Origin of the sequence: Flavobacterium sp. SLB02 (assembly GCF_009664855.1) — a bacterium.
Classification (GTDB): Bacteria; Bacteroidota; Bacteroidia; order Flavobacteriales; family Flavobacteriaceae; genus Flavobacterium.
The window spans coordinates 2,049,865-2,250,155 of the sequence record NZ_CP045928.1 but is presented as its reverse complement, the minus strand read 5'-3'; the positions used below and the strand labels follow the sequence as shown (position 1 = coordinate 2,250,155).

The 200,291-nt window shown below is 33.0% G+C and carries 181 protein-coding genes, 3 tRNA genes and 1 pseudogene (1 of these 185 running past the window's edge); 121 read left to right on the top strand and 64 right to left on the bottom strand.

Annotated features, from left to right (window positions below; genetic code table 11):
• The gene (locus GIY83_RS08755) at positions 1-783 is read right to left on the bottom strand and encodes a GLPGLI family protein (RefSeq protein ID WP_208686337.1); all 783 of its coding nucleotides are present in this window, start codon (positions 781-783) and stop codon (positions 1-3) included.
• Between the two features lie 4 nt (positions 784-787).
• Complete coding sequence (locus tag GIY83_RS08750; RefSeq protein ID WP_208686335.1) at positions 788-3,586, bottom strand: outer membrane beta-barrel family protein; 2,799 nt, start codon at positions 3,584-3,586, stop codon at positions 788-790.
• Positions 3,587-3,949: 363 nt separating this feature from the next.
• Between GIY83_RS08750 and GIY83_RS08745 the strand changes: the two genes are divergently transcribed.
• Positions 3,950-4,330: a hypothetical protein gene (locus GIY83_RS08745; RefSeq protein ID WP_208686333.1), complete on the top strand. Its 381-nt coding sequence runs from the start codon at positions 3,950-3,952 to the stop codon at positions 4,328-4,330.
• Between the two features lie 180 nt (positions 4,331-4,510).
• Here the strand turns inward: GIY83_RS08745 and GIY83_RS08740 are convergent, their stop codons facing one another.
• Positions 4,511-5,140 carry a nitroreductase family protein gene (locus GIY83_RS08740; RefSeq protein ID WP_208686331.1) on the bottom strand — a complete coding sequence of 210 codons (630 nt, stop codon included), beginning with the start codon at positions 5,138-5,140 and terminating at the stop codon, positions 4,511-4,513.
• 267 nt (positions 5,141-5,407) lie between these two features.
• On the opposite strand from GIY83_RS08740, the gene GIY83_RS08735 reads away from it, so the two are divergent.
• From GIY83_RS08735 to GIY83_RS08715, 5 genes are all read left to right on the top strand, one after another.
• Positions 5,408-6,460, top strand: a complete 1,053-nt coding sequence (locus GIY83_RS08735) for a DUF1852 domain-containing protein (protein ID WP_208686329.1) — start codon at positions 5,408-5,410, stop codon at positions 6,458-6,460.
• A gap of 30 nt (positions 6,461-6,490) precedes the next feature.
• Positions 6,491-7,522: a methionine synthase gene (locus tag GIY83_RS08730; RefSeq protein ID WP_208686327.1), complete on the top strand. Its 1,032-nt coding sequence runs from the start codon at positions 6,491-6,493 to the stop codon at positions 7,520-7,522.
• Positions 7,523-7,580: 58 nt separating this feature from the next.
• Complete coding sequence (locus GIY83_RS08725) at positions 7,581-8,573, top strand: bile acid:sodium symporter family protein (protein WP_208686325.1); 993 nt, start codon at positions 7,581-7,583, stop codon at positions 8,571-8,573.
• A gap of 226 nt (positions 8,574-8,799) precedes the next feature.
• Positions 8,800-9,252: an Lrp/AsnC family transcriptional regulator gene (locus tag GIY83_RS08720; protein ID WP_194614707.1), complete on the top strand. Its 453-nt coding sequence runs from the start codon at positions 8,800-8,802 to the stop codon at positions 9,250-9,252.
• A 123-nt stretch (positions 9,253-9,375) separates the two neighbouring features.
• Positions 9,376-10,041, top strand: a complete 666-nt coding sequence (locus tag GIY83_RS08715; protein ID WP_208686323.1) for an IS6 family transposase — start codon at positions 9,376-9,378, stop codon at positions 10,039-10,041.
• Positions 10,042-10,803: 762 nt separating this feature from the next.
• On the opposite strand, the gene GIY83_RS08710 is transcribed toward GIY83_RS08715, so the two are convergent.
• The 5 genes from GIY83_RS08710 to GIY83_RS08690 form a co-directional block, all read right to left on the bottom strand.
• The gene (locus tag GIY83_RS08710) at positions 10,804-10,995 is read right to left on the bottom strand and encodes a class I lanthipeptide (protein ID WP_208686321.1); all 192 of its coding nucleotides are present in this window, start codon (positions 10,993-10,995) and stop codon (positions 10,804-10,806) included.
• A gap of 499 nt (positions 10,996-11,494) precedes the next feature.
• Entirely contained in the window at positions 11,495-12,676 is a 1,182-nt protein-coding gene (locus GIY83_RS08705; RefSeq protein WP_208686319.1) for a lanthionine synthetase LanC family protein, read from the bottom strand.
• A 562-nt stretch (positions 12,677-13,238) separates the two neighbouring features.
• On the bottom strand, positions 13,239-16,307 hold the full coding sequence (locus GIY83_RS08700; RefSeq protein WP_208686317.1) for a lantibiotic dehydratase: 3,069 nt from the start codon (positions 16,305-16,307) through the stop codon (positions 13,239-13,241).
• Between the two features lie 292 nt (positions 16,308-16,599).
• Positions 16,600-17,730 (bottom strand): lanthionine synthetase LanC family protein, encoded by a 1,131-nt coding sequence (locus GIY83_RS08695; protein WP_208686314.1) that lies wholly within the window; start codon positions 17,728-17,730, stop codon positions 16,600-16,602.
• A gap of 278 nt (positions 17,731-18,008) precedes the next feature.
• Positions 18,009-18,611, bottom strand: coding sequence for a transposase (locus GIY83_RS08690; RefSeq protein ID WP_229029318.1), 603 nt, complete (start codon positions 18,609-18,611; stop codon positions 18,009-18,011).
• A gap of 581 nt (positions 18,612-19,192) precedes the next feature.
• Here GIY83_RS08690 and GIY83_RS08685 point away from each other — a divergent pair.
• A pseudogene (locus tag GIY83_RS08685) lies at positions 19,193-19,857 on the top strand (IS6 family transposase).
• A gap of 39 nt (positions 19,858-19,896) precedes the next feature.
• Positions 19,897-20,082: a transposase gene (locus GIY83_RS08680; protein ID WP_208686312.1), complete on the top strand. Its 186-nt coding sequence runs from the start codon at positions 19,897-19,899 to the stop codon at positions 20,080-20,082.
• Positions 20,083-20,202: 120 nt separating this feature from the next.
• Here the strand turns inward: GIY83_RS08680 and GIY83_RS08675 are convergent.
• Positions 20,203-20,276: transfer RNA gene (locus GIY83_RS08675), tRNA-Arg, on the bottom strand.
• A gap of 114 nt (positions 20,277-20,390) precedes the next feature.
• Here GIY83_RS08675 and GIY83_RS08670 point away from each other — a divergent pair.
• Positions 20,391-20,903: an adenine phosphoribosyltransferase gene (locus GIY83_RS08670; protein ID WP_208686309.1), complete on the top strand. Its 513-nt coding sequence runs from the start codon at positions 20,391-20,393 to the stop codon at positions 20,901-20,903.
• 75 nt (positions 20,904-20,978) lie between these two features.
• Here GIY83_RS08670 and pheT read toward each other — a convergent pair whose 3' ends face one another.
• Positions 20,979-23,399 (bottom strand): phenylalanine--tRNA ligase subunit beta, encoded by a 2,421-nt coding sequence (pheT, locus tag GIY83_RS08665; protein ID WP_208686307.1) that lies wholly within the window; start codon positions 23,397-23,399, stop codon positions 20,979-20,981.
• Between the two features lie 274 nt (positions 23,400-23,673).
• On the opposite strand from pheT, the gene GIY83_RS08660 reads away from it, so the two are divergent.
• A complete protein-coding gene (locus tag GIY83_RS08660; protein WP_208686305.1) occupies positions 23,674-25,179 on the top strand; it encodes an aldehyde dehydrogenase family protein in 1,506 nt (501 codons plus the stop codon).
• Positions 25,180-25,256: 77 nt separating this feature from the next.
• A complete protein-coding gene (locus GIY83_RS08655; RefSeq protein WP_208686303.1) occupies positions 25,257-25,631 on the top strand; it encodes a DUF779 domain-containing protein in 375 nt (124 codons plus the stop codon).
• A gap of 151 nt (positions 25,632-25,782) precedes the next feature.
• Here GIY83_RS08655 and GIY83_RS08650 read toward each other — a convergent pair whose 3' ends face one another.
• The 5 genes from GIY83_RS08650 to GIY83_RS08630 all read right to left on the bottom strand — a co-directional run bounded on the left by GIY83_RS08650 (position 25,783) and on the right by GIY83_RS08630 (position 33,345).
• Positions 25,783-26,706: a helix-turn-helix domain-containing protein gene (locus GIY83_RS08650; RefSeq protein ID WP_208686301.1), complete on the bottom strand. Its 924-nt coding sequence runs from the start codon at positions 26,704-26,706 to the stop codon at positions 25,783-25,785.
• A gap of 73 nt (positions 26,707-26,779) precedes the next feature.
• Complete coding sequence (locus tag GIY83_RS08645) at positions 26,780-27,643, bottom strand: bestrophin family protein (RefSeq protein ID WP_194614697.1); 864 nt, start codon at positions 27,641-27,643, stop codon at positions 26,780-26,782.
• 27 nt (positions 27,644-27,670) lie between these two features.
• Positions 27,671-28,981: a TolC family protein gene (locus GIY83_RS08640; RefSeq protein WP_194614696.1), complete on the bottom strand. Its 1,311-nt coding sequence runs from the start codon at positions 28,979-28,981 to the stop codon at positions 27,671-27,673.
• A gap of 74 nt (positions 28,982-29,055) precedes the next feature.
• Positions 29,056-32,154: an efflux RND transporter permease subunit gene (locus GIY83_RS08635; protein ID WP_208686299.1), complete on the bottom strand. Its 3,099-nt coding sequence runs from the start codon at positions 32,152-32,154 to the stop codon at positions 29,056-29,058.
• Between the two features lie 129 nt (positions 32,155-32,283).
• A complete protein-coding gene (locus tag GIY83_RS08630; protein WP_208686297.1) occupies positions 32,284-33,345 on the bottom strand; it encodes an efflux RND transporter periplasmic adaptor subunit in 1,062 nt (353 codons plus the stop codon).
• Positions 33,346-33,906: 561 nt separating this feature from the next.
• Here GIY83_RS08630 and GIY83_RS08625 point away from each other — a divergent pair.
• From GIY83_RS08625 to GIY83_RS08615, 3 genes are all read left to right on the top strand, one after another.
• Positions 33,907-34,503 (top strand): thioredoxin fold domain-containing protein, encoded by a 597-nt coding sequence (locus GIY83_RS08625; RefSeq protein ID WP_208686295.1) that lies wholly within the window; start codon positions 33,907-33,909, stop codon positions 34,501-34,503.
• A 30-nt stretch (positions 34,504-34,533) separates the two neighbouring features.
• On the top strand, positions 34,534-35,394 hold the full coding sequence (locus GIY83_RS08620; protein WP_208686293.1) for a hypothetical protein: 861 nt from the start codon (positions 34,534-34,536) through the stop codon (positions 35,392-35,394).
• A gap of 90 nt (positions 35,395-35,484) precedes the next feature.
• Positions 35,485-36,087 carry a PAS domain-containing protein gene (locus GIY83_RS08615; RefSeq protein ID WP_194614691.1) on the top strand — a complete coding sequence of 201 codons (603 nt, stop codon included), beginning with the start codon at positions 35,485-35,487 and terminating at the stop codon, positions 36,085-36,087.
• A 365-nt stretch (positions 36,088-36,452) separates the two neighbouring features.
• Here GIY83_RS08615 and recG read toward each other — a convergent pair whose 3' ends face one another.
• Complete coding sequence (gene recG / locus GIY83_RS08610) at positions 36,453-38,561, bottom strand: ATP-dependent DNA helicase RecG (protein WP_208686291.1); 2,109 nt, start codon at positions 38,559-38,561, stop codon at positions 36,453-36,455.
• A gap of 300 nt (positions 38,562-38,861) precedes the next feature.
• Between recG and GIY83_RS08605 the strand changes: the two genes are divergently transcribed.
• A complete protein-coding gene (locus GIY83_RS08605; RefSeq protein WP_229029248.1) occupies positions 38,862-40,625 on the top strand; it encodes a hypothetical protein in 1,764 nt (587 codons plus the stop codon).
• 49 nt (positions 40,626-40,674) lie between these two features.
• Positions 40,675-41,217 (top strand): DUF1697 domain-containing protein, encoded by a 543-nt coding sequence (locus tag GIY83_RS08600; RefSeq protein ID WP_194614689.1) that lies wholly within the window; start codon positions 40,675-40,677, stop codon positions 41,215-41,217.
• Positions 41,218-41,228: 11 nt separating this feature from the next.
• On the opposite strand, the gene GIY83_RS08595 is transcribed toward GIY83_RS08600, so the two are convergent.
• The 3 genes from GIY83_RS08595 to GIY83_RS08585 all read right to left on the bottom strand — a co-directional run bounded on the left by GIY83_RS08595 (position 41,229) and on the right by GIY83_RS08585 (position 42,969).
• Positions 41,229-41,735: a hypothetical protein gene (locus GIY83_RS08595; protein WP_194614688.1), complete on the bottom strand. Its 507-nt coding sequence runs from the start codon at positions 41,733-41,735 to the stop codon at positions 41,229-41,231.
• Between the two features lie 62 nt (positions 41,736-41,797).
• Positions 41,798-42,199 carry a hypothetical protein gene (locus tag GIY83_RS08590; RefSeq protein WP_208686289.1) on the bottom strand — a complete coding sequence of 134 codons (402 nt, stop codon included), beginning with the start codon at positions 42,197-42,199 and terminating at the stop codon, positions 41,798-41,800.
• A 5-nt stretch (positions 42,200-42,204) separates the two neighbouring features.
• On the bottom strand, positions 42,205-42,969 hold the full coding sequence (locus GIY83_RS08585; RefSeq protein WP_208686287.1) for a diphthine--ammonia ligase: 765 nt from the start codon (positions 42,967-42,969) through the stop codon (positions 42,205-42,207).
• Between the two features lie 67 nt (positions 42,970-43,036).
• Between GIY83_RS08585 and GIY83_RS08580 the strand changes: the two genes are divergently transcribed.
• The 5 genes from GIY83_RS08580 to GIY83_RS08560 all read left to right on the top strand — a co-directional run bounded on the left by GIY83_RS08580 (position 43,037) and on the right by GIY83_RS08560 (position 47,892).
• Positions 43,037-45,103, top strand: coding sequence for a M1 family metallopeptidase (locus GIY83_RS08580; RefSeq protein WP_208686284.1), 2,067 nt, complete (start codon positions 43,037-43,039; stop codon positions 45,101-45,103).
• A 161-nt stretch (positions 45,104-45,264) separates the two neighbouring features.
• A complete protein-coding gene (locus GIY83_RS08575) occupies positions 45,265-46,164 on the top strand; it encodes a patatin family protein (protein ID WP_194614684.1) in 900 nt (299 codons plus the stop codon).
• A gap of 56 nt (positions 46,165-46,220) precedes the next feature.
• The gene (locus GIY83_RS08570) at positions 46,221-46,628 is read left to right on the top strand and encodes a hypothetical protein (RefSeq protein ID WP_194614683.1); all 408 of its coding nucleotides are present in this window, start codon (positions 46,221-46,223) and stop codon (positions 46,626-46,628) included.
• Between the two features lie 54 nt (positions 46,629-46,682).
• Positions 46,683-47,114 carry a hypothetical protein gene (locus GIY83_RS08565; RefSeq protein WP_208686282.1) on the top strand — a complete coding sequence of 144 codons (432 nt, stop codon included), beginning with the start codon at positions 46,683-46,685 and terminating at the stop codon, positions 47,112-47,114.
• Between the two features lie 46 nt (positions 47,115-47,160).
• Positions 47,161-47,892, top strand: a complete 732-nt coding sequence (locus GIY83_RS08560) for a hypothetical protein (protein ID WP_208686280.1) — start codon at positions 47,161-47,163, stop codon at positions 47,890-47,892.
• 86 nt (positions 47,893-47,978) lie between these two features.
• On the opposite strand, the gene GIY83_RS08555 is transcribed toward GIY83_RS08560, so the two are convergent.
• On the bottom strand, positions 47,979-48,500 hold the full coding sequence (locus tag GIY83_RS08555; RefSeq protein WP_173973031.1) for a hypothetical protein: 522 nt from the start codon (positions 48,498-48,500) through the stop codon (positions 47,979-47,981).
• 124 nt (positions 48,501-48,624) lie between these two features.
• On the opposite strand from GIY83_RS08555, the gene GIY83_RS08550 reads away from it, so the two are divergent.
• The 4 genes from GIY83_RS08550 (at position 48,625) to GIY83_RS08535 (ending at position 54,058) form a co-directional block, all read left to right on the top strand.
• The gene (locus GIY83_RS08550; RefSeq protein ID WP_208686277.1) at positions 48,625-49,392 is read left to right on the top strand and encodes a TSUP family transporter; all 768 of its coding nucleotides are present in this window, start codon (positions 48,625-48,627) and stop codon (positions 49,390-49,392) included.
• 365 nt (positions 49,393-49,757) lie between these two features.
• Positions 49,758-52,094: an ATP-dependent helicase gene (locus GIY83_RS08545; RefSeq protein WP_208687138.1), complete on the top strand. Its 2,337-nt coding sequence runs from the start codon at positions 49,758-49,760 to the stop codon at positions 52,092-52,094.
• Positions 52,095-52,319: 225 nt separating this feature from the next.
• Positions 52,320-52,940, top strand: a complete 621-nt coding sequence (locus GIY83_RS08540) for an L-threonylcarbamoyladenylate synthase (protein WP_194614678.1) — start codon at positions 52,320-52,322, stop codon at positions 52,938-52,940.
• 80 nt (positions 52,941-53,020) lie between these two features.
• A complete protein-coding gene (locus GIY83_RS08535) occupies positions 53,021-54,058 on the top strand; it encodes a carboxypeptidase-like regulatory domain-containing protein (protein ID WP_208686275.1) in 1,038 nt (345 codons plus the stop codon).
• Between the two features lie 231 nt (positions 54,059-54,289).
• On the opposite strand, the gene GIY83_RS08530 is transcribed toward GIY83_RS08535, so the two are convergent.
• The 3 genes from GIY83_RS08530 to GIY83_RS08520 are packed head-to-tail and all read right to left on the bottom strand — an operon-like array spanning position 54,290 to position 56,654.
• The gene (locus GIY83_RS08530; RefSeq protein WP_194614676.1) at positions 54,290-55,123 is read right to left on the bottom strand and encodes an OmpA family protein; all 834 of its coding nucleotides are present in this window, start codon (positions 55,121-55,123) and stop codon (positions 54,290-54,292) included.
• Positions 55,124-55,157: 34 nt separating this feature from the next.
• Positions 55,158-56,177: a glycosyltransferase family 2 protein gene (locus GIY83_RS08525; protein WP_194614675.1), complete on the bottom strand. Its 1,020-nt coding sequence runs from the start codon at positions 56,175-56,177 to the stop codon at positions 55,158-55,160.
• 30 nt (positions 56,178-56,207) lie between these two features.
• Positions 56,208-56,654, bottom strand: a complete 447-nt coding sequence (locus GIY83_RS08520) for a type I restriction enzyme HsdR N-terminal domain-containing protein (RefSeq protein WP_194614674.1) — start codon at positions 56,652-56,654, stop codon at positions 56,208-56,210.
• A gap of 103 nt (positions 56,655-56,757) precedes the next feature.
• Between GIY83_RS08520 and holA the strand changes: the two genes are divergently transcribed.
• The 3 genes from holA (at position 56,758) to ettA (ending at position 59,811) form a co-directional block, all read left to right on the top strand.
• The gene (gene holA / locus GIY83_RS08515; RefSeq protein ID WP_194614673.1) at positions 56,758-57,762 is read left to right on the top strand and encodes a DNA polymerase III subunit delta; all 1,005 of its coding nucleotides are present in this window, start codon (positions 56,758-56,760) and stop codon (positions 57,760-57,762) included.
• Between the two features lie 68 nt (positions 57,763-57,830).
• On the top strand, positions 57,831-58,013 hold the full coding sequence (locus GIY83_RS08510; protein ID WP_035680915.1) for a CAL67264 family membrane protein: 183 nt from the start codon (positions 57,831-57,833) through the stop codon (positions 58,011-58,013).
• A 106-nt stretch (positions 58,014-58,119) separates the two neighbouring features.
• Entirely contained in the window at positions 58,120-59,811 is a 1,692-nt protein-coding gene (ettA, locus tag GIY83_RS08505; protein WP_194614672.1) for an energy-dependent translational throttle protein EttA, read from the top strand.
• Positions 59,812-60,214: 403 nt separating this feature from the next.
• Here the strand turns inward: ettA and GIY83_RS08500 are convergent, their stop codons facing one another.
• Together GIY83_RS08500 and GIY83_RS08495 are read right to left on the bottom strand one after the other, a co-directional pair.
• Positions 60,215-60,631 (bottom strand): thiol-disulfide oxidoreductase DCC family protein, encoded by a 417-nt coding sequence (locus GIY83_RS08500; protein WP_208687136.1) that lies wholly within the window; start codon positions 60,629-60,631, stop codon positions 60,215-60,217.
• Positions 60,632-61,023: 392 nt separating this feature from the next.
• Positions 61,024-63,189 carry a DNA mismatch repair protein MutS gene (locus tag GIY83_RS08495; protein ID WP_194614671.1) on the bottom strand — a complete coding sequence of 722 codons (2,166 nt, stop codon included), beginning with the start codon at positions 63,187-63,189 and terminating at the stop codon, positions 61,024-61,026.
• Positions 63,190-63,321: 132 nt separating this feature from the next.
• Between GIY83_RS08495 and GIY83_RS08490 the strand changes: the two genes are divergently transcribed.
• Entirely contained in the window at positions 63,322-63,987 is a 666-nt protein-coding gene (locus tag GIY83_RS08490; RefSeq protein ID WP_194614670.1) for a uracil-DNA glycosylase, read from the top strand.
• A 58-nt stretch (positions 63,988-64,045) separates the two neighbouring features.
• Here GIY83_RS08490 and GIY83_RS08485 read toward each other — a convergent pair whose 3' ends face one another.
• The 5 genes from GIY83_RS08485 to GIY83_RS08465 all read right to left on the bottom strand — a co-directional run bounded on the left by GIY83_RS08485 (position 64,046) and on the right by GIY83_RS08465 (position 68,448).
• Entirely contained in the window at positions 64,046-64,420 is a 375-nt protein-coding gene (locus GIY83_RS08485; RefSeq protein ID WP_194614669.1) for a DUF4258 domain-containing protein, read from the bottom strand.
• Positions 64,421-64,456: 36 nt separating this feature from the next.
• On the bottom strand, positions 64,457-65,656 hold the full coding sequence (locus GIY83_RS08480; protein ID WP_194614668.1) for an alanine dehydrogenase: 1,200 nt from the start codon (positions 65,654-65,656) through the stop codon (positions 64,457-64,459).
• Positions 65,657-65,740: 84 nt separating this feature from the next.
• Complete coding sequence (locus tag GIY83_RS08475) at positions 65,741-66,214, bottom strand: GNAT family N-acetyltransferase (protein ID WP_194614667.1); 474 nt, start codon at positions 66,212-66,214, stop codon at positions 65,741-65,743.
• A 109-nt stretch (positions 66,215-66,323) separates the two neighbouring features.
• Positions 66,324-66,731 (bottom strand): tRNA (adenosine(37)-N6)-threonylcarbamoyltransferase complex ATPase subunit type 1 TsaE, encoded by a 408-nt coding sequence (gene tsaE, locus GIY83_RS08470; protein WP_194614666.1) that lies wholly within the window; start codon positions 66,729-66,731, stop codon positions 66,324-66,326.
• A gap of 163 nt (positions 66,732-66,894) precedes the next feature.
• Positions 66,895-68,448, bottom strand: coding sequence for a bifunctional response regulator/alkaline phosphatase family protein (locus tag GIY83_RS08465; protein WP_208686273.1), 1,554 nt, complete (start codon positions 68,446-68,448; stop codon positions 66,895-66,897).
• A 221-nt stretch (positions 68,449-68,669) separates the two neighbouring features.
• On the opposite strand from GIY83_RS08465, the gene GIY83_RS08460 reads away from it, so the two are divergent.
• The 23 genes from GIY83_RS08460 to GIY83_RS08355 all read left to right on the top strand — a co-directional run bounded on the left by GIY83_RS08460 (position 68,670) and on the right by GIY83_RS08355 (position 94,597).
• A complete protein-coding gene (locus tag GIY83_RS08460; protein WP_194614664.1) occupies positions 68,670-69,899 on the top strand; it encodes an HD domain-containing protein in 1,230 nt (409 codons plus the stop codon).
• A gap of 39 nt (positions 69,900-69,938) precedes the next feature.
• Entirely contained in the window at positions 69,939-70,982 is a 1,044-nt protein-coding gene (gene lpxD, locus GIY83_RS08455) for a UDP-3-O-(3-hydroxymyristoyl)glucosamine N-acyltransferase (protein WP_194614663.1), read from the top strand.
• On the top strand, positions 70,975-72,363 hold the full coding sequence (locus tag GIY83_RS08450) for a bifunctional UDP-3-O-[3-hydroxymyristoyl] N-acetylglucosamine deacetylase/3-hydroxyacyl-ACP dehydratase (RefSeq protein ID WP_065450304.1): 1,389 nt from the start codon (positions 70,975-70,977) through the stop codon (positions 72,361-72,363). Before lpxD ends, GIY83_RS08450 begins: the two co-directional genes overlap by 8 nt.
• Positions 72,364-72,437: 74 nt before the next feature.
• Positions 72,438-73,223: an acyl-ACP--UDP-N-acetylglucosamine O-acyltransferase gene (lpxA, locus tag GIY83_RS08445; RefSeq protein WP_065450097.1), complete on the top strand. Its 786-nt coding sequence runs from the start codon at positions 72,438-72,440 to the stop codon at positions 73,221-73,223.
• Between the two features lie 92 nt (positions 73,224-73,315).
• A complete protein-coding gene (gene efp / locus GIY83_RS08440) occupies positions 73,316-73,882 on the top strand; it encodes an elongation factor P (protein WP_072970794.1) in 567 nt (188 codons plus the stop codon).
• 134 nt (positions 73,883-74,016) lie between these two features.
• Positions 74,017-74,946, top strand: a complete 930-nt coding sequence (locus tag GIY83_RS08435) for a UDP-3-O-(3-hydroxymyristoyl)glucosamine N-acyltransferase (protein ID WP_194614662.1) — start codon at positions 74,017-74,019, stop codon at positions 74,944-74,946.
• Between the two features lies 1 nt (position 74,947).
• Complete coding sequence (locus GIY83_RS08430; protein WP_194614661.1) at positions 74,948-75,310, top strand: nuclear transport factor 2 family protein; 363 nt, start codon at positions 74,948-74,950, stop codon at positions 75,308-75,310.
• 84 nt (positions 75,311-75,394) lie between these two features.
• Complete coding sequence (gene sucD, locus GIY83_RS08425) at positions 75,395-76,267, top strand: succinate--CoA ligase subunit alpha (protein WP_208686271.1); 873 nt, start codon at positions 75,395-75,397, stop codon at positions 76,265-76,267.
• Positions 76,268-76,409: 142 nt separating this feature from the next.
• Positions 76,410-76,835: a hypothetical protein gene (locus GIY83_RS08420; protein ID WP_208686268.1), complete on the top strand. Its 426-nt coding sequence runs from the start codon at positions 76,410-76,412 to the stop codon at positions 76,833-76,835.
• 557 nt (positions 76,836-77,392) lie between these two features.
• Positions 77,393-78,004 carry an RNA polymerase sigma factor gene (locus tag GIY83_RS08415; RefSeq protein ID WP_194614658.1) on the top strand — a complete coding sequence of 204 codons (612 nt, stop codon included), beginning with the start codon at positions 77,393-77,395 and terminating at the stop codon, positions 78,002-78,004.
• Between the two features lie 90 nt (positions 78,005-78,094).
• The gene (locus tag GIY83_RS08410) at positions 78,095-79,210 is read left to right on the top strand and encodes a FecR family protein (protein ID WP_194614657.1); all 1,116 of its coding nucleotides are present in this window, start codon (positions 78,095-78,097) and stop codon (positions 79,208-79,210) included.
• Between the two features lie 246 nt (positions 79,211-79,456).
• A complete protein-coding gene (locus GIY83_RS08405) occupies positions 79,457-83,173 on the top strand; it encodes a SusC/RagA family TonB-linked outer membrane protein (protein WP_194614656.1) in 3,717 nt (1,238 codons plus the stop codon).
• Positions 83,174-83,184: 11 nt separating this feature from the next.
• Complete coding sequence (locus tag GIY83_RS08400; protein ID WP_194614655.1) at positions 83,185-84,669, top strand: RagB/SusD family nutrient uptake outer membrane protein; 1,485 nt, start codon at positions 83,185-83,187, stop codon at positions 84,667-84,669.
• 18 nt (positions 84,670-84,687) lie between these two features.
• On the top strand, positions 84,688-85,548 hold the full coding sequence (locus GIY83_RS08395) for a putative zinc-binding metallopeptidase (RefSeq protein WP_194614654.1): 861 nt from the start codon (positions 84,688-84,690) through the stop codon (positions 85,546-85,548).
• 45 nt (positions 85,549-85,593) lie between these two features.
• Positions 85,594-86,937, top strand: coding sequence for a DUF4302 domain-containing protein (locus tag GIY83_RS08390; RefSeq protein ID WP_194614653.1), 1,344 nt, complete (start codon positions 85,594-85,596; stop codon positions 86,935-86,937).
• A 436-nt stretch (positions 86,938-87,373) separates the two neighbouring features.
• Positions 87,374-87,574 (top strand): hypothetical protein, encoded by a 201-nt coding sequence (locus tag GIY83_RS24880; protein WP_194614652.1) that lies wholly within the window; start codon positions 87,374-87,376, stop codon positions 87,572-87,574.
• 85 nt (positions 87,575-87,659) lie between these two features.
• Complete coding sequence (locus GIY83_RS08385; RefSeq protein WP_194614651.1) at positions 87,660-87,860, top strand: hypothetical protein; 201 nt, start codon at positions 87,660-87,662, stop codon at positions 87,858-87,860.
• A 248-nt stretch (positions 87,861-88,108) separates the two neighbouring features.
• Positions 88,109-88,855, top strand: coding sequence for a 3-oxoacyl-[acyl-carrier-protein] reductase (gene fabG / locus GIY83_RS08380; protein ID WP_194614650.1), 747 nt, complete (start codon positions 88,109-88,111; stop codon positions 88,853-88,855).
• 68 nt (positions 88,856-88,923) lie between these two features.
• A complete protein-coding gene (locus GIY83_RS08375) occupies positions 88,924-90,951 on the top strand; it encodes a hypothetical protein (RefSeq protein WP_208686266.1) in 2,028 nt (675 codons plus the stop codon).
• Between the two features lie 66 nt (positions 90,952-91,017).
• A complete protein-coding gene (locus tag GIY83_RS08370) occupies positions 91,018-91,857 on the top strand; it encodes a DUF4846 domain-containing protein (protein ID WP_194614648.1) in 840 nt (279 codons plus the stop codon).
• Positions 91,854-92,600: a M15 family metallopeptidase gene (locus GIY83_RS08365; RefSeq protein WP_194614647.1), complete on the top strand. Its 747-nt coding sequence runs from the start codon at positions 91,854-91,856 to the stop codon at positions 92,598-92,600. Before GIY83_RS08370 ends, GIY83_RS08365 begins: the two co-directional genes overlap by 4 nt.
• A gap of 61 nt (positions 92,601-92,661) precedes the next feature.
• Complete coding sequence (locus GIY83_RS08360) at positions 92,662-93,558, top strand: LysR family transcriptional regulator (RefSeq protein ID WP_194614646.1); 897 nt, start codon at positions 92,662-92,664, stop codon at positions 93,556-93,558.
• A gap of 73 nt (positions 93,559-93,631) precedes the next feature.
• Positions 93,632-94,597 carry a YeiH family protein gene (locus GIY83_RS08355; RefSeq protein ID WP_194614645.1) on the top strand — a complete coding sequence of 322 codons (966 nt, stop codon included), beginning with the start codon at positions 93,632-93,634 and terminating at the stop codon, positions 94,595-94,597.
• A 10-nt stretch (positions 94,598-94,607) separates the two neighbouring features.
• On the opposite strand, the gene GIY83_RS08350 is transcribed toward GIY83_RS08355, so the two are convergent.
• Positions 94,608-95,561 (bottom strand): glycoside hydrolase family 68 protein, encoded by a 954-nt coding sequence (locus GIY83_RS08350; protein WP_208686263.1) that lies wholly within the window; start codon positions 95,559-95,561, stop codon positions 94,608-94,610.
• 174 nt (positions 95,562-95,735) lie between these two features.
• Here GIY83_RS08350 and GIY83_RS08345 point away from each other — a divergent pair, with 174 nt between their 5' ends.
• Positions 95,736-96,734, top strand: coding sequence for a zinc dependent phospholipase C family protein (locus GIY83_RS08345; protein WP_194614643.1), 999 nt, complete (start codon positions 95,736-95,738; stop codon positions 96,732-96,734).
• Positions 96,735-97,136: 402 nt separating this feature from the next.
• On the opposite strand, the gene GIY83_RS08340 is transcribed toward GIY83_RS08345, so the two are convergent.
• Positions 97,137-99,227 carry an alkaline phosphatase family protein gene (locus GIY83_RS08340; RefSeq protein WP_208686261.1) on the bottom strand — a complete coding sequence of 697 codons (2,091 nt, stop codon included), beginning with the start codon at positions 99,225-99,227 and terminating at the stop codon, positions 97,137-97,139.
• 199 nt (positions 99,228-99,426) lie between these two features.
• On the opposite strand from GIY83_RS08340, the gene GIY83_RS08335 reads away from it, so the two are divergent.
• From GIY83_RS08335 to GIY83_RS08280, 12 genes are all read left to right on the top strand, one after another.
• Positions 99,427-100,092, top strand: a complete 666-nt coding sequence (locus GIY83_RS08335; protein WP_194614641.1) for a response regulator transcription factor — start codon at positions 99,427-99,429, stop codon at positions 100,090-100,092.
• On the top strand, positions 100,093-101,493 hold the full coding sequence (locus tag GIY83_RS08330; protein ID WP_194614640.1) for a HAMP domain-containing sensor histidine kinase: 1,401 nt from the start codon (positions 100,093-100,095) through the stop codon (positions 101,491-101,493).
• Between the two features lie 310 nt (positions 101,494-101,803).
• A complete protein-coding gene (hisG, locus tag GIY83_RS08325) occupies positions 101,804-102,661 on the top strand; it encodes an ATP phosphoribosyltransferase (protein WP_194614639.1) in 858 nt (285 codons plus the stop codon).
• Between the two features lie 102 nt (positions 102,662-102,763).
• Complete coding sequence (hisD, locus tag GIY83_RS08320) at positions 102,764-104,056, top strand: histidinol dehydrogenase (protein WP_208686258.1); 1,293 nt, start codon at positions 102,764-102,766, stop codon at positions 104,054-104,056.
• 206 nt (positions 104,057-104,262) lie between these two features.
• The gene (gene hisC, locus GIY83_RS08315) at positions 104,263-105,309 is read left to right on the top strand and encodes a histidinol-phosphate transaminase (protein WP_194614637.1); all 1,047 of its coding nucleotides are present in this window, start codon (positions 104,263-104,265) and stop codon (positions 105,307-105,309) included.
• Between the two features lie 289 nt (positions 105,310-105,598).
• Positions 105,599-106,735, top strand: a complete 1,137-nt coding sequence (gene hisB, locus GIY83_RS08310) for a bifunctional histidinol-phosphatase/imidazoleglycerol-phosphate dehydratase HisB (RefSeq protein WP_194614636.1) — start codon at positions 105,599-105,601, stop codon at positions 106,733-106,735.
• Positions 106,736-106,805: 70 nt separating this feature from the next.
• Positions 106,806-107,387: an imidazole glycerol phosphate synthase subunit HisH gene (hisH, locus tag GIY83_RS08305; protein WP_194614635.1), complete on the top strand. Its 582-nt coding sequence runs from the start codon at positions 106,806-106,808 to the stop codon at positions 107,385-107,387.
• A gap of 108 nt (positions 107,388-107,495) precedes the next feature.
• Positions 107,496-108,218 (top strand): 1-(5-phosphoribosyl)-5-[(5-phosphoribosylamino)methylideneamino]imidazole-4-carboxamide isomerase, encoded by a 723-nt coding sequence (gene hisA / locus GIY83_RS08300; RefSeq protein ID WP_194614634.1) that lies wholly within the window; start codon positions 107,496-107,498, stop codon positions 108,216-108,218.
• A 92-nt stretch (positions 108,219-108,310) separates the two neighbouring features.
• On the top strand, positions 108,311-108,622 hold the full coding sequence (locus tag GIY83_RS08295; protein WP_194614633.1) for an NIPSNAP family protein: 312 nt from the start codon (positions 108,311-108,313) through the stop codon (positions 108,620-108,622).
• Positions 108,623-108,738: 116 nt separating this feature from the next.
• Entirely contained in the window at positions 108,739-109,494 is a 756-nt protein-coding gene (gene hisF, locus GIY83_RS08290) for an imidazole glycerol phosphate synthase subunit HisF (RefSeq protein ID WP_194614632.1), read from the top strand.
• A 126-nt stretch (positions 109,495-109,620) separates the two neighbouring features.
• Positions 109,621-110,217, top strand: a complete 597-nt coding sequence (gene hisIE, locus GIY83_RS08285; RefSeq protein WP_208686256.1) for a bifunctional phosphoribosyl-AMP cyclohydrolase/phosphoribosyl-ATP diphosphatase HisIE — start codon at positions 109,621-109,623, stop codon at positions 110,215-110,217.
• 124 nt (positions 110,218-110,341) lie between these two features.
• Complete coding sequence (locus GIY83_RS08280) at positions 110,342-110,947, top strand: hypothetical protein (RefSeq protein ID WP_194614630.1); 606 nt, start codon at positions 110,342-110,344, stop codon at positions 110,945-110,947.
• 172 nt (positions 110,948-111,119) lie between these two features.
• Here GIY83_RS08280 and GIY83_RS08275 read toward each other — a convergent pair whose 3' ends face one another.
• Entirely contained in the window at positions 111,120-111,818 is a 699-nt protein-coding gene (locus GIY83_RS08275; RefSeq protein WP_194614629.1) for a carbohydrate-binding family 9-like protein, read from the bottom strand.
• Positions 111,819-111,998: 180 nt separating this feature from the next.
• Between GIY83_RS08275 and GIY83_RS08270 the strand changes: the two genes are divergently transcribed.
• Positions 111,999-113,654 (top strand): M1 family metallopeptidase, encoded by a 1,656-nt coding sequence (locus tag GIY83_RS08270; protein ID WP_194614628.1) that lies wholly within the window; start codon positions 111,999-112,001, stop codon positions 113,652-113,654.
• Between the two features lie 575 nt (positions 113,655-114,229).
• On the opposite strand, the gene GIY83_RS08265 is transcribed toward GIY83_RS08270, so the two are convergent.
• The gene (locus tag GIY83_RS08265) at positions 114,230-115,774 is read right to left on the bottom strand and encodes a hypothetical protein (RefSeq protein ID WP_194614627.1); all 1,545 of its coding nucleotides are present in this window, start codon (positions 115,772-115,774) and stop codon (positions 114,230-114,232) included.
• Between the two features lie 155 nt (positions 115,775-115,929).
• On the opposite strand from GIY83_RS08265, the gene GIY83_RS08260 reads away from it, so the two are divergent.
• The 7 genes from GIY83_RS08260 to acs all read left to right on the top strand — a co-directional run bounded on the left by GIY83_RS08260 (position 115,930) and on the right by acs (position 126,681).
• A complete protein-coding gene (locus GIY83_RS08260; RefSeq protein WP_194614626.1) occupies positions 115,930-117,105 on the top strand; it encodes a 2-isopropylmalate synthase in 1,176 nt (391 codons plus the stop codon).
• An 89-nt stretch (positions 117,106-117,194) separates the two neighbouring features.
• Positions 117,195-118,313: a 3-isopropylmalate dehydrogenase gene (gene leuB, locus GIY83_RS08255; RefSeq protein ID WP_194614625.1), complete on the top strand. Its 1,119-nt coding sequence runs from the start codon at positions 117,195-117,197 to the stop codon at positions 118,311-118,313.
• Between the two features lie 268 nt (positions 118,314-118,581).
• A complete protein-coding gene (gene ilvD, locus GIY83_RS08250; protein WP_194614624.1) occupies positions 118,582-120,255 on the top strand; it encodes a dihydroxy-acid dehydratase in 1,674 nt (557 codons plus the stop codon).
• Between the two features lie 186 nt (positions 120,256-120,441).
• Positions 120,442-122,130 carry a biosynthetic-type acetolactate synthase large subunit gene (gene ilvB / locus GIY83_RS08245; protein ID WP_194614623.1) on the top strand — a complete coding sequence of 563 codons (1,689 nt, stop codon included), beginning with the start codon at positions 120,442-120,444 and terminating at the stop codon, positions 122,128-122,130.
• 90 nt (positions 122,131-122,220) lie between these two features.
• Complete coding sequence (ilvN, locus tag GIY83_RS08240; protein WP_194614622.1) at positions 122,221-122,742, top strand: acetolactate synthase small subunit; 522 nt, start codon at positions 122,221-122,223, stop codon at positions 122,740-122,742.
• Positions 122,743-122,806: 64 nt separating this feature from the next.
• Positions 122,807-124,276: a ketol-acid reductoisomerase gene (gene ilvC / locus GIY83_RS08235; protein ID WP_194614621.1), complete on the top strand. Its 1,470-nt coding sequence runs from the start codon at positions 122,807-122,809 to the stop codon at positions 124,274-124,276.
• 494 nt (positions 124,277-124,770) lie between these two features.
• Positions 124,771-126,681 (top strand): acetate--CoA ligase, encoded by a 1,911-nt coding sequence (acs, locus tag GIY83_RS08230; protein ID WP_194614620.1) that lies wholly within the window; start codon positions 124,771-124,773, stop codon positions 126,679-126,681.
• 230 nt (positions 126,682-126,911) lie between these two features.
• Here acs and GIY83_RS08225 read toward each other — a convergent pair whose 3' ends face one another.
• The 4 genes from GIY83_RS08225 to GIY83_RS08210 form a co-directional block, all read right to left on the bottom strand.
• Positions 126,912-127,508, bottom strand: a complete 597-nt coding sequence (locus tag GIY83_RS08225) for a PolC-type DNA polymerase III (RefSeq protein WP_194614619.1) — start codon at positions 127,506-127,508, stop codon at positions 126,912-126,914.
• Positions 127,509-127,510: 2 nt separating this feature from the next.
• The gene (locus tag GIY83_RS08220) at positions 127,511-129,427 is read right to left on the bottom strand and encodes a DUF294 nucleotidyltransferase-like domain-containing protein (protein ID WP_194614618.1); all 1,917 of its coding nucleotides are present in this window, start codon (positions 129,425-129,427) and stop codon (positions 127,511-127,513) included.
• Positions 129,428-129,863: 436 nt separating this feature from the next.
• Positions 129,864-130,244, bottom strand: coding sequence for a hypothetical protein (locus GIY83_RS08215; RefSeq protein WP_194614606.1), 381 nt, complete (start codon positions 130,242-130,244; stop codon positions 129,864-129,866).
• A 91-nt stretch (positions 130,245-130,335) separates the two neighbouring features.
• Positions 130,336-130,755, bottom strand: a complete 420-nt coding sequence (locus tag GIY83_RS08210; RefSeq protein ID WP_194614605.1) for a hypothetical protein — start codon at positions 130,753-130,755, stop codon at positions 130,336-130,338.
• A gap of 154 nt (positions 130,756-130,909) precedes the next feature.
• Here GIY83_RS08210 and GIY83_RS08205 point away from each other — a divergent pair, with 154 nt between their 5' ends.
• Entirely contained in the window at positions 130,910-132,139 is a 1,230-nt protein-coding gene (locus tag GIY83_RS08205; RefSeq protein WP_194614604.1) for a multidrug effflux MFS transporter, read from the top strand.
• Between the two features lie 274 nt (positions 132,140-132,413).
• Here GIY83_RS08205 and GIY83_RS08200 read toward each other — a convergent pair whose 3' ends face one another.
• From GIY83_RS08200 to GIY83_RS08185, 4 genes are all read right to left on the bottom strand, one after another.
• Positions 132,414-133,682 (bottom strand): NAD(P)/FAD-dependent oxidoreductase, encoded by a 1,269-nt coding sequence (locus GIY83_RS08200; RefSeq protein WP_208686254.1) that lies wholly within the window; start codon positions 133,680-133,682, stop codon positions 132,414-132,416.
• An 83-nt stretch (positions 133,683-133,765) separates the two neighbouring features.
• Positions 133,766-135,100, bottom strand: coding sequence for a DEAD/DEAH box helicase (locus GIY83_RS08195; protein ID WP_208686252.1), 1,335 nt, complete (start codon positions 135,098-135,100; stop codon positions 133,766-133,768).
• 339 nt (positions 135,101-135,439) lie between these two features.
• A complete protein-coding gene (locus GIY83_RS08190) occupies positions 135,440-136,984 on the bottom strand; it encodes a DEAD/DEAH box helicase (RefSeq protein WP_194614601.1) in 1,545 nt (514 codons plus the stop codon).
• 108 nt (positions 136,985-137,092) lie between these two features.
• Complete coding sequence (locus GIY83_RS08185; RefSeq protein ID WP_208686250.1) at positions 137,093-137,626, bottom strand: DUF6155 family protein; 534 nt, start codon at positions 137,624-137,626, stop codon at positions 137,093-137,095.
• Between the two features lie 103 nt (positions 137,627-137,729).
• Between GIY83_RS08185 and GIY83_RS08180 the strand changes: the two genes are divergently transcribed.
• The gene (locus GIY83_RS08180) at positions 137,730-138,017 is read left to right on the top strand and encodes a DUF3817 domain-containing protein (protein WP_194614599.1); all 288 of its coding nucleotides are present in this window, start codon (positions 137,730-137,732) and stop codon (positions 138,015-138,017) included.
• Positions 138,010-139,266, top strand: coding sequence for a mechanosensitive ion channel family protein (locus GIY83_RS08175; RefSeq protein ID WP_194614598.1), 1,257 nt, complete (start codon positions 138,010-138,012; stop codon positions 139,264-139,266). The genes GIY83_RS08180 and GIY83_RS08175 overlap by 8 nt, the downstream gene beginning before the upstream one ends.
• Before the next feature lie 70 nt (positions 139,267-139,336).
• Here GIY83_RS08175 and GIY83_RS08170 read toward each other — a convergent pair whose 3' ends face one another.
• On the bottom strand, positions 139,337-139,768 hold the full coding sequence (locus GIY83_RS08170) for a hypothetical protein (RefSeq protein WP_194614597.1): 432 nt from the start codon (positions 139,766-139,768) through the stop codon (positions 139,337-139,339).
• Positions 139,769-139,942: 174 nt separating this feature from the next.
• On the opposite strand from GIY83_RS08170, the gene GIY83_RS08165 reads away from it, so the two are divergent.
• The 4 genes from GIY83_RS08165 to GIY83_RS08150 all read left to right on the top strand — a co-directional run bounded on the left by GIY83_RS08165 (position 139,943) and on the right by GIY83_RS08150 (position 142,587).
• The gene (locus tag GIY83_RS08165) at positions 139,943-140,347 is read left to right on the top strand and encodes a glyoxalase (protein WP_194614596.1); all 405 of its coding nucleotides are present in this window, start codon (positions 139,943-139,945) and stop codon (positions 140,345-140,347) included.
• Between the two features lie 105 nt (positions 140,348-140,452).
• Positions 140,453-140,863 (top strand): hypothetical protein, encoded by a 411-nt coding sequence (locus GIY83_RS08160; protein ID WP_208686248.1) that lies wholly within the window; start codon positions 140,453-140,455, stop codon positions 140,861-140,863.
• An 11-nt stretch (positions 140,864-140,874) separates the two neighbouring features.
• Positions 140,875-141,450, top strand: coding sequence for a Crp/Fnr family transcriptional regulator (locus GIY83_RS08155; RefSeq protein WP_194614594.1), 576 nt, complete (start codon positions 140,875-140,877; stop codon positions 141,448-141,450).
• A 165-nt stretch (positions 141,451-141,615) separates the two neighbouring features.
• A complete protein-coding gene (locus GIY83_RS08150; RefSeq protein WP_208686246.1) occupies positions 141,616-142,587 on the top strand; it encodes a zinc-binding alcohol dehydrogenase family protein in 972 nt (323 codons plus the stop codon).
• A 349-nt stretch (positions 142,588-142,936) separates the two neighbouring features.
• On the opposite strand, the gene GIY83_RS08145 is transcribed toward GIY83_RS08150, so the two are convergent.
• Both GIY83_RS08145 and GIY83_RS08140 read right to left on the bottom strand, forming a co-directional pair.
• Positions 142,937-144,679 carry a DUF885 domain-containing protein gene (locus GIY83_RS08145; protein ID WP_194614592.1) on the bottom strand — a complete coding sequence of 581 codons (1,743 nt, stop codon included), beginning with the start codon at positions 144,677-144,679 and terminating at the stop codon, positions 142,937-142,939.
• A gap of 68 nt (positions 144,680-144,747) precedes the next feature.
• Positions 144,748-146,724, bottom strand: coding sequence for a thiamine pyrophosphate-dependent enzyme (locus GIY83_RS08140; RefSeq protein WP_194614591.1), 1,977 nt, complete (start codon positions 146,722-146,724; stop codon positions 144,748-144,750).
• Between the two features lie 172 nt (positions 146,725-146,896).
• On the opposite strand from GIY83_RS08140, the gene GIY83_RS08135 reads away from it, so the two are divergent.
• The 19 genes from GIY83_RS08135 to GIY83_RS08045 all read left to right on the top strand — a co-directional run bounded on the left by GIY83_RS08135 (position 146,897) and on the right by GIY83_RS08045 (position 160,415).
• Positions 146,897-147,847, top strand: coding sequence for an isopenicillin N synthase family oxygenase (locus tag GIY83_RS08135; protein WP_208686244.1), 951 nt, complete (start codon positions 146,897-146,899; stop codon positions 147,845-147,847).
• A gap of 113 nt (positions 147,848-147,960) precedes the next feature.
• Positions 147,961-148,293 carry a translation initiation factor gene (locus GIY83_RS08130; RefSeq protein WP_194614589.1) on the top strand — a complete coding sequence of 111 codons (333 nt, stop codon included), beginning with the start codon at positions 147,961-147,963 and terminating at the stop codon, positions 148,291-148,293.
• 340 nt (positions 148,294-148,633) lie between these two features.
• Positions 148,634-149,503 (top strand): nucleoside phosphorylase, encoded by an 870-nt coding sequence (locus GIY83_RS08125; protein WP_194614588.1) that lies wholly within the window; start codon positions 148,634-148,636, stop codon positions 149,501-149,503.
• Between the two features lie 35 nt (positions 149,504-149,538).
• Positions 149,539-149,976, top strand: coding sequence for a DinB family protein (locus GIY83_RS08120; protein WP_208686242.1), 438 nt, complete (start codon positions 149,539-149,541; stop codon positions 149,974-149,976).
• A complete protein-coding gene (locus tag GIY83_RS08115) occupies positions 149,976-150,449 on the top strand; it encodes a DUF4265 domain-containing protein (RefSeq protein WP_194614586.1) in 474 nt (157 codons plus the stop codon). Before GIY83_RS08120 ends, GIY83_RS08115 begins: the two co-directional genes overlap by 1 nt.
• Positions 150,450-150,530: 81 nt before the next feature.
• Entirely contained in the window at positions 150,531-151,382 is an 852-nt protein-coding gene (locus tag GIY83_RS08110) for a substrate-binding domain-containing protein (RefSeq protein ID WP_194614585.1), read from the top strand.
• A gap of 21 nt (positions 151,383-151,403) precedes the next feature.
• Positions 151,404-152,336: a transglutaminase gene (locus GIY83_RS08105; RefSeq protein ID WP_194614584.1), complete on the top strand. Its 933-nt coding sequence runs from the start codon at positions 151,404-151,406 to the stop codon at positions 152,334-152,336.
• Between the two features lie 516 nt (positions 152,337-152,852).
• On the top strand, positions 152,853-153,221 hold the full coding sequence (locus GIY83_RS08100) for a hypothetical protein (RefSeq protein ID WP_194614583.1): 369 nt from the start codon (positions 152,853-152,855) through the stop codon (positions 153,219-153,221).
• A gap of 266 nt (positions 153,222-153,487) precedes the next feature.
• Positions 153,488-155,074, top strand: coding sequence for a ribosomal protection-like ABC-F family protein (gene abc-f / locus GIY83_RS08095; protein WP_208686240.1), 1,587 nt, complete (start codon positions 153,488-153,490; stop codon positions 155,072-155,074).
• Positions 155,075-155,220: 146 nt separating this feature from the next.
• Positions 155,221-156,132, top strand: coding sequence for a leucine-rich repeat domain-containing protein (locus GIY83_RS08090; protein ID WP_208686237.1), 912 nt, complete (start codon positions 155,221-155,223; stop codon positions 156,130-156,132).
• Positions 156,133-156,324: 192 nt separating this feature from the next.
• A complete protein-coding gene (locus GIY83_RS08085; RefSeq protein ID WP_194614580.1) occupies positions 156,325-156,648 on the top strand; it encodes a helix-turn-helix transcriptional regulator in 324 nt (107 codons plus the stop codon).
• Positions 156,649-156,654: 6 nt separating this feature from the next.
• On the top strand, positions 156,655-157,122 hold the full coding sequence (locus GIY83_RS08080) for an SRPBCC domain-containing protein (protein ID WP_208686235.1): 468 nt from the start codon (positions 156,655-156,657) through the stop codon (positions 157,120-157,122).
• A gap of 6 nt (positions 157,123-157,128) precedes the next feature.
• Positions 157,129-157,512, top strand: coding sequence for a DoxX family protein (locus tag GIY83_RS08075; RefSeq protein WP_208686233.1), 384 nt, complete (start codon positions 157,129-157,131; stop codon positions 157,510-157,512).
• 10 nt (positions 157,513-157,522) lie between these two features.
• A complete protein-coding gene (locus tag GIY83_RS08070) occupies positions 157,523-158,080 on the top strand; it encodes a DUF4256 domain-containing protein (RefSeq protein ID WP_208686231.1) in 558 nt (185 codons plus the stop codon).
• 20 nt (positions 158,081-158,100) lie between these two features.
• Positions 158,101-158,694 carry a YdeI family protein gene (locus tag GIY83_RS08065; protein WP_208686228.1) on the top strand — a complete coding sequence of 198 codons (594 nt, stop codon included), beginning with the start codon at positions 158,101-158,103 and terminating at the stop codon, positions 158,692-158,694.
• Between the two features lie 28 nt (positions 158,695-158,722).
• Positions 158,723-159,226, top strand: coding sequence for an endonuclease V (locus GIY83_RS08060; protein WP_194614575.1), 504 nt, complete (start codon positions 158,723-158,725; stop codon positions 159,224-159,226).
• Between the two features lie 31 nt (positions 159,227-159,257).
• Complete coding sequence (locus GIY83_RS08055; RefSeq protein ID WP_208686226.1) at positions 159,258-159,632, top strand: hypothetical protein; 375 nt, start codon at positions 159,258-159,260, stop codon at positions 159,630-159,632.
• A 61-nt stretch (positions 159,633-159,693) separates the two neighbouring features.
• A complete protein-coding gene (locus GIY83_RS08050; RefSeq protein WP_194614573.1) occupies positions 159,694-160,113 on the top strand; it encodes a VOC family protein in 420 nt (139 codons plus the stop codon).
• A gap of 11 nt (positions 160,114-160,124) precedes the next feature.
• Positions 160,125-160,415, top strand: coding sequence for a hypothetical protein (locus GIY83_RS08045; protein WP_194614572.1), 291 nt, complete (start codon positions 160,125-160,127; stop codon positions 160,413-160,415).
• 40 nt (positions 160,416-160,455) lie between these two features.
• Here the strand turns inward: GIY83_RS08045 and GIY83_RS08040 are convergent, their stop codons facing one another.
• Positions 160,456-161,526: a serine hydrolase gene (locus tag GIY83_RS08040; protein WP_208686225.1), complete on the bottom strand. Its 1,071-nt coding sequence runs from the start codon at positions 161,524-161,526 to the stop codon at positions 160,456-160,458.
• Positions 161,527-161,716: 190 nt separating this feature from the next.
• Here GIY83_RS08040 and GIY83_RS08035 point away from each other — a divergent pair, with 190 nt between their 5' ends.
• The 3 genes from GIY83_RS08035 to GIY83_RS08025 all read left to right on the top strand — a co-directional run bounded on the left by GIY83_RS08035 (position 161,717) and on the right by GIY83_RS08025 (position 165,620).
• Positions 161,717-162,793 carry a calcium:proton antiporter gene (locus GIY83_RS08035; RefSeq protein ID WP_194614570.1) on the top strand — a complete coding sequence of 359 codons (1,077 nt, stop codon included), beginning with the start codon at positions 161,717-161,719 and terminating at the stop codon, positions 162,791-162,793.
• 165 nt (positions 162,794-162,958) lie between these two features.
• Positions 162,959-163,774 carry a hypothetical protein gene (locus tag GIY83_RS08030; RefSeq protein WP_194614569.1) on the top strand — a complete coding sequence of 272 codons (816 nt, stop codon included), beginning with the start codon at positions 162,959-162,961 and terminating at the stop codon, positions 163,772-163,774.
• A 283-nt stretch (positions 163,775-164,057) separates the two neighbouring features.
• Positions 164,058-165,620: a serine hydrolase gene (locus tag GIY83_RS08025; protein ID WP_229029247.1), complete on the top strand. Its 1,563-nt coding sequence runs from the start codon at positions 164,058-164,060 to the stop codon at positions 165,618-165,620.
• 63 nt (positions 165,621-165,683) lie between these two features.
• Here the strand turns inward: GIY83_RS08025 and tnpA are convergent, their stop codons facing one another.
• Together tnpA and GIY83_RS08015 are read right to left on the bottom strand one after the other, a co-directional pair.
• Entirely contained in the window at positions 165,684-166,121 is a 438-nt protein-coding gene (tnpA, locus tag GIY83_RS08020) for an IS200/IS605 family transposase (RefSeq protein ID WP_194620508.1), read from the bottom strand.
• Between the two features lie 160 nt (positions 166,122-166,281).
• A complete protein-coding gene (locus GIY83_RS08015) occupies positions 166,282-167,157 on the bottom strand; it encodes a cupin-like domain-containing protein (RefSeq protein WP_194614567.1) in 876 nt (291 codons plus the stop codon).
• A gap of 578 nt (positions 167,158-167,735) precedes the next feature.
• Here GIY83_RS08015 and GIY83_RS08010 point away from each other — a divergent pair.
• Entirely contained in the window at positions 167,736-167,993 is a 258-nt protein-coding gene (locus tag GIY83_RS08010; RefSeq protein WP_194614566.1) for a hypothetical protein, read from the top strand.
• Between the two features lie 116 nt (positions 167,994-168,109).
• Here the strand turns inward: GIY83_RS08010 and lepB are convergent, their stop codons facing one another.
• Positions 168,110-169,717: a signal peptidase I gene (gene lepB, locus GIY83_RS08005; RefSeq protein WP_208686223.1), complete on the bottom strand. Its 1,608-nt coding sequence runs from the start codon at positions 169,715-169,717 to the stop codon at positions 168,110-168,112.
• Between the two features lie 321 nt (positions 169,718-170,038).
• Here lepB and GIY83_RS08000 point away from each other — a divergent pair, with 321 nt between their 5' ends.
• From GIY83_RS08000 to GIY83_RS07990, 3 genes are all read left to right on the top strand, one after another.
• Positions 170,039-171,070, top strand: coding sequence for an AraC family transcriptional regulator (locus tag GIY83_RS08000; protein ID WP_208686221.1), 1,032 nt, complete (start codon positions 170,039-170,041; stop codon positions 171,068-171,070).
• A 103-nt stretch (positions 171,071-171,173) separates the two neighbouring features.
• Positions 171,174-171,632, top strand: a complete 459-nt coding sequence (locus GIY83_RS07995; RefSeq protein WP_194614563.1) for a nuclear transport factor 2 family protein — start codon at positions 171,174-171,176, stop codon at positions 171,630-171,632.
• A 45-nt stretch (positions 171,633-171,677) separates the two neighbouring features.
• Positions 171,678-172,814 (top strand): nuclear transport factor 2 family protein, encoded by a 1,137-nt coding sequence (locus GIY83_RS07990; RefSeq protein ID WP_208686219.1) that lies wholly within the window; start codon positions 171,678-171,680, stop codon positions 172,812-172,814.
• Between the two features lie 121 nt (positions 172,815-172,935).
• Here GIY83_RS07990 and GIY83_RS07985 read toward each other — a convergent pair whose 3' ends face one another.
• The 3 genes from GIY83_RS07985 to GIY83_RS07975 all read right to left on the bottom strand — a co-directional run bounded on the left by GIY83_RS07985 (position 172,936) and on the right by GIY83_RS07975 (position 175,083).
• The gene (locus GIY83_RS07985; RefSeq protein WP_208686217.1) at positions 172,936-174,015 is read right to left on the bottom strand and encodes a two-component regulator propeller domain-containing protein; all 1,080 of its coding nucleotides are present in this window, start codon (positions 174,013-174,015) and stop codon (positions 172,936-172,938) included.
• A 146-nt stretch (positions 174,016-174,161) separates the two neighbouring features.
• Positions 174,162-174,689, bottom strand: coding sequence for a flavodoxin family protein (locus GIY83_RS07980; RefSeq protein WP_194614560.1), 528 nt, complete (start codon positions 174,687-174,689; stop codon positions 174,162-174,164).
• A gap of 73 nt (positions 174,690-174,762) precedes the next feature.
• On the bottom strand, positions 174,763-175,083 hold the full coding sequence (locus GIY83_RS07975; RefSeq protein WP_194614559.1) for a helix-turn-helix domain-containing protein: 321 nt from the start codon (positions 175,081-175,083) through the stop codon (positions 174,763-174,765).
• A gap of 301 nt (positions 175,084-175,384) precedes the next feature.
• Here GIY83_RS07975 and GIY83_RS07970 point away from each other — a divergent pair, with 301 nt between their 5' ends.
• A complete protein-coding gene (locus tag GIY83_RS07970; protein ID WP_208686215.1) occupies positions 175,385-175,870 on the top strand; it encodes a hypothetical protein in 486 nt (161 codons plus the stop codon).
• A gap of 31 nt (positions 175,871-175,901) precedes the next feature.
• Here the strand turns inward: GIY83_RS07970 and GIY83_RS07965 are convergent, their stop codons facing one another.
• From GIY83_RS07965 to GIY83_RS07950, 4 genes are all read right to left on the bottom strand, one after another.
• A complete protein-coding gene (locus GIY83_RS07965; protein ID WP_194614557.1) occupies positions 175,902-176,291 on the bottom strand; it encodes a nuclear transport factor 2 family protein in 390 nt (129 codons plus the stop codon).
• A gap of 68 nt (positions 176,292-176,359) precedes the next feature.
• Positions 176,360-177,199, bottom strand: coding sequence for an MBL fold metallo-hydrolase (locus tag GIY83_RS07960; RefSeq protein WP_208686211.1), 840 nt, complete (start codon positions 177,197-177,199; stop codon positions 176,360-176,362).
• 138 nt (positions 177,200-177,337) lie between these two features.
• Entirely contained in the window at positions 177,338-177,919 is a 582-nt protein-coding gene (locus tag GIY83_RS07955; protein WP_208686209.1) for a Crp/Fnr family transcriptional regulator, read from the bottom strand.
• Between the two features lie 152 nt (positions 177,920-178,071).
• On the bottom strand, positions 178,072-178,443 hold the full coding sequence (locus tag GIY83_RS07950) for a helix-turn-helix domain-containing protein (RefSeq protein WP_208686207.1): 372 nt from the start codon (positions 178,441-178,443) through the stop codon (positions 178,072-178,074).
• 164 nt (positions 178,444-178,607) lie between these two features.
• Between GIY83_RS07950 and GIY83_RS07945 the strand changes: the two genes are divergently transcribed.
• The gene (locus GIY83_RS07945; protein WP_229029246.1) at positions 178,608-179,201 is read left to right on the top strand and encodes an FMN-dependent NADH-azoreductase; all 594 of its coding nucleotides are present in this window, start codon (positions 178,608-178,610) and stop codon (positions 179,199-179,201) included.
• A 132-nt stretch (positions 179,202-179,333) separates the two neighbouring features.
• Entirely contained in the window at positions 179,334-179,573 is a 240-nt protein-coding gene (locus tag GIY83_RS07940; RefSeq protein WP_208686202.1) for a hypothetical protein, read from the top strand.
• 199 nt (positions 179,574-179,772) lie between these two features.
• On the opposite strand, the gene GIY83_RS25175 is transcribed toward GIY83_RS07940, so the two are convergent.
• Both GIY83_RS25175 and GIY83_RS07930 read right to left on the bottom strand, forming a co-directional pair.
• Complete coding sequence (locus GIY83_RS25175) at positions 179,773-179,940, bottom strand: GIY-YIG nuclease family protein (RefSeq protein WP_208687132.1); 168 nt, start codon at positions 179,938-179,940, stop codon at positions 179,773-179,775.
• 373 nt (positions 179,941-180,313) lie between these two features.
• Positions 180,314-181,213, bottom strand: a complete 900-nt coding sequence (locus GIY83_RS07930; protein WP_208686200.1) for a hypothetical protein — start codon at positions 181,211-181,213, stop codon at positions 180,314-180,316.
• 18 nt (positions 181,214-181,231) lie between these two features.
• Here GIY83_RS07930 and GIY83_RS07925 point away from each other — a divergent pair, with 18 nt between their 5' ends.
• The 3 genes from GIY83_RS07925 to GIY83_RS07915 all read left to right on the top strand — a co-directional run bounded on the left by GIY83_RS07925 (position 181,232) and on the right by GIY83_RS07915 (position 184,179).
• Positions 181,232-181,552: a transposase gene (locus GIY83_RS07925; RefSeq protein WP_229029245.1), complete on the top strand. Its 321-nt coding sequence runs from the start codon at positions 181,232-181,234 to the stop codon at positions 181,550-181,552.
• A 591-nt stretch (positions 181,553-182,143) separates the two neighbouring features.
• Positions 182,144-182,926, top strand: coding sequence for a LytTR family DNA-binding domain-containing protein (locus GIY83_RS07920; RefSeq protein WP_208686198.1), 783 nt, complete (start codon positions 182,144-182,146; stop codon positions 182,924-182,926).
• 101 nt (positions 182,927-183,027) lie between these two features.
• Complete coding sequence (locus tag GIY83_RS07915; protein ID WP_208686196.1) at positions 183,028-184,179, top strand: acyltransferase; 1,152 nt, start codon at positions 183,028-183,030, stop codon at positions 184,177-184,179.
• Positions 184,180-184,294: 115 nt separating this feature from the next.
• Here GIY83_RS07915 and GIY83_RS07910 read toward each other — a convergent pair whose 3' ends face one another.
• A complete protein-coding gene (locus GIY83_RS07910; protein WP_208686194.1) occupies positions 184,295-184,651 on the bottom strand; it encodes a helix-turn-helix domain-containing protein in 357 nt (118 codons plus the stop codon).
• 134 nt (positions 184,652-184,785) lie between these two features.
• Here GIY83_RS07910 and GIY83_RS07905 point away from each other — a divergent pair, with 134 nt between their 5' ends.
• Complete coding sequence (locus GIY83_RS07905; protein ID WP_208686192.1) at positions 184,786-185,568, top strand: SDR family oxidoreductase; 783 nt, start codon at positions 184,786-184,788, stop codon at positions 185,566-185,568.
• 21 nt (positions 185,569-185,589) lie between these two features.
• Complete coding sequence (locus tag GIY83_RS07900) at positions 185,590-185,913, top strand: nuclear transport factor 2 family protein (protein WP_208686190.1); 324 nt, start codon at positions 185,590-185,592, stop codon at positions 185,911-185,913.
• 82 nt (positions 185,914-185,995) lie between these two features.
• Here GIY83_RS07900 and GIY83_RS07895 read toward each other — a convergent pair.
• From GIY83_RS07895 to GIY83_RS07880, 4 genes are all read right to left on the bottom strand, one after another.
• A tRNA-Val gene (locus tag GIY83_RS07895) sits at positions 185,996-186,070 on the bottom strand.
• Positions 186,071-186,299: 229 nt separating this feature from the next.
• A complete protein-coding gene (locus GIY83_RS07890; RefSeq protein ID WP_208686188.1) occupies positions 186,300-187,415 on the bottom strand; it encodes a nuclear transport factor 2 family protein in 1,116 nt (371 codons plus the stop codon).
• Positions 187,416-187,527: 112 nt separating this feature from the next.
• The gene (locus GIY83_RS07885) at positions 187,528-188,244 is read right to left on the bottom strand and encodes a helix-turn-helix domain-containing protein (protein WP_208686185.1); all 717 of its coding nucleotides are present in this window, start codon (positions 188,242-188,244) and stop codon (positions 187,528-187,530) included.
• Positions 188,245-188,801: 557 nt separating this feature from the next.
• Positions 188,802-188,876 (bottom strand) — tRNA-Val (locus tag GIY83_RS07880).
• A 262-nt stretch (positions 188,877-189,138) separates the two neighbouring features.
• Between GIY83_RS07880 and GIY83_RS07875 the strand changes: the two genes are divergently transcribed.
• Together GIY83_RS07875 and GIY83_RS07870 are read left to right on the top strand one after the other, a co-directional pair.
• The gene (locus tag GIY83_RS07875) at positions 189,139-190,926 is read left to right on the top strand and encodes an ABC transporter ATP-binding protein (protein WP_208686183.1); all 1,788 of its coding nucleotides are present in this window, start codon (positions 189,139-189,141) and stop codon (positions 190,924-190,926) included.
• 39 nt (positions 190,927-190,965) lie between these two features.
• Positions 190,966-192,273, top strand: a complete 1,308-nt coding sequence (locus tag GIY83_RS07870) for a hypothetical protein (protein WP_208686181.1) — start codon at positions 190,966-190,968, stop codon at positions 192,271-192,273.
• Between the two features lie 76 nt (positions 192,274-192,349).
• On the opposite strand, the gene GIY83_RS07865 is transcribed toward GIY83_RS07870, so the two are convergent.
• Complete coding sequence (locus GIY83_RS07865) at positions 192,350-193,519, bottom strand: proline dehydrogenase family protein (RefSeq protein ID WP_208686179.1); 1,170 nt, start codon at positions 193,517-193,519, stop codon at positions 192,350-192,352.
• A gap of 271 nt (positions 193,520-193,790) precedes the next feature.
• Here GIY83_RS07865 and aroB point away from each other — a divergent pair, with 271 nt between their 5' ends.
• The 5 genes from aroB to recQ all read left to right on the top strand — a co-directional run.
• Positions 193,791-194,858: a 3-dehydroquinate synthase gene (gene aroB / locus GIY83_RS07860; RefSeq protein WP_208686177.1), complete on the top strand. Its 1,068-nt coding sequence runs from the start codon at positions 193,791-193,793 to the stop codon at positions 194,856-194,858.
• 298 nt (positions 194,859-195,156) lie between these two features.
• Entirely contained in the window at positions 195,157-196,560 is a 1,404-nt protein-coding gene (locus GIY83_RS07855; protein ID WP_194618242.1) for an arginine decarboxylase, read from the top strand.
• A gap of 108 nt (positions 196,561-196,668) precedes the next feature.
• On the top strand, positions 196,669-197,637 hold the full coding sequence (locus tag GIY83_RS07850) for a deoxyhypusine synthase family protein (RefSeq protein ID WP_007811609.1): 969 nt from the start codon (positions 196,669-196,671) through the stop codon (positions 197,635-197,637).
• 7 nt (positions 197,638-197,644) lie between these two features.
• A complete protein-coding gene (locus GIY83_RS07845) occupies positions 197,645-198,052 on the top strand; it encodes a DNA primase (protein ID WP_208686175.1) in 408 nt (135 codons plus the stop codon).
• 142 nt (positions 198,053-198,194) lie between these two features.
• Positions 198,195-200,291 carry the 5' portion of a DNA helicase RecQ gene (gene recQ / locus GIY83_RS07840; RefSeq protein ID WP_208686173.1) on the top strand. Its footprint extends 12 nt past the window's final position, so 2,097 of the gene's 2,109 nt are visible here — the first part of the coding sequence; the start codon lies at positions 198,195-198,197; the stop codon falls past the right edge of the window.

Sequence of the window (200,291 nt, the reverse complement as noted above, 5' to 3'; positions counted from 1 at the left end):
TTATAAAGAGTAGGCTTGTAATGTTTTTTTTGCCCATTTTCCCCAGTCTTTCAAAGCATCCAAAAGTATTTTGTTTAGTCCTTTATTGTCAGTAGGTTTGCCTTTAATTGGTGGGGCTAAATCTTTGTCAGAAACTGGAATTTCGGTAACTTTTGTGGCAAACCATGTCATATTTTCATGTGGCAGGGCCAATCCTAAAATTGTTCCGGGTAATCCTGTAAAAGATTCAGGGCCGCCTGAAAATGGAATTTGAATAGTGTAATAGGCAACAACATAAACAGAATCGAGAACTATAGCATTTGCTCTGCGGCATTCATAACCTGCAATATCTCTTGTTTCATCGGTAATTTTCCAGTCAATTTTACGTAAGCTGTCTTTAACTAAGTATAAATCGTCGTAAACATTTTTTTGGGTAATACTGGTTTGGATGTCCAGATCTGTGGCGATAACATTTTTTAAATTAGCCATTGGATCGTCAGAAATCCAATTACTGCTTGTTGGTTGATTTGTTTCTTCCCATTTGTACAAACTCTTGTTTTTTGAAAAACTGAGAATGCTTTTTGTAGTTTTAAATTGTGAATTGGTTTTTTTATAACTTTCAAAAGCAGCCTGATAATAACTATCAGTTTCTCCTTTTATTTTTTTTGCAATCAAAGCATACATATTCGATTTTTTCTCAAATTCGATTACGCCATTTTGTACAAAGTGCTCATTTTGTGCAAAAGTATTGCAGCTTGTCAATACAATTATAAAAATTAGGATGCGATTTAGTATTGTTTTCATGGTTTTAGTTTTGTTTAATTTCTCCTCCGCCCATTTTGCTGAAATCCCAGCTTACAGAGAACATAAAGTATTTTTGGATAGTGGTATAAGTACTTTGGTTGATATTTCCATTAAAGGCAGAACGATTAAATCCAACATTTTGGTTCAAAAGATCTCTTCCCGTTATAGAAACTCTTAAATTATCTCCTTTTAAAAATTTCTTGGTGACAGATGCATTCCAGATAAAACGTTCAAAAGATTCCTGAATCACTTGCGTTTTTCCATTATATTGATAATTACCATCTGTGCTAATTTCTAGTTTGAAAGGTAATTCTATACTGCTCCAGAAATTTCCATTAAAACCCCAGCCATCGCTATCGCTATTTTCGTTGATACTTGCATTAGCAACGTTGTAAGTAGGTCCGAAGCTAGCATTAAAATTATATTTTTTTTCTTTATACTTTGATAAGTTTAGATTAAAGGAATAACTTGAATTTTTAGTTTCATTCAGTTTTGTATTGATGTAATTATAGTTTACATTTTTGTTGGCGCTTAAACCAATTCCCGCGTTCATGTCTATAGCTTTGATTGTTTTTCCAAAATTAGTATTCAAAAAATAACCTGTTGTAGCTTTGTTTTTTAGGTTTACAAATTGAGAAATACTTTCTCCTCTATCATTTGTAACCACATTACTTATTATTGGATTTAGCGTAAAATTGTACGATGCATTAACCGAAAAATATTGATTGCTAAGTACTTTATACGAGTAATAACTTCCTCTAAGATTATTTCTAAAAGAAGGATCCAAATCTGGATTACCCAAAATCGTATTTAATTGGTTTTGATTATTTCGTATGGGTTGTATTTGTTCTAATGTTGGCTGATCGGTGTTTCCGTTATAAGACAAACGCAGCGCTTCTCTTTGTTTAAAATTGTATTGATAGTTGATCTGAGGCATGTAGTTGACAAATTTTCGCGTAAAATATTCATCTGTATAAACATTGTATTGTTTAAAGTTGACGCCGCTAAATTTAGAACCAAAAGAAAAAACAGTTTTATTTTTTTTGTAATTAAAAATTGCTCCAAGTTGGTTTATCGTTTGATCTAATTCATAATTATTACTAAAGACTGAATCGAGAACATTATAATTCCCATCTGCGGATTGATTAAAAGATTTACGATCCGATTTTCCGTTACTTATATTGAATCCGTAATTAAGAATTAAAGATAGACTTTTAGACAACGGTTCAGTATAGATTAAATTTGATTTAAAAGCTGTATTGGTAATATTATTGACTTTATTTTGATCGACGACCTTGGTGCTATCCGGACTAATTACGGATGGTGTAAAAAATTCAGCTCTGGAATTTAAATAACCATCACTTTTGCTATTTGTATTGGATTGGCTTAAATTAAGAGATAATGTTCTGCCCGTTTTTTTAAGCCTTTTGGTTAATAAAGTATTTATATTAAATGTTTGATCATCAACATCGTTTGTATTGGTCTGCTTTAAATTATTCAATTGGTTACCTTGTTCGTCAGTACCTTTTCGCATTTCTGCATCACTTGAATTACTCTTTTTAAACAACCCATCTATATTTAATTTTAAAGTTAAAGTAGTATCAATTTTAATTTCATAAGTCAGATCAAGTTTATTTTTGGTCATGTTTTTCTCAAAACTCTTGTCTGAAGTATTATAAATGCTGCTGGAACTTAAATTTTGCTGGTTAATATCATTACGATTTCCTGAAAGTTTGATATCACCAATTTTGTAGTTTGCATTGATAGATTCTTTATCGTTGTTCCATTTATTGTCAAAATGTATTCCTCCAGTTTGAACTACCGGAATTCCTTCACCATTAAATTGTCCGTCCCAACTATCAAATTCATCGTTTCCATTGTTTGAAAAATTAATACCACCGTCATCACTTACTTGATAACTGCTTTGGCCATATTTATCTTTATCGCCCCATCCTAATCCTACTTGTCCCGTGTTGCCTAAAATACCATAAGCTGCTAATTTTTTCTTATCCCAAAACTTATTAAACATGGCCTGACCCTTATAAAAATTATCAGTTCCTCCTCCGAGTTCTACTTTCCCGAAATGACCATTTTTTTTGTCTTCTTTAAGTTTCACATTTAGAGTTTTGGTTTTCTGACCATCATCAATCCCTGTAAAAGCGGCCTGATCGCTTTTTTTGTCGTACAATTGTACTTTATCAACCATGTCTGCACGTAGATTTTTTGTAACTAAAGTGGGATCATCACCAAAAAATTCTTCACCATCAACCAAAACTTTGGTTACAGTTTCGCCTTGAGCGGTAATTTTTCCATCCTTGTCAATTTGTATTCCCGGGAATTGTTTTATCAGATCTTCCACTTTTGCATTAGGTTCTATTTTAAATGCTTTTGGATCAAATTCTAACGTATCTCCTTTGATTTTCATGGCGGCTCTATTGCCTTTTATAATTATTTCGGATAATATTCGTCCTTTATCAGCCAAATTAATTTTACCATAATCTTTGATTAACTTTGTGGAATCAATAGCAAATTGATCTACAAAATCAGCATATTTGGGATAAGAAACCAGTAAAATAAATTTACCGGCTTTAATATTATTCAACTCAAAAGAACCATTTTCTTTGGCTCGTGTAAATTTTACTAAAACAGAATCTTTTGCTCTTAACAAAGAGACTGATGCTTTGGTTAAAGTAGATTTGTTTACGGTATCTGCTACATATCCTTTAACTGTACCTGATTTTTGTGCCTGTATAGTATTTGATAAAAAAAGAAAGCAACATAATAATAGTATTGTTTGTCTCATTAATTAGTTGTGTTTTTTTTGAAAAAAGGCATTATTGCTCTATTCTATTCTATTTTTTGAATAATAGAAATAAATGCCATTGGTTTTTTAATTTGTTTTTAAGTAAGCAAGATTGTAGATTCTAAAATAGAAATTCTAATAGCACCTTTTGATATAGGTTTGCTGAAGTATAGCGACTTGATTTTATGAAATTCATAATTTTTTTGTGAGGTTTTGGCGGTTAGTAGTGTGAATTTTAATAATTTTAATTGATAATTATTACTATAATAGTTAAATGTTAATGCGAGCCAAAAGTAAGTAAAAATACTACAATATTAAAAAGGGTTTAACTTTTTATTATCATGATTAATTAATAATGGACTAATGAAAATAGAAATGAATAAAAAGTATCAGTCAGGTTTAATCGCAAATACTGATCTTCATGCAGGTGGTTTGTTTTTTTGTATCATCTACCAAAATCAACTAGAGTTCTTTGAGAATGGCAAAGTTGAACTAACAAAAAAGGTCGTGGAGGCCTTTCGTCCTATGGATGAGGACGATGTTGAACATTTACAAAATTATAAGATTGTTGGAGACTACTCATTTAATGATAGAGGATATTTGGTTTGTAAGTTTGAGGATTTGTTTTGGACATTTACCGGATTGTCTAGCGATAAAGACAGTTCAATTATTCCCTTTCATATTTATGATAGTCGCTTAGAAAATAGGTGGGGAGAAGTTTATAAGCTAGAAGAAATTATTTAGTGGCAACGGTTTTTTTAATATTATTTTTTTTGGCTTGGTTTACAAATCCGATCAGTCGGATATGCAGACTAGTTCAGCAACTTTCTGGAATTTACAACAACTAGAATAACGAACACATTGTTTGAAGATGTTGGCTCACTATATGTAGTTTCTGTCTTTAATTGGTTTTGTAAAATAATATTAATAAACTTTCGTTATCATTTCATCTATAGGTAAACGAACTTTTTTCGTAGCTGCCATATAGTCTTTTTCCGAATCCCGATATCCTAAAGCAAGGATAACTGTAGAATGCAACCCTTTTTCTTTCAAACCTAAAACCTCATCGATAGTGGCGGCATTAAATCCTTCGATAGGAGTGGCATCCACTTTCAATTCTGCCGCAGCAATAAGTGCAGTTCCTAGTGCAATATAAGCCTGTTTTGCCGCCCAATGGGCTTTTTGTTCTGCGTTAATAGCGCTGAAATAGGAATGCAGTCCATTTCTAAATCCTGATAAGGCACCAATATCAAGACCTCTTTGCTTTTCTGTCATTGCCATATAATCGTCAATGTAAGTCGAAGACATGTCAGTTAATGCAGCAAAAACCAACAAATGAGAGCAAGAGCTAATCTGTCCATTATACGAATCAGTACCTAATTTTTTTTGAATTTCCGGATTGCTTACAACAAAAACACGGTAAGATTGCAGACCGCAAGAAGATGCTGAAAGATTTATAGCCTCCAAGATCTGATCGACCTTCTCTTCTGTTACTTTAATGTTATTGTAAGCTTTTGTGGCGTAGCGCCATTTTAAATTTTCTATCAAATTCATTGCTATGTCTATCTTAATTTTTGGCAAATATAAACGATATTGTTTTCTTTTTCGAGTTTTTGGAGCGCTCTGGGAAACTCCAAATCAATCATTGTAGGCCACTAAAGAATATTTATCTGTTTTCCTTGATTATTATATTTGTTTGAAGATTAATGATCTTTAAAAATGTATTTTAAAAGAATAATTAACTGATTTTATGTGTAAATAAAAATGTTTAATCTTTTATAGTCAAATTTGCAGGGTAAAAAAACTAAACATTTTCATCATATGAAAGCGAATATACAAGAAGATAGTGGAATAAACGAAAAGCAGAATATTGAAAACACCCAGAATACAATCCAGAATGATTTTGCATTCACACTAAAGAGCACTTGTTTAGATGAAAACTATCACCCCTCAAGTGAAACGCGTTTGACAACCAATTTTGCAAACCTGGCCAGAGGAGGTAATCGACAACAAAACTTACGTAATGCATTAAAAATGATTAACAATCGATTCAATGCATTGGCTTATTTGGATAATCCCAAAGCTGATCGTTACCTTGTAGAACTTGAAATCATCACAGTAACGATGAGTATTGATGATAAGAATGGTATTAACAATCTGCCGTTGATTGAAGTTTTAAAAACGAATATTTTTGACCGCAAGACTAGCCAGCGTATCGAAGGTATTGCCGGAAATAATTTTTCGTCTTATGTTCGTGATTATGATTTCAGTATTTTATTGATCGAGCACAATAAAAACAAACCTAATTTTTGTATTCCTGAAAATTTTGGTGATTTGCACGGAAAACTTTATAAATGCTTTGTGAGTTCAGCCACTTATAAAGAGCACTTTAAGATGTCACCGATCATTTGTCTAAGTGTATCGAGCAACAAAACTTATACTCGCACTGAGTATCAGCATCCGGTTCTGGGTTTTGAGTATCTGCAGGACCAGTATTCTATCACTGATGAATATTTCTCTAAAATGGGCTTAAAAGTTCGTTTTTTCATGCCTCCCAATAGTGTGGCACCGATGGCTTTTTATCATTCCGGAGATCTGCTTGCTGATTATACTGATCTTGGATTAATCAGCTCAATTAGCACGATGGAGACTTTCCAGAAGATTTATCGCCCTGAAATTTACAATGCAAATTCAGTGGCCGGGAAAATCTATCAACCTACTCTTAAACACGAAGATTATTCACTGACTCGCGTGGATTATGACCGCGAAGAGCGCAGCCGACTAGCTGTTGAACAGGGTAAATATGCAGAAGAGCATTTCATTAAGCCTTACAAAAGTCTCCTGGAACAATGGTCTGCTAATTTTACTCTTTAATTGATTACAACGCATTAAAATTATACTACTATGAAGAAATTATTATTACCTACCTCTATTGTTGGAAGTTTACCCAAACCTGCCTGGCTTGCACCACCCGAAAAACTTTGGTCACCATGGAAATTAGAAGGCGATCAGCTACTTGAAGGAAAACAAGATGCTTTACGCATTTCTCTGCAGGAACAGCAATTGGCAGATTTAGATATCATTTGTGACGGCGAGCAGACGCGCCAGCATTTTGTAACGACTTTTATCGAGCATTTAAGCGGTGTAGATTTTGAAAATCGTAAAACAGTAAAAATCCGTAACCGTTATGACGCGAGTGTTCCAGTGGTGGTAGGTGAGGTTGCACGTCAAAAAGCAGTTTTTGTTGAAGATGCTAAATTTTTACGTAAACAGACTAATAAGCCTATAAAATGGGCATTGCCAGGCCCACTGACGATGGTAGATACCTTGTACGACGACCATTATAAAAGCCGGGAAAAATTGGCGTGGGAATTTGCGAAAGCACTCAATGAAGAAGCAAGAGAACTTCAAGACGCGGGGGTAGATATTATCCAGTTTGATGAACCTGCATTTAATGTGTTCTTTGATGAAGTAAACGATTGGGGAATGGCAGCATTAGAAAGAGCTATTGAAGGTTTACATTGTCAAACTGCGGTTCATATTTGCTATGGTTATGGAATACAGGCAAATACTGATTGGAAAAAGACATTAGGTTCAGAGTGGCGACAATACGAAGAAATTTTTCCGAAAATTCAAAAATCTAAAATTGATGTGGTGTCTTTAGAATGTCACAATTCCAATGTGCCTTTAAATTTAATGGAACTTGTTCGCGGTAAAAAAGTAATGGTAGGTGCCATTGATGTGGCAACCAACACTATTGAAACGCCAGAAGAAGTAGCTGATACCCTGCGTAAAGCTCTTGAGTTTGTAGATGCCGAAAATCTATACCCATCTACAAATTGTGGTATGGCCCCGCTATCTCGAAACATAGCCAGAGGCAAGTTAAATGCCTTAAGCGCAGGAGCAGAAATTATACGCAAAGAACTTGGGATTTAGTCTCAATATATTAATAATGGAGTCCGTGTCTCCACGGAGGAATAATATTTAAAACACATTGAAGAAATTATTAGAAGTATTAAAAAAAGCAGGTTTCGACGGTTTCCTTTTAATGATAGCCACCATGATTTTGATGGCTTATTTTTTACCAAAGCCAGGCATGGTCAAGGAACCTGTTTCGCTGGAGGAGATTGCCAATGCTGGTGTTTCCTTTATTTTCTTGTTTTATGGCATGCGACTGAGTGTTGAGAAACTAAAAGCCGGACTTTCCAACTGGAAAATGCACATTGTCGTTCAGTTGACCACCTTTTTATTTTTTCCGCTCATTGTTTTGGCATTTCGCCCGTTGTTTGTTAATAACGGCTTGGAGCTGCTTTGGCTGGGTGTATTTTTTCTGGCGGCATTGCCCTCCACAGTTTCCTCTTCGGTGGTCATGGTTTCCATCGCCAAGGGAAACATTCCTGCAGCCATTTTCAATGCAAGTATTTCCAGTTTAATCGGAGTAGTCGTTACGCCTCTCTGGGTCGGGCTGTTTATAGCTTCTGCGACAGGGGATTTTGATGTTACTCAAATCGTCATAAAGTTGATTCTTCAAGTCTTGCTGCCCGTCATCATTGGCATAACTCTCAATTCCCGTTTAGGTGCCATTGCTGAAAAATACAAGAAACAGCTCAAATATTTTGATCAGGCAGTGATTCTAACAATTATTTACACGTCGTTTTGCAAGTCATTTTCCGAACATCTTTTTGAAGGCTTTACCGCCCTTGAACTTGTCGGACTCGCTGCAGGGATGATGGCGTTGTTTTTTGCCGTATTCTTTTGTGTCGGACTACTCAGCCGCCTGCTTGGTTTTTCAGATGAAGACCGTATTACTGTCTTATTCTGCGGGTCTAAAAAGTCATTGGTACACGGCACCGTTATGTCAAAAGTGCTTTTTCAGCACAGTACCATCACCGGCATCGTATTGCTGCCGCTCATGCTTTACCATGCCTTGCAATTGATTGGCGCTAGCATCATCGCTCAGGGTATGGCTCGACGAAAAGAGGTGTAATTTTTTTATGACTTTGCCCTTTATCTTTTTTCGATAAAGGGCACTAAGGATAACGCTTCCTGCTATAAAATAACGCCTTTTAGATTTTTATACTGTGAAGATGAATGCTACAGTATTTTTATGTTTTTAACTTGTATAGAATAAGTTTTTTGTATTGTTTTTGGTTATATTTGAAGAATTTTATTCTAATTTAAAAATAAATTAAACCTGTTTAAAGTAATATGCTATGGAACAAATAGACGATATTGATCTTCAGTTATTAAATATACTTCACGATAATTCTAAATACACTGTAAAAGAGCTTGCTAAAATGGTAAATCTTTCGGCATCGCCTGTTTTTGAGCGAATTAAAAGATTGGAAAACAATGGTTATATTAAGAAATATATAGCACTACTTGATGCAGAAAAATTAAACAGGGGATTCATTGTTTTCTGTAATATCAAACTTAAACAGCACGATCGTAATATTGGTCATCAATTTGTTAGTGATATTATGAAAATAGAAGAAGTTGTAGAATGTTATAATATATCAGGTGATTACGATTTTTTAATGAAAGTTTCTGCTAAAGACATGAAGCATTATCAGGATTTTGTGTTTAATAAATTAGGATCAGTTGAAAGTATAGGGAGTACCCAAAGTACTTTTGTTATGTCGGAGATAAAAAATATGTATGGATAGTTCAGTTCTGCGAGCAACGATAGTGAGGAAATTATTTCCGTACCCGTTCCTAATTATTAATAAAAACGATTCTGTCGCATCTATGACTAAGTTTTATCTTTGGTTTTTCAAAACTAATAAAAAATGAATACTAAAGGTCATTTTTATCCAAAATATGTAATCCTTCAGGCAGTGTATTTTAAATTAAGATTTACACTTAGCTATCGTGACGTTGAAGAAGTAATGAAGATTAGGGGTGTGATTGTTGATCATTCCACGATCCAACGTTGGGTTTATAAGTTTACGCTTTTCATTGAGGCAGAGATTAAGAAGAGAAAAGGCAGAGTGGGGACGAGTTGGAGAATGGATGAGACGTATATCAAAGTAAAAGGTATTTGGCGTTATTTATATCGGGCTGTTGATAAATTAGGCAATACGGTTGAATTTCTTTTGACCAGAAAAAGACAAAGAATGAGTGCTCAGTCATTTCTAATTAAAGCAATTAGTAATAACTACAAGCCACGAGTAATAAACATTGACAAAAGCGGTTCTAATACAGCAGCGATCAAAGTATATAACAAACTTTCATTCTCAAAGATTAAAATCCGGCAATGTAAATATCTTAACAATGTTGTCGAACAGGACCATCGTTTTATCAAGTGGCGCATACAAAACGGATTATGCTTTAAAAGTTTTGAATCTGCAAAGAGAACTCTAAGCGGAATTGAAGTTGTGCATATGCTAAGAAAGAATCAAATGGTTGGATCAGGGATATCTATGTTTAAATTATTCTGTAAATTGGCAGGCTGATTTTTAAATCACTTAAAGTCTTCTATTTGATTCTGACAGATGCGACAGAACCAAAATAAATCTTTATAAGTAAATTCAAATTATAATAGTATTCTAATCAAAATTTATTGATGATAAATTCTGTTGATAGGACGTTGTTACTATTGTGGTATAATTTCAGATTTTACTAAGGAACTAACCCCTACAGTATTTTTATTTTACAAAGGGAATAAAAGTTTTTATATAATTATTATTTATTTAGAGAATCCATTTGATCAGAATATAATTAAGATATTAAATTTGGAGTAGTTTCGAACTTCCGCCGCTCTCTGGAGTTTTCCATTTTGACGAAATTGAAGCGAAATTTATCGATCTACAAATCTGAGAAATCTATATTTCTGAAGCTTTATATTTTTTCTCGAGCAGGAATAAGGCCCAAAGCTGTTGGCATAAGAATTAATGAACTAAAAAATGTAAAGAGGGATCGGAACCAAATACGTCCGAGGTCGCTTTTAACTTTCCACATTATTTAATTACATCCTATAAGTATGTCTATCACAAATGAAATTAAGATAAGACTTGATTATAAAAACTATTATTAAAAAAAATAGATGAATTTATGACTATCATAAATCCATCTATTTATCAAGATGTTTAATTAGTGCATCAAACACTATCACGAGAACCGTTGCATGTATATGCTAAACAAGAACAAGAGGTGGTAGTTTACATCCGTTTATCTGAGTCAATTGCGACTCTCTAAATTTTATTTTAGAAGTATTGCTAATCCCAGCATGAAATCTGTGGACAAGTTTTCTCTTTCTCTGGAGGATAATTTCCACCTTTAATCTGAGACATTTGTGCATCTTGAAGTTTTGTTATCGCCTCTTTGTTAAGAGTTAATCCTTTTGTTAATTTGATTTTCATTTTAGGAACTTTCATTTTATTAAAATTAGTAATTATTAAATGAATCATAGTTTTTAGACTTTAACTTTTATCGGTCTCCAACCCTAGGCCTAGGATATAATTTAAAAATCGTTTCAGATTTGTAAGTAAATATAACTATTTTTATAGTTCACTAATAAAAAACTTATAGTTTATTTTGTATTTCTTGATTTCCTGATTTTTTTGATTGTGCATAGATATTTTTAATACCAAAAAAATAAGGTGATGGAACCCTAAAAGATCTGGAATCGTAATAATTATTATATTCAGCCATAATTATACCAGCTTTATTATTTGCTCATTTGCAAAAATTTGCAAGAAAAAAGCTATAGTAATATGCGTTTAAGGACGGCTAAGCTCTGAACTGTACTATTTAAGTTGTTGAAATAATAGGAATTAATTTTTTGAATTCGAATGTGCCACGATGTTGCCACAAAACAGATACAGGTTATATCGTTAAAAATCGCATAACTTCTTTATGATAGATAGGTAGTCCTAATCCTTATATACAATAGGACCAAAAATGATACTATAAACTATAATTTAAAAACCTTAAAAAATCAAAGTTCAAATTGTTCTCGAAATTTAAAAGCGCTATTCCAATTCCAACAATACCATGACCAAAAGATAACTGTGCATTACTATCAAATCTATTAAATGTCGGATCAAATCCTGCCCACTGGTTGTTATTTACATTGTATTCTTTTGTTCGATTATACCAATAATCTATTGAAATATCCAAAATATGACTATTGCAATTTTTTTTAAATAAACTTAAAAGAGACGCAATTCCTAAGTTGCCATATAATAAACTTGCGTCAGTGATCTTTTTCTCGTTATCCCTGTACATGCAAGAGTTTAATAGAATATCGACACCTATATTTACATATTCAGGTAAATCACATATTTTTCCGACTTTGTAAAATCCATAAGCAACTCCTAAATCACCATAAACTGTTCCAAAAGAAAAAGATCTATCAGCAGTATTTTTTTCTGTGGAAAAGGGAAAAAGTGCTTTTCCTTTTTCTTCTTTAAAGTAAACAATATATCGCATTGCTTTTTGTATTAAATCAAGAACCCGCTGGGTTTTAAAACCTAATTGGAATAGTTTAACTAAATGATCTACAATTCCCATAACTCCATGTTTAATACCTAATTCAATTAAATACTCATTATCCCTTTTAATATTTGATTTCCAATAGATGCCATTGCTATCAGGATGTTCAAATGATAATTCTTCTATTTTTTCTAAGCCTTTTGAAAATAAATAAATGTATTTATCATTGAGAGTTTGTTGCTTAAAAATAAAGTAATTTGAAAACTGTAATGCTCCAAAGGCAGGACTCAATTGGTCTTTTTCTAGATTATCTAACAGGTAACTTTCCAGGATAGAATCGTAAGCATCAAAGTAGGGTAAAGTAACTTCATTATCCAAAACACCTTTTTCAATATAAAAGTCTAATAAATTTCCGATTTCAAGTATGTCATTGACAATATTTGGGCCTGAATAATTCTCATCTAGGCCATTAATTGATTTTTCCAGATAATGCAGACAATTGTCAAGTTCAAATTGTTGATTTTGTTTTTTTTCATATTTATAGTAATAAAATAGTGAAACTCCTGCCAAGCCATTTGTTACTCCCATAGAAGTAAAATTTTCTATATTTTTTTTAATTGAATCTTCTATTTCAACAATGATATTATTTTCCATACCGAAGCTTATTTTAATTCCCTAATTCTATTTGATTTTTTATAAGATTGTAGTAATCGCTTTTATTTTCTATTAATTCTGTTTTAGATCCTGTCTCTGAAATGCCTCCATTTTTCAAAACGATTATTTGATCAGAATTCTTTACTCAATTTGTGAGCAATTATCGCAACTGTTCTACCTTTAAAGAAATCGAGTAAATGTAATGTATAATTCTTTTATTCTCTTTATCAAAGGCTGAAGTTGCTTCATCAAAGAAAACATAATGAGGACTTTTATAAAATGCGCGCGCAATTAATATTCGCTTTGTTTATCCTCCAGACAGTCTGCTTCCTAATGTTTCCATATTATTCTTATATCTTAGAGAGAAGACTACTGTATATTCTTCAACTTAAGCTGGCAGAAAATGTTTGAGATCCGATTTTTTGAGCTGCCTCTTCAATATCTGGTATTGATAACTTCTTCTTTATTAATATGATATTCTTTTCTCAAACAATTAATTGTGATATCTATACCGTAGTAATTAGAGATTATTACTAAGAATGAAGGCTGGGAGTCAATTGCATCATATTGTCTGATAAGTTGCATCGATAACTAAATTTGTATTGTACTTACTAATTCCTATTTCCTTTTTATATTTTTTTTCTAAAATTCCATATAATATAAGTTCATGAAGTCTTGGATTTGATGGTATAAATCTATTAACATGCATGTGGATATAGCTCCATACTAAATCAGGAAGTTTTTCTTTTAATTTTTTATCAAACTTGATCGTTTTTAGTTCCTCTATTCTTTTTGAATAAATAACTTTAAGATTTGATGGAGGATTATTAAATAATAGCTGAATCTCTTTTTCGTGCTTTCTGAATTTTAAATCAACTTCTTTTTTTATTGATTTTTCTGAGCCGTGTTCGATCCAGAAACTATCAAACATTTTTTGCATTAACTTATATTTGTCTTCAAGATTTATATCAAAAGCAGTAAAGAAATCATCTATCGATTTTAAAATAAAAAACCAAGTTTTTACACTTTTCACATCTTTCAAATTGCTTAAAAGATCAATCGTAAATTTACTATCAATAAAAAATATAGTTTCGGAGTTTTCAATATTTTTCCAATAATATCTTTCTAGTTCTCTTTTGTAAGTAGATAAATCTAATTTCCAAATTTTATTACCTTGCTCTAACTCACTAATTTTTGAATAAATTTCTTTGGAAACATCATTATATTTAGACATATCAGTTAGATGAAACCTTACTCTTAAATGGAAATCAGGATCGGTATATCGCAGGAAAAACCATTTATCAATTACATTATCTGCCAATAGATTAGTAGTTATTTTAGAAATTGTATCTAAAAGTATTTGATCTGCCGTAACTCTGCCTGTATATATTTTAAAATATATCCATTCGCTTCCATAAATAAAATTTCTTTTAATCTCATCGTCTTTAAATGATTCAAATTCAGATCTGGTAATTTTATTTTCATTAGATTTTGTTTTAAAAACACTAATAAACTCATTAGCAAACTCATTTTCATGATCCATATCATAGATACACTCTGTTATTCGAATAATTTTAGATTTCTCAATTTCATTGAAAAATATTTTGAGAAGATTTACATTTTCCTTATCGATAATCATTTTATCCTCCTTATTATTTGTAATGTAAAAGAACTGGGGTACGTTTAGAAAATCTAAGTGATGTTTTAGATTTTCAAGTTTCTTGAAGTTATGGATTTTTATAAGCCAGGTTGCTTTCTGTAATATTAAATGCTCGCCAAAAATTAAACGCGGCATATAATTTAATCCTGCAGTAGAAAATCCGCCATAATTAATTGACAAATTTGTTACTCTTTCCTGAGTTTGAAGATCACAAAGAAATTGATAAATTGGTAATGAATTATAATGATAATTTTGCGCTGATGTTAGGAACGGTAGAATCTCTTTATTCTGTTTTTTGGATCTTAAAAAGATCTTATTTTGACGAAGACTTACCACAAGGTCATTTGCATCAATGGTATATGAATTATTAGATGTCTTGGAAATTATACTGAGCTCTGCATCTCTGTTTACTTTACGAATCAAAATATTCCCAGCCCTATTGGCTGGAAGGTGCATAATTTCAGCAGTGATTTTATCTTCAAATACAGATTTTTCAAAATCTGTTATTTTATTCATTAGCGTCATAATTTCAGGATCATTATTACTAAATCTTCCTATTAGCTGAGAAGCGCTTACACCACCGGAATGTTTTAAAAATATTTGATCATTTACATAAGAATAGGTTACCGAAAAGGTACCGTCTGGCATTTTTTCACTGCTTGCAAACATATCGAGATTTTCTTTTTCTAGATCAACAACCTTCTCATTTTTCATTAATACATTTAACCAAAAATTGTAAATAGCGGGTTCTATTTTAATATCTTTAACCTTTATTGGCTGACCTGGAATGAACATATCGTCAATTAAATCAGAGAAAATAGCATCTTCTTTGCGATTAGTGTTATACCCAATCCCTAATTCATTATCTAAAAGCTCTAACAATGGAACTTCCTGATTTTCGTATCTATTATAAAAGTTCTTTTTAAAATCTTCGAAATGGGAAGGTAATTTGATAGTGGTATGAGATAATTTGGTTAAAATAGTTAATAGCTTATATAATCTTTTATCCATTTTTTTCTCATCGTAAAGGCTGCTTACGTTTCTTCTTAAATTAGAATTAATAACATATTTTTCTTCAAATTGCACCCCAATCTTATTTAGTTCAGCATAAATGTTTTTGTATTTTGCTACAGAATTATATAGGTCAAGATCAAGTTCTTTTATTTTTTTATTAACTTCATTAAGGCTATAAAAAATACCACTTAAATGTTCATTGCTATTGATTTTAGTTTTATGATTTTCATAAAAAGAAATAATCTGTTCTAATGAATTTTCTGTATTTAAAACAACTTCAAAACAACTTAAATAAATTTTTGAATCCAATAGTTGATTTATATATAATTCTACTTCTTCTTCTGTAACTTCTTGAACTGAATTTAAAATAATCTTTTTTATATCATCATAGTAGAGTTCACTTTTATCCGCAGCGAGTAGTAATTCTATTAATTCATCCCATTCAATAGAAGAAAGTGTATAAGAAAGCTCATTAGAATCAAATTTTGGTTCAATATATCGGTAGTGATTTCCAATTCTGTAAATCGTATTATTTTTTCTATATGTTGTTATTTTTCTTATTGTCTCATTTTTATTTAGATATTCTATCAATTTAGACAGATAATCCATGTCTATATTTGTAAATCTAGTAAACTCATTTTTACAATTCTCATTAGTACTAATTGAATATGTAGAAAATAAACCGAAAGGAACTGTATTTGAGAATGATCTTAAATAATATTTTAAGATCGATTCGTTCATCTTTCCTCTCTCTTTTTCTCCATTAACTATTTTTCCCCATTCAGCATGAAGTGAAGGTGAAGAGAGATAGACTGCTTCTGAAAAAATTTTATGACGGTATAAATTATCAATGAATTCGCTTAAAGCTAAAGACTCATAGGGAATTTTCTTAAAATCTGAGAGAGGAAAAATGGGAACTCTAAGAATTTTGTCAGATAATAAAGTCGTATTTTTCATAATTATTTACTTAAATTATAATTGTTTTTTATTGTATTCTCGTTAGATAATTTCATTACATCATTTGTCAAAGCAGGATTTTCTATTCTTTTTACCTATTTTTTTTCTGTATCATGAATTACAATTCCCGATTCCGTAGAGTGATACGCATAAGGAATATGATGCTCGGTTAACCAAAATCCAGAGAAATTGAGCTAATCGGCTTTTGATGCATATGCTAAAATGCCTCCTATAGCATTCATAGAATTTGGCTTGTCTCTTCCCAAATTAAGAACCCCTAATTTTATACTTTTCATAATAATAGTATTTTTGACCACCCTAAAGATTGTGATTCTTCAAACTCTAATAATGCTAATGCTGTCGCCGGCAGATTATTGATAAAGTCTAAGGGATTCTCTTCAACTGTGTTTTTACTTAAAAAAAATAATGTTTCATCATACCAAAATTTACTAGCATGGTAATATCTGTCATCATTTGTCTTTTGGTACAAATAATTGTACATCTGAAGTACTCCTGAACTACCAAAAAAAAATCTGTGATCCCAAACCATCGTATCATCTTTGTGCCTTTTACCCAAACTTTCCAGTGCAATCATGTCGGCTAATTTGAGTGCTTCCTGAGTTACATGTTTTTCTTTAATTGAATATATAAGTGTCGAAAAATTTACATCACAATTTGACCATGCTAGTACAGCCCTAAAATTCAATTCTCCATCATAAATTTCATTTTTATGAATACTTCTAGGGAGAAAGTATTTTTTTTTATTAATTTCTACCTTATTACTATTAATAATTGTTATAAGTTTTTGTAATAATTTTGCGATCATTATATCACATCTGGTATCTTCTATTTCATCAAGAACCTTAACTATTGCACATATACCGTGAGCATAACCAATATGAACTCCTTCCAGATAATTTGTTTCATTGTAAAACGTAAATTCATTATTTTTTTCAAATTCGTTATATAGTATTCCAACCAGATCATTAACATGCTGTTTGTCTTTAGCAAAATTGAGATAGAATAAAATGCCAAAGGGTCCTCCCATAAAATCATAGTTTCTATTTTCAATCAATTTTAATGCATCTGCGAAAACAATCTCATTAATCACTTTAATTTGATCTTCAAAATCTGCATCTATAATATTACCCTCTGTCAATAAATATAAAATATAGCCTAAACCACTTAGTCCATTCTGTAATGAAGAATCAAACAGCAGGCTAGAATCTTGAGTTTCTATATTTTTTAATATTAATTCTAAATTAATTGAGATTTTATCCAGAATATCTTCTTTTCCAAAGTGTTTATACAGACAATAGTAATAATAAATTAATCCCGCCTTTCCATTCAAAAGCCCATCTGATTCAAAAAACTCACTACTTTGTAAGTCAATCTCTTTTACTATTTTTTTTGCTCCTTCCATATTGTTTAATTTCATCTTATAAGTATGCCTATTCACAAATAAAATTAAGATAAAACTTCATTGTCAAAACTCTATTAAAAAAACAGATGAATTTATGATTTAAATAAATCCATCTATTTGTCAATATAATCATTTTAGTAAATTTCATTTTATTAATTAATTCAAGTTGCTAGTTAATTGCTTTATTTAATTGGAGTCCAAAGACAAACAAAGTCAGTTTTATTAGAAATCCTTCTAAGGTTATAGCATGTATGGTTCTCGGGAACATTTTTTTAATGTCACTTATTGTAGTTTCTACTCTTTTTCTCATTTTTAATTTCTCTTTTTTTTTGTTCTAAAGTATCAATTCTTTTGGAATTTGATTTTCGTTGAATTTTTAAAAAAAGGCAATATTTCTCAAATGCTGTATCTTCTAAAACATAATCTAAATAGGCACTGTCGCCGTAAATGGAGGCTTCAGCAGGTAATTTATTGATCATTTTTCCAAGAGCTTTCGCATCGGCTGTTCTTCCTGGAGTAAAATGAAAAGCTATCGGAGTTCCATCTTTTGCGGTGAGTAATTGCACTTTAACACCATAGAAATAATTTCGCATGCTAGCGGTATAACCTCTCCATTTTTTGTACTTAAGAATCTTGCAATTTGCAATGCGCATATTCTTACATACAGCAACTGGAAATGAATCTATGATATAGTGCATTTCACAACAGAAATCTTTAAAATAAGAACTTACAATCTCAAATAGCTCATATAAAAGTTCTCTTATTTTATGTAATCGCCTGTTGAATCTACTTTTATCTAGCATATTGGCAATAAATCCATACGGCTTGATAAATTGTAATGCCGACGTCTGATTACCATAAAAACTTGTAGATGAAACAATCGCTGTTATAATAATTTCGCTATCACTAACTTGTGTTCGAACATCTTCTGGGTGATTAATTCCTTGTAAAATATGATCTATTAAACAAAAAAATCATATAATTTTGTCTTTACAAAGCAGAGGTGCAGTTTATTGGTTCGCAAAACAAATTTACTAAACCTCTGCTTTGTTTTTTTATATCATTATGAACTAGCAACTTGAATTAATTATTAAATGAAGCATAGTTTTTAGGCTTTAACTTTTATTTGGTCACGAACCCCACGCCTAGGATATAATTTAAAAATCTTTTAGGATTTGTAAGTAAATATAGCTTTTTTTTTAAGTTGACTAAAAAAAACTTATTTTGTATTTCTTGATTTCCTGATTTTCGTGATCGTGCATAGATATTTTTGTTGCGAAAAGAGTGAGATGATGAATATATAAAGTGTCGAAATTAAGCTTCTTAGAAGTTTATTTTGCTTAATTTCTATTTTTCAAAAAAAAATATATTCGATAGACTAACTAATATTTATGCTTAATTTTTACTGTTCTGTCGCATCTATGACTAAGTTTTATCTTTGGTTTTTCAAAACTAATAAAAAATGAATACTAAAGGTCATTGTTATCCAAAATATGTAATCCTTCAGGCAGTGTATTTTAAATTAAGATTTACACTTAGCTATCGTGACGTTGAGGAAATAATGAAGATTAGGGGGGGATTGTGGATCATGCAACCATTCAGCGTTGGGTATATAAGTTTGCACCTTTACTTGAGGCAGAGATGAAGAAGAGAAAAGGCAGAGTGGGGACGAGTTAGAGATTAGATGAGACTTATATCAAAGTAAAAGGTATTTGGTGTTATTTATATAGAGCAGTAGATAGGTCTGGTAATACAGTTGATTTCTTATTAACTAAGAGAAGGCAGAGGATGAGTGCCTAGTCATTTCTAATTAAAGCAATTAGTAATAACTGTAGTCCAGGAGTAATAAACATCGATAAAAGCGGTTCTAATACTGCCGCGATCAAAGTCTATAACAAACGTTCGTTCTCAAAGATTAAAATCCGGCAGTGTAAATATCTCAACAATATTGTAGAGCAGGACCATCGTTTTATAAAATGGCGTATCCAAAATGGACTAGGTTTTAAAAGTTTTGAATCGGCCAAACGAACATTGAGCGGAATTGAAATTGTACATATGCTAAGAAAGAATCAGATGGTTAGGCCAGGATTATCTATGTTTAAATCATTCTGTAAACTGGTGAGCTAATTTTTAAATTACTTAAATTCTTATATTTGATTCTCGCAGATGCGACAGAACCTTTTAAATACTATAACGGTTAATTACCAATCAATCTTAAACTATTTTGATAATAGAAGTACTAATGCTTCTGCAGATTCATTCAATGCTAAAGTAAAAGCGTTCAGAAGTCAATTTAGAGGTGTGCGTAAAGTAGATTTCTTCTTATTCAGATTATCTAATCTTTTTGCCTAATCCCCAAACTTTGCGTTTGATCCAAGATTTGCGTTTGATCCTCTATTTATTTGATAAACAGCGAATTAGAACGTAAAAAAAACGGGACAAAAGATGATTTTCATCTTTTGTCCCGTAGAGTGACCTCGACTGGATTCAAACCAGTAACCTCTTGAGCCGTAATCAAGTGCGCTATTCAGTTGCGCCACGAGGCCTTTTTGTCATCAATTAGCTAATTTTTCGTAGCTTTGTTGATTGCTTATTGCGGGTGCAAAGATAGACATAAATGTGACATAAACAAGCATAAAATAACATAAAAATAAAAAAAAATGAAGATTGAAAATTATATACGTGATATTCAAGGTTTTCCAAAAAAAGAAATTTTGTTTAAAGACATCACTCCGTTGCTAAATGATCCAATTGCAACAAAAGAATGCGTTAAGATCTTAATAGAATCTTTAAAAGGGCAAAAAATAGATAAAGTAGTAGGAGCAGAGAGTCGTGGCTTTTTCTTTGGGATATTATTGGCGCAGGAATTAAATGTAGGTTTTGTCCCGGTTCGAAAACCTAAAAAGTTACCGTATGAAACCATTTCCGCTACTTACGAACTAGAATACGGTACAGATAGCTTAGAAATCCACACAGATGCAATAAAAAAAGGAGACAGGGTTTTGATCCATGATGATGTTTTGGCAACAGGAGGGACCGCTAAAGCAGTTTGTGAGTTGGTCGAAAAATTAGGCGGTGTAATTGTTCAATGTAATTTTTTAATGGAGCTCGGTTTTTTAAACGGAAGAGAAAAAATTAAAGAGCATCCTATTTTTGCAGCAATCACTTATTAGGATAAAACAACAATAAAAAAATCCCAATGCCGAAATATTTCAGCATTGGGATTTTATATTTTACTCCAACTAGTTTTATCTCAAACTGGCTCCAAGCTCTGTCTCAAAAGTATTTTGTAGTTTCGACATGATTTTATCAATTTGAGCGTCTGTAAGCGTTTTTGTATTGTCCTGAATGGTGAAACTCAAAGCATACGATTTTTTGCCCTCAGGAAGCTTGCTACCTTCGTAAACGTCAAATAGGTTAACATCTTTCAAAAGTGATTTCTCAGTTTGCTTAGCAAGGTTGAAAATGCTTTCGTAAGTAGTACTCTTATCAATCAATAAAGCTAAATCTCTACGAACTTCAGGATATTTAGGAATTTCAGAATATTTGATTTTTCCTGTAATGATTTTTAGTACTAAATCCCAGTTGAAATCAGCAAAATAAACATCTTGTTTGATTCCGAAATGTTTTAAAATCGATTTCTTAACCACACCCATTTCTACCAATGTGTCATTGTTGTAGCAAATAGCAGTTCCTTCTGAGAAAATATCAGATTGTACAGGAGCATTCGAAATTTTATCAATTCCCAAACGAGCCAGAATTCCTTTTACATATCCTTTTAATAAAAAGAAATCAGTAGTTTTTTGCGGATTGGTCCAGCTTTCTTTGTTTCTGTTTCCGGAGATCAATAAAGTCAAATGTTTGTGCTCTTCGTATCCGTTTAGATATTTATGGTATGATTTTCCGAATTCGAATAATTTTAAATCAGAATTTTTTCTGTTAATGTTATACGAGATCGCTTCTAAACCAGAGAACAATAAAGATTGACGCATAGTAGATAAATCACTACTTAACGGATTCAGCATCGTAACATTATGCTCTTCTTTTAAAGCAGTTGATAATTTAGCATAAGCAGCTGTTGTCAAAGAATTGGCCATCATTTCATGAAATCCCTGAGAATTCAATTGTGATGCTATTACATTTTGTACTTTATAATCTTCTGTTCTTGGCGAATTAGAAACCGTTGCATTGAATTTTTTAGAGAAATTGATATTGTTATATCCGTACACTCTTAAAATTTCTTCGATTACATCTATTTCACGTTGCACGTCTACACGGTATGCAGGAATTGTCAATCCTAAACCGGAATCAGAAACGCTGTTTACTTTTATATCTAAAGAAACCAGAATTTTTTTGATTGTATCTTTTGGAATTTCCTGTCCGATAATTTTAGAAACATGGCTAAAATTCAATAAAACAGAGAAATCTTCTATTTTTTTAGGATAAACCTCTACAACATCAGAAGTGATTTTTCCGCCTGCAACTTCCAATATTAAAAGGGCTGCACGTTTCAAAGCATATTCTGTAATCGTTGGGTCAATTCCTCTTTCAAATCTAAAAGAAGCATCCGTATTCAATTGATGTCTTTTCGCTGTTTTACGAACACTTACAGCATCAAAATAAGCACTTTCTAAGAATATAGTAGTGGTTCCATCTGATACTCCTGATTTTTTTCCTCCAAAAACTCCCGCAATACAAAGCGGACCTTTTTCATCGCAAATCATTAAATCTTCTTTATGCAATGTTCTTTCAACATCGTCCAAAGTAACAAATTTAGTACCTTCAGGAAGTGTTTTTACAATGATTTTTCCGTTAATTTTTGCCGCATCAAAAGCATGCAAAGGCTGTCCTAATTCATGTAAAACATAATTAGTAACATCGACAATATTATTTTTTGGAGTTAATCCAATTGCTTTTAAACGATCTTGTAACCAGGCCGGAGATTCCTGAACGGAAATTCCTGAAATAGTTACACCGCAGTATCTTGGAGCCAAAAGAGGTTCTTCGACATTCACGTCAATTTTTAAGGTACGCATGTCTACTCTAAAATTACTCACAGATGGCGTGATCAATTCTACGTTTACACCACGTTGCAGCATTCCTGCTCTTAAATCACGTGCAGTTCCAAGATGACTCATGGCATCGGCACGATTTGGAGTTAAACCAATTTCGAATACTTCGTCATTTGCAACCTGAAAAACGTCTGCAGCCGGTGTTCCCGGTACTAATTTTTCATCCAGAATCATAATTCCGTCATGGCTTGTACCTAAACCAAGTTCATCTTCGGCACAAATCATTCCGTGGCTTTCCTGTCCGCGAATTTTTCCTTTTTTAATAGTGAATTCAGCACCATCTTTATCATATAAAACTGTTCCTATAGTAGCTACAGGAACTTTTTGTCCTGCCGCAACATTCGCTGCACCACAAACAATTTGTATAGGAGCTTCTAAACCAATATTTACAGTTGTAATGTTTAATCTATCCGCATCAGGGTGCTTTTCGCAAGTAAGTACGTGTCCTACAACCACTCCTTCTAAACCGCCTTTAACTGATTGGTATTTTTCGACAACTTCTACTTCAAGACCTAAATCTGTAAGTAATTCTGAAGTTTGTTCAGATGTCCAGTCTGTTTTAATAAATTGTTTTAACCAGTTGTAAGATATTTTCATGTTAACTTTTTTATTCTTGTATAAGGATACAAATATAAGGATTGCGCGTGGTAGTAAGAAACAATTTATTTGGTTTTTTCGAGCTGTTTTTATTTTATACAAAACTTATTGTTATTGAGGAGTTTGTATTTTTAATGCTAATATTTTGATAATTAAATATTAAAAGTTAGTTATAAAAACGAATGTGTAATTTTTGTGCTACTAGATGAATGAAAAGTGCTATTCTGTTTCAATTTATGAAAGTAAATTTGAAATGAATCAAAAACTTTTTATTATGAGTAATATAGCACAAAGACCTGAATTTAAGGCAAAATATGATAATTATATCAACGGAAAATTTACTGCTCCGGTAAAAGGAGAGTATTTTGATGTTCTTTCTCCTATTGATGGAAAAGTATTTACCAAAGCCGCACATTCAGGTAAAGAAGATTTAGAATTGGCCGTTGATGCAGCCTACGAAGCGTTTAAAACATGGGGAAAAACCTCGGTTACCGAAAGAAGTATTCTGCTAAATAAAATAGCACAAAAGATAGAAGACAATCTGGAGTATATCGCGACTGTTGAAACCATTGATAACGGGAAACCAATTCGTGAAACACTGGCAGCAGATATTCCGTTGGCAATAGATCACTTTCGATATTTTGCAGGCGTAATTCGTGCCGAAGAAAGCTCTATCGCAGAACTGGATTCTCAAACGGTTTCGATTGCTTTAAGTGAACCATTAGGAGTTGTTGCTCAGATTATTCCGTGGAATTTCCCTATTTTAATGGCGGTTTGGAAAATCGCTCCGGCACTCGCAGCAGGAAATACTATTGTTTTGAAACCTGCAGAAAGTACGCCGATTTCTATTTTAGTTCTTATGGAATTAATAGGTGATATTCTTCCTCCGGGAGTTTTAAATATCGTAAACGGTTTTGGAGCTGAGCTTGGTCGTCCTTTGGTTACAAATAAAAAAGTGGCTAAAGCAGCATTTACAGGATCAACTACTACAGGACGTTTGGTAATGCAATATGCTACCGAAAATATTATTCCGGTAACCTTAGAATTAGGAGGTAAATCTCCAAATATCTTCTTTCCATCAGTAGCAGATCACGATGATGATTTCTTCGACAAAGCGATCGAAGGTGCTGTATTATTTGCTTTAAATCAAGGCGAAATCTGTACTTGTCCTTCAAGATTACTGATTCATGAAGATATTTATGACAAGTTTATTGCTAAAGTAATTGAAAGAACTGAGGCTATTATTGCCGGAAATCCGCTGGATAAGTCAACTATGATTGGCGCTCAGACCTCATTGGTACAGAAAGAAAAAATCATGTCTTATATAAAATTAGGTAAAGAAGAAGGAGCCGAGCTTTTGACAGGAGGAGACGAAAATCATTTAGGGGGAGATCTTGAAGGCGGTTATTATATCAAGCCAACTTTATTTAAAGGAAACAATAAAATGAGAATTTTCCAGGAAGAAATTTTTGGACCAGTTCTGGCAGTTACGACTTTTAAAACGACTGAAGAAGCTATTGAAATTGCGAATGACACCATGTACGGTTTGGGGGCCGGAGTATGGACACGTGATGCACATGAAATTTATCAGGTGCCAAGAGCAATTCAGTCAGGTCGTGTCTGGATCAATCAATATCATTCATATCCTGCCGGAGCGCCTTTTGGAGGCTATAAACAATCCGGAATTGGCCGTGAAAATCATAAAATGATGTTAGGACAATATCGTCAAACCAAAAATATGCTGATTTCTTATGATAAAAAGAAATTAGGCTTTTTTTAATTTGTTATTATGTTGGTTTAAAAAGGTAAGTTTCTGGCTTACCTTTTTTTGTAAATTTAATTTAAAAGAAAAAGATTATGATAAAGAGACTCGACGCCACAGATCAAGCCATTGAACTGATTAATATTCTAAAAGAAAAACACGGCGATTTGATGTTTTATCAGGCCGGAGGCTGTTGCGAAGGAACGCAGCCACAATGTTTTGAAAAAGGCGGATATTATCAGCGAATGGGGGATGTTTGTATAGGAACTATAGAAGACACAGAATTTTGGGTAGATAAAGATTTATTCGAATATTGGAAACATGCCCATTTTACCCTAAAAGTAATCGACGCTTTTGGTGTAGGGGGTTTTTCGCTAGAAACTCCTTTGAAAAAAACATTTCAAATCGAATATAGAATTTTTACAGAAGAAGAAGAGAAAGATTTGGAACCGGTTAGTTTTATAGAATAAGTTCTAAGTTGCTAAGATTCTAAGGTTCTGAGTTTTTCCGTCTCTACGGTAAGAATGCTTTGGAGATTTTTTATTTTTCAGAGTAACATAAAATGAGAGAGTAAGGCAAAAAAAAAACTTAGAACCTTAGCGACTTAGAGTCTCAGCATCTTTAATTAACATACAACAACTGATATTGCTTAGGCGTAATTCCCTCGTGTTTTTTAAACAATCGGATAAAGTAATTAGCATCTTCAAAACCGGATAAATAGCAAACTTCGTTAATTTGAATGCCGGGATTTCTTAGTAGTTTTTTGGCGTGTTTTATTTTTTCATTCAAAACATATTCAATCGGGCTCATGCCTAATTCCCGTTTGAAAAAGCGATAAAAAGAAGCTGTACTCATACAGGCTTTTTCGCTCAGGCTTTTCAAATTTATATTTTCTTTTAAATTAAGCCTGATAAACTCGGTAACTTCAAAAATTGGATTGTTTGAAGAAACCGAAATTCCCTGATCAATTGATTTTGCTGTTTGCGTTTGTATAATTCTAATTAATAATTCCTGTAAAGTCAAGTCGGCCAGAGCATCTTTTGTCATTGAGGTACCCATGCACTCTTTAATCAATTTGTTGATTGTAAGGGCAAGATCTATATTGTTATAAAAGAAATAGTTTTGATAATTTAATTGCCAATAACTATCGCTGCCTTCTTTAGGATAATGTTCGTTTAGAAAATTTAAGGTATGATTTATTTTAGCCTTGTCGATTGCGAGTGCCAGACATTGCGTTGGATTTTCTCTCGAAGCTTCAGGAAAATCAATTTTCATTTCCACATTCGACGGAATAACGACTGTTTCTCCCGGCAGATAATCAAATCCGGGCTCATCAAAAAGATGCATGATCTTTTTTCCTCTCAGCATACTGGTCACCACAAAATCGTTAAATTTTAGTGGTACTAATTGAGAAGATTCGTAGGTTTCAAAAATATTTAACTCACAATGATTTAATGTGTAAACGGTCCTGTTTTCAACAAGTGTTTTCAATGATTTTTCATTCGATAAATGCGGAGGATTTATTAAAGCACGTTGGTTATTCATTGTGATTAAATTTTGAAGCAAGACTTTAAATTTAATAAAAAAAATGAATAGAAACCTTAGATTTAACGTTTAATTAAATCAGTTCTTCAACATGTTTTTTAATATTTTCTGCAATTTTTTTGGTAGGCAGATCATTTTCGTCGTCACCAAACGGATCTTCAATTTCCTCTGCAATAAGCTCTAAACTCGCCAGTACATAAAAAATAAAAACAACAACCGGAGCAACAAAATATCCCAGACTAATCGAGTAACCAAAAGGTAATGTCATGGTATAAAAGAAAATGAATTTCTTTATGAAAGCACTGTAAGAGTAAGGAATAGGCGTGTTTTTTATTCTTTCGCAGGCACCGCATATATCCGTAAAAGATTGTAATTCTTCGTTTAAAATAATGAGTTGTTCTCCGGTAATTTTTTTAGAATCATACAAATCATTGATCTTATGAAACATCATTCTTTTTACCTGATTAGGTTTGTGTTTATGATGGTCAATTTCTAAATCTACATCATCAAAAAGCTGCTTACTAGTTTCAGTATCATGAAGATGTCTGTGCAAAATTGAAGCATAAGTAGGAATGAATTTTCTGAAGAATTTTCGATCACTTTCATCTTTCAGCATTGCCGATAGTTTAATAGCAAGATTACGGCTATTGTTGACCAGGCCTCCCCATAATTTTCGCCCTTCCCACCAGCGGTCGTAAGCGGTATTGGTTCTAAAAACAAGCAGTAACGAAATTACAAAACCTAACATTCCGTGCATGATGGGAATGTTATGGATGTAATCGTTTTTACCTACTTTAAAATAGGCGATTTCAAGATACGCAATTACAGAAGAATAAATTCCGATAGCGATCATTATCGGAAACAGTTTTCTTGCTGTATCTGATTTATGAACATGGAAAATAAAAGTAAACCAGTCCTTGGTATTATATGAGATCATTTAAGTTTGTTTTGAAACAAATTTAATCTAAAAATTAATATTTCCTGCTAATTCTTTCAGGGCAATTTCAGATAATTTAGCCTCATATTGTGCGTTGCTGTAACGTACTTTTGCATTCACATAATTCAACTGAGCTGTTCTGAAATCAAGAGTTGTTATGGTTCCGATTCTGAATTTATCAAGCGTAATATCTAAGTTTTGCTTTGCAATAGCCTGATTATCTTCTTCAAGATCAATTAATTCCAAGTTGGTTAGATACGTTTGAAAAGCCGTACTCAATTGCGTATTCAAAATCATGTTTTGCTGCTCTATGGCAATTTGAGAATTTTCGATTTGCAATTTGGCTACTTTTTCATTTCTATGCTGATTCAATCCATCAAAAATATTCAGTGAAGCATTAAAACCGTATGTAAAACCTTTTGAAGAGTTTTCGCTTGTAAATCCAAGACTTGACTGGCTTTCAGAAAAATTATAACCTGACGTTAAATTTACGGTCGGGTATCGGCTTGCTTTTACTTGTTTAAGTTGTAATTCTGCAATACGTTTATTGATAACCTGCGCTTCTAAAGCCGGATTTTGTTTTTTTGCAAGATCCATTAAATCTATCAATACCAGTTTGTTATCTACGGTAACCAAATCAGTTACTGTAAAATCAATTTGGGGATCACGTGCTAAATACTGATTCAGTAAAATTTTGGCATTTTTATACGACTCTTTTTGCCTTAATAAAGCAACCTGATCTGTGTTTAAATCAACCTGCGCGTTTAAAACTTCTAATTTTGAAGCTTTACCAATCGTGAAACGGTTTTGTGCCAATTGAACTCTTTGTTTAGAAATTACAATTGTAGTATCTAAAGCCGATAACTGATGCTGTTGCTGTACTAAATCATAATAAGCTGAATTTACCTGACCAATTTTCATTAAAACCGTTCTTTTTAATTCGGCATCGCCTAATTTTTGAAGCTCTTTTAGCTGATCGTATCTGGCAAACATTCTCATTCCGTCAAAAACAGTCCAGCCTAAACTAACCCCATACGTTAAACTGTTGTTTTTTGCATTATTTAATGTAGTTGATGTTCCGTCCTGACGTACCTGCGTAGAGTTTGTAACGCTGTTATTGTCTACAATATTAGCTGTTGCAGTTGGCAGGATACCTGCATTTCCAACGGTAACGTTTGTTTCGCTTATGGTTGAATTATTTTTAGCAATCTTAATTTCAAAGTTATTTTCTAAAGCTATTTTCATAGCATCTTCGATAGTCAGGATTTCCTGTGCGCTGCTTTTTGCTGCACAAAACAAAAATAAAACGAGACTTATTAATGTTATTTTAGTTTTCATATGATGAATGGTTAGCTGCGAATAACACTTTAAAACGAAATTCACAGCTTCTATATTATTTCAAATTTTAATATCTATTTATGGCTCTCTCTTTCGTATTCTTCGATATGATCAAATTCCGGATAATGTTTTCTGGCTTTAGACCACATCAAATAAATAGCCGGAATTACAAAAAGTGTCAATGCTAATGAGAAAATAGTTCCTCCCACAATTACAACTCCCATCCCGATTCTACTGGTAGAAGCTGCTCCAAGGGACATTGCAATTGGTAATGCTCCTAAGGCAATGGCCAAACTTGTCATTAAAATTGGGCGTAAACGTGCTTCTGATGCTTCAAGAATGGCTTCCATTTTTGGTTTTCCCTGTTCTCGCAGCTGATTGGCAAATTCTACAATCAAAATACCATTTTTAGTTACCAGACCAATAAGCATTACGGTACCAATCTGACTGAATATATTCCAGGTTTGATTGAATAACCATAAGGAGAATAAAGCTCCTGCAACGGCCATTGGCACAGTCAAAATAATAATCAACGGATCGATAAAACTCTCGAATTGTGCGGCAAGAATCAAAAAGATTAATAACAAAGCCAGTCCAAAAGCAAAAGAAGTATTCGAACTGCTTTCGACAAAATCTCGCGATTCTCCACTTAAATCGGTGGTAAAACTCTGGTCTAGAACTTTAGCTTTAATTCTATCCATTTCTTCGATACCATCGCTGATACTTTTGCCTGGCGCCAAACCTGCAGAAACTGTTGCCGACATGTATCTGTTATTATGATACAATTGTGGCGGGTTACTTTGCTCTTCGACTTTTACGACATTATCCATCTGAATCAATTGACCGGATTTGTTTCGAACAAACATCGAAGTTAAATCCAATGGTTTCGAACGGTCTTTTTGATCAAACTGGCCAATTACCTGATATTGTTTTCCGTTTTTAATGAAATATCCAAAACGTTGTCCGCTTAAAGAAAGCTGCAAAGTCTGAGCGATATCCATAATTGATATACCTAAACTTTCGGCCTTTTCACGATCGATACTTACGTTGATTTCAGGTTTGTTGAATTTTAAATTCACATCCGAAGTCGAGAAAACATCACTTTTACCTACTTCACTCATGAAAACAGGAATTTTTTCTCTCAGTTTTTCAAAATTTGGAGCCTGAATAATGTACTGAATCGGAAGTCCTCCACGTCGGTTTACGGCAATTGTAGGCTGCTGAATTACAGATGTTTTAGCATCCGGGTATTTTTTAGTCCATTTGGTTAATTGATCTGCAATATCTTTTTGAGACTTGGTTCTTTCATCAGGTTCTTTCAACGAAAGCCTGATAAATCCTGAATTTGTTGCAGAACCTCCGGAACCTCCTGCAGTAATGACTAAACTTACTTTTTTCTCCGATATAGAATCATCAACCAATCTCGACATTTCCTGCATAAAACGGTTGGTGTAGTCATAAGATGAACCTTCCGGAGTAGTCATACGCATGGTTACAGAACTACGGTCATCATAAGGAGCGGTTTCTTTTGGAAGTATGGTAAAGAATAAATAAATCAATCCAAAACAAGCAATAAGAATAGGGAAGGAGATCCATTTTTTTTCCATGAATCGGCCTAATGATGCTGCATACCCGCTATTTAGTTTTTCGAAAAAAGGTTCGGTTTTTATGTAGAATTTTGATTTTTTCTGTTCTCCGCCTTTCATCAAATAAGCATTCAGCATTGGTGTTAATGTCAAGGACACAAAAGCTGAGATTAAAACCGCGGCTCCAATAACAACCCCAAATTCCCGAAAGAGTCGGCCTACGAAACCTTCTAAGAAAATTACAGGTAAAAATACTGCAGCAAGTGTAACGGAAATCGAGATTACGGCATAGAAAATTTCATTAGAACCTTTGATAGCCGCTTCGATTGGCGACATTCCTTCTTCGACTTTTTTGAAGATATTTTCGGTTACTACAATTCCGTCATCAACCACCAGACCAGTTGCTAATACAATTGCCAATAAGGTTAATACGTTGATAGAAAACCCGAACAACCACATGATAAAAAACGTAGCAATTAAAGATACCGGAATATCAATTAAAGGCCTGAATGCAATGGCCCAATCTCTAAAAAACAAGTAGATAATGATGATTACCAGAATAATCGAAATCCCTAAAGTTTCAGCCACTTCAAGTACCGATTTTTTTACGAAAAGTGTGTTGTCAAGCGCTATATTTAGTTTGATATCCTTTGGAAGATCCTTTTTTAAAGCGTTATATTTTTTATAAAATTCTTTCGAAATATCCAGGTAATTGGCTCCCGGCATTGGTACAATGGCCATACCAATCATTGGAAGACCGGAGGATGTCAAAGAAGTTTCGATATTTTCCGGTCCTAATTCAGCACCTCCAACATCGCTCAAACGAACAATTTTATCTCCGTCTGTTCGAATAATAATATCGTTAAATTCTTCTGGTTTAGAAAGATTTCCAATGGTCTTTACAGTCAGTTCTGTATTGTTTCCGGTTAATTTTCCAGAAGGCAATTCTACATTTTGTGCGTTTAAGGCATTTCGAACATCCGAAACCGTACAATTATAAGCGTTTAATTTTATCGGATCAATCCACAAACGCATGGCATAACGTTTTTGCCCCCAAATTTGAACACCACTCACTCCGGGAATTGTTTCTAAACGCTGTGAAATAACATTTTCGGCATAATCGCTTAATTCCAATGAGCTTCTGCTGTCACTTTGAACGGTCATCGAAATAATAGATTCGCTATCAGCATCGGCTTTAGAAACTACCGGCGGTGCATCAATATCCTGAGGTAAACTTCGAACAGCTTGCGAAACTTTGTCACGAACATCGTTTGCGGCTTCTTCAAGATTTTTATCCAGATTAAATTCGATGGTAATATTACTGCTTCCCTGATTACTGGATGATGTGATGTTTCGAATCCCATCAATTGCATTTACTGCTTTTTCAAGAGGTTCTGTAATTTGTGATTCTATGATATCAGAATTGGCTCCTGTATAATTGGTTCTAATGGAAACCTGTGCAGGGTCGATCGAAGGAAATTCCCGAACACCCAAAAATGTATAACCAATAAAACCGAATAGAATAATCAGAAGATTCAGTACAATGGTTAAAACAGGTCTTTTTATACTAATAGTAGATAAACTCATTTGAGATTTTGGATTTTAGAGTTCAGATTTTAGATTTTAGAAAATAGAATAAAGAAAATAGCAATAAGACTTGAAGCTTAAAACCTATAACTCAGATCTAACTCATAACCCATAACTCTTAACTTAAAATTATTTTTTTACTTGAACTTTTATAGGTGCCTCATTCTTTAATGACATTACGCCACTGGTAATTAAGGTATCTCCGGCTTTTAATCCTGATAAAATCAAAATTGAAGAATCGGTTCTGGTAGTAGCATCAACCATAACTTCTTTGGCTTTTCCCATATTGGCCACGTACACTTTTTTACCGCTCTGAACAGGCACAATCGCTTCTGAAGGTACCACTATCGCATCTTTGATGATGTTTAAAGGTAGTTTTACATCAGCAAAAGTTCCAGGAAAAAGTTTTCCATCGATATTATCTGCAATGGCGCGAATTTTTAAGGTACGTGTTGCTACTTCCACTTCCGGCTCAATCGCGTAAATCTTTGCCTTATATACTTTATCTGATCCTGAAACCGAAAAGTCGATTGTTGACCCTGATTTTACCTGCGAAGCGTATTTTTCAGGAATAGAAAATGTGATTTTTAATTTTCCTGTATTCACTAATTTGGCCACCAAAACCGTTGGCGTAATATAAGTTCCCGGTGATATAGAGCGTAAACCAATTTTACCTGAAAAAGGCGCTTTTACAGCTGTTTTTGCTATTTGCGCTCTTATTAATTGTGTTTGCGCTTTCATCGAAGCATAATCAGCGTTGGCAACATCAAATTCTTCCTGACTGATAGCCTCTTTCTGAAGCAGTAATTTTGCTCTTCTTTCGTTTTCACCAGCCAAGCCTTCTTTGGTTACAGCCTGTCTTAATTGTGCTTTAAGTTCGATATCATTTACCTTAAAAAGAACCTGACCTTTATTTACAAAACTACCTTCATTAAAATAAATTCCTTCAACAATTCCCGATACTTCACTGTGAATTTCTATTTGTTCATTTGCCTCAATTGACCCTGAAAGTGATAGGTTATTATCGAAAGTAGTAGTTTGCACCACAATTCCTGTTACTGTTGTAGGCTTGTCCTTGTCGCCAAAATTTTTAGATTCTTCGTTCTTCTTTTTGTTTGAAACTATTCTGTAGGTTATAAATCCTCCGATGCATATAATCAGCAAGGCGTAAATAAGGTTTTTTACTTTCATAAAATTGAGGTAAATGTTTTTTGGGTGTGTGTTTTTAGTAAGCCTACAAAATTAACTTTTTGAAACGAAAACGAAAGATGTTGGGTTTTATTTAACACTTGTATAATATTAATTTTAAATGTCTTTTAACAGCTATGTTCGCTGCTTTTTTGTAATTAGATATGATTTTTCGCAAATGGTTTAATGGGATTGAATTTATTTATAATTAAATTGTTTTTAGAGTTTATTAATCATCTTTTCAGGTACTAATACGCTTTATTTATATGTTTTTAGTTACGTATTTTTACTTAAAACAATCTTTTAAAAGTAATATTATTCTTTCTTTTTGTGAATTATTTGTGTTTTGTCTGATTTTTTTTGCAGTTTATCGATTTTATTCGTAACATTGATATGCTTAAACAAAATGATTTTTTTTTTGTACGAATAGTAATGTTTTTGGTGGTTAAGCGGTTAAATGTGTAGGTTTTTTATTTGTTTTTAAGTTGTAAATATTTCATATCAAAATAAATTATTTAACAGTTGTTTAAACAATTTTTATTTTAACCCCAAAAACTGCCTTTTATGCTAAGAAAATTACTTGTTGGCTTATGGATGTTATTATTATGCGCTGCCATTTCTGTTTTATTCTGGCAAAACGAATTCAAATACAGTTTACCTACACCAGTTCCTAAAAACTATCATGATATAGCCATGGGAAGTAAAATTGACCTTAAGTGCTGTACAACAGACACGAGGCCAATTTTTATTCACTTTTTCAATCCGGATTGTCCTTGTTCCCGCTTTAATATTCCTCACGTAAGCGGTCTTATCAAAAAGTACGGAAATCAGATTAATTTTAAAATTGTAGTTCTCAACAAACAAAAGGACTTTACAATAGAAGAGATTCAGAAGAAATTTGATGCCAATATTCCGGTTTATTTTGATGAAAGTATAGCAAAAGATTGTGGCGTGTTCTCAACGCCTCAGGCAGTCCTTTTAGATGGTTCAAGAAGTTTATATTACCGCGGAAACTACAACAAAACAAGATATTGTACCAATGCCGACAGTAATTATGCGCAAATGGCAATTGATTCTTTATTAAAACAAACCAAGTCCCCTTCGTTTGATGCTTTAGCTCTGAGAGCTTATGGATGCTCGCTACCAGAATGTACTAAATAAATCTATTTCTTAACCTAATCTATTTAATTTATGAAAACAAAAGCCAGTTTGAATGAACGCGATTATCTTCACAATTTTATGTCTACGATGACACAAAAATCAGATACGATTATCAACTATGTTCTTGCCATTTATTTCCTTTTGGGAATTGCCTTAGCCTTTAAATACGATACATTTGAAATTGGAGTGGGGGTAGGGACTTTGAATCTTTTATTGTACTATTCGGCCAAATTTTTTATCAAAAACTCTAATTTTTATCAGTACGTTTTAGCAGTTGTTCTGGCTATTTTCATGGCACAGTATATCTATCAGATGCACGGATTATTCGAGATGCATTTTACGGTTTTTATTGCGAGTACGATTTTGATTATCTATCAAAACTGGAAACTGCAAATACCACTTACGCTTTTGGTGGTCTTGCATCACGGGGCTTTGGCATACATGCAAAACTATGTTTACACAGATCCAAAAGGCTTACAGCTGTATTTTTCGCAAGTAAATTTTGATCTTGAAACCTTTATTATTCATGTCGTTTTAGCAGCAGTTGTTTTTTTTATGAACGGATATTGGGCGTATTATTTTAAGGAACACAGCCAAAACCATATTTCGAAAATTTCTGACGAATATGAATTGGAAAATATCAAATTAGCATCGGCAAAATACAGTTCGATGAGTGCTACTAAAGATTATAATGATTTTATTCACAGAACTACTCTTGATTTAAAATTGCCGGTCAATTCGGTTTTAAAACTTATTGATGTTTCAAAAGGACATACCGATAACGACAAACTTTTAAGTTATCTGGAAATGATGAGAGAAAGTGCTAAAAAAATTGATGATTTGGTGAATGACATTCATGTAAAATCGACTAACAGCAGAGGCCAAAGTTAATAGATGTATATAACTTAATTATAAAAATACTTTATAGGCCACAGTTTATACGCAAAATACAATTGCCTATTAATTTAAAATACAAAATTTATGGATAACAGAATTACTCGCCCGACTCCATCAGACAGAGAAGTTGATTGGAATAAAACTAAAGTATTATTAAGTAAAACAGATACAAAAGGAACTATTTTATATGCAAATGAAGCTTTTATAGATGTGTCAGGCTATGATGAGCACGAGCTTATCGGACAGCCTCATAATGTGATCCGTCATCCTGATATGCCAAAAGTAATTTTTAAGTTCTTGTGGGATAGTATTAAATCCAGCCAGAATATTCACGTTATTATCAAAAACATGTCAAAAACCGGAAGATACTATTGGGTAATTACCGATTTTAAAATTATTGCTGATGGCGACGGAGAAATTGCAGGTTATTTTGGAACCAGAAAATCCGTTCCTGAAGAAATCATTACCAAGTTTATAGAACCTTTATATAAAAAATTGCTTCATATTGAAGAAGTAAGCGGTCTTGGAGCTTCGGAAGATTATTTAATTGGTTTTCTGGAAGAACGCAAAAAGACTTATATGGAGTATGTTGACCATCTGGTAGCAACAGGAAAAGATGATAAAAATAAAATAAGTAAAGGCCTTTTTAGTGGTTTGTTCGAAAAAAAAGCGCCGCCTAAAAAATAAAGAATACAAAAAAACTATATGCTTCATTGTGTGTACTAAATTTCAATTTTAAAATTTGTCCCCCAACAAATCTAAATCACCTTATTGAATAAGAATTATTGAATTTTAGATGTAATGCGGTGAAGTATATTTTTTTCTGAGCTTCTGAGTTGCTAAGCTTCTAAGTTACTAAGTTTTTTCAAAAAAGCTTCAAAGTAGCAGAGCAACAAAGGAACAAAGATTTTTTTTCGCCTTATTACCTTATTTATTACCGATATGAAGAGGCTCCGGAAGAAGAGTCTTGAAAATTGGAATTTGGAATTTTACTTTTTTTTTTGGAATTTTAAAAAGAAACTTAGAATCTTAGCAACTCAGAACTTAGCACCTTAGCTAATATAATTCCAAATATTTTTCTTCTTCGTGAGTTCGATAAAAACCGCTTTTAGTACGGCGTGTTCCGGTTTTTGTAAGGGGCCGTCTTCTTTTAAGATTTTCATGGCGTAGTTTCTCGCCAGACCTAAAATGTCTCTGTCGCGCACAATATCAGCAATTTGAAGATTTAGAACACCACTTTGCTGTGTTCCCATTAAATCTCCCGGGCCTCGGAGTTTAAGATCTACTTCGGCAATTTCGAAACCATCATTGGTTTTTACCATGGTTTGCATTCGGGTTTTACTGTCATCACTTAACTTGTGGCTTGTCATCAGGATACAATAACTTTGTTCGGCACCACGACCTACACGGCCACGTAATTGGTGTAGCTGGGACAATCCAAAACGTTCTGCACTTTCGATAATCATTACACTCGCGTTGGGTACGTTTACACCAACCTCAATTACAGTTGTTGCCACCATAATATTGGTTTTGCCTTCAGAGAAACGTTTCATTTCAGCATCTTTATCAGCCGGTTTCATTTTTCCGTGTAAGATAGATATTGAATATTGAGGCAAAGGGAAATCACGTGATATACTTTCGTAGCCATCCATTAAATCCTTATAATCCATTTTTTCAGATTCCTGAATTAAGGGATAAACGATATAAATTTGTCTTCCCAGGGCAATTTCATCTCGCAGAAATTTCCATACTTTCAATCGGTTACTATCAAAACGATGTACGGTTTGAATGGGTTTTCTGCCGGGAGGCAATTCATCAATGACCGAAATATCGAGATCTCCGTAGAGACTCATCGCTAAAGTTCTCGGAATAGGAGTAGCAGTCATAACCAGAACGTGTGGCGGAATATCATTTTTCTTCCACAATTTTGATCTCTGTTCTACTCCAAAACGGTGTTGTTCATCAATAACAGCCAAACCTAAATTCTGGAATTTTACTTTATCTTCCAGCAAAGCATGAGTACCAATAATGATATGTAAACTTCCGTTTTCCAGTTCTTCGTGAATGATTCTTCGTGCCGCTATTTTAGTTGAGCCGGTTAATATTTTTATATTCAGGTTTAAGGTTTGAGCTAACTCAGATAACCCAATAAAATGCTGATTAGCGAGAATTTCTGTTGGCGCCATTAAACAAGCCTGAAAACCGTTATCGATTGCCAGAAGCATACTCAAAAAAGCAACAATGGTTTTTCCGGAACCTACATCTCCTTGTAATAATCGGTTCATTTGGGCATTGCTTCCCATGTCTGAACGGATTTCTTTTACCACTCTTTTCTGGGCGTTGGTAAGCTGAAAAGGCAAATGATTCTGGTAAAATTCATTAAAAAGTTCGCCCACTTTTGTAAACGGATGCCCTTTTATTTTGTGTTTTCTGATCAGGTTTTTAGTAATCAATTGCAATTGAATGAAGAACAATTCTTCAAATTTCAATCGAAATTGGGCTTTCGCCAAAGCGTCAGTGCTCTTCGGGAAATGTATGTTGAATAAAGCCGCTCTTTTCGAGATTAGTTTTAGTTCTTCTATTAAATAAGGAGGGAACGTTTCTGTAAACAGAGCTTGGGTCTCAAGAAACAACTGCTCCATCATTTTATTAATCGTTCGGTTTGAAATCCCTCTGTTCGTAAGTGTTTCAGTCGAAGGATAAACAGGCTGCATCGCTGACCTAAGGCTTTTTTCGTGCTCGCTTAACAATTCAATTTCCGGATGCGCCATACTAAACTGACTTCCATAAAGCGAACATTTCCCGAAAATCACACAAACTTCATTCAGTTTTAAACTCTCCCGAATCCATTTGTGTCCCTGAAACCAGTTCAGGTCTATTTGCCCCGTATCATCCACGAAAGTGGCTACTAAACGTTTTTTGTTTTTGGCAAATTCAACTGTTTTTATATTGATGATTTTACCAATAATCTGAACTTCGGCACCTGTATTCTGTAGCTCGTTGATCTTGTAATAACGTGTTCTGTCAATATATCTGTTCGGAAAAAAATTAACTAAATCCCTGTATTTATGAATACCCAATTCCTTACGAAGCAATTGACCACGACTGGGACCAACACCTTTTAAGTATTCGATTGGGGTTTCAAGGAGATTATTAGACATTAATTTATTTTAGAATTTAGGTTATAGAAAATAGAATATGGAAAATAGAATATGGAAAATAGAATATGGAAAATAGATTATAGAATGTAGAATATGGATCATAGTTAATAGATTTTAGTCTCTTTACTCTATTTCTCTTTACTCTATTCTCTTTGTCCTATTCTCTTAACTCTATTCTCTTTAGAAAAGCGAAGATAAATTTAAAATAGGAAATTTGAAAGCCTGAAATAATTGATTAGGTATTTTAACAAATAAAGATAATTATTAGATTTGTTAAATGTTTAAAATATAAGCTCCTATATGATTAACGAAGAAAAAGTTCCTTTTGAAACCTTAGAGTTTGCCGGCGTTACATTTAAAGTTATTAATCGACACGAAGCTCACAATATTATTGGAGATCTTACCGATTTTAATAATGAAAAAATCTATAATGTTTTTGAAGATACCTGGCGTTTTCCTGACTATGAAGAAAATCCAATTTTTCTGCTAGCAGAAGATGATGTACAAATGGATTCGTTTGAAATGGATTATAGTACAGAAGAACATCCTGATGTTTTTATACTAGGATTTATTTTTAAAGGAAATCTTTCGGTTACGAAACTTATAAGTTCTTTTGATACGGATAATTCACCTGCTTTAATTGTTTTAGGACAAACAACAAGCGTAAATATCACTTTGTTTGGAAGCGTGCATTATTTGGGTGACGGCGTAAAATGCGATGCACTTTTAGGAGAATACAATCATGGAGAACTTTTTGTAAAAGGCGATGTTACAGCCTGGTTAATTTACAGCGATGATATGCAAATGCATTTTGAACGTTTTACAGATGTTCAGGCCATAATTAATGTAAACCGACCAGATATATTAATCTGCAGTAATGTTGCGGATGAAAATGGAGCAGTGATGACAATTGAAAATTACTTTCCGTCGACTCATAAATTATCAGATATTGTACATGATTCTTTTATCGAAATTTCAGATTATGGAACAAAGATTTTAGGAAATAATTATCACGAAGATGCCTTTAAACAAGGACTTTCGATTCTGGATTACGAAAAAACGGAAAAGTATATGTATACTAATTTCCGTGATAAGTTTATCGAAATGATCAACGTTTTGTCTGGACTGGAATTTATAGGCAGAATCAGCAAAGAAAGTGAAGGAAACGAGTATTCGTTTATTCCGTTTGAATATGAAGGAAAGAAATACAGTCAGATTTCTGAAGATATTACAAATGGTTTCAATATTAGATTGCGCGCTTTATGGTGCCATGATAATGAAGAAATAACACTTTTACTGGAATATTTATATGAGGACGGAAATCCAAAATTCCAATGGGCTAACAACGAAACGGCTCCCGGAATTGAAATGTTTTGTGTAAAATGTGCTGTAATCAAAGTTTTTGAAGTACTCACGGCAGAAACTTCTGAGGAAGAAGATGACGATGATGATGAAACAGAATATGCAGAATATGACAACAGTTTTTCATTAGAAGATTTTTCAGTTCAGTTTGGCAGTTATGCTTTACCGGAAGATTTGTTAAAACTGTATAAATTCGAGCAGGAATTTGGCGCAGAAACCTATTCGGAATGTTTTGGCCTTACCATAACAAATGAAAAAACCGGGATAAAAACATGGTCTGAGAAAGAAGAATTTTATAATAGTTTTATTGAATTTGCAGGAGCAAATGGTTCAGGAAGTTCTTATGCATATTGGTTGATAGATAATGATTTAAACCATTGCCCGATAGTGGTTTTTGGTGATGAAGGCGGTATTCATGTTGTAGCCGAAAATACACGTGCATTGATTCATCTTTTGACTTTGGATACAGAAATTTCAGTTGATTTTGATTCTGCTTATTTTTATAAAGACGAGGAATATTATAAAGAAAATGAAAATAAAGACGAGTTTCAGCAATGGGTTAAAAAAGAATTTAATCTTGAACCAATAGAAACAAACGAAGAAACGGACGAGATTGTAAACCAGGCCAATGCAAGATATAAAAAGCGATTAAACGATTTTTTAACCAAGTTTGATATAGAAATTGGAGAAGATGAAAAGTAGTTGTCCATAATCATCAAATGAATTTTTATCTTTGAACAAAACTTAAACAATGACAACACATTTAGCACTTTTACGAGGAATCAACGTTTCCGGTCACAATATGATGAAAATGGAGGCTTTGAAAACTATGTTAGAAAATATTGGTTTTACGAATGTGAGAACGTATCTGCAATCCGGAAATGTTTTTGTAGATACAGACGAAGAAAGTGCTTCGAAAGTGGGTTTTATGATCAAACAGGAAATTTTTAAGGTCTTCGGACATGAAGTTCCTACCATAGTTATTGCCAAAGAAGATCTGGAATTGTGTTTTAAAAATAATCCTTATTTCAAAGAAAAAGATATAGATACCAAAAAACTATATGTTGCCTTTGTATCAACTACTCTGAAAAAAGAAAACATAAATGATTTAAAAATCAGTCAGTTTAAACCCGATGAAGCTAGCATCGACGGCAACAGAATTTTTATTAAATACGACATTGGTGCTGGAAAAACCAGATTAGAAGGAAAATATATCGAGAAAAAACTTAATGTTATAGTAACAATGCGAAACTGGAATACGGTTACGAATTTACTAGAATTATATAACGGTTAATGTGATAATTACTAATCTCTTAGCCATTTTTGCATTACAGGAAAAGCTTCTTTGCCTTCTTTGAGTGCACGATCATTACTTAAGGTAAGTCCAATCCATTCTAAAAACGGCAATCCAATATAATTTTTATCACTAAAATTCGAAATAAACCAATCCGAAGCGCCTTTATAACCATTAGGGTGAAATACAAAGTCAAGTGGTAATTGTAAATGATTTGCAGCTGCAAATGACCATAAAATCGCTGCTATTTCTTCGGCCTGGGTAGGCCATTTGGGCGACATTTCGCTTGTACCGGCCTTGTTTCTTTCAGCAGATGTGGTAACCGCTAAATGCCCTGCTTCGTGTAAAATATCACCTGGATATAATAATTGATCATAATCGATATAAATACAATTTGGTCCCAGGCTTAATCCTGGTAAAAAGCTTGTATCTAATTCTTTTTCAATTACATCAATTCCTATTTCATTAAGGAATTCCAGAATTTTTTTTATTTCTAAACTAATTTCTTTTACAGCCATAATATGTTTTAATGAAATTAATAATTGAATTGAAACTGAATTCTAAATGTAATAAAAGTAAATTATTTTTCGATAACTGTTACAGGCGCTCTTTTTAAAAAGATAGTATCACAATTGTGCACAGCACCTTTTCTTATTCCACCACCAAAAGGATTAAATAATTGTATCGATTTATTTTCGTAACCCTCTTTAATAATTGCTTCATTTACCATTAATAGCGGCGCTTCATAGCCAACAAAAGTAAACTCAGAATAACGTAATTCTTTTAATTGAAAATGACCTTTTGTGTCTGTGAGATTTTCTCCAACTTTGCAGTTTTCAATTGGTTTTCTGCTGATAGAATCATAAATATACCCCATAATCTGAGGTCTTTTGCAACGGCTTACCAGACAGCTCTGGCAAACGAGGGCAATAGTTATTAGAAATATAAGGGTACAAATCTTTTTAAAATAGAATATTTTCATTGTTGTTAAATTAGGTCACAATACCAAAATCCAAAATCAAAAGCATCGCTGGCACTTGTATCACAAGCAGTATCGGAAGAATCTTCGGTTTTAGGCTTTTCGTATTTTCGATACACGATTTCGCTAATTTCAAATTTTACAGGTTCTGAAAAAATCGGACCATCAAAAGTAAAGGTATGAAATTCACCGTTTTCACCGCAAACATCTACATTATCAGGCAAATCGTTAATGAATTCCTGATCGATAATTCGGCCAACAAAATTCTTGTCTAAATAACGTTCGTTTACGCAAACGACAATCGTTTTAAATCCTAACGAAATGAATTCCTGTATTAAATCCTGCGTCGGAATCTTCCAAAGCGGAAAAACACCTTCAAAACCTATTTTAGCCAATTGATCTTCGCGGTATTGGCGTAAATCTTCCAGGAAAATATCACCAAAAACAGAACGTGTTATTCCTTCGTTTTTTAATTCGGTTAAAGTTTTGGTCATCACACTTTCATAGACCTCCATTGTTGGCATTTCAGGAATCTGCATGATTTTAAGTGGCAATCCAATGCTTTTTGCCTGCGCTTCTAATAATTCGACACGAACGCCATGCATAGAAATTCGTTGAAATTGCTGATTGACGCTCGTAAGCAAATATTCGATTTTAAAATCAGGATTTTGTAATGTTTTATACAATGCCAGAGCAGAATCTTTTCCGCTGCTCCAGTTAAATAAGGCTTTTTTTGGTATTGACACGTAGTTGTAATTTTCTAAGGTAAACATACAAATTTCATTCGATTTGTTGGTGAAACCTTTGTAACTTTGGGATTTCGCCTTCAAATTTATTTCAATGAAATACATCTTCCTATTTATTACCAGTTTCGTTTTTGCACAACAAACCCAATTTGTCGATTTTAAATCGGTTTCAGGACAATTAAAATTAAACACAGCGGAAAAATCAGTTCACGGAATTGTCGATTATCGCTTTGAGGTTTTAAAGCCTATTGATACCATTAAAATCGATGCTAAAAACATGGATTTTTTTCATATTCAGATCGATAATAAAGATGTTGTTTATATTAATACCGGCAAAGAATTGCAAATTCTGAATAATTTTCAGAAGGGAGAAAACCGCTTAACTTTCGAATATTCGGTTAAACCAAAACAGGCTCTTTACTTTATTAATATTGATAATACAGAAACTCAAATCTGGACGCAAGGTCAGGGAAGATATACCAGTAATTGGTTTCCTAGTTTCGACGATGTAAACGAAAAAATTATTTTTAGTTTAGGAATTACCTACGAGAATGATTATCAGGTTGTTTCAAACGGAGTTTTAAAAGAAAAAAAATCAGAAGGAAATTCAACGCATTGGCAATACCAAATGCAAAATCCTATGAGTTCTTATTTATTAATGCTTGCCATTGGGAAATATGATAAAAAAGAATTCAAAGCAAAATCTAAAATTGCGCTGGAATATTATCTTGAAAATAAAGATACGAACCGTTTTGAACCAACATACCGATATTCAAAACGTATTTTTGATTTTTTAGAAAAAGAAATAGGAGTGAAGTATCCGTGGGAAATCTATAGAGAAATTCCTGTTCGCGATTTCCTGTATGCTGGTATGGAAAATACAACTACTACACTTTTCGCGACACGATATATTGTGGATTCGATAGGATTTACAGATCGAAATTATACAAATGTTGACGCTCATGAGTTGGCACATCATTGGTTTGGAGATTTAATTACGGCCGAAAGCAGTACACATCATTGGCTTCAGGAAGGTTTTGCAACGTATTATGCAGCATTGGCCGAAAGGGAAATTTATGGAGATGATTTTTTCTATTCGAAATTATACGAAACGGCACAACAAATAAAATTTGCTTCAAGAACAGATTCGGTTCCGGTTTTGAATGCCAAAGCAAGTTCGTTGACTTTTTATGAAAAAGGTGCCTGGGCATTGTTTGTCTTACATGAATCCATTGGTGATAAAGCATTCAAAAAAGCGATAAAAAATTATCTGAAAAAGTATGCTTATCAAACTGTAAATACACAAAATTTCTTTGATGAAATCAAAAAAGTATCCGATTTTGATTTGGATAAATTTCAGAAAACCTGGTTAGAATCGACAGTTTTTGATACACCCACAGCGAATGCTTTATTGAGTAAAAACAAAGCCATTCAAGTTAGATTGGAAGTTGATAAATTGAAGAAAACGCCATTACCGGAGAAAATAGAGTTTTTAAAAAAGATTTTAGAATCGAACGTTTACGAAACTGTAAAAGAAGCTATTGTAAACCAGACAGAACCTGAAAAGTACGAAGCAAAGAAAGAGCTTTTAATAATAGCTTTGCAAACCAACAATATACAAGTCCGACAAGCTGTGGCAGAATCATTGTCCAAAATCCCGGAAGATTTTAGAACAAATTACGAAACCTTATTAGACGATCAATCCTATCAGACACAGGAAATTGCATTGTTTTATTTGTGGAAAAATTTCCCGGATCATCGTACAGAATATCTAAATAAATCGAAAAACTGGATTGGTTTCAACGATTTTAATCTTCGAATATTATGGCTTTCATTAGCATTATCGACTCCGGATTACAGCAATAATCCGGATGCTTTAGCCAATGAGTTAATTTCATTTTCATCTACAAAATACGAAGCTACAACACGACAAAATGCACTTGAAAAACTGATTGCTTTTAAGATAATTAACGATCAGGTTTTGAGTAATTTAGTCAGCGCAACCACGCATCATATGTGGCAATTTTCAAAATACGGCAGAGATACAATACGGTTTTTATTAAAAAATTCAGAAATGCGTGCTTCGTTTGAGAGAATTTTGCCTAATTTGAACCCCGAAGAACAATTTCAATTGAATCGTTTATTAGTTGAAAAAAGTTAAAAGTTAAAAGTTATGAGTTATGAATTATGAGTTGGGAACTTTAAGTTAAGCGAATAAAAAAACACGAAATATTAAGATAATAGAATTCGAAGTGATGAGAATAGAAAAGATAAAAAATATTATAACTCATAACTTTTAACTCATAACCCATAACTAAAAAAATGAGAGCATTGGTTATTTCTGGTGGAGGAAGTAAAGGCGCGTTTGCCGGTGGTGTAGCGCAATATTTAATAGAAGAGAAAAATCACGAATATGATTTATTTATAGGAACTTCTACAGGTAGCTTACTTATTCCCCATTTGGCCCTGGGTCATATTAAACAAATTCACTCTATTTATACCAATGTTACCATGGCTAATATTTTCAATATTTGTCCTTTTGTGATTAAAACCAAAGGAGGAGTAGATATTGTTACCATAAATCACTTCAATGTTTTACGTCAGTTTTTTAAAGGAAAAAGAACGTTTGGAGAAAGTAAAGGATTGAAAAAATACATTAGAAATAATTTTTCTCTTTCGGATTTTAATAAGTTAAAGAAACAGAAAAACGATGTTATCATTACAGTCACCAATTTCACTAAAAACGAATCAGAATATAAATCGATAAAAGATTGCACTTACGAAGAGTTTTGTGATTGGTCTTGGATTTCAAGTAATTACGTTCCGTTTATGAGTTTGGTCGAGAAAGACAACTTCGAATATGGTGACGGAGGATTTTCAAGCCTGGTTCCGATTCGTGAAGCGATTAACCGCGGCGCTACTGAAATTGATGTTATTATTCTGGAAACCGAAGTCAATATGAATAAAACCGTTATTGGTAAAAATCCGTTTTCCTTAATGATCGATTTGTTCCGAATTGCTTTGGATCAGGTTGAAAAACACGATATTGCTATAGGAAAACTGATGGCAAACAATAAGAATGTAAAACTTAACTTATATTACACGCCCACAAAACTAACTGATAATGCTTTGATTTTTAATAAAGAAGTCATGAAAGAATGGTGGGAGCAGGGTTACGAATATGCTCAGAATAAGTCTGAGGTTATGAGTGATAATAGATGATTTTAGATTGATATTTAATAGTGTTAAAAAGTTGATGTATAATATAAATAATAAAAATGAGCAATTTTAGATATAGTATTTGTGAGCCGAAAAATCCAAAGGTTATTGAAAAAGGAAAGATTGATTCTTCAGAGATAATACAAATATTTGAAAATTTTCCGTGGAATTTACATTTGAAAGAAATGGAAAACGAACAAACTAATTACTATTCGCCTTCAATTGAATTTGAAAATTTAAACAACAAAAATGGTTTAGCAATTTCTGCTGTTGGTACTCCTAAGAAATATGAATTTTATGTTTTTTTTAAAAGACCAAAGTTGCAAAAAACGTGGTTTGGATTAAGTGAAAAAATGAATAAAGATTTTACATCTGAATTGCTTGATCTGACTAAAGAAAAAACAATCGAAATTGTAAAAGCTTTGATGGATAATAATCTAAATTACCTGGAGAGCAAATTTCAATAGTTTTTTATAAAGCTGATTTATTTATAATTGTAAATAGCTAGAAATTAATTTTTTATGATACTCTCTTTTGATCTGGATGACACATTGATTTCTAATAAGTTTGAATTAGAAAAAACAAATTTTCTTCAGCGTATTCTTGGTATTGAATGCTTGAGAAAAGGAACGATAGATTTATTTAAAGAGTTAAAAAAACAAAAACATCAAATTTATATTTATACCACTTCACACAGAAGCGAATCGAGGATAAAATGGATGTTTTATTCGTATGGTATTGCTGTTGATTATGTAATAGACCAACAGAAACATCAACAAAAACTCCGCAACACAAATATTTATAGCTCGAAGTTCCCTACAGTATTTAATATTGATATTCATGTAGATGATTCAATGGGAGTTGAAGCCGAAGGCAAAAAGTATGGATTCAAAACTATTATAATTTCTGAAACTGATAAAAATTGGACTCAGACAATTTTAAAAAAGATATAATGTTTTTTATCAAATTCAATGTTACTTTTAATTTAATCACATCTAAATGAGAGTTGTAAAATTATTTCTTTTCTTCTTTGTTACTTTAAACATATTCAGTCAGGAAAATCTATGCAGGACTTTTATTTGGGATAAATCTGAAGTATTTCAAAAGAATGAATTACTTAAATATAATAGTCATGATTTTTCTAATTTATGGAATACTGGAGACCGTGATGTTTATGGTGTGATTGGCGATAATTACCAGCGGATATTGATAAAGTTTATTTCGATTAAAAGAAATGAAAAAAATAAAGCAGAATATATCGTTCATGGTAAGTCAAACGTTAAATCAAATATTTGTGATTTTGTGGGCACAATAACCATCTTGAAAATACAAGAACTTAAAATACCAAAATTTGGCGTTGATGATGAATATAAAAATGCAGGAATAAAAAGTCAGGGATTATTAGTGGCTAATTATAAGTTTGTTGAAAATAAAAATCAAAAGAATACAGGGGAATTTCACGGACAGCTGCAAACCATATTTTATGTTGATAAAAACAATTTAATCACGTACAACGATATTGAAAGTTATAGGGATAATTATTTTAATAATGCGTTTGTTGGAATATGGAAATCTAATAATTCTGGAAAAGAAAAAATATGCAATTGGGGTCATTACAGGGTTCCCAGCGTAAATTACGATTTTGATATTGGAGCCGGAGAAATAAGTGTTTCTAATAAATACTTTAAAAACGGATGGGAAGTTAAACCGAAAGAAAACTGGTGGAAATAATAAGGATAAATGAAGTACTTGATTTTAGATTTTAGACTAAAAAAACATAATCTAAAATCTAAAACCAGAACTCTGCAATTATAATTTTACCACAACTCAGATACCTCATTTTTGATATATCCTAAAGCAGCATTACTTGGTGATTGTTTTTCTAATAAATCATTCAGGATTACTTCACGTAGTTTATCAGCACTGTCCACGCGATCACTCATAGCGGCTTTACGTATGATTTGTATGGTTGAGTTTTTGGCAGTAGTAATGATTGTCCAACACTCGTCTGACATATAAATTTGCTGTGTTAAATTATGTTCGAATTCCTGTTCGATCTGGTCAATTACATAATTTTCATAATCATGTTTGTCGTTCGAAATAGGAGTTATTCTGATTAGTAATTTAGTTAAATTGATACGTTCCAAAAATAAAGTCATGCGCTCGTAAGCTTGCAAACGTATTGGAAGAGATTGTTTTTGATATTCTCTGTTTAATAAAAAGTTACGTTTTTTATCGTTGTTTTTTATGTGTAATTCAAAAAAGCTGTAAGCCACAAATCCTGTAACAATGGCTGGTAAAGTATAACTGGCTAATTCTATAATTCGTGTATAATCCATTTGGTTCAATTTTTCAACAAAAATATACTTTTTGAGGAGAAATCCGATTTAATTTTATTGTAATAAACAAAATGGAAGTCTACTTTTGTAGACTTCTTTTTAAACCGCCTGAAACACAATATTAATGGATTTATATATCATATTTTTTCTTTGTCTGGCTGCTTTTGCAGCCGGATTTATTGATGCAATTGTTGGCGGCGGAGGATTAATTCAAACCCCAATGGGATTGATATTATTGCCTAATTTGCCTGTTTCGACTGTTATAGGAACTTTAAAAATTCCTGCTTTTAGCGGAACAGCTTTTGCCGCTTTTCAATACATGAAAAAAGTAGTGATTCAATGGCGATTGCTTTTGATTATGATGTGTTTAGCGGTTCCTTCAGCTTTTCTGGGATCTACAATATTAACAATGGTCAGTAATGATTTTATGAAACCTCTGTTGCTTGTGGTTTTATCGTTGCTGTTTGTATATACCTATGCGAAAAAGAATTTCGGACAACATGTAGCCAAAGATCATTCGGCTACAACGCAAATTATTTATGCCGTTGTAATTAGTATCATTGTTGGTTTCTACGATGGCTTTATTGGTCCGGGAACCGGAAGTTTTTTTGTGGTTGCCTTCATTGCTCTTTTAGGTTTTGATTTTTTACACGCTTCTGCAAATGCTAAAATGGTAAATCTGGCCACTAATTTTGGTTCGATTTGTTTGTTTATGATCAAAGGAAAAATCATTTGGTCGATTGCAATTCCAATGGCAATTAGCAACGGACTTGGCGGATGGCTTGGTGCTAAGCTGGCCATTAATAAAGGAAATGGTTTTATTAGGATTTTCTTTTTGATTGTGGTGGTTGGTACGTTGATTCGATTTGCTTACGATGTTTTTTATAAATAAAGATACTAAGTTTCTAAGATTCTGAGATTCTAAGCTAATTTTTAGGATATATTATTTTTAATTGTTTAAATTTTGAGATAATTAAATTCTAAAAAAAAAAACTTAGAATCTTAACGACTTTGTAACTTAGCAACTTTCTCGAAAAAGCCAATTGTTTCTAATTTAGCCCCGATAGAGGCGGTATCCTCGCAGTGAAACGGAGAGATATAGCCGAAAGCGGGAACTATATTTATTAAAAAAGCCTATTGTTCTGCTTCTAAAAAAGGATTAGAAACTTATAATCTTAGAAACTTAGTATCTTAAAAAAAGGTAGTAGCTTATTCAATCATTAATTCTTATTTTTGCATCATATGGAGAAGAATTTCATGCAAAAGTACATTGACCAGCTCAATGAGGCACAACGACAACCCGTTCTAAAAAAAGACGGGCCAATGATTATTATTGCTGGAGCGGGTTCTGGAAAAACCCGTGTTTTAACTATTAGAATTGCTTATTTGATGGCGCAGGGTATTGACGCTTTCAATATTTTGTCGCTTACGTTTACGAACAAAGCTGCTCGTGAAATGAAGCACAGGATTTCGGATATTGTGGGAGCATCTGAAGCAAAAAATCTTTGGATGGGAACTTTTCACTCGATCTTTGCCCGTATTCTTCGTGCGGAGTCGGATCATTTAGGTTATCCATCGAATTTTACCATTTATGATTCTCAGGATTCAGCGAGATTAATTTCTTCGATTATCAAAGAAATGCAGCTGGATCGTGATGTTTATAAACCAAAACAAATATTAGGACGTATATCTAATTATAAAAATAGTTTGATTACGGTAAAAGCCTATTTCAATAATCCTGAACTGGTAGAGGCTGATGCAATGGCCAAAAGACCTCGTTTGGGAGAAATTTATCAGCAATACGTAGAGCGTTGTTTTAAAGCAGGAGCGATGGATTTTGATGATTTGTTGTTGAAAACCAATGAGTTATTGACCCGTTTTCCGGAGGTTTTAGCCAAATATCAGAATCGTTTTCGTTACATATTGGTGGATGAGTACCAGGATACGAATCATTCTCAGTATTTGATTGTTAGGGCTTTATCAGATAAGTTTCAGAATATTTGTGTGGTTGGTGATGATGCGCAGAGTATTTATGCTTTCCGTGGGGCGAATATTAATAATATTTTGAATTTCCAGAAAGATTATGAAGGCGTAATAATGTTTCGTTTAGAGCAAAATTACCGTTCGACAAGAAATATTGTTGAAGCGGCGAATACTGTAATGGAACATAATAAAACGAAACTGGATAAGGTAGTTTGGACTGCGAATGATTTTGGCTCAAAAATTAAAATACATCGTAGTTTAACAGATGCTGAAGAAGGACGTTTTGTAGCAAGTACCATTTTTGAACAAAAAATGCAAAATCAATTGCATAATGGTGCATTTGCGATTTTGTATCGTACGAATGCTCAGTCGCGTGCAATGGAGGATGCTTTGCGTAAGAGAGATATTCCGTATCGTATTTATGGTGGATTGTCGTTCTACCAACGTAAGGAGATTAAAGATGTTTTGTGTTATTTGCGTTTGGTAATTAACCCAAAAGATGAAGAAGCGCTGGTTCGTGTAATTAATTATCCGGCTCGTGGAATTGGTGATACAACGGTTGAGAAGTTGACTATCGCCGCGAATCATTATAAGCGTTCGATTTGGGAAGTGATGGTGAATATTGATAAAATCGACTTGAAACTGAACACAGGAACAAAGAACAAAATCAATGATTTTGTGACAATGATACAGAGTTTTCAGGTTATTGATCAAAATCAGGATGCTTTTTATATTACTGATTATGTGACTAAGAAAACCGGTCTTGTTCAGGAATTAAAGAAAGATGCTACTCCTGAAGGAATGGCAAAGATTCAGAATATCGAAGAACTTTTAAACGGTTTAAAAGATTTTACAGAAGGACAAAAAGAAATTGATGGCGCAAGAGGAGCTTTGTCTGAATTTATGGAAGATGTAGCGCTTGCAACTGATTTAGATAAAGACACATCTGATGAAGATCGTGTGGCATTAATGACGATTCACTTAGCAAAAGGATTGGAATTTCCTCATGTTTTTGTGGTAGGAATGGAGGAAGATTTGTTTCCGAGTGCGATGAGTATGAGCACAAGAAGCGAACTAGAAGAAGAACGTCGATTATTTTACGTAGCTTTAACTCGTGCAGAGCATCATGCTTATTTAACATATGCACAATCGCGTTACCGTTGGGGGAAACTGACAGATAGCGAACCATCGCGTTTTATTGAAGAAATCGACGCACAATACTTGGAATATTTAACTCCGGCAGAAACGAATTACCGATATAAATCACCTATCGATGGGGATATTTTTGGAGATGTCGACAAATCTAAATTAAGACTGGCAAAACCAATTGGATCTACGCCACCAAAACATGTTACGAATAATCAGCCAAAGCCTGATTTGAATATTCGTAAATTAAAGCCCATGACAGGAACGAATCCTAATAGTGCTGCGCCGAATTTATTTGATAATAAGCTAACTATTGGAAATGTTGTAATGCACGAACGTTTCGGTAAAGGTGAAGTCGTGAATTTAGAAGGTGTTGGTGCTGATAAAAAAGCAGAAATAAAATTTGAAGTTGGAGGTATCAAGAAATTGTTGCTAAGATTTGCTAAATTAGATGTGGTAGGGTAGGAAAGAATATAGAAAAAGAGGATAGAAAATAGAATTTTAAAAGTCAATTTTTTATCACCGGATTTGATTTTCGACCTTCATAATTTTGATAATTTTCAAGAGAATAAGTATCTTTTTAGTTTAAGATAAATCTATTTTAAGTTGGAATGTTATTATTACTTAAAAAAAAATAAAAGGAGTAAAGAGTAGTCTTTATTCTATAATCTAACATCTTTATTCTAAAAAATGGCTGAGTTCATAAAAATATATCCAGATAAACCTAGTGAAGCCGCAATTGCCAAGGTGGTAAAAGTGCTTCAGAACGGAGGTTTAGTAATTTATCCAACTGATACCGTTTATGGTTTAGGTTGTGATATTACCAATTCGCGGGCTTTAGAAAAAATTGCCAAAATAAAAGGAGTTAAGCTTGAAAAAGCTAATTTCTCCTTCATCTGTCATGATTTGAGTAATCTTTCAGATTATGTTCGTCAGATTGATACGTCTACTTTTAAAATTTTAAAAAGAGCGTTGCCTGGTCCTTATACTTTTATTTTACCTGGAAACAATAATCTGCCTAAAGAATTTAAAAAGAAAACTACGGTAGGTATTCGTGTTCCTGATAATAATATTGCTTTAGAAATTGTTCGCCAATTAGGAAACCCTATTGTGTCGACTTCTATTCGTGATGAAGATGATGTAATCGAGTATACGACAGATCCGGAATTGATTTTTGAGAAATGGCAAAATCTTGTTGATCTTGTTATTGATGGAGGTTACGGTGATAATGTTGGTTCGACAATTATTGACTTATCAGAAGGCGAACCGGTTGTTGTTAGGGAAGGAAAAGGAGATATAGATATATTGTAAGAATAATTCAATACAATATCTTGGATATTAATAAAAGGTTTGGTTAATTAGCTAATAATTAATCAAACCTTTTATTTTTTATGAAAAACCTTTACCTTTTTTTATTCTTATTTTCTTCTGTTACTATATTTTCGCAAAATATCCTCAAAGGTAAAATTGTAGGTAAGGATAATATTCCCCTGCAAGGTGTAAATATTTATTTTGACGGAACTACATTTTCTACTGTTTCAGATGCAAACGGAGATTATTCCATAAGATACGAACCCAATGCTAATAGTGTATTGGTAGTAAGTTTTATGGGGTACGATAGAGAATATCTAAGTGGTTTAGATAGTACTAAACCATTAAATATTAAAATGACAGTTTCTAAAAATCAACTTAAAGAAGTTGTTATTAATACAAAGGAATTGTTTACCAGAGCTCAGAAATTAAAACTTTTTAGAGAATATTTTTTAGGTCAGACAAAAAATGCAAAATCAACCGTAATATATAATGAAGATGACATTCAATTTAAATATGATAAAAAAAAGTTGATGTTTACTGCCTTTTCAGATAAACCTTTGGTTATTATGAATAGCTCTTTAGGATATAAAATTAATTATGAATTAGTTGGTTTTGAAATTACATTTGATAAAGTAAGTATTAGTTCCAAAGATGTAATAAATAACTTTTATCAGGGAGTAAGTCGTTTTGAGGAAATTAACAATTCTCCAGAAATTTTAGAACGTCGGGAAAAAGCTTTTCAAGGTTCACAAGTTCAATTTTTCAGGACTTTAGCAAATAAAGATTGGGGATCAGATAAATTTTTATTATTTAATGACTCTAACAATCTTGATCCAAATGTACGTTTTAGAATTAATAAAGAAAATGATCTTGTAAAAGTTACCATTCTTCCACAACCAAAAGGAGAAGTTAAAAATGAAGAAAATATAAGCGATGTAGTAGCTTCTTATAAAGTTATGTTTAATAACAGTGAGTCATCAAAAATAGTTTTCCTTACAGATAATTTTTCTATATATAAGTATGGAAATAATTCAAATATTAATGATATACTTTTTTTGGGTAAAATTGCAGAAAAGAAAGTTGGTGATTTATTACCCTTAAATTATAGAATGTGATAAATTGTAGTATTCAAAAAGTGATAGATGTAAAGTATTTGTAAAAAAATACTTAAATGATATAAAAGTTGAAAAATAATAACTAACTTTAGATTAGTTAAAATTTAGTTAGTTTAAAGATAATGCTATTCTTAATTTATATTTAATTGGTTATTAAAAAAGTTAGGGATACATAAAAGCAGGTCAATTGACCTGCTTTTTCTGTTCAATAAAGTATGTGAAAAACTTAAATTATTTTTGTTGTTTTTTCATTTCTTTTTCAATCATATCATAGAATTGATCGATTTTTGGCATAACCACAATACGAGTTCTTCTGTTACGGGCTCTGTCATCCGGAGTATCATTAGCAACTAATGGTACATAAGAACTTCTACCAGCTGCGATTAATTTAGCAGGGTTCACACCAAGATCATTTGTTAATACACGTACAATAGATGTAGAACGTTTAACACTTAAATCCCAGTTGTCTAACAAAATTCCGTTGCTTTTGTAAGGAACATTATCTGTGTGACCTTCAACCATACATTCGAAATCTGGTTTGTCGTTTACTACTTTTGCAACTTTAGCCAAAACACCTTTAGCTTTGTCAGTTACATCATAGCTACCGCTTTTAAATAATAATTTGTCTGCGATAGAAATAAATACAACTCCTTTTTCTACGTTGATTTCGATATCCGGATCATTAATTCCAACAGCACCTTTTAAGCTAGTAACTAAAGCTAAAGTTACACTGTCTTTTTTAGTTAATGCATCCTGAAGTCTTGATATTTTTAAGTCTTTTTCTTTTAAACTTTCTAAAGATTTTTCAAGATTTTCAGCTCCTTTAGTTGTTAATACAGTTAAGTCTTTAGAAGTGCTTATTAAATCTTGATTATGTTGTTTATAGCTTTCTGCTGTAGCTGCTAACCCTGCTTTTTCCTCTAAACAAGCATTTAGTTTTACGGTGCAAGAGTTTAATAAATCTTGTGTCTCTTTGTTCTTAGCTTCTAAAGCTGCGTATTGCTTTTTCGATACACACGAAGTTAAGGCCATTAATACTGATAGTGCAATTACTATTTTTCTCATAGGTATTATATTTAATTAAACGTTGATTACAAATTTAGTTTTTAATATTTTGATTACTGTTAAAGATTTCTTTAAATACGGTCAGTTTCTTTATGTAATACAAGAAAACGATACTTTTTACAGTATAGTATTGCTGTATCTGAAAATCTTTTCGCTCACGCAGATATTTTAAAGATATGCAATAAAATGAAAAATGCGCCTTCAAAATTGCAAAAGTATGCCCGAATTTTCCCTGTGTAAGAAAACGCATACCAGCGATGCCATCTAAAATCATTCTGAAGAAAATGACAAAAAACAAACTTTTTTTAGGCAGGTTTTTCACAAGCATTAACAATGAATTTCTAAAATTCAAATACGTTTTTTTAGGATTTCCCTGTTGTAAAGTTGCTCCTCCAACATGATAAACAACTGATTTTGAATTGTACTTAATGATGTGTCCTTCGTTTGCCGCACGCCAGCACAAATCAATTTCTTCCTGATGCGCAAAAAAGCTTTCATCAAAACCTCCTAATTCGTGATAAACTTCGCTTCTGATAAAAAAACAAGCTCCTGAAGCCCAGAATAATTCACAATTATCATCGTATTGGCCATTGTCTTTTTCTAAAGTATCAAAAATACGTCCACGGCAAAACGGGAAACCATATTTATCAATAAATCCACCGGCAGCACCAGCATATTCAAAATATTCCTTGTTTTTAAAATCAAGAATTTTAGGCTGAATTATAGCGGTTTGTTTTTCTTTATTGAAAGTTTCAATAATTGGGTTTAGCCAATTTTCAGTTACTTCGATATCTGAATTTACTAAAGCATAAATTTCAGCATCTATATGTTGTAAAGCATCATTGTAACCTTTTGCAAAGCCATGATTACCAATGTTTACAACTATTTTTATGGTAGGAAAATTTTGTTTGATAAAATTGATAGAATCATCTGTCGAAGCATTATCAGCGACATATATTTGGGTTCCTTCCGAAAATTGAACAACAGAGGGTAAAAACTGCTCTAACAATTTTACGCCGTTCCAATTTAAAATGACAACTGCAATTTTATCCAAAAGTAATTCTATTTATTTTTAATATTATTTTTATTCATTATAATCTGGCAAACTTCTTAAAAACTGATATTTTTCGTTTTCAAAATCCATTTGGCAGTAAAAATGATTTAGACCGTTTGTAACATTCAAAAACCGTGCCTTCATTGTCATATTGTAACGGGCAATCTGATCAAAAGTTGCCTGAGATATCTTTACGCTGGGCGCTTTACATTCTACTAATATATGTATAGAACCATCCGGATTAAAGACCACAATATCGTATCTTTTTCTTAATCCGTTGACTGTTAAAACTTTCTCGACATTGATTAGAGATTTAGGGTATTTTTTCTCATCAATTAAATAGTGAACCACATGCTGACGCACCCATTCTTCTGGGGTAAGAATGATAAATTTTTTCCTGATTTCATCGAAAATAGACACTTTATTTTCGCTATTTTTGAATCGGAAAGTATAAGAAGGAAAATTTAATTGCTGCATAGCGCAAATATAATTTGAAAATTAGTCAATTTGAAAATTAGATAATTGTTTTTTTTTAAAATTAAAACTGCCTACTGGTACTGAACACTGAAAACTAAAATAAATGGACGAAGTTGTAAAAATTGTTAATGATATTAAAGCCGGAAATATAAAACCTATTTATTTTTTAATGGGTGAGGAGCCTTATTATATTGATAAATTATCGGAATATATTGAGCAGAACATACTTTTAGAAGAAGAGAAAGGATTCAATCAAACGGTATTATATGGTAGAGATGTTACGGTAGAAGATATTGTTTCAACGGCCAAGCGCTATCCTATGATGTCTGATCGTCAGGTTGTTATTGTAAAAGAAGCCCAGGATTTGTCAAGAACAATTGATAAAATAGAGTCGTACGTAAATAATCCGATGGAAACTACGGTTCTGGTATTTTGTTACAAATACAAAACACTTGATAAACGTAAAAAAGTAACCAAATTATTAGCGCAAAACGGAATCGTTTACGAAAGTAAAAAACTGTATGAAAACCAGGTTGGTGACTGGATAAAACGCGTACTTGCTGGGAAAAAATACACGATAGACCCAAAAGCCAATGCTATGTTGGTAGAGTTTTTGGGTACAGATTTAAGTAAAATCAATAATGAATTAGAAAAATTACAGATTATTTTACCGCAAGGAACTGTAATTACGCCTCAGCATATCGAGGAAAATATTGGTTTTAGTAAAGATTATAATGTTTTCGAACTTCGGAAAGCAATTGGTGAACGCAATCAATTGAAAGCATATAAAATTGCGGAGAACTTTGCGCATAATCCTAAAGAATATCCATTAGTAATGACAACCGGATTAGTTTTTGGGTTTTTCGTTCAGCTTTTAAAATATCATGGGCTTAAAGACAAAAATCCTAAAAATGTAGCTTCAGCAATTGGCGTTAATCCTTATTTCCTAAAAGAATATGATTTAGCGATCAAGAATTACCCAATGCGAAAAGTAAGTCAGATTGTAGGAGCACTGCGTGATGTTGATGTTAAAAGTAAAGGGGTTGGAGCTAATGCATTACCTCAGGCAGATTTATTAAAAGAAATGCTGTACAAAATATTTAATTAAGCCGTGAAAATTCACGATATTTGCATCTCTAAAAAAATTACTACTTTTAAAATAATAATTACACAATTATGGGAATGAATAAAAATACCGTTTTAGGATGGGCTACTTTTATAATGGTACTTATGGGATTGTTACTTATAGGTCTTGGCGCTTTTAGATACAGAGACGTCTCTGGCTGGGGGTTTGTAGCAGTTGGTGTTGGTTTTTTTGCCAATGCCTGGGTTTTTAATGCATTAAAAGGTAGAGTATAAAAAAATCAAAACTCAATATCAAACTCAATATCAATTGCAAAAATCAATTGCACTATATAATAGGTTAATAAAAAAAAATAATCATAAAAATTAAAAAATAAATAGAATGTCAGACGATAAGAAAGTAATTTTCTCAATGCAAAAGTTGAGTAAAACCTATCAGGGAGCAGACAAACCGGTGCTTAAAAACATTTACCTGAGTTTCTTTTATGGTGCTAAAATTGGTATTTTAGGACTTAACGGATCAGGAAAATCTTCTCTTTTAAAAATTATTGCAGGAGTTGATAAAAATTATCAGGGAGATGTTGTTTTTCAACCAGGTTATACTGTAGGTTATTTAGAGCAAGAGCCAATTCTTGATGACTCTAAAACTGTTATCGAAATTGTTCGTGAAGGAGCTGCAGAAACTATGGCTGTTTTAGAAGAGTACAATCAAATTAATGATTTATTCGGTCTTGAAGAGAACTACTCAGATCCAGATAAAATGGATAAATTAATGGATCGTCAGGCTGCTTTACAAGATAAAATTGATGCTCTTGGTGCTTGGGAAATCGATACCAAATTAGAAATTGCAATGGATGCTTTGCGTACTCCGGAAGGTGATACGCCAATCAAAAACCTTTCAGGAGGAGAGCGCCGTCGTGTAGCTTTATGTCGTTTGTTGTTACAACAGCCTGATGTATTGTTACTCGATGAGCCTACCAACCACCTTGATGCCGAGTCTGTACTTTGGTTAGAGCAGCATTTAGCTCAATATTCCGGAACTGTAATTGCTGTAACGCATGATAGATATTTCCTTGACAATGTTGCTGGTTGGATTTTAGAGTTGGATAGAGGAGAAGGTATTCCTTGGAAAGGAAATTATTCTTCTTGGTTAGACCAAAAATCAAACCGTATGGCACAAGAAGAAAAAGTAGCATCTAAACGTAGAAAAACTTTAGAGCGTGAGTTGGACTGGGTTCGTCAGGGAGCAAAAGGTCGTCAAACCAAACAAAAAGCGCGTTTGCAGAATTACGATAAATTATTGAATGAAGACCAAAAACAATTGGATGAAAACCTGGAAATCTACATCCCGAATGGTCCACGTTTAGGTACAAATGTTATCGAAGCTAAAAATGTTGCCAAGGCTTTTGGTGATAAATTACTATATGATAATTTAAACTTTACTTTGCCACAAGCGGGTATTGTTGGAATCATTGGACCAAACGGTGCTGGTAAATCTACCATTTTCAAAATGATTATGGGTGAGGAAAAAACAGATAGCGGAGAATTTTCAGTTGGCGAAACCGTGAAAATTGCTTACGTAGATCAGTCGCACTCTAACATTGATCCGAATAAATCTATTTGGGAGAATTTTGCTGACGGTCAGGAATTAGTAATGATGGGTGGAAAGCAAGTGAACTCAAGAGCATACTTATCTCGTTTCAACTTTGGTGGAGGTGAGCAAAATAAAAAAGTATCAATGTTATCTGGTGGAGAGCGTAACCGTTTACACTTAGCAATGACTTTGAAAGAAGAAGGAAACGTACTTTTACTGGATGAGCCTACGAATGATTTAGATGTAAATACGCTTCGTGCCCTTGAAGAAGGTTTGGAAAATTTTGCCGGTTGCGCTGTAATTATTTCGCACGACAGATGGTTCTTAGACAGAATTTGTACACACATTCTGGCTTTCGAAGGAGATTCTGAAGTGTATTATTTCGAAGGAGGTTTCTCTGAATACGAAGAAAATAAAAAGAAACGTTTAGGCGGTGATTTAACTCCAAAACGTTTGAAATACAGAAAGTTGATTAGATAATAATCTGAGTAATTTTCATCCCGAAGCCTCGGGATAAAATCCTAAATTCCAATTATTGTGAATTTGGGATTTTTTTATTTAAGACAAAGTTGTATCATTTCGAAATCTATTATAAAAACAAATCTTTTTTTTAGTAGCTAATCCCGCTATTCGTTCCGATCTTTTATGGCTCCCGATAGCTATCGGGACTGCCACAAAAGGATTTCTAATCCTATCGGGGCTAGGGCAATTATTTCCATAATAATGTTTTTGTGTAGTTTGTCATTTAGAGGTACGAAAAAGCTTCGTGACTAAATTCCGCAAAGATGCAAATACTTTATAGAGTTTCTTGTGAAGATCTCTTGTTCCTTGAAATGACAATATTGCGCAAAAGTTGGAATTTGGAATTTTGAAAAATTGAAATTTAAATAAATTTCGCCTTCAACTCCGGAGTAGGAATCATGCAGCTTTCTTTTTTGCCATACCACTTGTAGCGATTTTTAGCAACATAGTCATAAATGTAATTTCTAAACTTTTCAGGGAAGATTTTAAAAATACCAGTGAGGCTATAAATTCCACCCAAATCTTCTGCAATTTCAAGAACCGCCGAAGATTTATAATAATAAGCTACGCCTGGATGATATAAAATAATGCTGTCAATTTTAGTTCGGTCTACACCAATATAATTACAAATTTCAATTCCCAATTCTGATTGCAACGCGACAAATCTAAAGATATCTTTTTTATCATGTTTGATAATAAACTGAACTGTGCCATTGCATAAATTGCATACACCGTCAAAGAGAATTATTTTTTTGTCCTGTGGAAGATTATCCTGCATTTGGAAAAGTTTCAAGTTAAAGGTTTTAAGTTCTTATGCATTTTCAAAGTTTTAAACTTTGAAAAAGCTAACATCTAGTTTGTCATTTCGCGGAACGAGAAATCACACTAGGTGATCGACAAAGATTGGCGACTTACTTTACGGAGTTATGTGTGTGATTTCTCGTTCCTCGAAATAACAAAAAATGACTATCAATTTTTATTATTAAAAATTGGTAATCCATAATTTTTATAAATTAAAAACCTCTTTCATAAATAAATTTTAAGCAATTTTTAAAAATAATCCATCTTCTTAATAGTCTTTCTGAAAATCTTTGCTAAAATCGCTTTATTTTAATTTTCGATAAAATTTAAGTCTTTTTATAGCTGAAAACCGTAACTGAGACAGAAAACTTACTTCTTTGCAGCTTCAACTAATTCCAATTCGTCCAGACTTACTTTTGAAGTAAAGATTCCGTAATTTACTGTTGCTTTGTTTTTTTCTATTGAGTCGATGCTTCCAACAGATCTTCCGTCGAGCATTCTTACTCTGTCGCCAACTTTTAAAATTGGTTTTGGTTTTTCAATAACAGGTTTAAGTTTCTTTTCTTTTTTCTCTTTTCGGATTTCTTCAACCTGAACAGAAACTTCTGCGATAACTTCTTTTTTCTTTTCGATTATAGCCTTGGCTTCTTTTGGAGTTGCTTTTTTACGTTTTGAATTTTCAATTTCTATGATTTTTAAAAATTCTCCAATAAGTTCTTTTTTATTTTTATTGTTGAAATATTTCTCCGAGATGTCTTCAATTTTCTGACCAATGTAAATTGTCTTTTGGTTGCTATCATATAATTCCTGATAACTTTCCAGTTTCTGTTTGATTTTTACATTTATGTTCTCCATCTTTTTACTCTCTTCGCGCGCTCGGGTTTCTTCTTCTTTCAAATTGATAGAAGTTTTTTCCAATTTCGAACGTTCTTTCTGAAGAGTTGCAATGGTTTTGTCAAAACGAACTTTCCCAACTTCGATTTTCTTTTTAGCACGATTGATCAATCCAAATGGGATTCCGTTTTTCAACGCAACTTCAAAAGTAAAGGAACTACCGGCCTGACCTAGAGCCAATTTGTACATTGGTTCCAATGATTTTTCATCAAACATCATATTCGCATTTGTTGCATACGGTAATTCGTTCGCCAAAATTTTCAAATTCGAATAGTGCGTTGTAATGATTCCGAAAGCTTCACGATGGTAAAATTCTTCCAGGAAAATTTCCGCCAAAGCACCACCTAATTCAGGATCTGAACCTGTACCAAATTCATCAATTAAAAACATGGTTTTCTTATTACATTTCTTTAAAAAGTAATTCATGTTTTTTAATCGGTAACTATAAGTACTTAAATGATTTTCAATAGATTGATTGTCTCCAATGTCTGTTAAAATTCTATCAAACAAAAAGGTCTCGCTTCGTTCGTGGACCGGAATTAGCATTCCTGATTGCAGCATCAATTGCAATAAACCAACCGTTTTAAGCGAAATTGTTTTACCTCCGGCATTTGGACCAGAGATTACAATAATACGATTATCTTGTTTTAGTTCAATAGTTTGCGGATGCGTAACTTCGTTCTTTTGCTTGTTGTTCAAATACAAAATCGGGTGATACGCTTCTCTAAAAAACAATCTTCTTTCTTCGGTAATTGTCGGCAAAATTCCGTTTATTCTGTTAGCATATTTTGCTTTTCCTGCAACTACATCAATATCACTTAGAAATTCCTGATATTCAATAAGTATAGGCAAGAATGGTCGAATGGCATTCGATAATTGTTTTAAAATTCTCGTGATTTCTTCCTTTTCTTCATATTCAAGATTTGCTAGTTCTCTTGAATATTGCAAAGTAGCTTCTGGTTCGATATAAGCAATACTCCCGGTTTTAGAACTTCCTAAAATAGAGCCTTTTACCTTACGGCGATACATTGCTAAAACCGCAAGCACTCTACGATTTTGTACAAAACTTTCTTTAATGTCATCTAAATAACCAAGACTATTATTATGAGAAAGTGCCATTCCAAAACTTTGGTTTACTTTACCACGAACGATATTCATATTCTGACGAATACTCAATAAAGCCGGTGAAGCATTGTCTTTGATTTCTCCGTATTTGTCTACAATAGCATCTATGAGAGTTACAATATCTTTCGTGTATTCAACTCTTGAAGCTCTTGCGTTTAAGTTTGGATAATAGTCATCAAATTTTTTGAGGAAATTCAGCAAGAAATTTGCTGTTGACGAAAGTGTCGCAATTTTTCTAAAACTTCCTACTTCAAGAAAACTATCTTCAATTGCCAGAAATTTAATTTCGTGCGTTATGGCGTCAAATCCGTGATTGGGAATGGCGTTGTTATTTTCAAAAGATGAAACATATTCAGATGTTTGCATTAAAGCCTGCATCAAAGTTTCTTTATCTCTAAATGGTGTTATTTTTAAAGCTTTTTCTTTTCCTATATCTGTATTACAGCCTGCCGAAATAGTTTCGAGCACTGTAGGGAATTGTAAATCTTGTAATGTTTTTTCGGTAATGGATATCATTTATTTTCTTTAACAAAGTACACACAAAAGTACGAAAACATTAGTATTCAATTCTACAAAGTTTATGTCTAAATTTATGATTGGTAAATATGATTTAAATAAAAAAATCCTGAAATTCGCATAAAAAAAGATATGGACATAAAAATGCATGATTCCTGGAAACCGGTTTTGAATGAAGAATTTGAAAAACCATATTTCAATTCATTGATTGATTTTGTAAAATCTGAATATTCGACTAAGGTTTGTTATCCAAAAGGGAGTCAGATTTTTTCAGCTTTTGACCATTGTCATTTTGATCAGGTAAAAGTTGTGATAATCGGACAAGATCCCTATCACGGACCTAATCAGGCAAATGGATTATGTTTTTCTGTAAATGACGGGATTTCATTTCCGCCTTCTCTTCAAAATATTTTCAAGGAAATCGAAACTGATTTAAATATACCAATTCCTAAAACAGGTAATTTAGAACGATGGGCAGATCAGGGTGTTTTTCTTTTAAACGCTACATTAACTGTTAGACAATCTGAGGCAGGAAGTCACCAGGGAAAAGGTTGGGAGAAATTTACAGATGCTGTAATTAAGCAAATTTCTGCTAATAGTAAAGATGTTGTTTTTTTATTATGGGGAGGTTTTGCCCAAAAGAAAGCCACACTAATTGATGCTTCGAAACATCATATTTTAAAATCAGGACATCCATCTCCTTTAAGCGCAAATAGAGGTTTTTGGTTTGGAAATAAACATTTTAGTCAGGCAAATACTTTTCTAAAGTCAAAAGGATTGAAAGAAATTGAATGGTAATGATAAGCCAAATGGAATATACAATAAAAAAGAAGCCAGTTAAATAACTGGCTTCTTTTTATTTTTTTATAATCTCGTCCAAGACTGCTTTATTTTCGTAGTTGATCACCTTTAGAATTACTTCCTGGTTTTTAACTGTTTTTCCTTCGATAATATAAAGTTTTCCTTTTTTGAAAGGAACGTTGCTTTGATCAAAATCAACATCTCCAAATTTCAATGTATTTTTAATATCAGCTGTATCAATCCATTTTTCATTTAAGGTCTGAACTGCTTTTTCAGAATATTGAAAAGGTTTTGTGCGTAAATTATTTAAAACTCTGGCATTAGGAAAGTAGTTGCAACGGGTATCTTTTCCGCTAAAAACAAGGGCTACAAAAAAGCATCCCATAACTAAACCAATAAGATAATATGCAAAACGGTGTACGAACTTCATGAAATAAATTTTTTGCAAAGGTACATTAAAGTTCCCTTAAAATACAAGTAAATTAATGTCGTTATCCGGTAAATCGAACCACTCTCCAATTGCTTTGTTGGTTAAAATTCCGTGATACAGATAAATTCCGTTTTTTAAACCTTTATTGCATCGTATGGCACTTTCTAAACCTCCGTCTTCAGCTATTTGAAGCAAATAAGGAGTCAATATATTACTTATTGATAACGATGCAGTTTTGGAGTATCTTGAAGGGATATTAGGAACACAATAATGCAGAACATTACTTTTTATAAAAGTCGGTTTCTCATGGGTTGTAACTTCCGAGGTTTCAAAGCATCCGCCGGTGTCGATACTTACATCAACAATTACAGCACCTTTTTTCATGTGCTCTACCATCGTTTCTGTCACTATAATCGGACAACGTTCCTTTCCGCGCATGGCGCCAATAGCAACATCGCAACGTCTTAATGCTTTTAGCAATGCTTTTTGCTGCACAGTAGAAGTAAAGATTCTTTGATTTAAGTTGTTTTGCAAACGACGTAATTTTGTAATCGAATTATCAAAAACTTTTACATTTGCGCCCAAACCAATGGCGGTTTTAGCGGCAAATTCTCCAACTGTTCCGGCACCTAAGATTACAACTTCGGTAGGAGGGACACCGGTAATGTTTCCGAATAAAAGTCCTTTCCCAAATTCGTTTGTAATCATCAATTCGGCAGCAATAAGTACAGAAGCTGTTCCGGCAATTTCGCTTAATGATTTAACAGCAGGATAAGAACCGTCCTCGTCTTTAATATACTCAAAGGCAAGTGCAGTAATCTTTTTTTGCGCCAAGGCTTCGAAATATTCTTTCTTTTTGGTTTTTAACTGAATAGCCGAAATAATAATCGTTTCAGGATTAATCATTTTAATTTCTGCTATAGTAGGTGGTTCTACTTTTAGCAGCATTGGGCATCCAAAAACTTTTTTAGTATCTTTTGTTACTTCAGCTCCTGCATCAGAGTATTCCTTGTCAGAGTAGCTTGAACTTTCTCCGGCTCCGGATTCAATCATAACGCGATGACCTTCATAAGTCAGGGAGTTGACAGCATCTGGAGTTAAGCAAATACGACGTTCCTGATAACTTGTTTCTTTAGGGATCCCTATAAAAAGTTCTCTCTTGAATCGGCCCACTTCAAGTTTTTCTTCTTGTGGCAACAATTGTTGTTTCGTAAATGGAGTTAAGGTGATTGACATGGGTTGTGCGAAAAATTAAGAGTACAAATTACGTAAAAAGTTTTAAAATCAGTGTAAAAATTCTGCTAATACTACGTCATGAAATTAAGGTATAATTTTTTCCATTTTAATGTCGGCTCTTTCATAGCTAACATTTCCTAAGGGAACTTCGACAAAACCGAATTTTTCATACAAATGAATTGCAGGAAGTAATTTTCGGTTCGAATACAAAATGAGCTTCCTGATGTTATTTTCTTCGGCTACAGCCAAACAATGAATTAGTAACTGATTTCCAATTCCGAGACCTTGCGCTTTATCTGAAACGGCCATTTTACTGAGTTCAAAAGTGTCGTAATCGATTTTCATTAAAGAAACTGTTCCAATAATTTCACCTTTATATTTAGCATAAAAAATCAATCCGCCTTTATCAATGATTTCCTCCTGTGGATTAGAAAGTACTATTTCGTCTTTTTCCTCAACTTTAAAATATTTTTGAAGCCATTCTTTATTTAAAGTTTTGATTGGTTCTTTTAAATCTGATGAGAAAGGGATTATTTCTACTATATTTCGTTTGCCCATTATGTTTTGATAGAAGTTGTTTCGCAAAGTTTTTTCACAAAGTATCACAAAGTTGTAAAAATGATTTTGTGTTTCTCTGTGAGATCTTAGTGAATCTTTGTGCAATATTTTAAACCAATTTTAATTCTCTTTTTCCATCTGCCAATAACTCAATTGTCACAACAGAATGTTCCTCAGGAAGTAAACTGGCAATTTTTTCAGACCATTCTATAAAACACCAGTTTCCTGAATATAGATAATCATCAACGCCCATATCAAGAGCTTCAGTTTCTTTATTTAATCTGTAAAAATCAAAATGATACACAATGTTATTGTTAGAAGTGTAATATTCATTTACTAAAGAAAAAGTCGGACTGCTAGTTGCATCTTCAACTCCAAGACTTTTACATAGTTGTTTGATTAGAGTAGTTTTTCCAACACCCATTTCTCCATTAAAGAGAATAATCTTCTTTGGATTTTGTGCTAAAATTTGCTCTGCTACTTCTTGAATTTGATCTAATGAAAAAACGATATCCATTTTTATTACTTATTAATTATAGTCTCAGTCACAGTTTTCAGTCTTAGTTGGAAACTGTAAACTGCGTTTTTTTTGCCACAGATTAAAAGATTTTATTGATTTTTCTAATCTGTGTGAATCTGTGGTAATTTCTTTTTACTGTAAACTGCGACTGAAAACTTTTCTATTTCGGGTTAAATACCAAAAAAGGAATAATCATTTCTTCTAATGAAATTCCGCCGTGTTGATACGTATTTCTGTAATAACTCACATAATGATTGTAGTTGTTTACATAAGCTAAAAAGAAATCATTTTTAGCAAAAATAAACGAACTACTCATGTTTATAGCCGGTAAACCAATGTCTTTAGGTTCTTTTACAACATAAACATCTTTATGTTCGTATGTTAAACTACGTCCGGTTTTGTAGCGCAAATTTAAACTTGTATTTTTATCTCCAACTACTTTTGATGGGTTTTTTACATTAATTGTTCCGTGATCTGTAGTCAGGATCAATTTGAAACCTAAAAGTTGTGCTTGCTGAATAATTTCTAAAAGTGGAGAGTTTTTAAACCAGCTTAAAGTCAGTGAGCGATATGCTTTATCATCAGAAGCAAGTTCTTTTACAACGTCCATTTCGGTTTTTGCGTGCGATAACATATCGACAAAATTGTAAACAACCGTCACTAAATCATTGCCTTTTAAAGCTTTGAAGTTTTCTGCCAGTTTTTTTCCGCCTGCGTAATTGGTGATTTTAAAATAATCTTCTTTGATGTTTAATCCCAAACGTTTTAATTGCGCCGAAAGAAATTCAGCTTCATAAAGGTTTTTTCCGCCGTCTTCAACATCATTTTTCCAGTATTGCGGGAACTGTTTCTCCATTTCTGTAGGCAATAAACCTGAGAAAATAGCATTTCTGGCATATTGCGTTGCCGTAGGAAGGATAGAGAAATAAGGAACTTCTTTTTCTAATTTGTAATAATTTGCCACAACGGTTTCAAAAGATTTCCATTGGTCGTAACGTAAATTATCAATTACAACCAACAAAATTGGTTTGTCTTTCTTTTTAATTTCAGGAACTACTAATTCCTTAAATAAATTGTGGGACTGAATTGGTTTATCTGCTTTTGGAGCAAACCAGTCTTCATAATTTCTTTCGATATATTTTCCGAATTGCGAATTGGCTTCAACTTTTTGGGATTCAAGGATTTCAATCATCGCCTGGTCGTTGATGTTTTCCAATTCAAGTTCCCAGAAAATTAACTTTTTATACAATTCCACCCAGTCTTCATAGGAATTAACCATCGCCATTTCCATCGAAATTTTCCTGAATTCTTTTTGATAATCTAGAGTTGTTTTTTCAGAAATTAACCTCGAATGATCCAGATTTTTCTTTAAACTCAGTAAAATCTGATTCGGATTTACCGGTTTTATCAAATAGTCAGCGATTTTAGAACCAATGGCTTCTTCCATTATATACTCTTCTTCGCTTTTTGTAATCATAATCATCGGGATAGCCGATTTTTTTTCTTTCATTTCAGAAAGTGTTTCCAGGCCACTCATTCCCGGCATATTTTCATCAAGAAAAACAATGTCAAAATTATCTTCTTCAAATAAGGCGATAGCGTCTAAACCATTGTTACAAGTGGTTACAGCGTAGTTTTTTTTCTCCAGAAATAATATATGTGGTTTCAAAAGATCGATTTCATCATCAACCCAAAGTATTTTTATCTTATCCATAAACGTATTTAATTTTAATGCAATTTAGAGGTATAGAACTTAAAAAGTATTAAAAATAGTATAAATTTCAGAATAACAAATAGTGATTTTTACATTAAAACTTTTTTTGAATTTAGTATTGCATTGAAAATCACGACAATTTAATGTCAATTTTTAAATGAAAAACACAAAGCTGTTTATAGTTAATTACTTATATTTGTTGACCTAAAAATAACCAAATAGTGACTCATATCAATAAGTTAAAAATATTCAATGATCCCATCTACGGGTTTATTTCTATCCCGAACGAACTTATTTACGACTTAATTCAGCATCCTTATTTTCAGCGTTTACGCCGTATTTCGCAAATGGGAATGTCGTATTTGGTTTATCCCGGAGCCAATCACACGCGTTTTCATCATGCCTTAGGCTGTATGCATTTAATGCAGAAGGCTGTAGAAACACTTCGTTTTAAAGGAGTTGCGATTTCCAGTGATGAAGAATGTGCTTTACTAATAGCTATTTTACTGCACGATATTGGTCATGGTCCGTTTTCACATGCTATGGAAAAAAGCATTGTCGAAGATGTGAATCATGAAGCGATTTCGTTATTATTCATGAATCAGTTGAATGATGAATTTGATGGAAAACTGAGTCTGGCGATCCAGGTTTTTAAAGGAGAATATCACAGGAAATTTATGCTGCAATTGATTTCAAGTCAATTGGATATGGATCGAATGGATTATTTGAAACGAGATAGTTTTTACACCGGAGTTGCCGAAGGGAATGTCAATTCTGAGCGTTTAATTCAGATGATGAATGTTGTTGATGGTGTTTTGGTAATCGAAGAAAAAGGAATTTACTCGGTAGAGAAATTTTTGCTTTCGAGAAGATTAATGTACTGGCAGGCTTACTTGCATAAAACAAGTTTGGTTGCAGAGCTAATTTTGATGAATGTACTAAAAAGAGCCAAAGAATTAACATTAAAAGGAATTAATTTGCCTTGCAGTGAGCCTCTTTTGTATTTTATGCAAAATAAAGTGACTTTAGAAGATTTTGATGCTGATAAATTAGATTTATTTTCTCAACTAGATGATTTTGATATCATTAGCGCTTTGAAAGCATGGCAAAAGCAAGAAGATTTTGTGCTTTCTACTTTAAGTAAAATGTTGATTAATAGAGATTTATTGAAAATTAAATTGAGTGCTGAGAAAATTTCGGCAGAAGAATCCCAATCTTTAAAAGAAGAATTTGCTAACGCGCACCATATTACGCAGTTAGAGGCTGGATATTTTATTTTTAGAGGAAAAATAAAAAATCAGGCCTATAGCAAAGAAGCTGAACCAATACGAATTTTCAAAAAAGATAAAACAATTGAGGATGTTGTCGAAGCTTCTGATCAGCTGAATTTGAAATCGTTATCTAAATTAGTTACAAAATATTACATCTGTTTTCCAAAACAACTTATCTAAAATTAACATTTAAAATCTATTTTTTATATTTTTGTCGCAATGAAATTTACAGCAGAACAAATAGCAGGAATTTTAGAAGGAGAAGTTGTTGGGAATCCCAATGCAGAAGTTTCTCGGCTGTCTAAAATAGAAGAAGGCGAGGAAGGATCGCTTACTTTTTTGGCTAATCCCAAATATATCAATTACATATATACTACAAAAGCATCAGTTACTATTGTTAATGATAGTTTTGTACCAGATGCAGAAATCACTACAACTTTGATTAAGGTAGAAGATGCGTATGCCTCTTTTTCTAAGCTTTTACAATTTTATAATCAGGTAAAATTGAATAAAAACGGAATAGAAGCGCAATCTTTTATGTCTGAAGGAACTAAATATGGAGAAAATTTATATCTGGGAAGCTTTAGTTATATAGGGCAAAATGTAGTTCTGGGAGATAATGTAAAAATTTATCCAAACAGTTTTATTGGCGATAATGTTGTTATTGGCGATAATGTGTATATTTTTGCAGGCGCCAAAATTTATTCTGAAACTTTAATTGGTAACAATTGTACGATTCATTCAGGAGCCATTATTGGTGCGGATGGTTTTGGTTTTGTGCCAAATGAAGAAGGGGTGTATAGTAAGGTTCCTCAAATAGGAAACGTTATCATTGAAGATAATGTAGATATAGGAGCCAATACCACAATAGACAGAGCGACTCTTGGTTCTACAATAATTAGACAAGGAGTTAAATTAGACAATCAAATTCAGATTGCCCATAATGTAGAAATTGGCAGAAATACTGTAATTGCTGGCCAAACAGGCGTGGCAGGTTCTACAAAAATAGGAGAAAACTGTATGATTGGCGGGCAAGTAGGTATCGCAGGCCACTTAATTATAGGTAATAATGTAAGATTGCAGGCTCAGTCAGGAGTAGCAAGAAACATTAAAGATGATGAAACATTGCAGGGATCGCCATCGCTTGGATATAGTGATTTTAATAAATCATATGTTCATTTCAGAAATCTGCCTAAAATTGTTGCCGAAGTTGAAGAATTAAAAAAACAAATAATAAACCCAAAAAATGGAAATAATGGTTAAACAGAAGACCATCAAAAATGAAATTTCACTAACAGGCGTTGGATTACACACTGGAAAAGAAGTTACAATGACTTTTAAACCAGCTCCAATTAATAATGGTTTCACTTTTGTTAGAGTAGATTTGCAAGGTCAGCCCGTGATCGAAGCAGATGCTAACTATGTTGTTAATACGCAAAGAGGCACAAATTTAGAAAAACTTGGTGTAAAAATTCAAACTCCTGAACACGTTTTAGCGGCTTTAGTTGGTTGTGATCTGGATAACGTTATTATAGAATTAAATGCCTCTGAACTTCCTATTATGGATGGTTCATCGAAATATTTTGTTGAAGCGATTGAAAATGCAGGTATAGAAGAACAAGATGCTAAACGTAATGTTTATGTAGTAAAGGAAGTTATTTCGTTTACTGATGAAACTACGGGAAGCGAGATCTTAGTGATGCCAAGTGATGATTATCAGGTAACTGCAATGGTTGATTTTGGTACTAAAGTTTTAGGTACTCAAAATGCAACAATGAAAAGCATAGCCGATTTTAAAGAAGAAATCGCTAATTCAAGAACTTTTAGTTTCTTGCACGAATTAGAATCTCTTTTAGAAAACGGATTAATCAAAGGTGGAGATTTAAATAATGCTATTGTTTATGTAGATAAGGAAATATCGGAGTCTACAATGGAAAATTTAAAGAAAGCCTTTGGCAAAGACAAAATTTCGGTTAAGCCAAATGGTGTTTTAGATAATTTAACATTACATTATCCAAACGAAGCTGCAAGACACAAATTACTTGATGTTGTTGGAGATTTATCTTTGATTGGAGTTAGAATTCAGGGAAAAATTATTGCTAATAAACCAGGACACTATGTAAATACACAGTTTGCCAAAAAATTAGCAAAAATTATAAAAATAGAACAAAGAAATCATGTTCCGGTTTACGATTTAAATCTGGAGCCATTGATGGATATTCATAAAATTATGGCAGTTTTGCCACACAGACCTCCATTTTTATTAATCGATAGAATTATAGAAATGTCTGACAGTCATGTTGTGGGTATGAAAAATGTAACGATGAACGAAAATTTCTTTGTAGGGCATTTTCCTGAAGCTCCGGTTATGCCAGGTGTTTTAATTGTTGAAGCAATGGCGCAAACAGGTGGAATTTTAGTGTTAAGCACGGTTCCGGATCCTGAAAATTATTTAACTTATTTTATGAAAATAGATAATGTTAAATTCAAACATAAAGTATTGCCTGGTGATACCTTAATTTTCAAATGCGAGTTAATTTCTCCTATCAGAAGAGGAATTTGTCATATGCAGGCAAATGCTTACGCAAATGGAAAGTTGGTAACAGAGGCAGAATTAATGGCTCAAATTGCAAGAAAACAATAATAGTTTAATCAAATTTATTGTTTACGTTTGTTGCCCAAATTAGACTATTTTAATATAAAATATAAAACTCACAGATGAATCAACCATTAGCATATGTTCATCCTGGCGCGAAAATCGCTAAAAATGTTGTAATTGAGCCTTTTACAACAATTCACAATAATGTCATTATTGGTGATGGTACGTGGATTGGTTCAAATGTAACCATCATGGAAGGTGCAAGAATTGGAAAAAATTGTAATATTTTTCCGGGAGCAGTAATTTCTGCAGTGCCGCAAGATTTAAAATTTGGAGGAGAAGATTCTTTAGCTATTATAGGAGATAATTGTACTATTAGAGAGTGTGTAACAATCAATAGAGGTACAGTTGCTTCAGGACAAACAATTTTAGGTAATAATTGTTTGGTTATGGCTTATGCTCACATTGCGCACGATTGCGAGATTGGTAATAATGCTATTATTGTAAACGGTGTTGCTTTGGCAGGTCACGTTGTGGTTGGTAATCATGCTGTAATTGGCGGTTTGGCAGCTATTCACCAATTTATTCATATTGGAGATCATGCTATGATTTCTGGTGGATCATTGGTAAGAAAAGACGTTCCTCCTTATACAAAAGCAGCAAAAGAGCCATTGTCGTACGTAGGAATCAATTCAGTTGGTTTAAGAAGAAGAGGTTTTACTACTGAGAAAATCAGAGAAATTCAGGAAATTTACAGAATTTTATACCAAAAAAATTACAATACAACACAAGCTTTAAGTATTATTGAAGCTGAAATGGAAGCCACTCCTGAGAGAGATGAAATTCTGGATTTTATCAGAAATTCATCAAGAGGAATTATGAAAGGTTATTCAGGAAACTATTAATAGAAAAATTAATTGTTTATTTGTTTAATCGTTTAATCGAAACAAATAAACGGTTAAACGATTGAACAATATATCAAATAAAACAAAAACAAATGGCATCTACATCAGATATTAGAAACGGATTGTGTATTAAATTTAATCACGATATCTATAAAATAGTGGAGTTTCTTCACGTAAAGCCCGGAAAAGGTCCGGCTTTCGTAAGAACAAAATTGAGAAGTTTAACTACAGGAAGAGTGTTAGATAATACATTTTCTGCTGGACATAAAATTGATGATGTGCGTGTAGAAACGCATAATTACCAGTTTTTATATGCTGAAGGAGATGAGTTTCATTTTATGAACACAGAATCTTTTGAGCAAATTTCTTTGAATAAAAATATTCTGGATGCTCCGGGATTATTAAAAGAAGGAACAAGCGTAATGGTTCAGGTGAATACTGAAACTGATTTGCCATTATCTGTAGATATGCCATCTTCTGTAATTCTTGAAGTTACATATGCTGAGCCAGGTGTAAAAGGAAATACTGCTACAAATGCTACAAAATCTGCTACGGTAGAAACAGGAGCAACTGTAAACGTTCCTTTATTCATCAACGAAGGTGATAAAATTAAAATTGATACCGCTTCTGGTAATTACATGGAACGTGTAAAAGAGTAGTTTTTTAATTAGATAATTTGTCAATGAGTCAATTAGAAAATTAGTGAATCATCACAATTTTGAGCATTCATTTTCTGATTGACACATTTCTGATTGACACATTTTCTAATTGACAAATTTTCTAATTATAAAATATGAAATTTCCAAAGATTCATTCTTTACAAGAAATTGCAAATTTGCTTCAATGCGAATTTATTGGCGACCCAAACTTTCCGGTTTCAGGCATGAACGAAATACATGTTGTTGAATCTGGAGATATAGTTTTTGTCGATCATCCAAAATACTATGACAAAGCTTTACAATCGGCTGCTACTATTGTTTTAATCAATAAAAAAGTAGATTGCCCGGAAGGTAAAGCTCTTTTAATTTCTGACGATCCTTTCAGAGATTTTAATACCCTGACCAAACATTTTAGGCCTTTTCAGGCAACTAGCGTTTCTATTGCTCTTTCTGCAACTATTGGAGAAGGAACTGTGATTCAGCCCAATTGTTTTGTTGGAAACAATGTTACAATCGGTAAAAACTGTTTGATACACCCTAATGTTACGATTTACGACCATACTGTAATTGGCGATAATGTTATCATTCATGCGGGGACAATTTTAGGGGCAGATGCATTCTATTATAAAAAGCGTCCGGATGGTTTCGATCAGTTAATTTCTGGCGGAAGAGTTGTCATACAGGACAATGTTGGTATTGGTGCCCTTTGTACAATAGACAAGGGTGTTACAGGAGATACTACTATTGGAGAAGGAACAAAACTAGATAACCAGGTACATGTTGGACATGATACTGTAATTGGTAAAAAATGCTTAATAGCCTCTCAAACTGGTATTGCAGGTTGTGTTATTATCGAAGATGAAGTTACTATTTGGGGACAGGTTGGTACGACAAGCGGTATCACGATAGGAGCGAAGGCTGTTATTATGGGACAAACCGGAGTTACTAAATCAGTCGAAGGGGGAAAATCGTATTTTGGTACTCCAATCGAAGAATCAAGAGAAAAGTTAAAACAATTAGCCAATATCAAAAAGATTCCTGAAATTTTAAATAAATTGAAGTAATATGTCTATTAAAGAATTTGTTCAGAAATTTTACAAGTCAGATGCCTTAATTGATAGCGAAATAATGAAAACTTATTTGCATCCCGAGGTAAAATTAGATTGGCATAGTACCAAAGGATTGATCGAAATGGATTATAATTCGATGTTGGATATGGCCAATGAGCTTAGTCGTGCTTACGTGCGATCAAAAGTGAGAATAAGCCACATTTTGGCCGAAGAGGACTTGGTTTCGATACGATATTCTCATTTTGTGAAAACGATTGAGAACCCAAGAGAAGAGATGTTATTGGCTCATTTCTCTACAATTTGGCAAATAAAAGACGATAAATTATATCGTGGTTATCAAATGAGTCAATTTTCTTAATTTTTTTGAAGACAAAAAGGTTAAAATACGTTACAAAACCTTACTTTTGCATCACAATTTTAAAAACTACATAAAATATATATCATGAGTGTTTTAGTTAATAAAGATTCCAAAATAATTGTTCAAGGATTTACAGGAAGTGAAGGAACTTTCCACGCTTCTCAAATGATTGAGTACGGTACTAATGTTGTTGGTGGTGTTACTCCGGGTAAAGGAGGAACTAGTCATTTAGATCGTCCGGTTTTTAATACAGTAAAAGATGCTGTTGATCAAGCTGGAGCTGATACATCTATCATTTTCGTACCACCAGCTTTTGCTGCTGATGCAATTATGGAAGCTGCTGACGCTGGAATTAAAGTAATTATTGCTATTACAGAAGGAATTCCTGTAGCAGATATGATTAAAGCAAATAATTATGTTAAAGAAAGAAATTCTAGATTAATCGGTCCAAACTGTCCGGGAGTAATTACTCCGGGTGAAGCTAAAGTTGGTATTATGCCAGGTTTCGTTTTCAAAAAAGGAACAGTTGGTATTGTTTCTAAATCAGGAACTTTAACTTACGAAGCTGCTGACCAGGTTGTAAAACAAGGTTTAGGAATTACTACAGCTATTGGTATTGGTGGAGATCCAATTATTGGAACTACAACTAAAGAAGCTGTTGAATTATTAATGAACGATCCAGAGACTGAACTTATCATCATGATTGGTGAAATTGGAGGTCAATTAGAAGCTGATGCTGCTAAATGGGTTAAATCTGATGGTAACCGTAAACCAGTTGTTGGTTTTATCGCTGGAGAAACTGCTCCTGCTGGTAGAACAATGGGTCACGCAGGTGCTATTGTTGGTGGTTCTGATGATACAGCTGCTGCTAAAAAACAAATTATGAGAGACAACGGAATTCACGTTGTTGATTCACCAGCTGAAATTGGTAAAAAAGTAAAAGAAATATTAGGATAATCTCTAATATTTAAAATAATAAATTCCAAAAAAAGTCTCAATATTTTGTTGAGACTTTTTTACATTTTTAAAATGTTGGAACTATAAATAAAAACTTAGCAACTTAGATTCTCAAACTCTTAGTGGCTTAAAAAAAATAAATATGTACAAAGAATTAGAAAAATTTAAAGTAAGCAATAGTTTTACTTTTACTATTGAAGATAGTTTAGAACAAGCTTGTAATGCATCTGAAGGTGCGGGAGTTTTTGTTGTTTATGCTATTGAAGGTGATGCAAAAGAATTGATCATGGTAGGTTCTACAGGAACTGTTCAGAAAGATGGAACTTTAAAAAGTAAAAATGGCGGTTTATACGATAAAATTGTAAACGGACACCAATTTGCTAAAACAGGAAGAAAATATTCATGGCCGGCACAAATGAAACTTGAAAGTATTGATGCTTTAGAAGTGGTTTGGTACGAAACTTTTAATGCAGATGTAAAAGCAATTCCAACTGCTGTTGAAGGACAGGTTTTGCAAAATTTCTTAGATGAAAATGCAAAATTACCTAGATGGAATGTGGCTTTCTAAGTCGGTTTTATTATCAATATAATCAAAGTCTTACTAGTTTTAGTAAGACTTTTTTTTTGCTTAATTACTAATATTGTATTTAATTTTTATAAGTCAGGGATTAATTATTAGAATTCTAACTTATAGATCTGTACAGCGCGTTTTAAATGTGAAAACCGCTGAGTATTAGTTTTCTTTCTTCAAATGCCTAGTCTTTTACAGCATTTCGATTTTCAATCTTATGGTAATTCTTATCGAGGAAGATTTTATATAAAAGTGTGTAAATTAAGTTTTTTTTTAAATGTTAAAAATATAATAAAAAAAAATGGTGATTTAATCTTACAATAAAGATGTTTTTTGAATTATTATATTTTTTTTAATTCACGCTAATACCTCATTAAATCAGCCGATAGGGGCTTTTTCTTACGTTAAGAGTAAGGTTCTTTTATGTAAAAAAATTGCTTTTGTATTTTTGCTTTTATATATTTATCGCACAGAACTAGAGAATAATGTTAAAAAACCGTATTCTTTATGTTAAAACTAAGTGCTTATTTTCAAGAATTCTACCCCAAATTAATATGAAGACCAAAAATTTACAATTCAAAACTTTTGACGACATTACACTTTGGAATAACTTGAAAGATGGTGATGAAAAATCATTCTCAACCCTATTTGAGAAATACTACGCAGATCTGGTTAATTACGGAAATTCACTTTCTCCTTACGCTGAAAAAGTACAGGATTGTGTTCAGGATGTTTTTACTGATATTTGGGTATATCGTAACGGACTTCAGAGTTCTGTTGTGGTAAAAGCTTACTTATTATCAAGTGTACGTAAGAGAATTGCACGTTTGCACGAACGGGATCATATTTTTCGTAAATCAACCAGTACAGATGCCATAGCATTTTTATTAGAATTCTCCGTAGAACACGATCTTATGGATGATGATTATGCAACTAAAGAAAAGGTTGTTTATCTTAATAAATTACTGAATGATTTGCCTGCGCGTCAAAAAGAAGCGTTGTATTTACGTTACCATCAAGGCTTAACAGTGGAGCAAATTGCAGACATGCTGGATGTGAATTATCAGTCGGCAAGCAACTTGTTACATCGCGGTTTACTTACCTTGCGCAAAGAATGGAAGGGGAGTATTTCATTAATTGTTGTACTATCTTCAATGGCTTGTTAAATTTATTTTAAAAAAATGTAAAAAAAATCACAATTTGGTGAGTATATAATAAAAGAGCTGTCCTCTATGTTTTTGTAACCTCATTTTTAGATGCAAAAACGTAATAAATATACCGAAATTGAAGATTTTTTATCTGACGAATCATTCCAGTCATGGATTTTAAATAAAATTGACGAATATGGTTGGGAAGAGTGGACCTTAGAAAGCCGCCAACGTGCCAAGTTGGTAGAAGATGCAAGATTGTTATTATTAGCTATGAAGGTGCCGGAAACTAACTTATCGGCATCTGATCTTCATAATGCTTTACAAACCACATGGATTAAAATTGAAGAGAAAGAAACTCACAACGATTTAATCCAGGACTCAAAAGTAAAATTTCTTAGAAAAAAAATCTTTAGCTCTGTTGCTGCTGCTGTAGTGATTGGTCTGATATCAATTTGGTTTTATCAAAATCAAATTAGTCCGGAAAGTAAAGTTGTAACCTACAAAGAACTTATCGAGGAAAATAACGAAGGCTTGGTTGAGCAGACCAATAATTCAAACAAACCACAAATCATCACATTATCTGATGGTAGTTCGGTTTTATTACAACCCAATAGTAAATTAAGTTATCCTAAAATCTTTACCGGCAACGAAAGAAAGGTGTATTTATCCGGCGAAGGTTTCTTTGAAATTAGTAAAAATCCTAAAAAGCCTTTTTTTGTTTATGCAAACGAAATTGTTACAAAGGTAGTTGGAACCAGTTTTAGAGTAAAAGCTTATTCTGATCAGCCTGATGTAGAAGTTCTTGTGCGCACCGGTAAAGTTAGGGTAAAATCGAATGATTTAGTTTCGAGATCCAATCAGGAAGAAGTGATCTTGCTTCCTAATCAGGCGCTTCGTTTTTTACGCAGTGATTTAAGTTTCAATAAAATTACAAATATTACTCAGGACGAAACACTAACTCGCAGTGTTGGTAATATTGAGCAATTGAGCTTTGAATTTACTGATATTCCTGTTGCTCAGATTTTTGAAACAATAGAGCAGGCTTATCTGGTAGACATAGATTATCCTAAAGATAAGTTGAAAGACTGCCACTTGACTACTTCACTTAGTGATCAGCCTTTAACAGAAAAACTGAAAATTGTCTGTAATAGCATAGGCAATAATACTAGTTTTCAAATGAATGGTAATCAAATCATTATAACATCTCAAGGATGTAATTAATTCTCTCTGTAACTGTAATTACATAGCCGAATTAAATCTAATAAATCAACAAAAAAACTAAACCAAAACTAAACTAGAACCAATAATAATAAAATGCCTATGTAAAAGATGATAATGCAGAAAAAAAAGTGCCGAAATGCTGTAACATTATCGACACTTAAATTAGTTGAATTTCTCTCTGTAAAGAGTTATTCATTACGTTTCAAAATACACTCGAATAAGTATTAATCAAAACAATCCAAAATTATGAAAAAACCAGTTGTTAAACAACGATTACTCCATCGAATCATGAAAATAACACTATTTCAGTTTGTCTTGGCACTTGTATTTTCAAGTGTTGCCATGGCAAATAATGTAAATGGGCAAAAAAAACTAGATACCAAGGTTACCATCAATGTTGCTAATTTAACATTGGACAACGCCTTGACCAAGCTGGAAAAGTCTGCTCACGTAAAATTTTCTTATAACTCAAGATTGCCTCAGCTTACCCAAAAGGTAAGTATAGATGCTAATCAGGAAACTCTTTCGAGTATTCTAAACCGTATTCTGATACCTTTTAATATAAGTTATACTGAAGTAAGCAACCAAATTGTTTTGCAAAAAAATGCCGCATCAGATTCTTTTGCGAGTTTAGATGCCGGTAATTCTTTGTTTGAAATATTAACTGCAGGTCCAATCATCAAAGGTATAGTTACTGATGCAAGTGGTAGTCCACTTCCGGGAGCTACTGTGTTGGTAAAAGGAACAAAAAATGCAGTTCTTACTGATTTTGATGGTAGATTTACTATCGAAGTACCATCAAATAGCGACAAACTTGTAATTTCTTATGTTGGAATGGAGTCCAAAGAAATTGGTATTGGAAATACTACTCCTACAATTGTTTTAACTGAAGAAGGACAAAACTTAAAAGAGGTAGTAGTTACAACAGGTTACGAAAAAACATCAAAAAGAACATTTACAGGCGCTATTAGTAAAATTTCAGGTGCTGAATTAAAAGTTGACGGGGTAGTAGATGTAAGTAGGATGATTGAGGGTAAAGCTGCCGGGGTTACGGTTCAAAATGTTACGGGTACTTTTGGTACAGCTCCTAAAATCACTGTACGTGGATCTTCTTCTATTTTTGGAGATACAAAACCTTTATGGGTTATTGATGGTGTTGTTCAGGAGGATATTATCAATGTTTCATTTGCTGATTTAGCATCAGGAAATTCATCAACATTGTTAAGTTCTTCTGTAGCAGGTTTAAATGCTAATGACATTCAAAGTATAGAAATTCTTAAAGATGCATCTGCAACTTCTATTTATGGTTCTAGATCGTTAAACGGTGTTGTTGTTGTTACAACTAAGCAAGGTCGTAGAGATTCTCCACTAAAAGTAAGTTATTCTGTAGAGAATACAGTGAGAACGGTACCGAGCTATACACAATATGATATCCTGAACTCTCAGGAATCTATGAGTGTGTTTCAGGAAATGAAACAAAAAGGATATCTTGATTTAAGTTCGTCTTATACAGGTAGATTTGGAGGAGCATACAATATTCTTGCAAAAGAAATTAACCGTTATAATGAAACAAATGGTCAATATGGGGTTAAAAACGAACAACCTTATATTAATCAATTTCTAAAAAAATACGAACTGGCTAATACAGATTGGTTTAATGTGTTATTTAGACCTTCAATTACTCAAAATCATTCTTTGAGTTTTTCTGGTGGTGGAAAAAACAATACTTTTTATGCCTCTTTAGGATATTACACAGATCCGGGATGGACGATTGCTGATAATGTAAAACAATTAACATCAAATATTAAAGGTACTTTCTTTATCAACGACAGATTAAATATTACCTTATCTACAATGGGGTCTATTCGCGATCAGGAAGCTCCCGGAGCATATGACAGTAAAAAAGACGTTGTTTTTGGAAAAACAAGCAGAGATTTTGATATCAATCCATTCAATTATGTTTTAAGCACTAGTAGAACGTTAAGACCTTATGATGATAATGGAAATTTAGAATATTATCAAAATAACTGGGCGCCAATGAATATTGTGAACGAATTAGAAAACAATACTTTAGGAATTAAAGTAAATGATATTCGTTTTCAAGTTGATTTAGATTATAAAATTACTAAGCATTTAACTTACAATCTTACAGGTTCTGCACGTTACGCAAATACTTCGAGAGAGCACAAGATTCTTGAAAATTCAAACGTAGTAGCGGCATATAATGCAGGTGTTGGAGACAATGTAAATGCACAAATACAAAAAGACAACGTATTCTTGTATCAGGATCCAACTGATTTAACTATACCAAAAGTATCTGTACTGCCAAGTGGTGGATTTTTAAGAAAGTACACCAATGATATGACTTCATACAATGTTAGAAATAGTATAACTTATAGAAATGTTTTTAAAGAAAAACATGAAGTAGAAGGTTTCTTTGGTACTGAGCTAAGATCTGTAGATAGAAACAATGATAATTTTACAGCTGTAGGAATTCAATATGATAAAGGTCTTACTTCTTTTATCGATCCTAAAATGATCGAAAAAATTGTAAACGGAGGTGATTCGTATTATGAATTTGGTGCTGATAGAGAAAGAACTGTAGGTTTTTTTGGAAAAGTTGGGTATACTTATGATCGTCGTTATACAGCTTCTGTAACAGGTCGTTATGATGGGTCTAACAGACAAGGAGATACAGGATCATCAAGATGGTTGCCTACTTATACAGTTAGTGGAAAATGGAATGTTGCTGAAGAAAAATTCATGAAAAATGTTGAATCAATCAATACTTTGGCCTTGAGAGCTTCTTACGGACTTACTGCTACAGCTGGACCTGCAACAAATTCGTTAGCTATTTATAAAAGTTTCATTACAGACCGTTTTAATCTTTCAGACAGAGAAAATGCAATAAGAATCGAAGATTTACAGAACAAGGATTTGACTTGGGAAAAACAATATGAAACTAATATTGGTGTAGACATAGGTATGTTTAATAACAGGGTACAATTAACTACAGATGTTTACAGACGTAAAGCATTCGACTTAATTGACTATGTAATTACTTCTGGTGTTGGCGGACAATCTGTTAAACAAGGAAATAATGCTAATATGGAAACTAAAGGTATTGAGCTTGGTTTTACTACTCAAAATGTGGTTACTAATAATTTTAAGTGGTCTACAACATTAAACTTTTCAGTTTATGATCAAAATATTACAAAATTAGCAAACAAACCTTCAGTATATGATTTAGTAGATGCTAATGGAGGTAATACAGTAGGACACCCTAGAAATTCAATTTACTCTTACCAGTTTACCGGATTGAATAATCAGGGACTACCTACTTTTCTTTTGCAAGATGGTGCAGAGAATAATATTACAAAAGCGAATTTTCAGGATACTAAAGATGTTACAAATTATTTAAAGTATGAAGGATCTATTGAACCTAATAAATCAGTTGGTTTAGCCAATACCTTTACTTATAAAAACTGGTCACTATATGTATTTATTGTAGGTTCAGGAGGGAATAAAGTTCGCTTAAATCCAGTTTACAGTAATGAATACAACGATTTGACGGTTTTTACGAAAGAATTTAAAAATAGATGGATAAATCCTGGGGATGAAAATGTTACAAACGTTCCTGTTATTGCTGACCGTTTATTAAATAGAAATTACGGAGATAGTGATTTGCAAATCGCTTATAATACTTATAATTATTCTGATGTAAGAGTTGCTGATGGTGATTTTGTACGATTAAAAAATGTTTCGCTTAGTTGGGAATTTCCTAAAGATTTTAAGAGAAAACTAGGTGTTAGTACATTTACCTTAAAAGGATCGGCAGTAAATCCTTGGCTGATTTATTCAGATAAAAGGTTACACGGTCAGGATCCGGAGTTTCGTAATACAGGAGGGGTAGCTTTCCCTATTACTTCTCAATATACATTTACTTTAAATGTTTCATTCTAATACAATTAATCATGAAAAATATAAAAATAGCACTTTCATTAGTATTACTGGTAAGTATTAGTAGCTGCGATGAATTTCTTTCAGAAGTCCCAGATAACAGAACACAAATAAATACACCAGAAAAGATTTCAGAATTATTAGTAACTGCTTATCCTGACAGAACCTATATGGCAATTGCAGAAACGATGTCTGATAATGTATTTGATAGCGCATTACCGGGTTCAGATTTAAATAATACGCAAAGTTACAACTGGGAAATGCAGACTCAATTTGACGAAGATACCGAAGCAGGATTTTGGAATTCTTCATATAAGGCGATAGCAGCTGCAAATCAGGCTTTAGTAGCTATAGATGAGCTTGGTAATCCTACCAGTTTAAATCCTCAAAAAGGAGAGGCATTAATAGCGAGAGCTTATTCTCATTTTATGCTGGTTCAATTATGGGCAAACAGGTATAATCCTGCAACTGCTGCTACAGATTTAGGAGTTCCATATATAACAAAACCAGAAGGAGCTTTATTGGTAAAGTATAAACGAAACACAGTTAAGGAGGTGTTTGATTTTATTGAGCAGGATCTTAATGAAGGGTTGAAATACGTGACCAGTAATTATAAAGAACCAAAATATCATTTTAATGTAGAGGCTACAAAAGCTTTTGCCAGTCGTTTTTATTTAATAAAGGGAGATTGGGATAAAGTGCTTGAGTTTTCAAAAGGATTGGGTTCAAAACCTACTACACTTAGAGATTATGCGGCTTTTAATGCAGCTGCTTTTGCTCAAATGCCTATTGAATATTCTAAAGTAGAGCAAGCAACGAATTTATTAGTAGCTTATCCGGGATCAATTTGGAGCAGAAGCTTTACAAGTAGATTTACACTGTCAGGAAACAAAGTAGATTTAATTTTAGGAAAAGAAACTAGTCTTTTTGATAAAGCCTGGTTAATACGCGCAGCAGGTCAGTACAAAGGAGGACAAACAGTTTTAGTACCTAAACTTTATGAATATTTTAAATATACAAATCTAACATCTGGTGTTGGTGAACCTTATACCAGTACAGTTCTTTTTAGTAATGATGAATTTTTCCTAAATAGAATTGAGGCTCATGTAATGAAAAATCAAATTACAGAAGCGAATGAAGAACTAGAATACTTTTTAGCAACAAGAACCGCAGGGTATAATCCGGCTACAGATCAGTTGACAGAAGAGAAAGTTGTAGCCAAATTTCCTGTAATAGCAAATGAGTTTACGCCGTTTTATACTTTAACTCCGGTGCAGGCATCATATATAAAAGCTATTGCAGAAGCAAGAAGAAGAGATTTTTTACATGAAGGTGTTAGATGGTTTGACATCAAACGTTTTAATCTTGTTGTAGAACACGATACTTATGAATTTGGAAAAGTATCAAGACATAATGTTTTAGTAAAAGATGACAAACGTAGAGCATTACAAATACCAGTTAGAGCATCTGATAATGGAATCGAACTAAATCCTAGATAAAAATTTAATTTAATTATTATGAAAATATTAAAAAGATATAAAGCGATTGCAATGATTACAGGAGCAATGCTATTTGTGGCTTGCGCTCATGAAGATCAGCCTATAGAAAGTCAGTTAGATTTTTCGCAACCTAATAAAACGGAATTAGATAAATGGATAGGTACCAGTTTTTTAGATCCTTATAATATAAAAGTATATTATGAATGGAATCAAAATTTAGTAGATAATACCCGTTATCTATTTCCACCAACTCTAGAAAAAGTGAAACCAGCTCTTGAGATTGTTAAAAAAATCTGGATTGATAGTTACACCACTATAGGAGGGGAAAATTTTGTAAAGAAAATAGCACCAAGAGAATTTGTTTTAGTAGGAGGAATGAACCTGAACACAACAGGTACAAGAACATTAGGACTTGCAGAAGGAGGTCAAAGAGTTTCGCTTTTTCAGATAGATTATTTAAATAAGAATAGCAGACCGGATGTTACAGAATTTATCCATACTATTCAACATGAATATGTACATATTCTAAACCAAACTAAGCCATTTGATGAGCAAGCGTGGTCTAAATTAACCCCTTCGGGATATACTACCAGCTGGTATGTTGAGGAAATTGAAGACTCAAGAGAGTTAGGTTTTATTACGAGTTATGCAAGATTAAATATTTATGAAGATTTTGCTGAAACAGCTTCTACAATTTTAACGAGTTCTCAAGCAGAGTATGATGCAATTTTAGCAAGTATTACAGATCCTGAGGCCAGAGCCAACATTCAAAAGAAAGAAGCCATTGTTGTACAATATTATAAAGATGCTTTTGATATTGATTTTTATGCTTTAAGAGATGAGGCACAAAAAAACACAGACGCTGTTCTCGGAAACTAAACATATTAATAATAATGAGTAGTAATTAATATAAAAATCAATATTATGAAATTAAAATATATATATAAGTACTTGATAGTTGCTTTTGTGGCAGTGCTGCAAGTTGCATGTACAAGTACAGAAGCAGATTCAAAATTTGATCAGACTCCTATAGAGCGATTAAATATTAGAGAAAAAGAATTAAATGACTTATTACTTTCATCACCAGAAGGATGGAAAGTAGTTTATTATACTGATAGTACACAATTAGGAGGATGGACACATCTTTTTAAATTTCTTCCTGATGGTAAAGTTGATATGGCATCTGATTTTGACGGAGATACATCTACTTACAGAAGTCAATACGATATTCAATTAGGAAGCTCAGTGGGTTTAGTTTTTACAACAGCCAACAGGATACATCTTTTATCTCAGTCAGATAATTATCCTACTGCAGCCCTTAGAGGAAAAGGATATTTGGGAGATTTTCAGTTTTTTTATTACGGACAGGAAAATGGAGATATTATTTTTAAAACAAACAGAAATGTTCAGGAGTTGAGATTTGTAAAAGCTAAAGCACAAGACTGGACAGATTTACCTAAAAATACTCCAATAATTGAAGGTATTACCGGAGGACCTACAAGCCCATTGTTTAGATTGTTAGAAATTAATGATGGTAGTGCATTGCATCTTTATGATTTTGATTTCAATGCAAACGCACGTTTTGGTACGGCAACATCTTTAGATCCTGCATCAAATCAAATTTATAACCTTGCACTTTCATTTACGCCAACAAGTGCAATTGCCAAACCTGCTCTAGTAGTAAAAGGACAAAAAATATCTAATTTTGTTTACGATAGTGCTAGTGATAATTTTGTAGCTACAGGGACTGGAGGAGTAAGCGCTACTATTAAATATACCAATGTGCCACCTACGTTAACTGACGATTATAAAATATTATTGCCAGGTAAAATATATGCTAGATTTGGTTATTATGTTGGCGATTATGTAGAAGATGCACCAACAAACTCACAACTATTTGTAAATGAACTAGCTGCAATTGATGCTGCTTTGCCAGAAGGCGTTGCGTTGGCATCTGTTCAGGTTTATTTAAATCATTCACTTGGAAATTTTATCTATTACACATTTGCAGGAAGAGCAGCCGTTTTTCATTATATAGATGTTGAAGAGGATGCAACAGGCAAAAAAATTATTTTAAAGCATAAATCATGGAACGGAAACCCAGCAGCGGCAGCTCCGGCATTTTTAGCAAATTTTGACAAACACTTGGTAAACGCTAGTGGTGTTTATGTTAAAAAGGAAAACTTTAAATTAGGTTATACAAATACCGTTTACACCTTTACCAGTGCTTCGAGTTCATTTAGAATGACCGCTTGGCAACTTAATTAATTTATTTTTTTTGATAGAAGGCAGTTCGATTGAACTGCCTTTTTTAAGCTAAAACATAGAAGAGAGTTAACCGTTAATAGTAATGATTCTAATGCTTATTTCGAAGTTGATAAAAGTGAGAAAAGGAGACAAAGTTAATGATACAGAAAATTTTAAATGTACAACATCTTGATTTCAGCAGTTATACTGGTAATTTTATTTTTTGTTATCAGTAAAAATTAAGTATCTCAATTTTAGTTTTTATTTAGAAAAAAGCAACTCATTTTTGAGTTGCTTTTTTTTATTTATCAAAGATAAAATCTTGTAAAAATTAATTTTAATAGAAGTTTTTTCGTATATTTATTCTGAAAACCAAGTAGTTGTATTTGGTTTTTTGTCTGAAACTCAACAGGCAAAAAGGATTGAGTATACAAAAACATCAAACAATTTAAACGCTATGTTAAAAACAATTTTAAATTTTAAAGGAGTTGAAGTATTAAGTACAGTAGAACAAAAAAATACAATTGGTGGAGAACCAGTGGTATGTATGATACCGTGGAGACCGGGAACTTATAATGGTCCATGTATCATGTTACCGCCTATACAACCCGCAGAACCAATTTGCAGGATAACACTTGATGGTGTAGTTTGTGAATAAAAGAAAGTTTCTTCATATTATTCAAAGATAAAGAGTAAGTAATCGATAAAAAATCATTATATAAATATTAAACAACCTAATTAATATGTTAAAAACAATTTTAAATTTTAAAGGAGTAGAAATTTTGAGTCGTAACGAGCAAAAAAATATTGCAGGTCGAGGACCTATCTTAACTTATGATTGTGAAAAGGGAGATGGCGCGGTGATGGGGCCTTATTTAACACCATGCATAAATCTGCCAGTAGACACATGCTATCAAACAGCTGAAGGGGAAGTTTGTCCGTAATTTATAAAAAACTTTAAAAATTAAACCGTTTCAAAATTCTTGAAACGGTTTTTTTATTTTAAAGAAATCGGACTTAGTCATAAATTATACTATTGTTATTTTTTTAAAAAGGGAATTATCATATATTTGACAAGTCGTTCATAGCTCTGATAGAAATGAAAATCCCTTTGTTTTTTTTCTTTAAAAAACAAAAGATTGAAATGAATCGCAGGATTAGCTACAAATAAATATTAAAATTAATTTTGAATATGAAATTACTAGAAGGAAAAGTTGCCATTATTACAGGTGCTAGCCGTGGAATTGGAAAAGGAATTGCAGAAGTTTTTGCTAAACATGGCGCAAATGTTGCGTTTACATACAGTTCGTCTGTAGAATCTGCCCAGGCTTTAGAATCTGAGCTAAATGGTTTAGGAATTAAAGCAAAAGGATACCAATCGAATGCAGCCGATTTTAATGAAGCGCAAACTTTTGTTGATGCTGTTTTAGCTGATTTTGGAACAGTAGATATCTTAATAAACAACGCAGGAATTACAAAAGATAATTTATTGATGCGTATGTCTGAAGCTGATTTTGATCAGGTTATCGATGTAAATCTAAAGTCAGTATTTAATATGACAAAAGCAATTCAGAAAACTTTTCTAAAACAACGTGCTGGTTCTATAATTAATATTAGTTCTGTAGTTGGAGTTTCAGGAAATGCAGGGCAAACAAATTATGCAGCTTCTAAAGCAGGTGCAATTGGTTTTACAAAATCTGTAGCATTAGAGTTAGGTTCTCGTAATATTCGTTGTAATGCAATTGCTCCGGGATTTATTGAAACCGAAATGACAGCAAAATTAAGCGAAGATGTAGTAAAAGGGTGGAGAGAAGGAATTCCGTTAAAACGTGGTGGAACTGCAGAAGACGTTGCAAATGCTTGTCTTTTCCTTGCTTCTGACATGAGTGCTTATGTTACCGGACAAGTACTTAATGTTTGTGGAGGAATGTTAACCTAAAGAATAAATCTCAGTTTAAGTTTTCAGTAGCACTGATTACTGAAAACTGTCACTGAAAACTATAAAATATGACTACAAACACGATTCTATTATTATTACTTTCCTTAGTAATAGCTGGTGGTTTGTCGTATTTTCAATATTTTTTTAAAGCCAAAAACAAATCCAATGTGGTTGTGTTTTTGGCTTTTTTACGTTTTTTAGCCATTTTTGGATTATTAGTTTTATTGATAAATCCTATAATGACAAAGAACTCGCTGGAAATTACCAAAACCCCTTTGGCAATTGCAGTGGACAATTCAAGTTCGATTACAGTTTTAAAATCGGATAAAAAAGCTGAAGAACTTTATCAAAAAATAATTTCGAATCCTGCCCTTAAAGAAAAATTTGAAATCCAGTCGTATCAGTTTGATGCTGATTTCAAGCCTTCGGACAAATTCGATTTTAAAGGCAAGCAAACGAATCTTGATGAAGTTTCCAGGAACCTTAAAAGCATTAATAAAAACCTGATTTTCCCAACAGTCATTATCACCGACGGAAATCAAACTACAGGAAACGATTATGTATATCGTTTTGATCCTGTCAATAAAGTTTATCCTTTGGTTGTGGGAGATACAACCACCTTTCTTGATCTTAAAATCAATCAGCTTAACGTAAATAAATACGCTTTTCATAAAAATAAATTTCCTGTAGAAGTTTTTCTGCAATATTCAGGAGATAAAAATGCAAATGCCGATTTTACAATTTCGCAGGGAAATACTGTCGTAGCCAAAGAGAAAATTTCTTTTTCGGCATCAAAAAAAACAGCGACTTTAAACTTGCTTTTACCTGCTGATAAAGTAGGATTGCAAATTTTTAAAGCTAGTATTTCATCAGGTTCAAAAGAAAAAAACAGTTATAATAATAACAAAAATTTTGCTGTTGAAGTGATCGATCAAAAGTCGACTATAGCGATAGTTTCGGCTATTAATCATCCGGATATTGCTGCATTAAAACGATCTATTGAAGTTAATGCGCAGCGTAAAGTAATATTGACTAAGCCAAATGATATTAATCAGTTACAAGAAGTTTCGGTTTTAGTTTTGTATCAGCCAACATCAGCTTTTAAAGCTATTTTTGATAATAACAAATTAGCCGGAACAAATACCTTTATCATTACCGGAAACAACACCGATTTTAATTTTTTGAACCAGCAACAAAATAGTCTGGTGTTTAAAATGAGCGGACAAAGAGAAGATTATTTATCAGAGTTTGAATCGCAGTTTAATTTATTTGCAATAGAAAATATTGGTTTTGAAAATTTTCCGCCGCTGCAAAATTTATTCGGAACTATTACAACAAACGGAAATGTATCTGTTTTGTTTTCTTCAAAAATAAGAAACGTTGCGACAAACGCACCTTTACTGGCTTTCGCCGAAAATCAGGGAAAGAGAACCGCTTTTCTTTTAGGAGAAAATAGTTGGAAATGGCGTCTGCAAAGTCATATCGACAATCAGTCGTTTGAGAAATATGATGTTTTTATCGATAAGATCATTCAATATTTAGCTTCGACAACTTCAAGAAAATCATTGGTAGTAACGCATGAAAGTTTTTATAATTCAGGAGAAGCAATTGTAATTAATGCACAATACTTCAATAAAAATTATGAGTTCGACGAAAAAGCGAGACTCACCATTACAGTTACAAATGCCGAAACGAAGCTAGATAAAAATTATGATTTACTAAAAGGAAACAATTCTTTCTCAGCCAATCTTGATGGTTTAGCTGCCGGAAAATATAATTTCAATGTAAAAGAATTAAATTCTAATACAGTGTATTCAAGTCATTTTGAAATTTTAGATTTTGATATCGAAAAACAATTTGTAAATCCTGATGTTACAAAATTGAAGCAATTAGCGTTGCAAACCAACGGAAAAGCTTTCTTCGAAGATCAGGCCGATGATTTGATTCAGCAGCTTTTAGAAAATAAAGAATACAAATCGATAGAGAAAAATGTCTCTACCAAAACTCCTTTAATTGACTGGATTTGGTTGTTGATTTTGATTGCTATTGTATTAACTACGGAATGGTTTGTTAGAAAATATAATGGAATGTTGTGATCGAAATATAATCTAATCCCTTCTAGCTTTTTGTAATCTTGTGGTTATGAATTAAAAGTCCAAATTATGAAAGTTAAATTCTTGTTTATTGTAGCAATTTTGATGGTGTTTCTTTGTTTTTTTTCATTTTCAAAGACAAATAATACTAACAAAAGTAATCTTTTGGGAAACACGACGATTCAGCAACGTTTTCAACTACCTCAGGGATTTGTGAGAGAAGAGGAATCTAAAACTTCATTTGGAGTTTTTTTGCGAAAACTTCCATTAAAACCCTTAGGTTCAGATGTTTTGTATTTTGATGGAACTATAAAGTCAAATCGAAACGTTTATGAAGCAGTTGTGGATTTACCGATTGGGAGACAGGATTTGCATCAATGTGCTGATGCCGTGATGCGTTTGCGAGCGGATTATTTTTATGGACAAAAACAGTACGATAAAATACATTTTAATTTCACAAATGGTTTTCGTGTTGATTTTAGCAAATGGGTCGAAGGTTACAGAATTGCAATTAAAGGCAACAAAACCAGTTGGGTTAAAACTGCAAAACCATCTGACAGTTATCAAACCTATTGGAAATATTTAGAGACGGTTTTTATGTATGCAGGAACTGCTTCTTTAGAAAAAGAACTGAAATCAATTAATGCTTTAGACATAAAAATTGGAGATGTTTTTATAAAAGGAGGCTTTCCGGGTCACGCTGTTATTGTGGTTGATGTAGCTGTGAATCCAAAAAACAACCAAAAAATTATGCTTTTAGCACAAAGCTATATGCCAGCACAGGAAATTCAAATATTGAAAAATCCAAATAGTAGTTCGTTGAGTCCTTGGTACGCTGTGGATTTTGGAACCTCTCTCAAAACACCCGAATGGACTTTTAGCTCTTCACAATTAAAACGTTTTAAATGAAACGATTCCTTTTTTTAGTCCTTATATTTCAAAATGTTTTTTCTCAAGAAATCCCATTGAATGTTCAAAAAATAATTAAAGCATACCCGGGTAAAGTTACTGGTTTTAAGGGTAATAAGATTGTTTTTAGTGATGGATCAAATTTGATTTATGATGATTTTAAAAATAAAACGAAGCAGGAAATGTTAGAAAATCCAGATATTGAGGATCAATTTAGGTTTGTTTATGCTAAAGTAAATAAGAATTTAATTCCAAAGGAAGATGCGGGAAGAATTCGAAATGAAGCTTTTTTTAAGAAAATTTACGGAAATTCAAAATCAGAAGTTGAATCAAAAATGACTGAAATTATTTGGTGCCCCAAATTAGTCAATCAAAAAATAAAAGTAACAACCGTGAATGGAATTGATATAATTGTAAAAAAACTCTCGGCAGAATTAGATAATAATCCAGAATTTAAAAAATATATTAATGCTATTGGAGGTACATTTAATTGGAGAAAAATTTCAGGAACAAACCGATTGAGTATGCATAGTTATGGAATGACTATAGATATTAATGTCAAAAACTCCAATTATTGGCAATGGGATTGTAAATGTAAAAATGAAGAAGCTACTCTTTTGTATAGAAATCAAATTCCCCTGAAGCTAGTTTCAATTTTTGAAAAATACGGCTTTATTTGGGGTGGAAATTGGAAACATTATGACACAATGCATTTTGAGTATCGACCTGAACTTTTTTTATAAATTATTTTATTGAAAAAAATATTGTACAGGAAAGTGGATTGCGAATTAAAAATTTATGATTATGGATTTCAGGCTAAAAGTATTTCATACAGTGGCACTTCGCTTAAATTTTACTAAAGCGGCAACAGAATTATATATCTCGCAGCCAGCGGTTTCTAAGCATATTCAGGAACTTGAGGAAACCTATAAAACCAAACTTTTTGAACGTAATGGTTCTAAAATTGCGTTAACCCCAGCCGGAGAAATTCTGCTAAAACACACCAAGAATATCTTCGAAATCTACCGCGAAATCGACTTTGATATGAGTTCATTTATCAACGAACGTCAGGGATTATTAAGGTTAGGAGCAAGTACAACCATTTCGCAATATATTATTTCTCCGGTTTTAGCCCGTTTTCATCAAAAGCAAAAAGAAATCAAAGTCAATTTGCTAAATGGAAATACTGAACAAATCGAAAATGCTCTAATTAACAAAGAAATTGAAATCGGAATTGTTGAAGGACAATCTAAAAATCAGTCCATTAAATATATTCCGTTTATAAAAGACGAATTAGTGTTGGTTTGTAATACCAAAAATCCTTTGGTAAAACAAAACGAAATCTCGCTTGAAGATTTAAAAACAATGAAATTCATAACACGTGAGCGTGGCTCTGGAACACTTGAAGTTATAGAATATGCATTGAAACAAGTTGATGTAAAAATAACTGATTTGCAAATCGAGATGCAATTAGGATCTACAGAAAGTATAAAATCTTATCTGTTGAACTCAGATTGTTTTGCCTTTATGTCAATACACGCTGCGGGTAAAGAGCTTAAAAATAATGAATTAATAGTTTTGGATGTTGAGAATTTATCTATCGAACGTTATTTTTATATCATCACTTTATTAGGTAAATCCGATTCCTTATCAGAGCTTTTTATTCAAAATATATCCAGCTACTATAACTTAGGGTTATAGTCGATTGTAATTTAAGATTGGCGATTATCGTATAAAGGGCAGACCTTTGTAAGGAAATATCAAATTGCTTATTTTGAAAACGAAACAACATACCGCATCACATTTATTCGAAATTAATCTTTACCTGCAACAAGCTATTTTTGCTCTTATAATAGTATTAGGTCTATTTTCGATTATTTCTCCGCCAATTGCCTTGTTATTAGGAGTTGTCATGGTAAATGTTTTTGGGAATCCATTTATAGCTTTCAATCACATTGCCATTACTTATTTATTACAATTCTCAGTTATTGGTTTAGGATTCGGAATGAACGCCACAGCAGCAATCTCAGCTGGAAAAGAAGGTTTTTTGCTCACAATATTCTCAATTTTCAGCACATTACTATTAGGTACATTTTTAGGAAAATGGCTTAAAACCGATAAAAAAACATCACATTTAATCTCTTGCGGAACAGCCATTTGTGGCGGAAGTGCCATTGCGGCGATTTCTCCCGTAATCAAATCAAACGAAAATCAAACCTCTATAGCTTTGGGAGTTATTTTTATTCTAAATTCAATTGCATTATTTGTTTTTCCGTTTATCGGGCATCAGCTTGATTTGTCTCAGAAAGAATTTGGTTTATGGTGTGCGATTGCTATTCATGACACCAGTTCAGTTGTGGGCGCGGCCAATAAATATGGGGCAGAAGCACTGCAAATTGCCACAACTGTAAAACTAGCCAGAGCACTATGGATTATCCCAATTTCGCTTTTAACGGCTTTTATTTTCAAAAATAAATCTCAAAAAATCAAAATCCCATACTTTATTGGCCTGTTTATTCTGGCGATGCTTTTTAATTCTTATGTACCTCAAACGGCTATTATTTCGCCATATATTGTCAATGTCGCCAAAATTGGTTTAACAATAACCTTGTTTTTAATTGGCGCAACATTAAATATAAATACTTTAAAAGCGGTAGGGGTAAAGCCTTTATTTCAGGGAGTTTTACTCTGGATTTTTATTGCCGGTTTAGGTTTGGCTTCAATTTTATATCTCAATTAAATAGTAAAATTTACTTTACATTGGAAAACTTCACGATTGGCTTGCCGATCATTTTGTAAAACTTTCCTTTAAACGAAAAACGTCTTTCAATCTCAAAATTAAACTGCTTTTTTGATTTTGCCATTGCAGCTATTTCTTCAGGCGGATTTGTTTCAAATTCATCATTTGCTTTTGCTGCCTTGCTAAAAGCCCCATTTGTTTTTATAATAATATCTCTAAAATGTTTATTACTAGTCTCATTTACAACTTTATACGAACTCGACCATTCTAAACTTGCCACATTTGTAAGTTTATAATCATTTACTTCCATAATAGGCTGATATTTACCGTCAAGTCCTGCAATAAGATAAAGAGTTCCTTCAAAAGGACCTCCGGCACCACCATTTACGTGCAATAAAGTAAAAGCATATTGATCTTCTCCAATTTCTACAAGTTTAGGTTTTGGAGCTTGGGCAAAAGAGCCAAAAGCAGCGATTGCAGGCTGAAAAGATCTCATTTCCCAAACTTTATCATTTTTTGCAAATTTAGCCACGCCTACAAGACCACCCGAAAATCTTCCGGTTTGCAGTCCGTCTTCATCATAATTTGAATGGTTAAAAAATAACAGCCTGAATTCATTTCCTTTAGAATCTTTATAAGCAATATTCTCAAGTATTCTGGTTGCAACACCTCTTTCGTAAGGAAACATTTGATCCCCTTCGACACCATTAACATCAGTATAAGCACTGGGTTTACAGCTTTTGCATTTCCAGCTCAAAAAAGTATTGTTATCAGAAAGTTTATATAATTTACCGGGAAACAGTTTTTGCATGGTTTTTACACCATCAAAAGGATCAGATATCTGTAAGATTCTTTTGGTATTTAAAATAGTGTCGCTAACAGATTTAAGCTGTATAATATCGTCTTGAGCAACAGAAACAGAAGTAATTAAAAAGAAAAGAATACTTAAATAAGTAGGGCGCATAAATTTAAATTTTAGGATAAAAATCAAAACGAATTTACAAAGAAACTTTTGATATGAACTTATATCATATAAACGGTTTCAAAATTAAAAGGAATTAAATTATAACAATAATAGTCACTATTGTTTTGAATTCGGTTTAAATGGGATAAATTTGCACCCTCAAACAAAATACAAATGAAAAATTTTAGAATGAAGCCAAGACTAATCGCCCTATTCGTATTAGCTATTGGATTTTTGACACTATCATGGGGAATCGTTGGCCATGAGCGTATTAATAAAGCCGCAGTAATGGCTTTACCTCAATCAATACAAGTGTTTTTTTACAACCACATTGATTTTATTACACAAGAAGCATCAGTTCCGGACATTCGTAAATATGCTTTAAATTATAAAGATGAAAACCCAAGGCATTATTTTGACATGGAAAATTTTGGTCCTCTAGACAGTATACCACAAACCATGGAAGCAGCAAAGAAAAAATACGATGCCAAATTCCTGAATGATAACGGAATTTTACCTTGGTATATCGAAGACATGATGGTAAAATTAACCAAAGCGTTTAAAGAGAAAAACAGAGCCGAAATCTTGTTTCTTGCTGCAGATTTAGGTCATTATATTGGCGATGCACACATGCCGTTGCATACTTCTGCCAATCATGACGGACAATTAAGCGACCAAAAAGGAATTCATTCACTTTGGGAAAGCAGATTACCGGAGTTATTTGCTAAAAATTACAAGTTAAATGTTCCTCAGGCACAATACTATGAAGATGTTCATAAAGCAACCTGGGATATGATTAATGATACACATAGCTTAGCTAAACCGTTATTAGACATTGATAAAAAACTTAGAACCGCAACTCCGGAAGCTCAGGTTTTTAAAATGGATGCTGACGGAAAAGTACTGAAAAGTAAATACAATACAGCTGTTTTTTCTGATGATTACGCCAAGAAACTACACGAACAGTTAAACGGAATGGTAGAAAGCCAAATGAGAAAAGCCATTACAGCAACTGCAAGTTTTTGGTATACTGCATGGGTAAATGCCGGAAAACCAGATTTAAGCGACTTAGATGCGCCTGCTGTAACACAAAGGAACTACCAGTCATTAAAAGACGATCAAAAGTTGTTTCAACAAGGAAACTTATTTGGACTTAAAAATCAAAACGACTAGAAAAAGTTTTCAGTCTCAGTTTTTAGTTTACAGATCACAAAAAAGCCTCAGATTCATTTGAATTTGAGGCTTTTTTAGTGTTTTATATAAGTAAAGTTGAAGTTTTAGGAGCTATTTCCAGCTGTCCTTCCAAATCTTTTGCGCCTCCGGATAGCTATCGGGACGGGCACAAAAGGATTTCCCTCCCTTCAGGGCTATGGCACTCGTTTTTCATAAGATGCTTAATCTAACCAAAAGAATAACATGATATTACAAAAAAAAACAGCGAAAATCAGTTAAATATGTGTCATCCGCTTGCCATCCCGCCACCTTTGGAATTTGGAATTTTCCCCATCCCGAAATTTCGAGATTGGAATTTGGAATTTATCCGAAAGCTTGGGAATTGGAATTTTTAAGTTCAATCTACTTCTGATATTTCTTTTTCTTCAACATATCCGAAGCTGTTTGATAAAACGAAATGGTTTCATTTACTAAATCAGTTCTTTCCGTTTTCATGCATTTTTCGTTATAATCAATTTGATAATCCGGCGCAATACCATCTTTTGGTTCTGGTTTTAGTTTAAACTGTTTTACCTGCTGTTTAGGAGATAAAATCGTTAATACATTATCTTTTATTAAACCTAAATCCTGATAAGTGGCAATAAAAGCACGTTGTTTATAATCCGGTTTCAAAACATCCTGACCAAAAAACTTGCTTTTATAACTAAAATGCAATAATCCAAAAAGCGTTGGCATAAGATCAATCTGCGACATTAACTGATTGTATTTTTTAGGTTTAGCATTCGGATCATAAACAAAAGCCGGGATTCGGTATTTATCCAACGGAAGCTGTGTTTTTCCTGCACTAGACGCACAGTGATCTGCAACAATTACAAAAACAGTATTTTTGAACCAAGGCTGTTTACTCGCCATGGCAAAGAATTTTTTAAGCGAGTAATCTGTATATTTTACTCCTCCGTCACGCGATTTAATATCACCCGGAATATCAATTTTATTATTAGGATACGTAAAAGGTCTGTGATTACTCACTGTCATAATATGATTAAAGAAAGGTTTGTTTTCTTTTGCCTCAGCGTTCATTACCTTAATTGCTTTGTTGTACATATCCTCATCACAAACTCCCCAAACATTCTCAAAAGTAACTTCTTCAGCAGAAAAACTGGATTTATCTACAATGTCGTAACCATTTTCCGAATAGAAATCCTGCATGTTATCAAAAAAAGCATCACCGCCATACATGAATTTTACATTGTAACCCCTTTGCTTAAAAATTGATCCGGTCGAAAATTTATTTTTATTGTCCTCTCTTTTTAAAACACTTTCGCCTGCGGTTGGCGGCAAGCATAAAGTAACCGCTTCCAGTCCGCGAACCGTTCTGTTTCCTGCCGCATAAAGATTAGTAAACTGTAAACTTTTTTGAGCTAAACTATCCAGAAAAGGCGTAATGTTTTCTTTATTTCCGTACATTTTCATGTATTCAGCGCTTAAACTTTCTATTGTAATCAATACTACATTTTTATGATTTTCAAGAGAATCACTTGTAATTGTTCGTTTTGTATTTTCTCCGGAAATGCCAGGCAACTGTCGTTTTAAAATATTAAATGCTTTTTCTGCCGGAAGTGTTTTGTAGAATTTAAAATAATCAAGTTTATTGTTCTCAAAAGCAAGATAAAATTTATACAAACCAGTAGATTGTAATTCATTCACAAAAACATTTCTAGAGTTTTCAGTTTTTGCCAATGTAGGTATCGCTGCTAAAGAGATCATAAATAATACAACGTAAACTCCGGTAATTTTTAATTTATCGGTTACAGACGGAATCGCATCGATATAATTTCCAGACCTTTTAACAATGAAATACGTAAAAATCGCCGTTACCAGAAACAAAGCCGAAAATATAGGAATTACAGGATAAGACTGCATAATATTCCCGATAACTTCATTGGTATAAATCAAATAATTTACAGCAATAAAATTGTATTTCACGCCAAATTCATTCCAGAAAAAATACTCACTTATTCCGTTTTGCAGGATTAGTAAAACGTATAGGAAAATCACAAAAACAAATAACCAGTACCTGATCTTGTCTCTTAGTTTTGGAAGAAAAAGTAAAAGGGCAAAAAGCACAGTTTTGATTCCCACAAAAATCAAAATAATTCTTGGCAAAGCACCTCCGTATTCATCAAAAATACTTTTTCCTGATGCGATGTAAAGAAACAACGCAACAAAAACAGCCAAAATAATATAACCGGAAGGCGTGTTGTACTTAGAGTTTGAAATAAAAATAAGATACAGCCATAAAAAAACACTTGCTACTATAAAAGTAAACAGATCTGAAATAAATCCTAAACCAAAGATTTTCAGACACTCAAGAATAGTAAATGAACTTTGCGTAATCGGGTGAAATAATAAAACTATTCTTAATAGAAAACTGATGATACAATAAAATACAATTAGATTGTAAAATGGAGAAAGCTTCTTGTAAAAAGTCATGAAATAAATTTTTTACAAAATTAATGGCGATAAATTAGTTCCAGATGAAGTTATGCTTTTACCTTGCTTAGAGTAAACTTAAAGTTTACTTAAGATGAAGTTGTTTTCGCTATTCTAATGGTTTTAAGCAATTTCTGAAAGGTAAAATATCTATCTTTGAATAATAAAAAGAAGATATAATCTTAATTAAAAAAGGCAAATGCATATTTTAATAGTCGAAGATGAGTTAGGGATTGTTCAGTTTTTGCAGCAGGGTTTGCAGGAAGAAGGTTATCAGATTACCACGGCAAATGATGGTTCGAAAGGTTTTGAATTGATTCAAAATCAGAAATTTGATTTGATTTTACTCGATTGGATGCTTCCTAAAATTAACGGTTTAGATTTGTGTAAAGCCATCAGAATTAAAGATCAAACCACTCCAATTATTTTTTTGACCGCAAAAGATACCGTTCAGGAAACGATAGAAGGTTTAAAAGCAGGAGCCAACGATTATATAAAAAAGCCCTTTAGCTTTGAAGAACTGGTAGAGAGAATAAAAATTCATTTTCGAAATCAAAAAGGCTCAGAGGTTTTAACCTTGGGTGTTATCAAAATTGATTTATCAAAACATATTGTTCTTAAAAATCAGGATGAAGTAGCCTTAACCCAGCGTGAATTTGAGTTATTGACTTATCTGATAAAAAACAAAGGAAAAGTCTGCACCCGAAATCAAATCTTAAAAGATGTTTGGGAGATTAATTTTGAATATGATACCGGTGTAATCGATGTTTTTATGAACGCTATTCGAAAAAAACTCAATTTAAAAATTGAAGAAGATTATATAAAAACAATTCGCGGCATTGGTTATATCGCTAACGACTTATAAATGATACAGCTTTCTTTTAAAAACAGAATTGCCTTAAACTATATTATTACCACAGGCTTATTAATTGTAGTCGTTTTTTCGGTAATTTATTCTATTGTCAAACATACCGTTTATAATCATATTGATGAAAAAATAAAGGTTGAAATTCAGAATCATCAAGAAGAAATTAAAGAAGTCGATGGTAAAGTGATCCTTATCGATGAAGAAGAATGGAACGAACGCGAGCACAATACAGTAGATGTAAACCCTGTATTTGTTGAATTTCTCGATGTAAATAAGAATATTACAGAAAAAGCGCCCAACCTTAAAACACAAACACTGAAGTTTAATGATTCAGTAGAAGATTTTGAATTGTTTGATACTAAAATGGGTGATCATGATATCAGGCAAATTCAGGTTCCGCTACATATTAGAAACAAAAAAATAGGATATGTTATTGTAGCAATGTCATTGTCAGATTCGAAAATGGTATTAAACAATTTGTTTGATATTATGAGTTTGTCTTTTTTGGGGATTTTGTTGTTGCTGTTTTTTATTGCCAGATTCTTTGCCGGCCGAAGTATAAAGCCTATAAATTCGATAATCAATACCTCAAAAATTATTACTAAGGATAATCTAAAAACGCGTATTCCGCTGCCCAAAACCAGAGACGAATTATACACACTTTCTAAAACCATAAACAACCTTCTTAACCGTATTGAAGATGCAATAGAACGCGAAAAACAATTTACTTCTGATGCTTCTCACGAATTAAGAACACCACTTACTGTCATTAAAGGAACACTTGAAGTGTTAATTCGTAAACCGCGTGATAATAAAGAATACGAAGAGAAAATTAATTACTGTATAAAAGAAGTTGATCATTTAAATATGTTGGTAGATCAGCTGCTATTAATGGCACGTTTTGAAAACCAAAGCAAAAATATAAATACAGAATCTGTTTATTTGAATTCCCTTATTTTGGATGTTTTAACTTTAAATTCAGAGAAAATAAGCAGTCAAAAAATCAAGATTAAATTTGATGCGCCGCAAGATTATTACATTCAATCTGATAATTTTTTAGTGATTACGATTTTGAGAAATATTATTTCGAATGCGGTAAAATACACGAACAAGGATGGAGAAGTAACTATTTTACTTTCGAAACAAAACGAAAAAATAGTGTGTAAAATTTCCGATAACGGAATAGGAATTGAAATGCATGATTTAGAAGCTGTTTTTAATCCATTTTTCAGATCCAATTCAACAGATCATCCAGAGATTAAAGGAACTGGTTTAGGTTTGTCTATTGTAAAAAGAATTACAGAATTGCTTCATATTAAGTTTAAAATTGATAGCCAGATAGGAGTAGGAACTACTGTTATATTGAGTTTTGATGATAATATGAAAACGTTATCGTAAATTGAAAAAATCTAATAAAATAGAAGCGCGGGCTTTTTTTTAACAATAAACTATAGTTAAGTTAAATTAAAAATTGCTTTTTTATGAAATTAACTAGTATATTTGCAACCGAATCAAAGAATAAAACACAACACAAATCATGATTTCAATTCAATTACATCATCATCATTTTCATTATTGCTCTCAGGCGATGTGTTAATGATATGCATGTAAATCATCATATTTTAAAACCCGTTTGAGTACATCAAACGGGTTTTTTTATACCAATTCTTTGTACTCAAACTATTAATCCAACAAAAACTAAAAAAAAATGAGTACGTTAAAAATTGCAATTCAAAAATCAGGTCGTTTAAACGAAGACAGCATTCAAATCCTAAAAGATTGCGGTATTTCGATCAACAACGGAAACGATCAGCTAAAAGCCGAAGCCTCAAATTTTCCCCTTGAAGTTTTATATTTAAGAAATTCAGATATTCCTCAATACCTAATCGATGGCGTTGTAGATCTTGCGATTGTAGGAGATAACCTTTTGGTAGAAAAAGGAAAACATATAGAAGTGATTCAGAAACTGGGATTTTCAAAATGCAAGGTTTCTGTTGCTGTACCTAAAACTTTTGAGTACAATTCGATTCAGGATTTATCAGGTTTACGTATTGCTACTTCTTATCCTAATACAGTCAACGAATATTTCAATTCTTTTGGATTAACAGTTGATATTCACCAAATTTCAGGTTCTGTAGAGATCGCACCAAATATTGGTCTTGCTGATGCTATTGTAGATATTGTTTCAAGTGGCAGTACTTTGTTCAAAAATAATTTGAGAGAAGTAGAAGTAATCCTGAAAAGCGAAGCAGTTTTAGCCGTTTCTCCAAAAGTTTCTCCGGAAATCCAGAAACACATCGATACTCTAAAATTCAGAATTCAATCGGTTCTAAGAGCAAGAAATTCAAAATATATCCTGATGAACGTTCCAAACGACAAAATCGATGAAATTGGTAAAATCTTACCGGTTTTAAGAAGTTTAACTGTTTTACCATTAGCCCAAGAAGGCTGGAGCAGTGTTCACTCGGTAATCGATAAAGATACCTTTTGGGATGTAATAGATAAATTAAAAGAAGCCGGAGCCGAGGGAATTTTAGTTTGCCCAATTGAGAAAATGGTTCTTTAGGGCTTCGCCCGCATTAGGCTTTAGGCAATAAGCTTTAAGCCCAAAAAATGACAAAGTTACTAAAGCTTAAAGCCTATAGCTTATAGCATAAAGCATAAAAAAATGAATAAAATAGACAATCCAAAACCAGATACCTGGTCAGAAATATTAAAAAGACCAACCAAAACCATCGATGATATCGAAGTTACGGTTAAAGAAATTTTTAAAGAAGTACAGAAAAAAGGAGATGAAGCCGTTGCAAAATACACTTCGATCTTCGATGGAATTGCTTTAGAAAATTACGAAGTTTCCTCAGAAGAAATTCAGGAAGCGCTTAATTCGATTTCTACTGAATTAAAAGACGCCATTCAGTTAGCAAAAGCAAATATTTATAAATTTCACACAGCTCAAAAAACAGATAGAATCTCGATAGAAACTACCGAAGGTGTAAATTGCTGGCAGGAGAAAAGGCCGATTCAAAAAATTGGCTTATACATTCCAGGCGGAACAGCATCTTTGTTTTCAACAGTTTTAATGTTGGCCGTTCCCGCTGAAATTGCAGGATGTAAAGAAATCGTGTTATGCTCGCCACCGGATAAAACCGGAAAAATTAATCCTGCTATTTTGTACGCAGCTAATTTATGCGGAGTAACCAAAATATTAAAAGCAGGCGGAATTCAGGCAATCGCTGGAATGACCTTCGGTACAAAATCAATCCCTAAAGTATACAAGATTTTCGGACCTGGAAATCAGTTTGTAACTGTTGCAAAACAATTGGCAACACAATTTGGAGTAGCGATTGATATGCCGGCGGGCCCTTCAGAATTATTAGTTGTGGCAGATGATACTGCTGTTCCCGCTTTTGTAGCCTCCGATTTATTATCTCAGGCAGAACACGGAACAGACAGTCAGGTAATCTTAGTTTCGACTTCAAAAAAGCTGATTGATGCTGTAGAAAAAGAAGTTCAAATTCAGGTAGAAGCACTTCCTAGAAAAGAAATTGCCAAAAAAGCGATTGAAAATTCAAAACTGATTTATGTTAAAAATGATCAGATTGCTTTAGATTTAATCAACGAATACGGACCTGAACACTTTATAATCTGTTCAGAATTTGATGATTTCTATTGCAATGGTGTATTGAATGCAGGTTCTGTTTTTATTGGGAATTATACTCCGGAAAGTGCAGGGGATTATGCATCAGGAACGAATCACACCCTGCCAACAAACGGATACGCTAAGAATTACAGCGGAGTAAATCTCGATAGCTTTATGAAATCAATGACATTTCAGAAAATCTCAGAAAAAGGAATCCAAAACATCGGTAAAGCAATTGAAGTTATGGCTGAAGCCGAAGGACTGCAAGCGCATAAGAATGCTGTAACGCTGAGATTGAAGAGTTTGGAGGAAAGAGAATAGAAGAAAGAGAATAGAAGAAAGAGAATAGAAGAAAGAGAATAGAAGAAAGAGAATAGAAGAAAGAGAATAGAAGAAAGGGAATAGAAGAAAGAGAATAGAAGAAAGAGAATAGATTATAGAAGAAAGAACAAAGAATCAAGAGAAAGGGTTAGATTAAGTCTTTATTCTTGCCTCTATATTCTTTCTTCTCCTTAAAAAATAAGATAATGAAATTCGATATAAATACAATAACAAGAGAAAATGTAAAAACATTAAAACCTTATTCATCTGCACGTGATGAGTTTGAGGATTTTGATACGGCCGAAATGATTTTTTTGGATGCCAATGAAAATCCGTTTCAAAATGGCGTAAATCGTTATCCGGATCCGCAACAGAGTTCGGTTAAGGCGATTTTGGCTAAGAATAATAATGTAAAATCAAGCCAGATTTTATTAGGAAACGGAAGCGATGAAGTTTTGGATCTGCTTTTTAGAGCTTTCTGCGAACCAAAGATCGATAATATTATTTCGCTGCCGCCTACATACGGAATGTACAGCGTTCTGGCGAATATTAATGCGGTAGAAAATAGAGAAGTATTGCTTTCAACAGGTTTTCAGCCACAGGTTGAAAAGATTTTAGATGCTGTTGACGATAATACAAAAATCATCTTTTTATGCTCACCAAATAACCCAACTGGAAATTCTTTCTCGGATGAAAGTGTGGTAAAATTACTTCAAAACTTTAAAGGTTTAATTGTAATTGATGAAGCGTATATCGATTTCTCGGACAAAGAAAGCTGGTTGACAGAAATCGACGAATATCCTAATCTGGTGATTACACAAACGCTTTCAAAAGCCTATGGTTTGGCCGGAATTCGTTTGGGAATTTGTTATGGTTCTGAAGCGCTAATTTCGGTTTTGAATAAAATAAAACCTCCTTATAATGTCAATGAATTAACTCAGCAAAGAGCGATCGTTCGTTTGAATGATTCAGATAAAATAAAACAAGAAATAGCTTCTATTATTGAGCAAAGAGAAGAATTGCTTAAAGTATTACTTGAGGTGAATTTTGTTGAAAAAATATATCCTACAGAAGCTAATTTTGTATTGGTAAAAGTAGATGACGCTAATAAAAGATACGATCAATTAATTGCAAAAGGAATTGTAATTCGTAACAGAACAACTCAGCCTTTATGTGAAAATTGCCTTCGTTTTACAATTGGAATCCCGGAGGAAAATGCAGTTTTAATTAAAGAATTGAAGTTGTTGAAGTAAATGTTTAACCGCGAGGAACGCAAAGTTTTTTTGCCACAGATTTAAAGGATTAAAAAGATTTTTTCACGCAGATTCTGCTGATTAAAGCATATTTAATTTTGATTTTAAATTTAAAATAGTCCCGGTGCATCTGCTTAAATCTTTTTAAAATCTGTGTGAAACAAGAATCAGTGAGAATTCGTGACTCGAGTGATAGCGAACAGGCGAAGCAAATTCGTGGCAAAAGAAAATCATTTGAATCTGTGTATCCCGATAGCTATCGGGAGTGGAAGAACAAAAAATATAATTTATGAAAAAAGTACTTTTTATCGATCGTGACGGAACGATTGTTTTAGAACCTGAAAATTATCAATTAGATGCTTTGGAGAAAGTAGAATTTTATCCAAAAGCGTTTCAATATCTGGCTAAAATTGCCACTGAATTAGATTATGAATTGGTGATGGTGACCAACCAGGACGGATTAGGAACGGATAGTTTTCCGGAAGATACGTTTTGGCCAACGCAAAATTTTATCCTGAAAGCTTTTGAAAATGAAGGAGTTTTATTTGATGAAATTTTTATTGACCGCTCTTTTCCTGAAGATAATGCGCCAACCCGCAAGCCAAGAACGGGAATGTTGACGAAATATTTGGGTAATCCGGAATATGATTTAGCAAATTCTTTTGTCTTAGGTGATCGCTTGACAGATGTTGAATTGGCTAAAAACCTTGGGGCAAAAGCAATTTTTATCAATGATAATGACGGAATTGGAAGCAATGAAATTGCGTCGAAACGTGAAGAGTTAAACGAAACGATTATTCTTCAAACGATGAGTTGGAAAGAGATTTATGAGTTTTTGAAACTGGAAGCACGTTCGGCTTCGATTACGCGTAAAACGAATGAAACCGATATTTTTATCGATTTGAATCTAGACGGAACAGGAAAAAGTAAAATCGAAACCGGAATTGCTTTTTTTGATCATATGTTAGACCAAATTGCGCGTCATGGGCAAATGGATTTGGAAATCCTTGTAAAAGGCGATCTTGAAGTCGACGAACACCATACAATAGAAGACACTGCTATTGCTTTGGGTGAAGTTTTCGCTAAAGCGTTAGGAAATAAACTAGGAATCGAACGTTATGGTTTCTGTTTGCCTATGGATGATTGTCTGGCGCAGGTTGCGATTGATTTTGGAGGAAGAAACTGGTTGGTTTGGGAAACGGAATTCAAACGTGAAATGGTAGGTAAAGTGCCAACAGAAATGTTTTATCATTTCTTTAAATCCTTCTCAGACGGTGCCAAAGCCAACATCAATATAAAAGCCGAAGGAACAAACGAACACCATAAAATCGAAGCTATTTTTAAAGCTTTCGCGAAAGCCATAAAAGTAGCGGTGAAAAGAGATACAGAGAAAATGATTTTACCATCAACAAAAGGAATGTTGTAAAAACGCATTAAGCTATAAGCGATAGGCATTAGGCCTAAAGCTTAAGGCTTAAAGCTTAAAGCTTTTTTTAATGAAAATAGTAATTATAAATTACGGAGCAGGAAATATTCAGAGCATTATGTTTGCTATTGAAAGGCTTGGTTTTAAAGCTGTTTTGAGTAATAATCCCGAAGAAATTCTAGCCGCTGATAAAGTGATTTTTCCGGGAGTAGGAGAAGCGAGTTCGGCGATGAAAAAACTGGAAGAAAGCGGTTTGGATAATTTGATTCCGAATTTGAAACAACCGGTTTTTGGTATTTGCCTCGGAATGCAATTGATGTGTAAATCATCTGAGGAAGGAAATACCAAAGGTTTAGGGATTTTTGATGTTGATGTGATTAAATTTACATCAAAAGTAAAAGTACCACAAATGGGATGGAATCAGATTTATGATTTAAAATCGGATTTGTTTAAAGGAATTGCTGAGAATGAATTTATGTATCTGGTACATAGTTTTTACGCTCCAAATTGTGTTGAAGCTATTGCCATAACAAATTACGAATTGGAATATGCATCGGCTTTACAAAAAGATAATTTTTACGGAGCTCAGTTTCATCCCGAGAAAAGCGGGGCAGTAGGGGAAAAGATTTTAGAAAATTTCTTAAAAATGTAAAATTTTAAAATTCCAATAACAATATCAAAAATCAATCAAAATATCAATTTAGATAAATCGTTTTTAAATAATCTAAAATCGGAACTCTAAAATCTAAAATATCAAAAAATGAGAATAATACCAGCTATAGATATCATCGACGGAAAATGCGTTCGTTTGTCAAAAGGCGATTATGATACCAAAATAATTTACAACGAAAATCCGCTTGAAGTAGCAAAATCATTTGAAGCGCACGGAATCGAATATCTACATTTAGTAGATCTTGACGGGGCAAAATCGAGTAAAATTGTGAATTATAAAATTCTGGAACAAATTGCCACACAAACCACTTTAAAAATTGATTTTGGGGGAGGTTTAAAATCTGATGAAGACTTGAAAATTGCTTTTGAAAGTGGTGCCAACCAAATTACCGGAGGAAGTATTGCGGTTAAAAACAGAACTATTTTCGAAAAGTGGATTTTAGAATACGGATCTGATAAAATTATTCTTGGGGCTGACGCCAAAGACGAAAAAATTGCCGTTTCAGGTTGGTTAGAAGATTCAGATGAAGATTTAATTCCGTTTATTCAGGATTATCAATCCAAAGGAATTCAATATGTTATTTGTACTGATATTGCAAAAGACGGAATGCTTGAAGGACCAAGTTTTGATTTGTATGAAAAGATATTGAAAGAAGCTATTGGCGTAAAACTAATTGCTTCCGGAGGGATTTCAACCTTTGACGAATTGCCTAAATTAGCTGAATTAGGCTGTGAAGGAACAATCATTGGAAAAGCAATTTACGAAGGAAGAATTACTTTGAAACAACTGGAAAACTACATAATTACATAATTAGAAAATTAGTCAATTAGATAATTCTTTACGTTGTGTTTAAAATTTTCTAATTATCAAATTTTCTAATTAACGCATTAAAAACACAGACTATGATAACATGTCATTTAAAATACATTATAGATCCTTATCAATTAGAGGCTTTTGAGGATTATGGTAAAAGATGGATTAAAATCGTAAATCGTTTAGGCGGTCAGCATCATGGTTATTTTATGCCTTCGGAAGGAGCAAATAATGTTGCGTATGCTTTATTTTCTTTTCCAAGTCTCGCAGATTATGAAAATTACCGAACAAAAATGTTTTCTAAAGACGATCAGGAGTGTGTAGAAGCTTTTAAAATTGCCGAAGATACAAGATGTATTCTAAGTTATGAAAGAACATTTTTAAGCCCTGTATTTAAATAAATTAGATAATTAGATAATGAGATAACTTGATAATTAAATAATTAATACGTTGTGTAAATAAATTATCTAATTACCTAATTTTCTCATTGACAAATTAAAATTGACACATTAAAAAGATGTTAGCAAAAAGAATCATACCCTGCTTAGATATAAAAAACGGAAGAACCGTAAAAGGTGTTAATTTCGTTGACTTGCGTGATGCGGGAGATCCGGTAGAATTGGCCGAAATTTATTCGGCAGAAGGAGCTGATGAATTGGTTTTTCTGGATATTTCAGCTACTGAAGAACGTCGTAAAACATTGGTCAATATGGTACGAAGTGTTGCCGAAAAAATCAATATTCCGTTTACAGTTGGTGGCGGAATCTCATCTGTAGAAGATGTAGAGATTCTGTTGAATAATGGAGCTGATAAGGTTTCGATTAATTCATCAGCAGTAAAAAATCCACAACTAATTAATGATTTGGCCCAAAAATTCGGAAGTCAATGTGTTGTAGTTGCCATCGATGCTAAACAAATTAACGGACAATGGATCGTGCATTTGGTTGGAGGAAAAGTACCAACAGAGCTAAATCTATTCGATTGGGCGGTTGAAGTGGCCGAGCGTGGCGCAGGAGAAATTCTATTCACCTCAATGGACAATGACGGAACCAAAAATGGTTTTGCAAACGAAGCTTTGGCTAAATTATCAACGTTAATCAATATTCCGATTATTGCTTCGGGTGGTGCAGGAAATATCCAGCATTTTGTAGATTCGTTTAAAGAAGGAAAAGCAGATGCAGCGTTGGCAGCGAGTGTTTTTCACTTTAAAGAAATCGAGATAAAAGCTCTAAAACAGGAACTTAGGTATAATGATATTGAGGTTAGGCTTTAGAAAATAGAGTATCGAAAATAGAGTATCGAAAATAGAGCATAGAAAATAGAACAAAGAATCAAGAAGAAATAAATAAAATATAGAATTCGGTAATCTAAAATCTGAACTCTAAAATCTAAAATAAATATGGACATAGATATAAAAAGCGCACACGGATTGATTCCGGCGATAATTCAGGATTCTGAAACAAAGAATATTTTGATGTTGGGATACATGAATGAAGAATCGCTTCAAAAAACAATAGAAACTCAAAAAGTAACTTTCTTTAGCCGATCCAAACAAAGACTTTGGACAAAAGGCGAGGAGAGTGGTAATTTTTTGAATCTGATAAGTATTAAAAATGATTGCGATGGCGATACACTTTTAATTCAGGCAAAACCTGTAGGGCCAACGTGTCATACAGGCGCTGATACATGCTGGCAAGAAGAAAATAAAGAAAATTACGGTTTTATTTCTCAAATAGAAAACACCATCAAAACCAGAAGAGAAAATGCCGATTCTGAGAAGAGTTATGTGGCGTCATTATTCGAAAAAGGAATCAATAAAATCGCCCAAAAAGTAGGCGAAGAAGCTGTAGAAGTGGTTATTGAAGCAAAAGATGATAATGACGATTTATTCTTAAGCGAAAGCGCGGATTTATTGTTTCATTATTTGATTTTATTGCAGGCAAAAGGCTTTCAGTTGAATGATGTTGTGGATGTTTTGAAGAAACGTCAGAAGTAATAAAAAATAATTTCAATTGTTAGACTGAGTGAAGTCGAGGTCCCGTTGCTAAATCACTTTGCGGGGACTTCGACTTCGCTCAGTCTGATAAAAAAGTATTATTTTAGCTAAAAGCATAAGTCTTATGAAACTATTTGTGTGTCTGTTTTTGTTTTTGCTTCCAACTTTAAACTACGGATTCAAAAAACATGAAGTACCATATGCAATTGTTATTGCGAAGGCAGATTTAATTGTTGACGGAACCATTTCTAAAGTTTCAAAGGATGAATATGAATTTACAATAAACCAGTTTGTAAAAGGGAGATCATCTTTAAAAATTAAGGTCCAGATCTGGAAGGAATGGATTTGTGATCCAAAAATTAAAGAGTTAAAAACTGGTCAACGATTAATTTTGTTTTTAGAAAAAAGTGCTCACGGTAGTTTTAGTACAATTAATGGTAGCACTGGAGAGATATACATAGATAGTAATTCTTTTGTTAATATATTTCTCCCAAAAGAATTTACTAGTCCTGAAGTTTTAAAAGAAGGGATTTCTATGTTTTTACAAACTTATCAAGTTTGCGGAGATCTAAATGATCGGTTCTTGCAAAATATTTATATTCAGTCCAATAAAACTATATTTGAAATTTATAAAATGAAAGAAAATAATAAGGTTTTTAAATTTTTAGTTCAAAACGATGTACCTTATTCTGAAGTTAAATTTAATTTGCTACCACAGTTTATCAATTAAAGATTAAAAAAAGTACTTCACAAATCCAAAGTCTAATTTGTTGAATCACTTTGCGGGACTTCGACTTCGTTCAGTCTGACGAAAATTGAAATTAATAAAAAAGAATAAAAAATCCTTATAAATCCGTGTTTTCGCGTAAGCGAATCAGTGTCATCCGCGTACCATCTCGGCGCTACTCCATAAACTCAAAAACCGCAAATTCCTCCGGTTGGTGAAAGCCATGTTTTAAACTCTTATGATATTGTAATGCAAGATATTCCGTTGTGTTACCGTAATCAATTCTAAAAGCATTTCCTTTCCATTTTGTTCCTGCTTTTGGTTGATTAAAATTGCCGTTTTTAATGGTTTTTAAACTCGAAAAAGGAATCTTAATTTCAGTATTATAACCTTCGGAAGTTATTTTACTTACAGTTTCTAATCCTGCAATATCAAAACTCATAGTAGTATTCCAACCGCCACAATTGGGCGAAATACATTTTAGCAATAAATCATAATTAGACGAAAAAGCATTTACTCCGATTTCCAGATAATTTTGGCTGTCGCCGTCGGGATCAATAAAAAATTCGACCAAATCATCGGTATTAAAAATTGAAGCATCTTTTTTTTGAGGTGTTCCTACTATTTTAGAATCGTCAGAATGATAGGCAATATATAGGTTTTGATCATTCCACGCAAGTGAGACAAAAGTATTTTGAGTGGCGCTTTCTCCGGAATTATGAATTACAAATGGCCCTAAAAATGAAGTTTTCCAATCGGATAAGTCTCCGTCGATGTTTATTTTTTCATTTGTTTTATGAATTGGAATCGTTTGTGAATAATTTGTCGCCGAGCATGTAAAAATTAAAAAGGTAATAATGGCACTAATTTTCATAAAATGGTATAAATGAATTTGATTGGCTAAAATACAGAAGAATAAATAAATTTTAACATTAAATTCTCCGAATCAGGATTATAAAATCATTCAAAACTTGATTCGAATGTTTACATTTGTTGAACTTTAAGCTTGTCGAAATGCTCTGTTTATTTCGATTAAATGAAATATTTACTTCGTATGAAAAAATACTTTGGTGGCGTTTTTATCGCCTTTTTGTTTGGTTTTACTGCCAATGCACAAGGACTTCTGAATAAGTCTGAAACCGTTTTTACACATCAGGATTCTTTACGCGGAAGCATTACAAAAGAACGTGCCTGGTGGGATTTAAAATATTATCATTTAGATGTAAAAGTAAATCCAAAAGAAAAAACGATTACAGGCTCAAATACGGTTCGTTATACTGTTTTGACAGCTTATAATAAAATGCAGATTGATTTGCAGGAACCTATGCAAATCTACAAAGTGACTCAAGATGGAAAAGAATTGAAATTTGAAAGAGACGGAAATGCTTTTTTTATTGAATTAACAGCTGCGCAAAAAGTAGGTGAGACGAAGGAAATCGTAATTTCATTTGGAGGAAAACCAAAAGAAGCGGTTAATCCACCGTGGGATGGCGGAATTACCTGGAAAAAAGACAAAAACGGAAAAGATTTTATCGCTTCATCCTGTCAGGGATTAGGCGCCAGCGTTTGGTGGCCAAACAAAGATCATATGTATGACGAAGTCGAAAATATGCTGATTAGCGTGAATGTTCCCGGACATTTGACTGATGTTTCAAACGGAAGACTGCAAAGCGTTAATAAGGAAAAAGACGGAACCAAGACTTTTAATTGGTATGTTTCTAACCCAATTAATAATTATGGCGTAAACATTAATATTGGTGATTATGTAAACTTCTCAGAGAAATTTAAAGGAGAAAAAGGCGATTTAGATTGTAATTATTATGTTTTGAGTTATAATTTGGCTTTGGCCAAAGAGCAATTTAAAGATGCTCCAAAAATGCTTAAGGCGTTTGAAAACTGGTTTGGACCGTATCCTTTTTACGAAGACAGCTATAAATTGGTCGAAGCTCCTTATTTGGGTATGGAGCATCAAAGTAGCGTAACTTACGGAAATGGTTATAAAAATGGTTATTTAGGCCGTGACTTAAGCGGAACGGGTTGGGGATTAAAATTTGATTTTATTATTATTCACGAATCAGGACATGAATGGTTTGCTAATAATATCACTTATAAAGATATTGCCGATATGTGGGTGCACGAAAGTTTTACCAACTATTCTGAAAGCCTTTTCCTTGAATATTATTACGGAAAAGATGCTGCTGCCGAATATATCATTGGCTGCAGAAAAGGTATCAAAAACGATAAGCCAATTATAGGTAATTATGAGGTAAACAATGAAGGATCAGGCGATATGTATCCAAAAGGAGCAAGTATGCTGCATATGATGCGCCAGATTATCAATGACGATGCAAAATGGAAATCTATTTTAAGAGGTTTAAACAGTACTTTTTATCATCAAACTGTTACCGGAAAGCAAATTGAGGATTATATCAATACACAATCAGGAATTAACTTCAACAGGGTTTATGCGCAATATTTGACTACAACTCAAATTCCTGTTTTTGAATATATGTTCAAAGACGGATCTTTTGGATATCACTGGACAAATTGTGTAGCAAAGTTTGATATGCCTGTAAAAGTGAATTTGAATGGTGAAGATATTTGGTTAAAACCAACAACAGAATGGAAATCAGAGAAGACAAATAATGAAGATAGAAAAGTAGAAGTGAGTAAAGATTTTTATGTGACGACTTCTAATATTATAGAATAAAACCTAAAAATTTTCAAGTTTTTAAAATCCCAAATTCCAATTCTTGACTGGAGTTTGGGATTTTTTATTCGATAACTTTAGGCAAAGATCTTTGTCAAAGTTTAAAACTTTGACAAAGGTTGGGACATAAACCATTTAGGATTTGGGATCTTTTTATTGCATTTGAATTGTATGCAAATAGTAAACCCGACAGGTTTTTAAAACTTGTCGGGTTTATTGTTTATAGACAATCTTGTCATTTCAATTTCCGCCATAAAACTATTTTTTTAGGAGCTAATCCCGCTATACGTTCCAATCTTTTGTGTCCGCCACGGCGGACACAAAAGGATTTCCACTTCTATCGGGGCTAGGACAATCATTTCGCAACACTATTTCCGTGCAGTTTCTCATTTCTACGCAGGAGAAATCCTCGCAAGTAACTCCGCAACGAAAACCCAATCTTTGTCGAGCTTCTCACGAGGATTTCCCCTGCGTCGAAATGACAAAAGCCTGAAAAGATTAAGGTCTTTTCAGGCTTTTTTATTGGAATTTGCTACCGAGACTTCGTTCAAGATAAAAACTTGAAATTTAATTTTCTATCGACTATTCAACTTCGCTTTTTCTTTAATAATATCAGCAATTTTTCTATTCTCGATTTTGCTTTCAAGCCATGAAATAATATCTAAATAAAGAAAAGCTCTTTTTTCATAAGTATTCTTTTCTAATTCAATAAAACGCAAACGCATTTTAATGAATTCTTTTTTGATATCTGCAGGATATAAGTTGTTCAAATTCCTTAAAAACTTGATAATTTCCTTTTGAACCTCATGAAGATCATTCATTTTTATTAGAAACTTATAGGTGTTTTTAAGATGATTTTCAAGATAATAATCTTTTCCAAGCTCATAATGCGCAATTAAAGACAAGAGTCTCGCAAAACACATTAGATCCTCACGCATAGATAAGTTTTTATTGTTAATGATTTTGTCTAGATAAAAGATGCATTCATTATACTTTTCGTTTCCAAAATAAATAGACGCTATTTTATAGAAAAACAACATTTCGTGATGTTCATCAAGATGTTCGCTGTGTATTTTGATCTTTTCTAAAATCTCAGGAATCAAATATTCGCTTTCGGCAAACGTACCTTCCAGAATATGCAAATTTAGCTTATTGTTGTAAACGTATAGAAATGATAGCGATGCAATGTTGTCATTTACAGGGAATTTTTCATCCTTAATTGTTTCTTCTAAAAGAGAAAGGTATTTTTTGAAATTCGATTTGTATTTCAACATATATAAAGATTCCAGAAAGTAATGATTTCCTTTTAGAAAAAATACGGGATTCTGATAAATCATATTTTGGTTGTCATAAAACAACGTAACCCATTTATAGGCATATTTATAACTTGCCAGAAAATCCTGAACAAGAAAACTACGCCATAAATTAGCATTATAAAACCAATACTTTTCGCGAAAACCAAACTTGCTCTCGTCTAACTTAGCAATATGTTTGTTGAAATAATCATCGATATATTTGTATTCCTCATCATTTTTAACGTAACCTGTTTTAAGCATGATCCCGTAAAGCTGAAGCGATAAATTCGATAATTTGCTTGAGATTGTATTTCGATAGTTTAATTCTTTGGCCTGAATAACCAATTCATCCGCGCGCCCTTGAATACTTCGGGTAATATACTGTGATTCGATTAGTTTTTCGAACTCCACAATCTCATACGCCATATATTTCTCATCATTTTCAAGAGCAATGATTTTTGTCTTATCCAGAATCTTCAAACTCTGTTTATATAAACCTTTATTATATAGGATACCGGCAAAATCTATTTGTTCGCGCAATTGATAACGAATGTTCTGACTAGGAATATTCAGTCGAATACTTACCAGAATTTGCTTGTATAAGTATGATTTTAAGTTAGATAACTGTACTTTTTTAATGATCCCGCTCTTAAGAATAAGCTTTTCATCGTAGTTTTCAGATTTATCTAAGATATTGAATAATTCGATGAATTTCGTATTTGAACTCGTCTCTAAACGGCTTGCAAAAATCTTAAACTGTCTTTTTTCGGATTTAGAAAGTGATTTTATTAATACAAATAAGAAATCTTTTTGATGGTTAGCCATTGTAAAATATAATAGTGTAACTTATTGATTATTAATTGTTTAATACGTTATAAATTGCTTTATGAACAGTATAATTTCATTAAAATGAATTTCGTACTGAAGAAGTACAATATATATTTGTTATCAAGATGTGAAATTACATTAAATAAATGAATATGAATAGAGAGAAAGTTCAAATTTTTGACACCACTTTGCGCGACGGCGAACAAGTTCCAGGATGTAAGTTAGATACTAAACAAAAATTAGTTATCGCAGAACGACTTGATAAAATGGGAGTTGACGTTATCGAAGCAGGTTTTCCTGTGTCAAGTCCGGGCGATTTTTTATCGGTCTCTGAGATTTGTAAAATTGTAGAAAACGCCACCGTCTGCGGACTAACAAGAGCCGTAAAAAACGACATCGATGTTGCTGCAGCTGCACTAAAGCATGCTAAAAGACCTAGAATCCACACAGGAATCGGAACATCTGAATCTCACATACTTCATAAATTAAATACCACAAGAGAAGATATTATCGCAAGAGCAAAATATGCTGTATCACACGCAAAATCTTATGTAGAAGATGTTGAGTTTTACGCAGAAGATGCCGGACGAACTGATAACGCTTTTTTGGCTAAGGTTTGTGAAGAAGTGATAAAATCTGGTGCTACTGTACTAAATATCCCAGACACAACAGGATATTGTTTACCAGAAGAATACGGAGCAAAAATTAAATATCTAAAAGAAAACGTAAAAGGAATCGAAAACGTGATCCTTTCATGTCACTGTCATAATGATTTAGGAATGGCTACTGCAAACTCTATTGCAGGTGCTATAAATGGAGCAAGACAAATAGAATGTACAATCAATGGTATTGGTGAGAGAGCCGGAAATACAGCTCTTGAAGAAGTGGTAATGATTTTTAAACAACATCCTTACTTAAATCTTGATACCAACATTAATACAAGAGAATTGAACGAAATGAGCCGATTAGTTTCTGAAAGTATGGGAATGATCGTGCAGCCTAATAAAGCTATTGTTGGAGCGAATGCATTTGCGCACAGCTCAGGAATTCATCAGGATGGTGTAATCAAAAACAGAGCAACTTACGAAATCATGGATCCGCTTGATGTGGGTGTAAATGAATCTTCGATTATACTTACAGCAAGAAGCGGAAGAGCTGCTTTGGCTTACCGTGCTAAAAAAGTAGGTTACGAACTTACAAAAGTACAATTAGACATTGTATATGTTGAGTTTTTGAAGTTTGCTGATATCAAAAAAGAAGTGATCGATGCAGATATTCACCAGATTATTGAAGCTTCAAAAATTGAAGGTGATTTAATCAGAAGCTAGTTAATATAGAATAAAGAGAATAGATTAAAGAGAATAGAACAAAGAAGAAACAAAAAATAAGGATTTAAATACATAAAGAACGAGACGTTATGAATTTGAAAATAGCAGTTTTATCAGGAGACGGAATTGGACCAGAAGTAATTTTACAAGCCAAAAAAGCATTATACGCTATTGGTGAGGTGTACAATCATGAATTTGTATTTGAAGAGGCGCTCATGGGAGCCATTGCTATTGATAAAACAGGAAATCCATTACCGGAGCAAACCCTGAATCTTTGTTTGAACACAGATGCGGTTTTGTTTGGTGCGATCGGGGATCCTAAGTATGATAATAATCCAAATGCAAAAGTTCGTCCGGAGCAGGGATTGTTAAGGCTTCGTAAAGAGCTTGGATTGTTTGCTAACATTCGTCCTATAAAACCTTATAAAGCTTTAATTGATGCTTCTCCTTTAAAAAGAGAAATTATCGAAGGAGCTGATTTTACTATTTTCAGAGAATTAACAGGTGGCGCTTATTTTGGAGCTAAAACATTAAATGAAGAAGGAACACATGCTTCGGATTTATGTGAATATTCAGAAGAAGAAATTACCAGAATTGCACATTTAGCTTTTAAATCGGCACAAAACCGACGCAAAAAGCTGACAATGGTCGACAAAGCAAATGTTTTGGAAACCTCAAGATTATGGAGAAAAGTTGTTCAGAAAGTGAGTGCGAATTATCCTGATGTGGCTTTAGATTTTTTATTTGTGGATAATGCAGCAATGCAATTGATTTTGAATCCAAAACAATTTGATGTGATTTTGACGGAAAATTTATTTGGAGATATTTTATCAGATGAAGCAAGTGTTATTACAGGATCTATCGGTTTATTGGCATCAGCATCTTTAGGAGAAAAAAATGCATTGTTTGAACCAATTCACGGTTCTTATCCTCAGGCAAAAGGAAAAAATATTGCCAACCCAATTGCTTCCATTTTATCAGCTGCGATGCTATTAGAGCATTTTGGTTTATTCAAAGAAGCAAATGTAATTTATCAGGCGGTTGAAAAAGCAATCGAATATAAAGTTGTTACGGTTGATTTAAAACCAGATTCAAAATTCGGTACAAATGAAGTAGGCGAGTTTGTTTCAAATTTTATTTTCAGCAAAGATGACTTGCTATATTTTAATAATGACAATGTTCATATCGGTCAATCGACAATTGTTTAGGTTTTTTATTAAAATAATGAAATAAATAACAAGAAGTATGTGAAATGTTGAGATTTTATTTTTTTAGTTCTGTAAGTTTTCATACTTTTGTGACACTAAAAAATAAATGATGCGAATCTCAATTATTATTACTTCTGTCGTTGTTGTCAATGTGTTTAGCACATCTGCATCGGGAATGGTATAAATATAATTGAAAAACTATATTAGAAACCTTCCAAATACTGGAAGGTTTTTTTTTGAATAAAAATTAAAATAAAATAATACAATAATGGAATTAAATAAGTACAGCAAAACCATCACTCAAGATCAAACACAACCTGCGGCGCAAGCGATGTTGTACGGTATTGGTTTAACTGAAGAAGATTTGAAAAAAGCACAAGTAGGTATTGTGAGCATGGGTTACGATGGTAACACTTGCAATATGCACCTGAATGATTTAGCAAAAGATGTGAAGAAGGGTGTTTGGGATGCAAATCTGGTCGGACTTATTTTTAATACCATTGGCGTAAGTGACGGAATTTCTAACGGAACTGAAGGAATGCGTTATTCATTGGTTTCCCGTGATGTGATTGCAGATTCTATAGAAACAGTTGTAGGGGCACAATGGTACGATGGTATTATTGCAATTCCTGGCTGTGATAAAAATATGCCCGGAGCTTTAATTGCGATGGGAAGAGTAAACCGTCCGTCTATCATGGTTTACGGAGGATCAATTCACTCCGGAAAATGGAAAGGTGAATCTTTGAATATTGTTTCTGCTTTTGAGGCTTTAGGAAAAAAAGTTAAAAATGAAATTACTCCGGAAGATTTTAAAGGTGTAATTCAAAATGCATGTCCCGGAGCTGGTGCTTGTGGCGGAATGTACACTGCAAATACAATGTCTTCTGCAATTGAAGCATTAGGAATGAGTTTGCCATACAGTTCTTCGAACCCTGCTCTAAGTCAGGATAAAAGAGATGAATGTTTGGCTGCAGGAGAGGCTATTAAGATATTATTAGAAAAAGACATTAAGCCAAGAGATATCATGACTCGTAAAGCTTTCGAAAATGCCATTACAATTGTTGCAGTTTTAGGAGGTTCTACAAATGCAGTTATGCACTTAATCGCTATGGCTCATGCGGTGGATATCGAAATTACTCTGGATGATTTTCAAGCCATTAATGACAGAACACCTGTATTGGCAGACATGAAACCAAGTGGAAAATACATGATGGAAGATATTCATGAAGTTGGAGGAATTCCTTCTATAATGAAATATTTATTAAAAGTAGGATTGATTCACGGAGATTGTTTGACGGTAACAGGAAAAACAGTAGCAGAGAATTTAGCTTCTACTCCGGATTTACAAGACGGACAACAAGTAATTCATGAAATTCAAAAAGCGTTGAAACCAACCGGAAATATTCAGGTTTTATACGGAAATCTTGCTTCTGAAGGCGCTGTAGCAAAAATCAGCGGTAAAGAAGGAGAATATTTTGAAGGTCCGGCTGTTGTATTTGAAGGTGAATTTGAAGTGATTCCTGGTCTTGAGGCCGGAAAAATAAAACCAGGTAATGTAGTCGTCATCAGGTATTGTGGACCAAAAGGTGGTCCGGGGATGCCTGAAATGCTGAAACCTACATCTGCCATTATTGGAGCCGGATTAGGAAGCAGCTGCGCACTTATTACAGACGGCAGATTCTCCGGAGGTTCACATGGCTTTGTCGTAGGACACATTACACCAGAAGCATATGATGGTGGAGGTATTGCATTAGTAAAAGATGGTGATTTAATTGCTATCGATGCTGTAAAGAATACAATCGACCTGAAGATATCTGACGAAGAATTTGCAGCTCGTAAAGCGGCTTGGATTCAGCCACCGCTAAAAGTTACAAAAGGAGTTTTACTTAAATACGCAAGATCGGTTTCAAGCGCTTCTACAGGTTGTGTTACCGATAAATAATTAAATAACAATGTCAATTACAATATCAAATGCAATACCAATTACAATAACAAAATTCAATAGCAAATAGAAATAAAGAAAGATCAATTTAATACTAATACTGAAATTGATTTTTGACATTGCTATTGAATTTTAAATTGAATTTTAAATTGATTTTTGATATTGATTTTTGAGAAAAAATATACTATGAAAATATCAGGGGCAGAAGCCGTTATTAGATGTTTATTAGCAGAGGGAGTAGATTTGGTTTACGGATATCCGGGAGGAGCCATAATGCCTGTTTACGACGAATTATATAAATTTCAGGATCAATTACACCACGTTTTAGTGCGTCACGAACAAGGTGCAACACATGCAGCTCAGGGATATGCAAGAGCTACAGGAAAAGTGGGGGTAGCGATTGCTACTTCAGGACCGGGAGCTACAAACCTAGTCACAGGAATTGCAGATGCTCAAATCGACTCAACACCAATGGTTTGTATTACAGGACAGGTGGGAAGGCATTTGTTGGGTTCTGATGCTTTTCAGGAAACGGATATTATCGGGATTTCAACTCCGGTGACCAAATGGAATTATCAGGTTACTGAAGCTTCTCAAATTCCTGAAATTATAGCAAAAGCATTTTACATTGCACGTTCCGGACGTCCGGGGCCTGTATTGATCGATATTACTAAGAACGCTCAGTTTGATGAGTTCGAATTTAGTTACGAAAAATGTACAGGAATCAGAAGTTATATTCCGGTTCCTAAATTAAAATTAGACAAAGTAGCCGAAGCTGCTGCTTTGATCAATAGTGCTAAAAAACCGTTTATCGTTTTTGGTCAGGGAATAATCCTTGGTCAGGCCGAAGAACAATTAAAAGCATTTATCGAAAAATCAGGAATTCCGGCAGGATGGACTATCCTTGGACTTTCGGCTTTGCCTACAGATCACCCGTTAAACGTTGGAATGTTAGGAATGCATGGGAATTATGCGCCAAATTTATTGACAAACGAATGCGATGTTTTAATTGCTTTAGGGATGCGTTTTGACGATCGTGTTACCGGAAACTTAAAAACTTACGCAAAACAGGCAAAAGTAATTCACTTTGAAATTGATCCTGCAGAAGTTGATAAAAACGTAAAAACTGAAGTAGCTGTTTTAGGAGACGTAAGAGAATCTTTAAATGCGTTATTGCCATTAATTGAAGCAAAATCACATGATTTGTGGCATAACGAATTCAAAGAATTACATAAAATAGAAGTAGAAACGGTTATAAACGAAGAGTTAAACCCAACAAACAATAAAGGTATTTCGATGGGTGAAACTATGGAAATGATCAACAAACACTCAAAAGGCGATGCGATTATTGTTTCAGATGTTGGACAACATCAAATGTTTGCTTGTCGTTACGCTAAATTTAATCAGACCAAGAGTAATATTACCTCGGGAGGTTTAGGAACAATGGGATTTGCATTGCCGGCTTCGATTGGAGCTAAGATGGGAAGGCCGGATCGAGAAGTAGTAGCTATCATTGGAGATGGCGGTTTCCAGATGACCATTCAGGAATTAGGTACAATTTTCCAGACAAAAGTTCCGGTAAAAATTGTTATCCTGAACAATGAATTCTTAGGGATGGTACGTCAGTGGCAAGAGTTATTTTTTGATAACCGATACGCTTCTACAAATATGATTAATCCAAATTTTGTTGCCATTGCAGAAGGATATTACATTAAATCTAAAAAAGTAACACAAAGAGAAGATCTGGATGCAGCTGTCGCAGAAATGATGGCTTCAAAAGATTCTTATTTCTTAGAAGTTATGGTCGAAAAAGAGAATAATGTATTCCCAATGATTCCAACAGGAGCATGTGTTTCTGAAATTAGATTAAGCTAAAGAAAAAAAGTTTCAGGTTTCAGGTTAAAAGTTTCAAGTTAAGATTGGAACTTCAAACCTGAAACAAAATAAACTTTAAACAAAAATTACATGGAAGATAAAACATTTACCATATCGGTATACTCAGAAAATAACGTGGGGTTGTTAAATAGAATATCAGGTATATTCTTAAAGCGTCACATTAATATATTAAGCCTAAATGTTTCAGAATCAGAAATAGAGAATGTTTCTAGATTTATTATCGTTGTAAATACAACGGAGAAATGGGTTAAGAATATTGTGGGGCAGATAGAAAAGCAAATAGAAGTAATAAAAGCTTTTTATCATACAGATGAAGAGACTATTTATCTTGAAAATGCTTTATTCAAAATTGCTTCAAGTTTATTGTTTGATGAAAAACAAATTCAAAATATCATCAAAGAAAGTCAGGCAACAATCGTAACCGTTTCTCGTGATTTCTTCGTGATTTCAAAATCAGGAAGACGTTCTGAAATTGAAGAATTATATGCAAAGTTCAAACCTTACGGCATTATGCAATTTGTGCGTTCGGGCAGAATATCAGTTTCTAAACAAAAAATGGAAATTTCATCATTGTTAGAAACATTCAAATAGTATCATCTTAGTTACATATTAATCAATTATTAAATTACAACACTCATTAAATATTAAAAACAAAATGGCAAATTATTTCAATACATTACCACTTAGATTACAATTAGAACAATTAGGCGTTTGCGAATTTATGGAGCAATCAGAATTTGCAGACGGGATTTCAGCATTAGCAGGAAAAAAAGTTGTCATTGTAGGCTGTGGTGCACAAGGTTTGAATCAGGGGTTAAACATGAGAGATTCCGGATTAGACATTTCATATGCATTACGTGCAGATGCAATCGCTGAAAAAAGAGCTTCTTATAAAAATGCTACTGAAAACGGATTTACAGTAGGTACTTACGAAGAATTAATTCCAACTGCTGATCTAGTTTGTAACTTAACACCAGATAAACAACATACTGCTGTAGTTACCGCCATTATGCCATTAATGAAACAAGGTTCGACTTTAGCATACTCTCACGGATTTAATATTGTTGAAGAAGGAATGCAGATTCGTAAAGATATTACAGTAATTATGTGTGCGCCTAAATGTCCAGGTTCTGAGGTTCGTGAAGAATACAAAAGAGGATTTGGTGTGCCAACACTTATCGCTGTTCACCCGGAGAATGATCCAAACGGTTTTGGTTTAGATCAGGCAAAAGCTTATGCTGTAGCAACCGGAGGACATAAAGCAGGAGTTTTAAAATCATCATTCGTTGCTGAAGTAAAATCAGATTTAATGGGTGAGCAAACTATCCTTTGCGGATTATTGCAAACAGGATCTATTTTGTGTTTTGATAAAATGGTAGAAAAAGGAATCGAGCCTGCATATGCTTCAAAATTAATTCAATACGGATGGGAAACTATCACAGAAGCGTTGAAACATGGAGGTATTACCAATATGATGGATCGTTTGTCTAACCCGGCAAAAATCGAAGCTTACGAAATTGCTGAAGAATTAAAAGACATTATGCGTCCGTTATTCCAAAAACACCAGGATGATATTATTTCAGGAGAATTCTCAAGAACTATGATGATTGACTGGGCTAATGACGATAAAAACTTATTGACATGGAGAGCTGCAACAGGAGAAACTAACTTTGAGAAAACAGCTCCAACTGATGCGCCAATTGCTGAGCAGGAATATTTTGACAACGGAGTTTTAATGATTGCAATGGTGAAAGCTGGTGTAGAATTAGCTTTCGAAACCATGACAGAAGCTGGAATTATCGAAGAATCAGCTTATTATGAGTCATTACACGAATTGCCTTTGATTGCTAATACAATTGCAAGAAAAAAATTATTTGAAATGAACCGTGTAATCTCGGATACAGCAGAATATGGTTGTTATTTATTCGACCACGCTTGTAAACCGTTATTGACAGATTATATGAAAACTGTTGAAACTAATGTTATAGGAAAACCATTCTCGACTTCTAACGGAGTAGACAATGCAATCTTAATTGCAGTAAACAAAGAAATTCGTCAACATCCTATCGAAGAAGTAGGAGCATGGTTGAGAGAGTCTATGACTGCAATGAAAAAAATTGGATAATAAATTGGGAATTACCACACATTCGGTTGTGGAATTTGCACTGTATCTTTGTTTTGTATGATATTTTGAATTAGTAAGCACTTATTAAAAAAAAATGGATATAGATGTATATTGCATTCACTTAACTTCTGCGAGCAAGTAAGTTAAGTGAAGCTAATCCCTAATAAGGGGTATATTTGGTAAAAGATATACTTGTTGAAGTTTCATTTATAATTAATACAGATGCTGCTATTTTCAAAATAGACCAATGCATTGTAATACAGAATTACAAAATTAATTGTTATTGAAATTGTTAAAATAAAAAGGCATGGTATTCATTTACTGTGCCTTTTTTGCAACATGCTTTTTTGGTTAAAAAAGTAAAATTTTATAGTTTATGTAGAAAAAAGCAATATTTTTTTTAATATGTGTTTTTTTTAGATAAAATTTATGAATTAAATAATTTTAAGAATACGCTGATATTTAATACATTTATAAAAAAATTCCAAAAACATATGAGTTATTATAAAATTGAAAATTTAGAACAATATTTTAAACATTACAATAAGTCAATAAGGGAACCAAGGAAGTTTTGGGGGAAGATTGCTGAAGAAAATTTTACCTGGTACCAACAATGGGAAAAAGTAGTTGATTTTAATATGGCTGATGCCGAAGTGAAATGGTTTACTGACGCAAAAGTTAACATTACCAAAAATTGCATCGATAGACACTTAAGTAAAAGAGGGGAAAAAACGGCGATTATTTTTGAACCAAATGATCCTTCAGAAAGTGCTTTACATATAACGTATAACGAACTATACGAAAAAGTTTCGAAAATGGCGAATGTTTTGCGTGAGCAAGGTGTTCGTAAAGGAGACAGAGTTTGTATTTATTTACCAATGATTCCTGAATTGGCTGTTGCAGTTTTAGCTTGCGCCAGAATAGGGGCAATTCACTCTGTTATTTTTGCAGGATTTTCAGCTTCGGCGGTTTCTGCAAGAATCAATGATTGCGAGTGTAAAATGGTAATTACTTCAGATGGAGGTTACAGAGGAAATAAAAACATTGATTTAAAAGGAATTGTAGATGAAGCATTAGATACCTGCCCATCTGTTTCTAACGTTTTGGTTGTAAAAAGAACAAACACTAACGTTAAAATGAAAGAAGGACGTGACCAATGGTTACAGCCTTTATTGGATGCAGCTTTAGATAATAGCGTTGCTGAAATTATGGATGCCGAAGATCCTTTATTTATTTTGTATACTTCCGGATCTACAGGAAAACCTAAAGGAATGGTGCATACCACAGCCGGATATATGGTTTACACAGCCTATACTTTTAAAAATGTTTTTAGTCATGAAGAAAATGATATTTTCTGGTGTACTGCAGATATTGGCTGGATTACAGGTCACTCTTATATATTATACGGACCATTATTGAATGGAGGAACAACCGTAATTTTTGAAGGTGTACCGTCTTATCCGGATTTTAGCCGTTTTTGGGATATTATCGAAAAACACAAAGTAACTCAGTTTTATACAGCACCAACCGCTATCCGTTCATTAGCAAAAGAAAGTTTAGATTATATTCAAAAATATCCTCTAAAATCGCTAAAAGTTATTGGATCAGTAGGGGAGCCTATCAACGAAGAAGCCTGGCACTGGTTTAATGACCACGTTGGAGATAAAAGATGTCCGGTGGTTGATACGTGGTGGCAAACAGAAACGGGTGGAATCATGATTTCGCCAATTGCTTTTGTAACGCCAACAAAACCAACCTATGCAACTTTGCCATTACCGGGAATTCAACCCGTTTTGATGGATGAAAAACGCAACGAGATCGAAGGAAATCAGGTTGTAGGTAGTTTGTGTATAAAATTTCCATGGCCAGGAATCGCCAGAACAATCTGGGGAGATCACCAACGTTACAAAGACACTTACTTCTCTGCTTTCCCTGGAAAATATTTTACAGGAGATGGAGCTTTAAGAGACGAAGTTGGATATTATAGAATTACCGGTAGGGTAGATGATGTTGTAATTGTTTCAGGACATAATTTAGGAACAGCTCCTATCGAAGATGCAATCAACGAGCATCCTGCAGTTGCAGAATCTGCAATTGTTGGATTCCCACACGATATTAAAGGAAATGCTTTATATGGCTTTGTGATTCTAAAAGAAACTGGAGAATATAGAGATAGAGCTAACTTAACCAAAGAGATCAATCAATATATTTCTGATCATATTGGACCAATTGCCAAATTAGATAAAATTCAGTTCGTATCTGGTTTGCCAAAAACACGTTCAGGAAAAATCATGCGTAGAATTTTACGTAAGATTGCCGAAGGTGATTACTCGAACTTTGGAGATATTTCGACTTTATTGAATCCGGAAATTGTAGACGAAATTAAGAACGAAAGAATTTCTTAATTTTGAAAATAATAGAATAAAAAATGCCTCTTAATTTTAAGAGGCATTTTTTTATATTGTAAAAATTAATTGTAGATTTTAGCGCGTTTTTTGTCATTTCGACGTAAGGAGAAATCTTCGCAAGTAACTCCGTATAGAAAAGGGTTTTCTTATATTTTCTTTAAATAATAATAGCAAAGATTCTAAACTTAAATTTCCTTATATAACTTATATTATATGGTTTGAATTTTTTACTTAATTCCTAATCTCGATTTCAACTTCAAAAATAACAGCGCAATTTTATACGCATCTTCTGCAGAGGAATTTCGGTCGCTTTTTGGAATTTTGTAAATTTCGCTTAAGTCGTCCAAAGAAAACTGTTTGTCATTGATGTCCATTAATTTTCTGTACATCATATCAATGTCTAAAGCTTCATTTTTCAATCTTCCACAATCCAGACGCTCTAAAGCCGCATTTAGCATTTCGATATCAAAATTAATATGATGTCCTACTAAAATAGAATTGCCTATAAAGTTAACAAATGCTTCAATAGCATCTGGTTCAGGCATTTTAAGCATTTTGCTTTCAATGATAAACTCATTCGAAAGTCCGTTATCCTGCAAAAATTTGTATTGCAGTAAAACAGCTTCGAAATTATCTTTTATTACAATTCCATCATCAATTACTGAAAAAGCACCCAGAGATAAAATAACATCTTTATTAGGGTTTAACCCAGAAGTTTCAGTAGATAAAACTACAAATCTATTAGGTTTTGTTTCGAATTTTGTCAGGTATTCTTTCCAGAAATCCGGATATTCTTTGTTGATATTTTTAATCCAGTCTAGCATATTTATGAGAATTGTGTAAGTTGAAATTTACTCTTAATTAGTTCCTCAAGGTCTTTCATTGGGGTTAAGGCATTTTTTAACTTTTCTTTGTCTGTTTTAGACATTTCTCGCAAATTGATATATTGTCCTGAGTCATCATTCTTTAATCCTTCGACAGTTCTAAATTTTGACAGCGTTAAAAAAGCTTCGGCACAGCTTAAATAAATTTCAGCATTTTTAGAATCTGTTATTGCTAATTGTTTGAATCTTAAATAAGTATTTTTGATTCCTTTGATATTGGCATTTAAAATTAATAAACGTGCTGCATCAATTAATGGCATTAATGCGCGGGTTTTAATATCAAATTTTGTTTTATGCGGACCTTCTTCTTCAACAATAAATTTCTTGAAGAAACTTAAAGGAGAATTTCTTTTTAAAGCATCGTTGCCTAAAAAGTCAAAGAATAAGGTATTATTGACAGCATTCTTAAAAATAACATTTTCGATTACTTCTTCGATCTTTGGTTCTCCAAAAACAATTTCATAATCAAAGAAAATACTGCTTAAATCATTACTGTTTTCACCTGGAGTATTCATCCAGCTGTTGTATTGTTTTGTCCAGTCTGTCAATGATTTACACCATAACATATTACTTCCCATATGACCATTTGGACAATATTCGTAACCAACTTTTTCTAAGATAGAAGTCGTTCTTTTGGCCAGTCTTAAAAAATAATCTTTTACTTCTCTGTATTTCTCAGGAGCAACATCTTCAAAAATAAGAATACTGTCCTGATCTGTAAGTAAAAGTTGTTCCTTACGTCCTTGACTACCAATGCTTAACCATGCAAAACGGGCAGGAGGTGAGCCTAAATCTAAAATCGAAAGCTCAACAGCACGTTTTATGATAGCCAGGTTAATTTCGCTGGCAATATTACTAACATGTGAAATCGGAATATTCTTTTGAATCGAATTTTGAATCAAGTCAGATAAACGATCACGTATTTGTTTTAAGTCTTTAGGAAGCTGAGAGCGTTTAATTTCTTTAATTAAAACACCAGGATTACTAGCCTGAGCCACAATTAAATCGTGCTCAGAAATGATTCCTTTTACAGCAGATTTGCTTGTACCGTCTTTGGTAACACATAAATGCGTTACGTTATTTTTAAGCATAAGCAATTGCGCTTCGGCAAGAGAAACGTTTTCGATCACAGTAACTACCGGAGATGACATAATCTTATCAATCGTTTCTGTTATAGGATAGCGGCCAGTTGCAATCTTAGAGGATAAATCAGCATTGGTTACGATACCAATTGGATTATTCTTTTCGCAAATCACAATGTTATCTACCATTGATTCCGTCATCAGGATCGCAACATCTTTAATAATGCGATTAGATTCTGTTGTTAATGGAGAATTATTATAGGCAAGTGATTGAATATATTGCATTTCTGATTGCTGATCTACGTAGAAAGCAGTATCAGAAATCAGTTTTCCGTTAGAGTTTACATTGTCTTTTGCATGTCTTGAATTAATTGCAAAATTCTCTAATAAAAAGTTTAAAACATCAGAATTATTAGCGACAAAAGGCCTAAAAACAGCGATCGGAATAGCATAAATAATACTTTCTTCACGTGCTTTTGCTGTCATCATATAGTTATTTTTGGCAAAAAACGGACGTAAACCAAAAATGTCGCCTTCATGGCATTTGTTTATAATTGTTTCTTCAGCATCAGCAATTGTGGTTAAATTTATGACACCCGAAGCCACAACATAAAAACTATCATGAAGTAAGTCGTTAATTTGAAAAAGTATAGCGTGTTTTTCTAAGTTGATAACACGAATGTTCGTAGCAATATCAGATAATTCCTGAAAAGTTAAATTATCAAATGGCGGGTATTCTTTTAAAAAATCTGCAATATGCTCAGCAATTGTATTCATATGTTTGATAATTTTTTTAAAGTATCGAATGTAAAAATAATAAAATAAACTCTTACAATGAAAGCATCTTTGCCAGAATGTAATTATTTTAATAAAATGTTAAAATTTAATGATTTACAGGCTTTAAAAATGACTTTTTGGGATTTTAAAATCATTATTATCATTTGAAATTATATGCATATCCGGAAATAGAGCAGCAATTAATTCTAAAGAATTCTTTTGTGGTTAAATTATCTGATTTTGTTTCAGAAAAAAGACTGGATTGGAGATTGTATTGGAGAAGGTTTTAAAATATTCTATTTTACATAATATAAATTATAGTTCAAATATAATACTGCATATAGCAGTGTAAGGCTTTGTAAATTCTGTGCTCCTGTAAAATATTAAAAGTTGTTATTTTAAATTCTCACTCTTAACGCACAGCTGAATAAATTTCTTAATCGTAAAGTTTAGTGAGAATCGTTTCTTTGGGAACTAAATCAGATCCGCCTCTTTTAGTAAATTGTATTACGCCTTCATTTGCATAAAGTACCGCGCTTACAGAAGCGTTTTTAGACTTCATGTTAATTTGGGCTTTTTCACCAAGTACATAAACATATCCGGTAACTTCCATAACACCTGTAACGAATTTTTCATTAGCGCTTGTAATTTCTGCAGTTCCGAATATTTTACTGTTTGATTGCGCTATATTTAAAGTTAAAACATATTCCTTGCTGCAATCTTTGCAATTCTCAGTGCTCCATGTTCCTGTAAATCGATTTGTTTGTGAATGTGCTGAAAAAGAAATTAATAGCAACAAAAGAATGATTTTTTTCATTGGGATTGTCTTTGTTTGTAAATTTGCTTCAAATATAAACCAAAAAAGCATTCACCGTGGTGAATGCTTTTTCTTTTCAATAAAAATTGAATTATTTTATTTTTTTCAAATAAACAGATTTTCCGTTTAATGCCACATTAATTTCATTGTTTTTCTCTGAAAAAGTCGTTCTCAAAGCATTTCCTTTAAAAATGGTAACATCACCGTAAACTTTTCCGGTTTCATCAGAAACATATTCAAATAATAATTTTTTGTTATCAGGCTCAATTCCAATTTTATAACTTGAGAATTTTGATGTGTCTAAATTAAATTCCTGCTGAGTGTCAATGATTTTACCGTCTGCATAAAAATTGGTAACTGATTTATTTAAAGTAATATCAGGATAATACTGATTTACTTTTTGAAGAAGTGCGTATTGCTCGACACTAGCATCTTCTTTTTTAGACGTGATAGTCTGTGCAAATGAAACTGTTGTAAAAATAAGAGCAAATAGTAAAGATAAATTTTTCATAAATTTTAATTTTTAGGATTAGTTTGAAAATCAATTATTGAAATCCAATTTAGATTTAAAATCAACACACTTTTTATATAAAAATGCATTCGATTATATAACAAGGTACTAAATATTTACCTTTGCAGGAAATTAAAAGCAATTTTTTAAGAAAATGACAACAAAAAAATACATTAAACTCATCCTTATTTTAGGTTCTTTGACAGCACTTGGCCCTTTTTCAATTGATATGTACTTACCTGGCTTCTCTGGTATTGCTAAAGATTTGCATACAACTGTAGCAAAAGTTTCTATGAGTTTATCCAGTTATTTTATCGGAATTTCGGCCGGACAATTGCTTTATGGACCATTATTGGACCGTTTTGGACGTAAAAAACCTTTGTTTATTGGTCTTTTAGTTTACATATTGGCCTCATTAGGTTGTGTTTATGTTACTAATATTGATTCGTTTATACTTTTGCGATTTGTTCAGGCAATTGGTAGTTGTGCAGCAACAGTAGCTTCTGTAGCAATGGTGCGAGATTTATTTCCTGTAAAAGATATTCCTAAAGTTTTCTCTTTATTAATGCTGGTTCTTGGGCTTTCGCCGATGTTGGCGCCAACAATTGGTGGTTATGTTACAGAAGATTATGGCTGGCATACCGTGTTTTTTATCCTAATGTGTATGGGAATCGCTATTTTAATTGCTGCCCAGGTTGGTTTGCCAAATAGCTATAAACCTGACACTTCTATCTCATTAAAGCCAAAACCGATCATTTCGAACTTTTTAAAAGTTTTAAAAGAACCTCAGTTTTTTACGTACGCCTTTACAGGATCCATTTCTTTTTCGGGCTTATTTACTTACGTAGCGGCCTCTCCTATAATTTTTATGGATATTTATCATGTAGATGCTAAAACTTATGGATGGATTTTTGCTTTTATGTCGGTAAGTTTTATTGGATCAAGTCAGTTAAATTCAGTTTTATTGAAGAAATTCTCAAGCGAACAAATGATTTTTGGAGCGCTAATTACGCAATCTGTTATTGCTATTGTTTTTCTCGTACTTGCTGTAAATAATTTGTTAGGATTGTACGAAACGATCGCAATGCTTTTCATGTTTTTGGGATGTTTAGGAATTTCAAACCCAAATACAGCCGGACTTACGATGGCGCCGTTTGCTAAAAATGCCGGAAGTGCCTCAGCTTTAATGGGTGCTATTCAGTTAGGATTAGGAGCTTTAGCATCGTTTGCTGTTGGTGTTTTTGTAAAAGATTCTGTAGCGCCAATGGTTATTATTATGACATCAACAACAATTATTGCTTTTATAGTTTTAAATATCGGAAAACGTTTTATTAAAGAAAAAGTTGAAGTTTCTAAAGATGACGATGTTTTGGCGGGGCATTAAAAGTAAAATAATTTTCAATTTTTTAAATGCCAAATTCCAATGAATTGGGGATAGTAAAATCGAAAAAAAAATAAAAACTCCCATTTTAGCGCAACTTGTCATTTCGACGTGAGGAGAAATCACACACGAAACTCGACAAAGATTGGGGATATTCAATATGGAATTTCTAGTGTGATTTCTCATTCTTCGAAATGACAAAAAAGAGCATAAAAAAGCCAGAATTATTTAATTCTGGCTTTTTGCATTTATTGATCTTCACAATCTGGAATTTTAATCATTCGCTTTGTTGTCTTTTATCCGGTCTGATGATCATTCTCAAAGACTGATCTCTTGCAAAATAAGCAACCATCCAGTTCCAGAATGTGTTTAATCTGTTTCTGTAAGTGATTAGCGATATCAAGTGGATAAACAACCAGATAACCCAGGCAAAGAATCCTTTGAAATGCCATTTTGGACTTGGTAAATCAACTACGGCTTTGTTTTTACCAATGATTGCCATAGAGCCTTTGTCGTTGTAAGCAAAAGGTTTTAAAGGTTTGTTTTGTACTAATGCTTTAAAGTTTTTAGCCAAATTTAATCCTTGCTGAATAGCGACCTGAGCCACTTGCGGATGTCCGTCATGAAAATTTTTATCTCCGGCTGTAATGGCTGTGTCACCAATGGCATAAATATTTATTAGGCCATTTACTTTATTATATTGATCCGTTGCCATACGTCTTCCGCGGCCATAACTTTCTTTTGGGATTCCGTCAAAAAGTTTTGCAGAAACTCCGGCTGCCCAAATTAAGTTTTTGGTTTTGATGGTTTCTCCGTTTTCAAAATGTACGGTATCATCAATATAATCTACTACGCGAGTGTGTAGTTTAACTACAACCCCTAATTTGGTAAGCGCGTCTAAGGTGTCTTCTTGTGAAGCTTTGCTCATAGGGGCGAGTAGTGCGTCTCCCCCATCGACCAAATACACATTACTGGCTGATGTTTCTAATTCCGGATATTCTTTCAACAGGATATTTTTACGCATTTCGGCAAACATTCCTGATACCTCTACTCCTGTTGGTCCTCCTCCGGCAACAACAATTGTTAATAATTTACGGCGTTTACGGATATCTTTGGTAATAGCGGCCTTTTCCAGGTTTTTAAGCAAGGTATTACGCATTTCGATGGCATCATTTAAGGTCTTCATCGGAATGGCGTTTTTCATTACGTTTTCCATACCAAAATAGCTGGTTTCAGCTCCTGTGGCAAAAACTAAATGATCGTATGATAATTCGCCGTTATTAAGGATTATTTTATTTTCGGCAGGAACTACAGAAAGCAATTCACCTAAACGAAACTGAAGATTTTTTTTGCCTGCAAAGAATTTTCTAAAAGGATAACTTATACTTGATGGTTCTAAAAAAGCAGTAGCAACCTGATATATCAGTGGGGGAAAGAAATTATAATTGTTTTTGTCTACAAGGGTTACTTGTATTTGAGGATGGTCTACAAGCTCTTTCGCAAGATTTATTCCTGCAAAACCACCTCCTATGATGACTATGTTCATATATGTTGTTTTATTTAAGTAGATTTTATAAAAATATAGCTTAAATGTACAACTTTAAAATACAATGACAAATGTCAGTATTATTACTTTTTGAATTTTTTAACAGGTTTTTCTGTTACTTCAACTTTGTTTTGCAAAACGTAATTGGCTAACAATTTTTCTATTAATTCGTCTTTAGTAAGATGATGAAAAACGGTTTTTACTTTTGTTTTTAAGTCGGCTGAAATATCGTGATTGGGTTTTGTTTTGAAGATTTGTTTTGCCCATAAAAGCGTATTATTTTCTTCTAAACTTACTACTGAAGGTTTTTGAAATTGAGTGAATTTAATTCCTAATTCTTTTTCGAATTCCGGAATTTCAGCTGTTTCTTCTTCTTGTAATACGGTCAAAGAAAGTCCCTTTGCTCCTGCCCTTGCGGTTCTACCGCTTCTGTGCACGTAGTTTTCATAAGTATCAGGTAAATGATAATTGACTACATAAGAGATTTCTTTTACGTCGATACCTCTTGCTGCTAAATCGGTTGCAACCAGAATATTGATATGTCCTTCACGGAATTGCTCCATGATTCTGTCACGGATTCCCTGAGATAAACTTCCGTGTAATGCTCCTGAAGAAAAACGATTAATCGCTAAGTTTTTTGCTAATTTGTTTACTGCAGCTTTAGTTTTACAGAAGATGATTCCGCGTTCTCCGTCTCTTGAGTTTAAGAAATGCATTAAGATATCTAATTTCTCAATTGGGTCAACAACAATATATTCGTGATCAATTCCTTGGTTACCAACGGTTTCCATATTGGCGCTAACCTGAACTACGTTTTTGTTTAAGTAATTTTGAATCAGTTGTTTGATTGTTCCCGGCAAAGTGGCTGAGAATAATAAAGTTCTGTGTTTTTTAGGAAGTTCGGCTACGATTTCGTCCAGGCTTTCTTTTAGAATAGAAATCATTTCATCGGCTTCGTCCAAGACTAAATATTGTGCTTGTTTTAAGTCGATTGCTTTACGCTGAATCAAATCGATTAAACGCCCTGGTGTTGCAACAACAATATGTGTAGGTTGTGATAATCGCTCGATTTGAGGTTTTATTGGTATTCCGCCACAAGTTGAAGCTATTGAGATGTTTGGGATATGTTTTCCGAAATCTTCTAAATTTCTGAATATTTGTTGTCCAAGTTCTCTGGTTGGTACCAAAATTACAGTTTGTATAATTGGTGATTCGGTGTTGATTAATTGTAATAATGGCAATCCGAAAGCAGCTGTTTTACCGGTTCCGGTTTTGGCTAAACCTACAACATCGTGGGTTTCAGTCAGCAATAACGGAATTGTTTTTTGTTGAATTTCTGTTGGTTCAACAATGTTCAATTCGCTTAAAGCTTTTAAAATTGGTGCTGAAATTCCTAGTGATGAGAATTGTTTAGACATTGTTTTTTTATTGTAGAGTTCTGATTTTAGATTTTAGATTCTGCCACAGATTACTCCGATTAAAATGATTTTTTAGAACCTTTGGTTCTGTTTTTTCTTCACAATTATGTCATCCCTCATTTTTTGGGATGACATATATTGCGTATAATTTTACTTTACTTCTTATAAATACTAAGTCTCTAGCCCTGATGGTAGCGGCATCCTTTTGTGCCGGTGTTCGGCGCAAAAGATATAGTGGACAGCAGGAAATAGCTCCTAATTATTTAAATTTCAATTTTTTCAAATTCCAAATTCCAATTGACCACTTTAAACTAAAAAAAAACTTGAAACAAATTTTTTCTAATCCTCGTCTGGTTCGTTCATGATTTTCTCACGATACTTTTTACCAATTAATAAAACTAGTTTTAGTTTATAATCGTCAACTAACCATTCGCGGTAGTTTTTACTACATTGGCTCAAACATTTAGAATAGCGTTTGATACGACAGTCAATATCATCGTCAAGCTCTTTTCCTAATGATTTTGCTTCCTGAAGAGTTTCGGTATTATCAACACACATTGAAGCATGTTGCTCTAATGATTTGTCTAATACTACTTTAGAACGTAAATTTTGTTTAATGATTAGTTTGTGTTCTTCATCAACATCAAAAGTAACATCGGCAGTTTTAGCGAATTTTGCGCGTAATTCCGGCGGCATACTGTATTTGAAATACAATTCGATTTCGGTATCATCACGAAGGTTTTCCAGGTAAAATTCTGGTGATTTAAAAATGTGCTGCCAGTTTACCGGCTCGCTCCATAAACCAAAACGTGCTGCATTGTTTCCTAAATCAATCACTGTAAACTCGTCTTTACCAGGTAATTTACGAGATCCACGACCGATCATTTGGTAATATAATGTTAACGATTTTGTCGCTCTGTTCAGGATAATAGTTTCTACAGTTGGCTCATCGAAACCTGTGGTTAAGATTCCGACAGATGTTAAAATCGCATCCGGAGTCTTTTTGAACCATGCCAGGATATCTTTACGTTCTTCTGAACTGCTTGTATTATCAAGGTGTCTGATGTCGTAACCGGCTTCTCTAAAGGTTTCATATACATATAATGAGGTATGAATACCGTTGTTGAAAATCAGTGTTTTTTTGCCTAACGAACGTTCTGTATACGCGTGCAGCAATTTTTCCTGCATGATGGTATTCGTATATAGATCATCTGATGATTTTACGGTGTAATCTCCGTTGATACCTACTTTTAATGATGTTAATCCCACATCATAACTATAGGTTGTTGCACGAGCAAGGAAACCTTTGTCGATCAATGAACTAATGGTGTCTCCCACAATAAGTTCATCATAACTCTGGTGCATAGGTAATTTTATATTCGAACTCAACGGTGTTGCTGTTACCCCAAGGATAAAGGCATTTTTGAATGAGTTTAATAATTTTCTGAATGAATTGTAATGTGCCTCATCGATAATAACCAAACCAATGTTATCAAGGTGCAATTTCTCGTCATTGATACGGTTTTTTAAAGTCTCAACCATGGCCACAAAACAAGAAAAATCGTTTTGGTCCGGTAATTCTTTTACCTTACTGTTAATGATTTTGTTAGAAACACCAAACCCTTTAAGCATTTTCGAGGTTTGTTTACAAAGTTCGATACGATGCGTTAAAACCACCACTTTTTTATCATTATTTGCTAAATAACGACGTACGATTTCGGAAAAAATCACTGTTTTTCCACCACCAGTAGGCAATTGATATAATAAATGATGTTTCGAAGGAGCATTGTCTAAACGTTCAAAAATGGCATCGATATCGCCTTTTTGGTATGCATAAAGTTCTTTTTTCTCTTCTCTTTCTATTTCTAAAGTGTTTTGAGACATTGTTTATTTTTGGATTTTTGCAAAAATACACCGAAAAAACAGTTATTCATCTTATTTTAACGTAAAATAAATGATTTTTTTAAATAAGATTTTTTATGAGAAAAGCCTTTATAAGTCGATTTTTTCTAAAATTGCCTCAAAATCATACTTGTTTTTCCATTTTTGTTGAATAGTTTCTTGTTCGATTGTCAGAATTCTATCTTTAAAATCATGTAAAATTCCGTTGGAAATTACAAAATTTACTGCCTGATCAAATGAATTCAAAATGCTTTTGTAAAATAATTCCTGCTTAATAAAATTGTTTGACGAATAGGTTTGTGCTATTTCGATGTTATAGAGCATAATATCGGCAATGACAAAAGGATCAACTCCTATCATTATAAAATGTTTAATGATTTTTTGAGCAACAGAACGACGCATCTTGGCTTTTGGGCGCCACTTTGCATTGGGTTTCTTTATAGGGAAATATTCATGCGATATTTTGACTTTTGATTCCTGCAAAAGTTTATCCTCTTTAGGATTAAAAACAAAATCATAATAGACTTTTACCGGAGCAAATTTTTCGTACAGCTCGATAATTTGTTCTTCGAGTTGCTCTTTGTTTAATTCGGCCAGATATTTTTTTAAATCACGTTTACTCATTATCAAACTTTAAGGTTACAAAAGTAAATTACTTTCCTGATTCATACCGCAAAAACCAACGATAATACTTAATTTTGCTTGCATAAACTTAAAAAATATATACATGCTCAAGATTTTCAAAGTTACCGCAATTTTAGAAGGAATCTCTTATTTAGTTTTATTTGCTAATATGCTTGTTATCAAAAACAATAATCCCGAACTATATCATACATTATTACGTCCGTTAGGAATGACTCACGGGGTATTATTTATAGGGTATATTATACTGGCAGTTTTATTGAGAAAATCTCAGAACTGGGACCTTAAAACTTTCGGAATTATCCTTATTGCTTCTCTTGTTCCGTTTGGAACTTTTTATATCGAGAAGAAATACTTAGAAAGTAATGCATAAGCTTTTGGATAAAATATTTAATTTTTTATATCCGCTTTTTAGGGATTGGGGAATGAGCCGCAATTTTGCATCTTATATTAGCCTTGTCCTTAATATTGCTATCATGGTAGCTTTAGCTTTTGCCATTTATTATGTAGCAAAATTCGTTTTGGTGACCTTAACGGCCATTTTTGCCCAAAAAACCAAAACAAAATTTGATGATTATCTCATTCATAACAAAACCACAAAATATACGGCCTACTTAATTCCGTTTTTCTTTATATATAAAGCTGTTCCTATTATTCTGGATAAATACGAATATTGGGAATCGTTGTTTGGAAAAATAGTGGGTATCTATATTGTTTTGATTAGTTTATGGATCATCAGAACAATTTTTAATGCTTTACGTGATTATCTAAAACAAAAACCTGAATACAGCGACAAACCTATCGATAGCTTTGTTCAGGTTATTATGATTGTGCTTTGGATTTTTGGAGTGGCGATGATTATTTCGACGCTTTTCGGCATCAAAAAAGGAGAACTTTTAACGATTCTGGGAACACTTTCGGCTATTATTATCTTGATTTTCAGGGATACTATTTTAGGATTTGTTTCGAGCGTTCAGGTTGCTATAAACGATATGGTGCGTATTGGCGACTGGATTACAATGGATAAATTTGGTGCTGATGGTGATGTGATCGAAATAAACCTAACTACAGTAAAGGTTCGAAATTTTGACAATACGATTACCACGATTCCGACATATGCCTTGAGTTCTGACTCTTTCCAGAACTGGCGAGGTATGCAAAAATCTGACGGAAGACGTATAAAAAGACACATTCTCATAAAAAGCAGCAGTATTCGTTTCCTGAATAATGATGATCTTAATCATATGAAGCGCGTGCAGCTTATCAGTTCTTATATCGAAACGAGACAAGCCGAAATCGAGAAATACAACGATTTGCGCGGTGTTGATAAATCACTTTCGCTAAATGGCCGAAATATGACGAATTTGGGCTTGTTCCGTAAATATATCATGCAATATTTGATAACACACCCGGGACTGAATAAAGATATGCATATTATGTGCCGTCAGCTACAATCGACTGCGCATGGGGTTCCGTTAGAGATTTATGCTTTTTCGAGCGATAAACGCTGGGCGAATTACGAATATATTATGGCGGATATTTTTGATCATGTTATGGCTTCGGTTGTTTATTTTGATCTTGAAATTTTTGAATTACCATCGACGATTGGGCCTTTAAGTTAGTTTTCAGTCTCAGTTTTCAGTCTCAGTTTTCAGTCTCAGTTAAACTGAAAACCGAGACCGAGACTGAAAACTATTTTTTAATTTCTTCAAAAACAAACTTCGAATTGTGGTATTCTATTGGTGTTCCGGGCATGAAGCACGGTAGATTGAAGTAAGTTGTAATAATGCCGCTTCCTAAATACAATTTATTGTCTTTTTTTAGCAAAGCTAATGGAATCCTTTTCCAGCTTCCTCCGTTGGATATAAAATGAAAATCGCCTCTTAAAGTATCTCCTTTTATATCTCCCCTTACATCTCCGGAATCTTTGCCTTGCTGGTAATACGATCTTTCGTAATGTCCAAAAAATCGTTTGTCATTAATATTTATAGATAAAACTGCGGTGTCTTTATCACTTACGGCATGATAGACCATATGCTTGTAATCGCTTTTTTTGTCTTTAGAATCACAGGACACGATTAAGATTACGATTAAAATTAAAAACAATAAAGATTTTATATTCATAGGTTGAAAGCTTTTTCAAATCATATAAGTCATCTAAGTTCATTTAAAGCTGTACGCTTAATTTTAGAGCAACTTATAATATCTTATATCACTTATATGGTGAAATTTTATTTATAATTCATATGGTAAAACTAATTTTTGCATTAGAATTTTTTCTAAATTTAAAGAAAAAACATGGAAGATAGAGATGCTTTTTTAAGAGAATTCAGAGGAGAGACTTTAGGAACTGTAAGTGCTCAATCTTCACCGGATGAGTTGTTTCAAAATCAGACGATTAGACCTATTTTAAAACTTCAAAATGATTTGTTTGTTGCGGTTTTTACTAACTATGTCAATAAAAACAAAGCTGATTTTTACTCGTATACGGTTGAAAAGAAATTGCAGACAATCGAAAATTCCATTCAAAAAGATATTAAGTTTCGAAATTCACTAAAAGGAATTGTCATGGCGCTTTTTACTATTGAAGAATACGATACTTATATTCAGAACTCTTCGAGTCTAAACAAACGAATGATGAATTTATTGATTGATCGTTTAAAAAGCCAGGTGCAGTTGTTTGAGTTGGAAACTAATAATTAAATATAAATAATGTCAATAAGAACCTTATGGATTATCCTGATTAAGATTTTAGGGTTATTTTTAATTTCTGGAGCTTTAGTCGTTCTTCCGCAGTCTATTTCCTTTATGTTTTACGCTTTTAAAAGTGCAGAAATAATAGATGTGCTTTCTGTTAGTGCTATAAATTTAATTCTATTAGTTATTTATTGTTTATTAATTTGGGTCTGTATATATAAAACATCCTGGATTATTGATAAATTAAAACTTGATAAAGGTTTTGAAACAGAAAATATTGAGCTAAATTTTGACTCGACTAAAATAATTTCTATTGCTATAATTGTGATTGGAGGTTTACTATTTATTGATAATATTCCAATTTTATTGAAGGATTTTTTTACCTTTTTTCAGCAGAAAGTTCTTTTCAAAGATTATCCAAAATCTGGCTGGATTATTTTTTCTTTTTGTAAAGTAATAATTGGTTATTTATTGATGACCAATAGTTTTGGAATTGCAAAATTGATCGAAAAACAGAAATAATTTAAGCTTTTATGTTTAGCCAATTCCGAAATAAATTCCCTTTAACTGATGAAAAATGGCTGGAATACACCAGTTATTTCAATCGTATTGAAGTGGCCTCAAAAACAACTCTTTTAGAAGAAGGTGAAATTTCAAAAAAGCTTTTTTTAATTGAAAAAGGCTGCATTAGAGTTTGGTTCAATAATAACGGAAAAGATTTAACGACTCAGTTCTTTTTCGAAAATAAGAGCGTTGCTTCTATCGAAAGTTTCATAAAAAAAATGCCAAGTCCGGTGGTTGTTGAAACTATAGAACCTTCAGTTATTTGGTGGATTCATAAAAAAGATCTGGATAAAATCCTGGAAGAGATTAAAGAAATTCCGGAATTAAGAGATCATTTAATCGATATGCTTTTTAATCGCACTTTCGATTATATGAAGTATTTTGTTTCTTTTATAAAGGACTCTCCTACTCAGCGTTATCTTAATTTAATTGAAGAGAGACCTCAAATTATTCAGCGTGTTCCGCAGCATTATATTGCTTCTTATCTTGGCGTAACTACAGTTCATTTAAGCCGAATCAAAAGTAAACTGGTTCGTAAGAAATAATTTTATTACACCATAATATCTTCACCATATAAGTTACATAAGAAATTATAAGCTAAACTTAAATTAACTTATATGACTTATATGGTTTAAAAAAATATTTGATAACAAATGTTATCGTCTGCCCCTAACCCACTCTGTAATTTTGCTTCATAAAATTTAATAATTATGAAAGCAGCAGTGATTTATGAAAAAGGCGAATTGCCAAAATATGCAGAATTTGCAGAACCAATTGTACAAAACGAAAATGAAGTTTTAATTTCGGTTAAAGCCGTTGCGATTACCAATCTTGATAAAGGAATCGTAAGCGGAAACCATTATTCATCAGAAAATGAAAATCAAAACGGAACAGTAATTGGCAGTGACGCGGTCGGTATTTTAGACAACGGGACACGAGTTTATGCCCGTGGCATTAACGGAACCATTGCCGAAAAAGCCCTCGTGGAAAAAAACAGAATGATTCCGTTGCCTGAAGGAATAAGTGATGCTAAAGCCGCATCAATGCCCAATGCTGTGGCAGGTTCAGCCATGGCGTTGAGATTTAGAGCGCAAATACAACCCGGAGAAACGGTTTTGATCAACGGAGCGACTGGTTTTACAGGTCAAATGGCGATTCAGATTGCGAAACATTATGGTGCAAAAAAGATAATTGTAACCGGAAGAAACGAAAAAACACTTCAAAGTCTTTTAGCAATTGGCGCCGACGAAATTATCTCTCTAAAACAAGATGATGAAGCTATCGTTGCGCAACTTAAAGCAATTCAGGAAAATACACCTATTGATATTATTCTGGATTATTTGTGGGGATATTCAGCAGAATTAATTCTTTCTTTTTTAAAAGGAAAAGGAAACTTTACGCATAGAGTACGTTATATTTCTATTGGTGCGATGTCTGGTGATACCATACAGTTATCTGCTTCAATTTTACGAAGTGTAGATCTTCAATTGTCAGGTTCGGGATTAGGAAGCTGGACTAAAGAAGAAGTAAAATTATTATTTTCCGAAATACTTCCTGAAATGTTTCTTTTAGCCGCTCAAAACAATTTACAGGTAAATATTGAAACGGTAAATTTAGCAGATATCGAAAAAGCCTGGAATAATGATGTTCCGGATGGTAAACGATTGGTGGTTATGGTTTAAAGGTTAAAGTTGCTGAATTGATCGCGGATGAAACGGATTACTAAAGCAAAACGCGGATAGAAACGGATTATTTTCCTGATTTTAAAGGTTTGAAATAATTTATCCCGTAGGGATTTCATGTTGGTAGAGAGGTGAAAAAAAACATTCTTTTGTCCTGTTAGGGACTACACGTTTCGGATTTATTTTGTCCCTAACGGGACAAATGCTTACAACATTAATTGATTGCTACCAATATGAAATCCCTACGGGATAAAAATAAAACTCGGGTTATAGGTAACAATTTGTAAAAAAAAAGATTTGATAAGAATTACTCTCATCAAACCTTTTCTATTAAAATAGCTGTAAAAATTTACTCTTTAGACAACATCAATTCTTTGATATATTTTACCGGAGCGCTTCCAAAACTTAGGAATTTCTCATGGAATTTTTTCAGGTTGAATTTATCTCCTTCTTTCTTTTTAAGTTCTTCTCTAAGGTTATAAATTTCAGTATATCCTGTAAAATAAGAACATAATTGTACTTGAGATAAAGTTACACGTCTCCATTTTCCATCAGCTTCTGCTTGTTGCTGGAAAGCTTCTTTGGTCAATAGATCGATTGCAGCTTCTTTTGACATGTTTTTAGTGTGAACGCTAATGTCAAGAATTGTGTTGCAAGTAGCTCTTAAATTCCATTTGTAGTACATCAACCACATTTCGTCAGAATTTTTATAACCGCTTTCTAACATCATTTTCTCAGCATAAACAGCCCATCCTTCAACCATAGCACCATTTCCTAAGATCGATTTAATAATACTTGGCGATTGATTGCTGTAAACTAATTGTGTGTAATGTCCAGGAACTGCTTCGTGAATATTCAGAATCTGAAGGATATAATCGTTGTATTCTCTTAAATAACTTTCAGCATTCTCAGCAGTCCATCCTGTCATACTTCCTACGTTATAGTAGGTATTGGCATTTTTATCATAAGGTCCGGGTGCGGAGATAGATGCTCCTGCAACCCCTGCCATATAAGCTGGTTCTTTACGCACTACAAGTGGTTTCGACGGATCGATGTATAATAAATCTTTTGCTTTTACATACGCTGTTAATTCCGGAATTTGTTTCTCAATTTCAGATTGAAATTTCTCCGGAGTTGTGTGCTGTAAAGAAATTTTATCAATAACTTGTTTGATTAACTCCAGTTTATTTGTTGGTTTTGCTTCGGTTCCTTTGTATTTCGTCCAAAGTTTATCAGCCAAAATAAACATTTTATCGTGTAAGTCTTTTTTGTGGTCGTTTGCTACTTTAAAAATCTCATCAGCAGTATAGCTTGACTGGATATCAAAATTGAATTTTTTAGCATATAATGCAGATCCTAATCTAAAAGAACGTGGCGTTTTGTTCGGTAAGTTTTTTAGCCAGTCAGCGTAATCTGTAATTGCTTTTTTAGCTGTTTTTGCTTTGTCAAGCATTTCTTCTTTCTCAGCTTCGCTTAATTTACTTTGTTTTAAAGCAGTAGCTAAATCCGTATCAAAAACAGATGAACCACCTAAATTTTGAGCTATTGCAAGCTCAGTATGCTCAACAGTTGGATTTTTGATGTTCTTTTTTGCAGCTTCATAATAAGCCGGAACATTGTTCATTTTAGCATTGAAAGCACGCAAACGAACTTCTAATGAATCATATTTTCCGTTTAAAATCTCAGCAAATGATCCGCATACATTGTATTCAGAAGGATTCCACTCAGATGATTTTAATTCTTTTATACTAAAAATAGTAGCTTCAAGCTGATTTTTAATCATTTGAAAATCGGTCTTGTTATTGTCAGACAAATTTTCAATATTGTATTGTTTTAAAGAATCTAATTGTGCGTTGACAAAATCAAGCTGTATTTTTTCTTCGTTAGCATCCGGAATAGATAAAATACTGTCGTATTTATGATATCCAACACCAGAAGCCCAACCCGGATTAATTTTCCATAAAGAGGTTACAAAACCATCTTTGTACTTGTCAAATTTCCCATCTAAAGCTTTATCTTCGTTAGACTTACCACTCTTATTACAGGAAAAAAGAAGCGAAATCGCAAAAATTGAAACAAATAGTTTTTTCATAAGTTAATTTTTTAATGGTTTAAAGATAAAAAAAATGTTCTTTCTGCAAAACTATTTGCTATTTGTAATTAATATTTCAATAAATCTGATAAAACTTCCTCGAAACGATTTTTAGGTAAAAACTGATCTTCTAGTGCTTTTGTAAATGGAATTGGAGAGTCTAAACTTGCTACTCTTTTTACCGGAGCATCCAGAGATTCAAAGCATTCCTCCATAATTAAGGCCGAAATATCACTTGCAATTCCACCAAATAAAGTGTCTTCCTGATAAATAATTACTTTTCCTGTCTTTTTAACCGAAGCAAAAATAGTATCGATATCCAAAGGCTGTAAAGTTCTTAAATCGATTAAATCAGCTTCGATTTCAGGATTATTGGTCAATGTTTCTAATGCCCAATGTACAGCAGCACCAAAAGCAATAATGGTAACTTTATTTCCTTCTTTCAATAAAGCCGCTTTTCCTAACGGAATCGTATAATAATCAACCGGAACATCCTGATAAACGCTGCGATATAATTGTTTATGTTCGAAAAATAAAACGGGATTCGGGTCATTTATCGAAGTATTCAACAAGCCTTTTGCATCATAAGGAAAAGCCGGATAAACGACTTTTAAGCCTGGAGTTTTGGTAAACCAGGCTTCGTTAGTTTGTGAGTGAAATGGCCCGGCCTGAGTTCCGCCGCCGCAAGGCATACGCACGACAACATCAGCTTTTTCGCCCCAGCGATAATGTGATTTTGCGAGTAAATTTACAATTGGATTAAATCCTGTAGAAACAAAATCGGCAAATTGCATTTCGACAATTGCTTTATAACCATTAACGGATAATCCCATTCCGGCAGAAACAACGGCACTTTCGCAAATTGGAGTATTGCGTACACGGCCTTTTCCAAATAACTCTACAAAACCATCTGTAATTTTAAATGCGCCTCCGTATTCAGCAATATCCTGCCCCATAATTACAAGATTATTATGGCGCAACATCGATTGCTCTAAACTGTTCCTGATAGCATCTATAAAACGAACATTTTTTATTTCTTCGGATGGATTAACTTCATCATATTGATATGGTTTGTAAACATCATCTAATTCTCCACTATAAGTTGGTATAATTTCAGGTTCGGCATTTGCAATGGCTAAATTTTCGTCGATTTCCTGTTTGATTTCAGCATGTAACTGCTCGTCAAATTCGGTGGTTAGAACACCAATTCCTGTTAAATAATCTCTGTAATTGCTTACTGGATCTTTGGCAGCCCATTCGTCCATTAATTCCTGCGGAACGTATTTTGTGCCACTCGCCTCTTCGTGACCGCGCATTCTAAAGGTTTTAAATTCTAATAAAACCGGATGCGGATTTTCCTGCATCTGTTCTTTTAGCTGGGATAATTTATTATAAACTTCCAGAATATTGTTTCCATCAATAATATAACTGTCAATACCGTAACCAATTCCTTTATCTGCTAAATTTTCGCAGGCATATTGTTCGTTTGTAGGGGTCGAAAGGCCGTAACCATTATTTTCGATGATAAACATTACAGGCAATTTCCAGACAGCAGCAATATTTAAAGCTTCATGAAAATCCCCTTCGCTTGTAGCGCCTTCTCCTGTAAAAACAGCGGTAACTTTTTTATTGTTCTGAAGTTTATCGGCTAAAGCGATTCCGTCTGCGATCCCTAATTGCGGGCCAAGATGCGAAATCATCCCTATAATTTTATATTCCTGAGTACCAAAGTGAAAGCTTCGATCCCTGCCTTTTGTAAAACCATTTGCTTTTCCTTGCCATTGCGAGAATAATCGGTGTAACGGAATATTTCTGGTGGTAAAAACGCCCAGATTTCGGTGCATTGGCAATACATATTCAGACTCATCTAAAACAGCGGTAACCCCTACTGCAATTGCCTCCTGCCCTATTCCGGAGAACCATTTAGAAACTTTTCCCTGCCGAATCAGGATGAGCATCTTTTCTTCGATCAAACGAGGTTTAAGAATTTTTTTATATAAATCTAATAATTGAGCATCAGTAAGGTTTTGTCTGTAAAAGATCATTTGGTTCTTGGTTTTAGTGTTTCAAATATAGAAAAATATAACAATTTTATTGATTTTTGTTATAATTTTTTAATTTTAATATAACTTTTAAAATTCAAATCTAAAATATTCTCTACCTTTGTGACTAGAAGGTTTACAACGCCTTTTATCCTATTAAATAAAAATGTAAAGTATGCAAAACATTCCTAGTGTAGACTTACGTGATTTCCTTTCGGACGACCCGAAACGTAAACAAAAATTTGTAAATGAAATCGGCAGTGCATTTGAAAACATTGGCTTTGTAGCCCTAAAAGGTCACTTTTTAGATGATCAGTTAGTAGACGAGCTTTATGGCGAAATTAGAAAATTTTTCGCTTTGCCAGTAGAAACTAAGCATAATTATGAGATTCCCGGAATTGGCGGGCAAAGAGGTTATGTATCTTTTGGAAAAGAACATGCTAAAGGACGTAAAGAGGGAGATTTGAAAGAATTCTGGCATTTTGGTCAGTATGTTGATGCATCTTCTAAGTATGCTTCAGAGTATCCTGATAATGTTGAAGTAAAAGAACTACCTCGTTTTAATGTTGTAGGTAAAGAAGCGTATCAAATGCTTGAAAAAACAGGTGTTTACGTATTAAGAGCTTTGGCTTTACATTTAGGTCTAGATGAGTTTTATTTTGACCAATATGCAAAAGAAGGAAACTCTATTTTAAGACCAATTCATTACCCACCAATTACTTCTGAGCCGGAAAACGCTATTCGCGCCGCTGCTCACGGAGATATTAATCTGATTACCCTTTTGATGGGTGCTCAGGGTAAAGGATTACAGGTTCAGAATCACGATGGCGAATGGATTGATGCTATCGCTGAAGACGATCAATTGGTTATTAATGTGGGAGATATGTTGTCAAGACATACGAATAACAAACTAAAATCTACCATTCATCAGGTGGTAAATCCACCAAGAGAATTATGGGGAACTTCACGTTATTCTATTCCGTTTTTTATGCATCCTGTTAGCGATATGCGTCTGGATTGTTTAGAGAACTGTATCGATGTTGAAAATCCTAAAAAATTCGAAGATATTACTGCGGGAGACTATTTGTACGAACGTTTAGTAGATTTGGGATTGATTAAAAAATAAACTTAAATAAATTCCAATATTAAAATTCCAAATTCCAACATTATGATTGGGATTTGGAATTTAATTTTTACAAACTAAAACTATTTAAATTTATTTTTTAGCATAAAAAATTTATGGACTTACAAGATCAATTAAAAAACTTATTCCCGGATCACGTAGAATCAAACGAACCTGAAGAAGTTCAGGAGCAGGATCATGTGCTTTATATTCAAAAAGAGCCTATGATTTGTAAATTCGAAAAGCGAAAAGGAAAAGCCACCACCATTATTGAAGGTTACCAAGGATCTGACGAAGATTTTAAAATTCTGGCCAAAGAAATTAAAACAAAATTAAGTGTTGGCGGAACTTTTAAAGATGCTTCGATTATTATTCAGGGCGATTATCGTGATAAAATAATGGAAATCCTGAAAGCAAAGGGATTTAAAACAAAAAGAGTTGGGGGGTGATAATTTTAGATTATTGATTTTAGATTTTAGATTGAATAAAAAAAATAACCGGAAAGCACGCAAAGAATTATAAATGAAGTTTTTTTTGCAAAAAGGCTAAGAATGCAAAGCTTTGTCTTTTCAATTTTAGGTTGTTGAGATTTGATTTTTTTAAATTATAATTTCAGATATGTAAAACCTTAGAACCTTTGCCGCTTTGCAACTTTGAACCTTAAAGAAAAAAAATCTGTGACAATCTGTTCAATCCGTTAAAACCGTGGGCAAAAAAACATCCCCAAAAGAAAACCTCAGAACCTCAGAACCTTTGAACCTTTGTCACTTTGAACCTTAAAGAAAAAATATGATACAAAATTCAGAATTAATACTTAATCCAGACGGAAGCGTTTATCACTTAAACTTACTTCCGGAGCATATAGCAAACGATATAATTTTTGTTGGAGACCAAAACAGAGTGGAGAAAATTACTCAGTTTTTTGATTCGATTGAATTTTCGACGCAAAAAAGAGAATTTAAAACCCAGACGGGAATTTATAAAGGCAAAAGGATATCTGTAATGTCAACCGGAATTGGTCCTGACAATATTGATATTGTGGTAAACGAATTAGATGCTTTGGTAAACATCGATTTAAAAACACGTCAGCCAAAAGAAGAGCTTACTTCTTTGAATATTATAAGAATTGGAACTTCAGGTTCTTTACAGGCTGATATTCCTGTCGATAGTTTTGTAATGTCAAAATTCGGATTGGGACTGGACAATATGCTTCGCTCCTACCTGATCGATGAAGTTGCTAATGCTGCTATTGAGGATGCTTTTATACATCACACTACTTGGGATATTAAAAAAGGAAGACCTTATGCAATTGCATGTTCTGAAAAATTAGAAAAAATAATTGAATCAGATAAAATATTTAAAGGTATTACTGCAACTGCTGGTGGTTTTTACGGGCCGCAAGGGCGTGTATTGCGTTTGAATATTCAGGACGAAGAATTAAACAGTAAAATGGATAATTTTAGTTTTAATGACGAAAGAATCACTAATTTAGAGATGGAAACGGCTGCGATATATGGACTTTCTGCGCTTTTAGGACATAATGCATTGTCATTGAATGCTATTATTGCCAACCGTGCAACGGGAACTTTTAGTGAAGATCCGTACAAAGCAGTTGATGAATTGATTACATATACGTTGAATAAACTGGCTCAGCAGTAATTAGCGAATTAGTCAATTAGAAAATGAGATAATTTATGGAAGACGCTATTCTTAAATTTGAAAGATTATTGAATGAGAATGTCAATTATTTTCCAACGATAAGCAGTGAGATTTTAGAAGCTAAAATATCTGGAAAATGGTCTAAAAAAGAAATTTTAGGCCATTTGACAGATTCAGCTATTCATAATCTGGTGCGTTTTACAGAAATAAATTATGTAGAAAAACCTTATCAGCACAGGCCATATAACCAAATAGATTTAGTAAATTTAAATCAATATCAAACAATGGATATTGATGAATTGACACAATTGTGGTTTGTGATCAACAAACAGATTATCAGAATTATGAAATCTGTTGATAATGAGGCTTTAGATTATAAAATTGTTTTGAGTGATGGATCGATTATTGATTTAAAATTTCTGATGACTGATTACGTAACTCATTTAGAACACCACATAAACCAAATTAGATAATGGCAGAAACGCATAAAAAGATATTGTTTAAATATTATAGTACTTATCTGGAAGAAATTGTTTCAGAGACCATGTGGGCAGAAATTAAAGATCTGGAGAAGGGATATTTTAAATTAGATAACATCCCATTTTTTGGGCCTTTGATTGCAACTGACGATATTTTTCGTGCAGAATATGATGAAGATGAAAAAACGCTGATACACAGGGAAACAATAGAAAATTCCGGTAATTCGATCGTTCAGGTTTTAATCTTAGAAGAAGGATTTGACAAGGAAATAATCAGAGGAAAATTAAAAGCAATCAATTGTATATCAGAAGGTTTGAATGATACTTTTTTTGCAGTTGAAATTGTCAAAAATGTTGACTATTCGATTGTAAAAAGCTTATTAGATGAATATGAGTCAAATTCGATAATAGAATTTGCAGAACCTTGCCTTTCTGAAAAACACAGAACAGATTTGTTGAAAAATTAGATAATATTTCAATATGATAATTAGATAATTAGAAAAAAACTAAACTTAGAATACGCTTACCAAACTTAAACTTAAACTAAAATGAAAACTGTAAAAATTGTAGGTGTCCCGGAACACTTCAATTTGCCATGGCATTTATGCATCGAAAATGGCGAATTTGAAGCAGAAAACATAGATTTACAATGGAAAAACATTCCTGAAGGAACCGGTAAAATGTGTCAGATGCTTCGTGATGGCGAAGCGGATATTGCCGTAATCTTAACCGAAGGAATTGTAAAAGATATTGTTGCCGGAAATCCAAGTAAAATTGTGCAGGTGTATGTACAATCGCCTTTGATCTGGGGAATTCATGTTGCTGCAAAATCAGATTTTCATACTGTAAAAGATCTTAAGGATAAAAAAGTAGCGATTTCAAGAATAGGTTCAGGATCTCAGTTAATGGCGTATGTGAATGCACATGACAATGGCTGGAAAACGGATAACCTACAATTTGAAATTATCAATACCATCGACGGAGCTGTTGATGCCCTGACAAAAGGAACTGCAGATTACTTTATGTGGGAGCGTTTTATGACCAAACCACTTGTGGATCAGGGAATTTTCAGAAGGGTTGGCGACTGCCCTACTCCATGGCCATCATTTGTGATTACCGTTCGTGATGAATTCTTAAAAAAGAACCCAAAAATTGTCGAGAAAATATTAGAAATAATAAACAAAACAACCCACGATTTTACTCAGATTCCAAATATAGACAAAACATTATCAGAGCTTTTCAATCAAAAAATTGAAGATATTCAGGAATGGCTGAAACTGACTCAATGGTCTCAGAAGAATTTAAGTGAAAAATCATTCATAAAAATTCAAAATCAGTTATTTGATCTGGGAATTATTGATAAAAAAAGTACTTTTGTTGAAACGGTAAAAGCGCTTTAAATACTTGCTTTTTGAATTCTTATGATAAAATTCCCTAAAATTGACTTTCCGCAATTAAAATCCAAACTACAGGTGAAATCTCCCTGGGACAGGATTATTATTATGCTGTTGAGTCTTTTGATTACGATCCCGATTTTTATCATACTGCATCAAAACCTGATCGATTTAGAGTGGGCTTTTAATCTCGATCGTGTATTTATCTTCATATTTGTTTTTGCTGCCATTTTCTTTCTGTTAATGTACCTTCGAACCATAATACTTTTATGTATAGCATTGTATTTATTGGTTTTAATTTACGGAAGTGTTATAGGGAATTATGGTTTTAGCGAAATCTCCGAAGATTATAATTCGATGATTTATACCATGTCTGATAATCCTTTTCCGCAGGATATTATTGTGGCAAAGCTTCTTCCGTTTCCTAATAAATCAAAAATCATCAATGCCATCGAGTATCAGAATCCAAAGGTTCGAAATTTCGCTATAATGGCTACGACAAAGCATTTTAAAGGCATAAAAGGATATTCTGATTACAGAACCATTATTCAGTGTTTTGCTGTGTTTAAAGAGATTAATAGCCGCTGGAATTATGTAAACGATCCCAAAGAAGGCGATTATATTGCTACGGCGAGCGAATCATTAGAATATTTTTCGGGTGATTGTGATGACCATTCTATTTTAATGGCTGCTGCGATTCGATCTATTGGCGGAACTCCAAGGCTAATTCATACTAAAGGACATATTTATCCCGAAATCCTGATTGGTTCTATGATCGATCTGGAAAAGGTCAATTATTTAATCAAGAATGTACTTTTTGTAAAAGAAAGTTACGGTAAAAAGATTCATTATCATATCGATGAACGCGGTCAGGTCTGGATGAACCTTGATTATACTGCCAAATATCCTGGTGGACCATTTATGTACGAAGAAATCTTGGGGGCGTTGACTTTGAAATAGTTTTTTTTGAGGTTCAAAGGGACAAAGTGGCAAAGGTTTAAAGGTTTTCTGTAGAGACGAATATTTTTTGCCCGAAGATTTGGAGGATTGAACGGGTTTGACACGGATTTTTTTTAATTCTAATCGCAAATTTTCGGTATTAAATTCCAAATTTCAGGTTCCTGAAAATCCAAATCTCAGATTTTCTAATAACACCAGTTTTAACGTAGGACGCGTAGCAATGCGTCTTATACCTGACGTAAAGGCACTGCTTTGAGTCTCTACAATGGATACGGGTGATGTGGTAATGCGTTGCGATCTTTGCATTTTATAAAAAATTATATTTATAATTCCTTTGCTCCCGATAGCTATCGCGGGATTGCGGTTAAATTATTTTCTAATCTAAATTCTAAAATCCGCAATCTAAATACTATTTTGTAAGTTTAATTACTTATTAATTTGTAAATATTTGATTTTTAGATTTTTAATTAAAAATAATTTTGTAATTTTCTCTTGTCTAACTTTAATCACAAAATCATGAGAAAATCTAACTTATTTATCTTCGCAATTGCATTATTAGCAGTATTAATGATTTCATGCCATAAAGGTCGCAATAAACTGGTAAACTCTTGGAAAATCACTGCTGTTGAACCTAAAATACCGCTTTCTGATTCTTTAAAAAATGTGATTCTGACTAACGGAACGCTGACTTTTACAGAAGATGGTCACGTAACAGGATATTTACAAAATGAAATAAATAATGGTACTTTTGCATTGACAAAAGGCGGAAAGAGCTTAGTGATAAAAGATGAAACGGGAACCCCATATCCTTGTGAAAGCATTATAACAGATGATCAACTGATATTAGACAGCAAAGAGATGAAAATTACACTCAAAAAAATATAAACTGAGTTTTTATAATTATAAAAACCACTCTGTAATAACTGCAGCGTGGTTTTTTTATTTTAGAGCGAACGTATCATTCTTTGAATGTTTTAAATTGAATCATTTTATTAATTTCTTCTTTTTTTAGTAGAAATAAAACGCAAATTGTATCTTTGCCATCTTAAATAAACGCAGTATTTTATGTGAAAAATAATTTCTTTCAGGCAATTTAAAGAGTAAACGGCAATCGCGGTTACTCTATTTATTCATCTTTATAGAAAGAAATTATGCTTACTCTACAAAACATTTCATATAAACACAACAACAGTGATTTATTGTTTGACAATATTAGTTTTACAGTAAATAATCAGGAAAAAATAGCGCTAATTGGTAATAACGGAGTAGGAAAATCGACCTTGTTAAAAATCATTGCGGGCGAATTACAGCCATCAAACGGAGATTTAAGAGTGAATTCTGAACCTTATTACATTCCGCAAATTTTTGGACAATACAATCATTTTACAATTTCCGAAGCTTTACGCGTTCATGATAAGCTCAATGCTTTTAAAGAAATTCTGGATGGGAATGTTACTGAAGAAAATCTGACTGTCCTAAATGATGACTGGACTATTGAGGAACGTTGCAACAATGCGTTAAAGTATTGGCAATTATCTGATCTGGATTTGACCCAAAAAATTGAAAACTTAAGCGGAGGACAAAAAACAAAAGTTTTCCTGGCGGGTATTTTAATTCACGAACCGGAATTGGTTTTGCTTGATGAACCCAGTAATCATCTTGACAAAGCAACAAGAGAATTGTTGTATCACTTTATTACCTCTACAAACAGTAGTTTAATTATTGTAAGTCATGATCGAAAACTGCTCAATCTTTTAAATATCGTATACGAACTAAGTAAACGCGGGATTACTATTTATGGTGGGAATTACGATTTTTATGCTGAGCAGAAACAAGTTGAAAATAATGCTTTAAACCAGGATTTACAAAGTAAAGAGAAAGCCTTGAAAAAAGCCAAAGAAAAAGAACGTGAAACTCTGGAAAGGCAGCAAAAACTGGATGCAAGAGGCAAAAAGAAACAGGAAAAATCGGGTGTTGCACGTATTATGATGAATACATTGCGTAATAACGCCGAAAATAGTTCTTCGAAACTCAAAAGTGTTCATGTAGAAAAAATAGATGGTATTTCGAAAGAATTACGTGAACTACGCTCTGCCCTGCCCGATATCGATCAGATGAAATTTGGCTTTGATGATTCGGTTTTACACAAAGGCAAGATTCTTTTTAAGGCAAATGCCCTTAACTTTAGCTATAAAGAGGAATTACTTTGGAAGAAAGATTTAAGTGTAGAAATCACAAGCGGAGAAAGAATTGCGCTTAATGGAAAGAACGGATCAGGTAAAACCACCCTTATTAAAATTATATTAGGAAAATTGACCCCAAAGTCGGGAACGGTGTATACTGCAGAGAATAAATCGGTTTATATCGATCAGGATTATTCCCTTATTAATAATAAACTCAAAGTTTACGATCAGGCACAGCAATTTAATGCTTCGGGCTTAGAAGAACATGAGATCAAAATGAGGTTAAATCGCTTTTTATTCGATAAAGAATACTGGGATAAACCTTGTAGTGCTTTAAGTGGAGGCGAAAAAATGCGATTGATGCTTTGTTGCTTAACGATTAAAAACGAATCGCCAGACATCATCATATTAGACGAACCTACAAATAATCTGGATATTCAGAATGTTGAAATCCTTACTGCAGCCATCAATGAATATCAGGGAACACTAATTGTGGTTTCTCATGATGAGTCTTTTCTGGAAGAAATTAATACAGAAAGAACTATTGTACTTTAAAGGCTGTCAATTTTCATGAAACCTTTCAGGATCAGAGAATTTTGAAAGGTTTTTAAACAATAAAAAATAAATTTTACAGCAGGGAAATATCTAGTATTTAAAATTATATTTACAGTGTTTAATTAGTACTTATAATTTAAAAATCGATGAAAAACGCACTAATTCTGGTTTATTTTATGATCACCTGTAATGTCTCAGGGCAAATATATGATGTTGTTGCTGAAGATGATACGCGAAATGGAAATGGTTATTACACTACCTATTCTGTTGCACTGGAAAGAGCTAATGATGTAAAAACGTTGGATATAGAAAAATCAGATGCAAATGATTTTTTAAGAAGTAAAACTTATTTTCCGAATCTGGTCAATTTAAATCTTCATTTTTCTAAAGGTGTTTCTCAATCAAGAGATTTTGAGAATTTTGCCAATTTAGAAACCATTACTATTAGTTACTCCTGGTATCTGAGTTCGCTTCCTTCAAACTTTACAGCACTAAAAGCCTTAAAAAAAGTCTATATCTATAATTGTGGATTATCAGTATTACCAGAACTTTTTTTTTCAAACCCTACCCTACAATCGGTTGGCATTTGCGGAAATAAATTAACTAAATTACCTGTCATTCCTGTAAACAATGAGATACAATACCTTAATATTGGTTACAACGAAATAACACAATTACCTGCAAGTTTCGAAAATTTAAAAAAAATAAAAATTCTTTCTTTGAAAGGTTTACCAATCGAGACTTTTCCTGAAGAAATTCTAAAACTTACTGAACTTGAAAGTTTAGAATTAACCAAAACAAAAATTGCAGTTCTGCCAAAAGAGATTGCCAAACTAAAAAATCTACAGAATTTGTATCTCGTTGGCATGAATTTGAGATCAATTCCATCTGGTTTAAAGAAATCAAAACTAACTAACGTTTGGATCTCTGAAGATGATTTGAGTGAAAAAGAGAAAAATGACATAACCAATTCTTTACCAAAAGAGTGTAAAATTGAATGGACATCTAAAGAAAGCCAACTTTTGGATATAAATGAAAAATGTTTTTGCGAAAGATAAAAACTAGAAAGAACAGCCTTTTAAAGCCTCTGAAGTCTAATAAACTTTAGGGGTTTTTTATTCTAATCACTTTCAAAAATAATTCATTTTTAAATGTTTTTATTTTAAGTAGTTGACTATTAGTAAATAAAAGCTGTTTAAAATTTGCGCAGTCAAATAACTGCATTATATTTGCAGTCAAATAACTGCACAATGGAAATTCGTAGAGATGTATTTCAGGCCATAGCCGACCCTACCCGCAGGGCAATATTAAGTTTAGTTGCGATACAAGCGATGACACCCGGTGTTATAGCAGAAAATTTCGATTCGTCACGACAGACGATTTCAAAACATATTCAGATCCTTACAGAATGTGAATTGCTGAGTCAGCATCAAAATGGTAGGGAAATTTATTATCTCACCAATGCGAAAAAAATGAAAGAAGTAGCAGATTTTATTGAACCTTTTCGCCAAATGTGGGACGATCGATTTAATAAATTAGAAAGTATAATGAAAAACTACAAACCTAAACAATAAACTACTATGGAATTAAAAACAAAAATTAATGCCAAAGATGGTCAGCAGGATCTTGTAATTACAAGAGAATTTGATCTTCCGTTAGAATTGCTTTTCAAAGCGTATACCGAGCCTGAAATTGTAGCGCAATGGATGAGTACAAAAGTACTTAAACTCGAAAATAAGAAATATGGCGGTTATCAGTTTGAGACAAGTGATCCTCGCGGTAATGTTGTGTTTAAAGCCAATGGAGTAATTCATGAATATAGTCCAAATGAGAGAATTACACGAACATTTGAAATGGAGAACTCCCCTTTTGCCGCTCAGCTTGAATTTTTAGATTTCGAATCAGTTTCTGAGGAAACGAGTAAACTGACGATGCATGTTATTTATAAATCAGTCGATCTTAGGGATCAAATGTTAAAATTGCCTTTTGCACAAGGAATTAATATGGCACACAACAAATTACAGGATATCGTAAACCAACTAAAATAAAACATCATGACAAAAAGAAATAAAATTATCTATTGGATTGCTACTCTTTGGCTTGCATTAGGAATGACAGCAACCGGAGTAGTACAATTACTAAAAATGAAAGAAGAAGTAGATATGATGAACGATTTGGGGTATCCACTCTATTTTTTGACCATTCTTGGAATTTGGAAAATATTAGGCGTAATCGCTGTATTAATTCCTAAATTTACTTTACTGAAAGAATGGGCTTACGCAGGATTCTTTTTTGCAATGTCAGGCGCTATTTTTTCTCATTTGGCCTGTGGCGATCCTCTTATAGCTCTTTTTGGGCCAACATTGTTACTTATATTAACAATTGTGTCCTGGTATTTTAGACCTCTGGAAAGAAAACTTATTTCGGTTCAATCATAAAATAAAAGTTATGAAAAATAAATTATCAACAGATCAGCAAGAAGAATTGCTTGCTGTTTTAGAAGCTCGTTTCGAAAAGAATATGCAACGTCATAAAGGTATCGAATGGAATAAAGTACTGGCAAAACTACAAGCCCATCCGGATAAATTATGGTCGCTGGATGAAATGGAAAGAACGGAAGGAGAACCGGATGTAATTGGTTACGATAAAAAAACAGATGAATATATTTTTTATGATTGTGCAGCCGAAAGTCCTAAAGGCCGCAGGAGTATTTGTTACGACCACGAAGCTTTAGAAAAAAGAAAGGAAAACAAACCTGCAGACAGCGCTATAAATATGGCGGACGAAATAGGAATTAAAATCCTTAATGAAGAACAATACAAAGAACTGCAGCGACTGGGTAAATTTGACAGTAAAACCTCGAGCTGGATCGAAACACCTTCTGATATAAGGAAATTAGGTGGCGCTCTTTTCTCTGATCTTCGCTACAATACTGTTTTTGTGTATCATAACGGAGCAGATTCTTATTATGCTGCAAGAGGTTTTCGCGGATCGTTGCGTGTTTAATTCATTTAAAATAAAATGTTATGAATCCTAAAGTTGATTTTTATTTTGATGAAGCCAAAAAATGGCAAAATGAACAAGAAGAATTGCGCGAAATTGCATTAGAATGTCAGTTAACTGAGGAACTAAAATGGGGAACTCCCTGTTATACTCTTCAAAACAATAATATTGTGTTAATACACTCATTCAAAGACTATTGTGCCTTTTTATTTTTTAAGGGCGCTTTGTTAAGCGATACCGATGGGATTTTGATACAGCAATCTAAAAATGTTCAGGCGGCCAGGCAAATCAGATGTACGAATCTTCAGGAAATTAAAGATCAAAAATCTGTTCTAAAAACATACATTTACCAGGCTATTGAGGTTGAAAAAGCGGGTCTAAAAGTGAAGTTAAAGAAAACAAAAGAATTTGAAGTCGCAGAAGAATTTCAAAAGAAATTAGACCAGGATTCAAAATTAGATGCTGCATTCAAAGCTTTAACTCCCGGAAGCCAAAGAGCTTATTTACTGCGTTTTTCGTCTCCAAAACAATCCAAAACCACAGAATCAAGAGTGGAGAAAGCTATTGATCAGATTTTGGAAGGAAAGGGACTGAATGACGATTTTAAAATAAAATAAATATATTAACCCAAATAATCTATAATTAATGATACTAGCCTTCGATACGTACTACTATGACGGAAAAGCAAAGACAGTCTGCCTTGAATTTACAGAATGGAATCAAAGTGACAATTTCAAAATTCACACCGAAATCATCGAGAATGTCGAAGAATATATTCCCGGAGAATTTTATAAAAGAGAATTACCTTGCGTTATGAGTCTGCTGAATAAGATTGATTTAAATAACATTGAAGCCATTATTGTGGATGGTTTTGTGTATTTAGATGATGAAAAGAAATATGGTTTGGGTGGGCGTTTATACGAAAAATTAGATAGTAAAATTCCGATTATTGGTGTTGCAAAAACAAATTTTGCCGCCATCGAAAAACACAAACGTGCTCTTTTGAGAGGTGACAGCAAAAAGCCTTTGTATGTTACGGCTATTGGTATTGCATTAGACGATGCTTTCGAAAAAGTAGCAAGCATGGCCGGAGAATTTAGATTTCCAACCTTGTTAAAAGAACTGGATCGATTGACTAAGGAGTTGTAATAATGTAAAATTAAATAATTGTTTTAATAGTATGATTATAGAATGTTATAAATTATTAAAAGAAATAGAAAAAAGGCCAGCTATGTGGACTGGCGAGGCAGATCTTAAAAGTATAAAAAACTTTGTTTCGGGTTATTATCAAGTGCTTATAGATAATAAAATTGTTCCTGAAAATATCAACGAACCATTTTTTGATTGGGTTGCAGATAAATTAGGCTATTTTGAATCAACTGCAGGATGGGCGAATATGATTTTAGCTTACAGTATAGGGTTTGAACCAGAAAGTATAATTTGGGAAGAAGTATTTAATCATAATATTACCAAAGAACAGCATCTGAGGTCATTACAAATATTTTATGAGCTTGTTGAACAATTCAAAGATGAATTTGAAAGTAATAAAGATTAAATAGTTACTGAATTATGTTTTAATTAATTTATTAAATTTGATATAAACTAAAACAAGTATCATGCAAGATTCAGATAACCAAATAAATGCTCTTTCAAATGATAAAGTACCAAAAGTAACAGGAATTGGAGGCATTTTCTTCTTTTCAGAAAATCAACAGGAAATGAAAGAATGGTATGCCAAAAACTTAGGTTTTGAAGTGAATGAATGGGGGGCGACTTTTGAATCCAGAGATTTTAATAATCCTGAGAAGATAAATTCTGTACAATGGAGTCCTTTCAAGAAAGATGATGAATACTTCTCCCCTTCTAAAAAAGATTTTATGATCAACTATACGGTTCAGAATATTGAAGGTTTTGTCAATCAACTCAAGGAAAATGGCGTAACTTTATTGGGTGAGATTGCAACGTATGATTATGGCAAATTTGTACATATTATGGATGCAGAAGGCAATAAAATAGAGCTTTGGGAACCAATCTAAAATAACGGCACATGGAAGATAATAACTATGATCATTTTCTGAAAAATGTAGCTTCGCCTTTAGATTATTCAGAGGGATTTTATTTGGTATATGTTGAAGTTGCTGTAACGACCGAAGAAATACGTAAAATAATTTCAGGACATGCCAAAATAATGACCGAACTGGAGTTTGGTTATTTATGCGAAGCACATATGCAGGCCATTCCTGAAATTGCGCGCTCTTTGTCGCTAAAAAATCATGCTATGTATCAAATGGTCAGGTTAGTAAGGCTGAGTAAAAGTTCTGATAGTAAGGATGTTTGAAAATTTTCACGTAATCTAAGCCTCTTAAACTGTATGCTTTTTAGTTTTTAAAATTGGGTAAAATATACTTTGCCATAATTTCGAAAGCTTGTTTTGCTTTAAAAGATCCGTAGTTTCCTTGCGTGAAAACAATAGTTAAATTTAAATTTTCTACGATAAAAATATATTGCCCGCCATTACCGGACGCAAAGAGTAAGTTTTCTTGTATATCCTTTGTTTTCAAGATTTCTTTGTACCAATAATAACCATAATTAGCAGGTTGTGGAGATCCTAATTTACTTCTGCTGGATTTCATAAACGAAAAATCAGGAATTGTAATATCACAAAGAGTAGATTCTAAAATCCATTTTTTAGAAATGATCTGTTTATGTTCCCAAACACCTTTGTTTTTTACCAGTTGTCCTATTTTTAGCATATCTATTGGCCTGATGTAGAATGATCCTGCCGTCATACCGTTTCCGCTTGGGTCAATTGTCCATTTATAATGTGAAATTTCAAGAGGATCAAATAAATATTTTTTGGCAAAATCCATTACAGACATATTTGTTGCTTTACGTATTACCCCGCTTAGGATTACCGGATCTATCGACGTATATGCCCATACTTCGCCGGGTTTGTCTTTCATAGGAAGATTCAATGAGTACTCTACCCAGTTTTTGCTTAAACTCATTTCGTTTTCACAATCTTTGGTATCATTAAATTCCTCGCAATCAAAACCTGATTTCATTTCAACTAGATTTTTGATTGTTATGAGTTTTTTTAATTTATCTGTTTTTAGAAATGGGTATTCCGGAAAAAACTCGTAAACTTTCTGGTCTACATTTTTTATAAATCCTTTATCAATCGCTATTCCAACCAGTAAACTTGTTATTGATTTAAAAGACGAGCGGGAATCGTGAAGTGAATCTCTTTTATAACCATTAAAATATTGTTCATACACTACTTGATCATTCCTTGAAATAAGTACGCTATGAATAGCTTTATAGTGATTACCCGAAATAGAATCTGTCATCTGGCGTAAAAGAGAATCGTGGATTTTATTTTCAGTTTGTCCTGATATTCCAAAGATATTTATGAATAGTAAAATATAAAAAAGGCAACTATTTTTCATGTCTACAGGTTTGCTTTTGGTTAAAAAAATAATGCACTAAACTTTAAAAAAAAAAGATATTTAGTCACTAAAGATACTGGTTTTCTTAGGAAATTGCCCCTGTCTTTTTGGTACTTGCGGTAAAAAGTCTTATATTACGGGAAATTAAAATGTCGATTTTAGAGTAAAATTATTGGCAAAAAAAATATTTATGAAACAATTACTTCAGTGGACCATCATAATTCCGGCACTTGCCTGGATTCTTTTTTTTAGCGGACTCGTAGACAACAGCAGCATTTTTCAGGTTATTGCCAGCATACTGCTTATCCTTAGTGTTATGTCAGCCGTTCATCATTCAGAAATAATAGCAGAAAGAGTTGGAGAGCCTTACGGAACCATTATTTTGGCTATCTCTATAACTGTTATCGAAGTTTCGATTATTGTATCTTTGATGCTCTCAGAAGGAACTGAAGCGGCTTCTTTAGCCAGAGATACCGTATATGCTGCTACGATGCTGATTCTAAACGGTATTATTGGTCTTTGTCTTCTAATTGGAGGTTTGAAACACTATGAACAAAATTTTTCTGTTTCTTCTGTAACTATTGCATTGGTTTCACTGGTTTCTATTATAGTATTTACATTGGTCTTCCCTACTTTTACCGAAAGTGTAAAAGGATCTTATTACTCCTTACCACAGCTTGTTTTTGCTTCTATTGCATGTCTTGTTATTTATGGCTCTTTTTTGTTTGCACAAACGAGCAGATACAGGCAATATTTTCTAACGGTTGGCGATGATGAAAACGAAGATGTAGTTGAGCCTATAGCAATCGATAATAAAACCTTTTATACCAGTCTTGTTTTCCTGATAGTAAGCTTGGGAATTGTGGTTCTATTAGCCAAAACACTCTCTCCTACTATCGAAAGTATTATTGTGAGTTATCACCTTCCAAAAAGTTTGGTTGGGGTTGTCATTGCTGCAATAATTTTACTTCCTGAGGCGATTGCTGCTATTATTGCTGCAAGAAAAAACAGGCTGCAAACCAGTATCAATTTAGCTTTAGGTTCTGCTTTAGCAAGTATTGGGTTAACTATTCCGAGTGTAGCAGTAGTTTGTATCATGATGGATATGCCAATTATTCTGGGACTTGATATTAAATCTATAGTTCTGCTGGCTTTATCTGTGTTTACAGTAATGTTATCTTTGAGCAAAGGCAAATCGAACATAGTGTACGGAGTGGTGCTTCTCGTCAACTTATTTGCTTTTATATTTTTGATGATATATCCTTGATTTAATATTTATAAAAAAAGCTATAAAAACTCCATTGTAAAAATGGAGTTTTTTTGTACTAAAAAATTAAAATATTAGTGCGTTTGGTTTTATAAAATCTTCATAAAAATCGATTACATTTACTTCGACAGAATAACAAGTGTAATTAAAAACCCCAAACTAAAAATGAAAAAAACAATTTGTACTGTTACGGCGGCATTGCTAACAGTTTGTGCTTTTGCGCAGGAAATTAAAATTAAAAACGACGAAATAAAACTCGATGACAAGGCAGTAGCTTATATTGAAGGTAAAAAACCGAATCTTCAAATTTTAAGTTTAGACAAGCAGTATTCTGTTAGTGCCGAATTAAAGTTTTTAGAATCTACAGGTAAAAGATGGATGATTCTAAAAAGTGCAAAATCGGGAAAAACGAATGAAGTTGATTATAAGAAGTTTAACCCGTTAAACCAACAAAAAAGTGTTATTGAAGCTTTTATTGATAAAGGTTTTGTAAGTGCAGATGGTTTAAATACTGAAGCTATCGAAAATTTTATAAACGGAGAATCTTCTGGTGTTGGTAATAAAATTAAAGAAGAGGCAAATGCCGCAAATGGAAAGCAGAAAAGAATTGAAGGTTATCAGGTTGCAATAGATGATGCGGGTGTTATCTATAGCGCAATAACTAAAGATCCTAATAATAAAAAAATTGGATATATAAAAATTGTTTCGACAACAGCATTAGGAGTACAGAAATACGAAGTTTATGATTTAGACCAGAATTTGATCGCAACCTGGTACAACATGAGCAGTAAACATCCTGGTTATGATAAGTTTTTGTACGAAGAACTTATCACTTTTGATAATAAAGTATTTAAAATAAAATATGAAAGTTCAGGAGCAAATATACAATATAGAATAAGTGCAGATAAAACTGCCTTAAATATAGTAAATGAGTTAATTGATAATAAATATGTTTTGCAGCATCAGGGAACTGCTCGCTAAAAAATAAACAATAGTTTAAAGTATCTAATAAAAAGAAAGCCTTCAAAATTGATGATTTTGAAGGCTTTCTTTTTTTAGTCGTTATTTATAAGTGTACAAAACTGTTGTTAATAACTCTTACATTAACTTAAATAGATTCATTATTATGATTAAAGATATTTCTTATATTCGCTAGCAATAAATGTTAATTTAAAGGAGAAAATTACCTGTAATTTAAGAATATTGATGCCGTTTTTTAATGTTTTAGGAATAACGCTATTAACCCACCAAAAATAAAATTAATATGAAAAAAGTGAGAATTTGTTTCGCTTCGGTACTCTTTGTTTGTTTGGCTTCAACAACGGCATTTGCTCAATTATCATCTGCAAAAATTGATTCGGTCATGCAAAATGCTTTACAAAAGTTTAAAGTGGCAGGAGCATCAATTGCTATTGTTAAAGATGGAAAAATAATACACTCCAAAGGATATGGCGTTAGTTCTATCGAAACAAAAAAGCCTGTAGACGAATACACTAATTTTCAGATAGCCTCTAATACTAAAGCTTTTACAACCGCTGCGCTTTCTATTTTAGAAGATGAAGGTAAATTGAAATGGACGGATAAAGTAAAAGATTACCTTCCGGAATTTAAAATGTATAATGATTATGTAACAGAGAACTTTAACATACAGGATTTATTAACGCATCGCAGCGGACTTGGATTAGGTGTTGGTGATTTGATGTTTTTTCCTGACGGATCTGACTTTACTGCAAAAGATGTAATGACTAGTTTTCAGTATTTTAAACCTGTTTCAGCTTTCAGAACTCAATTTGATTATGATAATTTATTGTATATAGTTGCAGGTGAGGTAATTGCAAAAGTTAGTGGTATGAGTTATGACCAATTTGTACAACAAAGAATTATTACACCTTTACAGATGAATCGTACTTTTGCCGGAAGTTTATTAAAAGATAAAAGCAATCTTGCTGTTCCCCATTCTTCAACATCCGGAACGATTAAAACTATCGATTTTTACAACATAGCAACGGCAAGTGCTGCAGGAGGTATTTACTCAAATGTTGCTGATATGTCAAAATGGATGATTACACGCTTAAACAAAGGTAAATACGGCGAGGATTTGAAATCGTCGTTGTTCTCTTTAAAAAACCATGACGAAATGTGGCGCATACATACAGTTATGTCTGCAGATCCTAATCCCAGATACAATTCTCATTTTAATGGTTATGGTTTAGGATGGGGAATATCAGATGCGAAAGGAAATCTTAAAATAGAACACACGGGCGGTTTGCCGGGAATGTTGTCTATAGTAACCATGTTTCCTGATTTGAACTTAGGAATTGTTGTTTTAACCAATACGCAAGATGGTGGTGCCGGTCTTTTTATGGCGGTATCAAATACCGTTGCAGATAGTTATTTAGGTTTGGATGATTTTGGCTGGACAGATAAAATGGCAGAATGGATGAATCAGGATAAAAATACAAGTGATGATGTAACTATAAATGCATGGAAAAAGGTAGTTTCGGTAAAAAACACCAAAGTAAAAAATGAAGATTTTATTGGTATTTATGAAGATAGCTGGTTTGGAAAAGCAGAAGTATTTCTAAAAGGCAAGCAATTGTGGATCAAATGTCTGCGTTCGCCAAAATTAAACGGCCCTCTCGCTTTTTATGATGCCAATACATTCGCTGTAAAATGGGAATACCAAGCGATGAATTGTGATGCTTTTGCAACGTTTTCACCTGATGAAAAAGGTAAAGCCCAATCTCTTAAGATGAAAGGAATCTCTCCAAATATTGATTTTAGTTTTGACTTTCAGGATTTAAACTTTAAAAGAGTAGAAAACTAAACCACTCTGCACTGAAAGTGCAGAGGTTTGTTTTACGAGGGACTGAAAGTCCCTCTTTCTATTTCATTCAAGAATGAAATTTGAATTATCATCTCCTTCTTTTCTTCTGTGATGTTCTAGATAATCATTTACCATTTCATCGGTAATATTTCCTGTGCTCCAAACTCCATAGCCACTTGCCCAAAAATGCTGACCCCAATAGCGGGCTTGAAGTTCTGGAAATTCCATTTGCAACTTTCGTGATGTTCTTCCTTTTAAACTTTTCAAAATTGTGCTGACATTCTGCTTTGGCGCATATTCGATATGCATATGCACATGATCTGAACTCACAACTCCTTTTAAAATCTCAATACCTTCTGCTTCACATATTTGTATTAAAAGTTCACGACAACGCTTTTGAACATCGCCTTTCAAAACTTTAAATCTATACTTGGTAACCCAAACAACATGACAGGTTAATCTGCTTACTGTATGCGAACCTTTTCTTATATCTGTACTCATAATCTAAAGATAAAGATTTTTTCGCATTACTAAAGTACTGCAATAAATTGCAGGGTTTTAAACCCGAATCTGAGACCAATAAAAGCTTTTTAAACAAAAAAACTCCATTAGAAATAATGGAGTTTTTTTGTGGTTATTTATATTCCAAAGCTTTCACTTGTTATTCTGCAGCTTCTAATTCTGCATTTGTCCTGCGGATAGATTCCGCATCTTTATAATCCAGCCATTCCTGACCTTTTCTTTTTCGCATCCAGTTATCGTAATATCTAATAATGGCGACGTTAGCAAAGCCTTTCCATAAATTGGATGGTCTTCCCGCCAGGGATCTTAAACTAAGCGAAAAACCAGGCGTAAGGTACTTCATGTAATGCCACCAACCTTCCGGCATATAGAGCATTTCACCATGATTAAGATTAGCGATATAAGGTGTAACTTTTCTAAGTGCGGGAAAACGTTCAAAATCAGGATTATCAAAATCAATATCCTCATTGCATAACCATGAATATGGCAGTCGGTACATATATTTTGTCTCTTTGGGATCTACCAGAACGCATTGTTTTTGACCATCGAAATGCACATGAAAAATATTAGGGAAATCAATATCATAATGCATGAATACCTTGGCATCCTGACCGCCAAAAAACACAAGCGGCATGCTCTTAAGTAACCTTATTCCCAAGCGTGGCCACTGCATATCGGACTTCATAGACGGAACATCTTTCATGAGATTGTATAAAAAGATACGCAGATCTGTTGGACCTTTTTCCAGAATATCAATGTATTCAGACATCGTCATTTCAAAATCCGGTTCATTCACTTTTTTGGTGTAATCGGTTTTACGGCTATCGTATAAAGGCACGGTTTTATCTCCGGCAACTTCTCTGATAAATTCCAGATTCCATTTGGTAAAAGCGGGCCAGTCTTCTATTTGTTTTGTAATTATAACGGGCTTTTGTGGCTTGTAATAATTTTCTATGAATTCTTTTTTGGTAAGTTTTTCAACCCTTTCTATCTGTATATAATGATCAAATGCCATGTGCGATAGGTTTTAAAATTATATGTTGATACAATAAATAAGTTCTATAAATTAATTATTAGGTATAAGCTGATAATGAATATCGTGAATTTTATTATAGGACTTTTCATAGTAAAGATAAACATTCTCCATTAAAACAGTACCCACATTTTTCTTTCGATATAAGGCATTTTATTTCGGTCAATTTTTCTACTAATAACCTGCAAAAATTATCAAACATTGAGATCTTTATAAAACAATATTTTTGAATAAATATTGCTCTTTTATTGTATTTGCTTAAAAAAAACCGTGTAGATAAATAGTTTTTTACAAAACTGTGCGATGAACTTTTGTATAGGTTTTAAACAAAAAAATTAAATGAAATAAGTAAGTAAAATTTCCTGTTTCAAATTCAAAAAAGTTACTAAAATAGTCTTGAAAAAAATATTATATTAGCCACAAAGAAATCTATTTATAACACCAATCTAAGTTGAATATGCTGAAGTAACGGCTGTTATAAACGGATTAGTAAAAGTTTAAATCAAAAACCACTAAAAAGACCAAACAAAATTTCCATTATAAATTAACCAAACTAAACTATGAAGAAAAATACTTACGAAGAACTAACAAACGAAAAATTGATAAAAAAGAGAGATTTATTTAAGGGGGTTTCGATTGGCTTTGCCGTAATTTTTATATTAGCCATTGCTATTGTAGTCTATATTTTTAATGTAAAAGGCTTTAAAAGCGTTTCGATCGCAACATTTATCCCAATTTTTACATTACCTATAACTTTTGTTCCTATTTTGATCAATTTAAGTTTATTGAACAAAGAAATCAAATCCAGAAATCTGTAAAATTTTCTGAGATGATACCAATAAAAAACTCCAAAATCGTAATGTCTTTGGAGTTTTAAAATTTATGCTTCTTTTCCACTTGTCTTTCAAAATCTGAAAAGATTATTCTATTCATGTTATGCTTTATGCCTTTTCTTTATTATTTTACTCCCTATAATATAAAGAGCAATTAGTGCTAGAAAATGTATTAAATAAGACTTAGGTTCGCCGTCGCCGTTTACTACAGAAAAAACACGATTCCATCTTACTTTATTAAGGCCTTTACCATCTTTATCCCAGCTAAACCAAATAAATACCGGTTTACCTATTACGTGATCAAAAGGAACATATCCCCAGAATCTGGCATCTAAAGAGTTCTGACGATTATCTCCCATCATCCAGTAATAATCTTGTTTGAAAGTGTAGGTTGTACTTGCTATACCGTTTATAAGAATTTCATTTCCATTGACTTTCAGTGTGTTTTTTTCATATTCCTGAATAATTCTTTTGTAAAAAGGAAGTGTTTTTAGGTTCAATTGTATGGTTTTCCCTTTTTGAGGAATATAAATAGGACCAAAATTGTCTATGTTCCAACCCAAAGAAAGAATATGAGGAAACACACCTCCATCCTCTCCTTTTGGCGATAAATATTTTTTAACTCCTTTTACAACCGGATTATTGGCTATTGAAGCCGCTTCCTTATCAGTTAAGGTCAGGAAATATTCTCCTGTGTTTGTAAGTGCGAAATCTCCATTTTCATATTTCATACCTTCTCTGGCGCCATATCTGTGTACAAGAGCGTCCTGGCTAATAGGCTGTCCTTTTGTATCTACTAGAAAATTATATTGCGCTTTTGCACTTTCCGGCAGCTTATCTATTTTGCCATTGATGTAGATATTTCCGTCACGAATTTCCAGAGAATCACCGGGCATCCCAACACATCGCTTTACTAAGTTTGTCTTTTTATCAATTGGCTTGTAGTAAGTTCGATCCGGATTAAAGTTGTCCATATCTCGCAGCGTATCGGCAGGCTGATTGAAAACTACAATTTCATTGCGTTTAATTTTTTCTAATGAAGGAAACCTAAAATACGGTAATTGAAACTTGTTCAGTAATGACGTTTCTTTTTTTGCAACATCATCATTAAACAAATAGGATTTCATGCCTGTAAGCGGAATAGAATCATGCACCATAGGCAATGCCACTGTGGTCATAGGAGTTCTTGCTCCAAAATTAATTTTACTAACAAACAAAAAATCTCCGGTATACAATGTTTTTTCTAATGATGAAGACGGAATTGTAAAGGGCTGTATAATGTAAGTATGAACTAGAGTGGCTACAATTATGGCAAATAAAAGAGAACCAATGGTATCTTCTGTATTCGTTTTGGGCTGTAAATCCCTATTCTCAATATAAGTTAGTTTTTCAGAAGTATAATTTAAATAAGTAATATAGAATCCGAAGGTTAATAAAACCAGAACAATATCCAGTGTTGAGCTTTTTCCGAAACTCTTAATAGTTTCTATCCAGACTACAGGGATCATTAATAAATTTATAATAGGAACAAACAGAAGGAAAACCCACCAGCGAGGACGATTTATAATTTTCATTAAAATCACTAAATTGTAAATGGGTATAAATGATTCTAAAGGCTTTCTCCCTGCTTTTGCATATAATTTCCAGGTAGATAATCCATGAATAATCTGCATGATTAAAATAAAAACGAGCCATTGTGATAAATTCATACTTTGAATTTTATTAATTATTTTTCTTTTACTGATATGATATAGGTAGTCTTTTGCTTAATTTGTTACACAATCATGCAATAAAAAGATAAATAAAGTTTTAGCGGTTATTCAGTTTGCTAAAAGTGTCTTATTTAATGAGATGTTTAAAAAAGCAGTCTGAACTTTCTTTTCTAAGCATATTTCAATTGAATAATACTGAACCAATATTTCAAATTCAATCAGAAAAAGTTAAGAAATCGTAGCCGAAATATTTCTTATATTCGCCTAAAGAATATCCGGATTACAATTAGATCAGAAGGAAATTAATTAAACAAAATAATGATAGAGTCCAACCAGTTGCTTTTCTTTTTTAGTGCTTTAGGAGCGTTTAATGGTTTTATACTTTCGATCTATTTTGCTATAAATGCTAAAAAGAAAAACTTTACCAACTATTTTTTATCCTTACTCCTACTCGTTTTAAGTATCAGAATTGTTAAATCTGTATTTTTCTTTTTTAATCCGCACTTGTCTAATATTTTTATTCAAATTGGACTTTCGGCCTGCGTTCTAATTGGCCCGTTTCTTTTTTTATATCTAAAATCATATAAAAAAGACGAAAAAATCAATTGGAAAAAACATGTTATATCGTATTTGGCAGCAATAACCATCTTAGGAATTTTTTATCCATATGTCGAGCATCGCGCCATTTGGAGTAATTGGATTGTATGTGCTATCTATTTGCAATGGTTCATTTACATTGTTTTGTCATTCAAATATCTTCGTCCCATTTTTACGAAAATCAAGGAAAAAGAAAGCCTAAAAAGAATAGATGTTTGGTTTCTTAGTATTTATTTTGGTGTTGCATTTATATGGCTGGCTTACAGTATGGCAGCGTATACTTCTTATATTGTTGGAGCTTTATCCTTTACGTTTATTTTGTATTTGATTGTCCTGCTTTTAATTTTTAAAACAAATAGCGAGTCCACTTTTTTTAATGAAAAAGAGAAATACAAGAACAAAGAAATTGACAAGGAAACTTTGGATCTGATCGATCAGAAACTATCGGTAATAATTGAAAAAGAACTATTTCTTAATCCCAATTTTAGCCTTGACGAAGCGGCAAAAGAACTAAAAGTAACAAAGCATATCCTGTCTCAATATGTCAATGAAGTATTGGGTAGATCCTTCTCAAGCCTTATTAAGGAATACAGAATCGAAAAAGCAAAAAAGTTATTAGAAACCGAAACGAATTATACGATTGAAAATTTAGGTTACGATAGTGGTTTTAATTCAAAATCTGCTTTCTTTACCGCCTTTAAAAAAACAACCGGCCTAACCCCCGCCGAATATCAAAAATCGTACTTAAAATGAGTTTGATATTATAAAATCAGAGTTCTAATTTATAAAGTAAGACCTTTAAAACATTCCTATACTGGAAATTTGCTCTCATTATTAATAACTTAAAATTTTAAAAATGAGAAAAGTGTTTTTGTTTATTTCCGTTATTGTTTTGTCTCTTCATGCTAGTGCACAGGTAAGCGATACTACAAACGATCTGGCTTTGATTGAAAAAACAATCAATTTGTATTTAGAAGGACAAGCTACGGGAGATTCTGTTAAAGTAGGTTTGTCATTTCATGATACCTGGCAATTGAAATATTTTGCTGATGACAAAGTGAATGTTGTAACTAAATCGAAATATATTACAGGCTTCCAAAAACACGACAGACCCAAAAATTGGTCGGCCCGAACTGTATTTGTCGATATAACAAATAATGTGGCTGTTGCAAAAGTAGAAATCAGTACGGCAACACTGTTGTTTGTAGATTATTTTCATTTCATCAAAACAAATCAAGGTTGGCTAATTGTAGATAAAATCTCGGCCCGAACACCCCATAAAACAGTCGAAGTAGCAGCAGCTAAAGCGAAATAATACCTTCCTGTTTTTAAAATTCAAAACCTTATAATTTTTCAGTAAATGAATAAAATAATAATCGTATTACTTGTTCTTGCAGGTTTACAGCCTATACCTACAAATGCACAAAATAAGATCTTGTTTGTAACTTCGAATCAGGATTTTTATGGAAATACTAAAATTCCGACCGCAAATCACTTTGAAGAAATTATCGTTCCTTATGATCTGTTTATAAAAGCCGGATATACAGTTGATTTTATCAGTCCAAAAGGTGGAGCTATTTCTATTGGTTATATTAATACATCAAATAATTTGCAAAAAAAATATTTATACGATGGTTGGTTTATGGATAAATTAGAGCGTACTAAGAACCCCACTGAAATTAAGGTCGACGATTATTCTGCAATTTTTTATAGCGGCGGCGGTGCTGCAATGTTTGGTGTTGCAGAAGATCTTGCGATTCAAAAAATTGCAAAAAGTATTTACGGCAAAAATGGGATTATTGCCACGATTTGCCACGGAACTGCCGGAATTATCAATTTAAAAGACGAGAACAAAAAATCGCTTTATGCGGGAAAAAAAATTACTGGATACCCCGATCTTTTCGAAAATAAAGATGCCGAATATTATAAAGCATTTCCGTTCTCTATAGACAAAGAAATTACACATAATGAGGGGAAATTTGTGTATTCTGATAAAGGCGGAGATGCGTTTTATATTGTTGACGGAAGGTTTGTAACCGGGCAGGATCCCAGTTCGGGTGCTAACGTAGCAAATGAGGTGATTAAAATTTTAAAGTCTAATTCTAAAAGCACTAATACTTTTACATTAAGTGATTTAGAACAAATTACAGAAATATTACTCGACTACATTGAAGGCAAGGCAAACGGACAACCCGAAAGATTGCGCAAGGCTTTTGATCCTAATTTTAGTTTATATACAGTTGCAAAAGATACTTTATGGATACGTTCCGGAGAGCAATATATCTCTAATATAAAAACCGGAGAAAAGACGAACAGAATAGGAAGCATTGTTTCTATTGATATTGAGAAAGATACTGCAATAGCAAAAGCAGAAATCGTAATACCCAATCAGCGTACTTTTACGGATTATTTTTTAATACTTAAATATAAGGGCAACTGGAAAATAGTACATAAAAGCTATTCCTGGAGAGAATTGCCAAAAACAGAAAAGACATAATGTATTAGAAAGTAAAAACGAGAATAACAAAGCTCCTTATTTTTTTTTAAGGAGTTTTTTGATATGAACTTTAAGTCATAACAATCGAATAATTGCCTATGTTTTGTGTTTTGCGGCCTTTCTAATAAATTCTTTCAAAAGAAATGCCATTGAATCGATACACACCACTCGGACTTGCTCCTCCAATCCACAATTCTCCTTTTTTGCTTTTATATATAACCCAAATATGGTTACTTTCTACTCCATTTTCTTTACCGAAATTTTGCACAGATTTACCATCATATCTCCATACACCCGATCCTACGGTCCCAAACCAGACATTTCCTAATTTATCCTCTCCAATAGAAAAAACTTTCTCAAGCGAATTACCTTTGGTGTCCTCTTTTTTTAGTTTTTGCTGTTTTGTGAAGTTACTCACTTTTTTCCCGTCATATTTTAAAACACCAATGCCATTATTGGCAATCCAGAGATTACCTTTGCTGTCTTCCATTATGCTGCGGGCATGCAGATATCCTGTCTGATCATTTAACCCCAAAAGGGCATCATTTATTATTTTAAAACCTGAGCCATTATAACCAATCACAGCGCCATAAGTACCAAACCAAAGCGTTCCGTTTTTACTTCTTACAAAACCTGTTGAAATTGAATAGTGATTTTTCTGTCCCGGTTTTGTTTTAAGAGGCAATTCGCGATAAGAAAGTTCTTTTCCGTCGTACTGATATACGCCCGGATTCCTTTCGACTTTGTTGTAAGCCTCTATTTCATTGCCTTTAAACCAAAGATCATTGTCAGTTAGTTTCCAATCGTTTTTAGAATTATAATTTCTTTCTGTGTATTTAGAGATTTTCTGCCCGTCGTAAGTACTTAAACCTTTTCCACATTCAAACCAAATTACGCCATTTTTATCTTCATAAATATTCCTTACCTGATTGTGGCTTAATCCGTTTTCTGTTGTAAAATATTGGAACTTGCCATTATGAAGCAAACAAACTCCTTCGTTGTAACTCCCAAACCAAATATTCCCTTTACTATCTTCTAAAATTGAATGTATTCCGGAGGTATATTTCAATCTTAAAGCGCCAACTTCACTTTTATTTTTAGCCTGATTGGATTGGTTTTGATTATTACAAGAGATTGTTATAGCAATAAGAAATGTGTAGCAAAGGATCAATACGTATTGGTAATCTAATTTTACTTTCATATTAAAAAAGTGTTTTAACGTTTTTTGAGAACTTAAACTAAGCCTAAAGGTTGAGATCAAGGGATTGTGATAAAATAAAATTAGTTATCAGTATAAGTTGAAATCTTGTATTAAGATTTGATATTGTGAACTGAAATTTTCATAAATTAGATTTGTTTACTTACCATCGTTATTTTCCCGATAAAAGAATAAATATCTGTTTTAAGAGCTTCTGTTATTATCTCATCTTCAATCCAAGTATGTATATTGCCAATATAAGACATGCCTAAATAATTAGCACTTTCCACAAAAGGCATTTCGAATCCTTTTTTTAGCTGTGCATCAGAACCGCAACTTACCATTCCCATTGCTTTTCCTCTTAATTGTCTTCCAATTTCTTTTTCAATTTTTAAACAATCAGTTATTCGGTCAAAGAAATTTTTCATTATTCCGCTCATAGAATACCAATATACTGGGGTTGCAAAAATTATCGTATCATAGTTATCTACTATTTCCTGCATTACAGAAAGAAAATCATCATCTCTGTTTTTAAAATTATAATCGAATCCGCCAATTTGTTTTGATTGCAAGTCTATGATGTCAAAACTAGTTTCATTTTGAATAAAAGAAACGATTTTACTTGTGTTTCCATTACTTCGTGAACTGCCTTGTATTATTACTCCTTTTAAATTCATTTTTATGGTATTTAATTACAAGGGCAAATCTATTTTGTTTAATTCAGTTATCAAATAAGGGGTGAATTTTGCTCTATTTTAATTGATCTCCAAATTTTGACAGTTCCTTAAAAACAGAGGAAAGTTGAATGCCTAAAGGTGTAATTGCGTATTCTGTTTTTTTGGGGAATTGATTAAAATCCTCTTTTTGAATTAATCCGTCTTCGATCATTTCACGCAACTGTTGTGTTAATGCTCTTTTTGAAGCTTCGGGCAGCTCTTTTTGAATATCCCTTAATCTTATATTTGTTTTCAAGAGTTCAGATAATATGGCAGGTTTCCATTTACCAGAAATCACATTCAATGTTTTCTCAATAGAACAATCATTTTTTAATAATGTTTTGCGTTCGTACATTTTTTTAGAGAATAGATACTGTTCTTTAATTTTAGCTCAATTAGTTTTTTATGAGTATTTTAATTAAACGAAAATACGATTAAAAACAAAAAATACAATAAATTTACGTGGTTTGACCTGCATTTTTCAATGATAGGATAATGATTCTGTTTATCTAAAAAGGCAGCTATTTTATAGTAAAAATATTTCTTATATTGGTTTCAAAAAACATCTTATAGTTCAAAGGCTTGTTAAAAGTTGTTTTGATGCTGATGTAAACGAACTAGGGAAATTTATCAGGCAAAACTGCAAAAGATATTAAATGAAAAAAATATTTTTCTTACTCCTATTACTTTTATTTGTTTCATGTAACTCAAACAGAAATTTTTGCGGAACATATAGATCGAATTTTGCACAGCTTGGTTTTTTTGTGACCCAAATAAAATTTAATACCGACAGTACGGTAAAATTTAATAAAGCTGGAGATTTGATGAATGAAGAATTAAAGGGAAAATTTAAAATCTCAAGAAATAACATTGCCTATATAGAGTTTGACAAGCTAAAATATGATTATGCCCTTGATACCTTGTCAATGGGAGAATTACTGGAAAAACCAATTGATACAAACCAGTTTCAAAATATGCCTTTGTATGATTTAAAATTTGAGGATGGAATTCCTTATCATTTAAAATTTAAAATAAAATATAATAAGCTTTTGGTATACAATATCCAAACAGGTAAAATTGTGCGAAGAAGCAAAGGTTCTAAAAACATTGCAAAATTTTATTTAAAGAAAATTGCTAATTAGTAAATGTGAATTTTTATGAAAAGCGATGGTTCTATTTCATCGCATCATTAACAGGCTGGCTGTCTACAAATTGCTCAAAGCTTAGAATTTTACCCTGTTTTAGTTTCCAAATATGAGCTACTCTGGCTTTAAATGATTTGCCTGTTATTTTGTATGTGCCTGTATAGGTGCCAAAAGCAACAACTTTATCATCACTTGCGACGTAATCTTCCGGAGTAAATTTGTAATCAATCCATTCACTTCCCAGCCTGCTAAAAACATTTTTAGTTATATTTTCCAAACCAATATAAGTTCCTGCATAAGGAAAACCTTTCGCTTCTGTCCAGGAAATATTATCTACTATATATTTAGCTAAATTTTTTCCGTTTTCTTCAGAAGTCTTTCCTTCGTATGTGCTTTTTACAATTTCTAGATTTGTCATGTTATTTTTGTTTAAAGAACAGCCTGACAATATAATAAGTATTGTCAGGCTGAATATGACTTTTAATTTTACCATTTCATTTCTCCCGTATTCACTTTGGCACCAATCTGTAAGGCAGTTTCAAAAGTAAGTGTTGGATATTTTGCTTTAATAGTTTTAATTAAATCTTCCGAAGTTTTGTTCGTTTTTAAAGCCTCTTCATAAAACTGGATATAGCTTTTTGTATGTTTTACAGCCAAAATATCAAACGGACTTTGAGAATTAGCGTGAGCAGGAATTACAATTTCCGGATGTAATGCCTCAATTTTATCCAGGACATTGATCCATTGTTTACGGGCATCTGCTGTTTGTGCATCTGCCATCCAAAGATTAAAGGTTGTTCCGAAAACATTGATACCGCCAACAACTGCTTTTATTGATGGTATCCAGACAAATGTTTTTGAAGGAAATTCTTCCAGACCTATAATTTCTAGTTTTTTTCCTTCCAGATCAATATAGTTTCCTTTTAAAACCTGAGGTAAAACAATATTAGAAGTAATGGCTTTTCCCAATCGTTCTCCCCAAACGTCTAATTTTTTCTGTGCGGTGGCTTTAATAGACTCGACTGTTGCAGGCGAAGCATAAGCCGTAACTTCAGGGAAATATTTTTTGAATACTTCCAATCCAAAATAGAAATCTGGATCTGTATGTGAAATATAAATAGTGGTTAGTTTTTTGCCTGATTTTTTAATTTTTTCGGCTACTTTTTCAGCGTCTTCCAGCGTAAACTGTGCATCGATCAAAACGGCATCTGTTTTTCCTGATACTATTACAGAGGCTACACCAAAACTATTTTCTGATGCATTAAATACTTCAAGTTTTAAATTATTGGCTTCAATGGTTTTGAAATTTTGTGCTTGTGATTCCATGTTAGATAAAATTAAAATTGTTAAAATTAGTTTTGATAAAATGTGTTTCATTTTTGGTTAGATTTTAAATTAACACTGCAAAGATGAAACACAATGCTGTCTCGAAACATTAAACTAGTTTAATAAATAAGAGGATTTCTATTTTTTAAGCGCAATTTTTTTTCGAATATTACTCAAAAATACATTTGTAATTCCGAGATAAGCAGCTACTTGAATATTAGACAGTCGTTGTATAAGTTTTGGATATTTTGTAGAGAATTCGATATAACGCTGATCTGCTGTTTTACTTAAATTGTCAATCATTCTTCTCTGTAAAGCGACATGCGTCTTTTGAGTCATGATCCTAAAAAGTTTTTCTATTTGCGGCAAATTCGCGTAAGCATATTCTTTTTCCTTTTTTGCTATTAAAAGTATTTCACTGTCTTCAAGTGATTCAATAAAAAGCTGCGATGGTGTTTCATTGCAAAAACTATCAATATCCGTTATCCACCAATTTTCAACAGCAAAATATAATATCTGCTCAAAACCATTTTGATCAATATGATAAACACGAAACAGTCCTTTGACAACGAAAGCTTCAAATTTGCACACATCTCCTTCTCGCAAGAGAAACTCCCTTTTCCTGATTTCTTTTTTTGCAAATAAATCTACAAATGCTTCTATTTCATCTTGAGAAAGTGAAATGTGTTTCAAGATATTTTCTTTTAGAAGCTCTTTCATTTTTATTGGTTTTTTCTTCATTTGGCTGTGGAATATTTCCATAACGAAATTACGAAATATCATCGGCAGTACGGCAGTGACTGACAATATATTGTATAGATGGACTGGTAGCTCTTATTCAAGTACAGGGCTGCTTTGTTATTCTTAAAGAACTATGATTTTTGTGTAATTTTAAGTTTGTGACTCAGACCCCATTCTGTTAAGGCTGAAATTATTTTCCCCAAGCTCTGTGCATATTCTGTGGGAACATATTCTACAATTACCGGCTTTAAATCTGCATGTACAACCCTTGTAACCAGCCCGTTTATTTCCAAATCTTTCAATTCATTAGAAAGCACTCTTGCTGAAATTCCATTTATGGTACGCTGGATTTCATTAAATCTAACATAACCGCTCACAAGAGCGATGATTATTCTTAATTTCCATTTGCCTCCTACAACATATAACGCATCTTCTATTGCTGCTATATTCCTTAAGCACTGTACCTCTGTATACATTACTTTTTGACCTTCTTTTGCTATCATAATTACTGATTAATCACTAGTACTAACCTAAAAGTTACTACTAACCTATTCATTACTACTAACTATTTGTTAGCGAATATACATACATTTGCTGAATAGAATTAATAATTATTTAAAAAACTATAATCATGAAAAAAGTATTGCACGTTAAATCAAGTCCTCGAATGGATATATCTATCACTAGGAAATTAGGAAATGCTATCGTAGATAAAATTATCGAAACCTACCCAGGAAGCGACGTAAAAGAATATGACCTTATCAAAAATCCTTTTCCACACTTGAGCGAAGATCTTATAAACGCATTTTACACTCCAATAGAAAATCGTACTCCACAACAGGCGGCCGCTTCTAAATTTTCAGACGATGCCATTGCAGCACTTGTAGAATCTGACATTATTGTGATTGAGTCGCCTATGTTTAATTTTACTATTACATCCAACTTAAAAACTTATTTGGATCATATCACCAGAGTTAATGTTACATTTCAATATACTCCGACCGGTCCGGAAGGCTTGGTGCATGGTAAAAAAGTATATATCGCTTTCTCATCAGGCTGGATATACAATCAGAACGCTCCTGAAATTCCAGAATTCAACATACCTTACCTTGATAAAGATTTTAACGTGCCTTTGCTTAAATCAAGTTTGGCTTTTCTTGGACTGACTGACTTTACAGCTTTCCGTGCCGATGGTGCTCAATTAGAAGGCATTAAGGAGGCAGCAATACAAAGAGCTTTTGATAGTATTGAAATAGCATAACCTACTATAAATAAATTATGTAAACCTCATGGATATTCACAATCTTTGAGGTTTTTTAAATAATTTTCATTTAGACTTTTGATAATAAGTGGATAAACAAGTAATTGATAATTGTAAATTATATTAAAAATTATGGGAATAGGAATAAACAGTTTCGCATCAGGAACCATTGAAAGTGCTTCTGACGGACATATATACTTGAAAATTATTAACTCGAATAGAACAAGCGGATTAAGCAGGTCTATTGACTTTTGGCATTGGCGAAACATCATAGATAAAAAGCACTGGCTTTATTTGTCTTTTCTTGGAGTGTTAGGGACAGCAATCCGAAACTTAGTACCAAATGTAACGTTTTACGAAAATATAAAATAAAATATTTGGTAAAATTGAGATATCATAAAAAGGTTTCTAAGTTTTACCTTAAGTTAGGCTTTAAACGCCGATATTTTCAGTTAAAATACAATTTCAAAAAACCGATATTAGCTGATTATCTTTTTCGCAAGCTCTTTCTTTAATGAATTTTTAGTGGCTTTATCTATAAATTTCTGCGGTAATCTTTGAACCAGCTGAGCTAATCTATAGATTGAATTAATTCTTGAATTTTGATTCTGCTTTTCCAGGATTTGATATGCAATTCTCTTTTGTGTGCAATCTCTTTGGTTTCATACTTTTCAGTATAAACAACTTTCCAATCGTTTGTATTTCCTGTAAAACCTTTGCTTTTTTGATTATGGCGAATAAGTCTTTTTACTGCTCCTCAGTTTTTCGTGTTGATCCATCCGTTTTCGTGTTGATCCTAAATAAGATGTAAACAATAAAATTCATGAAGGTATAAAAATAAAAAAACTCCAAAATCAATATGACTTTGGAGTTTTTGGAATTTTGTGGGCTGTCAGGGATCACAGTCGAACACTTAATACCTGTATTGACATTTTTTGAAAATATAAAATGAAGTATTAATAGGATAAGGAGGATGTCAACATTTTGCTTCTAACTTGCAGATTACCGATCATAGAGTACTGAGTTCTCTGCTAATAGAGAATTTATCGGTTAAAATGAAGCATCAATTAAATCTCTGCGATTACGGTTAGAGGCTGTAGGCAAAAATCTATTTAAAAGCTGTTAAATTTTTTTTGTTCATTTTCCTCACCATCTGGAACATAAGTTTTCATTATTCGATATGCATTATTATCTTCTTGTCCAGGGTATTTTAAACCAAAACTTGACCAGCCTGAATTCCAAATTAATATTAATTCCTTCCAATATGGAATATCTTTATTTTTGTCAAACTTATAATCTTCATCAAAAATTGTTTGCACTTCATTAATTAACTCAGGATAATAACATTTATCTTCTTCATCGTAAATATTTTCTTGAATATCTAAATGCTCTTGAAGTTCGTTTAGCAAGTAACTTCTTAAATTCCACCCATAGACAATAATATCAGAACCCCAAATTGACAAGACTGGATTAAATTGTAAATTAGGCTCACTAATTACAAATCTATTCCCTCGAATTGGGATTAATTTAGGAGTTTTTTGATGCCAACTTGTAAAAATGTTTTTTATTTCTATTTCAGATTTTGGTCTTTTTCCCCAAGATTTTAGCCAAACCCTATTTGTCCCAATAACATCTTGATATATTGTTTCGAATGACCATTTTATAATTTCTCTAATTTCCTTTTCATCATTTAACCAATTATAAAAAAATGGTCTTTCTTCAACCATAGTCTTTGAATTTTCATCAAATGTTTCGGAATATTCAATTTTTTCTTTCCTATCAATTGTATGTAAAACCTTCAAAAATTCCCGATATTCAAATGTGAATTCAACAGAATATTTAATTTCTATTTCATCAATTTCATCTTTAGAAAGTCCAATCCATTTTGCACCATAAATCCAATCTTCACAAACAAAATCATTTGATGAAGTTTTTGGATCAATACTCCAAAATAATTCTGTTCTTTCTTTTATCCAATATAAAAATTCAGTAATATTTTCTGGAATATTCATAGTATTTTTTTATTTGGCTTGTTTCCAGATATTAAAAAAGCTTACAGTTTAACCCAACAACTACGAGGTATTTACAACAATCATAACAATAAACATATTGCGATGACCAAACTGGCACATTGGTACAGGAATGTAGAGGACTCAGGGTTTAAAAATTTTAATATCCTTTTAAATACTATAACGGTTAATTACCAATCAATCTTAAACTATTTTGATAATAGAAGTACTAATGCTTCTGCTGAATCATTCAATGCTAAAGTAAAAGCATTCAGAAGTCAATTTAGAGGTGTGCGTAAAGTAGATTTCTTCTTATTCAGATTATTTAATCTTTTTGCCTAATCCCCAAGATTTGCGTTTGATCCTTTTTTTCGTGTAATTTTAGTTCAAAATTTTTGCTAACTTATGTATATGCGTTACTTAATAATGTACAAGTTTTTTACAATAATACAGAAAAACAGAATACTACGATTGATTCTTTTGATAAAGTGAAATTTATTTTAGAGAGGATGAAAAATTAAGCTAAGCAAATTGTAAAGTATATTACCAAAAACAACGCCATTGGAATACAATGGCGTTATTTGTCTTTCTGTGGACTGTCAGGGAATACAATCGAACACCTGATCTCAGTTTTGACATTTTTGATAACTTAAAATAGTTTTATTAAAAGTTAATATTCCATTTATGTAAAAAAATGAAATTACTTTTCAGAGTGGTTTGCTTTTTTTTATATACTATCAAATCTAAATAGTTCCAAAAGCTATACGCTTTCTATTTTTTGTATTTTTATTCCCAAAATAAATTTTTAATATGCGATTCTACATTAATACAGAACATTTGAGGAATGAAATTGAATATCCTCAACGATATAAGTTTGAAAATCTTATCAAAAGCTCTGTTATTGTATTTCTTATCATTCTACTATTTCTTTTAATGTTTAAACCATTTGGAGTTTATGATCCGGAACTGAGAATGCATTATTTCTTTATTTGTTTTTTACATGCTTTAGCTCCGGCAATAATTTTATTTGTTTATTTTGGAGTATTGAATTATTTTAGAAAAACGAAGAATCAAACTAAATGGACTTTGCTTGAAGAATTCATTCAAATTGGAGCGCTATTAGTTTTAATTGGTACAGCAAGTTTCTTGATGCGAGATTTACTTTATAGCAATCCAGACAACTGGTCATGGAATTATTTCTTTGAAGAAATCAGAAATTGTTTTGTTGCGGGAATATTTTTCTATTTTTTTCTACGATTATCCAGTTTCTATTTTGAGTCAAAAAAAGGATCGCCATTTGTTCTGCAATTTACCCCGCTGGCAGTTAAACCCGAAAAAACAGTTTTAAAATCTAATCTTTTTATCACCACACAGGTAAAACAAGATGATTTTTTACTGGATATGGACCAATTACTGTTTGCAAAAGCAGATGGCAATTACATTGAGTTAACAAAATCGAATGGCCATCAAATTACTACAGAAGTAAAAAGAATTTCTTTGACTCAATTTGAAACTCAAATAACAGATTACCCGCACTTATTTAGATGCCACAGAACCTATTTAGTAAATATGTATAAGATCAAACAAGTAGCAGGAAACTCCCAGGGTTATGTATTATCATTTAAAGAAACAGACATAAAAATACCTGTTTCAAGAAAGCAAATCGATAACTTTAATAGCTGTTATCAGCAGCTTCAAAATAAAAACATTGCCTAAGCTTGTTGCTTATCACAAAAGCTAGTTGCTGGTAACAACCCTTGCTCTGGCTGTATTTTCTTGTTGTACGTTTGCCATAAATAACGCAAAACCTATTTATTATGCCAACTGCAACAGCTGTTTCAAATGAAGATTCTGGCTCTTTAAACAAATTATTATATATAGATAATATCAAAGTTTTACTGACAATTTTAGTGGTACTTCATCACACTTTGATTGCTTACAGTTCTTCGGAAGGCTGGTATTATAATGAACCAAGCAGCTTTTTAGGTGCACGTGCTGTTATGACAATGTTTGTTAGTATCAATCAGTCTTTTTTTATGGGGTATTTTTTTCTATTGGCAGCCTATTTTACCGGTTCTTCGTATTCCAGAAAAGGAGCTTCAAAATTTATTAAAGACCGATTAACGAGATTAGGAATTCCTATAGTATTCTATTCTTTTATCCTTACACCATTCATGTGTTATCTGGTCTATTATTTCACAAAAATTCATATCACTTATTTTGAATATCTAAGCGGTTACGATAGTTGGATTGACTTAGGAGTTACATGGTTTGTGGCGGCACTTTTGCTTTTTACATTACTTTATGCAACAGTAAAAAAAATATTCAAAATTAACTTTGACAAACCTGTGGCAGCACCTAACACGCGTGCTATATTATTATTTGCATTAACATTAGGAATTATTAGTTTCTTGGTTAGAATTATATTTCCTGTTGGATGGGTTCTTGAACCAGTTGGATTTCAACTTGGGCATTTTTCACAATATATTGCACTATTCATTATCGGATTACTGGCTTCAAAAAACAATTGGTTCGATCAACTTTCAGAAAAAACAGGCAGACAGCTGAAAAGATCGGCAATGTTGTGTTTATTGTTTTTTCCATTATTTTTTGTCATTAGTTTCAAGCTAAACACACCCTCTTCATGGTTTTGCGGAGGTCTTCATTGGCAGGCATTATTATATGCAGTTTGGGAACAATGGATCGGTATATCGATAATAACAGCATTATTAATTAAAGGAAAAAGAAACTGGAATATTTCTTCAAAACTACTTACTAAAGTATCACGCTGTAGTTTTGCAGTTTACATTTTTCATCCGTTTGTAATTGTAGTACTTACATTAGCGGTAAGAAGCTGGTCTATTGATCCTTCAATAAAACTTCTAGCTATTGCTCCGTTAATAGTGCTAAGTAGTTTTGTACTTGGATCACTTATTTTATTAATTCCAGGAATAAAGAAAATCATTTAGTATTTTATTTTAAATCAAGGGACTAAAATCTTTCGCTGCAATAAATCATTCCTTCGGGATTTTATAAAGATTTCCGGTAAAACAAAATGAGTATCAGTTTTTATACATTTTAATTTTAACCTAAACATTTTAAAATAAGTGATCGTAAACGTTCTTCATGCTCCTCTCCCCAATTCCCAATAGCTGCAATTACAGGAATTAGTGTTTTTCCAAAATCTGTCAGGCTATACTCGACTTTAGGAGGTACAACAGGGTAAATAATTTTTGAAACAAGTTCATGTTCCTCTAATTCCTTCAGCTGAATATTTAAAACCCTGCGTGATGCATCTGGTATTTTACGCTGCAATTCACTTGGCCTTTTATGGCCTTCACTAATAAACCAAAGCAAACGTATCTTCCATTTTCCGTAGAGCACTTCACCTATTAGATCAAGTCCGCAGTTTAAGTTCGGTATTGTTTTTCTCTCATACATACTACAAAATTAACCTATCTGCCAATTCCTGCAATAGGGGAAAAATTTATCCCTATATGAATCGTAACTCCTTAATTGTAAGAATCTTACATGCTTCAGAAATTTGTACCTAACAATTTCAAAACGAATATACGATGGATTATCAAAACGAATTATCAGGGAAGATTGCCTTAGTAACAGGAGGCACAAAAGGAGCCGGAAGAGCAATTGCAGAAAGACTGCTAAAAGCTGGAGCAACGGTTATTATCACTGCAAGAAACGCACCGGAAAAAGAAAATAGCAAGCTGCATTTCATTCCGTCCGACTTAAGTAAAGCAGAAGGAACACAAAAAGTTGTCAGCGAAGTGCTGTCGGCTTACGGAAGGCTTGACATTTTGGTAAACAATCTTGGTTCTTCAACAACACCTGCCGGTGGCTTTACTGCATTATCTGATGAAGATTGGGAATCGACCCTACAGGCTAATTTGCTTGCTCCGGTTCGACTAGACAGGGGATTTTTACCTCAAATGATAGATCGAAAAAACGGAGTTATTATTCATATAGCTTCTATCCAGGGAATACTGCCGCTGTATGACTCCACTTTGCCCTATGCGGCTGCAAAAGCAGGATTAAGAAATTATAGTAAAAGTTTATCGAATGAAGTTTCGCCTAAAGGCGTTCGGGTGCTGACTGTTTCTCCTGGATGGATCAATACAGGAGCATCGAAAGCTTGGTTGGCTGAGATTGCAAGAAACGCCAATAGCACTGTAGAAGAAGCACAGCAAGGTGTAATGGATGCATTGGGTGGAATACCATACGGCAGACCTGCTGAGCCGGAAGAAGTAGCTGAATTGGTTGGTTTTCTAGTCTCTCCTAGAGCCAGTTATTTATCAGGAACCGAATATGTAATCGATGGCGGTACTGTACCAACAATTTAATAATCTTTAAAAATAATCACAATGAACGTACCAAAAGTATTAACTGACTTGATTAAAGCACAGAACGAATTTGACGCCGTGACGTATGCCAATTTGTTTTCAGAAACTGCCGTAGTGTTTGACGAAGGTAAAACGCATAACGGAAGACTTGAAATAGAGCGTTGGATCGATCACTCAAACAAGAACTACCAATCAGTGATGGAACCACTAGAATATACCGAAAACGGTACAACAAGCATCTTAACTGCAGCATGTTCAGGAACATTTCCAGGAAGTCCTATCACGCTAAAATTTCACTTTGATATTGTTGATGGGCAAATTCAGCATCTAAAAGTAACAGATTAAACATAAAGAGAGTGCGACTGTTTACTATAAGTTATTTAAACGACAACGCCATTGGAATCCAATGGCGTTGTTTGTCTTTGTGTGGGCGATGAGGGGTTCGAACCCCCGACCCCCTCGGTGTAAACGAGGTGCTCTGAACCAGCTGAGCTAATCGCCCTATTTTATTAGGCTGCTATCGTTTGTGATTGCGAGTGCAAATATACAGCTAGAATTTGTATTTGCAAGTGTTTTTAGAAAAAAAAGTGAAATATTTTTGTATCCTATTATTTTTCAGACGTATGCAATTTACAATTCTAATTAAAAGATCAAATTTTTACATTTAAACCAAATAAAAAACTCCAAAACTATATTGATTCTGGAGTTTTACTTGACTATTTGATCAATTATTAATTCGTTTTCTCAATCAATTCAATAATTTTTAGCGCAACACCACTTGACGATTGAAAATTTTGTCCTGTAATAATTCGACCATCTTGTTCTACAAACGATTCGTTTCTTTTTGAGAATTTAAACTCTCCTCCCCTTTCTTCTATGGCTTTTTGAATTAAAAACGGAAAGTGTTTAAAATACTCGCCATCTTGTTTTTCAAAAGAGTCCGGATAACCGCTTATTTTTTTTCCATCTACTAAAAATTTGCCATTTTTCGTTTTCAGGTTTACAATACCTGCTGTTCCGTGACAGACTGAAGAAATAATCCCTTTATTATCTTCGTATATCTGCATCGCAATGCGTTGAATATCGAGGTTTTCAGGAACTTCAAACATTACGCTTCCGCCTCCAATATAATGGACTGCTTTATAAATTTTATAATCAATTTCTTTAGGGTTTAGCGTATTTTTTAGGGCGTATATAAGATCCTGATTGTATAAATATTCTTTTTGTAAATCATCAGAGGTATTGATGTACGCCAAAGGAATATCGCCACCCTTTGGACTCACAAAATCAACAGTATAACCGGATTTTACAAACGTGTCGTAAGCGTTTACGATTTCGGCAAAGCTATTTCCTGTTGCAATGGTAGAATTTCCGTAATAATGCGCATTAGAAACAATAAATAATATCTTTTTCCCTGATTTATTACTGGCTTTGCTGCTCGCTGCTTTGCTAATTATTTTCCATTCTCCCTGAATTTTTTTCAGCAAGAACATATCCATAAATTCTTGTTTTTTTTCAGGAATAAGAATTTCAGCCTTTGCAATAGCAATATCATTATAAAATTGAATTGATATAATTTTTCCTATACGACCGTTAAATTCTCCTTTCTTACCTTTTTGAAACCAATTGACATATTCTGAAATTGGGACTATCCATAGCGGTTTATCTTTGTGGCTCAGAAAAAGATTTGCCTCAGGATAAAAAGCCTTGCTAATACTTTCAGGATTGTTATAAGAGGTGCCTTCGATATAGTTTTGAATACAATTTTTAATCAGGGATTGTTCTGATTGCGAAAAAGACAAATTGGATAGTAATGTAAATAAGATTGCGAAAAATATTCTTTTCATAAACATTGGATTTTAATGGTTTAAAAATGTTTTTCAAAATTATATTGATTCACTTTTAAATCATTCCAAGTTTATGATATAGCAGTCCAGATGTATATTTTAGGAGTAGAAATTAGCTTTTTTGGTAATTTGAAGGCGTAGTTCCCGTGATTTTTTTGAATGAACTGTAAAATGTACTCGTAGAATTAAACCCGGATTCAAAACCAACAGCGTCAATTTTGAACTGAGTACTTTCTTTCAATAAACGTTTTGCTTCATCAATTCGGTATTCATTGATGAATTGTGTGAAACTTTTATTCAAATTGTCATTAATAAACTGTGATAACAATTGAGGGCGAATATTTAATTCTTTTGCTAAAATGGATAAAGTAAGTTCAGGATTGGTATAAATTTTTCTCGTTTCAAAAAGCGTATTAATTTGTTCCTGAATTTCTTTTACTACATTTTCATCTATTTTGTTAATGTATTTTTCTTTATTATTCGACGAAATCAATGTTTTGTTTTTTATGTAATAAAGCAAAAGGAATGAAATATAAAAACTAAACGAAAAAGCCAAAGATCCCGAAATATAAGAGGTGTATTTAGCTAAAGTATACGAAAGCCAAATAGCAAAAACGCCAATAATAACAGATAATATCCAGGTTTCATGATAGCTAATTTGGTTTCGATTATTTAGTAACTTTTTAAAAATTTGCCTACTTTCATAAATAGACAGAACAATAAAAATAAACCATTGAATATTTATAAAATAATAAATTATTCCTCTCCACAGAGTTGGGTTTTCTTTGTACGGAAAGATAATACCAAAAACGCTTATAATTACAACCATCAAAACTAGACTGTATTTTGCAAAAGAATAATTGAGATTTTGCAAAATCGATCTCACATAAAAATACAACAGAGGTCCAATTAAAAAACAAGCTGACAAGCCTATTTGTAAATAAGTTCTTGATAATTGCGGATTAAAATTATAAAACACAGATTTTCCAATTCTAACGCTTAAAGACAATAACAAAAGCCCTAGAAACAAATCAGATTTAGCTTTGTTTTGTTTGAAAAATAAAAAATAAAAACTCAAAACAACGCTATTAAAAACACCTAGAGCACTTAGAAAAAATAATATTTGATTATTAATATTCATTATTGGAGAAAAATACTTTTTTTTGGAATTGTTTGCTGTTAACTTAAAATACTCACTAAGAATGGTCTTTCAAGTTTTTATACAATACTACATAAAAATATCAATACCGTAATTAAGTTTTTTATAAATAGAATGTTATTTTTCCCGTTAAAAGAAAGAATAGATTTCTACTGCTTTAGATTAGAAGACATAATGCATAAAAAAAAACTCCAAAATCAAGTGACTTTGGAGTTTTTGGAATTTTGTGGGCGATGAGGGGTTCGAACCCCCGACCCCCTCGGTGTAAACGAGGTGCTCTGAACCAGCTGAGCTAATCGCCCTATTTTACTAGGTTGCTATCGTTTGTGATTGCCATGCAAATTTACAGCTAGATTTTATATTTACAACTATAAAATTTAAAAAAATTGATTTTATTTTAACCTTTATTTTTATTAATCTATTATTCAGTTCATTAAAATCGAAAGAAAAAATGTTTTTTTTTAGCTTTTAGTTAAAAACACAAATCCACAAGCCTAATTTATAATATTGTTTTGTGTTCACTTGCTATAATCCTATATTTGCGTACCTTAATCGTATACTCAAATGGCAAGATTTAAAGAAAATGATTTACCAAAATCAAAAATTACCGCTACTTCACTTAACAAAGCAACCATAATATTCAAATACGCTGGAAAACACCAATGGAAATTTTATGTCGGATTGGTTTTCTTGTTACTTACAGGAGCCACTGCCCTCGCCTTTCCTAAATTAATGGGAATGTTGATTGATTGTGTCAAAAACAAAAATAACGATCAGGCCAATCAAATCGCATTAGGATTAATTGTAATCCTGTTTCTGCAGTCGTTTTGCTCTTTCTTCAGATTATCATTATTCGTCAACTTCACCGAAAACACATTAGCAAACCTGCGTTTGTCTTTATACACCAATTTGGTAAAACTGCCAATGACATTCTTTTCTCAAAAAAGAGTTGGAGAACTAAACAGCCGTATTAGTGCAGATATTACTCAGATACAAGATACCTTAACATCAACAATTGCGGAGTTTTTACGTCAGTTTATACTAATTATTGGTGGAGTTATTTTATTGGCGACAGAAAGCTTTAAATTGACTTTATTAATGTTGGCCGTAGTTCCACTCGTAGCTGTTGCTGCTGTAATCTTTGGTCGTTTTATTAGAAAATATTCTAAACAAGTACAAGATCAGGTGGCAGAAAGCCAGGTAATTGTCGAAGAAACAATGCAGGGAATTAGTATCGTAAAAGCTTTTGCCAATGAATGGTACGAAGTTGCCCGTTACAAAGGAAAAATAAGCGAAGTGGTAAAACTGGCTATCAAAGGCGGTAAATATCGTGGTTATTTTGCATCCTTTATCATTTTCTGTTTGTTTGGCGCTATCGTAGCTGTAGTTTGGTATGGTGTACGTTTAAGTATTGCCGGCGAAATGAGCGTGGGTCAATTGATCTCATTTGTATTGTATTCTACATTTGTTGGCGCTTCTTTTGGAGGAATTGCCGAGTTATATGCGCAAATTCAAAAAGCTATTGGAGCTACCGAAAGAGTTTTTGAATTATTAGAAGAAACTCCGGAGAAGATCAATGCTACACAAAACGCAGCTCCATTAGAAAAAATAAAAGGAAATGTTTCTTTCAAAAATGTTGCTTTTAGTTATCCTTCAAGAAAAGAAGTACAAGTTTTAAAAGATGTAAACTTTAGTGCTGAATTCGGACAGAAAATTGCCATTGTTGGGCCAAGTGGAGCAGGAAAATCGACGATATCTTCTTTATTATTGCGTTTTTACGATATTGAGTCAGGAGAAATTACAGTTGATGGAAAAAATATCTATGATTATGATTTAGAAAACCTTCGTGGCAACATGAGTATTGTACCTCAGGATGTTATTTTATTTGGCGGAACCATAAAAGAAAATATTGCCTACGGAAAACCAGATGCAACTGACGATGAGATTATGCTTGCTGCAAAACAAGCCAATGCGTTGAATTTTGTTGAAGGTTTTCCAGAGAAATTTGAAACTGTCGTAGGAGAACGCGGCGTAAAATTATCAGGAGGTCAGCGTCAGCGTATTGCTATTGCCAGAGCATTGCTTAAAAACCCGAGTATTTTAATTTTAGACGAAGCGACATCATCTTTAGATAGTGAAAGTGAAAAATTAGTTCAGGAAGCGTTAGAAGTATTGATGGAAGGAAGAACAAGTATTATTATTGCTCACCGTTTGTCGACTATTAGAAATGCTGATAAAATTTTAGTTTTGGATAATGGAAAAATAACCGAAGAAGGTACGCATCAGGAATTAATAAATCTTGAAAATGGTACTTATAAAAACCTAAGTAACCTTCAGTTTAGCAACTATTAATAAACTAAAAAGCCTATAATTAATTTTAAATACAACTAAATGCCACATTTAAGACTCGCCCTAATTTTATTATTTATTATCCTAAACACTATAACTGTTCTTGCACAAGAAAAACCTTTTAATGTTGTAAATATCACTCCTGACGGAACTAAATACATCAAATTTGGAATGAATCTTCAGGTTTGGGGAAGATATTCAGAATTGAATCCTAATAGCAAAATTGGAACTACAGAAGTCAATGACGCCTATGATATTGTAATTAGACGTCTGCGCCTGCAAGCCATGGGAATGCTTACGGATAATATCTTTTTCCATCTTCAATTGGGTCAGAATAATATCAATTTTACCCAGAATAATGGACCTTCAAATGCACCGCTTTCTGTAATGGATGCTTTAGGAGAATATCATTTTAGCGAAAAACTTCATATTGGTGGTGGATTAACCGCTTGGGGAGCAGGAACAACCCGTTATTCGGCAAATAGTTCTTCTTCGCAACTTACTTTAGATACGCCAATGTATCAGCAATTTGCCAATACATCATCAACTTTTGGAAATCGAAACTTAAGTATTTATGCAAAAGGATATTTAGGAAAATTTAATTACCGTGCAGCAATTACAAATCCGTATCGAAATTCAAGCAATAATCTTGGATTAAATTCTACCGTAAGTACTGAAACGCCAAGAGCACAATATTCCGGAATTCTAACGTATTCTTTCCTGGATAAGGAATCACTTGAAGACGCGTATCATAAAGGAACTTATTTGGGAACAAAAAAGGTTTTCAATATAGCATTAGGCTATATGACGCAAGCCAAAGCGATGTGGCATTTAACACCGGATGCAACTGTAGCTTATGATGATATGAAAGTTTTAGGATTTGATGTTTTTTATGATAGTTCAATTAACACTAAAGGAGCTGCACTAACAGCTTACGCGGCTTTTAATAATAATGATTACGGTAAAAACTATATTCAGTCTGTAAATACGCCAAATCCTGCAATTGGAGATAATACGTTAATTAATGGTTCTGGTGCCGGATTTATTGGCGTTGGTACAGGAAATATTTATTATGCTCAATTAGGATATCTTTTTGGCAAATCAGATAATGAAGCTAAAAAAGGTCGTTTTCAGCCTTACGCAGCAACACAAATTGCCGATTTAAAAGCTTTAGACACACCAATGACGATGTATGAATTGGGTGTCAATTATTATACAACTGGAACTTTAGGCCCAAAGTTTAGTTTAAATTACCAAAACAGAGCTGTTTACGACCAAACACTTATTGGTGCATACAAACAAAGCGATCGTTTAGGAATGGTAGTTTTACAATGCCAGGTTTCATTCTAAAAAAAGCTTAAAAATTTCAATAAAAAACTCCATTTGCAACGCAAATGGAGTTTTTTTATATAGTAAAATCTAAAATCTACTTCCCTTTTCTACGTTTGCGTTCTGCTTTAATCATAGACAATTCGCGACTTGTTTGCCCAGCTACCGAAGTATTTTCTTCAGCACGACGAATCAAGTACGGCATAACATCTTTTACAGGTCCAAATGGTAGATACTTCGCTACATTATAACCGTTTTCGGCAAGGTTGTAACTAATATTGTCACTCATTCCGTACAATTGTCCAAACCAGATTTTATTATCGTTTTTGGTAATTCCTTTTTCCTGCATCATTTCCATCAATTTATAAGAACTCAATTCGTTGTGAGTTCCTGCAAAAATTGACATTATTTCTAAATGCTCTAGCATATAATGTACAGCAGCATCATAATTAATATCTGTAGCTTCTTTAGAAACACAAATAGGCGAAACATAATTTTTCTCTTCCGCGCGTTTGTTTTCTTTTTCCATATAAGCACCACGAACCAGCTTCATTCCGATAAAGAAACCTTCTTTTTTGGCAACTTCATGCAGCTTTTTCAGGTAATCCAAACGATCCCAACGGTACATTTGCAACGTGTTGAATACTATGGTTTTTTCTTTGTTGTATTTGCGCATCATTTCGGTAACCAAATCATCAGCAGCATCCTGCATCCAGCTTTCCTCACCATCAATTAATAATGCCACATCTTTTTTATGCGCTTCACTGCATATTTTGTCAAAACGGGCTACTACTCTATTCCACTCTTCTTGTTCAGCCGGATTTAAAGTTTGTTTCTCACCCAGTTTCTCATACAATTCAAAACGTCCTAAACCAGTTGGTTTAAATACAGCAAACGGAATTGCAAGGCGTTCTTTGGCAAAATCAACTGTTCTTAAAGTCATTTCTAATGCCGCATCAAACTGCTCTTCCTCTTCTTTTCCTTCAACAGAATAATCCAATACAGACGAAACACCTTTGGTAAACATTTTGTCTACTACACTAAGGCAGTCATTCTCGTTTATACCACCACAAAAGTGGTCAAAAACAGTTGCACGAATTAATCCTTCTACCGGAAGATTTGCTTTTATAGCAAAATTGGTAACAGCAGTTCCTATTCTTACCAAGGGCTGGCTGTCGATCATTTTAAAAAGAAAATAAGCTCTGTCAAGTTCTGTATCGCTTTTTAACGAAAATGCAACTTGAGTGTTATCGAATATTTTTTCCATTAAGGTCAGTTTTTTGTGCAAATATAGATAGAGTTTTGAATATTATTTACTAAAACATAGCATAATTTTGAATATTGATAACAAAATTATGTCATAACCTAATTTATTAAGTAAGAGTTTACTTTATTATGAAATATTGGTTTTAAAAAATTAGAAACAAATAACCTAAACCTTAATTAGAATCATTCATTTTAAAACAAATTAGAACAAAACTTTGAATATTATTTAGTTAAAAATGCCTTATTTTGCGCTTTCAATTAACTACAGAAATATGCAATCTATTCAAGCTAATAATTATCTCGTACATTTTAACCAAAATGCTTACGAAGTCCTAAATAACCATTTAAAAGAAAATAAATACTCTAATTTGTTTATTATAGTTGATAATGAAACAAATGAGTATTGTTTACCAAAATTTTTGCCTTTACTTGAAACTGATTTAACAATAGAAATTATTGAATTTGAATCGGGTGAAATCAATAAAAATATCGAAACCTGTATTGAAATCTGGAAAGTACTTACAGAACTTGGCGCCGATAGAAAATCGCTTGTCATTAATCTTGGTGGCGGCGTTGTAACTGATTTAGGAGGATTTGTAGCTTCAACGTTCAAACGCGGAGTAGATTTTATAAACATCCCAACTACCCTATTATCTATGGTTGACGCTTCTGTAGGAGGAAAAACCGGAGTAGATTTAGGGAATCTTAAAAACCAAATTGGTGTAATCAATGTACCTCAAATGGTATTAATTGACACTCAGTATCTTGAAACTTTACCACAAAGCGAAATGCGTTCAGGATTGGCCGAAATGCTAAAACATGGCCTTATATATGATGCAGCATACTGGAAACAATTTTTAGATTTAAAAGCCATTGATTTCGCTGATTTTGATGAATTAATCTATCGTTCTGTAGAAATTAAGAATGATATTGTAATTCAGGATCCAACAGAAAAAAATATTCGTAAAGCATTGAATTTTGGTCACACATTAGGTCATGCTATAGAAAGTTATTTTTTAGAAAGTGAATCCAAAAAAACATTGCTACACGGTGAAGCCATTGCAATTGGAATGATTTTGGAAAGTTACATCTCTTTGCATAAAAACTTAATCACGGCAGAAGAATATGCCGAAATTAAAACGGCGATTAAAAGCATTTATGACGATGTTGTAATAGAAGAAAATGACATCGATCCGATCCTTGAATTGCTGATTCACGACAAAAAAAATGAATACGGTTTGATTCAATTTGCCTTAATTGAAGGAATCGGAAAAATAAAAATTAATCAATCCGTTGAAAATAAATTGATTCTAGACGCGTTTCAAGATTATAAATCTTAAACTTTTTTTAATAAAAAGCTTTGCTTTAGGTATATATTATTTTTTACATTTGCCACGATGAAAACAAACAATAAACAAAGACAATTCAGTTCTTATAGAAACCGACTCAATAGTTCCTTACTAAGGATGTTGAACCGTTTTTATAATAGTAAAAGTCCGCTTTGTTTTGATGTTTTTCAATGTTCAAAAGCAGAACACGAAAAACTGCAAATTGTATTTGCGAATATTAGGGTTTGAATTTTAGATTTAGCACAGTTTACTAAATTAAAAAATCACAATTCTAAATATCGAAAAATAAATGAATACAAAATATTCTGATCTAATTAATCAAACTTACTATTTTCCACAAACGGAATTTAAATTAAACAAAGACAACTTACAATTTCACAATATTGATTTGATGAAATTGGTTGAACAATACGGTACACCATTAAAATTTACTTATTTACCACAGATTTCTGAAAACATCAACAAGGCAAAAGCCTGGTTCAGAAAATCGATGGAAAAAAACAAATACGAAGCAAAATACTACTATTGTTATTGCACGAAAAGCTCTCATTTTGAATATATTATGAATGAGGCATTCAAGAATAACATTCACATCGAAACATCATCAGCTTTTGATGTTAATATTGTAGAGAATTTGCTTGAAAATGGTAAAATCAACAAAAGTACTTATGTCATTTGTAATGGTTTTAAAAGAGACGAATACATCAGTAATATTGCACGATTAATCAATAACGGACATAAAAATACTATTCCGATTATTGATAATTATGAAGAACTGGATTTGTTGCAGGCTGAAATTAAGGGGAAATTCAAAATTGGAATTCGTATTGCAGCTGAGGAAGAGCCTAAATTTGAGTTTTATACATCAAGATTAGGTATTGGATACAAAAACATAGTTTCGTTCTATAAAAAACAAATTCAGGAAAATGATAAATTAGAGCTTAAAATGCTTCACTTTTTTATCAATACCGGGATAAACGATACGTCATATTACTGGAATGAGTTGGTAAAATGTATCAAAGTATACATTGCACTTAAAAAGGAATGCCCTACTCTTGATGGCTTGAACATTGGAGGTGGTTTTCCAATTAAAAATTCATTGGCTTTCGAATATGATTACCAATACATGATTGATGAAATTATCAATCAGATCAAAATAGCATGCGATGAAGCCGAAGTTGATGTTCCTAATATTTTTACTGAATTTGGATCATTTACTGTAGGTGAAAGCGGTGGCGCTATCTATCAGATTTTGTATCAAAAACAACAAAATGATAGAGAAAAATGGAATATGATCGATTCGTCTTTCATTACTACTTTGCCGGATACTTGGGCTATAAACAAACGTTTTATCATGCTGGCGGTGAACCGTTGGAATGATACTTACGAACGGGTTTTATTAGGAGGTTTGACTTGTGATAGTGACGATTATTACAACTCAGAGCAAAATATGAACGCTATTTATTTGCCTAAATACAACAAAGAAAAGCCATTATATATTGGTTTCTTTAATACTGGTGCATATCAGGAAACCATTGGAGGTTACGGAGGTTTACACCACTGTTTGATTCCGCAGCCTAAACATATTTTAATAGATCGCGACGAAAACGGCATTTTAGCCACTGAAGTTTTCTCAGAACAGCAAACTTCTGACGATGTATTGAAGATTTTAGGTTATACTAAAAAAGTATAAAAAAAAACCTGTAAATTAAATGTTAATATCTATAAAATTATTAATTTGCAGTACCATCTAAAAGGTTAAACTTTTAATTCAAAAAAAAACAAAAAAAACAAAAACAAAATGAAAGGACCAATCAGTCAGTTTATTGAAAAACATTATTTACACTTTAACTCTGCTTCCTTAGTTGATGCTGCAAAAGCATACGAACAACAATTGGCAAATGGTGCAAAAATGATGGTAAGTATGGCTGGCGCTATGAGTACAGCAGAAATTGGTAAAATTTTTGCCGAAATAATTAGACAAGATAAAGTACAGATTATTTCATGTACTGGAGCCAATCTAGAAGAAGATATCATGAATTTAGTAGCACACTCTCACTACGAAAGAGTGCCTAACTACCGTGATTTAACACCAGAAGACGAATGGGCTTTACTTGAAAGAGGATTAAACCGTGTTACAGATACTTGTATCCCGGAACATGAAGCATTTCGTCGTTTACAAAAACACATTTATAAAATCTGGAAAGATGCTGATGACAAAGGAGAACGTTATTTTCCGCATGAATTCATGTATAAAATGTTGTTATCTGGCGTTTTAGAAGAATATTACGAAATAGATTTAAAAGATAGCTGGATGTATGCAGCTGCAGAGAAAAACTTACCTATTATTGTACCAGGTTGGGAAGATAGTACGATGGGGAACATCTTTGCTTCATACGTGATCAAAGGAGACTTAAAAGCTTCTACCATGAAATCAGGAATCGAATACATGACATTCCTTGCTGATTGGTATCCAAAAAATAGCACGAACGGAATTGGATTCTTCCAAATTGGTGGTGGTATTGCAGGAGATTTTCCTATTTGCGTGGTGCCAATGTTGTACCAGGATATGGAAATGCATGATATTCCGTTTTGGAGTTATTTCTGTCAAATTTCAGATTCAACAACAAGTTACGGATCATATTCAGGAGCAGTTCCAAACGAGAAAATCACTTGGGGTAAATTAGATATTAAAACTCCAAAATTTATTATTGAGTCGGATGCTACAATTGTTGCTCCGTTAATTTTTGCTTACTTATTAGATTTATAGGATATTTATGAAAAGAGTTATAGTAGACTACGCTAAACTTACCAACGAAATTTTGAACCTTTTGGTAGAAAAATTTCCTGATGGTTATGATGATTCGGATGTAATCCGTTTTAGAAATGCTAAAAACGAATTGATCGAAGCTGTTGAAGTTCGTACTGAAGACACTATTTATTTAGTAAAAATTAGTACTAAACTTGCTGACAGAATCGAGAATTACGATGAAGACGATGATATCGACGTAGATGTTGATGTAATCGAACCGGTAAAAGGTCTTGATCTTGATGAAGATATTGATGATGACGATGACGATGATGCAATAGACAAACCAGATACTGACGGCGGAGATGATGATGACGATGAGGATAAAGATCCAGATGATATTGCTGACGAAGATGATGAAGACGACGAAGATTAATTCTTATCTTTCAAAATAAACTAAAGGAACTCTATTCGGGTTCCTTTTTTTATTAATTGCGCAAAATCATATTTTTTAAATATAAGAAAAATACTACATTTAAACTTTTTATTATATTTAATGATCAGTAAATATCAGCCCTATGAATTCAGAAATTTTACACGCCAAACTAAAAGAAAATTTCGGTTTTGAAAAATTCAGACCCAATCAGGAAACTATCATTAATACGATACTTTCAGGTCAGGATACTTTAGCAATAATGCCTACTGGTGGAGGAAAATCGATATGTTTTCAATTACCGGCATTGGTTTTACCAGGAATTACGATTGTTATATCTCCTTTAATTGCCCTGATGAAAGATCAGGTAGACAGTTTAAAAACCAACGGAATCAATGCTTGTTATATCAATAGCAGTCAATCAAGCGAGGAGCAGCAATTTTATATCGATAATTTAAAATCGAACAAATTCAAACTCGTTTATATTGCACCGGAAAGTCTGTCTTATCTGGATGTTGTGTTTAATGAATTGACAGTCAGTTTAATAGCGATTGATGAAGCGCATTGTATTTCCTCATGGGGACACGATTTTCGTCCGGCTTATACTAATTTAGGGTATTTAAAAAGCCGCTTCCCTTCTACTCCTGTTCTGGCTTTGACTGCAACTGCTGATAAAGCAACCCGAACAGATATTACAAAACAACTAAATTTAAGGAACCCAAAAACTTTTGTAGCTTCTTTTGATCGAAAAAATTTAAGTCTCGAAGTTCGCCCTGCACTAGATCGTGTAAAGCAAATCATTGATTTTGTAGAAAATAAACCCAATGAATCCGGAATTGTTTACTGCCTAAGCCGAAAAACTACCGAAGAACTTGCATTAAAACTACAAAAAAACGGTGTTAAAGCAAAAGCATATCACGCCGGTTTAGAAAATAAACTTCGAGCGAAAACGCAAGACGAGTTTATAAACGACGATTGCCAGGTGGTTTGTGCTACCATTGCATTTGGAATGGGAATTGATAAATCGAATGTTCGTTGGGTAATTCATTATAATTTACCTAAAAATATCGAAGGCTATTATCAGGAAATTGGTCGTGCCGGTCGTGACGGATTACCTGCCGAAACTGTTTTGTTCGAAAGTTATGCTGATGTAATTCAGCTTCAGAAATTTGCATCAGAAGGATTGAACTCAGATGTTCAGCTGGCAAAACTGGAAAGAATGAAACAATATGCCGATGCTTTGAGCTGTAGAAGAAAAATTCTGCTTTCCTACTTTGGTGAACTCGTAAAAGAGAATTGCGGTAACTGCGATATTTGCAAAGATCCTCCAACTTTTTTCGATGGTACGATTCTCGCGCAAAAAGCATTGTCGGCTATTAGCCGTTTACAGGAATCTGAGCCTTTGGCGGTAATTGTAGATTTTCTGCGCGGCTCGAGAAACGCGTATATCTACGAAAAAAATTATCAAAGCTTAAAAACGTACGGAATTGGCGCTGACATTTCATGGTACGACTGGAATCAGTATTTAATTCAGTTGATCAATTTAGGATATTGTGAAATTGCCTTTCATCAGCATAATAAAATCCTACTGACTCCTTTTGCGAAAAAAGTTTTATTCGAAGGTGAAAAAGTAAAACTAAATACGGTCGTTAAAAAAGTAATTGATAAAAACGAAATCAAGGAAACAAAAACCAAAGCAGCAAAAAGTTCTCTTTTTGAAATACTTCGAAAATTACGTTATGAAATTGCTAAAGATGAAGAAGTTCCGGCTTATGTTATTTTTAGTGATGCGGCGTTAAGACATATGGAAACTTTTCGTCCTATGAGTGACGAAGAATTTCTGGCAATTGATGGTGTTGGTAAAGTAAAACTGGAAAAATACGGTCGGGAATTTATAGATGCGATTGTGTATTATGAAAATGCAAAAAAAACAATTGCAAAAGCTAAAAAAGAAGGTAACACCTATAAAACAACCTTAGAGATGTTCAAAAGTGGTGATACAGTTGAAGAAATTGCAGGAAAAAGAAACCTCGGACAAACGACGATTGTTTCACATTTAGCAAAATTATACGTCGACGGTAATGATATCGATTTAAGTCAGTTTGTTTCTGATGATGAAGTAAAATTGCTTCACAAAGCACAAGTAGAACTAGAATACCCAACAGCTCTACGATCTTATTATGATTATTTTGAAGAAAAAATGTCGTATGATAAAATTAGATTTGGATTAGCTATTGTCGAG

Coding starts and splice junctions, on each gene's coding strand:
- GIY83_RS08735 (WP_208686329.1), top strand. CDS start 5,408: ATGAAAGCGAATATACAAGAAGATAGTGGAATAAACGAAAAGCAGAAT.
- lpxD (WP_194614663.1), top strand. CDS start 69,939: ATGAAATTTACAGCAGAACAAATAGCAGGAATTTTAGAAGGAGAAGTT.
- GIY83_RS08430 (WP_194614661.1), top strand. CDS start 74,948: ATGTCTATTAAAGAATTTGTTCAGAAATTTTACAAGTCAGATGCCTTA.
- GIY83_RS08700 (WP_208686317.1), bottom strand. CDS start 16,307: ATGAAAAATACGACTTTATTATCTGACAAAATTCTTAGAGTTCCCATT.
- GIY83_RS08490 (WP_194614670.1), top strand. CDS start 63,322: ATGGACATAAAAATGCATGATTCCTGGAAACCGGTTTTGAATGAAGAA.
- GIY83_RS08220 (WP_194614618.1), bottom strand. CDS start 129,427: ATGAATACAATTGCTGAGCATATTGCAGATTTTTTAAAAGAATACCCG.
- leuB (WP_194614625.1), top strand. CDS start 117,195: ATGAATTTGAAAATAGCAGTTTTATCAGGAGACGGAATTGGACCAGAA.
- GIY83_RS08480 (WP_194614668.1), bottom strand. CDS start 65,656: ATGTCAATCACCTTAACTCCATTTACGAAACAACAATTGTTGCCACAA.
- GIY83_RS08130 (WP_194614589.1), top strand. CDS start 147,961: ATGGACTTACAAGATCAATTAAAAAACTTATTCCCGGATCACGTAGAA.
- GIY83_RS08135 (WP_208686244.1), top strand. CDS start 146,897: ATGCAAAACATTCCTAGTGTAGACTTACGTGATTTCCTTTCGGACGAC.
- GIY83_RS08395 (WP_194614654.1), top strand. CDS start 84,688: ATGAAAATATTAAAAAGATATAAAGCGATTGCAATGATTACAGGAGCA.
- GIY83_RS08120 (WP_208686242.1), top strand. CDS start 149,539: ATGGAAGACGCTATTCTTAAATTTGAAAGATTATTGAATGAGAATGTC.
- GIY83_RS08730 (WP_208686327.1), top strand. CDS start 6,491: ATGAAGAAATTATTATTACCTACCTCTATTGTTGGAAGTTTACCCAAA.
- GIY83_RS08500 (WP_208687136.1), bottom strand. CDS start 60,631: ATGCAGGATAATCTTCCACAGGACAAAAAAATAATTCTCTTTGACGGT.
- GIY83_RS08465 (WP_208686273.1), bottom strand. CDS start 68,448: ATGGATAAGATAAAAATACTTTGGGTTGATGATGAAATCGATCTTTTG.
- GIY83_RS08145 (WP_194614592.1), bottom strand. CDS start 144,679: ATGAAAAAACTATTTGTTTCAATTTTTGCGATTTCGCTTCTTTTTTCC.
- GIY83_RS07875 (WP_208686183.1), top strand. CDS start 189,139: ATGGCAAGATTTAAAGAAAATGATTTACCAAAATCAAAAATTACCGCT.
- GIY83_RS08705 (WP_208686319.1), bottom strand. CDS start 12,676: ATGGAAAATAATATCATTGTTGAAATAGAAGATTCAATTAAAAAAAAT.
- tnpA (WP_194620508.1), bottom strand. CDS start 166,121: ATGAGTACAGATATAAGAAAAGGTTCGCATACAGTAAGCAGATTAACC.
- GIY83_RS08390 (WP_194614653.1), top strand. CDS start 85,594: ATGAAATTAAAATATATATATAAGTACTTGATAGTTGCTTTTGTGGCA.
- GIY83_RS07890 (WP_208686188.1), bottom strand. CDS start 187,415: ATGAAAAGAATATTTTTCGCAATCTTATTTACATTACTATCCAATTTG.
- GIY83_RS08075 (WP_208686233.1), top strand. CDS start 157,129: ATGACAAAAAGAAATAAAATTATCTATTGGATTGCTACTCTTTGGCTT.
- GIY83_RS07990 (WP_208686219.1), top strand. CDS start 171,678: ATGAATAAAATAATAATCGTATTACTTGTTCTTGCAGGTTTACAGCCT.
- GIY83_RS08105 (WP_194614584.1), top strand. CDS start 151,404: ATGATAAAATTCCCTAAAATTGACTTTCCGCAATTAAAATCCAAACTA.
- GIY83_RS08550 (WP_208686277.1), top strand. CDS start 48,625: ATGGATTTATATATCATATTTTTTCTTTGTCTGGCTGCTTTTGCAGCC.
- GIY83_RS08370 (WP_194614648.1), top strand. CDS start 91,018: ATGAAAGTTAAATTCTTGTTTATTGTAGCAATTTTGATGGTGTTTCTT.
- GIY83_RS08650 (WP_208686301.1), bottom strand. CDS start 26,706: ATGAATAACCAACGTGCTTTAATAAATCCTCCGCATTTATCGAATGAA.
- GIY83_RS08150 (WP_208686246.1), top strand. CDS start 141,616: ATGAAAGCAGCAGTGATTTATGAAAAAGGCGAATTGCCAAAATATGCA.
- GIY83_RS08580 (WP_208686284.1), top strand. CDS start 43,037: ATGAAATACATCTTCCTATTTATTACCAGTTTCGTTTTTGCACAACAA.
- GIY83_RS08645 (WP_194614697.1), bottom strand. CDS start 27,643: ATGATCTCATATAATACCAAGGACTGGTTTACTTTTATTTTCCATGTT.
- GIY83_RS08260 (WP_194614626.1), top strand. CDS start 115,930: ATGAATAGAGAGAAAGTTCAAATTTTTGACACCACTTTGCGCGACGGC.
- aroB (WP_208686177.1), top strand. CDS start 193,791: ATGCAATCTATTCAAGCTAATAATTATCTCGTACATTTTAACCAAAAT.
- GIY83_RS08560 (WP_208686280.1), top strand. CDS start 47,161: ATGAGAGTTGTAAAATTATTTCTTTTCTTCTTTGTTACTTTAAACATA.
- hisA (WP_194614634.1), top strand. CDS start 107,496: ATGAGAATAATACCAGCTATAGATATCATCGACGGAAAATGCGTTCGT.
- GIY83_RS08030 (WP_194614569.1), top strand. CDS start 162,959: ATGAAAAAAACAATTTGTACTGTTACGGCGGCATTGCTAACAGTTTGT.
- GIY83_RS08400 (WP_194614655.1), top strand. CDS start 83,185: ATGAAAAATATAAAAATAGCACTTTCATTAGTATTACTGGTAAGTATT.
- GIY83_RS08405 (WP_194614656.1), top strand. CDS start 79,457: ATGAAAAAACCAGTTGTTAAACAACGATTACTCCATCGAATCATGAAA.
- GIY83_RS08495 (WP_194614671.1), bottom strand. CDS start 63,189: ATGATATCCATTACCGAAAAAACATTACAAGATTTACAATTCCCTACA.
- pheT (WP_208686307.1), bottom strand. CDS start 23,399: ATGAAAATATCTTACAACTGGTTAAAACAATTTATTAAAACAGACTGG.
- abc-f (WP_208686240.1), top strand. CDS start 153,488: ATGCTTACTCTACAAAACATTTCATATAAACACAACAACAGTGATTTA.
- sucD (WP_208686271.1), top strand. CDS start 75,395: ATGAGTGTTTTAGTTAATAAAGATTCCAAAATAATTGTTCAAGGATTT.
- GIY83_RS08545 (WP_208687138.1), top strand. CDS start 49,758: ATGCAAAAGTACATTGACCAGCTCAATGAGGCACAACGACAACCCGTT.
- GIY83_RS07965 (WP_194614557.1), bottom strand. CDS start 176,291: ATGACAAATCTAGAAATTGTAAAAAGCACATACGAAGGAAAGACTTCT.
- GIY83_RS08015 (WP_194614567.1), bottom strand. CDS start 167,157: ATGGCATTTGATCATTATATACAGATAGAAAGGGTTGAAAAACTTACC.
- GIY83_RS08070 (WP_208686231.1), top strand. CDS start 157,523: ATGAAAAATAAATTATCAACAGATCAGCAAGAAGAATTGCTTGCTGTT.
- GIY83_RS08510 (WP_035680915.1), top strand. CDS start 57,831: ATGGGAATGAATAAAAATACCGTTTTAGGATGGGCTACTTTTATAATG.
- GIY83_RS08720 (WP_194614707.1), top strand. CDS start 8,800: ATGGAACAAATAGACGATATTGATCTTCAGTTATTAAATATACTTCAC.
- recG (WP_208686291.1), bottom strand. CDS start 38,561: ATGTCTAATAATCTCCTTGAAACCCCAATCGAATACTTAAAAGGTGTT.
- GIY83_RS08695 (WP_208686314.1), bottom strand. CDS start 17,730: ATGGAAGGAGCAAAAAAAATAGTAAAAGAGATTGACTTACAAAGTAGT.
- GIY83_RS08140 (WP_194614591.1), bottom strand. CDS start 146,724: ATGATCTTTTACAGACAAAACCTTACTGATGCTCAATTATTAGATTTA.
- GIY83_RS08045 (WP_194614572.1), top strand. CDS start 160,125: ATGGAAGATAATAACTATGATCATTTTCTGAAAAATGTAGCTTCGCCT.
- GIY83_RS08200 (WP_208686254.1), bottom strand. CDS start 133,682: ATGAACATAGTCATCATAGGAGGTGGTTTTGCAGGAATAAATCTTGCG.
- GIY83_RS07845 (WP_208686175.1), top strand. CDS start 197,645: ATGAAAAGAGTTATAGTAGACTACGCTAAACTTACCAACGAAATTTTG.
- hisC (WP_194614637.1), top strand. CDS start 104,263: ATGAAATTCGATATAAATACAATAACAAGAGAAAATGTAAAAACATTA.
- GIY83_RS07945 (WP_229029246.1), top strand. CDS start 178,608: ATGGATATATCTATCACTAGGAAATTAGGAAATGCTATCGTAGATAAA.
- GIY83_RS08065 (WP_208686228.1), top strand. CDS start 158,101: ATGAATCCTAAAGTTGATTTTTATTTTGATGAAGCCAAAAAATGGCAA.
- GIY83_RS08295 (WP_194614633.1), top strand. CDS start 108,311: ATGATAACATGTCATTTAAAATACATTATAGATCCTTATCAATTAGAG.
- GIY83_RS08710 (WP_208686321.1), bottom strand. CDS start 10,995: ATGATTCATTTAATAATTACTAATTTTAATAAAATGAAAGTTCCTAAA.
- GIY83_RS24880 (WP_194614652.1), top strand. CDS start 87,374: ATGTTAAAAACAATTTTAAATTTTAAAGGAGTTGAAGTATTAAGTACA.
- GIY83_RS08165 (WP_194614596.1), top strand. CDS start 139,943: ATGGAAGATAGAGATGCTTTTTTAAGAGAATTCAGAGGAGAGACTTTA.
- GIY83_RS08565 (WP_208686282.1), top strand. CDS start 46,683: ATGATACTCTCTTTTGATCTGGATGACACATTGATTTCTAATAAGTTT.
- efp (WP_072970794.1), top strand. CDS start 73,316: ATGGCATCTACATCAGATATTAGAAACGGATTGTGTATTAAATTTAAT.
- GIY83_RS08175 (WP_194614598.1), top strand. CDS start 138,010: ATGCATAAGCTTTTGGATAAAATATTTAATTTTTTATATCCGCTTTTT.
- GIY83_RS07940 (WP_208686202.1), top strand. CDS start 179,334: ATGGGAATAGGAATAAACAGTTTCGCATCAGGAACCATTGAAAGTGCT.
- GIY83_RS08600 (WP_194614689.1), top strand. CDS start 40,675: ATGACAACACATTTAGCACTTTTACGAGGAATCAACGTTTCCGGTCAC.
- GIY83_RS08755 (WP_208686337.1), bottom strand. CDS start 783: ATGAAAACAATACTAAATCGCATCCTAATTTTTATAATTGTATTGACA.
- GIY83_RS08010 (WP_194614566.1), top strand. CDS start 167,736: ATGAAGAAAAATACTTACGAAGAACTAACAAACGAAAAATTGATAAAA.
- GIY83_RS08620 (WP_208686293.1), top strand. CDS start 34,534: ATGAAAACAAAAGCCAGTTTGAATGAACGCGATTATCTTCACAATTTT.
- GIY83_RS07915 (WP_208686196.1), top strand. CDS start 183,028: ATGCCAACTGCAACAGCTGTTTCAAATGAAGATTCTGGCTCTTTAAAC.
- GIY83_RS08590 (WP_208686289.1), bottom strand. CDS start 42,199: ATGAAAATATTCTATTTTAAAAAGATTTGTACCCTTATATTTCTAATA.
- GIY83_RS08225 (WP_194614619.1), bottom strand. CDS start 127,508: ATGCTAGACTGGATTAAAAATATCAACAAAGAATATCCGGATTTCTGG.
- GIY83_RS08435 (WP_194614662.1), top strand. CDS start 74,017: ATGAAATTTCCAAAGATTCATTCTTTACAAGAAATTGCAAATTTGCTT.
- GIY83_RS08750 (WP_208686335.1), bottom strand. CDS start 3,586: ATGAGACAAACAATACTATTATTATGTTGCTTTCTTTTTTTATCAAAT.
- GIY83_RS08530 (WP_194614676.1), bottom strand. CDS start 55,123: ATGAGAAAAATAGTAATTGCACTATCAGTATTAATGGCCTTAACTTCG.
- GIY83_RS08270 (WP_194614628.1), top strand. CDS start 111,999: ATGAAAAAATACTTTGGTGGCGTTTTTATCGCCTTTTTGTTTGGTTTT.
- GIY83_RS08680 (WP_208686312.1), top strand. CDS start 19,897: ATGCGACAGAACCTTTTAAATACTATAACGGTTAATTACCAATCAATC.
- GIY83_RS08125 (WP_194614588.1), top strand. CDS start 148,634: ATGATACAAAATTCAGAATTAATACTTAATCCAGACGGAAGCGTTTAT.
- GIY83_RS08280 (WP_194614630.1), top strand. CDS start 110,342: ATGAAACTATTTGTGTGTCTGTTTTTGTTTTTGCTTCCAACTTTAAAC.
- holA (WP_194614673.1), top strand. CDS start 56,758: ATGGACGAAGTTGTAAAAATTGTTAATGATATTAAAGCCGGAAATATA.
- GIY83_RS08000 (WP_208686221.1), top strand. CDS start 170,039: ATGATAGAGTCCAACCAGTTGCTTTTCTTTTTTAGTGCTTTAGGAGCG.
- GIY83_RS07960 (WP_208686211.1), bottom strand. CDS start 177,199: ATGGAATCACAAGCACAAAATTTCAAAACCATTGAAGCCAATAATTTA.
- GIY83_RS08090 (WP_208686237.1), top strand. CDS start 155,221: ATGAAAAACGCACTAATTCTGGTTTATTTTATGATCACCTGTAATGTC.
- GIY83_RS08745 (WP_208686333.1), top strand. CDS start 3,950: ATGAAAATAGAAATGAATAAAAAGTATCAGTCAGGTTTAATCGCAAAT.
- GIY83_RS08450 (WP_065450304.1), top strand. CDS start 70,975: ATGGTTAAACAGAAGACCATCAAAAATGAAATTTCACTAACAGGCGTT.
- GIY83_RS08365 (WP_194614647.1), top strand. CDS start 91,854: ATGAAACGATTCCTTTTTTTAGTCCTTATATTTCAAAATGTTTTTTCT.
- GIY83_RS08040 (WP_208686225.1), bottom strand. CDS start 161,526: ATGAAAAATAGTTGCCTTTTTTATATTTTACTATTCATAAATATCTTT.
- GIY83_RS07975 (WP_194614559.1), bottom strand. CDS start 175,083: ATGTACGAACGCAAAACATTATTAAAAAATGATTGTTCTATTGAGAAA.
- ilvC (WP_194614621.1), top strand. CDS start 122,807: ATGGCAAATTATTTCAATACATTACCACTTAGATTACAATTAGAACAA.
- GIY83_RS08340 (WP_208686261.1), bottom strand. CDS start 99,227: ATGACTTTTTACAAGAAGCTTTCTCCATTTTACAATCTAATTGTATTT.
- GIY83_RS07930 (WP_208686200.1), bottom strand. CDS start 181,213: ATGAATATTCCAGAAAATATTACTGAATTTTTATATTGGATAAAAGAA.
- GIY83_RS08035 (WP_194614570.1), top strand. CDS start 161,717: ATGAAACAATTACTTCAGTGGACCATCATAATTCCGGCACTTGCCTGG.
- hisG (WP_194614639.1), top strand. CDS start 101,804: ATGAGTACGTTAAAAATTGCAATTCAAAAATCAGGTCGTTTAAACGAA.
- fabG (WP_194614650.1), top strand. CDS start 88,109: ATGAAATTACTAGAAGGAAAAGTTGCCATTATTACAGGTGCTAGCCGT.
- GIY83_RS08085 (WP_194614580.1), top strand. CDS start 156,325: ATGGAAATTCGTAGAGATGTATTTCAGGCCATAGCCGACCCTACCCGC.
- GIY83_RS08215 (WP_194614606.1), bottom strand. CDS start 130,244: ATGAAAAAAATCATTCTTTTGTTGCTATTAATTTCTTTTTCAGCACAT.
- GIY83_RS08375 (WP_208686266.1), top strand. CDS start 88,924: ATGACTACAAACACGATTCTATTATTATTACTTTCCTTAGTAATAGCT.
- GIY83_RS08025 (WP_229029247.1), top strand. CDS start 164,058: ATGAAAAAAGTGAGAATTTGTTTCGCTTCGGTACTCTTTGTTTGTTTG.
- GIY83_RS07980 (WP_194614560.1), bottom strand. CDS start 174,689: ATGAATTTAAAAGGAGTAATAATACAAGGCAGTTCACGAAGTAATGGA.
- GIY83_RS08345 (WP_194614643.1), top strand. CDS start 95,736: ATGAAAAATTTTAGAATGAAGCCAAGACTAATCGCCCTATTCGTATTA.
- ilvN (WP_194614622.1), top strand. CDS start 122,221: ATGGAAGATAAAACATTTACCATATCGGTATACTCAGAAAATAACGTG.
- hisF (WP_194614632.1), top strand. CDS start 108,739: ATGTTAGCAAAAAGAATCATACCCTGCTTAGATATAAAAAACGGAAGA.
- GIY83_RS07850 (WP_007811609.1), top strand. CDS start 196,669: ATGAAAGGACCAATCAGTCAGTTTATTGAAAAACATTATTTACACTTT.
- GIY83_RS08170 (WP_194614597.1), bottom strand. CDS start 139,768: ATGAATATAAAATCTTTATTGTTTTTAATTTTAATCGTAATCTTAATC.
- GIY83_RS07970 (WP_208686215.1), top strand. CDS start 175,385: ATGAAAAAAATATTTTTCTTACTCCTATTACTTTTATTTGTTTCATGT.
- hisIE (WP_208686256.1), top strand. CDS start 109,621: ATGGACATAGATATAAAAAGCGCACACGGATTGATTCCGGCGATAATT.
- GIY83_RS07870 (WP_208686181.1), top strand. CDS start 190,966: ATGCCACATTTAAGACTCGCCCTAATTTTATTATTTATTATCCTAAAC.
- GIY83_RS08205 (WP_194614604.1), top strand. CDS start 130,910: ATGACAACAAAAAAATACATTAAACTCATCCTTATTTTAGGTTCTTTG.
- GIY83_RS07995 (WP_194614563.1), top strand. CDS start 171,174: ATGAGAAAAGTGTTTTTGTTTATTTCCGTTATTGTTTTGTCTCTTCAT.
- GIY83_RS08180 (WP_194614599.1), top strand. CDS start 137,730: ATGCTCAAGATTTTCAAAGTTACCGCAATTTTAGAAGGAATCTCTTAT.
- ilvB (WP_194614623.1), top strand. CDS start 120,442: ATGAAAATATCAGGGGCAGAAGCCGTTATTAGATGTTTATTAGCAGAG.
- GIY83_RS08410 (WP_194614657.1), top strand. CDS start 78,095: ATGCAAAAACGTAATAAATATACCGAAATTGAAGATTTTTTATCTGAC.
- GIY83_RS08475 (WP_194614667.1), bottom strand. CDS start 66,214: ATGGGCAAACGAAATATAGTAGAAATAATCCCTTTCTCATCAGATTTA.
- GIY83_RS08625 (WP_208686295.1), top strand. CDS start 33,907: ATGCTAAGAAAATTACTTGTTGGCTTATGGATGTTATTATTATGCGCT.
- GIY83_RS08520 (WP_194614674.1), bottom strand. CDS start 56,654: ATGCAGCAATTAAATTTTCCTTCTTATACTTTCCGATTCAAAAATAGC.
- GIY83_RS08160 (WP_208686248.1), top strand. CDS start 140,453: ATGTTTTACGCTTTTAAAAGTGCAGAAATAATAGATGTGCTTTCTGTT.
- GIY83_RS08335 (WP_194614641.1), top strand. CDS start 99,427: ATGCATATTTTAATAGTCGAAGATGAGTTAGGGATTGTTCAGTTTTTG.
- GIY83_RS08330 (WP_194614640.1), top strand. CDS start 100,093: ATGATACAGCTTTCTTTTAAAAACAGAATTGCCTTAAACTATATTATT.
- GIY83_RS08605 (WP_229029248.1), top strand. CDS start 38,862: ATGATTAACGAAGAAAAAGTTCCTTTTGAAACCTTAGAGTTTGCCGGC.
- GIY83_RS08570 (WP_194614683.1), top strand. CDS start 46,221: ATGAGCAATTTTAGATATAGTATTTGTGAGCCGAAAAATCCAAAGGTT.
- GIY83_RS08640 (WP_194614696.1), bottom strand. CDS start 28,981: ATGAAAACTAAAATAACATTAATAAGTCTCGTTTTATTTTTGTTTTGT.
- tsaE (WP_194614666.1), bottom strand. CDS start 66,731: ATGGATATCGTTTTTTCATTAGATCAAATTCAAGAAGTAGCAGAGCAA.
- GIY83_RS08060 (WP_194614575.1), top strand. CDS start 158,723: ATGATACTAGCCTTCGATACGTACTACTATGACGGAAAAGCAAAGACA.
- GIY83_RS08385 (WP_194614651.1), top strand. CDS start 87,660: ATGTTAAAAACAATTTTAAATTTTAAAGGAGTAGAAATTTTGAGTCGT.
- ettA (WP_194614672.1), top strand. CDS start 58,120: ATGTCAGACGATAAGAAAGTAATTTTCTCAATGCAAAAGTTGAGTAAA.
- GIY83_RS07910 (WP_208686194.1), bottom strand. CDS start 184,651: ATGTATGAGAGAAAAACAATACCGAACTTAAACTGCGGACTTGATCTA.
- GIY83_RS08185 (WP_208686250.1), bottom strand. CDS start 137,626: ATGAGTAAACGTGATTTAAAAAAATATCTGGCCGAATTAAACAAAGAG.
- GIY83_RS07920 (WP_208686198.1), top strand. CDS start 182,144: ATGTTTAAACCATTTGGAGTTTATGATCCGGAACTGAGAATGCATTAT.
- acs (WP_194614620.1), top strand. CDS start 124,771: ATGAGTTATTATAAAATTGAAAATTTAGAACAATATTTTAAACATTAC.
- GIY83_RS08350 (WP_208686263.1), bottom strand. CDS start 95,561: ATGCGCCCTACTTATTTAAGTATTCTTTTCTTTTTAATTACTTCTGTT.
- GIY83_RS08050 (WP_194614573.1), top strand. CDS start 159,694: ATGCAAGATTCAGATAACCAAATAAATGCTCTTTCAAATGATAAAGTA.
- GIY83_RS08630 (WP_208686297.1), bottom strand. CDS start 33,345: ATGAAAGTAAAAAACCTTATTTACGCCTTGCTGATTATATGCATCGGA.
- GIY83_RS08595 (WP_194614688.1), bottom strand. CDS start 41,735: ATGGCTGTAAAAGAAATTAGTTTAGAAATAAAAAAAATTCTGGAATTC.
- GIY83_RS08265 (WP_194614627.1), bottom strand. CDS start 115,774: ATGGCTAACCATCAAAAAGATTTCTTATTTGTATTAATAAAATCACTT.
- ilvD (WP_194614624.1), top strand. CDS start 118,582: ATGGAATTAAATAAGTACAGCAAAACCATCACTCAAGATCAAACACAA.
- GIY83_RS08555 (WP_173973031.1), bottom strand. CDS start 48,500: ATGGATTATACACGAATTATAGAATTAGCCAGTTATACTTTACCAGCC.
- GIY83_RS08110 (WP_194614585.1), top strand. CDS start 150,531: ATGAAAACTGTAAAAATTGTAGGTGTCCCGGAACACTTCAATTTGCCA.
- GIY83_RS07955 (WP_208686209.1), bottom strand. CDS start 177,919: ATGAAAGAGCTTCTAAAAGAAAATATCTTGAAACACATTTCACTTTCT.
- GIY83_RS08540 (WP_194614678.1), top strand. CDS start 52,320: ATGGCTGAGTTCATAAAAATATATCCAGATAAACCTAGTGAAGCCGCA.
- hisB (WP_194614636.1), top strand. CDS start 105,599: ATGAAAAAAGTACTTTTTATCGATCGTGACGGAACGATTGTTTTAGAA.
- GIY83_RS08210 (WP_194614605.1), bottom strand. CDS start 130,755: ATGAAAAATTTATCTTTACTATTTGCTCTTATTTTTACAACAGTTTCA.
- lepB (WP_208686223.1), bottom strand. CDS start 169,717: ATGAATTTATCACAATGGCTCGTTTTTATTTTAATCATGCAGATTATT.
- GIY83_RS07985 (WP_208686217.1), bottom strand. CDS start 174,015: ATGAAAGTAAAATTAGATTACCAATACGTATTGATCCTTTGCTACACA.
- GIY83_RS07900 (WP_208686190.1), top strand. CDS start 185,590: ATGAACGTACCAAAAGTATTAACTGACTTGATTAAAGCACAGAACGAA.
- GIY83_RS08080 (WP_208686235.1), top strand. CDS start 156,655: ATGGAATTAAAAACAAAAATTAATGCCAAAGATGGTCAGCAGGATCTT.
- GIY83_RS08535 (WP_208686275.1), top strand. CDS start 53,021: ATGAAAAACCTTTACCTTTTTTTATTCTTATTTTCTTCTGTTACTATA.
- hisH (WP_194614635.1), top strand. CDS start 106,806: ATGAAAATAGTAATTATAAATTACGGAGCAGGAAATATTCAGAGCATT.
- GIY83_RS08670 (WP_208686309.1), top strand. CDS start 20,391: ATGAAGATTGAAAATTATATACGTGATATTCAAGGTTTTCCAAAAAAA.
- GIY83_RS08195 (WP_208686252.1), bottom strand. CDS start 135,100: ATGTCTAAACAATTCTCATCACTAGGAATTTCAGCACCAATTTTAAAA.
- GIY83_RS07885 (WP_208686185.1), bottom strand. CDS start 188,244: ATGGTTGTAATTATAAGCGTTTTTGGTATTATCTTTCCGTACAAAGAA.
- lpxA (WP_065450097.1), top strand. CDS start 72,438: ATGAATCAACCATTAGCATATGTTCATCCTGGCGCGAAAATCGCTAAA.
- GIY83_RS08055 (WP_208686226.1), top strand. CDS start 159,258: ATGATTATAGAATGTTATAAATTATTAAAAGAAATAGAAAAAAGGCCA.
- GIY83_RS08615 (WP_194614691.1), top strand. CDS start 35,485: ATGGATAACAGAATTACTCGCCCGACTCCATCAGACAGAGAAGTTGAT.
- GIY83_RS08660 (WP_208686305.1), top strand. CDS start 23,674: ATGAGTAATATAGCACAAAGACCTGAATTTAAGGCAAAATATGATAAT.
- GIY83_RS07950 (WP_208686207.1), bottom strand. CDS start 178,443: ATGATAGCAAAAGAAGGTCAAAAAGTAATGTATACAGAGGTACAGTGC.
- GIY83_RS08155 (WP_194614594.1), top strand. CDS start 140,875: ATGTTTAGCCAATTCCGAAATAAATTCCCTTTAACTGATGAAAAATGG.
- GIY83_RS08115 (WP_194614586.1), top strand. CDS start 149,976: ATGGCAGAAACGCATAAAAAGATATTGTTTAAATATTATAGTACTTAT.
- GIY83_RS08420 (WP_208686268.1), top strand. CDS start 76,410: ATGTACAAAGAATTAGAAAAATTTAAAGTAAGCAATAGTTTTACTTTT.
- GIY83_RS08635 (WP_208686299.1), bottom strand. CDS start 32,154: ATGAGTTTATCTACTATTAGTATAAAAAGACCTGTTTTAACCATTGTA.
- GIY83_RS08655 (WP_208686303.1), top strand. CDS start 25,257: ATGATAAAGAGACTCGACGCCACAGATCAAGCCATTGAACTGATTAAT.
- GIY83_RS08485 (WP_194614669.1), bottom strand. CDS start 64,420: ATGAAGTTCGTACACCGTTTTGCATATTATCTTATTGGTTTAGTTATG.
- GIY83_RS08575 (WP_194614684.1), top strand. CDS start 45,265: ATGAGAGCATTGGTTATTTCTGGTGGAGGAAGTAAAGGCGCGTTTGCC.
- GIY83_RS07855 (WP_194618242.1), top strand. CDS start 195,157: ATGAATACAAAATATTCTGATCTAATTAATCAAACTTACTATTTTCCA.
- hisD (WP_208686258.1), top strand. CDS start 102,764: ATGAATAAAATAGACAATCCAAAACCAGATACCTGGTCAGAAATATTA.
- GIY83_RS08740 (WP_208686331.1), bottom strand. CDS start 5,140: ATGAATTTGATAGAAAATTTAAAATGGCGCTACGCCACAAAAGCTTAC.
- GIY83_RS08190 (WP_194614601.1), bottom strand. CDS start 136,984: ATGTCTCAAAACACTTTAGAAATAGAAAGAGAAGAGAAAAAAGAACTT.
- GIY83_RS07865 (WP_208686179.1), bottom strand. CDS start 193,519: ATGGAAAAAATATTCGATAACACTCAAGTTGCATTTTCGTTAAAAAGC.
- GIY83_RS08415 (WP_194614658.1), top strand. CDS start 77,393: ATGAAGACCAAAAATTTACAATTCAAAACTTTTGACGACATTACACTT.
- GIY83_RS08275 (WP_194614629.1), bottom strand. CDS start 111,818: ATGAAAATTAGTGCCATTATTACCTTTTTAATTTTTACATGCTCGGCG.
- GIY83_RS08360 (WP_194614646.1), top strand. CDS start 92,662: ATGGATTTCAGGCTAAAAGTATTTCATACAGTGGCACTTCGCTTAAAT.
- GIY83_RS08585 (WP_208686287.1), bottom strand. CDS start 42,969: ATGTTTACCTTAGAAAATTACAACTACGTGTCAATACCAAAAAAAGCC.
- GIY83_RS08715 (WP_208686323.1), top strand. CDS start 9,376: ATGAATACTAAAGGTCATTTTTATCCAAAATATGTAATCCTTCAGGCA.
- GIY83_RS08100 (WP_194614583.1), top strand. CDS start 152,853: ATGAGAAAATCTAACTTATTTATCTTCGCAATTGCATTATTAGCAGTA.
- GIY83_RS07905 (WP_208686192.1), top strand. CDS start 184,786: ATGGATTATCAAAACGAATTATCAGGGAAGATTGCCTTAGTAACAGGA.